The 230,686-nt window shown below is 69.7% G+C and carries 203 protein-coding genes, 3 tRNA genes, 1 rRNA gene, 1 other RNA gene and 7 pseudogenes (1 of these 215 cut by a window edge); 103 read left to right on the top strand and 112 right to left on the bottom strand.

All coding sequences use genetic code 11. From position 1 onward, the window contains the following. From ABTY98_RS13160 to ABTY98_RS13130, 7 genes are all read right to left on the bottom strand, one after another. Positions 1–513, bottom strand: partial view of a polysaccharide lyase gene (locus ABTY98_RS13160; protein WP_352220970.1) — the 5' portion only. It extends 366 nt beyond the left edge of the window; 513 of the gene's 879 nt are visible here — the first part of the coding sequence; the start codon lies at positions 511–513; the stop codon falls past the left edge of the window. A gap of 66 nt (positions 514–579) precedes the next feature. Further along, the gene (locus tag ABTY98_RS13155) at positions 580–2,619 is read right to left on the bottom strand and encodes a right-handed parallel beta-helix repeat-containing protein (RefSeq protein ID WP_352220969.1); all 2,040 of its coding nucleotides are present in this window, start codon (positions 2,617–2,619) and stop codon (positions 580–582) included. A 309-nt stretch (positions 2,620–2,928) separates the two neighbouring features. Next, positions 2,929–4,737 (bottom strand): right-handed parallel beta-helix repeat-containing protein, encoded by a 1,809-nt coding sequence (locus ABTY98_RS13150; RefSeq protein WP_352220968.1) that lies wholly within the window; start codon positions 4,735–4,737, stop codon positions 2,929–2,931. Then, positions 4,734–5,963, bottom strand: a complete 1,230-nt coding sequence (locus ABTY98_RS13145) for a glycosyltransferase (RefSeq protein WP_294011491.1) — start codon at positions 5,961–5,963, stop codon at positions 4,734–4,736. The genes ABTY98_RS13150 and ABTY98_RS13145 overlap by 4 nt, the downstream gene beginning before the upstream one ends. A 167-nt stretch (positions 5,964–6,130) precedes the next feature. Further along, positions 6,131–7,018: a 2-dehydropantoate 2-reductase N-terminal domain-containing protein gene (locus tag ABTY98_RS13140; RefSeq protein WP_352220967.1), complete on the bottom strand. Its 888-nt coding sequence runs from the start codon at positions 7,016–7,018 to the stop codon at positions 6,131–6,133. A gap of 970 nt (positions 7,019–7,988) precedes the next feature. Then, on the bottom strand, positions 7,989–8,846 hold the full coding sequence (locus ABTY98_RS13135) for a fumarylacetoacetate hydrolase family protein (protein WP_352220966.1): 858 nt from the start codon (positions 8,844–8,846) through the stop codon (positions 7,989–7,991). 129 nt (positions 8,847–8,975) lie between these two features. After that, on the bottom strand, positions 8,976–9,503 hold the full coding sequence (locus tag ABTY98_RS13130; protein ID WP_502994211.1) for a winged helix-turn-helix transcriptional regulator: 528 nt from the start codon (positions 9,501–9,503) through the stop codon (positions 8,976–8,978). A 68-nt stretch (positions 9,504–9,571) separates the two neighbouring features. Here ABTY98_RS13130 and ABTY98_RS13125 point away from each other — a divergent pair, with 68 nt between their 5' ends. Beyond that, on the top strand, positions 9,572–11,008 hold the full coding sequence (locus ABTY98_RS13125) for an MFS transporter (RefSeq protein ID WP_352220964.1): 1,437 nt from the start codon (positions 9,572–9,574) through the stop codon (positions 11,006–11,008). 240 nt (positions 11,009–11,248) lie between these two features. Here the strand turns inward: ABTY98_RS13125 and ABTY98_RS13120 are convergent, their stop codons facing one another. The 5 genes from ABTY98_RS13120 to ABTY98_RS13100 form a co-directional block, all read right to left on the bottom strand. Further along, the gene (locus ABTY98_RS13120; protein ID WP_352220963.1) at positions 11,249–11,656 is read right to left on the bottom strand and encodes an Imm50 family immunity protein; all 408 of its coding nucleotides are present in this window, start codon (positions 11,654–11,656) and stop codon (positions 11,249–11,251) included. Further along, positions 11,646–12,143, bottom strand: a complete 498-nt coding sequence (locus ABTY98_RS13115; RefSeq protein WP_352220962.1) for an Imm50 family immunity protein — start codon at positions 12,141–12,143, stop codon at positions 11,646–11,648. The genes ABTY98_RS13120 and ABTY98_RS13115 overlap by 11 nt, the downstream gene beginning before the upstream one ends. Further along, the gene (locus tag ABTY98_RS13110; protein ID WP_352220961.1) at positions 12,133–16,506 is read right to left on the bottom strand and encodes a DUF6531 domain-containing protein; all 4,374 of its coding nucleotides are present in this window, start codon (positions 16,504–16,506) and stop codon (positions 12,133–12,135) included. The genes ABTY98_RS13115 and ABTY98_RS13110 overlap by 11 nt, the downstream gene beginning before the upstream one ends. 7 nt (positions 16,507–16,513) lie before the next feature. Next, complete coding sequence (locus ABTY98_RS13105) at positions 16,514–16,825, bottom strand: hypothetical protein (protein ID WP_352220960.1); 312 nt, start codon at positions 16,823–16,825, stop codon at positions 16,514–16,516. 133 nt (positions 16,826–16,958) lie between these two features. Further along, positions 16,959–17,726: a class E sortase gene (locus ABTY98_RS13100; protein WP_352220959.1), complete on the bottom strand. Its 768-nt coding sequence runs from the start codon at positions 17,724–17,726 to the stop codon at positions 16,959–16,961. Between the two features lie 282 nt (positions 17,727–18,008). Here ABTY98_RS13100 and ABTY98_RS13095 point away from each other — a divergent pair, with 282 nt between their 5' ends. Further along, entirely contained in the window at positions 18,009–19,481 is a 1,473-nt protein-coding gene (locus tag ABTY98_RS13095) for a glycoside hydrolase (RefSeq protein WP_352220958.1), read from the top strand. Between the two features lie 58 nt (positions 19,482–19,539). Here the strand turns inward: ABTY98_RS13095 and ABTY98_RS13090 are convergent, their stop codons facing one another. Beyond that, positions 19,540–19,830, bottom strand: a complete 291-nt coding sequence (locus ABTY98_RS13090; protein ID WP_352220957.1) for a DUF1905 domain-containing protein — start codon at positions 19,828–19,830, stop codon at positions 19,540–19,542. 64 nt (positions 19,831–19,894) lie between these two features. On the opposite strand from ABTY98_RS13090, the gene ABTY98_RS13085 reads away from it, so the two are divergent. From ABTY98_RS13085 to ABTY98_RS13070, 4 genes are all read left to right on the top strand, one after another. After that, the gene (locus ABTY98_RS13085) at positions 19,895–20,905 is read left to right on the top strand and encodes a hypothetical protein (RefSeq protein ID WP_352220956.1); all 1,011 of its coding nucleotides are present in this window, start codon (positions 19,895–19,897) and stop codon (positions 20,903–20,905) included. 368 nt (positions 20,906–21,273) lie between these two features. Further along, the gene (locus ABTY98_RS13080; RefSeq protein ID WP_352221055.1) at positions 21,274–24,432 is read left to right on the top strand and encodes a DEAD/DEAH box helicase; all 3,159 of its coding nucleotides are present in this window, start codon (positions 21,274–21,276) and stop codon (positions 24,430–24,432) included. Positions 24,433–24,777: 345 nt separating this feature from the next. Continuing rightward, entirely contained in the window at positions 24,778–26,313 is a 1,536-nt protein-coding gene (locus ABTY98_RS13075; RefSeq protein ID WP_352220955.1) for an ATP-binding protein, read from the top strand. Positions 26,314–26,327: 14 nt separating this feature from the next. Further along, the gene (locus tag ABTY98_RS13070) at positions 26,328–29,297 is read left to right on the top strand and encodes a Z1 domain-containing protein (protein WP_352220954.1); all 2,970 of its coding nucleotides are present in this window, start codon (positions 26,328–26,330) and stop codon (positions 29,295–29,297) included. 235 nt (positions 29,298–29,532) lie between these two features. Here the strand turns inward: ABTY98_RS13070 and ABTY98_RS13065 are convergent, their stop codons facing one another. Next, positions 29,533–29,922, bottom strand: coding sequence for a hypothetical protein (locus ABTY98_RS13065; protein ID WP_352220953.1), 390 nt, complete (start codon positions 29,920–29,922; stop codon positions 29,533–29,535). A 306-nt stretch (positions 29,923–30,228) separates the two neighbouring features. On the opposite strand from ABTY98_RS13065, the gene ABTY98_RS13060 reads away from it, so the two are divergent. Next, positions 30,229–30,891, top strand: a complete 663-nt coding sequence (locus tag ABTY98_RS13060) for an HAD family hydrolase (RefSeq protein WP_352220952.1) — start codon at positions 30,229–30,231, stop codon at positions 30,889–30,891. On the opposite strand, the gene ABTY98_RS13055 is transcribed toward ABTY98_RS13060, so the two are convergent. Next, positions 30,872–32,152, bottom strand: coding sequence for an NsdA family TPR-like regulatory protein (locus ABTY98_RS13055; RefSeq protein ID WP_352220951.1), 1,281 nt, complete (start codon positions 32,150–32,152; stop codon positions 30,872–30,874). The two genes, ABTY98_RS13060 and ABTY98_RS13055, sit on opposite strands and share 20 nt — an antisense overlap. Before the next feature lie 181 nt (positions 32,153–32,333). Between ABTY98_RS13055 and ABTY98_RS13050 the strand changes: the two genes are divergently transcribed. Genes ABTY98_RS13050 through ABTY98_RS13030 form a run of 5 tightly spaced genes read left to right on the top strand, consistent with a single transcriptional unit; the run spans position 32,334 to position 35,717 of the window. Beyond that, positions 32,334–32,825, top strand: coding sequence for a hypothetical protein (locus ABTY98_RS13050; protein ID WP_352220950.1), 492 nt, complete (start codon positions 32,334–32,336; stop codon positions 32,823–32,825). 43 nt (positions 32,826–32,868) lie between these two features. Next, on the top strand, positions 32,869–33,129 hold the full coding sequence (gene tgmA / locus ABTY98_RS13045; protein ID WP_352220949.1) for a putative ATP-grasp-modified RiPP: 261 nt from the start codon (positions 32,869–32,871) through the stop codon (positions 33,127–33,129). Then, on the top strand, positions 33,130–34,131 hold the full coding sequence (tgmB, locus tag ABTY98_RS13040; RefSeq protein ID WP_352220948.1) for an ATP-grasp ribosomal peptide maturase: 1,002 nt from the start codon (positions 33,130–33,132) through the stop codon (positions 34,129–34,131). Next, positions 34,109–35,314, top strand: a complete 1,206-nt coding sequence (tgmC, locus tag ABTY98_RS13035) for an ATP-grasp peptide maturase system methyltransferase (protein ID WP_352220947.1) — start codon at positions 34,109–34,111, stop codon at positions 35,312–35,314. Before tgmB ends, tgmC begins: the two co-directional genes overlap by 23 nt. 13 nt (positions 35,315–35,327) lie before the next feature. Then, positions 35,328–35,717, top strand: coding sequence for a VOC family protein (locus tag ABTY98_RS13030; protein ID WP_352220946.1), 390 nt, complete (start codon positions 35,328–35,330; stop codon positions 35,715–35,717). A 117-nt stretch (positions 35,718–35,834) separates the two neighbouring features. On the opposite strand, the gene ABTY98_RS13025 is transcribed toward ABTY98_RS13030, so the two are convergent. Continuing rightward, positions 35,835–36,323 (bottom strand): hypothetical protein, encoded by a 489-nt coding sequence (locus tag ABTY98_RS13025; protein WP_352220945.1) that lies wholly within the window; start codon positions 36,321–36,323, stop codon positions 35,835–35,837. Positions 36,324–36,609: 286 nt separating this feature from the next. Here ABTY98_RS13025 and ABTY98_RS13020 point away from each other — a divergent pair, with 286 nt between their 5' ends. From ABTY98_RS13020 to ABTY98_RS13010, 3 genes are all read left to right on the top strand, one after another. Further along, complete coding sequence (locus tag ABTY98_RS13020; RefSeq protein WP_352220944.1) at positions 36,610–37,785, top strand: serine hydrolase domain-containing protein; 1,176 nt, start codon at positions 36,610–36,612, stop codon at positions 37,783–37,785. 48 nt (positions 37,786–37,833) lie between these two features. Beyond that, complete coding sequence (locus ABTY98_RS13015) at positions 37,834–38,376, top strand: MOSC domain-containing protein (RefSeq protein ID WP_352220943.1); 543 nt, start codon at positions 37,834–37,836, stop codon at positions 38,374–38,376. Positions 38,377–38,536: 160 nt separating this feature from the next. Beyond that, positions 38,537–38,839 (top strand): hypothetical protein, encoded by a 303-nt coding sequence (locus ABTY98_RS13010; RefSeq protein ID WP_352220942.1) that lies wholly within the window; start codon positions 38,537–38,539, stop codon positions 38,837–38,839. Between the two features lie 309 nt (positions 38,840–39,148). Here ABTY98_RS13010 and ABTY98_RS13005 read toward each other — a convergent pair whose 3' ends face one another. Further along, the gene (locus ABTY98_RS13005; protein WP_352220941.1) at positions 39,149–40,108 is read right to left on the bottom strand and encodes a GlxA family transcriptional regulator; all 960 of its coding nucleotides are present in this window, start codon (positions 40,106–40,108) and stop codon (positions 39,149–39,151) included. Positions 40,109–40,252: 144 nt separating this feature from the next. On the opposite strand from ABTY98_RS13005, the gene ABTY98_RS13000 reads away from it, so the two are divergent. The 4 genes from ABTY98_RS13000 to ABTY98_RS12985 all read left to right on the top strand — a co-directional run bounded on the left by ABTY98_RS13000 (position 40,253) and on the right by ABTY98_RS12985 (position 44,441). Continuing rightward, complete coding sequence (locus ABTY98_RS13000) at positions 40,253–40,705, top strand: hypothetical protein (protein ID WP_352220940.1); 453 nt, start codon at positions 40,253–40,255, stop codon at positions 40,703–40,705. Between the two features lie 52 nt (positions 40,706–40,757). Continuing rightward, positions 40,758–42,206 carry an alginate lyase family protein gene (locus tag ABTY98_RS12995; protein WP_352220939.1) on the top strand — a complete coding sequence of 483 codons (1,449 nt, stop codon included), beginning with the start codon at positions 40,758–40,760 and terminating at the stop codon, positions 42,204–42,206. A 175-nt stretch (positions 42,207–42,381) separates the two neighbouring features. Beyond that, a complete protein-coding gene (gene ctaD, locus ABTY98_RS12990) occupies positions 42,382–44,076 on the top strand; it encodes an aa3-type cytochrome oxidase subunit I (RefSeq protein WP_352220938.1) in 1,695 nt (564 codons plus the stop codon). Beyond that, positions 44,073–44,441, top strand: a complete 369-nt coding sequence (locus ABTY98_RS12985; protein WP_352220937.1) for a cytochrome C oxidase subunit I — start codon at positions 44,073–44,075, stop codon at positions 44,439–44,441. Before ctaD ends, ABTY98_RS12985 begins: the two co-directional genes overlap by 4 nt. Positions 44,442–44,703: 262 nt before the next feature. On the opposite strand, the gene ABTY98_RS12980 is transcribed toward ABTY98_RS12985, so the two are convergent. The 6 genes from ABTY98_RS12980 to ABTY98_RS12955 all read right to left on the bottom strand — a co-directional run bounded on the left by ABTY98_RS12980 (position 44,704) and on the right by ABTY98_RS12955 (position 51,329). Further along, entirely contained in the window at positions 44,704–46,212 is a 1,509-nt protein-coding gene (locus ABTY98_RS12980; RefSeq protein WP_352220936.1) for an MFS transporter, read from the bottom strand. A gap of 70 nt (positions 46,213–46,282) precedes the next feature. Then, positions 46,283–47,545, bottom strand: a complete 1,263-nt coding sequence (locus ABTY98_RS12975) for a DUF445 domain-containing protein (protein WP_352221054.1) — start codon at positions 47,543–47,545, stop codon at positions 46,283–46,285. A gap of 265 nt (positions 47,546–47,810) precedes the next feature. Continuing rightward, positions 47,811–48,596, bottom strand: a complete 786-nt coding sequence (locus ABTY98_RS12970; RefSeq protein ID WP_352220935.1) for a DUF1707 SHOCT-like domain-containing protein — start codon at positions 48,594–48,596, stop codon at positions 47,811–47,813. A gap of 32 nt (positions 48,597–48,628) precedes the next feature. Next, complete coding sequence (locus ABTY98_RS12965) at positions 48,629–49,678, bottom strand: ABC transporter ATP-binding protein (protein ID WP_352220934.1); 1,050 nt, start codon at positions 49,676–49,678, stop codon at positions 48,629–48,631. 15 nt (positions 49,679–49,693) lie between these two features. Continuing rightward, positions 49,694–50,458, bottom strand: a complete 765-nt coding sequence (locus ABTY98_RS12960) for an ABC transporter permease (protein WP_352221053.1) — start codon at positions 50,456–50,458, stop codon at positions 49,694–49,696. Between the two features lie 70 nt (positions 50,459–50,528). After that, positions 50,529–51,329, bottom strand: coding sequence for an ABC transporter permease (locus ABTY98_RS12955; protein WP_352220933.1), 801 nt, complete (start codon positions 51,327–51,329; stop codon positions 50,529–50,531). A 207-nt stretch (positions 51,330–51,536) separates the two neighbouring features. Between ABTY98_RS12955 and ABTY98_RS12950 the strand changes: the two genes are divergently transcribed. Then, positions 51,537–53,966: a transglycosylase domain-containing protein gene (locus ABTY98_RS12950; RefSeq protein WP_352220932.1), complete on the top strand. Its 2,430-nt coding sequence runs from the start codon at positions 51,537–51,539 to the stop codon at positions 53,964–53,966. Positions 53,967–54,052: 86 nt separating this feature from the next. On the opposite strand, the gene ABTY98_RS12945 is transcribed toward ABTY98_RS12950, so the two are convergent. Beyond that, complete coding sequence (locus ABTY98_RS12945; RefSeq protein WP_382536575.1) at positions 54,053–54,355, bottom strand: GroES family chaperonin; 303 nt, start codon at positions 54,353–54,355, stop codon at positions 54,053–54,055. A gap of 72 nt (positions 54,356–54,427) precedes the next feature. After that, positions 54,428–54,757 (bottom strand): DUF3618 domain-containing protein, encoded by a 330-nt coding sequence (locus tag ABTY98_RS12940; protein WP_352220930.1) that lies wholly within the window; start codon positions 54,755–54,757, stop codon positions 54,428–54,430. 95 nt (positions 54,758–54,852) lie between these two features. Between ABTY98_RS12940 and bcp the strand changes: the two genes are divergently transcribed. The 4 genes from bcp (at position 54,853) to ABTY98_RS12920 (ending at position 56,859) form a co-directional block, all read left to right on the top strand. Beyond that, complete coding sequence (gene bcp / locus ABTY98_RS12935; protein ID WP_352220929.1) at positions 54,853–55,320, top strand: thioredoxin-dependent thiol peroxidase; 468 nt, start codon at positions 54,853–54,855, stop codon at positions 55,318–55,320. A gap of 137 nt (positions 55,321–55,457) precedes the next feature. Further along, a complete protein-coding gene (locus tag ABTY98_RS12930; protein ID WP_352220928.1) occupies positions 55,458–56,111 on the top strand; it encodes an HNH endonuclease signature motif containing protein in 654 nt (217 codons plus the stop codon). Continuing rightward, complete coding sequence (locus tag ABTY98_RS12925; RefSeq protein WP_352220927.1) at positions 56,108–56,761, top strand: HNH endonuclease; 654 nt, start codon at positions 56,108–56,110, stop codon at positions 56,759–56,761. The genes ABTY98_RS12930 and ABTY98_RS12925 overlap by 4 nt, the downstream gene beginning before the upstream one ends. A gap of 25 nt (positions 56,762–56,786) precedes the next feature. Continuing rightward, positions 56,787–56,859 (top strand) — tRNA-Leu (locus tag ABTY98_RS12920). Positions 56,860–56,914: 55 nt separating this feature from the next. On the opposite strand, the gene rdgB is transcribed toward ABTY98_RS12920, so the two are convergent. From rdgB to ABTY98_RS12900, 4 genes are all read right to left on the bottom strand, one after another. Beyond that, positions 56,915–57,520 carry an RdgB/HAM1 family non-canonical purine NTP pyrophosphatase gene (rdgB, locus tag ABTY98_RS12915; RefSeq protein ID WP_352220926.1) on the bottom strand — a complete coding sequence of 202 codons (606 nt, stop codon included), beginning with the start codon at positions 57,518–57,520 and terminating at the stop codon, positions 56,915–56,917. Between the two features lie 33 nt (positions 57,521–57,553). Then, positions 57,554–57,964, bottom strand: a complete 411-nt coding sequence (locus ABTY98_RS12910) for a prefoldin domain-containing protein (protein ID WP_352220925.1) — start codon at positions 57,962–57,964, stop codon at positions 57,554–57,556. A 128-nt stretch (positions 57,965–58,092) separates the two neighbouring features. Beyond that, positions 58,093–58,830: a ribonuclease PH gene (gene rph / locus ABTY98_RS12905; protein ID WP_352220924.1), complete on the bottom strand. Its 738-nt coding sequence runs from the start codon at positions 58,828–58,830 to the stop codon at positions 58,093–58,095. A 76-nt stretch (positions 58,831–58,906) separates the two neighbouring features. After that, positions 58,907–59,140, bottom strand: a complete 234-nt coding sequence (locus ABTY98_RS12900) for a PTS sugar transporter subunit IIB (protein WP_071372245.1) — start codon at positions 59,138–59,140, stop codon at positions 58,907–58,909. 189 nt (positions 59,141–59,329) lie between these two features. Here ABTY98_RS12900 and ABTY98_RS12895 point away from each other — a divergent pair, with 189 nt between their 5' ends. Together ABTY98_RS12895 and ABTY98_RS12890 are read left to right on the top strand one after the other, a co-directional pair. Further along, positions 59,330–60,628 (top strand): PTS transporter subunit EIIC, encoded by a 1,299-nt coding sequence (locus ABTY98_RS12895; RefSeq protein ID WP_352220923.1) that lies wholly within the window; start codon positions 59,330–59,332, stop codon positions 60,626–60,628. A 135-nt stretch (positions 60,629–60,763) separates the two neighbouring features. Continuing rightward, entirely contained in the window at positions 60,764–62,071 is a 1,308-nt protein-coding gene (locus ABTY98_RS12890; protein WP_352220922.1) for a PTS transporter subunit EIIC, read from the top strand. Positions 62,072–62,157: 86 nt separating this feature from the next. Here ABTY98_RS12890 and ABTY98_RS12885 read toward each other — a convergent pair whose 3' ends face one another. Further along, complete coding sequence (locus tag ABTY98_RS12885) at positions 62,158–62,910, bottom strand: MBL fold metallo-hydrolase (protein WP_352220921.1); 753 nt, start codon at positions 62,908–62,910, stop codon at positions 62,158–62,160. A gap of 239 nt (positions 62,911–63,149) precedes the next feature. Here ABTY98_RS12885 and ABTY98_RS12880 point away from each other — a divergent pair, with 239 nt between their 5' ends. Next, positions 63,150–63,608, top strand: coding sequence for a type II toxin-antitoxin system PemK/MazF family toxin (locus ABTY98_RS12880; protein ID WP_352220920.1), 459 nt, complete (start codon positions 63,150–63,152; stop codon positions 63,606–63,608). A 3-nt stretch (positions 63,609–63,611) separates the two neighbouring features. Here ABTY98_RS12880 and ABTY98_RS12875 read toward each other — a convergent pair whose 3' ends face one another. From ABTY98_RS12875 to clpS, 9 genes are all read right to left on the bottom strand, one after another. Next, positions 63,612–64,091 carry a hypothetical protein gene (locus ABTY98_RS12875; protein ID WP_352220919.1) on the bottom strand — a complete coding sequence of 160 codons (480 nt, stop codon included), beginning with the start codon at positions 64,089–64,091 and terminating at the stop codon, positions 63,612–63,614. Positions 64,092–64,214: 123 nt separating this feature from the next. After that, complete coding sequence (locus tag ABTY98_RS12870; RefSeq protein WP_352220918.1) at positions 64,215–66,278, bottom strand: putative Ig domain-containing protein; 2,064 nt, start codon at positions 66,276–66,278, stop codon at positions 64,215–64,217. A 245-nt stretch (positions 66,279–66,523) separates the two neighbouring features. Continuing rightward, positions 66,524–67,474 carry a PLP-dependent cysteine synthase family protein gene (locus tag ABTY98_RS12865; RefSeq protein ID WP_352220917.1) on the bottom strand — a complete coding sequence of 317 codons (951 nt, stop codon included), beginning with the start codon at positions 67,472–67,474 and terminating at the stop codon, positions 66,524–66,526. Positions 67,475–67,481: 7 nt separating this feature from the next. Next, positions 67,482–67,760: a MoaD/ThiS family protein gene (locus ABTY98_RS12860; protein WP_352220916.1), complete on the bottom strand. Its 279-nt coding sequence runs from the start codon at positions 67,758–67,760 to the stop codon at positions 67,482–67,484. A gap of 84 nt (positions 67,761–67,844) precedes the next feature. Beyond that, positions 67,845–67,940, bottom strand: coding sequence for a putative leader peptide (locus ABTY98_RS12855; protein WP_352220915.1), 96 nt, complete (start codon positions 67,938–67,940; stop codon positions 67,845–67,847). Positions 67,941–68,042: 102 nt separating this feature from the next. Beyond that, entirely contained in the window at positions 68,043–68,465 is a 423-nt protein-coding gene (locus ABTY98_RS12850; RefSeq protein WP_352220914.1) for a M67 family metallopeptidase, read from the bottom strand. A gap of 134 nt (positions 68,466–68,599) precedes the next feature. Then, the gene (locus tag ABTY98_RS12845) at positions 68,600–70,039 is read right to left on the bottom strand and encodes an amino acid permease (RefSeq protein ID WP_352220913.1); all 1,440 of its coding nucleotides are present in this window, start codon (positions 70,037–70,039) and stop codon (positions 68,600–68,602) included. 332 nt (positions 70,040–70,371) lie between these two features. Then, complete coding sequence (locus ABTY98_RS12840; protein WP_352220912.1) at positions 70,372–70,977, bottom strand: DUF2017 domain-containing protein; 606 nt, start codon at positions 70,975–70,977, stop codon at positions 70,372–70,374. 93 nt (positions 70,978–71,070) lie between these two features. Beyond that, positions 71,071–71,388, bottom strand: a complete 318-nt coding sequence (gene clpS / locus ABTY98_RS12835; RefSeq protein WP_352220911.1) for an ATP-dependent Clp protease adapter ClpS — start codon at positions 71,386–71,388, stop codon at positions 71,071–71,073. 56 nt (positions 71,389–71,444) lie between these two features. Here clpS and ABTY98_RS12830 point away from each other — a divergent pair, with 56 nt between their 5' ends. After that, positions 71,445–72,791, top strand: coding sequence for a nicotinate phosphoribosyltransferase (locus ABTY98_RS12830; protein ID WP_352220910.1), 1,347 nt, complete (start codon positions 71,445–71,447; stop codon positions 72,789–72,791). 148 nt (positions 72,792–72,939) lie between these two features. Next, positions 72,940–73,524, top strand: coding sequence for an isochorismatase family protein (locus tag ABTY98_RS12825; RefSeq protein ID WP_352220909.1), 585 nt, complete (start codon positions 72,940–72,942; stop codon positions 73,522–73,524). Between the two features lie 114 nt (positions 73,525–73,638). On the opposite strand, the gene ABTY98_RS12820 is transcribed toward ABTY98_RS12825, so the two are convergent. Then, positions 73,639–73,983 (bottom strand): hypothetical protein, encoded by a 345-nt coding sequence (locus ABTY98_RS12820; protein WP_352220908.1) that lies wholly within the window; start codon positions 73,981–73,983, stop codon positions 73,639–73,641. Between the two features lie 330 nt (positions 73,984–74,313). Further along, a pseudogene (locus tag ABTY98_RS12815) lies at positions 74,314–74,842 on the bottom strand (immune inhibitor A domain-containing protein); the annotation flags it as partial. Between the two features lie 292 nt (positions 74,843–75,134). Here ABTY98_RS12815 and ABTY98_RS12810 point away from each other — a divergent pair. Beyond that, on the top strand, positions 75,135–75,428 hold the full coding sequence (locus ABTY98_RS12810; RefSeq protein ID WP_352220907.1) for a hypothetical protein: 294 nt from the start codon (positions 75,135–75,137) through the stop codon (positions 75,426–75,428). Between the two features lie 63 nt (positions 75,429–75,491). Here the strand turns inward: ABTY98_RS12810 and ABTY98_RS12805 are convergent, their stop codons facing one another. Beyond that, positions 75,492–76,205, bottom strand: coding sequence for an RDD family protein (locus ABTY98_RS12805; protein WP_352220906.1), 714 nt, complete (start codon positions 76,203–76,205; stop codon positions 75,492–75,494). Between the two features lie 68 nt (positions 76,206–76,273). After that, positions 76,274–77,845, bottom strand: a complete 1,572-nt coding sequence (locus tag ABTY98_RS12800; protein WP_352220905.1) for an RDD family protein — start codon at positions 77,843–77,845, stop codon at positions 76,274–76,276. 237 nt (positions 77,846–78,082) lie between these two features. On the opposite strand from ABTY98_RS12800, the gene ABTY98_RS12795 reads away from it, so the two are divergent. Beyond that, on the top strand, positions 78,083–78,496 hold the full coding sequence (locus tag ABTY98_RS12795) for an SsgA family sporulation/cell division regulator (protein ID WP_352220904.1): 414 nt from the start codon (positions 78,083–78,085) through the stop codon (positions 78,494–78,496). 54 nt (positions 78,497–78,550) lie between these two features. Here the strand turns inward: ABTY98_RS12795 and ABTY98_RS12790 are convergent, their stop codons facing one another. After that, positions 78,551–79,957: an FAD-binding oxidoreductase gene (locus tag ABTY98_RS12790; protein WP_352221052.1), complete on the bottom strand. Its 1,407-nt coding sequence runs from the start codon at positions 79,955–79,957 to the stop codon at positions 78,551–78,553. 93 nt (positions 79,958–80,050) lie between these two features. On the opposite strand from ABTY98_RS12790, the gene ABTY98_RS12785 reads away from it, so the two are divergent. Further along, positions 80,051–81,550, top strand: a complete 1,500-nt coding sequence (locus tag ABTY98_RS12785; RefSeq protein ID WP_352220903.1) for a tetratricopeptide repeat protein — start codon at positions 80,051–80,053, stop codon at positions 81,548–81,550. A 597-nt stretch (positions 81,551–82,147) separates the two neighbouring features. Here ABTY98_RS12785 and hppD read toward each other — a convergent pair. After that, positions 82,148–83,296: a 4-hydroxyphenylpyruvate dioxygenase gene (gene hppD / locus ABTY98_RS12780; protein ID WP_352220902.1), complete on the bottom strand. Its 1,149-nt coding sequence runs from the start codon at positions 83,294–83,296 to the stop codon at positions 82,148–82,150. Positions 83,297–83,417: 121 nt separating this feature from the next. On the opposite strand from hppD, the gene ABTY98_RS12775 reads away from it, so the two are divergent. The 5 genes from ABTY98_RS12775 (at position 83,418) to ABTY98_RS12755 (ending at position 87,648) form a co-directional block, all read left to right on the top strand. Continuing rightward, entirely contained in the window at positions 83,418–83,900 is a 483-nt protein-coding gene (locus tag ABTY98_RS12775; protein ID WP_352220901.1) for an Lrp/AsnC family transcriptional regulator, read from the top strand. Between the two features lie 65 nt (positions 83,901–83,965). Further along, positions 83,966–84,613: an ABC transporter permease gene (locus ABTY98_RS12770; protein ID WP_352220900.1), complete on the top strand. Its 648-nt coding sequence runs from the start codon at positions 83,966–83,968 to the stop codon at positions 84,611–84,613. Further along, positions 84,606–85,838, top strand: a complete 1,233-nt coding sequence (locus ABTY98_RS12765; RefSeq protein ID WP_352220899.1) for a betaine/proline/choline family ABC transporter ATP-binding protein — start codon at positions 84,606–84,608, stop codon at positions 85,836–85,838. The genes ABTY98_RS12770 and ABTY98_RS12765 overlap by 8 nt, the downstream gene beginning before the upstream one ends. Further along, on the top strand, positions 85,835–86,689 hold the full coding sequence (locus ABTY98_RS12760) for an ABC transporter permease (RefSeq protein ID WP_352220898.1): 855 nt from the start codon (positions 85,835–85,837) through the stop codon (positions 86,687–86,689). The genes ABTY98_RS12765 and ABTY98_RS12760 overlap by 4 nt, the downstream gene beginning before the upstream one ends. Further along, positions 86,686–87,648, top strand: a complete 963-nt coding sequence (locus ABTY98_RS12755; protein WP_352220897.1) for a glycine betaine ABC transporter substrate-binding protein — start codon at positions 86,686–86,688, stop codon at positions 87,646–87,648. The genes ABTY98_RS12760 and ABTY98_RS12755 overlap by 4 nt, the downstream gene beginning before the upstream one ends. Positions 87,649–87,919: 271 nt before the next feature. Here the strand turns inward: ABTY98_RS12755 and ABTY98_RS12750 are convergent, their stop codons facing one another. From ABTY98_RS12750 to ABTY98_RS12735, 4 genes are all read right to left on the bottom strand, one after another. Beyond that, positions 87,920–88,708, bottom strand: a complete 789-nt coding sequence (locus ABTY98_RS12750; protein WP_352220896.1) for a S16 family serine protease — start codon at positions 88,706–88,708, stop codon at positions 87,920–87,922. Between the two features lie 47 nt (positions 88,709–88,755). Continuing rightward, positions 88,756–89,397 carry an IclR family transcriptional regulator gene (locus tag ABTY98_RS12745; RefSeq protein WP_352220895.1) on the bottom strand — a complete coding sequence of 214 codons (642 nt, stop codon included), beginning with the start codon at positions 89,395–89,397 and terminating at the stop codon, positions 88,756–88,758. A gap of 310 nt (positions 89,398–89,707) precedes the next feature. After that, positions 89,708–91,510 (bottom strand): DEAD/DEAH box helicase, encoded by a 1,803-nt coding sequence (locus ABTY98_RS12740; RefSeq protein ID WP_352220894.1) that lies wholly within the window; start codon positions 91,508–91,510, stop codon positions 89,708–89,710. 119 nt (positions 91,511–91,629) lie between these two features. Further along, positions 91,630–93,063, bottom strand: a complete 1,434-nt coding sequence (locus ABTY98_RS12735; RefSeq protein WP_352220893.1) for an MFS transporter — start codon at positions 93,061–93,063, stop codon at positions 91,630–91,632. A 183-nt stretch (positions 93,064–93,246) separates the two neighbouring features. On the opposite strand from ABTY98_RS12735, the gene ABTY98_RS12730 reads away from it, so the two are divergent. Both ABTY98_RS12730 and ABTY98_RS12725 read left to right on the top strand, forming a co-directional pair. Further along, positions 93,247–93,344, top strand: a tRNA-OTHER gene (locus tag ABTY98_RS12730). Between the two features lie 18 nt (positions 93,345–93,362). Further along, a tRNA-Cys gene (locus tag ABTY98_RS12725) sits at positions 93,363–93,437 on the top strand. Positions 93,438–93,634: 197 nt separating this feature from the next. Here ABTY98_RS12725 and ABTY98_RS12720 read toward each other — a convergent pair. Next, entirely contained in the window at positions 93,635–93,766 is a 132-nt protein-coding gene (locus ABTY98_RS12720; RefSeq protein WP_352220892.1) for an SDR family oxidoreductase, read from the bottom strand. A gap of 370 nt (positions 93,767–94,136) precedes the next feature. On the opposite strand from ABTY98_RS12720, the gene ABTY98_RS12715 reads away from it, so the two are divergent. From ABTY98_RS12715 to ABTY98_RS12705, 3 genes are read left to right on the top strand one after another with little or no spacing between them, the layout of a single operon-like run. After that, positions 94,137–94,973: a CPBP family intramembrane glutamic endopeptidase gene (locus ABTY98_RS12715; protein ID WP_352220891.1), complete on the top strand. Its 837-nt coding sequence runs from the start codon at positions 94,137–94,139 to the stop codon at positions 94,971–94,973. Next, positions 94,970–96,151: a sensor histidine kinase gene (locus tag ABTY98_RS12710; protein WP_352220890.1), complete on the top strand. Its 1,182-nt coding sequence runs from the start codon at positions 94,970–94,972 to the stop codon at positions 96,149–96,151. Before ABTY98_RS12715 ends, ABTY98_RS12710 begins: the two co-directional genes overlap by 4 nt. Positions 96,152–96,174: 23 nt before the next feature. Then, entirely contained in the window at positions 96,175–96,849 is a 675-nt protein-coding gene (locus ABTY98_RS12705) for a response regulator (protein ID WP_502994208.1), read from the top strand. A gap of 48 nt (positions 96,850–96,897) precedes the next feature. Here ABTY98_RS12705 and ABTY98_RS12700 read toward each other — a convergent pair whose 3' ends face one another. From ABTY98_RS12700 to ABTY98_RS12655, 10 genes and pseudogenes are all read right to left on the bottom strand, one after another. Beyond that, positions 96,898–98,076 (bottom strand): SUKH-4 family immunity protein, encoded by a 1,179-nt coding sequence (locus tag ABTY98_RS12700; RefSeq protein ID WP_352220889.1) that lies wholly within the window; start codon positions 98,074–98,076, stop codon positions 96,898–96,900. A gap of 172 nt (positions 98,077–98,248) precedes the next feature. Beyond that, positions 98,249–98,779 (bottom strand): AAA family ATPase, encoded by a 531-nt coding sequence (locus ABTY98_RS12695; RefSeq protein ID WP_352221050.1) that lies wholly within the window; start codon positions 98,777–98,779, stop codon positions 98,249–98,251. A 2-nt stretch (positions 98,780–98,781) separates the two neighbouring features. After that, positions 98,782–101,094 (bottom strand): xanthine dehydrogenase family protein molybdopterin-binding subunit, encoded by a 2,313-nt coding sequence (locus ABTY98_RS12690; RefSeq protein WP_352220888.1) that lies wholly within the window; start codon positions 101,092–101,094, stop codon positions 98,782–98,784. Continuing rightward, complete coding sequence (locus tag ABTY98_RS12685; RefSeq protein WP_352220887.1) at positions 101,091–102,992, bottom strand: 2Fe-2S iron-sulfur cluster-binding protein; 1,902 nt, start codon at positions 102,990–102,992, stop codon at positions 101,091–101,093. The genes ABTY98_RS12690 and ABTY98_RS12685 overlap by 4 nt, the downstream gene beginning before the upstream one ends. Beyond that, the gene (locus ABTY98_RS12680; RefSeq protein ID WP_352220886.1) at positions 102,989–103,882 is read right to left on the bottom strand and encodes an FAD binding domain-containing protein; all 894 of its coding nucleotides are present in this window, start codon (positions 103,880–103,882) and stop codon (positions 102,989–102,991) included. The genes ABTY98_RS12685 and ABTY98_RS12680 overlap by 4 nt, the downstream gene beginning before the upstream one ends. Positions 103,883–104,145: 263 nt before the next feature. After that, positions 104,146–105,765, bottom strand: coding sequence for a beta-N-acetylhexosaminidase (locus tag ABTY98_RS12675; RefSeq protein ID WP_352220885.1), 1,620 nt, complete (start codon positions 105,763–105,765; stop codon positions 104,146–104,148). Between the two features lies 1 nt (position 105,766). Continuing rightward, on the bottom strand, positions 105,767–106,612 hold the full coding sequence (locus ABTY98_RS12670) for a carbohydrate ABC transporter permease (protein WP_352220884.1): 846 nt from the start codon (positions 106,610–106,612) through the stop codon (positions 105,767–105,769). A 5-nt stretch (positions 106,613–106,617) separates the two neighbouring features. Then, a pseudogene (locus ABTY98_RS12665) lies at positions 106,618–106,950 on the bottom strand (carbohydrate ABC transporter permease); the annotation flags it as partial. Positions 106,951–107,204: 254 nt separating this feature from the next. Further along, positions 107,205–107,486 carry a DUF3039 domain-containing protein gene (locus tag ABTY98_RS12660; RefSeq protein WP_352220883.1) on the bottom strand — a complete coding sequence of 94 codons (282 nt, stop codon included), beginning with the start codon at positions 107,484–107,486 and terminating at the stop codon, positions 107,205–107,207. A gap of 65 nt (positions 107,487–107,551) precedes the next feature. Then, entirely contained in the window at positions 107,552–108,124 is a 573-nt protein-coding gene (locus ABTY98_RS12655; protein ID WP_352220882.1) for a YqgE/AlgH family protein, read from the bottom strand. A gap of 251 nt (positions 108,125–108,375) precedes the next feature. Between ABTY98_RS12655 and murA the strand changes: the two genes are divergently transcribed. Continuing rightward, positions 108,376–109,716 (top strand): UDP-N-acetylglucosamine 1-carboxyvinyltransferase, encoded by a 1,341-nt coding sequence (murA, locus tag ABTY98_RS12650; protein ID WP_352220881.1) that lies wholly within the window; start codon positions 108,376–108,378, stop codon positions 109,714–109,716. A 248-nt stretch (positions 109,717–109,964) separates the two neighbouring features. Here the strand turns inward: murA and ABTY98_RS12645 are convergent, their stop codons facing one another. The 11 genes from ABTY98_RS12645 to ABTY98_RS12595 all read right to left on the bottom strand — a co-directional run bounded on the left by ABTY98_RS12645 (position 109,965) and on the right by ABTY98_RS12595 (position 122,027). After that, positions 109,965–110,246, bottom strand: coding sequence for an HU family DNA-binding protein (locus tag ABTY98_RS12645; protein WP_189268239.1), 282 nt, complete (start codon positions 110,244–110,246; stop codon positions 109,965–109,967). A 230-nt stretch (positions 110,247–110,476) separates the two neighbouring features. After that, a complete protein-coding gene (locus ABTY98_RS12640) occupies positions 110,477–111,880 on the bottom strand; it encodes an NAD-dependent malic enzyme (RefSeq protein WP_352220880.1) in 1,404 nt (467 codons plus the stop codon). Positions 111,881–112,270: 390 nt separating this feature from the next. Beyond that, a complete protein-coding gene (locus ABTY98_RS12635) occupies positions 112,271–114,586 on the bottom strand; it encodes a HelD family protein (RefSeq protein WP_352220879.1) in 2,316 nt (771 codons plus the stop codon). Between the two features lie 60 nt (positions 114,587–114,646). Beyond that, positions 114,647–115,471 (bottom strand): anti-sigma factor family protein, encoded by an 825-nt coding sequence (locus ABTY98_RS12630; RefSeq protein WP_352220878.1) that lies wholly within the window; start codon positions 115,469–115,471, stop codon positions 114,647–114,649. After that, positions 115,471–115,992 (bottom strand): sigma-70 family RNA polymerase sigma factor, encoded by a 522-nt coding sequence (locus tag ABTY98_RS12625; RefSeq protein ID WP_010039908.1) that lies wholly within the window; start codon positions 115,990–115,992, stop codon positions 115,471–115,473. Before ABTY98_RS12625 ends, ABTY98_RS12630 begins: the two co-directional genes overlap by 1 nt. A 342-nt stretch (positions 115,993–116,334) precedes the next feature. Continuing rightward, positions 116,335–116,934, bottom strand: coding sequence for a CGNR zinc finger domain-containing protein (locus ABTY98_RS12620; RefSeq protein ID WP_352220877.1), 600 nt, complete (start codon positions 116,932–116,934; stop codon positions 116,335–116,337). Positions 116,935–117,232: 298 nt separating this feature from the next. Further along, on the bottom strand, positions 117,233–117,541 hold the full coding sequence (locus tag ABTY98_RS12615) for a hypothetical protein (RefSeq protein WP_352220876.1): 309 nt from the start codon (positions 117,539–117,541) through the stop codon (positions 117,233–117,235). A 129-nt stretch (positions 117,542–117,670) separates the two neighbouring features. Next, the gene (locus tag ABTY98_RS12610; RefSeq protein WP_352220875.1) at positions 117,671–118,831 is read right to left on the bottom strand and encodes a uroporphyrinogen-III synthase; all 1,161 of its coding nucleotides are present in this window, start codon (positions 118,829–118,831) and stop codon (positions 117,671–117,673) included. Positions 118,832–118,919: 88 nt separating this feature from the next. After that, the gene (locus ABTY98_RS12605; RefSeq protein WP_352220874.1) at positions 118,920–120,311 is read right to left on the bottom strand and encodes a nitrate/nitrite transporter; all 1,392 of its coding nucleotides are present in this window, start codon (positions 120,309–120,311) and stop codon (positions 118,920–118,922) included. Positions 120,312–120,475: 164 nt separating this feature from the next. After that, positions 120,476–121,411: a hypothetical protein gene (locus ABTY98_RS12600; protein ID WP_352220873.1), complete on the bottom strand. Its 936-nt coding sequence runs from the start codon at positions 121,409–121,411 to the stop codon at positions 120,476–120,478. A gap of 139 nt (positions 121,412–121,550) precedes the next feature. Next, positions 121,551–122,027, bottom strand: coding sequence for an ATP-binding protein (locus ABTY98_RS12595; protein ID WP_352220872.1), 477 nt, complete (start codon positions 122,025–122,027; stop codon positions 121,551–121,553). A 226-nt stretch (positions 122,028–122,253) separates the two neighbouring features. On the opposite strand from ABTY98_RS12595, the gene ABTY98_RS12590 reads away from it, so the two are divergent. Together ABTY98_RS12590 and ABTY98_RS12585 are read left to right on the top strand one after the other, a co-directional pair. Next, positions 122,254–123,105, top strand: a complete 852-nt coding sequence (locus ABTY98_RS12590; protein WP_352220871.1) for a helix-turn-helix domain-containing protein — start codon at positions 122,254–122,256, stop codon at positions 123,103–123,105. 7 nt (positions 123,106–123,112) lie between these two features. After that, positions 123,113–123,298 (top strand): DUF397 domain-containing protein, encoded by a 186-nt coding sequence (locus ABTY98_RS12585; RefSeq protein WP_352220870.1) that lies wholly within the window; start codon positions 123,113–123,115, stop codon positions 123,296–123,298. A 107-nt stretch (positions 123,299–123,405) separates the two neighbouring features. On the opposite strand, the gene ABTY98_RS12580 is transcribed toward ABTY98_RS12585, so the two are convergent. From ABTY98_RS12580 to ABTY98_RS12565, 4 genes are all read right to left on the bottom strand, one after another. After that, a complete protein-coding gene (locus ABTY98_RS12580) occupies positions 123,406–124,077 on the bottom strand; it encodes a hypothetical protein (RefSeq protein WP_352220869.1) in 672 nt (223 codons plus the stop codon). Between the two features lie 56 nt (positions 124,078–124,133). Continuing rightward, positions 124,134–124,589, bottom strand: a complete 456-nt coding sequence (locus ABTY98_RS12575) for a hypothetical protein (RefSeq protein ID WP_352220868.1) — start codon at positions 124,587–124,589, stop codon at positions 124,134–124,136. Positions 124,590–124,916: 327 nt separating this feature from the next. Then, positions 124,917–125,963, bottom strand: coding sequence for a hypothetical protein (locus tag ABTY98_RS12570; protein WP_502994206.1), 1,047 nt, complete (start codon positions 125,961–125,963; stop codon positions 124,917–124,919). Further along, positions 125,951–126,613 (bottom strand): hypothetical protein, encoded by a 663-nt coding sequence (locus tag ABTY98_RS12565; RefSeq protein WP_352220866.1) that lies wholly within the window; start codon positions 126,611–126,613, stop codon positions 125,951–125,953. The genes ABTY98_RS12570 and ABTY98_RS12565 overlap by 13 nt, the downstream gene beginning before the upstream one ends. A gap of 373 nt (positions 126,614–126,986) precedes the next feature. On the opposite strand from ABTY98_RS12565, the gene ABTY98_RS12560 reads away from it, so the two are divergent. The 11 genes and pseudogenes from ABTY98_RS12560 (at position 126,987) to ABTY98_RS12510 (ending at position 135,646) form a co-directional block, all read left to right on the top strand. Then, positions 126,987–131,516, top strand: coding sequence for an RHS repeat-associated core domain-containing protein (locus ABTY98_RS12560; RefSeq protein ID WP_352220865.1), 4,530 nt, complete (start codon positions 126,987–126,989; stop codon positions 131,514–131,516). 43 nt (positions 131,517–131,559) lie between these two features. Beyond that, positions 131,560–132,045 carry a hypothetical protein gene (locus ABTY98_RS12555; RefSeq protein WP_352220864.1) on the top strand — a complete coding sequence of 162 codons (486 nt, stop codon included), beginning with the start codon at positions 131,560–131,562 and terminating at the stop codon, positions 132,043–132,045. A 42-nt stretch (positions 132,046–132,087) separates the two neighbouring features. Then, a pseudogene (locus ABTY98_RS12550) lies at positions 132,088–132,273 on the top strand (hypothetical protein); the annotation flags it as partial. 17 nt (positions 132,274–132,290) lie between these two features. Beyond that, a complete protein-coding gene (locus tag ABTY98_RS12545) occupies positions 132,291–132,569 on the top strand; it encodes a hypothetical protein (protein WP_352220863.1) in 279 nt (92 codons plus the stop codon). A 19-nt stretch (positions 132,570–132,588) separates the two neighbouring features. Then, positions 132,589–133,053: a hypothetical protein gene (locus ABTY98_RS12540; RefSeq protein ID WP_352220862.1), complete on the top strand. Its 465-nt coding sequence runs from the start codon at positions 132,589–132,591 to the stop codon at positions 133,051–133,053. Further along, positions 132,939–133,343 (top strand): annotated as a pseudogene (locus ABTY98_RS12535) (barstar family protein); the annotation flags it as partial. The gene ABTY98_RS12540 and the pseudogene ABTY98_RS12535, both read left to right, overlap by 115 nt. Before the next feature lie 27 nt (positions 133,344–133,370). Next, the gene (locus ABTY98_RS12530) at positions 133,371–133,676 is read left to right on the top strand and encodes a hypothetical protein (protein WP_352221060.1); all 306 of its coding nucleotides are present in this window, start codon (positions 133,371–133,373) and stop codon (positions 133,674–133,676) included. A 76-nt stretch (positions 133,677–133,752) separates the two neighbouring features. After that, complete coding sequence (locus ABTY98_RS12525) at positions 133,753–134,196, top strand: SUKH-3 domain-containing protein (RefSeq protein ID WP_352220861.1); 444 nt, start codon at positions 133,753–133,755, stop codon at positions 134,194–134,196. A 66-nt stretch (positions 134,197–134,262) separates the two neighbouring features. After that, entirely contained in the window at positions 134,263–134,748 is a 486-nt protein-coding gene (locus tag ABTY98_RS12520; protein WP_352220860.1) for a hypothetical protein, read from the top strand. A 120-nt stretch (positions 134,749–134,868) separates the two neighbouring features. Then, a pseudogene (locus ABTY98_RS12515) lies at positions 134,869–135,123 on the top strand (DNA/RNA non-specific endonuclease); the annotation flags it as partial. Between the two features lie 109 nt (positions 135,124–135,232). Beyond that, a complete protein-coding gene (locus ABTY98_RS12510; RefSeq protein ID WP_352220859.1) occupies positions 135,233–135,646 on the top strand; it encodes a hypothetical protein in 414 nt (137 codons plus the stop codon). 104 nt (positions 135,647–135,750) lie between these two features. On the opposite strand, the gene ABTY98_RS12505 is transcribed toward ABTY98_RS12510, so the two are convergent. From ABTY98_RS12505 to ABTY98_RS12490, 4 genes are all read right to left on the bottom strand, one after another. Then, the gene (locus ABTY98_RS12505; RefSeq protein WP_352220858.1) at positions 135,751–136,989 is read right to left on the bottom strand and encodes an acyltransferase family protein; all 1,239 of its coding nucleotides are present in this window, start codon (positions 136,987–136,989) and stop codon (positions 135,751–135,753) included. Continuing rightward, a complete protein-coding gene (locus ABTY98_RS12500; protein ID WP_502994205.1) occupies positions 136,986–139,181 on the bottom strand; it encodes a bifunctional polysaccharide deacetylase/glycosyltransferase family 2 protein in 2,196 nt (731 codons plus the stop codon). The genes ABTY98_RS12505 and ABTY98_RS12500 overlap by 4 nt, the downstream gene beginning before the upstream one ends. Then, positions 139,181–140,119, bottom strand: coding sequence for a hypothetical protein (locus ABTY98_RS12495; RefSeq protein WP_352220857.1), 939 nt, complete (start codon positions 140,117–140,119; stop codon positions 139,181–139,183). Before ABTY98_RS12495 ends, ABTY98_RS12500 begins: the two co-directional genes overlap by 1 nt. A gap of 192 nt (positions 140,120–140,311) precedes the next feature. Then, a complete protein-coding gene (locus tag ABTY98_RS12490; RefSeq protein ID WP_352220856.1) occupies positions 140,312–141,283 on the bottom strand; it encodes a LysR family transcriptional regulator in 972 nt (323 codons plus the stop codon). An 84-nt stretch (positions 141,284–141,367) separates the two neighbouring features. Between ABTY98_RS12490 and ABTY98_RS12485 the strand changes: the two genes are divergently transcribed. The 6 genes from ABTY98_RS12485 (at position 141,368) to ABTY98_RS12460 (ending at position 149,178) form a co-directional block, all read left to right on the top strand. Further along, a complete protein-coding gene (locus ABTY98_RS12485; protein WP_352220855.1) occupies positions 141,368–142,693 on the top strand; it encodes an MFS transporter in 1,326 nt (441 codons plus the stop codon). 110 nt (positions 142,694–142,803) lie between these two features. After that, the gene (locus ABTY98_RS12480) at positions 142,804–144,090 is read left to right on the top strand and encodes an ABC transporter substrate-binding protein (protein WP_352220854.1); all 1,287 of its coding nucleotides are present in this window, start codon (positions 142,804–142,806) and stop codon (positions 144,088–144,090) included. Further along, positions 144,087–145,046 (top strand): carbohydrate ABC transporter permease, encoded by a 960-nt coding sequence (locus ABTY98_RS12475; RefSeq protein WP_352220853.1) that lies wholly within the window; start codon positions 144,087–144,089, stop codon positions 145,044–145,046. Before ABTY98_RS12480 ends, ABTY98_RS12475 begins: the two co-directional genes overlap by 4 nt. Further along, entirely contained in the window at positions 145,047–145,868 is an 822-nt protein-coding gene (locus tag ABTY98_RS12470) for a carbohydrate ABC transporter permease (RefSeq protein WP_352220852.1), read from the top strand. Positions 145,869–145,879: 11 nt separating this feature from the next. Next, positions 145,880–148,165 (top strand): alpha-xylosidase, encoded by a 2,286-nt coding sequence (yicI, locus tag ABTY98_RS12465; RefSeq protein WP_352220851.1) that lies wholly within the window; start codon positions 145,880–145,882, stop codon positions 148,163–148,165. Then, a complete protein-coding gene (locus ABTY98_RS12460; RefSeq protein WP_352220850.1) occupies positions 148,165–149,178 on the top strand; it encodes a LacI family DNA-binding transcriptional regulator in 1,014 nt (337 codons plus the stop codon). Before yicI ends, ABTY98_RS12460 begins: the two co-directional genes overlap by 1 nt. Before the next feature lie 78 nt (positions 149,179–149,256). On the opposite strand, the gene ABTY98_RS12455 is transcribed toward ABTY98_RS12460, so the two are convergent. The 9 genes from ABTY98_RS12455 to ftsE all read right to left on the bottom strand — a co-directional run bounded on the left by ABTY98_RS12455 (position 149,257) and on the right by ftsE (position 156,842). After that, positions 149,257–149,859, bottom strand: coding sequence for a contact-dependent growth inhibition system immunity protein (locus ABTY98_RS12455; RefSeq protein WP_352220849.1), 603 nt, complete (start codon positions 149,857–149,859; stop codon positions 149,257–149,259). A 100-nt stretch (positions 149,860–149,959) separates the two neighbouring features. Next, positions 149,960–150,562 carry a hypothetical protein gene (locus tag ABTY98_RS12450; RefSeq protein WP_352220848.1) on the bottom strand — a complete coding sequence of 201 codons (603 nt, stop codon included), beginning with the start codon at positions 150,560–150,562 and terminating at the stop codon, positions 149,960–149,962. A gap of 15 nt (positions 150,563–150,577) precedes the next feature. Then, positions 150,578–152,320: a polymorphic toxin-type HINT domain-containing protein gene (locus tag ABTY98_RS12445; RefSeq protein WP_352220847.1), complete on the bottom strand. Its 1,743-nt coding sequence runs from the start codon at positions 152,318–152,320 to the stop codon at positions 150,578–150,580. Continuing rightward, entirely contained in the window at positions 152,317–152,469 is a 153-nt protein-coding gene (locus tag ABTY98_RS12440) for a hypothetical protein (RefSeq protein ID WP_352220846.1), read from the bottom strand. The genes ABTY98_RS12445 and ABTY98_RS12440 overlap by 4 nt, the downstream gene beginning before the upstream one ends. 379 nt (positions 152,470–152,848) lie before the next feature. Then, positions 152,849–153,217, bottom strand: a transfer-messenger RNA (tmRNA) gene (gene ssrA, locus ABTY98_RS12435). A gap of 94 nt (positions 153,218–153,311) precedes the next feature. Next, entirely contained in the window at positions 153,312–153,854 is a 543-nt protein-coding gene (smpB, locus tag ABTY98_RS12430) for an SsrA-binding protein SmpB (protein ID WP_352221047.1), read from the bottom strand. Positions 153,855–153,934: 80 nt separating this feature from the next. Then, positions 153,935–155,104 (bottom strand): S41 family peptidase, encoded by a 1,170-nt coding sequence (locus tag ABTY98_RS12425; RefSeq protein ID WP_352220845.1) that lies wholly within the window; start codon positions 155,102–155,104, stop codon positions 153,935–153,937. A gap of 68 nt (positions 155,105–155,172) precedes the next feature. Beyond that, positions 155,173–156,090 (bottom strand): permease-like cell division protein FtsX, encoded by a 918-nt coding sequence (gene ftsX / locus ABTY98_RS12420; protein WP_352220844.1) that lies wholly within the window; start codon positions 156,088–156,090, stop codon positions 155,173–155,175. Between the two features lie 62 nt (positions 156,091–156,152). Continuing rightward, complete coding sequence (gene ftsE / locus ABTY98_RS12415; protein ID WP_307675202.1) at positions 156,153–156,842, bottom strand: cell division ATP-binding protein FtsE; 690 nt, start codon at positions 156,840–156,842, stop codon at positions 156,153–156,155. Positions 156,843–157,089: 247 nt separating this feature from the next. On the opposite strand from ftsE, the gene ABTY98_RS12410 reads away from it, so the two are divergent. Next, positions 157,090–157,281 carry a hypothetical protein gene (locus ABTY98_RS12410; RefSeq protein WP_352220843.1) on the top strand — a complete coding sequence of 64 codons (192 nt, stop codon included), beginning with the start codon at positions 157,090–157,092 and terminating at the stop codon, positions 157,279–157,281. 101 nt (positions 157,282–157,382) lie between these two features. On the opposite strand, the gene ABTY98_RS12405 is transcribed toward ABTY98_RS12410, so the two are convergent. The 4 genes from ABTY98_RS12405 to ABTY98_RS12390 all read right to left on the bottom strand — a co-directional run bounded on the left by ABTY98_RS12405 (position 157,383) and on the right by ABTY98_RS12390 (position 162,679). After that, entirely contained in the window at positions 157,383–158,003 is a 621-nt protein-coding gene (locus ABTY98_RS12405) for a hypothetical protein (RefSeq protein ID WP_352220842.1), read from the bottom strand. Between the two features lie 324 nt (positions 158,004–158,327). Then, complete coding sequence (gene prfB / locus ABTY98_RS12400) at positions 158,328–159,434, bottom strand: peptide chain release factor 2 (RefSeq protein ID WP_352220841.1); 1,107 nt, start codon at positions 159,432–159,434, stop codon at positions 158,328–158,330. A 200-nt stretch (positions 159,435–159,634) separates the two neighbouring features. Next, on the bottom strand, positions 159,635–160,864 hold the full coding sequence (locus ABTY98_RS12395; protein WP_352220840.1) for a serine/threonine-protein kinase: 1,230 nt from the start codon (positions 160,862–160,864) through the stop codon (positions 159,635–159,637). Positions 160,865–160,975: 111 nt separating this feature from the next. After that, entirely contained in the window at positions 160,976–162,679 is a 1,704-nt protein-coding gene (locus tag ABTY98_RS12390) for a serine/threonine-protein kinase (protein ID WP_352220839.1), read from the bottom strand. A 416-nt stretch (positions 162,680–163,095) separates the two neighbouring features. On the opposite strand from ABTY98_RS12390, the gene ABTY98_RS12385 reads away from it, so the two are divergent. The 9 genes from ABTY98_RS12385 to ABTY98_RS12345 all read left to right on the top strand — a co-directional run bounded on the left by ABTY98_RS12385 (position 163,096) and on the right by ABTY98_RS12345 (position 180,588). Then, complete coding sequence (locus ABTY98_RS12385; protein WP_352220838.1) at positions 163,096–166,905, top strand: FHA domain-containing protein; 3,810 nt, start codon at positions 163,096–163,098, stop codon at positions 166,903–166,905. 170 nt (positions 166,906–167,075) lie between these two features. Further along, the gene (locus ABTY98_RS12380; protein ID WP_352220837.1) at positions 167,076–168,458 is read left to right on the top strand and encodes an ABC transporter substrate-binding protein; all 1,383 of its coding nucleotides are present in this window, start codon (positions 167,076–167,078) and stop codon (positions 168,456–168,458) included. A 7-nt stretch (positions 168,459–168,465) separates the two neighbouring features. Next, positions 168,466–169,797: a carbohydrate ABC transporter permease gene (locus tag ABTY98_RS12375; RefSeq protein ID WP_352220836.1), complete on the top strand. Its 1,332-nt coding sequence runs from the start codon at positions 168,466–168,468 to the stop codon at positions 169,795–169,797. Between the two features lie 91 nt (positions 169,798–169,888). Beyond that, positions 169,889–170,728, top strand: a complete 840-nt coding sequence (locus ABTY98_RS12370; RefSeq protein ID WP_352220835.1) for a carbohydrate ABC transporter permease — start codon at positions 169,889–169,891, stop codon at positions 170,726–170,728. A 155-nt stretch (positions 170,729–170,883) separates the two neighbouring features. Then, positions 170,884–173,172, top strand: coding sequence for a bifunctional glycosyltransferase/CDP-glycerol:glycerophosphate glycerophosphotransferase (locus ABTY98_RS12365; RefSeq protein ID WP_352220834.1), 2,289 nt, complete (start codon positions 170,884–170,886; stop codon positions 173,170–173,172). A 132-nt stretch (positions 173,173–173,304) separates the two neighbouring features. Next, on the top strand, positions 173,305–175,506 hold the full coding sequence (locus tag ABTY98_RS12360) for a bifunctional glycosyltransferase family 2 protein/CDP-glycerol:glycerophosphate glycerophosphotransferase (protein ID WP_352220833.1): 2,202 nt from the start codon (positions 173,305–173,307) through the stop codon (positions 175,504–175,506). Between the two features lie 19 nt (positions 175,507–175,525). Then, positions 175,526–177,715, top strand: a complete 2,190-nt coding sequence (locus ABTY98_RS12355) for a bifunctional glycosyltransferase/CDP-glycerol:glycerophosphate glycerophosphotransferase (protein WP_352220832.1) — start codon at positions 175,526–175,528, stop codon at positions 177,713–177,715. Then, the gene (locus ABTY98_RS12350) at positions 177,712–179,007 is read left to right on the top strand and encodes a hypothetical protein (RefSeq protein ID WP_352220831.1); all 1,296 of its coding nucleotides are present in this window, start codon (positions 177,712–177,714) and stop codon (positions 179,005–179,007) included. Before ABTY98_RS12355 ends, ABTY98_RS12350 begins: the two co-directional genes overlap by 4 nt. Before the next feature lie 78 nt (positions 179,008–179,085). Next, complete coding sequence (locus ABTY98_RS12345) at positions 179,086–180,588, top strand: hypothetical protein (RefSeq protein WP_352220830.1); 1,503 nt, start codon at positions 179,086–179,088, stop codon at positions 180,586–180,588. Here ABTY98_RS12345 and ABTY98_RS12340 read toward each other — a convergent pair. Then, complete coding sequence (locus ABTY98_RS12340) at positions 180,575–180,991, bottom strand: organic hydroperoxide resistance protein (RefSeq protein ID WP_352220829.1); 417 nt, start codon at positions 180,989–180,991, stop codon at positions 180,575–180,577. The two genes, ABTY98_RS12345 and ABTY98_RS12340, sit on opposite strands and share 14 nt — an antisense overlap. Positions 180,992–181,089: 98 nt before the next feature. On the opposite strand from ABTY98_RS12340, the pseudogene ABTY98_RS12335 reads away from it, so the two are divergent. Next, positions 181,090–181,584 (top strand): annotated as a pseudogene (locus ABTY98_RS12335) (MarR family winged helix-turn-helix transcriptional regulator); the annotation flags it as partial. A gap of 312 nt (positions 181,585–181,896) precedes the next feature. On the opposite strand, the gene ABTY98_RS12330 reads toward ABTY98_RS12335, so the two are convergent. Next, positions 181,897–183,420 carry a glycosyltransferase family 39 protein gene (locus tag ABTY98_RS12330; RefSeq protein WP_352220828.1) on the bottom strand — a complete coding sequence of 508 codons (1,524 nt, stop codon included), beginning with the start codon at positions 183,418–183,420 and terminating at the stop codon, positions 181,897–181,899. 415 nt (positions 183,421–183,835) lie between these two features. Between ABTY98_RS12330 and ABTY98_RS12325 the strand changes: the two genes are divergently transcribed. From ABTY98_RS12325 to ABTY98_RS12315, 3 genes and pseudogenes are all read left to right on the top strand, one after another. After that, positions 183,836–185,011 carry a glycosyltransferase 87 family protein gene (locus ABTY98_RS12325; RefSeq protein ID WP_352220827.1) on the top strand — a complete coding sequence of 392 codons (1,176 nt, stop codon included), beginning with the start codon at positions 183,836–183,838 and terminating at the stop codon, positions 185,009–185,011. Between the two features lie 80 nt (positions 185,012–185,091). After that, a complete protein-coding gene (gene galE / locus ABTY98_RS12320; protein WP_352220826.1) occupies positions 185,092–186,072 on the top strand; it encodes a UDP-glucose 4-epimerase GalE in 981 nt (326 codons plus the stop codon). A gap of 154 nt (positions 186,073–186,226) precedes the next feature. Beyond that, positions 186,227–186,433: pseudogene (locus ABTY98_RS12315) on the top strand (ADP-ribosylglycohydrolase family protein); the annotation flags it as partial. A 7-nt stretch (positions 186,434–186,440) separates the two neighbouring features. Here ABTY98_RS12315 and ABTY98_RS12310 read toward each other — a convergent pair. The 3 genes from ABTY98_RS12310 to ABTY98_RS12300 all read right to left on the bottom strand — a co-directional run bounded on the left by ABTY98_RS12310 (position 186,441) and on the right by ABTY98_RS12300 (position 188,484). Beyond that, complete coding sequence (locus ABTY98_RS12310; protein ID WP_352220825.1) at positions 186,441–187,364, bottom strand: RNA polymerase sigma-70 factor; 924 nt, start codon at positions 187,362–187,364, stop codon at positions 186,441–186,443. Between the two features lie 35 nt (positions 187,365–187,399). Beyond that, a complete protein-coding gene (locus tag ABTY98_RS12305) occupies positions 187,400–187,777 on the bottom strand; it encodes a DoxX family protein (RefSeq protein WP_352220824.1) in 378 nt (125 codons plus the stop codon). Positions 187,778–187,857: 80 nt separating this feature from the next. Next, positions 187,858–188,484, bottom strand: a complete 627-nt coding sequence (locus tag ABTY98_RS12300) for a TetR/AcrR family transcriptional regulator (protein ID WP_352220823.1) — start codon at positions 188,482–188,484, stop codon at positions 187,858–187,860. 360 nt (positions 188,485–188,844) lie between these two features. On the opposite strand from ABTY98_RS12300, the gene ABTY98_RS12295 reads away from it, so the two are divergent. Further along, entirely contained in the window at positions 188,845–189,762 is a 918-nt protein-coding gene (locus tag ABTY98_RS12295; protein ID WP_352220822.1) for an ABC transporter permease, read from the top strand. Continuing rightward, positions 189,755–190,591, top strand: coding sequence for an ABC transporter ATP-binding protein (locus ABTY98_RS12290; RefSeq protein ID WP_352220821.1), 837 nt, complete (start codon positions 189,755–189,757; stop codon positions 190,589–190,591). The genes ABTY98_RS12295 and ABTY98_RS12290 overlap by 8 nt, the downstream gene beginning before the upstream one ends. A 31-nt stretch (positions 190,592–190,622) precedes the next feature. Here the strand turns inward: ABTY98_RS12290 and ABTY98_RS12285 are convergent, their stop codons facing one another. The 4 genes from ABTY98_RS12285 to ABTY98_RS12270 form a co-directional block, all read right to left on the bottom strand. Further along, positions 190,623–191,087, bottom strand: coding sequence for a GtrA family protein (locus tag ABTY98_RS12285; RefSeq protein ID WP_352220820.1), 465 nt, complete (start codon positions 191,085–191,087; stop codon positions 190,623–190,625). Between the two features lie 148 nt (positions 191,088–191,235). Beyond that, positions 191,236–196,173, bottom strand: a complete 4,938-nt coding sequence (locus ABTY98_RS12280; protein WP_352220819.1) for an NAD-glutamate dehydrogenase — start codon at positions 196,171–196,173, stop codon at positions 191,236–191,238. 636 nt (positions 196,174–196,809) lie between these two features. Then, on the bottom strand, positions 196,810–197,475 hold the full coding sequence (locus ABTY98_RS12275; RefSeq protein ID WP_352220818.1) for an HAD family hydrolase: 666 nt from the start codon (positions 197,473–197,475) through the stop codon (positions 196,810–196,812). Between the two features lie 91 nt (positions 197,476–197,566). Then, positions 197,567–198,082: a DUF6912 family protein gene (locus tag ABTY98_RS12270; RefSeq protein ID WP_352220817.1), complete on the bottom strand. Its 516-nt coding sequence runs from the start codon at positions 198,080–198,082 to the stop codon at positions 197,567–197,569. A 325-nt stretch (positions 198,083–198,407) separates the two neighbouring features. Between ABTY98_RS12270 and ABTY98_RS12265 the strand changes: the two genes are divergently transcribed. Then, positions 198,408–198,869 carry an Rv3235 family protein gene (locus ABTY98_RS12265; RefSeq protein ID WP_352220816.1) on the top strand — a complete coding sequence of 154 codons (462 nt, stop codon included), beginning with the start codon at positions 198,408–198,410 and terminating at the stop codon, positions 198,867–198,869. 315 nt (positions 198,870–199,184) lie between these two features. Here the strand turns inward: ABTY98_RS12265 and secA are convergent, their stop codons facing one another. Further along, positions 199,185–202,028 carry a preprotein translocase subunit SecA gene (gene secA, locus ABTY98_RS12260; protein WP_352220815.1) on the bottom strand — a complete coding sequence of 948 codons (2,844 nt, stop codon included), beginning with the start codon at positions 202,026–202,028 and terminating at the stop codon, positions 199,185–199,187. A 358-nt stretch (positions 202,029–202,386) separates the two neighbouring features. Here secA and ABTY98_RS12255 point away from each other — a divergent pair, with 358 nt between their 5' ends. Further along, entirely contained in the window at positions 202,387–202,962 is a 576-nt protein-coding gene (locus ABTY98_RS12255; protein WP_352220814.1) for a GNAT family N-acetyltransferase, read from the top strand. Between the two features lie 49 nt (positions 202,963–203,011). Continuing rightward, positions 203,012–204,202 (top strand): winged helix-turn-helix domain-containing protein, encoded by a 1,191-nt coding sequence (locus ABTY98_RS12250; protein WP_352220813.1) that lies wholly within the window; start codon positions 203,012–203,014, stop codon positions 204,200–204,202. A 15-nt stretch (positions 204,203–204,217) separates the two neighbouring features. On the opposite strand, the gene ABTY98_RS12245 is transcribed toward ABTY98_RS12250, so the two are convergent. The 6 genes from ABTY98_RS12245 to mtrA all read right to left on the bottom strand — a co-directional run bounded on the left by ABTY98_RS12245 (position 204,218) and on the right by mtrA (position 211,989). Further along, positions 204,218–204,964 (bottom strand): response regulator, encoded by a 747-nt coding sequence (locus ABTY98_RS12245; protein WP_352221046.1) that lies wholly within the window; start codon positions 204,962–204,964, stop codon positions 204,218–204,220. 206 nt (positions 204,965–205,170) lie between these two features. Beyond that, positions 205,171–205,863, bottom strand: coding sequence for a ribosome hibernation-promoting factor, HPF/YfiA family (hpf, locus tag ABTY98_RS12240; protein WP_502994204.1), 693 nt, complete (start codon positions 205,861–205,863; stop codon positions 205,171–205,173). A 313-nt stretch (positions 205,864–206,176) separates the two neighbouring features. After that, complete coding sequence (locus ABTY98_RS12235; RefSeq protein ID WP_352220811.1) at positions 206,177–207,178, bottom strand: ComF family protein; 1,002 nt, start codon at positions 207,176–207,178, stop codon at positions 206,177–206,179. Positions 207,179–207,409: 231 nt separating this feature from the next. Continuing rightward, positions 207,410–209,248: an LpqB family beta-propeller domain-containing protein gene (locus ABTY98_RS12230; RefSeq protein WP_352220810.1), complete on the bottom strand. Its 1,839-nt coding sequence runs from the start codon at positions 209,246–209,248 to the stop codon at positions 207,410–207,412. After that, entirely contained in the window at positions 209,238–211,298 is a 2,061-nt protein-coding gene (gene mtrB, locus ABTY98_RS12225; protein WP_352220809.1) for an MtrAB system histidine kinase MtrB, read from the bottom strand. Before mtrB ends, ABTY98_RS12230 begins: the two co-directional genes overlap by 11 nt. A gap of 1 nt (position 211,299) precedes the next feature. Beyond that, complete coding sequence (gene mtrA, locus ABTY98_RS12220; RefSeq protein ID WP_015659998.1) at positions 211,300–211,989, bottom strand: two-component system response regulator MtrA; 690 nt, start codon at positions 211,987–211,989, stop codon at positions 211,300–211,302. A gap of 194 nt (positions 211,990–212,183) precedes the next feature. Between mtrA and ABTY98_RS12215 the strand changes: the two genes are divergently transcribed. From ABTY98_RS12215 to ABTY98_RS12200, 4 genes are all read left to right on the top strand, one after another. Further along, positions 212,184–212,531 (top strand): hypothetical protein, encoded by a 348-nt coding sequence (locus ABTY98_RS12215; protein ID WP_352220808.1) that lies wholly within the window; start codon positions 212,184–212,186, stop codon positions 212,529–212,531. A 774-nt stretch (positions 212,532–213,305) separates the two neighbouring features. Further along, positions 213,306–213,671: a hypothetical protein gene (locus tag ABTY98_RS12210; RefSeq protein ID WP_109445550.1), complete on the top strand. Its 366-nt coding sequence runs from the start codon at positions 213,306–213,308 to the stop codon at positions 213,669–213,671. Beyond that, positions 213,661–213,903 carry a DUF6192 family protein gene (locus ABTY98_RS12205; protein WP_352221045.1) on the top strand — a complete coding sequence of 81 codons (243 nt, stop codon included), beginning with the start codon at positions 213,661–213,663 and terminating at the stop codon, positions 213,901–213,903. The genes ABTY98_RS12210 and ABTY98_RS12205 overlap by 11 nt, the downstream gene beginning before the upstream one ends. A 41-nt stretch (positions 213,904–213,944) precedes the next feature. Next, a complete protein-coding gene (locus ABTY98_RS12200; protein ID WP_352220807.1) occupies positions 213,945–214,151 on the top strand; it encodes a hypothetical protein in 207 nt (68 codons plus the stop codon). Between the two features lie 149 nt (positions 214,152–214,300). Here ABTY98_RS12200 and ABTY98_RS12195 read toward each other — a convergent pair whose 3' ends face one another. Beyond that, positions 214,301–214,507 (bottom strand): hypothetical protein, encoded by a 207-nt coding sequence (locus ABTY98_RS12195; RefSeq protein WP_352220806.1) that lies wholly within the window; start codon positions 214,505–214,507, stop codon positions 214,301–214,303. Between the two features lie 522 nt (positions 214,508–215,029). Further along, positions 215,030–215,788, bottom strand: coding sequence for a GntR family transcriptional regulator (locus tag ABTY98_RS12190; RefSeq protein ID WP_352220805.1), 759 nt, complete (start codon positions 215,786–215,788; stop codon positions 215,030–215,032). Between the two features lie 212 nt (positions 215,789–216,000). Here ABTY98_RS12190 and ABTY98_RS12185 point away from each other — a divergent pair, with 212 nt between their 5' ends. The 13 genes from ABTY98_RS12185 (at position 216,001) to ABTY98_RS12125 (ending at position 223,422) form a co-directional block, all read left to right on the top strand. Next, positions 216,001–216,330 (top strand): SCO3933 family regulatory protein, encoded by a 330-nt coding sequence (locus tag ABTY98_RS12185; RefSeq protein WP_352220804.1) that lies wholly within the window; start codon positions 216,001–216,003, stop codon positions 216,328–216,330. A 2-nt stretch (positions 216,331–216,332) separates the two neighbouring features. Further along, a complete protein-coding gene (locus ABTY98_RS12180; protein ID WP_352220803.1) occupies positions 216,333–217,679 on the top strand; it encodes an FtsK/SpoIIIE domain-containing protein in 1,347 nt (448 codons plus the stop codon). A gap of 82 nt (positions 217,680–217,761) precedes the next feature. Continuing rightward, positions 217,762–217,935, top strand: coding sequence for a hypothetical protein (locus ABTY98_RS12175; RefSeq protein ID WP_352220802.1), 174 nt, complete (start codon positions 217,762–217,764; stop codon positions 217,933–217,935). A 13-nt stretch (positions 217,936–217,948) separates the two neighbouring features. Continuing rightward, positions 217,949–218,794, top strand: a complete 846-nt coding sequence (locus ABTY98_RS12170) for a deazapurine DNA modification protein DpdA family protein (protein ID WP_352220801.1) — start codon at positions 217,949–217,951, stop codon at positions 218,792–218,794. 18 nt (positions 218,795–218,812) lie between these two features. Further along, a complete protein-coding gene (locus ABTY98_RS12165) occupies positions 218,813–219,469 on the top strand; it encodes a DUF2637 domain-containing protein (RefSeq protein WP_352220800.1) in 657 nt (218 codons plus the stop codon). 17 nt (positions 219,470–219,486) lie between these two features. After that, on the top strand, positions 219,487–219,666 hold the full coding sequence (locus ABTY98_RS12160; protein ID WP_352220799.1) for a hypothetical protein: 180 nt from the start codon (positions 219,487–219,489) through the stop codon (positions 219,664–219,666). A 1-nt stretch (position 219,667) separates the two neighbouring features. Beyond that, the gene (locus ABTY98_RS12155; protein ID WP_352220798.1) at positions 219,668–219,850 is read left to right on the top strand and encodes a mobile element transfer protein; all 183 of its coding nucleotides are present in this window, start codon (positions 219,668–219,670) and stop codon (positions 219,848–219,850) included. 19 nt (positions 219,851–219,869) lie between these two features. Then, positions 219,870–220,193: a SpdD protein gene (locus tag ABTY98_RS12150; RefSeq protein ID WP_352220797.1), complete on the top strand. Its 324-nt coding sequence runs from the start codon at positions 219,870–219,872 to the stop codon at positions 220,191–220,193. 92 nt (positions 220,194–220,285) lie between these two features. Beyond that, positions 220,286–220,465, top strand: a complete 180-nt coding sequence (locus ABTY98_RS12145; protein WP_352220796.1) for a hypothetical protein — start codon at positions 220,286–220,288, stop codon at positions 220,463–220,465. A gap of 5 nt (positions 220,466–220,470) precedes the next feature. Next, positions 220,471–220,641, top strand: a complete 171-nt coding sequence (locus ABTY98_RS12140) for a hypothetical protein (RefSeq protein WP_352220795.1) — start codon at positions 220,471–220,473, stop codon at positions 220,639–220,641. Further along, complete coding sequence (gene repSA / locus ABTY98_RS12135) at positions 220,638–222,032, top strand: replication initiator protein RepSA (protein WP_352220794.1); 1,395 nt, start codon at positions 220,638–220,640, stop codon at positions 222,030–222,032. The genes ABTY98_RS12140 and repSA overlap by 4 nt, the downstream gene beginning before the upstream one ends. Next, positions 222,029–222,217 (top strand): helix-turn-helix transcriptional regulator, encoded by a 189-nt coding sequence (locus ABTY98_RS12130; RefSeq protein WP_352220793.1) that lies wholly within the window; start codon positions 222,029–222,031, stop codon positions 222,215–222,217. The genes repSA and ABTY98_RS12130 overlap by 4 nt, the downstream gene beginning before the upstream one ends. Beyond that, entirely contained in the window at positions 222,217–223,422 is a 1,206-nt protein-coding gene (locus ABTY98_RS12125) for a tyrosine-type recombinase/integrase (protein WP_352220792.1), read from the top strand. The genes ABTY98_RS12130 and ABTY98_RS12125 overlap by 1 nt, the downstream gene beginning before the upstream one ends. A gap of 87 nt (positions 223,423–223,509) precedes the next feature. Here the strand turns inward: ABTY98_RS12125 and mtnA are convergent, their stop codons facing one another. Beyond that, on the bottom strand, positions 223,510–224,652 hold the full coding sequence (gene mtnA, locus ABTY98_RS12120) for an S-methyl-5-thioribose-1-phosphate isomerase (protein WP_352221044.1): 1,143 nt from the start codon (positions 224,650–224,652) through the stop codon (positions 223,510–223,512). A 140-nt stretch (positions 224,653–224,792) separates the two neighbouring features. On the opposite strand from mtnA, the gene ABTY98_RS12115 reads away from it, so the two are divergent. Genes ABTY98_RS12115 through ABTY98_RS12095 form a run of 5 tightly spaced genes read left to right on the top strand, consistent with a single transcriptional unit; the run spans position 224,793 to position 230,463 of the window. Next, positions 224,793–226,172: a DUF7847 domain-containing protein gene (locus ABTY98_RS12115; RefSeq protein ID WP_352220791.1), complete on the top strand. Its 1,380-nt coding sequence runs from the start codon at positions 224,793–224,795 to the stop codon at positions 226,170–226,172. A 4-nt stretch (positions 226,173–226,176) separates the two neighbouring features. Continuing rightward, entirely contained in the window at positions 226,177–226,971 is a 795-nt protein-coding gene (locus ABTY98_RS12110) for a DUF4129 domain-containing protein (RefSeq protein WP_352220790.1), read from the top strand. Next, on the top strand, positions 226,968–228,164 hold the full coding sequence (locus ABTY98_RS12105; protein WP_352220789.1) for a DUF4350 domain-containing protein: 1,197 nt from the start codon (positions 226,968–226,970) through the stop codon (positions 228,162–228,164). The genes ABTY98_RS12110 and ABTY98_RS12105 overlap by 4 nt, the downstream gene beginning before the upstream one ends. Next, complete coding sequence (locus ABTY98_RS12100) at positions 228,164–229,153, top strand: AAA family ATPase (protein WP_352221043.1); 990 nt, start codon at positions 228,164–228,166, stop codon at positions 229,151–229,153. The genes ABTY98_RS12105 and ABTY98_RS12100 overlap by 1 nt, the downstream gene beginning before the upstream one ends. Then, positions 229,153–230,463 carry a DUF58 domain-containing protein gene (locus tag ABTY98_RS12095; RefSeq protein WP_352220788.1) on the top strand — a complete coding sequence of 437 codons (1,311 nt, stop codon included), beginning with the start codon at positions 229,153–229,155 and terminating at the stop codon, positions 230,461–230,463. The genes ABTY98_RS12100 and ABTY98_RS12095 overlap by 1 nt, the downstream gene beginning before the upstream one ends. A gap of 130 nt (positions 230,464–230,593) precedes the next feature. Here ABTY98_RS12095 and rrf read toward each other — a convergent pair. Further along, positions 230,594–230,686: ribosomal RNA gene (gene rrf, locus ABTY98_RS12090) — 5S ribosomal RNA — on the bottom strand; the annotation flags it as partial.

Raw genomic sequence — 230,686 nt, 5'->3', positions numbered from 1 at the left:
CATGTAGCGGGTGGACAGCCCGTTCGCCCCGTCGGGGATACGACGGCCGCTCGTCACCGTCCCGCCGTACAGGCCGGGCAGCTTGCCACCCTTGACGAAGTCGAAGTACTCCGGGAACCGCACGTAGTAACGAAGGTGGAGGAGGTCCACGGGGCCGTCCGCCAGTTTCAGGTAGATCTGGGCTCCGCCCTCGGGCCGGCCGTACTGTCGCGCCACGGCCGGGCTGGCCGAGCGTGCCGGGTAGTGGACCCGCAGCAGCCGGCCCAGCGCGGGGTGGTGTCCCGGCAGCAGCCCGGCGCGGGAGAGGCCGAACGAGCCGGCCTGGCGTGCCGTGAGCCGGGGGCCGAAGAACCCGGCCACGGCGGACGGGTCCGCGCTCAACGGGGTGGCCGAGCCGGTGGAGCGGCCCGGGGATCCGGACGTGCCGTCCCCCGGGCCGCCGAAGGAGCAGGCGGCGACCCCCGTACCGATCACGGTGGCCCCCGAGGCCGTGATGAACTGCCGTCTGCGCACTGCCGCCGCTCCCGTCTGCCGGTGTGCCGAACCGTCGATCCGTGCGTCAGGCCGTCTCAAGGCCCGCTAACTCGCGCTGACGAACCGGTAGTCCACCTCCTGTGCCGTGCTCGGCACCGTGTGCAGGGTGAGGGTGCCGTCGGCGGCGGCCGTGCCGCTCGCGAGTGTGGTGGCGCCCACGGTCAGCGCGTACCTGGCGCCCGGCGTCAGCCCGACGGCGGTGAAGGCGAGGTCGGTGCCGGCGGTGCCGGGTGCGACCAGCACCTCGTACGCCCCCGCGCCGGTGGGCACGCGGCCCGTGGCGGTGCCGCTCGCGGGGATCACCGCGACGGACTGCGGGGTGACGGTCACCTGGGAGGTGCCGACCGTCGCCGCGGTCAGTGTCGCCGTGCTGCCGGCTCCGGCGGAGCCGAGCGCGGTGGTGACGGCCGGGTAGCCGCTCGCCTTGTAGACGGTGCCGGTCGAGCCGGTGAACGACGCCGAACTCACGGAGTCCACCGCCACCTTCGTGGCCTGCTTGATGTCCTTGAACGTGATGCTGCCCGGTGTGGTCGAGTCGCCCTTCACCGAGTACGTCAGCGAGGTGGGGACGGTGTTGCCGGAGAACACGGTCCCCGTGCTCCACTGCGTGAGCACACCGGAGGAGAACGTGCCGCTGAAGGTGTTGCCGGAGAAGACCGTCCCGTCGGTCTGGTTCAGCTTCACCGCGTTACTGCCCGCCGTGTCGAAGGTGTTGCCCGTGAAGACGAGGTCGCTCGGACGGCCGGAGCTGTTGGTGTAGGCGGGGATGTCCGAGCCCTGGTAGGTGAAGAGCGCGTACTGGCTGCTGTTCGTCACCGTGTTGGCCGTCGTGGTGATGCCCGTGGAGCCGACGCTGTAGCGCAGCCCGTACTCCGCGCCGGTGACCGTGTTGTCGCGGATGGTGTCGCCGCTGCTGTCGAAGACCGCGATGCCGGCGCCGTTGGGCTGGTCGTGGACGTAGTTGTGCTCGATGACGCTGTCGGTGACCCCGCGGTGGATCATGATGCCGTGGACCTGGTTGTCCGACGGGTCGTCGTCACCGACCGGAACGTACGGCGGAATGCCGTTGTGGTCGACCTCGTTGTACGCGATCTCCAGGTGGTCGCACCGCTGCGAGCAGATGATCCCGTGGTCGCCGTTGTCGTGCGAATGATTGTGCGTGATTGTCAGGTAGTCGGAGTCGTCGTGCGGGTCGAGCCCGTACATGACGTTGTGGTCGTACTCGTTGCCGGTGAAGGTCATGCCGTACGCGTCGAACGTGTACGTGCCCATGAAGTTGTTGTGGAACCGGCTGCCCGTCTCCGAGCCGTAGACGTTCAGCGCCGCGCACACGTCGAGGTGGGTGGAGTCGCAGCCGCGGCCCTTGTACGACACGCCGTAGCTCTCGGCGTCGTGGGAGCCGAGGTAGCCGATGTCGCTGTCCTTGACGTCCATCCGCGACTCGCGTGGCGTGCCGTCGGTGTCCAGGTAGGAGATGGCCCTGATGAAAGCGCGCGCCCGGGAACCGGACGGGGCGTTCGCGGGCAGGTACGGGTCCGTGTCCGGGGCGCCGGTGGCGTCGTCCCACGAGGTGATGTGGACGGTGTCGATGTCGATGTCACCGTACTGCGCGGTGATGGCGCTGACGTGGGTGGCGACGTTGTCGGACAGGCTGCGCAGCCGCAGGGTGTCGACGTCGCCGCCGGCCGATGTGCCGTGCAGTTCGAGGGTGGCGCCGTTCTGGACGACCAGGTCGGCGCTCAGTTCCCAGGTGCTGGTGCCGGGGTCCGTCTCCGTCAGGGGGGCGGCCGGGCACAGGGCGTGGATGTCGGACAGGCTCGCGGTGCCGGAGGTCAGGTAGAGGGTGTTGGTGCTGCCGGCATAGCGGACCTGACCCGAGCACGAGACGGCCTCGGCCGGTGCCGAGAACAGCACCACCGGGCCGGTCAGCAGTCCGAGGACGGTGAGGGCGACGCCGAGGCGGCGGGCGGAGCGGCCCGCGGGGGCGACGCTCCTGGCCGACCGGGAGAGAGGGGCGGGCGAGAGGCCCGTGCGAGGCGGGTCGGCCGGGGCGGTCGCGCCCGGTCTGAGTGGTTGGTCGTTCATACGAGACTCCTGACATGTCCTCCGCCGTTCGGCACTGAACCGCGGAGGCGCTGTTTGCGATGAGGACGGGCGGGGGCGGGGCCCGTTCCGGGGAGTCCTCCGGCCGTCCGGTGGTGCGCGCCGTATCCGATTGGGTGGTGCGATTGCCGGCCGGGAGCGGGCCGGTACCTCAGCTGCCCGCCGAGGAAGAGCCGGGCGGGGCCGGGCGGGTCTGCGTCGGCGGGCGCGGCAGGAGCTTCGGCGGTTCGGGGGCGGGCGGGTGGCCCGGCGACCCGTGCCTCCCCGCCCCCGGGGCGGGCCGCCCCCGGGTCACGCGGTGTTGCGCACGTGGGCCGCAACCCGGGGCCGCGGTGTCCTGCGGTGGCGGACCTGGTGGATGGTCTGGAACAGAACGGCGAGGGTGAGGGCGACCAGCGCCGCGAACCCGAGCCAGGGGAACGGCGGCAGGGTCACCTCCGTGTGCCCGAGCCGCTTGATCGTGCCCTTCCCGGACAGGGCGGTGGGGGCCCTCACCCGCGAGTCCGTGATGCTGATCCACGCACCCGCGTCCGCCTCGATTCCCTTGCGCTCGGCGAGAATGTCCAGGCCCTCGGCGGCGGCGTGCACGCCGGTGGCCAGGTGCATTCCGCGCCGGGCATCGCTGACGGTCAGCTTCTCCAGCCGGGCGGAGGCGCCGAGGTCGACGGCCGTGAGGGCGCCGCTGACCGACCCCCCGCTGACCGTCAACCCCGTGGACGCCGAGGCCAGGCCCTTGCGGGAAACGCCGCTGATCCGGACGCCGGTCAGGACGACGCCTCTGGTGGCGTCGGAGGCGGTGACTCCGGCCCGGCCGCCGTGGACGACGACGGAGTTCAACGCGGCACCGCTCGCGTGCCCGTAGATCTTGACGCCGGTGCCGGCGCCGCTGACGGTGGTGCCGTCCACCCGGACGTCGGGCCCGCCGATCGCTATGCCCCGGTCGAAGCCGCTGATCGTGCCACCGGTGACGGTGGCACCGGCGATGTCCGCGGCGAGCGCCACCCCGGCGCCGTCCGCGCCGCCGGTGAGCCGGGCATCGCGTACGGTCACGCGGGCGCCCTGGCCGGAGACGCTGATCGCGGAGGACGCGCCGTCCACCACGGTTTTGTCGAGGGCGCAGGAGACGCAGGAGATCAGCCGGACACCGCCGCCGGCGTCGTGGTGCGATGCGGTTGCCGTGAGCGTCAGGCCGTGCTGGCCGGTGGCTTTGATACCGGTACCGTGGCTGTCACTGGTGGTGACGCCGGACAGACTGCGGCGGTCGGTGCCGCCGACCGTCACACCGTTGCCGCCGCTGCCCTCGACGGTCAGCCCGCGCACGGTGGTGCCCCGGTCGCCGTCCAGTACGACGCCGTCCTGGACGGCACCCTTGACGGTGACCTTGTCGAGTTGCACGCCGGTCGACCCGGTCAGTCGCAGGCCGGTGCGGTCGCCCTGGAACGTGGAACCGGTGGCGGATCCGGTGGCGGCCCGCCCCCAGGTGACCCCGGACTCCCGGGCCGGGGCGTCGGCGCCGCGGCCGAGGCCGGTCACTTCCGCGTCGTCGATCGTCATGCGACCCCCCGCACCCATGGCGAGGTACGGGCGTCCGGCCAGGTCCGCGGGGGCCGGGGCGGGCCCGTCCGCGGCCGCGGAGGCCAGGGTGACACCGTCGATGTCGAGGGTGGCCCGGCTGCCGCGGATCCAGGTGCCGGACGCGGCGGTCTTCCCGGCGGTCATCAGCACGGTGGGCGTGCGGCGGCCCATCTGCAGGGTGGTGCCGGGAGCGAGCAGCACGGCCGTGTTGATCCGCACGGTCTTGGACCGGCCCGCCTTCACCGGTGCGTAACCGATCCACTCCCCGCCCGCGTTGGCGGCCAGCCAGCTCAGCGGGAGCGGTCCGTACTGCGGGTACAGGCGTTTCACCACGGAGCCGTGACTGACCAGGGCGACGGTGCCGGGCCTGATCACCATGAGCCGGTCCGGGCGTCCGCTGCGCTGCCAGGCGGCGACGTCCGGGTCGCCCCCGGTGCCGCCTGCGGCGTGGGCGGCAGGCGCGACGGCGGCCAGCAGGGCGGCCGCGGCGAGGGCGGCGCGTGCGACGCGGGTGGCGTGTCTCATGCCGTGGCCTCCGCTCCGGCGGGCTGGGCGGTCCTGACGACGACGCCGTTCTCCACCGAGACCTGCCTGGTCAGCCAGCGCTGCTTGCGAATGGTGGCGAGCGCGCAGAGCTTGACGACCGCCATCATGAACGAGATCAGGACGAAGCCGGGCACCAGGAAGAACGACGAGGGCTTGCGCACCAGGTGCGGCAGGATCTTCATCGACCGGCTCACCCACCACCAGCCGGCCAGGCAGGCGACGAAGAACCAGTCGTGCCGGATGATCGCCCAGGTCATGAAGAAGGGCGAGAACAGCAGGGTGAAGCTGCTGACCCCCTTGTCGATCATGGTGTAGGCGAGGAAGGGGTGCCGCCAGACCCAGCGGCGTGACAGCGCCCTCAGGTCGGAGCGCCAGGTGTTGCGGGCCCAGCGGAGCCGCTGCTTGAGGAAGATCCGCAGCGTGCCGGGGAAGGTCGACCAGACGCGGGCGGAGCGCTGCATGTAGGTGAGGTGGCCGCGCTCCAGAATCAGAGTGGTCAGCCGCTTGTCGTCGCCCGACATGCAGGGGACGCCCAAGAACGTCTCCGCCATGAAGTCGTCGGATATCTCCAGCAGCAGTTCGCGCCGGTAGACGGCGGTGCGTCCGGACAGGCACGAGACGGCGCGGCCCATGACGGTCTGCGCCGCGTTCTCGTCGAAGTACCGGTAGTCCAGGTACATGTCGTTGACCCGCTGCAGGAACCCCTTGGGGTTGTACACGTTCTGCCGGGTCCCCACCCCGCCGATCCTGGGGTCGGCGAAGGGCTTGCAGACTTCCCGGGCGACGTTGTCCGCCCAGATGGTGTCCGAGTCGACCAGCGCCACCAGGTCGGCGGAGCATGCCTCCCACCCCTTGCGCAGGGCGTCGCGTTTGCCGGGCACGTCGGTGACGACGACGGTCACGGGATAGCGCGCCGCGATGTCCTGACAGGCCTTGTCGGTGACGTCGATGACCAGGACGACCTCGGCCACCTCGTTCGCCAGCCACGACTCGATCGCGTGGGCGAAGATCTCCGGATCCTCCTGGTACACCGGCACGACGATGCCGAGCGGGAGGAAGTGGTCGTTCTTCACGGGCTGGTAGAGAGCCGCGGGTGCCCGCCGCACGAGCCAGCAGGCCCAGCGGACCAGGCCGAGTATGCCCAACGGCAGGTAGACGAGGTAGTACCGGAAGTCCAGCAGGGTGGTGTCGAAGAGTCCGCTCATGGGCCTGTTCTCGTTGGGTCCACAGGTGTCTGACAGCCTCCGCCGTCGCGCCGGCCGTGCGGCGCGGCAGCGGAGAGAGATGCCCGGCGGCCGGGATCCGGCCCGGACCGGCCGGCCGACGGGGTGGGCCGGCGCGGAACCGTGTCGGGCTGCGCCGGCCGCCGGGCCTAGGCGGTCAGGGCCTCGGTCTCCAGTTCGGCCACCTCGGCGAGCTTGTCGTTCACGGTGACGACCGCTTTGAGCAGCGGCATGTCGACGCCGATCGACGCGGCGAGGCCGAGGAACCCCTGGGTGTCCTTCGGCAGGCAGACACCGCCGTACGGGGCGCCGCCCCGGATGCCGTAGTACGGGTTGTACGAGGCCTCCGCCGAGCGGGCCACGGTCTGGGCGATCGGGTCGAGGTCCAGACCGAGGTGCTGACCCACCAGCCACATCTCGTTCCAGAAGCTGATCTTCGTGGCGTTGTAGATGTTGTGGGCGCACTTGACGAACTCGGCCTCGGCGGGGTTCGAGAAGACGCGTGTCTCACCGCCGAAGGGCGCCAGCAACTCGGCCAGTCGCTCCCGGGTGCGTATGCTGCGCGAGGCGATGACGGTCATCCACGGGTGGCGGAAGTCCTCGACCGCGGTGGCCGCGCGGAGGAACTCCGGGTTACTGGCGAGCGAGAAGCCCTCGCCGGCGGTTTTCCCCGAGTGCTTCTCCAGCAGCGGCTGCACAAGGCCCTCGGCCGTACCCGGCGGGACCGTGGAGCGGACCACGACGATGTGCGTACCCGCGGCGTCGGCCAGCGCGTCGCCCACGGAGGCGGTGCCCGCCTCGAACGCGGACAGGTCGTAGCGGTGGCCGACGTTGGGCGTGGGCAGCGTGAGGAAGACGAACGCGTCCGGCTCGGCGCTGAGGTCGAGTTCGGCACGCGCGTCCAGCCCCTGGGAGCGCAGGTAGTCCAGGCGCTGCGGCGCCACGTCGATGAAGGTCACCTGGTGGCCGGCGTGGAGAAACCCCTTGCCAGTGGCTGTTCCGACGACTCCGGAACCGACGATGAAGATCCTGGCCATTTGAATCACTCTCCTGTTCGGATTCGGGTGCCTGCGGGCACGCCGAACACGGAAGCGGAATGCAGAGATTCGGCGACAGGGAAGGGAAAACACCATCCCGCGCGAAATACGGTGAAGAACAGCGCCGGCCGCGCGGCGAGCGCGATTGACGGTGAATTCACCGAAACGTTTCGGCATCGACACGCCTCCCCAGGCGTGCGGCCGGTGATGCGACGCCGCGAGACGGCGCCGCCGATGCCCCCCAAACCCCCTGTCAGTACTACGTCGAGCGACGAGACGCCCCCCTTGGTGCCCGTCGCTCGAATTCAGACAGTACGAAGTTATACACGGGATCTACACATCTGTGAGAGCGCGGCTGTTAATTGCCTGTGTCGGAAAAGTAAAGGCCATCCTCGTGCGAGCGCTCCGACGCATGCCGGATTCCACTTGACCGCCCACATCCCGACGACGATGAAAACGCTCTCATAGCGAACAGAAACATCGACAGGACAGCGCGCGATTACATGGCCTATACACATCTACGCACGGCCTTCACATCCGAGACCGCCCACGAGCGGCCCTCCGCCGACTCCGGACCGGCTGGTCAACCGAGGCGAGGAGGCCGACAGGGGCGCGCTTCGGCAGCGTCGGGCGGCCGGCGCGAGTGCGTTCAGCCATGCCGGGGCGGGGCGACGCCTCTTTGCAGACGAGGAACACCGCATGGCCGGGACGTCGTCGGCGACCGCATGCCGCCGCGGACCTGTCCTCAGTGGGCCACGCCGCCCGAGAGCGGTCCGTGGCGCACGTTCATGAACGGGACATGGCCGGTGGTCCACCGCCGTGCGCCCTCGACGGCCCGCATAGACGAGGCGGACAGCGGCGAGGTGAACAGCGCCTTGGACGGCCTCGACGCCGCCGGCTGTGCCGGTTCACCGGCGCTGGACTCTCCTTGTGTGAACCGGCCACCCCTGTATCGGGCGAGGGTGAGCTTTCAGGCGTCTTTGAACTCCTGCCGCTGCCGACCGAGCCCACCGATCTCCAGCTCCACCACATCCCCGGCCCGCAGGAACGGCTTCGGCTCGGGCGCTCCCAGCGCAACTCCCGCCGGAGTCCCGGTGTTGATGACATCACCCGGGTACAGCACCATGAACTGGCTGACGTACCGCACCACTTCGGCCACCGAGAAGATCTGCTCGGCCGTGGTCCCGTCCTGCTTCAGCTCGCCGTTCACCCAGAGCTTCAGCGACAGGTCCTGCGGGTCGCCGACCTCGTCGGCCGTCACCAGCCACGGCCCGAGCGGGTTGAACGTCTCGCAGTTCTTCCCTTTGTCCCAGGTGCCGCCCCGCTCGATCTGGAACTCCCGCTCGGACACGTCGTGCGCGACCGCGTACCCGGCGACGTAGGCCAGCGGGTCCTCGTCGTCGGCCACATAACGGGCCGTACGCCCGATGACCACCGCCAGCTCCACCTCCCAGTCGGTCTTCACCGACCCGCGCGGCACCAGCACGGTGTCGTTCGGCCCCACGACCGTGTCCGCGGCCTTGAAGAAGACGACCGGCTCGGCCGGCGGCTCGGCCCCCGTCTCGCGGGCGTGGTCGTGGTAGTTGAGCCCGATGCACACGACCTTCCCGATCCGCCCCAGCGGCGGCCCGATCCGCAGCCCGGTCGCGTCGAGCGCGGGCAGCTCCCCCGCCTCGGCGGCGGCCCGGACCCGCCCGAGCGCCGCGGCGTCGGCGAGCAGCGCCCCGTCGATGTCGTCGACGATCCCCGTCAGGTCCCGCAGGACACCCTCGGCGTCGAGCAGCGCGGGCCGCTCCGCCCCCGCCGTACCGACTCGCAGCAGCTTCATGGTCGTCACCATCTCCCTCGACAGCAGTCGCCCGACCGATGGGTGCAGCCATCGGAGGACTGGTCGATCCTCCAAGATGAACGTGCAGCGGGCAAGAGCCTGTTCATGTACTGGACCGTAGGCAGCCGCTCACACGTGATCCGTCTCCAGCGGCTCCAGGAGCCTCTTGGGCTTGAGGAGCGCCCTGCTGACCGGGTCCGCCGGGTCGGGGTCGAGTCCCGGCCCCGGTGTGATGAGAACGTCCGCGACGGGCACGGCGGTTCCGCAGGCGGGACATTCGCCGTACGAACCGAGTTCGGTCCCGCACTCCACGTGCCGGAAGTAGCGCAGCCGACGGTCCATGAGGTGCTCGCGCCCCCAGACGGCGAGGGAGCGCAGGACGGGCCAGAGCTCCGTGCCGCGCTCGGTGATGACGTACTCGTCCCGCGGCGGCGACTCCTGGTACCGGCGCTTCTCCAGGATCCCCTGCTCGGTGAGCGTCTTCAGGCGGGCCGACAGGACGGCGCGCGGGATGCCGAGATGGACGAGGAAGTCGTTGTAGCGCCGGATGCCGTAGAGCGCGTCGCGGACGACGAGCAGCGTCCAGCGCTCGCCGACGACCTCCAGCGCGCTGGCGATCGAGCACTCCTGCGTCGCGTACTCCTTGCCCAGTGCCATGGGGACCACCTTAGTCAGTTTCCCTACCGTGGGTTCAATGAACGAACCAACGGTGTTACGGTACTCCCATGAGTAGGTTCAATGAAAGAACCATCAAGCGTGCGAGCCCCGCACCCGCTCCGGACCTCGACCCCGCAGGCACTCCCGCCGGCACCTCCGCCGACGCCCAGGCCCGGAGCGGCCGTCCCACCCTGGCCCTCACCAGCGCCGCGACCGCCGTGGCCCTGATGACATACACCGCTCCGATGGTCACGCTCCCGGACACGGCCGCCGCCCTGCACACCCCCCTGTCCGCACAGGCCTGGCTGCTGAACGGCACCCCGCTCGGCCTCGCCGCCCTCCTCCTGGTGGCGGGCAGCCTGGCCGACGACTACGGCCGCCGCCGTATCTTCGTCGCCGGCACCCTCGCCCTCGGCCTGACCACCGCCCTCGGCGGCCTCACGACCACCACCTGGGCGTTCACCCTCGCCCGGGTGGCGCAGGGCGCGGCGAGCGCGGCGATCCTGGCGAGCAGCCTGGGCCTGCTGGTGGCCGCGTTCCCCAGCCCGCGCGGCCGGCTGCACGCGACGGGAGTGTGGGGCGCGTTCGTGAGCGGCGGCATCGCGCTCGGCCCGCTGGTCGCCGGGGCGATGCCCAACTGGCGGGTCGCCTACGCCGTGCTGGGCGCGGCCGCGCTGGTGGTGGGGGGACTGTCCTTCCGAGCACTGACCGAGTCCCGCTCACCGCGAGGCGGCCGCCCGGACGTGGCCGGAGCCTTGACCTTCGGCCTGGCCCTGGTGGCGCTGGTGGCGGCCCTGACCCTGGGCCGGGACGGCTGGCTGCGGGCACCGGTGGGCCTGCTGCTGGCGGCGACGGTGGTCCTGCTGGCGGTCTTCACTCTCATCGAGCGCCGCTTCTCGTCGACCCCGATGATCGACCTGTCCCTCCTCCGCAGCCCCCGCTTCCTGGCCTCCTCCGCCGGCGGCCTGTTCACGGGTCTGACGGTGATAGGCCTGTTCAGCTATCTGCCGGCGCTGCTCCAGCGGACGCTGGGGATGTCCGCGATGGACACGGCGTGGTTGATCCTGCTCTGGTCCGGCCTGTCCTTCACGGTGGCGCTCCAGGCGAAGCGCCTGGCGGGCCGGGTGTCACCACGTTGGCAACTGGCCGTCGGCTTCCTGCTGCACGCGGGCGGCGCACTGGCGATGCTGGGCGCGCTGGACGCGGGCTCGTGGCCGAGACTGCTGCCGGGCCTGGCCCTCGGCGGGGTGGGCAGCGGCCTCCTGAACGCCGCGCTCCCGCTCCTTGCGGTGGAGTCGGTCCCGCCCGCCCGGGCGGCGATGGGCTCGGGCGCCCAGCAGACGTTCCGCTACATCGGCTCCTGCGCGGGCGTGGCCCTGACCATCGCCCTGGCCACGTCGTCCGGCGCCGGCCTGACCCACGGCGCGGACGTGGCGATGGTGGTGTCGGCGGGGGTGGCGGCACTGGGGGCGCTGAGCGTGGTGGTGCTGCGGGAGCGGGCGTGAGGACCGCCGCGGGCCGACGGCTCGACGCCACCTGGCGAGCGGCTCGGGAGTGGGCGTGAAGGGCGCGGCACGACAGGCGATGCAGCCGCCGCAGAACCGTCAGCCAGGTGTCGCCGTGGTCCTCCCCGAAGATTCCGACAGCCGCGACCCACTGCCTTGTCGAGCAGGAAGCCATCGAGATCGTCGGCGAACGACCGAAGACCCGTGTTCGACCGACCCACCTCACGCGGCGTCCTGCCGTCAGGGGCTGTCTGAGGCGAGGTATGCACGTGTTCTGGCCAGACGGGCCATGGGAGCCCGGAATGTGATCCCGGATTCCTCCGTCCCCAAGACCACCTCGAAGAACCCACCGTCACGGACGGACAGATCAACCTGCCGCGCTTCTGAAGCCCCCCACCCCGTGACCCGAAGGTCGTCAACCCCGGTGAAAACCAGGTAGAACTCGAAGGCGTTGAACCCGTTGTTCTCCCACTCCGCCGGCGGGTGCACGGGAAGGTTCCTCGTAACGAAACCGAGAGTTGCCGAGTTTCCTCGTTCATCGATATGCACGTAGCACAGTTCGCACATGTCCGGGGAAGGCGGAACACCGTCGTACAGTTCCCCCAGATAATCTGAGGCCGCGAGGGTCCGCGTCCAGTCAGCGTTCATAAAACGTCTTCTCATCGCTTGGGGGGAGGGATGTATGACGCCGGGCATCGATCTTGCTCACGAACAGATGCCGCCCGTCGTCCGATCCGTCCTGCTGGATTTTGAACGCGCTCACATGACCGACCCGCACGGACTCGTTGCAGTCGAATCGAAGGGTCACCCCGCTACCGTCGGCGGTCACTCGCATGCGCCGCTTCCCGCCCCACGGCGCCAAGTCGATGGCGCCGACGACCGGCGGATCCCATTCGGTCAGGGACATGTTCTCCACAGCCAGAAACTGGAACTGACACTGCACCGTGTCCACACCCGCATCGATCCACTCCTGAGGTGCGGAGTCCGGAAACGACGGCAGGTCGACACGCAACGTCACCGTGGGCCCGCGCCAGTTCAGGTTGACCGAACGAATCCTGACATCGCCCATGATCGGGATACCTCCGTAGAGCGACTGGAGGACTTCCGGATTCACGAGAAATCCTTCAACGGTCATAGTAGTAGTGCTCCTCACAGCCGGGGACCTGGCCGTTTCGGGTGTCCTCGAACGGTCTCACGTGAACGTGCGGCCCCTGGTAACCGGGTTCACCGGGCTTCTGGTGTCCGAACCAGTGATCCTGGAAGACTATAAGGTCCTCTCCGTTGGGATGCTCGTAGACCTCTTCCGTGTAGAAGATGGGCTGGTAGTCGTCTCCTATCAGTTGTTTCGAGCCCTGCCATTCGGGCGTCGTGGCAGGGACATGGTTGTTGACTTCGAGAGGCTCGGCGCCCTCCGGAATGCCGGCGTCTCTCAATGCCTGCGCCTTTGCCTCCGCCAGAGTGCGCCCGACGGGTTCACCGCATCCAGGGGCGAGGCCAAGAGGGTCGATCCATGTGTGCGGGTTGTGCACGTAGGCGACCGGGTTGGGGGCGGGACGCAGACCGAGCGGGTCGGGCGTGAGATAACGGGCGGTTTCCGGGTCGTACGTACGGAAGTAGTTGTGGTGAAGGCCCGTTTCAGGGTCGTAGTACTGGCCTGGGAAACGGAGCGGCGTGTAGGCGGTTGCGTCCCTGTTCCAGGTAGTGGTGCCCCAGAGAGTCGCACGGGTGCGCCAGGCGATGTCGCCGGCTTCGCCGACAAGTTCGGTGGGCGTGCCGACGAGGTCGGTGACGATGGCGAAGAAGCGCTGGTCGACGACGCGTTGGGGAGAGTCCGCGGTGATGACGCGTTCCGTCTGGACCAAGGGGCGTCGGCCCTGGTGATCCCAGGTGAGGAAGACGCGGTGAGGGTGATTCGTGGCCCTGGTGGACTGTTCGCAGAGGGTGTGCCCGTCCCAGGTGAACAAGGTTTCCTCAAGGACGCTCTCACCATCGGCGGCGAGACGCTGTTTGGCGATGCGGCGGCCCAGCGGGTCGTACTGGTAGCGCCAGCGTGTGCCATCGGGAGTGATGACGGAGGTCAGACGGTCCTCGGCATCCCAGGTGTAGTGCCAGGTGTCGGGCTTGCGGGACAGGCGGGTCTTCTGACGCCGCACGATACGTCCTGCGGCGTCAGACTCGTAGCGGACGCCTCCGGCGCGGGTGATGCGAGTGCCGACGTAGCTACGCTGCCCCGTGGCCTCCTGTCCGGGGTGGTGGGCTGGCCAGCTCGCCATGGTCAAGTTGCCCGCGTCGTCGTAGGCGTAGGACTCGGTCCAGTTCTCCGCTTGTACAGCAGTCACACGACCGGCGGCGTCGAGATCGAAGCGCCGGGTACCGTTCAGCCGGTCATCGAGCCCGATCAGTGAGCCATCCGCGCGGTAGGTGAAGGCACGGCGCTGAATCAGATCTGCGTTTGCGAGTACGTTCTGCGTGGTGAGGCGGCCCTGCGAGTCGAACGTGTGGGCCATGGTGACCGTCTCACCAAAGCGGCAGGCTATTTCCCGGCCGGCTTCGTCTCGGTCGAAGCCGATCGAGTGCCCTGTCGCGGTGAGTTCGGCCGGGCGGCCCGCCGCGTCGTAACTCCACGCACTGGTCGTTCCTCCCGGCGTGGTGCGCCCGGTCCTGCGTCCCAGGGCGTCGTATGCGTAACTGAGTGTGCGGCCGTCAACAGTCTCGGACCTGCGGACGCCCCGCTCGTCGAGTTCCAGCGAGAGCGTGGCATCCGGGCCGACGGCGCTGACAAGGCGGCCTGAAGGAGCGTAGCCAAAACTCGTGACCTCCCCATCCGCGTCTTTACGGATCATCTGTCCGAGAGAGTTGCGCTCGTAGCGCACCGTCTCGCCGAGGGCGTTCGTACGGCTGCTCACGCGGCCAACTGCATCGAGGGTGTAGGTCCGGATGCGGCCGTCAAAGTCGGTTTCGGAGAGAAGGCGACCGGCGGAGTCGTACTGGTAACTCCAGTTCAGCCCCATCGGATTGATGACCCGGACCAGACGTAGCTCCGTGTCGTGAACGAACTCGTGGCGCACCCCGTCCGGGCCGGTGCGTGCGGCGACAAGGTCGAAGTGCGTGTACTCGAACGAGGTGACAGCCCCGACTGGATCGGTGTGGCTGACGCAGTTGCCTTCACCGTCGTACGACCACGACTCGACGGCACCGTCCGGGTTCGTACGACGGAGCGGTCGGCCTTCGACTGTCCATTCCAGTCGGCTTGTCGCGCCTGCCGCGTCGGTGATGGAGACCGGACGACCGAAGACGTCCCGCTCATAGCGGGTAACCGCACCCAGGGAATCCGTGACCTCCAGGAGCAGTCCGGCACCATTGCGGCGAAGGCTCGTGGTGTGCCCGAGTGCGTCGGTGACGGAGACCAGACGCCCGGCCTTGTCGTAGGCGAAGCGTGTGACCGCACCCGCGGGGTCTGTCACAGCAGTACGGTTACCTCGCTCGTCGTACTCCTGTCGCCAGACTGCGCCGCCCGGCACCGTCACTGCGCTCGGCTGTCCCAACTGGTTGTACTCGGTCCTGGCGTTGTGACCATCGGGGCGCGTAATGGCGACAATGCGCCCGTTCTCGTCGTGGTCGTAGCGGGTGGTGTGGCCGAGTGGATCAGTGACAGCCGTCAGCTGTTGATCATCGCCCCATTCCCGCACGGTCACATTGCCGAGCGGATCCGTCTCCCGGATCAGGCGCAATGCCTCGTTGTGCTCGTAGACACGGGTGTGGCCGAGGGAGTCAGTCACGCGGGTGGTGGGGGTGGTCGCGTCGTAGGTGAGCGTCGAGGCCAGCGCGTCGCCGGTGCCGCCAGTGGCGCTCACGCGGCCGCGTTCGTCGTAGGCGTACCAGTACGCGGTGTCGTTCCGGTCGGTCCAAGAGGTGACGCGGCCCTCGGCATCATAGGTGTACCGCATCGGCAGGCCCGAGGAGTTGGTCTCCTCCGTCAGGCGGCCTTGTTCGTCGTAGCCGAAGGTGAGCAGGGTGGTGCCGGGGCGGTCCGGGTGTGCGGGGTCGAGCAGGCGCAGGCCGGTGATGCGGGCGAGAGCCGGGTGGCGGTCGAGGGCGATGTGGTAGCCGCCGGAGTGAACGACCACAGCGGGGATGTCGCCCTGGGCATAGACGACGGTGACGCGGTTGCCGTTGCGGTCCTGAATGTGCTGCAACGGCAGATCCACGGCCTCCTCGCCGTCCGCCGCGACCGGGGAGTGGAAGACGTGGATCAGGCCGCTGTCCGGGTCGGTGACGCGGACAGCGCCGTCCACCTCAGCGTCCCAGGACAGGGTCAGACGGGAACCAGGGGTCAGCGGCCGGACCGGGTCGCCGGTCTCGGGGTCCAACCGAGGGAAGCACAGGCGGGCGCCGTCCGCCGCCGCGTACACGAACCCCTCGTCGTCGGCCTGCACACGCTGGTCGAGAGTGGAGGCCCAACTCGGTCCGAACCAGCCGCCGAAGCGGTACGAGGATATGTGCGTACGCTCCAGGATCAGCGGAAGCACACCAGGCAGGGACACGTCGGTGCGGGTCAGGGCCATGTCACCGGTGGCCACGTCGATCGGGTCTCGCACAAACGTCTTGATCATGTTGCGAACCGAGGCTGGCAGCTTGTTGAAGCCCGGGTTGAGCTTCAGCCGCTCGAAGTCGGCGCAGTCCAGGTTGAACAGCTTGCTGAGCTTGTTCAGCTCGCCCGGCTTGAGCGCCTTCAGTCCCTTGCCGAGCGCCTTGCCCAGCACCCCGAACCCGACGCCCGTCAGCGCGCCCTCGGCGAGGATGCCGGCCAGCTTCTCCGGGTCCTTGAACGCGCCCGGATCCTCCAGCAGCGTGGTGAACGCGGAGAACGTCGCGCCCTCCTTGGCCAGCTTGGCCACCTCGGCGACCGCCCGGATCTCCTTCAGCGCCTTCAGCGCCCGCTCCACCCCCCGGATGACCTCCATGATCCCGCGCACGGCGGTCCCGAGGGCGGTGCCCTCCTCCTCGATCCGCCCGACCAGTGCCAGCACCTTCAGCGCCCGCTCTCCGGCCATCAGCGTGGACGCCACCTCCGAGGCGCCCGCGGTCAGCACCGACAGCGCGAGGCCCGCGATCTCGAACTCGACTATCTCCGCGAGCATCACGCCGATCTCGGACAGCAACTCATGCGCCTTGTCCGCGAAGTCGTCCAGCGCCTTGGCGCCCTCGCGCAGCGCGTGCGCCATCTCCGTGGCCTGCTTACGGGCCGCCTTGGAGCGCTTGTCGAACGCCTTGGCGGTCTTGCCCTCCCACTCCACGCCCCGCAGCGCGCGCTCGGCGGCGGTGGCCGCGTCGTCCAGTCCCGAGGCCAGGCTCCGCCACTTCTTCGCGATCTCCCGCACCCCGTCCGGGTCCACCGCCGGATCCGAGATGCCCAGGAACTCAAGGCCACTGGCGACCGAGTCGCCGAACATGTGGTTGAACTTGTTGATGTAGTGGAAGGGGTTGAGGTCGACCACGCCCGGTTCAGCCCTTCTTTTCCTGGGCCGCGGCCGCGATCAGCACGTCCAGGAGATCGAAGGCGTCGGAGACCTCGCCGATCAGCTTCGCCTCCGCCTCCCACTCCTCGTCCAGCTGCTTGGTCAGCTTGACCAGCGTGGCCATGCCCTGCTCTATCTCACCCTTGGCCCCCAGCAGCGAGCCCAGCGCTCCCAGCGCGCCCAGGTCATGGGACTGGGCCTCGAACTGCTGCAACGGCTTCGCCGTGTGCTGCCCCACCCCGCGCAGCCCCGAGGCCGCCTTGTGCATTGACGCGGCTTCCTTCTTCAGGTCCGACATGCCGCCCACCCCCGTACTTCACTCGGTGCACATGCCAACCCAAGACACTATGGAGAGCGGTTATGCGAAAGGTATGGGCGAGCCCAACGGCCGGCAAAGATCGGCACTCACGCTCATCGACACATGCGTGGCGCTACGCCCGCGGCCGCACAGACACCAACTCCCCCCACACCACCAACCGGTACCGCGAGGTGAACTCGGGCGTGCAGGTGGTGAGGGTGATGTAGTAGCCGGGCTCCCTGTACCCGTACGACGGCTTCACGACCGACCGCGGTACCGCCCGGATGACCCCCGAGTCCCTCGCCGAGGTCTGGGGCAGGATCTGGTCCACGGCGTAGGTGTACGTCGCCGACTTCGTCTCGACCTCGATCGTGTCCTTGAGTCTGAGGCGGGGCAGGTAGCGGAACGGCTCCCCGTGGGTGTTGCGGTGCCCGGCGAGGGCGAAGTTCCCGGCCTGGCCGGGCTGTTGGGTGCCGGGGTAGTGGCCGACGTACCCATGGTTGAGCACCTTCGGCTTGCTGACGCCCTCCGCGACCGGGACGCGGAGGCCGAGCCGGGGAACGACGAGGATCGCGTAGGCCTGGGAGGCGACGACCCGGGTGGTGTACGACGTCTGCTGCCGCCCGGCGCCGGGACGGGCGGACGGCGCGGAACTGGTCGTACCGGAGGAGCCCCCCGTCCGATCACCAGACCCCCCGGAATCGTTCGACGGGCCGCTCCCCCACTCCCGCTCCAGCGCCTCCACCTTCCGCTCGGCCCCCCGTCTGGCCTCCCGGTTCGTCCACCACAGCTGGTGCACGACAAGGAGCATGAGCACCACGCCCACGGTGACGAGGAGTTCGCCCCCGCTCCACAGGACCCGTCGGCGCCGGGCCCGCCACCGCCGGTCGCTGTGCCCCACGACTCGCACCGCGCACGCACCTCCCGCCGCCCCCAGCCGGAGCCGCACGATAGGACGAACGCCGCCAAGTCACCAGAGCCGTAGAGATTCCCGCCCCTCCCACCCTCTTCACGATCACTTCCTACACGGGTTTTAGAAACCACTGCCACAACCCTCGACAACCTCACACGCCGCACCTGATGCTTCCTGTTGGCATGCGGGGGGACGAGTCAACACCGGTCCGGGACAAGGCAAGCCGGGCGAACCGGTGCTTGAGCCGCACGGAGAGGTTGAGAAACAGCCATGATCCGACGCAGAACACTCCTGGCCGCCGCGGGTGGCGGCCTCCTGGGCAGCGCCCTGGCCACCGGCACGGCCCGCGCCGACGCCACGATCGCCGTCAGCCCTTCCACCTCGTACGGCACCTGGGAGGGCTGGGGCACCTCACTGGCCTGGTGGGCGAACGTCTTCGGCGCCCGCGACGACTTCGCCGACATCTTCTTCACCACCAAGTCGACGACGTACAACGGCACTTCACTCCCCGGCCTCGGCCTGAACATCGCCCGCTACAACCTGGGCGCGTCCAGCTGGAACAGCGTGAACGGCGAATCGATGGTCGCCTCCGCCAACATCCCCTCCTTCAAGCAGATCGAGGGCTACTGGCAGGACTGGAACAACGAGGACCCCACCTCCTCGGCCTGGGACTGGACGGCGGACGCGACCCAGCGCGCGATGCTGGTGAAGGCGGTGAACCGCGGCGCGACCGCCGAACTCTTCGCCAACTCCCCCATGTGGTGGATGTGTTACAACCACAACCCGTCCGGCGCCTCCGACGGCGGCAACAACCTCCAGTCCTGGAACTACCGCCAGCACGCCTCCCACCTGGCCGCCGTCGCCCTCTACGCCAAGAACAACTGGGGCGTGAACTTCGCGACGGTGGAGGCCTTCAACGAGCCCTCGTCCTCCTGGTGGACCGCGACCGGCACCCAGGAGGGCTGCCACATGGACGCCGCGGTCCAGTCGGCCGTACTCCCCTACCTGAGAAGCGAGTTGAACACCCGAGGCCTCACCGGCACGAAGATCTCGGCCTCGGACGAGACGAGCTACGACCTGGCCCGCACCACCTGGAGCTCCTTCTCCTCCACCACCAAGGGCTACGTGGACCGCGTGAACGTCCACGGCTACCAGGGTTCGGGCGGCCGCCGGGACCTCCTCTACACGGACGTCGTGACGACGGCCCACAAGGCCCTCTGGAACTCCGAGACCGGCGACAACGACGGCACCGGCTACACCCTCGCCTTCAACCTCCTCTACGACTTCCGCTGGCTGCACCCCACGGCCTGGGTCTACTGGCAGGTCATGGACCCGTCCACGAACTGGGCGATGATCGCGTACGACGCCAACACCCTCGCGGCAGGCGCAATCACCACCAAGTACTACGTAATGGCACAATTCAGCCGACACATCCGTCCCGGGATGAAGATCCTGGACACCGGCGTGAGCAACGCCGTGGCGGCCTACGACAGCTCGGCCAAGCGTCTGGTGATAGTCGCCCTCAACACGGCCACCTCCGCCCAGACCTTCACCTTCAACCTCTCCGGCTTCACCACGGTCACCGGCGGCACCGGCGGCCTGGTCCCGCGCTGGAACACGGTGACGACGGGCGGGGACCTGTACAAGGCGTACTCGGACACGTACGTGTCAGGGAAGACGGTGGCGGTGTCGGTGCCGGCGAAGGCGGTACAGACCCTGCAGATCGACGGCGTGACGATCTGACGCACATCTGCCGCCCGTGAACAGGTGGGGGTACGGAAACGGCCGCACCCCCGCCTGCTCACTGAACCCGCACGGTCATCTCCACCCTCACGTGATCCCCCGCCGAGATCCCCTCCGGCTTGCGCACGGCACTCTTGAGCGGCAGCAGATACCCGCCATCCTTGGGAAAGAGGGAGGTCTCGAAGACAACGCCCCCTATCCGGGCCTCGACGGGGATGACACCCCAGCCGTAGGAGGCCATGGCGGCGACGGACCGAATGTCCTCGGACTCGTCCTCGGGCACGGGAACGAAGTAGTAAGGCGCGGGCCCACGCCACTCGACGACCTGACCCCCAAAGGCAAGCTGCATGAGACGAGTCTTACCCATCGTTCCCTATCTCTCCTTTGTCACCGACGGGCAGTACCGTGTGGCCATGCGCCCCGACACGCCTGCCGAGAACGTCGACCACACCGCCGAAGCGGCACGCCTGGAGCGGACCGCCGGCCTGTACCCCGAGGACGCGGAAGCACTGCTGTTGCAGGCCGCGGCCCACCTGGAACTCTCCGACGCCCGCCCCGCCGCGACAGCGCTCTACGACCGCCTGCTCTCCACCCCGGACAAGCTGGAGAACGCGCCGCTGGTCCGTGCCCTCAAGGCGTCGAACCTGTGGGAGTACGACCACGAGGCAGAGGCGCGCGCGATCATCGACGGCATCCGCACGACGTCTCCCCGGGACCCGGCCCCCTGGGTGATCGTGGCCGAATCCCTGGAAACGCACGACGAGCTGGAGGCGGCGCACGACACGTTCACGGAGGCGGCAACGCTCCTCCTCACGGACGTAGCGGAACCCCCCTACGCGACGCACCCGCTGCTGTTCGGCCGCCATCGGGTCCGCCGCATGCTGGGTCTCCCCCATGACGACTGGGACGCCCTGGCCGAAACCGTGAACTCCTCGTCCATCCCACTGAACGAACTCCACGACCCGAAGCGCGTCTGGTCCCTGGGCTCGGACAACCCGGCCGAACTGGAGGCGGAGATCTCCCGCCTACGCGCAGAGCTGGGCACCTACAGGGCGGCCCTGTCCCGCCCCTTCCCGGTGGCGGTCCTGCACTGGCCGGCGGAGGAACTGACGGAGTTGCTGTCGGCGTACCCAACCCTGTCGACGGAGTACCCGTCCCACCCCGAACACCTCGCGACCATAGAGTCCTCGCTCCGCGAGCTGTCGACGTCCGGCACGGCCAACCTGGGCATCGTGACGGGAACGGTCCCGTCGTACGAGGCCTTCGCGGCGTCGGAGGGCTCGTCCCCGGGGGACACGACCCTGCTCCCTCAGTACGCGACGACGCTGGCGGCGCGGGGGCGCGCGGTTGCTTGGCCGCCGCAGCGGACGTCGGACTGCTGGTGCGGCGAGACCCAGCCGTACGACGCGTGCCACGGCTCGTAAGCCACCCACCACCACGGCCACCCAGCCGCCGAACCAACCCGGCGTGCCCCCACCCACCCGACGCGCCCCAACCCCGGCCGCGACCGCAGCGCCCTGAGGGCCCACCCCGGCAAGCCGCCCACTTTCCCCGGGCCGCCCGCTCGCTTCTCACCCGTGCTGGAGCGGCCCGGGTCAAGGGTGGCCCGCAGGGCCATCGGCGCAGCCGACGCGGACGCGGAGCGCAGCGGGAGCGCCCTTGAGGCGGAGCGCGGAGGCACGACACTGGCGAAGAAGCGGGCGGCCCAATGACGGCTCCGTAGAAACCAAAGTTCCCCATGGGGGCTGTCACCGTCACCTGCTACAACAGAGCCATTGCTGTGCATGAGGGAATGGGGATCAGTGTGGCTCAATCGGGGGATCTGTCGCAGCCTGTCGCGGGTGTTTACGAGGAACTCGTCACCCAGCGAATGCAGGAGCAGATGGAGCAGCTGAGCACGGCTGGATGGAAGGCCACCGATGATGAGGTCAGCGAGGAATCGTCTCCCCATGTGCTCGCCCGACACATCAGCCGGGCGATAGGACGGCGACTCAGCCAGTTGCCGCAGGACAAGCGCGTCGCCGTGGCCAACCAGATCATCGAATCGCTCGCATCCAACTCTGCCGACCTCGGGACGAGTAATGCTGTCGACCTGATTGCCGATGGCCCCCGCCAGCTCCTGGCCCTCGCCGAGAAGGAAGCCCCCGGCGTCTACGCCGTGCGCCCGCTTACGCCACTGTCCGAGACCGCACTCATCACCAACTCCCCCGAGGACCCGAGCCTCGGTAGCGAACTCCGCGCTGAGCTGGCCACAGCGGACCGCATTGACCTGCTCTGCGCCTTCGTGAAGTGGTACGGCCTGCGCATCCTTGAAGACTCGCTCCGTGCCGCCAAGGAGCGTGGCATCCAAATCCGGGTCATCACCACCACCTACACCGGCGCAACCGACCGCCACGCACTCGACCGACTCGTCCGCGACTTCGGTGCCCAAGTGAAGGTCAACTACGAGATCCGCTCGACCCGTCTCCATGCGAAAGCTTGGCTATTCCGTCGTAAGAGCGGATTCGACACGGCATACGTCGGTAGTTCCAACCTCTCGAAGGCCGCGCTCCTCGACGGCCTGGAGTGGAACGTACGCCTGTCATCAGTGGCCACTCCAGCAGTGCTCAACAAGTTCGAGGCCACCTTCGACGCGTACTGGAATGACATCGCCTTCGAGCCGTACGACCCAGACGCGGACGGCGACCGCCTCGATCGGGCCCTGGCCCAGGCCAGCGGAACAGGCCCAACGACCGACCTCAAGATCAGCCTGTCAGGCCTTGAGGTCCGTCCGTACCCGCATCAGCAGGACATGCTCGAGCGCCTGAGCGTTGAGCGCCAGATCCGTGGTCGGGACCGCAATCTCCTCGTCGCGGCCACTGGGACCGGCAAGACGGTCATGGCGGCACTCGACTACCGAAATCTACGCAGGAAGCTACCTGACGGAAATCCGAAGCTGCTCTTCGTGGCGCACCGCAAGGAGATCCTCAGCCAGTCCTTGCGTACTTATCGTGAGGTACTTGACGACGCGTCATTCGGCGAGTTCCTCTACGCCAACGAAGACCCGACGGAATGGCACCATGTCTTCGCTAGCGTCCAGTCGCTGAACCTTCACCGACTGGAGCAACTCTCACCAGAGCACTTCGACATCATCGTCATCGATGAGTTCCACCACGCTACGGCGGCCACCTACCGCAGAGTCATCGACCACTTCCGACCGAAAGAACTTCTGGGGCTCACCGCCACTCCAGAGCGGATGGACGGTAGGAATGTGCAGGATGAGTTCTTCGACGGACGCATCGCGGCCGAGATGCGTCTCTGGGAGGCCCTGGAGAACGACCTCCTGTGCCCTTTCCACTACTTCGGTATCCCTGATGGCACAGATCTGACCAATCTGGGCTGGCAGAAGGGCTCCTACACCGACCGCGCCCTCGACAACGTCTACACCGGCAACCACGCCCGCGCCCGCATCGTCATCAAGCAGATCCGCGACAAGGTCTTTAACCCTGGAGCGATGCGGGCCCTTGGCTTTTGCGTGACCAAGGCCCATGCGCACTTCATGGCCGATTTCTTCCGCAAGGCAGGGTTCCAGGCCGTAGCGCTGGACAGCGAATCGCCGGCCGCAGCCAGGGCACAGGCCCTGGCCGACCTTCGAGACGGCAAGCTTCAAGTGATCTTCTCTGTTGACCTGTTCAACGAAGGCCTCGACATTCCCGACGTCGATACTCTGCTACTCCTGCGCCCCACGAACAGCGCCACAGTCTTCCTTCAGCAGTTGGGTCGAGGCCTGCGCCGAACGGACACAAAGCCTGTCCTCACCGTGCTCGACTTCATCGGTCAGCACCGAGCGGAGTTTCGCTTCGAGGAGCAGTTCCGTGCACTGACGAACCTGTCCCGCAACCGGCTTGTCGACCACATCGAGCGTGACTTCCCGCAGCTTCCCTCTGGCTGCCAGATCATTCTGGAGGGCAAGTCCAAGGACCTCGTACTAGACAACATCCGCGCCCAACTCGGGGCTACCGTAAAGACATTGGTGAAAGAAGCCAAGGACTACAGTACCCCTCGCCTCGCAGACTATCTGCGGGAAAGTCGGCGAGAGATCAAGGAACTGTACAAGAGCGACAACTCCTGGACCACAGTCCTTCGAAGGGCTGGCTTCATCGAAGGACCGGCCCCATCCGGCGAAGCAACGCTCCTCAAGCGCGTTCACGCCTTCCTTCACGTGGACGACTTGGAGCGCGCTCAGGCCTACCTCCGCCTCCTCGCCGACGACACCCCCATGTACGAAGCGCTACCACCAACCGCCCAGGCGTACGCTCGCATGCTCTTCTTCAACCTCTGGGACAACGCAGGTGGCTTCTCCAGCTTCCTGGAGGGCCTCGAATCGCTGCGCTCCCAGCGGGTGTTCAGAGACGAGCTTCGCCAGGTGCTGTCGTACGTAATCGATCGCTTCGATCACTTCCCAATCCCCCTTTCTGGCCCACACAGCCACATCCCCTTGAAGGTCCACAGCGCGTACAACCGCTCCGAGATCCTTGCCGCACTCGGCGTGGCTCGGTTCGGTGGTCAGATGCCCAGATCCTTCGCCCAGGGAGTGCAGTGGGTCGAGGACATCCAGACGGACGCCCTGCTCATCACTCTGGAGAAGAACGAGAAGGACTTCTCACCCACCATCCGCTACAAGGACTTCGCCCTGAGCCGCCAACTCTTCCACTGGGAGTCCCAGAATGCGATCGCTGAAAACTCCCCCACAGGTCTGCGTTATCGGAACCACGCGCAGCGCGGCAGCCATGTCCTCTTGTTTATGCGCCACTATAAGAACACCGACATCGGCAAGTCGCACCCCTGGATGCTCCTAGGTCCAGCCACTTTTGTGGATCACACCGGCAGCAAGCCAATGGCGATCACCTGGCGCCTGAAGCACGAGCTTCCGGCCGACGTGTGGACCTACTCGGCCATCGCCGCAGGGTAATTGAGCGATCTGGCACCGGCACGCCGCCCTCAAAGAGTTGACCGACCGGACCCGTTCAAGGGGATAGAGCCTCGGGTTCTTCAACTTCTGCCTCAAAGTGGGCCTGCGCACGATCGAGAGGCACCCGTGAGCTCTCAATCAGCACATCCCAGGCACCCCAATCGCACAAAACGCCCCTTAAGCCCCAAAAAGGAACATTGGTGACCTATACCCCACTATTCAAGACCATCTGCCCTAACCAGGGATGCTGAAGTATCGTCACACTTGTCTCTATCCTCCTGGCCACCTCCTGGGCTCACAAGGTCCGCCCAGCTCCGCGCGGCCCAGATTATCTATGTGAGATTCATGTCCTACGAGCCGGGTGCCGACTGGCAGTACGACGTTCCCATCAGCGGCAGCAAGCGGCTCCCGCCAGACTCCGGCTATGCCGAAGCCCTCCGGAACCAGGGGTACAGCTTCGAGGTCGCCGTCGCTGACCTCATCGACAACTCCCTTGATGCTGAAGCCAGTCAGGTCGTCGTGCACTTTCTTCGCGACGATGACCGGCTACTCAGTCTGCTCATTGTCGATAACGGCCGTGGCATGAACGACCTGGGCCTGGACTCCGCCATGACCGTCGGCCGCCGCCGCGAGTACGGCGATCACGCCCTCGGTATGTACGGAACCGGCCTAAAAGCTGCGTCGCTCTCGCACGCCGATGCCCTCACCGTCGTCAGTACGACCAAGACCAGCCGCGCCGCCGGACGCCAGCTGACCTCTACCTCCCTCGCGGACGGCTACCGCTGTGACACCGTCACTCCGGACTATGCCCAGTCCCTCCTCGACCGCTACGACGCGATCATCGAGTGGCAAGGCACGGTCGTGCGCTGGGACCGGGTCAGGAGCTTCGAGACCGTGGAGGTGAGCCAGACCGACCGCTTCCTCTCAGAGGCAATCCAGAAGCTGGAAACCCACCTCGGCCTCTACCTGCACCGCTTCCTGGACCGCAGGGAAGTGCGGATCGATATCGCTGTGGAGAACGTGCACACCCGCGAATTACTCGACAGCATCGAGGTCGAATCGCTCGACCCGTTCAACTACAAGGTTCCGGGCAAGGCGGGATATCCCCGCACCTTCTCTGCGCCCGTGGAGGGCGTCGGCGATGTGGAGTTGACCGCCCACATCTGGCCCCCCAAGTCGCCGCGCGCCGAGTACAAGCTCATCGGCCCGCTCGCTGAGCGCCAAGGCTTCTACTTCTATCGGAATGACCGTCTCGTCCAAGCCGGCGGCTGGAATGGCCAGCGGGGCGCGGCCGAGGGGCATCTCAATCTCGCCCGTATCGCAGTTGATCTCCCCTCTCACTCCAATCAAGTCTTCAGCCTCACCGTGAAGAAGGAAGGGATCAACGCAACTCAGGCCTTCGCTCGTGGCATTGAGAAGGCCGTGGACACTCATGGTCGTACCTTCCGTGCGTATCTCGAAGACGCAGAGGCTGTATACCGCGAGGGATCCTCCCGCGCCGAAGTCAAACGCAAGGCTGTCATCCCGCCTGGCAAGGGCATCGATCCGAAGGTCAAGCGCGTGATCCGGGAAGAACTGCCGGAGAAGCCCGGCGAGGACCCGATCGCTATTGCCTGGGTCGCACTCCCGGAAGACCGATTCTTCGACCTCGACCGCGAGAACCGTGTTATCCAGCTCAACAAGAGCCACCGCGACATCTTCAACATGGGTCAGCGCGGTAGCTCCAATGACGCCCCGGTCGCCAAGACCCTGCTCTATCTCATGCTGGAGGAGCTGTTTGGCTTCACTCGCTGGGAGAAGAAGCGCAGCGACCAGATCGACTACTGGAACGCCATCCTGCTCGCTGCCGTAAGCGCCCAGCGCGAACGCCTCGCCCACTGAAGGACAGCAACCCCGTGACCGACGCACTGTTGGAAATCCACACCGCTGTCCTCGGCGGAATGACCCGTGGCCCCAAGCCCTTCGCAAGGCGGGCAGAGACCGAGGCGGAGGACTTCCCCCACGCCGACCTCTCGGACGACACCTTCAGCCAGCGCCTGACGGATGAGTCTGATGCCCTGACCGTCCTATGGGAGCGCAAGCTCACCTCCTGGGACTTCGAGGAGCGGGCCGCCTGGGCCACCGCACCTCCCCGCACCGACGAACGCCGCGCGGAAATATACGGCCACCTTGGCTTCGAAGATGGCCTACGCAAGGCTCTGACCAACGCCGCCGTGGTCTCCAAGAAACCGGGCCACACCACAATCACCGCGGAGTTCACCCCCTGGTACACCAGGGAGCGCGCCGAAGCGCGGGCCTTCTACTGGCCCGCGTACGAGAAGCGACTGCGGGCCAAGGGCTGGAGCAGCGAGGCAATCGCTGGCCTGGACGAAGCCAGCCGCGCGGTCGTAGAGCGCCTCACCGATCCCGAGCAGGTTGCCCGCCGCCAGGCACGCGGCCTAGTCGTTGGCTATGTCCAATCCGGCAAGACCGCGAACTTCACCGGTGTCACCGCCAAGGCCATCGACTCCGGCTACCGCTTGGTCATCATTCTCGGCGGCACCCTGAACCTCCTACGCAAGCAAACCCAGCGCCGCCTCGACATGGAGTTGATCGGGCAGGAGAACATCCTGCGTGGTGCCGACCCCAATGACCTGGACTCGCTGGTCGGCATCGACTACATCGGCGACGACGAGGAGTGGCCGCAGTTTGTCTCCCATGGCGGACGCCCCTCCGCCCTGAGCGCCTTCGACATCGAGCGCCTCACCACCCGCGACCGGGACTACCAAAGTCTCCTCCAGGGCATCCGCGGCATCGAGTTCGAGAAGCGCGAGCGCGGCCTGCCGCTGTACGACTCGCGCAATCTCCACCACGCGGACGCCCGCGTCATGATCGTAAAGAAGAACAAGTCAGTCCTCGACAAGCTCATCAAGGACCTCAAGCAGATCCAAAACCTGCTCGGCGAACTCCCTGCTCTGATCATCGACGACGAGTCCGACCAGGCGTCCGTCAACACCACGGACCCGAAGAAGTGGGAATCGGACCGCCCCAAGCGCACCGCGATCAACTCTCGCATCGCCCAGCTCCTGACGCTGCTCCCGCGCGCCCAGTACGTGGGCTACACCGCAACCCCATTCGCGAATGTCTTCATCGACCCGAGCGACAGCGAAGACATCTTCCCCAGGGACTTCCTGATCTCACTCCCCCGCCCCGAGGGCTACATGGGCGTCCAGGACTTCCATGACCTGGACTCCCCCATCCTCGACAAGGAGCGCACGTACGCCAACTCCCGTGCCAAGTCCCACGTCCGTGGCATCTACTCCCCGGACGAGATCGACGACAAGTCCATGCAAGAGGCCATGGATAGCTTCGTCCTCACCGGCGCGATAAAGCTCTACCGCGCGGCCCACGGCGTCCCTGACGGCCCCTACCGGCACCACACCATGCTGGTCCACGAGTCGGTCCGCAAAGACGATCACGCTGAACTCGCGCTGCATCTCAACACCATGTGGCACCAGGCCGGCTACACCACTAACTCCACAGGCCACGCTCGCCTAGCCGACCTCTTTCAGCGGGATGTCCGCCCGGTCTCCCAGGCCCGCGCCGCTGACCTACCGGGCCCCGCCGAGTACGATGAACTCCGCCCGTACATCAGCCAGGCCTGCAGCCGCATCCGCCGGGGAGGCAATCCGGTCGTCGTCGTGAACGGCGACAGTGACAAGTACTTCGACCAACTCGACCTCGACTTCGACCGCCAGCCCCACGTCTGGAAGATCCTCGTCGGTGGCACCAAGCTCTCCCGCGGCTTCACCGTCGAAGGTCTCACGGTCACCTACTACCGCCGCACGACCCAGCAGGCCGACACTCTCATGCAAATGGGCCGCTGGTTCGGCTTCCGCCCCGGCTACCAGGACCTAGTCCGCCTCTACATTAGTCGCGCGGAGAAACTCACCAAGGCAAGCAAGTCCACGGTCGATCTCTATGAGGCCTTCGAGGCCATCTGCCTGGACGAAGAGACCTTCCGTGACCAGCTCGCCCAGTACGCCGAACTCGTCGACGGCAAACCGCTGGTGACTCCCCGAGACATCCCGCCGCTGGTATCCCAACACCTCCCATGGCTCAAGCCCAGCAGCCGCACGAAGATGTTTAACGCCCAGATTGAAGAGATAGCCGGGCCGGGGCGGATCATCGAGCCGACTGCGCACCCGACCAACCATATCGATCTGGCCCACAACACCACACAGTGGCTTCCTCTTCTCAAGCGCCTTTCAACGACCCCCGTCACGTTCACGACCCACGACGAGGACTACGGCAAGGACTACCACCTCACCGCGCTCACAGCATCCGTCTCTCATGCTGAGCTCATGGGAGTGCTGGAGAAACTCCGCTGGTGGAACGCCGCCCCGTTCCTCCCCCACTTGCGCTTCCTCCGCGAGATCGCCAAGAGCCCTCACCTGATCGACGACTGGCTGCTGATCACCCCCCACTACACAACCAGCCGCGGTACGTCGGCGAGTGTGATCGGATCATCCGTTCCTCTGGCTCTCTCGAAACGCGAGCGCCGTCGTGTCCAGATCTTCGGCTACATCAGCGATCGCAAGCACCGAACAACGGCCCGACGCATAGCCCGCGCCATACCGCCTTCATCGGACCCCGTAACGGAACGGTTCTCCCGAGACCGACGCGGAGCGATACTCCTCTATCCAGTCATCGAGGATGATCCTTCAACTATCGTGCGGAACGGAGAGGTGGACCCGGGGAAGGTGGCCATGGTTTTCTCCTTGGTGGCACCCGCCTCCGCCGCGGCGGCCGGACGACCCCCGATCAGTTTCAGCGCCATCGACAAGAGCCGTTCCGACTCCCCCATCGTTGACACAAACAGCTGAACTACCCCTTCTCGTGGGCGCTCATCTGCACGCAGCTCGGTTGCCGGAGCCGAAACGCCGGCGAATCTCCCGTCAACATAGGCGCGTAAGCGGACTTGGCAGGAGGGCCAGGCAGGAGGGCCACACAGGGGAGTTCGACTGTTTCAGCGCTTTCATGTCGATGTGACCTCCTTGCATTGGGCGAATGGCAGCCGGTTGCCGACCAGCAGCGAGGCAATGATCCGGTGGTTGATGGTCACGCGAATGAGCCGGCGTCTGGCACGGCGACCGGCCGCCGCTCCGACATCTCCTGCAGAAGCCTCCCGCGCTCCGCCAGACGCCGGGCCTTCGAGCGCACCCCTTCGACCTTCGCCGACGTTGTCTCCAAGCCCAGCCGAACCATGATCTCCCTCACCTTCAGCGGCCCTTGGCCCGCGGGCTGCCGCTCGTCGAGCACGCCCAGAATCCACTGGCAGTCCAGCGCGGACACAGTCACCGGCAGTCCTTCGCGCCAAGGCGGCACGATCGAGCCCGGTACCGGCGCGGGCGCGGACACGGTTTTCGTCCCGGTCACGGCGGTGGTCTCGGCAGCCGAGGCCTCCAGGGCCTCTACCAGCTCCTCCCGCGCGATCACCCGCCGGTCCACCCGATCTCCGCGGCTTCCAGCACCCCAGCCAGCCACGCGACTTCCTCCCGCAGACCTTCCACCCGCCACCCGGGCCGCTGTCTCCCGCTCCTCCAACGTTCCCAGCACGGACGCCATCGTGCATCCCTCACTCGCCGAGCCGAAACAAGACGCCGCATGCCTCCCTCATTCCGAGCTAGACCATTCCTGACCAGCGCAAATCAAGCGATCATGTTCGGTTGAGATATAGCTTCTGATCGCGCCAGCCAATCACCAACCCTGGGAGCGGGCAAGCGTCCGAGCTCGTCCTCCCGATAACCTGCCCACATGATTCGCGCAGTGGTCTTCGACGTAGGTGAGTGTCTGGTCGACGAGACCCGGGAGTACGGGACCTGGGCCGACTGGCTCGGTGTGCCTCGGCACACCTTCCACGCAATGTTCGGAGCCGTGATCGCTCAGGGACGGGACTACCGGGAGGTCTTCCAGGAGTTTCGGCCCGGGTTCGACCTCTACGAGGAGCGGGAGAAGCGGGCCGCCGCTGGGCAGCCGGAGTCCTTCGGGGAGGGGGATCTCTACGCGGACGTCAGGCCTGCGCTCGCTGCTCTGCGGGCCAACGGGCTCTGGCTCGGGATCGCCGGGAACCAGACCGTACGGGCGGGTCGGATCCTGCGGGAGCTGCTCTCCGACGGCGTCGATCTCATCGGTACGTCGGACGACTGGGGCGCCAGTAAGCCGGACCTGGAGTTCTTCAAGCGGGTCGCCGACGCCGTGCCGTTCGATGCCGACGAGATCCTTTACGTCGGGGACCGCTGTGACAACGACATCCGTCCCGCCCGGCAGGCCGGCATGCACACCGCCCTCGTGCGCCGTGGGCCTTGGGCCAGCATTCAGTGGAACGAGCCCGAGGCCAGGGAACTCCCGACCTTCAGGGTCGAGGGACTGCTTGAACTTCCGGAACTGGTCCGGCAGTTCAACGGCCCAGCGCGCTAAGGGTCGTCGACCAGTCGTACAGGCGGTCGTCGAGGTCACGTACGCAGCGCTCGGCCTGGTAGGTCGCGAGCGCCCTGCGTACCTCGCGCACCCGGTCCATGCCTGTCGCATACCAGGTGACGGACAACTGGTCGAGGGCCTTGCCCGCGTACTCGCACGCCTGCTCCGGATTTCCGGACGCCGCCTCCACGGCGGCCAGGTCGCCGTAGACCACCGAGCGTTGCTTGTCCTCGGCCGGTGTCATCGCGGCCAGGGCGTGCAGCAGGCTTTCGCGGGCCTGCGGGAGGTGGCCCGCGATCATCTGGGTGTTGCCCTTGAAGGCCGCCAGACGAGCCGGAGAGAACCAGTCCAGCCACTCCGGCGAAGGGTGTTCATTGCCCGATGTCAGGACGTCCTCGGCGTGGCCGAGGAGGTGCAGCGCGGTACGGCTGTTGCCCGACCTCGTCTCGCACTCGGCCTCCACCGCGTCCAGCCAGGCCAGGAACTCGGCGGAGGCGGGAGCACGTCGTGCGTAGGTGCGCGCGGCGGTCATACGCTCGAGCGCGCCGTCTCGATCCGCCACCCAACCCGGGACGAACGCCATGTGCGCGATGATCGCCGAGCCGAGCAGCGCGTCGTCCGCCTCCCCCGCTGCCTGCAGGGCCAGCAGGAAGGTGTCGTTGGCCGTGGTCGGCTCGCGGAGGTCGAAGAACTCGATACGGCCCGCCAGGAGGTAGGTCTCCGCCATCGCGGCCGCGACCTCACGACGTGTCGAGTCCGTCGTCGCCGGCAACAGGGCGCATCCCAGGGCCGCGTGCGCGACGACGGCCGGGTGCAGCTCGGCCGGGGCGACCGACCAGTAGAGCCGGCGGTGGGCGCGGGTCACCGCCATGAAGTCGGCGCCGGCTGTGGAAGGTTGGGGTGACACGGCGACTTTGCGGGGCAGTGATGGCCGGCCTCCCGGCGCTGTCCGGCCGCCGGTGGCAAGGGCGCGCCGTGTGTGCTCTGCGTGCTGTGGCCCATCGGTACCCCACGGAGGCGTGAACCCCAACGCCTCCATGCTCTGTCCGAGCAGCTGCACAAGCACGCGTTGGCAGTCCGGTTGCGGCCAGGGCGGATTGTCCGATTCCCAGCGGCGGACCTGTCGTACGCCGATCGACAATCCTCGAACGCCCATGTCCTTGGCGTGCTGGGTGAGCGCATCGGCCAAATGCTGCTGGGAGTTGAAACCCGCGGCTACGCGGGCGGCCTTGAGGCGGACGTTGCCGGTGGGCCTGGGCACTGGAGCACCTCCTGCTGCGGCTTCCCCAACTCTCCCACACAGGGTCCTGTTTCAAGCACGATTTCTCTCCGAAGGAGGTTCCAAAGCCCCTTCAGAGTCCTTTTAGAGACCTCTTCAAGTCCTCGAATCGCACGCCCGGTTACTGAACGCTTTGTGTTGTTCCCAGGACAGGAGGCAGGTTGTGGACACACAAGTGGCCCTGGACAGAGCGATCGCCGAATGGCTCGCACGAGCCCATCCGACGCCTGCGCAGGCCTGGCACGAGTGGGCGACTCAGGGCGTCGCGCTGTTACCGCTCGGCGACCGGTTCGCAGCGGTGCGGATGGCGTCGGACGAGGTACACGCGGCCGTGGATTCGAGCAACCCGGACCATGTCGCTGTCTGCCTCGGCCTCCTTCTGGGGGGCTCGATCATCTACGACCGCCGCGCGGTGGGCGGCACGTACTACGCCCTGATCCAGGGACACGCCGGTCTCGTCTGGGCGTACGACGACATCGCCACGTGTTTGGGGCACGGCACCTATCTCGGCGTGCCACGGCTCGATCGACAGCAGCCCCCTGGCACCTATTGGCTGGTCCCGCCGCGCTACGAGGGCGACCTGTGCGCCCCGCGTTCGATCACTGCCCTGGTCAAGAGGGGGCGGTCACGACTGGCCGCCCGCTCGGAACTCTGATCCTCCTCCGCGAGGAACCTCGAAAGGAATGGTGAGCAAACGCATGACGACTACGGCCGTTCACGCACCCTGGGCCATGCGGTTGGTGACCGACCGGCTGCCGGTCGGGCCTCCCCCGTACGCGTCGGTCCGGCTGGACGCTGCCTCCCAGACCGCCGTCTACACGGACGCCGCCGGTCGGGTGATCGAGATGGGGAAGCACGGGACGTCGAAGACGAGGGGTACCGCGTCGGTCTCCGGCGGTGGGGACGGGCAGCAACCGCAGACTCAGGACGACAACACCACCGACTACGAGTCGGACTGAGTGGCGAAGTCCGCCGTTCTGGTCGTCACCGCTCTGGAGGATGTCACCGCGGACCGAGTCATCGAGGCCTTGAACGAGCGAGACGTGGCCGTCGTGCGCGTCGACCCGGGGGATGTCGGGCCGGGGCTCGTCTTCGGTTTTCGTCTCGGTCCGGACAGCCCGAGGTGGGGAGGACGGTTACGCACCGCCAGCCGGAAGGTGGATGTGGAGGCCGTGAGAGCGATCTATTTCCGCCGCCCAACCTCGTACGCCGTCCGCTTTCGTCATCTGCCGTGCCAGCAGCGTGAGTTCGCCGTCGCGGAGGCGCGGCACGGGCTCGGCGGTGTGCTCAACAGTCTGCGGGGTGCGTTGTACGTCAACCATCCGTTCGCAATCGCCCGCGCCGACTTCAAGCCGGCCCAGCTTCAGAGGTTCGCCGCTCTCGGTCTTCGTGTTCCGGCGACCCTGGTCACCAATGATGTGGAGGAGGCACGAGAGTTCGCGGCCGAGCACGGGCGCGTCATCTACAAGACGTTCCGTGGGCTGCCGGAGGGCGAGGACGGCCACGTTGGAGCGATCTGGGCCCAGCGCATCGAGCCCGGCGCGCTGGACGAAACGGTCGCGGTCACCGCGCATCTCTTTCAGGCGGAGGTTCCGAAGTGCGGAGATGTCCGGGTCACAGTGGTCGGTCGTCATGTCTTCGCCCAGCGGATCACCACGCCGGACGGTGCTCTGGACTGGCGCCGAGGGGACTGGGACCACCTTGTCCACGCGCCTGTTGCCGTCCCCGAGTCTGTCCAGGCCGCGCTGCACAGCTACTTGGCCTCGTTCGGCCTGGTCTTCGGCTGCTTCGACTTCGCGCTCACCGGCAAGGGGACGGACCCGGAGGACTGGTGGGCCATCGAGTGCAACCCGAACGGGCAGTGGGGTTGGCTTCCGGACGCCCCGGCCATTGCCGACGCGTTCGCCGAAATCCTGAGCGGGGAGGGGAAACAGCAGCATGACGATGCCCAAGGATCTTGAGGTCGATTCGGTTCTGCTTCGAGAGGTGATGACGCAGGAACTCGTACGAGACGGGGTCCTGGATGATCCCGGCTGGCTGGCCGCGGTTGCGGAGGTGCCCCGGCATCGGTTCGTGCCCGGCTTCTACCTGGCCGCCGGCGAACCCGACGAGCACGGACTGACGGTGTGGGAGCCCGTCACCGCCGAGCTCGACTACGGAAGATGGCTGGCCACCGCGTACTCCGATGCCACACTGATCACCCAGTTCGACGGGAGGGACCCGGACTGGAGCGCGCCCCGGGTGCGCCACGGTGGGGCGCCGACCTCCTCGTCGACGCTGCCGTCGCTCGTCCTGCGGATGTGGGCCGATGCGGAGGTGGCGGAAGGGCATACCGTGCTGGAGGTCGGCACCGGCAGCGGATACTCCACCGCGCTGGCGTGCGAGCGTTTGGGGTCTGCCGACGTCACGAGCATCGAGGTCGATCCGGACCGGCTGGCGGTGGCGGCGGACGCGCTGTACGGCTGCGGGTACACGCCGACTCTGGCCGTGGCGGATGGGTTGTACGGCTACTGGCCCGAGGCGCGCTTCGACCGGATCGTGGCGGCCTGCTCCTTCCGTTCCGTGCCGGACGCGCTCATCGCGCAGACCCGGCCGGGCGGGAAGATCCTGCTCACGCTGTCAGGGTGGTTGTACGGGTATGCGCGCGTCCTCCTCACGGTCGCCGAGGACGGTACGGCGGAGGGGCCGCTGCTGCCGGGCACCGTCTCCTTCATGTCGGTCCGGGCGCACGCGGCTCCGACGCTCGGGAACCCCGCCCACTGGGCTGCGGGGCTGCCGGAGAAGGGCAGGGCTGCGAGGTACGGGCCCGAGCGGATCACGGCTGCGACTGCGGAGGCGTTCCATCTGCGCTTTCTTGCCCAATGCGCGGTTCCCGACGCTCAGATGACCACCGTGGGAGACGTCGTGCACCTGGTCGATGTCGTCAGCGGCTCTGTCGCCTCGCTCACCCCGGGCGACGGCGAGTGGGAGGTGCGGGAGGCCGGGCCGGTGAAGTTGTGGGAGCGCGTCGAGGACGTTGTGGAGGCCTTTGACTTCGCGGGGCGGCCGGGGCCCGAGTTGTTCGGTCTCCGGATGAACGGTGGCGAACAGCGGCTGCTGCATCCGCGGATGCCCATGCTTGAGTTGCCCGGGCGGCCCGGCTGAGAGGATCGGTGGCATGGTGGACTCCCCTATGCGGGTTAATGCGCTCATCGTCGATGCCACTGACCCCGAGCGGCTCGCTGCGTTCTGGTCCGAGTTGCTGGGCAGGCCGGTCGTGGGTCGCGGGGGTCCGTATGTATGGCTTCGGCGAGAGAACGGCCTCGGCCTGGGCTTCCAGCGGACCGGCGAACCCAAGTCGGGCAAGAACCGCATGCACTTCGACATCACCTCGCCCAACCCCTCAGCCGAGCAGCAACGGGTGGAGACGCTCGGCGGGAGCAGGCTGGAGCAATACGACGACGGGGGGTTCCTGGTGATGGCGGACCCTGAGGGCAATGAGTTCTGCATCATCCCTGAGGGCGCCTTCGAGCTCGACGACGAAGGACGCGCGGACTACCTCGGCTGACCAACTGTGGGCTTGTATCCGCTCAGCGACTCAACCCTCCCGTGTCGACCTGCGTGGACTGGTGGCAAACGATCACGCCGGAAAATATGGGACGTGATCTTCGGCTGGAGTGCCCGGTTAGGCGCTGTGGCGTTCCGTGAGTGGACCGACGCCGAGATCTTCGCGCATGAGTTTGCGCATCTTGGCGGCAGCATTGCCGCGTTCCTCCCAGCGCGCGTGATCCTCTGGGCTGCTGACAGCAGTGCCGTCGATGTAGCCGTCGCGGATGCGTCGCAGGCAGTGGAACACACTGTTGGAGGCCTGGACGACAGGTTGGGGCGCGATGAGCCACATCCGTTCGGATGCGATGGCGATGCCTGATTCGCGGAAGGCTTCGCGCAGCGCAAGCGCCCGCTCTTCGCCGGAAGGGTGCTCACGCTCGGCCAGGGCCCGCAAGGTCTCACCGAGGATCTTCACGGCGGTGGTGTACTGCGTGTATGTGTCGAGCCGCAGCCGAAGAGCTTCTTTGGCATCTTCGCGCTTCCACCGATTCCGATCGGCGATGAGCGTGGCGACGATGCCGATCGCGGCCCCGGCCAGGGTGGAGAGCAGTGGCAACCAACCCATGCGGGCCAGCTTGAGCCATACCGTGACGGCGGCACCAGGTGGGCTTCGAGGCCGGACCCGTGTGGCCGGGAGGCAGCCGTCGACTGGGAGAATCCCAACGCGAATCTGGTTCCCGTCACCCCCAGGCGCGATCAGCTGCCGGCGGGACCGCATGCCAACGGCCCCAAGGGCGGGGACAGTTGTGTTCCGTCCGACTTCCCTGTCCGGGGGCCGGCTGCGCACCGCCTGATCGGGACCAGCCCCAAGACCACAGCCGAAGCGGGGGTCGCAGTGCCAGGATGAGGGCATGACGACGATCAACGGGGAAGTCGCGGTCGGGTTCGAGGGTGTGCGGGAGGCGTTCGCCGCCAACTTCGAGCAGCGCGGGGATGTCGGGGCCGCCGTATGTGTGTATCGGGACGGGCGGCCCGTGGTGGATCTGTGGGGTGGGGTCGCCGATCCGGAGACCGGGCGGGGCTGGGAGCGGGACACCTTGCAGCTTGTGTACTCCGCCACCAAGGGGGCGACCGCCACCATGGCGCATCTGCTCGCCCAGCGCGGGGAGTTGAATCTCGATGCTCCGGTGGCCGACTACTGGCCCGAGTTCGGGGTGAACGGCAAAGCGGGGATTCCGGTGCGGTGGTTGTTGTCGCATCGGGCCGGGGTGGTCACCGTTGAGCCTCCTGTGCCCCTGGAAGGGGCCTTGGGGTGGGATGCGATGGTGGCCGCCCTTGCCGCTCAGCGGCCCGCCTGGGAGCCGGGGACCGCGCACGGGTATCACGGGCGGACCTTCGGGTGGCTGGTCGGGGAGGTGATCCGGCGGGTCTCCGGGCGTACGCCGGGGCGGTTCTTCGCCGAGGAGATCGCCGGGCCGCTCGGGCTCGACTTCTTCATCGGGCTGCCGGCGGCCGAGCGTGGGCGGGTCAGCCGGATGGTCTATCCGAAGGCCGAGGTCGACCTGAGCACCGTACCGCTGGAGGTCGTGCCGGCGGAGGCGCGGGAGCTCGTCGCCGCGTTGCAGGATCCGGACTCGCTGAGCAACCGGGCGTTCGCCGTCACCGATCCCGCCGAGATCGACTTCAACTCCGCCGAGGTGCAGGCCGCGGAGATCCCCGCGTCCAACGGGATCGGTACGGCGCGGGGGCTGGCGCGGATGTACGCCTCGTTGATCGGGGAAGTGGAGGACGGGGTAAGGCTGTTCACGCCGGAGACGCTCGCTTCGGCGACCGCGGAGCAGGCCGGCGGGGTGGACAAGGTCATCATGATGCCGATTCGGTTCGGGTCCGGGTACATGCTGCCCGTCGAGACCAACCCGCTCACCGGGCCCCGTGCCTTCGGGCATCCCGGGCGCGGCGGGTCGCTTGCCTTCGCCGATCCCGAGCACGGCATCGCCTTCGGGTACGTCATGAACAGCATCGTCGAAGGGGCCGAGGATACGCGTGCGTCCGCGCTCGTGGACGCGGTGCGGGAGTCGTTGGCCTAGTCGGCAACGGCCTTTCGCGCAGGTGGGCGCCGGGTTAGGGTCGGCCCTATGAACGGGGTCGTGACGGCTGTCAGCCGTAATGAGGTGTACTCCTTCACCAAGCCGAACCGGGAGAGCATCACCCTGCTCGCCGGGCTCGGGGTGGAGGGTGATGTGCACGCCGGGGTGACCGTGAAGCACCGGTCCAGGGTCGCTCAGGATCCGAGTCAGCCCAATCTGCGGCAGGTGCACCTCATTCACGAGGAGTTGTTCGCGGAGCTGGCAAGCGCCGGGTTCCGGGTGGGGGCCGGCGAACTCGGGGAGAACATCACCACCCGTGGCCTGGATCTGCTGGGGCTGCCGGTCGGGGCGTTGCTGCGGATCGGGGGGCAGGCCGTCGTCGAGGTGACCGGGCTGCGGAATCCGTGCCTGCAGATCGACGGCTTTCAGGAAGGGCTGCTGAAGCAGGTCGTCGGGCGGGACGGCAGTGGTCGGGTCGTCCGTAGGGCCGGGGTGATGAGTGTGGTGAAGGTGGGGGGTGTGGTGCGGCCGGGGGATGCGATTCGGGTGGAGTTGCCCGAAGGGGTTCAACGGCCGCTGGAACGCGTCTGAGGCGCAGCCGACGCCCCTACGGGTCTGAGGCGGTCATGAAGGCCGCGGTCGTCTCCTCGGAGAAGCAGGGTTGACAAGGGTCGGCTCATGTTCCGTCAGCGTGGTTGCCTGCGGGTTAGCCTCGCGAAAACCAGGCAGAACGTGGCAGAAGGAGACAGGCATGGCCAGGGTTCCCAGTTCGGTGATCGCCGCGGGCGGGCTCGTCGGGGGGTACGGCGTGGCCCGGTGGACGAAGAAGCGGCCGCTGGGCGGGGTTGTGCTGGCCGTCGCCGGGGCCGCCGCCGCGCAGCAGTGGCGGGAGCGGGCGGGCGGGAAGGCCGCCGGGGCGCTGTCGGTCGCGTATGTCGCCGCGTTCGCCGGGTCGCATCCGCTGGCCAGGAAGGTCGGCGCCTGGCCGTCCGTCTTCGGCGTGGCGGGGGCGGTGGCGCTGGCGTCCTGGGCCGTCGCCGACCGGCGCGCCTGAGCACCATCCGCGCCAGAACCCCCCCAGCACCATCCGCGCCGGTCGGCGCCTGGCCGTCCGTCTTCGGCGTGGCGGGGGCGGTGGCGCTGGCGTCCTGGGCTGTCGCCGACCGGCGCGCCTGAGCACCATCCGCGCCAGAACCCCCCCAGCACCATCCGTGCCGGTCGGCGCCTGGCCGTCCGTCTTCAGCGCCGCGGGGGCGGTGGCGCTGGCGTCCTGGGCTGTCGCCGACCGGCGCGCCTGAGCACCATCCGCGCCAGAACCCCCCCCAGCACCATCCGTGCCAGACGCTCCCCAGCACCGTCCGTCCTAGCGGGCATCCGCGCTGCGAAAGGCCCGGCGGTATGCCTGTGGGCTGGTGCCGACCACCCTGCGGAAGCGTTCCCGGAAGGCCGTCGGGGAGCCGAAGCCCGACTGGGTCGCGATGCGTTCGACAGGGTGGGCCGTGGTCTCCAGCAGATGCTGCGCCCTGCGCACCCGCGCGCGGTGCAGCCACTGCAGCGGGGTCGTGCCGGTCTGGTCGCGGAAGCGGCGGTTGAGGGTACGGGTGCTCATGCCGGCCCGCGCCGCGACCTCCTCCAGGGTCAGGTCCCGGTCGCAGTTGTCCTCCAGCCAGGTCAGGAGCGGCTCCAGGGTGGCACCGGCCGGGGCCGGCGGCTGGTCGTGGACGATGAACTGGGCCTGGCCGCCCTCCCGTTCCAGCGGCATGACCGACAGCCGGGCCGTGTGCGCGGCGACCGCCGAGCCGTAGTCCATGCGGACCATGTGCAGGCACAGGTCCATGGCCGCGGCCGCGCCCGCCGAGGTCAGGAACTGGCCGTTGTCGACGTAGAGGACGTTCGCGTCCACCTCGATCGCCGGGTGCAGCGCGGCCAGGACGTCGGCCGCGGCCCAGTGCGTGGTGGCACGCAGGCCGTCCAGCAGGCCGGTGGCCGCGAGGACGAACGCCCCGACACAGACCGACGCGATCCGGGTGCCGTTCGCCGCCGCCGCGCGCAGGGCGTCGCCGACCTCGGGCGGAAGCTCGAACGTGGGATTCGCGACGCCCGGCACGATGATCGTGTCCGCCTCGGCCAGCGCGTCCAGCCCGTACGGCGCCCTGACCGTGAACGCGCCGCCCGCCGCGGTCACCTCGTCCGCCGGCCCGCACACCCGGACCCGGTAGGCGTCCCGGCCGTCGGGCAGCCGGGCCCAGCCGAAGGTGTCGATCGGCACGGAGAAGTCGGACGGGATGACCTGGTCCAGGACGAGTACGGCGACGGTGTGCATGGCAGGAACGTAGCGGTTCGACGGGTTGCCGCCAATCCTGGGTGGCCGGCTCAGGAAACTGACACGTGTGGCTGGCGAGAATCCGCTGAGTGGTGGCAGTATCGCCGCTTCTGCAAGATCTTCCGGCCGCCTACGGTCGAGGCCGTGACCAAGTCCCTCCTCGCCGTCCATGTGCTCGCGGCGATCGTCGCGATCGGTCCCGTCACCGTCGCCGCCAGCATGTTCCCGCCGGCCGCCCGGCGCGCCATCGAGTCGCCGGACGACCTCCGTGCCGCCGAGACCCTCCAGCTGCTGTACCGGATCTGCCGGGTGTACGCCGTCGTCGGCGTCGCCGTCCCCGTGTTCGGGTTCGCCACGGCGAGCAACATGCATGTGCTGGGCAGCGCCTGGCTGATCACGTCGATCGCGCTCACCGCACTCGCGGCGCTCGTCCTCGCCGCGCTGGTGCTGCCCCGGCAGGGCGCACTGGTGGAAGGCGGTGCCCACACGCGGCAGGCCACCGTCCAACTCGCCATGTTCACAGGAGTGTTCAATCTCCTCTGGGCCGCCGTGACGGTTCTGATGATCGTGCGGCCGGGGTCGACGACCGGCGCCTGACCAACTCCCCCGGTTTCTGTTATCCGGGTGCCGCCGGTTCGTCTCCCAGGGCATGCACCTGACTCGACAGATCAGCCGCCGGAGCCTGCTGAAGGCCTCGGGAGCGGCGGTGGGGGCCGCCGCGGGGATCGCCGCGGCGGGCCGGCCCGCCTCCGCCGCCGGGGCCTTCGCGCACCCCGGCCTGCTGCACACCCGCACCGATCTCGACCGCATGGCCGCCAAGGTGAAGGCGGGCGCCGCGCCCTACACGGCCGGGTTCGCCCGGCTCACCGCCAACCCGCACGCGCGGAGCGGCTGGCAGGCGCGGCCGCAGGCCGTGGTGTACCGGGGCTCGGGCACCCCGGAGAACTACGCGCTCCTCTACAACGACATCCACGCCGCGTACCAGAACGCCCTGCGCTACCACGTCACCGGCGAGAGCGGGTACGCCGACACCGCGGTCGCCGTCCTCAACGCGTGGTCCGCCACCCTCACCGCGGTCGACGGTTCCGCCGACCGGTTCCTGGCCGCCGGGCTGTACGGCTACCAGTTCGCCAACGCCGCCGAACTCGTCCGCGACCACGGGGACTTCGAGCTCGCCCGGTTCCAGGAGATGCTGACCAAGCTCTTCGGCGCGGTCAGCGACGACTTCCTCGTCCGGCACAACGGCGCCGTCATCTCCAACTACTGGACCAACTGGGACCTCGCCGCCATGGTCTGCGTCCTCGCCACCGGCATCTTCTGCGACGACCGCGCCCAGGTCACCCGCGCGGTCGAGTACTTCAAGCACGGCGCCGGGCTCGGCTCGATCAAGAACGCGATTCCCGTCGTGTACGACGACGGGCTCGCCGAGTGGCTGGAAGCCGGGCGCGATCAGGGCCACACACTCCTCGGGGTTGGCCTGATGGGCACGTTCTGCGAGATGGCCTGGAACCAGGGGATCGACCTGTACGGCTACGACGACAGCCGGTTCCTCAAGGGAGCGCAGTACGTGGCCAAGTGGAGCATGGGCGGGAACGTGTCGTACACCGCGAACACCCGTCAGAAGGGGGCGATCAGAGGCTGGTCGGGCACCGAGACGGCGACCGCGGCGGCGGGGGTGGACCCGGCGATGACCCGTCCCGTCTGGGCGATGATCGCCAACCACTACACGAAGCGGCGGGGGATGCCGGCGACGTACGTCACGCAGATCGCGGCGAAGGCCGCGCCGGAGGGCGGAGGCGGGGACTACGGGCCGAACAGCGGGGGGTACGACCAACTGGGCTTCGGGACTCTGACGTTCACGCGGGATCGGGTGGAGGCGGCAGGCGGCGCGACGTCTTCCCCGAATCCGACGGCACCGGCATCGGTCTCGGGACCTGCGTCCGCTTCGGCGCCGTCCTCCCCGTCGACCATGGACAAGGGCGACGGCCTCGCCGCCACCGGGTCCGGTGATGTCGTCGGGTGGACCGCGGCCACGGGGATCACCGCGCTGGCGGGTGGGCTGCTGTTGCTGCGCAGGCGGGGGCGCCGGGCCGGGTAGGCACCGGATGCCGGAGCCGGGCGGGCGCCGGGCTTGCTCCAACCGTGGGTCCTGGCCGCCCGTTCGGCCGTATGCGGGCGGCTCGGGGGCTCCTCTCGCCGCTCCGAGCCGCCAGGATGGCCGGAGGACCACGCCATGGTGCGGGCGAACCGCGAGCGTCTGGAGACACACACCGGTGACCGTTCTCAACGACCCCGAGCCCTCGGCCGTCCCCCATTACGACAGCGAGGTGCCGCTGCGAGGCCGGCAGCCCGGCAATGTCGTGGTGAAGTGGCTGACGACCACCGACCACAAGACGATCGGCACGCTGTACCTGACCACCTCGTTCGCGTTCTTCCTGATCGGCGGCGTGATGGCGCTGCTCATGCGCGCCGAACTCGCCCGGCCGGGTCTGCAGATCCTCTCGAACGAGCAGTTCAACCAGGCGTTCACCATGCACGGCACGGTGATGCTGCTGATGTTCGCGACGCCGCTGTTCGCCGGCTTCACGAACTGGATCATGCCGCTCCAGATCGGCGCGCCGGACGTCGCCTTCCCGCGGCTGAACATGTTCGCCTACTGGCTCTACCTGTTCGGCTCGACCATCGCGGTGGGCGGCTTCCTCACCCCGCAGGGTGCGGCCGACTTCGGCTGGTTCGCCTACTCCCCGCTGTCGGACGCGGTCCGCTCGCCCGGCCTCGGTTCCGATCTGTGGATCATGGGTCTGGCGTTCTCCGGCTTCGGCACGATCCTCGGCGCGGTCAACTTCATCACCACGATCATCTGCATGCGCGCCCCCGGCATGACCATGTTCCGCATGCCGATCTTCGTGTGGAACGTGCTGCTGACCGCCGTCCTGGTCCTCTTCGCCTTCCCGGTCCTCGCCGCCGCGCTGTTCGCGCTGGAGGCGGACCGCAAGTTCGGCGCCCACGTCTTCGATGCCACGAACGGCGGAGCGCTGCTCTGGCAGCACCTCTTCTGGTTCTTCGGCCATCCAGAGGTGTACATCATCGCGCTGCCGTTCTTCGGCATCGTGACCGAGATCATCCCGGTCTTCTCCCGCAAGCCCGTCTTCGGCTACATGGGCCTGGTCGCGGCGACCATCTCGATCGCCGGTCTGTCCGTGACGGTGTGGGCCCACCACATGTACGTCACCGGCGGTGTGCTGCTGCCGTTCTTCGCCTTCATGACGTTCCTGATCGCGGTCCCGACCGGGGTGAAGTTCTTCAACTGGATCGGCACCATGTGGAAGGGCTCGGTGTCGTTCGAGACACCGATGCTGTGGTCGACGGGCTTCCTCGTGACGTTCCTGTTCGGTGGTCTGACCGGTGTCATCCTGGCCTCGCCCCCCATGGACTTCCACGTCTCCGACTCGTACTTCGTGGTGGCTCACTTCCACTACGTGGTCTTCGGTACGGTCGTCTTCGCGATGTTCGCCGGCTTCCACTTCTGGTGGCCGAAGATGACGGGCAAGATGCTCGACGAGCGCCTCGGCAAGATCACCTTCTGGACGCTGTTCATCGGCTTCCACGGCACCTTCCTGGTCCAGCACTGGCTGGGCGCCGAGGGCATGCCGCGTCGTTACGCCGACTACCTGGCGGCCGACGGCTTCACCGCGCTGAACACGGTCTCCTCGATCAGCTCCTTCCTGCTCGGCCTGTCGATGCTGCCGTTCCTCTACAACGTGTGGAGGACGGCCAGGTACGGCAAGCCGGTCGGCGTCGACGACCCGTGGGGCTTCGGCCGTTCGCTGGAGTGGGCGACCTCCTGCCCGCCGCCGCGGCACAACTTCGTCACCCTGCCGCGGATCCGCAGCGAATCCCCGGCGTTCGACCTGCACCACCCCGACATCGCCCTGGCCGAGGCCGAGGCCTACCGCACCCACTCATGACCGACGCGGAACACCACGTGGGCGGCAGACCGCAGGGCGGGGCCGACGAAGACCTCGGCAACCAGGTGGAGGGTTACCTGCTGTGGCGGGCCCGGATCGCGGAGGCCGAACAGCGGGCACGGGAGTTCACCCTGTGCATGGACTGGTTGACCACGTCCCAACGTGACGAGATCGAACGCCACTACGTCGACGACAGCCTCCGGAACGCCCGGCAGGACCTCGAACGGGTCGCCGCCCGGTGTGTGTCCCTGCGGGGCGAGTACGAGCGCCGGTACCGCCGGCTGCGGGCACGCTGTGCGGGGTGGTCACTGGCCGTGTGCGCGGGCGTCACCTTCCTGGCGGCGGCCGCGTCACTGGGCCGCTGACGGCCGAGCCCCTTCCACGGCCGTGTCACTGGGCCGCGGAAGGCCGCTGAGAGCCTCTTCCGCGGCCGTGTCACCGGGCCGCTGACGGCCGCTGAGAGCTCCTTCCGCGGCCGTGTCACTGGGCCGCTGACGGCCGAGCTCCTACCACGGCCGTGTCACTGGGCCGCTGAGGGCCGCTGAGAGCCTCTTCCGCGGCCGTGGCACTGGGCCGCGGAAGGGCCCCTGTACGCCAGCTCCCCCGCTCCCGCGCTCGCGCCGCCCCCTACGCGCCCGCCTTCGCCGCCCCGCCCGGCGCCGCCGTCAGCGGTGTGGCGATGTCCTCCAGCGACCTCCGCTCCGCGTTCACCGCGCACACCGCCGCCACCAGCCCGGCCGCGCACATCAGCCCCGCGCCGATCTGGAACGCCAGCACGGTGTCGGACACCTTGCCCGTTCCCGTCAGGTCGGCGAAGAGGAGCGGGCCGCTGATGCCGCCCGCCGCCGTGCCCAGCGCGTAGAAGAACGCGATCGACATCGCCCTCGTCTCCATCGGGAAGATCTCGGACACCGTCAGATACGCGCTGGACGCTCCCGCCGACGCGAAGAACAGCACCACGCACCAGCACGCCGTCAGCGTCCCCGCCGTCAGCACACCCTGGCCGAACAGCCATGCCGTGATGAACAGCAGCAGCCCGGAGAGCAGGTACGTCGACGAGATCATCACCCTCCTCCCCACCGTGTCGAACAGCTTGCCCAGCAGCAGGGGGCCCAGGAAGTTGCCGACCGCGATGACCACGAAGTAGTAACCCGTGTCGCCCGTCGGCACGTCGAAGAACTTCGTGAGGATCGCGCCGAAGCCGAAGGTGATCGCGTTGTAGAGGAACGCCTGGCCGATGAAGAGGGCGAAGCCGAGGACGGCACGGCGCCGGTAGTCGTGAAAGACCGTGCGGGCGATCTCGCGGAAGGTGACGCCGGCCCGCTGGTGGATCACCAGCTCGCCCGCCGGTTCGGGGAGCGGCTCGCCCTTCTCCTCCTCCACCCGGTGCTCGATCGAGGAGACGATCTCCTCCGCCTCCCGTTCTCGGCCGTGGATGAGCAGCCAGCGCGGGCTCTCCGGGATGTTCCGTCGTACCAGCAGGATGACCAGGCCCAGGACGACCCCCAGCGCGAAGGTCAGGCGCCAGCCCACGTCCTTCGCCAGGAAGTCCGTGTTCAGGGCGACGATCGAGAGCAGCGAGCCGCCGACCGCGCCCACCCAGAAGCTGCCGTTGATGATCAGGTCCACGCGGCCGCGGTAGTACGCGGGGATCAGTTCGTCGATCGCGGAGTTGATCGCCGCGTACTCGCCGCCGATACCGAAGCCGGTCAGGAAGCGGAAGGTGAAGAACCACCAGGGGGCGAAGGAGATCGAGGTCAGGGCCGTGGCGGCCAGGTAGACCGCCAGGGTGATCATGAAGAGGTTCTTGCGGCCGTAGCGGTCGGTCAGGCGGCCCCAGAAGAGGGCTCCGGTGCAGGCGCCGGCCACGTACAGCGCGGCCGCCACGCCGGTGACCTGGGAGGACGAGATCGCGAGTCCGCTGCCCGGTTCCGACAGACGGCTCGCGATGTTGCCTACGACCGTCACCTCGAGGCCGTCCAGGATCCAGACCGTGCCGAGGCCGATGACGACCGTCCAGTGCCAGCGGGACCAGGGGAGGCGGTCAAGGCGGGCCGGGATACGAGTGGTGATCGTCCGGCCGCCGCCGTGGCCGCCGCCCGCCCCGTCCACGCCCACATCCGCACCCGTAGCCATCCGCGCCTCCTCTGCCGGCGAGAGAACACAATCGCCAGGCGGGTGCCCCGTGCCAGGCGTTCGAAGCGCCCTACGCGCCCAGCGCCCGCGACACCGTGAAGATCAGCACGCCGGCCAGCGACCCCACCACCGTGCCATTGATCCGGATGAACTGCAGATCACGCCCGATGTGCGCTTCGATCTTCCGGGTGGTGTGCTCCGCGTCCCAGCCCGCCACGGTGTCGGTGATCAGGGAGGTGATCTCCTTGCGGTACGTCGACACCACGTGCACGGCCGCGCCCTCGACCCAGCTGTCGACCTTGTCCTGGACCTTGGGTTCGTCGGCCATCCGGGTGCCCAGGGAGAGCAGGGAGGCGCGGACGCGCAGCCGCAGCTCGCTGCGTTCGTCCTCGGCCGCCGAGACGATCATGGATCGTACGGCCGTCCAGGTGGACGCGATCAGGTCCTGCACCTCGCCACGGCCCAGGACGTCGCCCTTGAGCCGCTCGACCCGGGCCCGGGTGTCGGTGTCGGACTGGAGGTCGTTCGCGAAGTCCGTGAGGAAGCGGTCGAGGGCGCCGCGTGCCGGGTGGGACGGCATGTCCCGCATCTCGGCGCAGAAGCGCAGCAGCTCCTTGTAGACGCGCTCGCCGACCCGCCGGTCGACGAACCGGGGCGTCCACCCGGGCGCCCCGCCCTGGACGGCGTCCATCACGGAGTCCCCGTGCAGCACCAGCCAGTCGTGCGCCTTGGTGACGATCAGGTCCACGACCCGCCTGTGACCGCCGTCGGCGACGACCCGTTCCAGCATCTTGCCGATGCCGGGGGCGATCTCCTGGGCGTCGGCCCGCCGGGTGATCGCCTCGCCGACCACGGCCTGGACGTCGGAGTCCCGCAGCACGGTCAGGGCGCCGCGCAGCGCGGTCGCCAGCTCCGCCGTCACCCGGTCGGCGTTCTTCGGCTCCGCCAGCCACGCGCCGAGCCGGCTGCCGATGCCGACGGCACGCAACCGCTGTCGTACGACGTCCTGGGAGAGGAAGTTCTCGCCGACGAACTCGCCCAGCGAGATCCCCAGCTGGTCCTTCTTCGTCGGGATGATCGCGGTGTGCGGGATGGGCAGGCCGAGCGGGTGGCGGAACAGGGCGGTCACCGCGAACCAGTCGGCGAGCGCGCCGACCATGCCCGCCTCGGCGGCCGCGGCCACATAGTCCGCCCAGGAGCCCGCGCCCTCGCCGGACGCCCACTTGGCCAGCACGTACACCAGGGCGACGAGCAGCAGCAGGCCGGTCGCCGTGCGCTTCATGTGCCGTACACCGCGCTGGCGCTCCTCGTCGGCGGGCGTGAAGGCGTTCATGGACTTGTAGGACGGGGACGGGGACGGCGTGACAGCCACCCGGCCGCCCGCCTGGCCGTCGGTGTCCGGCGTTTCCGTACGTTCCTCCATCTGCTCCACCCGTTCGCAGCCGGTCTCACCCCCATGGTGATCCCGCACCATTGTCCCTTCCTGACCTACTCCCGGAACGGAACAAGAGTTCCCGTCGTCTGTCTGTTCGGGAAATTGGACGGGCGGTGGTCCCCCGCGGCCCGGTGGGGGCTGATCGCGCGGTTCCCCCCGGCGCTCAGTGGTCGCCGTGCCTTCGGCGGCCGCGTTCCTCGCGGCGTTCTTCGCGTCGCCCCCTGCGCTCCTCGCGCCACTCGTGGCGGGCCGCGTGCAGTTCGTGCCGGGCCGACCCGCGGTCCAGCTTCTCCTGGCGGTGTTCCTCCCTGAGGCGTTGGCGTTCCGCCTTGGTGACCTTGTGCTCCACCTCGACGCCGCCCCAGAAGGCGAAGCCCGTCACGATCACCCTCGGCGCGCCCGGGTCCGGCGGTGTGCCCTCCTCGCGGTGGTCGAAGCCGCCCATGACGCCGATGCCCCGCATCACCACTTCCACCCCCGGCGGCACGAGCACGCTCAGGCCGCCCATGATCGCGACGCAGTTGATCTCGATCTCCCGGTCCGCGAAGTTCGCCTCGCGCAGGTCGATCTCGCCGCCGCCCCAGAACGCGAGGCAGTTGAAGCGTTTCGGCGCGGTCCAGCGGCCCTTGCGCTGGAAGCCGGACATCACGGCCACCGCCCAGGAGGACGAGCCCTCGCCGCCGACTATCCGGCTCCCCCAACTGCCGCTGTCCGCCGGGAACTTGTTCAGTGATACCGATGGTGACACCGCGGGTGAGCCAGCCGCCGCGGGCAGATCCCTGGTGATCGGCGTCAGCTCACCGTACGTACGGGCCTTGTACGTCGCCTCCAGCCGCTCCTCGAACTCCTCCATGTCCAGGCGCCCCTCCGCGAGGGCGTCCCTGAGGACCTCGGCGACTCGTTCGCGATCGGCGTCGGAGGCGCGCAGCTCCGGGGCATCGTCGGTCATGAGTGCAGACTACGAGTTCCGGTCGCCGGGCACTACGCCGTCGTGCGCTCCGAGGAGGGTGGAGGGGCGTCCCCCGGGGTTACCGGGGTTCCCGGGGCCCACGGTGTCGCCGGTGTCCCCGATGTCTCCAAGGAACGCAGCATCTTCGCGATCACCGTCTCGATGTCCGGCTCCCGGACGGAGAGGTCCACCAAGGGATACGCCGCCGCGATCCGCGCCACCAGCGGCGCCGCCGACTCCGACGCCGGGAACGCCAGCCACTGCCGGGGTCCCTCCACCTTCACCACCCGCGCCGAGCCGCCCGCCTCGACCGGCGGCAGCTCCCGCTCCAGGTCCACCACCAGGGTCCGTTCGCTCTCCCCCGCCTCGTGCAGGCCCGCGAGCGGACCGTCGTACATCAGCCGCCCGTGGTCGATGACCATCACGCGCGAGCACAACTGCTCGATGTCCTGGAGGTCGTGGGTGGTCAGCAGGACCGTGGTGCCGCGCTCGGTGTTGAGCTCCCGGAGGAAGTCGCGGACCTTGGCCTTGGAGATGACGTCCAGGCCGATCGTCGGCTCGTCGAGGTAGAGCACCTCGGGGTCGTGCAGCAGCGCCGCCACGATGTCGCCGCGCATCCGCTGGCCTAGCGAGAGCTGCCGTACCGGGACGTCCAGCAGACTCTCCAGGGAGAGGAGTTCGACCAGGCGGTCCAGGTTCTCGGCGTAACGCGCGTCCGGGATGCGGTACATGCGGTGCATCAGGCGGTAGGAGTCGATGAGCGGGAGGTCCCACCACAGCGTGGTGCGCTGGCCGAAGACGACGCCGATGCGGTGGGCCAGCCGGGTGCGCTCGCGCGACGGGTCGATGCCCGCCACCCGCAGCCGGCCGCCGCTCGGGGTCAGGATCCCCGTCAGCATCTTGATCGTCGTCGACTTCCCGGCGCCGTTCGGGCCGATGTAGCCGACCATCTCGCCGCGCTCCACCCTGAAGGAGAGCGCGTCCACCGCCCGTACCTGCCGGCGCTCCCGTCTCAGGAAGCCGGTCTTGCGCCGGACCTCGAAGACCTTCTCCACCCGGTCCACTTCAATGAACACCGTCAACTCCTTGTGATCCGGTCAACTCCCCGTGCTCCGATACGACCTGAGCCCCGCCCGCCACGCCAGGCCCGCCAGCGCGCAGCACACCACCGCCACCAGCGGCGACGACCACGCCGTCCACTCCGGGAGCCGCAGCGGATACGGCCGCCCCAGCACATACGCGGCCGGCACCCAGTTGACGAAGGCCAGCGGCAGCAGGAACGTCACCCCGCGTACGAAGTCCCTCCCGAACACCGTCGGCGGGTACTGGAGCAGCGTCGTACCGCCGTAGGTGAACGCGTTCTGCACCTCGGCCGCGTCCTGCGCCACGAACTGGAAGGTCGCACCCGCCAGGAACAACGCGCAGAAGATCACCGCGCCGCTGACCACGGTCACCGGCACCAGCAGCACCTTCGCCGCCGTCCAGTGGACGTCCACGGCGGTCAGCGCGTACCCAAGCACCAGGCCGCCCTGGACGATCCGGCCGAGGCGACGCAGCGCGAAGCGGTCCGCGCCGAGCTGGGCGAGCACCGGAGCCGGCCGGACCAGCAGGATGTCGAAGGAGCCGTCGCGGATCCGGGTGCCCAGCACGTCCATCGAGCCGAAGGCCAGGTCGGCCAAGCCGAACGCGGTCACGGACAGGCCGTACAGGAAGGCCACCTCGGGCATGGTCCAGCCGCCGAGACGGTCGACCTGCGTGAACATCAGCAGGATCGTGGCGAAGTCCAGGCCGGTCACCGTCAGGTTGCCGAGCATCGTGAGGACGAAGGACGTGCGGTAGATCATCGTCGACCTGATCCACATCCCCGCGATCAGCCGGTACGCCCGCAGGCCCTCCGCCAGCCGGTGCGCCCGCACCCCGTCCAGGGCCCGCTCACCCACCCTGCACCACCACCCGCCGGGTCGCCGCCCTCTGCACCAGCCGCCCCGCCGCCAGCAGCGCCACCGCCCACGCCGCCTGGAAGGCGTACGCGCCCGTCGGGCCGGTCTCCCCCAGCAGGACGTCCGCCGGCATCTGGAGCTGCGCCGCCCACGGGAGGGCCCGTACGACGTCGCCGAGGGCGCCCGGGAAGACGTTCAACGGCAGGGTCATGCCCGAGCAGAAGATCCCCAGGACCATCAGCGCCTGGTTGACGCCCATGCCGTCCATCAGCCAGAACACGCTCAGCGCGGCCAGGTAGCGGATGCCGAAGCTGACGACCATCGCGAGGAACAGGGAAACGGCGAACGCCGCCCAGGTCGCCACGTCCGTCGGCAGCGCCATCGGGAAGAACAGCGCACCGAAGACGAAGGGGATCACCCCGCGTCCCAGCATCTGGAACAGCGACCGGCCCAAATCCGTCGCCAGCCACCACAGCTGGAGATCGGCCGGACGGTACAGGTCGATCGCGATCTCACCCGTGCGGATACGCTCCATCAGGTCTTTTTCCACGCCCCCGCCCTGGATGGCGAGCGTCGCGTACAGGCACTGCCCGAGCCACACATAGGTGACCGCCTGCGCCTGGTCATAGCCTCCGAGGTGCGGCTTCTCGTCCCACAGAGCCAGGTACGTGTACACGAGGATGATCCCGAAGGCCGTGTTGGTGAACACCCCGGCGGCGGTCGCCGCCCGGTATGTCGCGTACCGTCGGAAACCCCCCGCCGCGACGGCCGAATACAACCGTCCCGCGCCCACGCCAACCGACCTCCCGGACCGCCCGACACCGAAGCGCAGGAGCCTACTGCGCCGACGACATCGCAGGCCACGCAATTTCCGTGACCGAAGCGTGCCGGAATCCGGGAACGGAACGCATGGTGCGCGAGTCTTCAACAGGGGGCGCAGAAGCGTACGAGGTCGTACGGGAACGAACGTACGACGCGAAAACAGGAGTCCGTGCACGAGATGAGCGACGAGCCGCAGCCGCAACAGCCGAACCAGAGCGGCGGAGGCCCGACAGAACCGCCGGGGGCGGCCGAGGAGACGAAGGGGGGCGAGAAGAAGACGAAGCGTCCCGGACGCACCGGATGGCGGCGGATCATCCCGACCTGGCGCACGGTGCTCGGCACCTTCGTGATCGGGATACTCCTTCTGATCGGCCTGTTCTTCCTCGGCTACTCGATGGTGAAGATCCCGGCGGCCAACGCGTTCGCCACCAAGCAGAGCAACGTGTTCCTGTACGCCGACGGCTCCCAGCTCGCCCGGGACGGCGAGGTCAACCGGGAGAACGTGACGCTCGCCCAGGTCTCCGCGGACGCCCAGCACGCCGTGCTCGCCGCCGAGGACCGCGACTTCTACACCGAGTCCGCCGTCGACCCCAAGGCGATGCTGCGCGCCGCCTGGAACACCGCGACCGGCAAGGGCACCCAGTCCGGCTCGACGATCACCCAGCAGTACGTGAAGAACTACTACCTGGCGCAGGAGCAGACCGTCACCCGCAAGGTGAAGGAGTTCTTCATCTCGATCAAGCTGGACCGTTCCGAGTCCAAGGCCGACATCCTGGAGGGCTACCTCAACACCAGCTACTTCGGCCGCAACGCCTACGGCATCCAGGCCGCCGCCCAGGCCTACTACGGCAAGGACGCCACCGACCTCGACCCGGCCCGCGCCGCCTACCTGGCCGCGCTCGTCAACGCGCCCAGCGAGTACGACGTCGTCGCCCACCCCGAGAACAAGGCGGCGGCCGTCGCCCGCTGGAACTACGTCCTGGACGGCATGGTCAAGAAGGGCTGGCTCAGCCAGTCCAAGCGGGCCGGCATGAAGTTCCCGATGCCCAAGGAGCAGACCGCCTCCACCGGCATGTCCGGACAGCGCGGCTACCTCGTCGAGGCGGTCAAGAGCTACCTCGTCAAGAACAAGATCGTAGACGCCGACTCCCTGGAGGCCGGCGGCTACCGCATCACCACCACCATCCAGAAGGACAAGCAGAACGCCTTCGTCAAGGCGGTCGACGACAAGGTGATGTCCAAGCTGGACAAGAAGAACAACAAGGCCGACAACTATGTGCGGGCCGGCGGCGCCTCGGTCGACCCGAAGACCGGCAACGTCGTCGCCATGTACGGCGGCATCGACTACGTGAAGCAGTACACCAACGGCGCGACCCGCGGTGACTTCCAGGTCGGCTCCACCTTCAAGCCGTTCGTGTTCGCCTCCGCCGTCGACAACGGCTCCACCACCCAGTCCGGCCAGACCATCACCCCGAACACCTACTACGACGGCACCAACAAGCGCGCCGTCCAGGGCTGGCCCGGCGGCAGCTACGCGCCGGAGAACGAGGACGAGAAGTCGTACGGCGAGATCACCGTCCGCAAGGCCACCGACCTGTCGGTGAACGCGGTGTACGCGCAGATGGCCGTCGACGTCGGCCCGTCCAAGGTCAAGCAGACCGCCGTCGACCTGGGCATCCCCTCCGACACCAAGGACCTCCAGCCGTACCCGTCGATCGCCCTCGGCACCGCCACCGCCAGTGTCCTGGACATGGCGGAGGCGTACGCCACGCTCGCCAACCACGGCAAGCACGGCACGTACACGATGGTCCAGAAGGTCACCAGGGACGGCACCGAGGACATCAAACTGCCCCAGTCGCCGACCAAGCAGGCCGTGAGCCGGCAGGCCGCCGACACCACGACCTCGATCCTGCAGAGCGTGGTCGACAACGGCACCGCCATCGCCGCCCAGGCCGCGGGCCGCCCGGCGGCCGGCAAGACCGGCACCGCCGAGGAGGACACCGCCGCCTGGTTCGCGGGCTACACACCCGACCTCGCCACCGTCGTCTCCGTGATGGGCCAGGACCCGGTCACGGCCGCCCACAAGTCGCTCTACGGCGCGCTCGGCCTCGCCCGCATCAACGGCGGCGGAGCCCCGACCGAGATCTGGTCGCAGTACACCAAGGACGCCCTGGAGGGCACCACGGCCTCCTCCTTCGACCTCGACCTCCAGCCCGGCGCCGAGACCGTGGCCCCGCCCAGCCAGAACCCGGCCACCCCGGGCACCGGCGGCCAGGACAACGGCGGCACCACCGGCGGGAACCAGGACAACGGCGGCACCACCGGCGGCGCCCAGGACAACGGCGGCACGACGGACGGCTCCACCACGGCGGGCCCCACCGACGGCGGCACCACGGACGGCTCCACCACCGACGGCTCGACCACGTCCGGGACGACGACCTCCGGCACCGACTCCGGTACGACGACATCGGGCACCGACTCCGGCACGTCAACCGGCACCACCACCGACGGCACCAGTACGGGTACGACGACCGGAACCACGGACGCCGGCACCACGACCGGGACGACAGCGGGCGACGACGGCGGCGGCGGCTTCGGATTCCAGTAGTCGGCGTTGGCACAGAAACGACAAAAAGGGCTGGTGACCGCGGTCACCAGCCCTTTTCTACCGTCTCTACCGTCTCTGCCGTCGGTTCACAGGTACAGGCCGGTCGAGTCCTCCGAGCCCTCGAACCGGTCGGCGGCGACCGCGTGCAGATCGCGCTCACGCATCAGCACATAGGCCACACCGCGCACCTCGACCTCGGCACGGTCCTCCGGGTCGTACAGCACCCGGTCGCCGGGCTCCACCGTCCGCACGTTCTGCCCGACCGCGACCACCTCGGCCCAGGCCAGCCGGCGCCCGACGGCCGCCGTGGCGGGAATGAGAATCCCACCGCCCGACCGCCGCTCACCCTCGCCGGTCTCCTGCTTGACCAGGACCCGGTCGTGCAGCATACGGATGGGCAGCTTGTCGTGATGGGTGTCGTTTCTTTTGGCGCTCACGCCTTCGAACCTACCTGCTTCTGCTCAGCTCTTACGCCGTCGGGTACTGAACACGAGCAGCCCGACCACGCCCACGGCGACGAGCGCGACCGGCACGACACGCTCCAGGCGCGGCGCACCCTCCTCGTCCACGAACTGGGCCTTCACATCGCTCACGACCCGGTTGACCTGGACGTAGGCTCGCCCGAGCGTGTGATCGACGTTGGCCGCGACCTTGGCCTTCGCATCGCCGACGATGGTCTTGGGATGCACCCGCACCCCGATCTCGTCCAGCGTCTCGGCCAGCACATCGCGGCGGCGCTTGATGTCCGCCTCGATCTGCGCCGGGGTTCTGGTGTCCGACGTCTCCGCCACCGTAGGCCTCCGAAGTCTGCCGTGCTGCATGTTCTGGACAGTCTGTCAGTTCTCGCCGCCGCCGCACTGTCAGGACCCCCCGTTACGCTGGACCGATGAGCGAGCGACTCCAGCCCGGGGACGTAGCCCCCGACTTCACCCTCCCCGACGCCGACGGCAACGAGGTGTCCCTCTCCGCCCACAAGGGGCGCAAGGTCATCGTCTACTTCTACCCGGCCGCGCTGACACCAGGCTGCACGAAGCAGGCCTGTGACTTCACGGACAACCTCGACCTGCTGGCCGGCGCGGGCTACGACGTCCTCGGCATCTCCCCCGACCGGCCGGAGAAACTCGGCAAGTTCCGGGAGAAGGAGAACCTCAGGGTCACCCTCCTCGCAGACCCGGACAAGCGGGTCCTGGACGCGTACGGCGCGTACGGCGAGAAGATGAACTACGGCAAGACGTACATGGGCGTCATCCGCTCCACGATCATCGTCGACGAGCAGGGCAAGGTGGAACAGGCCCTCTACAACGTCCGCGCCACCGGCCACGTAGCCAAGATCATCAAGGACCTGGGCATCTGACACCCCCTTGCCCACCCCCACGGCCCGCACCGGCAGCCCCGGCGCGGGCCGCTTTTCATGTCCGGGCGTGACTGTCCGATAACCGGTTCGTTACTCCGTACGGGCTGCGAACGCACAGCCGGAACGGAGGGGGCTCGATGGGAGCAAGTGCGTACACCAGGGAGCGGCTGGAAGAGGCGGCTCGGGGGGCGCGGACGTTGTCGGAGGCGTTGGGGAGGCTGGGGGTGGATCCGGGGAGTTCGACGCGGCGGTACGTGTTCCAGCGGATGAAGAGGCTGGGGGTTGATGTGTCGCACTTCGAGCGGGAGGGGGTGAAGTGGACGCAGGAGGTACTTGAGGGAGCGGTAGCGGCCTCTACGAACATGTGCGAGGTGCTGCGCAGGCTGGGGCTGGAGGTGGTGGGCGGGCATCACACGCACATCAGTCGACGGATCAAGGCGTACGGGATCGACACGTCGCATTTCCGGGTGCCGACGCAGCGGGGCAAGCCATGGCGTCCGCGAACCCCCGAAGGACTACTCGTCGAGCAGCCGGAGGACCGCGCCCGGCGTATTCCGAGCGACCGGCTCAGGTGGGCGATGACGGCGACGGGGGTGCCGGAGCGCTGTGCCATGTGCGGCACGGATGCCGTCTGGCGAGGGCGCCCGCTTCCCCTGGAGGTCGACCACATCGACGGCAACTGGCGGGACAACCACCTTCGGAATCTGCGCCTGCTCTGCCCCAACTGCCATTCCACGACAGACAACTATCGGGGGCGAGGCAGAGGCCGTGCACAGAGTGGCGCGGCATGAGCAGTGGTGTGCGGTATACCCGCGAGCGACTGGAGGAGGCGGCCCGGCTGTGCTCCAGCATCGACGAAGTGATCGCCCACTTGTGCAACGAGCCCTACGCCAAACTCGATCGCTACCTCCGCAAGCGCTTCGCCCACTTCGGAATCGACATCTCGCACTTCCGTGACTCCGGCCGACAACCACGCCCCGGTGCCGACGAGTTGCGCGTGGCGGTGGCCGAGTCGGTCTCCGTCTCCGGGACACTGCGCCTGCTGCGGCGCCCGGATACCGGCACACAGCGTGCTCTGCTCCGGCAGTGGATCGCCGAGGAAGGACTCACCACCGCGCACTTCCTCGGGCAGGCGCATTCACGGGGAAAGAGCCGCCCGGACAAGGCCAAACACCCGGAGGACATCCTGGTCAAACACGACGGCTCGCGCCGGACCAGGACCGTGCTGTTGCGTCGGGCGCTTCGGGACGTCGGCGTACCAGAGGTGTGCGCCGAATGCGGAGTGGGCTCGGAGTGGCTCGGGAGGCCCATGACCCTGGAGGTCGACCACATCGACGGGGACTGGAGCGACGACCGGCGGGAGAACCTACGGTTGCTGTGCCCGAACTGCCACGCGGTCACGGGCACCTGGTGCAGAGGGGGCGGACGCCGTATCGCTTAGCACAGTAAAGTAGGGCCCGGTCCAGGCGCCCGTACGCCAACGGCCGAGCGGCGATCTTTAGGTGGTCGTGTTTGTCGGTTCGAATCCGACCGGGCGCACAAGAGAAACAGACCCCGCACCTTAGATTCAAAGGTGCGGGGTCTTTTCGTCGCCTCAGCCCAGCAACTCCCGCACCACCGGCACCAGCCTCCGGAACGCCTTCCCCCGGTGGCTGATCGCGTTCTTCTCCTCGGGGCTCAGCTCCGCGCATGTTCGGGTGTCTCCCTCCGGCTGGAGGATCGGGTCGTAGCCGAAGCCGTTCGTGCCGGACGGCGTGTGGCGGAGTACGCCGCGTAGCCGGCCCTCGACCACCCGCTCCGTGCCGTCCGGCAATGCCAGGGCTGCCGCGCAGGCGAAGTGGGCGCCGCGGTGCTCGTCCGCGATGTCCGCCAGCTGCGCCAGCAACAGGTCCAGGTTGGCCTTGTCGTCGCCGTGGCGGCCGGCCCAGCGGGCGGAGAAGATGCCGGGGGCGCCGTTGAGGACGTCGACGCAGAGGCCCGAGTCGTCGGCCACCGCCGGGAGGCCCGTCGCTTGGGCCAGGGCGTGGGCCTTGAGGAGCGCGTTCTCGGCGAAGGTGACGCCTGTTTCCTTGACGTCGGGGATGTCGGGGTACGCGTCGGCGCCCACCAGCTCGTGGGGCAGCCCCGCCTCGGCGAGGATGGCGCGGAGTTCGGTGATCTTTCCGGCGTTGCGGGTGGCGAGGATCAGGCGGGTCGTCATGACACGCAGTATCGCAAGGGCCCGGCCCTCGGGTTACGGCGTGCAGACCTTGGTCAGTTCGCCGGCCGCGTCGGTGACCGGGGTGACGTCGGGGGTCGAGTCGCCGTTCCTGATGGCCGTGCGGACGTTGTCCACGGCCTTGTCGAGGTCGTCGACCGCCTTGTTGACGTCGGTGTCGTCCGTCCTGTCGCCGATCTTCCTCAGGTTCTGCTGGATCGAGTCGAGGGAGGCGTCGGCCTGGGTGGGGTCGTTCGCCGCGTTCTCCACGGCCTGCTGGAGGTCGGTGACGTCGTCGGCGATGGAGTCGGCGGTCTGGACGCAGTCGAGGGCCTTGTTCACGGCGTCGCATCCGGTGAGGCCGATGGTGAGTGCGGCGGTCGCGGCCACGGCGGCGATGGCGGTGCTGCGGCCTCGGTGACGGCCTCGGCGTCGGCTGGCGGCCATGACGGTGTTCCCCTCCCGTGGGTCGGCTGGCCGGGCGCACGGTGGTTCCTGCCGTGCGCCCGTACCTGGGGGGACGCGGGGTCGGCCGCCCGGGTTGCCTCTTCGTACCTCGGCTTTTTTCTTTCCCTTTACTTCGTGAGGGCCGCTTCGAGCGCCGCCCGCTGGAACGCGGCGAGTTCGGTGCAGCCGGCGACGGCGAGGTCGAGGAGGGCGTTGAGTTCGTCGCGGGCGAAGGGTTCGGCCTCGGCGGTGCCCTGGACCTCGACGAAGCGGCCGTCGCCGGTGCAGACGACGTTCATGTCGGTCTCGGCCTTCACGTCCTCCTCATAGCAGAGGTCCAGCAAGGGGACTCCGCCGACGATGCCGACGGAGACGGCCGAGACCGTGCCGGTCAGGGGCTGGCGGCCGGCCCTGATGAGCTTGCGGCCCTGGGCCCAGGCGATGGCGTCGGCCAGCGCCACGTACGCGCCGGTGATCGCGGCCGTACGCGTGCCGCCGTCGGCCTGGAGGACGTCGCAGTCGAGGACGATCGTGTTCTCGCCGAGGGCCTTGTAGTCGATGACCGCGCGCAGGGAGCGGCCGATGAGGCGGGAGATCTCGTGGGTGCGGCCGCCGATCCTGCCCTTGACGGACTCGCGGTCGCCGCGGGTGTTGGTGGCGCGGGGCAGCATGGCGTACTCCGCGGTGACCCAGCCCTCGCCGCTGCCCTTGCGCCAGCGGGGGACGCCTTCGGTGACGGAGGCGGTGCAGAAGACCTTGGTGTCGCCGAAGGAGACGAGGACGGAGCCCTCGGCGTGCTTGCTCCAGCCGCGTTCGATGGTGACCGGGCGGAGTTGTTCGGGGGTGCGGCCGTCGATTCGAGACATGGCCATGAGCCTATCCGGAGCGGCAGAAGGGGCCCGTCCCAGGAGGGAGGAGCCCCTTCGAGGTGAGCCGGGAGGCTCACATCATGTCTTCGATCTCCGCGGCGATCGGGTCGGCGTCGGTGCCGATGACGACCTGGATGGCAGTGCCCATCTTGACGACGCCGTGGGCGCCGGCGGCCTTCAGGGCGGCGTCGTCGACCTTCGAGGCGTCGTGCACCTCGGTGCGCAGCCGGGTGATGCAGCCCTCGATCTCGTCGATGTTGTCGATTCCGCCGAGGCCGGCGACGATCTTCTCAGCCTTGCTGGCCATGTTCCTTCTCCCTGATCCGAACCGCTTTGTCGCAGTAACCCACAGTTGGCCCATCTTTGCGAGCGGTCGTGCCGCGCTTGCCGAATGATGGCGAGCACTGCGGCGGAACCGTCGTCAACTGGTCTACACCAGCAGATGGGCGGTCGCCAAACCCCTGCCGTGGAGCCGAGCGGCCCGGAGGACGCGTCCATGAGTGCCGAGAGCGCCGACAGCACGGTCAGCCCCGGGCGGGAGCGGTGGAACGCTCTTTTCCAGGGGTTGCAGAAGATGGGCCGGAGCCTGCAGCTGCCGATCGCCGTGCTGCCGGCGGCGGGGATCCTCAACCGGCTGGGGCAGCCTGATGTGTTCGGCGACCAGGGCCTTGGCTGGACGGATGTCTCCAAGGTGATGAAGGGCGCGGGCGGTGCGCTGCTCGACGGGTCGGTGGGGCTTCCGCTGTTGTTCTGCGTCGGGGTGGCGATCGGGATGGCGAGGAAGGCGGACGGTTCGACGGCGCTGGCGGCGGTGGCGGGGTTCCTCGTCTATTACGGGGTGCTGCACCAGTTCCCGGAGGACTGCCCGGACGGCTCCAGGACTCTGCCGGGGATCGGCTGTCAGGTTAGCGACGGCTCGGTGTCGACGTTCACGTTCCAGAACCCCGGTGTCTTCGGCGGGATCGCGATGGGGCTGCTGGCGGCCTACTTCTGGGCCCGTTTCCACCGCACGAGACTGGTGGACTGGCTGGGCTTCTTCAACGGGCGTCGGCTGGTGCCGATCATCATGTCGTTCGTCGCGATCGTCTTCGCGGTGCTGTGCCTGTGGGTGTGGCCGCCGATCGGCGACGGGTTGGAGAGCTTCAGCCACTGGCTGCGGGACGCGGGTGCGTGGGGTGCGGGGGTGTTCGGGATCGCGAACCGGGCGCTGCTCGTCATCGGTCTGCACCAGTTCCTGAACGTGCCCATCTGGTTCCAGTTCGGCAGTTACACCACGCCCGGCGGCCAGACGGTGCACGGCGACATCAACATGTTCCTGGCGGGTGATCCGAGCGCGGGTCAGTTCACCTCGGGGTTCTTCCCGATCATGATGTTCGCGCTGCCGGCGGCCGCGCTCGCCATCACGCACTGCGCGAAGCCGCACCGGCGCAAGGAGATCGGCGGTCTGATGCTGTCGGTGGCGCTGACGTCGTTCGTCACGGGGATCACCGAGCCGATCGAGTACTCGTTCCTCTTCATCGCGCCGCTGCTGTACGCGGTGCACGCGGTGCTGACGGGGGTGTCGATGGCGGTGACGTGGGGTCTCGGTGTGCACGACGGGTTCAGTTTCTCGGCGGGGCTCATCGACTACGTCATCAACTGGAACCTGGCGACCAGGCCTTGGGCGATCGTCCCGATCGGCCTGTGCTTCGCGGCCGTCTACTACGTGATCTTCCGGTTCGCCATCACGAGGTTCGATCTGAAGACGCCGGGAAGGGAGCCGGAGGAGGAAGTGGAGGACGTCACCAAGGCTTGAGCGGATGGTCCCAGCACGGCGTACGAAGCGTAGTTCTCCGGTTGCGGAATTGACGGGTTCCTTATAACGCCACCATCGTGTACAACAGGTCTACACCACTGAGTGGTGTAGACCACCACCCGATGGAGGAAGTCTATGAGCACCGCCACCGTGCCCGCGGCGGCCCCCGCGAAGAAGCGGGGATCCGGGCTGTTCCAAGGCCTGCAGAAGGTAGGCCGCAGCCTCCAGCTCCCGATCGCCGTGCTGCCGGCGGCGGGGCTGCTGATGCGCCTGGGACAGCCCGACGTCCAGGCCAAGCTGCATCTCCCGGACGACGTGGCGAAGGTCTTCGCCGGGGCCGGCGGTGTTCTGTTCGACAGCTCGTTCGGGCTGCCGCTGCTGTTCTGCATAGGCGTGGCCATCGGCTTCGCGAAGAAGGCCGACGGCTCCACGGCACTCGCCGCGGTGGTCAGCTTCCTGACCTACTACGCGGTGGTCCACCAGTTCCCGATCAAGGACGGGCACGAGGGCGCCACCTACACGCCCGTCGCGCCCTTCGGCGGCTTCTGGCAGAAGGGTCACGAGGCCGCGACGGCCGCGACCTTCCAGAACCCGGGCGTGCTCGGCGGCATCATCCTCGGTCTGCTGACCGCGGTGCTGTGGCAGCGCTACCACCGCAAGCAGCTGGTGGCCTGGCTCGGCTTCTTCAACGGCCGCCGCCTGGTGCCGATCATCACGGCCGGTGTCGGTGTTGTGCTCGGCGTTCTGGTGGTCCTCGGCTGGCAGCCCATCGGTGATGTGATCACCGACTTCGGCAAGTGGATGACGGGTCTCGGCGCCTTCGGCGCGGCGCTGTTCGGTCTGATCAACCGCGCGCTGATCCCGATCGGCATGCACCAGTTCGTCAACTCCGTGGCGTGGTTCCAGATCGGCGACTACACCAACTCCGCCGGAACCGTCTTCCACGGCGACCTGCCGCGCTTCTTCGCCGGTGACCCGAGCGCCGGTATGTTCATGACCGGCTTCTTCCCGATCATGATGTTCGGCCTGCCCGCCGCCGCCCTGGCCATCGCGCACACCGCCCGGCCCGAGCGCCGCCAGGCCGTGATGGGCATGATGATGTCGCTGGCGCTGACCTCGTTCATCACGGGTGTGACCGAGCCCATCGAGTTCTCGTTCATGTTCATCGCCCCGCTGCTGTACGCGATCCACGCGGTGCTCACCGCTCTGTCGATGGCGGTGACCTGGGCCCTGGGCATGCACATGGGCTTCAGCTTCTCGGCCGGTCTGACCGACGTGTTCATCAACTGGGGCATCTCCACCAAGCCCTGGCTGCTGCTCCCCGTCGGCCTGGTGTTCGGAGCGATCTACTACTTCGTCTTCCGCTTCGCCATCATCAGGTTCAACCTCCCCACCCCGGGCCGCGAGCCCGAGGAGGAGGTCGAGGACCTCACGAAGGCGTGAGTCCCACCACGGTGTGACGAAGGCCCCGCAGCCGTCCTCGGCTGCGGGGCCTTCGTACTACGGGCCTGAACCCGGTGGTACGACGGTCAGATCACGTACGTCACCCTGGGCGCCGCGAGATCCACCGGGCCGTCGAAGACCTCGCGGGCGTCGGCGAGGTTGACGGCGGGGTCGGTCCACGGCGGGATGTGGGTGAGGACCAGCCGGCGGGCGCCGGCGCGGGCGGCGGTCTCGCCGGCCTCGCGGCCGTTGAGGTGCAGGTCCGGGATGTTCTCCTTGCCGTGCGTGAAGGCCGCCTCGCACAGGAACAGGTCGGTGTCCCGGGCCAGCTCCTCCAGCACCTGCGTGACGCCGGTGTCGCCCGAGTACGTCAGGGACGTCCCGGCGTGTTCGACGCGGATGGCGTACGCCTCCACGGGGTGGCGGACCCGCTCGGTGTGGACCGTGAAGGGGCCGAGGTCGAACGTGGACGGCTTGACCGTGTGGAAGTCGAAGACCTCGCTCATCGACGAGGCGGTGGGGGTGTCGGCGTAGGCCGTGGTGAGGCGGTGCTCGGTGCCCTCCGGGCCGTAGACCGGGATGGGGTCGCAGGGGCCGCCGTCGTGACGGTAGTAGCGCGCCACGAAGTAGGCGCACATGTCGATGCAGTGGTCGGCGTGCAGATGACTCAGGAAGATCGCGTCGAGGTCGTAGAGACCGCAGTGGCGCTGCAACTCGCCAAGGGCGCCGTTGCCCATGTCGAGGAGCAGCCGGAAGCCGTCGGCCTCGACGAGGTAGCTCGAACAGGCCGATTCCGCGGACGGAAACGACCCCGAGCAGCCGACGACGGTGAGCTTCATGAAGCAGAAACCTCCGTTGGCGGAACACCCGGAAGAACCGGGAACTGAAGTCGGAGAAATAGAGGTGAGCGGGGGTCGTGCGGTTTGTCGAGCGTAAGGCGCAAAAGGGCGGGTCGCTCCTCCGCCAGGGGCCGTTGTGGGCGAACTCACCTGTGGTGTCACCGGTTCGGATGGACCGGGGGCGTGTGAGGTTCGCGCAAGGGCGCGCGTCGATTATCTCGCGCCGGTAACGTCATCGTATGGACACGTCATGGTGGCTCGCGCTCGCGGCAGTCGTCCTGCTGGCGCTGGTCGCCACGCTCGTCGACGGATGGGGCCGGGGGCACCGCCCACGCGGGCACCGCACCCGCCCACCGGGGCATCCGCGCGGCACACGCGCACAGACCGGCCGGCCCCATCCGGGGGACATCTGGTGGGCCAATGTGCCCTACGAGGACGCCCCGGGCGCCAAGGACCGGCCCTGTCTGGTGCTGGCGGTGCGCGGCAACCACGCGACCGTCGCCAAGATCACCAGCAAGTACCACGACGAGCGGGCCGGGGTGATCCCGCTGCCGCCGGGCTCGGTCGGGGACGCCCAGGGCCGGCCGAGCTTCCTGCAGACGGACGAGCTGCGCGAGATCTCGGTGTGGGAGTTCCGGCGCCGGGTGGGCGTGGTCGACCCGGTGCTGTGGGACCAGGTGCGGCACCTGGCCCCCTGAGGGTCACTTCACCCTTACGGTGACCTGCCACTCCTGGATGCCCTTGCAGGAGACCTCGCCGGGCGCGGTGGGCTCGGCGCACAGCGGGCGGGACGAGCTGAGGGTGACGGTGCCGGCGGCGACCGCCCGGTAGACGGCGGAGGCGTCCCCTGGCTGGAGCACGATGCCGGCGTTGGCGGCCCGCAGCGCGGAGCCGCTCGCCTCGACCGCCTTCCAGGGGCGCTGCCGGGTGCCGTCGAGGGTGAGGCGGAGCTGTCCGCCGACCGCCACGCAGACCGTACGGCTGTTGTCGGCGGCGGTGAGCTCGGAGGTCAGGGGTGTGCAACTGCCCGGGGAGCCGGTCGCACTGGGGCTGGAGGGGGACGGCGAGGGGGACACCGTGCCGCTGCCCTTGTCGGTGCTCCCGCTCTGGGAGCCGCAGCCCGCCAGCAGGAGGATGGTCGCCGCGGCGAGCGATGCGCGGTGGACCGTCGTACGGCTCATGGGGTGTCCGCCTTTCCGTCGGGGAACGGAGCCCTTGGTGCCGATGTGACGTATCCCCCGTACATACGGATCCCGTCCCCGGACGGCTTCCGGGGACGGGATCCGGTCACTGCACGGGCGAGGTCAGCTGGTCGTGACGGCGGTGTCGTCGACGACGAAGCTGGTCTGCAGGGAGGAGTCCTCGACACCGCTGAACTTCAGGGTGACGGTCGAGCCCGCGTACGACGACAGGTCGAAGGACTTCTGGGTGTACCCGGTGGCCTTGTTGAGGTTGGAGTAGGTGGCCAGGGTGGTCGATCCGGCGGTGACCGTCAGCTTGTCGTACTGGCTGCTGGTGGTGGTCTCGGCGGTGTCGATGTGCAGGTAGAAGGTGAAGGTCGCCTTGCAGCCGGACGGGATCGTCACCGACTGGGAGAGCGTGTCGGTGTGGGTGGAGCCGTAGCCGTCGAGCCAGGCCTTGTAGGAGCCGGCGTGGGCCGCCTCGCCGGTGTCGTTGGTGATGACCCCGCTGCTGGCGGTCCAGGTGGTGTTGCCCGACTCGAAGCCCGGGTTGCCGAGCAGCTGGGCCGAGGTGCAGGTGCCGCCGCCGCTGGTGCTGACGGTCCAGGTGAAGGAGGCCGAGCCGGAGGCGCCGGTGGAGTCGGTCGCGGTGACGGTGACGCTGTAGGTGCCCGCGGTGGACGCCGTACCGGAGATCAGGCCGGTGGAGCTGGAGATGGACAGGCCGGTGGGCAGGCCGCTCGCGCTGTAGGTGAGGGTCGCGCCCGCGCTGTCGGAGGCCGAGATCTGCAGGCTGACCGAGCTGCCGGTGGCGGTGGACTGGCTGCCGGGGTTGGTGACGGTCACCGTGTTGCCGGTGCTGGTGCCGGAGGTGAAGGCGGCGGTGCCGTTGGGGGTGCCCCAGCCGGTCGGGCCGTCGTAGCCGGTGCCGGCGGTGCAGAAGTACGACGTCGAGCAGGAGCCGTTGTTGCCGCTGGTCACGTCGTACAGGTTGCTGGTGTGGGAGTACGGGTACTTCGCGGGGTAGTCACTCGACCCCGGGGTGCCCGCGAGGGCGTAGACGCCGGCGATGATCGGGGACGAGGCGCTGGTGCCGCCGTAGACCGCCCAGCCGGAGCCGCCGTAGGTGTCGTAGACGGCCACACCGGTGGCCGGGTCGGCGACCGCGGAGACGTCGGACTCCATGCGCTTGGTGCAGCCGGTGTCGGTCTGCCAGCTCGGCTTCGGGTCGTAGGAGGAGCAGCCGGAGCCGGTGCCCTCGGTGGAGCTGGTCTTCCACACGGACTCGGTCCAGCCGCGGGTGCCGGAGGAGGTGGACAGCGCGGTGCCGCCGACGGCGGTCACGTATTGGGAGGTCGCCGGGTACTCGGCGCCGTAGGCGCTGTCACCGGCGGAGACGGTGATCGCGACACCCGGGTGCTTGAAGTACGAGGTGTCCTCGCTGGTCTGGGAGGAGGACTCGGAGCCGCCCCAGCTGTTGGAGACGAACTTGGCGCCGAGCGCGACGGCCTCGTTCTCGGCGGTGCCGAGGTCGGAGTCGGTGGCCGAGTTGGCCTCGACGAGGATGATCTTGCAGTTCGGGCAGACCGCGCTGACCATGTCGATGTCGAGCGCTTCCTCGCCGGCCCAGCCGGAGTCGTTCGACGGCAGGGAAGTCGTCGAACCGGTCTGACTGACCTGCTTGAAGCAGCCGTTGGCGACCGTGCAGGCGGACAGGCCGTACTGCGAACGGTAAGTGGCCAGGTCGGAGGCCGCGTTGGGGTCGTTGTAGGCGTCGACCACGGCAACGGTCAGGCCGGAGCCGCCCGTTGAGGGCAGGTTGTAGGCGCTGTGCAGGTTGGCCGGGCTCAGGCCGGAGGGGGCGGCGGCGAGAGCGGCGGACAGCTGCTGCTTGATGTCGGTGCGGCGCTGCGCGAAGCAGGAGACCTGGCCGGCCTTGGTGGCGGTGGCGCAGAGGTGCTTGGTGGGCACCTTCTGGCCGGCCTTGCCGGTGCTGTGCACGGCCTGGCGGGCGGGGTCGGTGAGGGCCTTGGCGTTCTGGGTGACCTTGGTGGTCGCGTGGGGCGCCACGGCCGTGGGCTGGGCGGCCCCGGCGGTGGGTGCCGCGATGAATCCGGAGACGGCGAGGGCTAGGGCGGGGAAGGCGACGGCCAGGAGTCTTCGCAGGCTCCGTCGTGAATCACGCATGGGGTACTGCCTCCATCGGTGGGGTTACAAGGCAGGCCCGTGACGCGCGTAGCGGCGGCAGAGTGCGCAGTCATGAGCATGACATTCCGAACACCCTGCGATACCGAGGTGCATGGCATTAACAGGACGGAGGAGAAGCTAGTCGGATTCGGTGAAGCCCGGTCCCCCCGGAGGAAGATCTTTGCCCTGGCATGGACAGCGCTTAGCCCCCTCGTAGGAGGGGGTTGGCGCGTACATGATGAAGGCTATGCCCAGAGCTGACCCTGGAGGGTCTCGATGGCTTCCTCGGTCGTGGCGGCCGTGTAGACCCCGGTCGACAGGTACTTCCAGCCGCCGTCGGCGACGACGAACACGATGTCGGCGCTCTCGCCGGCCTGTACGGCCTTCTTGCCGACGCCGATCGCGGCGTGCAGCGCGGCGCCGGTGGAGACGCCCGCGAAGATGCCCTCCTGCTGGAGGAGTTCCCGGGTCCGGGTCACGGCGTCCGCCGAGCCCACCGAGTAGCGGGTGGTGAGCACGGAGGCGTCGTACAGCTCGGGTACGAAGCCCTCGTCGAGGTTCCTGAGCCCGTACACGAGGTCGTCGTATCGCGGTTCGGCGGCGACGATCCTGACGTCCGGCTTCTGCTCACGCAGATACCGGCCGACGCCCATGAGGGTGCCGGTGGTGCCGAGCCCGGCCACGAAGTGCGTGACGGAGGGAAGGTCGGCGAGGATCTCCGGACCGGTCGTCGCGTAGTGCGCCCCCGCGTTGTCCGGGTTGCCGTACTGGTAGAGCATCACCCAGTCCGGGTGCTCGGCGGCGATCTCCTTGGCCACCCGCACCGCGGTGTTGGAACCGCCGGCGGCCGGACTCGAAATGATCTCGGCGCCCCACATGCCCAGCAGGTCCCGGCGCTCCTGCGAGGTGTTCTCGGGCATCACGCACACCATGCGGTAGCCCTTGAGCTTGGCGGCCATGGCCAGCGAGATGCCCGTGTTGCCGGAGGTCGGCTCCAGGATGGTGCAGCCCGGGGTGAGCCGGCCGTCCTTCTCGGCCTGCTCGATCATGTGCAGGGCGGGACGGTCCTTGACCGAGCCGGTCGGGTTGCGGTCCTCCAGCTTGGCCCAGATCCGGACGCCGGCGGACGGCGAGAGCCGCGGCAGGCGCACCAGGGGCGTGTTGCCGACCGCGGCCAACGGGGAGTCGTAGCGCATGCCGATCTCAGGCCATACCGCCGGCGACGGCCGGCAGGATCGTGACCGTGTCGCCGTCGGTCAGCTTGGTCTCGATGCCGTCGACGAAACGGACGTCCTCGTCGTTCAGGTACACGTTGACGAAGCGGCGCAGCTTGCCGTCGTCCACGATGCGGGCGTGGATGCCCGGGTGCCGGGTCTCGAGGTCGGTGAGCAGCTCGGCGAGGGTGCCACCACTGCCGTCCACCGCCTTCTGACCGTCGGTGTACTGGCGGAGGATGGTCGGGATGCGGACCTCGATGGCCATGGCTCAGGGCTCCTGTCGGAAAGTCTGGGTGGGTGGGCGCGCAGCGGCACGCCGCGGCTCACGGCCGTACGGCGGCAGGGGACGTCAACAGATGGCGCTGTTCAGCCTGCACAGGTCGACGTGCAGCCGCGCCACGAGCATGCTGCCCGCCGCCTTGTCGCTCACGTCGTAGGAAACCATGGGGTCATCGTATCGATTCCCGGTGCGGATTCCGGAGTGTGATCCCACATCCCGGACGGTTTATGGCCGAGGGTTGAGACGCCCTCCAGCGACGCGGGGAACTCAGTACGCCTCGACGATCCTGACCTCCTCCTCCGTCACCTCGCCCTCCACGATCCGGAAGGAGCGGAACTGGAAGTCGCCGCCGCCGTCGGTGTCGGCTGTCGAGACCAGGACGTAGTGGGCGCCTGGCTCGTTCGCGTAGCTGATGTCCGTCCGGGACGGGTACGCCTCCGTCGCCGTGTGGGAGTGGTAGACGACCACCGGCTCCTCGTCGCGGTCGTCCATCTCGCGGTACAGCTTGAGGAGATCGCCGGAGTCGAACTCGTAGAATGTCGGCGACATCGCCGCGTTCAGCATCGGGATGAACCGCTCGGGGCGGTCCGAACCCGCCGCACCCGCGATGACGCCGCACGCCTCGTCGGGATGGTCCTTACGCGCGTGGGCGACGATCTGGTCGACGAGGGCCTGGGTGATGGTCAGCATGTGCGCCAGGATAAGCAGAGGGCCGCCCCGTACCGAAGGCTGGTACGGGGCGGCCCACATGCCGGACGTCCTGAGCGGCTGCCGCAGGGGGCGCCACGAGTGCTCCCTGCGGCGGGACGTCCGGAGGGGGTTGGTCAGCTCGCCTTCTCCAGCGGCGTCTGCTCGCGCCGCTCGGCGATCTCCGGGTTGCGGGACTTCAGGACCAGCCAGCCGACGCCGAGCGCGGCGGCCCAGCCGGCCATCACGTACAGGCAGATCCGGGAGTCGCCGTCGTAGGCGATCAGGCAGGTCACGAAGAGCAGGAACGCGATGGCGATCCAGCTGCACACCGCCCCGCCCGGCGCCGGGAAGGAGGACGCGGGCAGCCGGCCGGCGTCGACCGCGCGGCGGTAGAGGACATGGCTGATCAGGATCATCAGCCAGGTCCAGATGCCGGCCGCGGTGGCGACGGAGGTGACGTACCCGAACGCCTTCTCCGGGACGACGTAGTTGAGGACCACGCCGATGCCCATGAAGAGCACCGAGACGGTGATGCCGAGCGCCGGGGTCTTCGAAGCCGACAGCTTGCTGAAGACGGCCGGCGCCTCGCGGCTGTCGGCGAGGTTGCGCAGCATGCGGCCCGTGGAGTACATGCCGGAGTTGCAGGAGGACAGCGCGGCCGTGAGGACGACGAAGTTGACGATGCCGGCGCCCGCCGGGATGCCGATCTTCGCGAAGGCCGCGACGAAGGGCGAGACGCCCGGGGCGAACTCCGTCCACTTGACGACACACAGGATGACGGTGAGCGCGCCGACGTAGAACAGCGCGATCCGCCAGGGAAGCGTGTTGATCGCCTTGGGGAGGGTCTTCTCCGGGTTCTCGGACTCGCCGGCCGTGACGCCGACCAGCTCGACGGCGAGGTAGGCGAACATGACGCCCTGGAGGGTCATCAGGGAGGAGCCGACGCCCTTGGGGAAGAAGCCGTCGAACTGGTAGAGGTTCGCGACCGAAGCGGTGTCACCGGCGGCGCTGAAGCCGAAGGTGAGGACGCCGAGGCCGATCACGATCATGCCGATCAGGGCGGTGACCTTGACCATGGAGAACCAGAACTCCAGCTCTCCGAAGACCTTCACGGAGATCAGGTTGACCCCGAAGAGGATCACCAGGAAGACCAGGGCCGTCACCCACTGGGGGACGGACGGGAACCAGTAGTTGACGTAGATCGCGGCGGCCGTCAGTTCGGCCATGCCGGTGACGACCCACATCAGCCAGTACGTCCAGCCGGTGAAGTAGCCGAAGAACGGGCCGAGGAACTCCCGGGAGTACTCGGCGAAGGAGCCGGAGACCGGGCGGTACATGAGCAGTTCGCCGAGCGCCCGCATGATGAAGAAGATGATGCCGCCGGCGAGGGCGTACATGAGGATGAGGCTGGGCCCGGCCTTGGCGATGTTCGCCCCGGCACCCAGGAAGAGGCCGACGCCGATGGCGCCGCCGATGGCGATCATCTGGACCTGACGGCTGCCGAGTCCGCGCTCGTACCCCTCTTCCGAGGCTTCGGAGGACTGCTCCGACGTGTCGACCTGAGCGGAGGTCATGTGTGGTGTGCGCCTTTCTCCATGCCGACCCGGGCCTCTGGTCGGCCGCGGGTCGGGTTTCGATCCCCCCGGATTGCTGGAGTGGTGCCTGCCCGGCGGTTGCCGGTTCGGTGGCGCACCCGGACGTACACGTGGGTGGTGTTCGCCGGGCGGTCGTGAAGATTTATCACGGCCGCATTACTGATCACCGGGTTCCGGCGAGAGGGATTGTGGCGCACACCACTGGAAGAAGTGGACAAAGTGCGACCGAAGGGGTCATACCGGGCCACAACGGTGACTGGATCGTTATCCGGATTTGAGCGTCCTCTGAGCGAACGCGAAATCGGGACAAGTTACGGCATAAGGGTGGCCACCAGGGTCTCCTGGAGGCCGCCGAGCCACAGATAGGCCATCACCATCGGCTTGCGCGGGTCCTCGTCCGGGAGCCGGTAGAGCAGGTCCGTGTCGTCGTCGTCGGTGATGTCGAGGCGGGAGCCGATGGCGAGGCGCAGGTCGTTGAGGGCGCCGAGCCACTGCCGGGACTCCTCGGGCACCAGCTCGAGGACCGCGCCGCCCTCCCCCACCGGGGCCAGCGCGTCCAGGGAGCGGATCACCGCGAGGGCGCTCTCCCGCTTGCCGGCCCTGAGGTCGTTCTCGGTGTAGCGGCGGAACTCGGCCGAGTGGGCCTGCTGCTCCTCTGCCTGCTGCGCGGAGTCGGGCAGCCGCTCCGGGTCGCTGTAGGCGTCCGGGAAGAGCCGGCGCAGCACCGGGTCGGTGGGCGCCTCGCTCGGCCCCTCGGCGAACAGCTCGGCGAGCGGGTCGTCGGGGGCGTCCTCCGCGGGACCGGGGCCGATGAGCTCCAGAAGCTGGACGGCCAGCGTCCGGATGATGGAGATCTCGACGTCGTCGAGCGCGACGGCCGCGCCGCCGCCGGGGAGCGGTTCGAAGATTCCTGGCATGGAGGGGGTTCGCTGCTTCCGGTCCTGGTCGAGGAGTGTGGCTGCTTCCGGTCCTGCGGGCGGGGGATCATCTCCGGTCCTGCCGGCGGGGGGTCATTTCCGGTCCTGCTGGAGGGTGGCCCACAGGCCGTAGCCGTGCATCGCCTGCACGTCGCGCTCCATCTCCTCGCGGGTGCCGCTGGAGACGACCGCCCGGCCTTTGTGGTGCACGTCCAGCATGAGCTTGGTGGCCTTGTCCTTGGGATAGCCGAAGTACGTCTGGAAGACATACGTCACATAGCTCATGAGGTTGACGGGGTCGTTGTGCACGATCGTCACCCAGGGGACGTCGGGCTCGGGTACGGCGAAGACCTCCTCCGCCGACTCGGTGCGTTCGATCTCTACGGGAGCGGGTGACGTCACAAGGCCCATGCTGCCACGCACCCCACAAATCGTCACACTGACGAGATGGGGGTAGCATGCTTGCCATGAACACAGCGGACCTTGGGCTGCCGGTGGACGTTCCCTCGACGGCGCTCTTCACGGACCAGTACGAACTGACGATGCTGCAGGCCGCCCTGAAGGCGGGTACGGCCGAGCGGCGGAGTGTCTTCGAGGTCTTCACCCGGCGGCTGCCGGAGGGGCGCCGCTACGGCGTCGTGGCGGGCACCGGACGCGTCCTGGACGCGGTGGAGAACTTCCGGTTCGACCCGGACGTCCTCGGCTTCCTGGCGGAGCAGAAGATCGTTGACGAGCCCACCCTGCGCTGGCTCGCCGGCTACCGCTTCGGCGGCGACATCTGGGGCTACCCCGAGGGCGAGGTCTACTTCCCCGGCTCGCCGATCATGCGGGTGGAGGGCTCCTTCGCCGAGTGCGTGCTCCTGGAGACCGTGATCCTCTCCATCCTGAACCACGACTCGGCGATCGCGGCCGCCGCCTCCCGGATGTCCTCGGCCGCGGGCGACCGCCCGCTGATCGAGATGGGCGCCCGCCGCACCCACGAGCTGGCCGCCGTGGCCGCCGCCCGCGCCGCCTACGTCGGCGGTTTCGCGACCACCTCCGACCTGGCGGCCGGCTTCCGCTACGGCATCCCTACGGTGGGCACCTCCGCCCACGCCTTCACCCTGCTCCACGACCGCGAGCGCGACGCCTTCGAGGCCCAGGTCATCTCGCTCGGCCGGGGTACCACCCTGCTGGTCGACACCTACGACGTCGCCGAGGCGGTCCGTACGGCCGTCGAGGTGGCCGGCCCCGAGCTGGGCGCCGTCCGTATCGACTCCGGCGACCTGCTGCTGGTGGCCCATCGGGTGCGCCAGCAGCTGGACGAGCTGGGGGCGGTCAACACGAAGATCGTCGTGACGTCCGACCTCGACGAGTACGCCATCGCCTCCCTGGCCGCCGCCCCCGTGGACGCCTACGGCGTCGGCACCCAGCTGGTCACCGGCTCCGGGCACCCCACCTGCTCCATGGTCTACAAGCTGGTCGCCCGCGCCGAGTCCGCCGACCCCAAGGCTCGGCTGCTGCCGGTCGCCAAGAAGTCGTCCGGCGGCAAGACGTCGATCGGCGGCCGCAAGTGGGCCGCGCGGCGACTGGACGCCGACGGGGTGGCGGAGGCCGAGGTCGTCGGCACCGGGGAGGTGCCGGCCGGCCTGGTCGACCATCAGCTCCTGATCGAACTGGTCAAGTCCGGCGAGGTAGTGGCCCGCGAGCCCCTGGACGCGCCCCGCGCACGCCATGCGGCGGCCAGGGCCGGTCTGCCCCTCTCCGCGACCCAACTCTCCCGTGGGGAACCGGTCATTCCGACGGAGTACGTCCAGGGGCGCTCGGGTAGCTAGAGCGGGTGCCCGCGTACGCGCCCCGTAAGGCCCCCTCCCCTACGCCCCCGTAAGTCTCTACGCTCTGAGGTTCAGGCCGGGCCCGCACCCCTTCTTTCTGCGTCTCCCCCCTCGACAGACCCGATACCGAATGCGAAGGACACCGACCATGCGCCGCGCCTTGATCGTCGTCGATGTGCAGAACGACTTCTGCGAGGGAGGCAGCCTCGCGGTGGCGGGAGGTGCCGATGTGGCCGCCGCGGTCACGGAGCTGATCGGGCAGGCGCCCGCCGGCTACCGCCATGTGGTGGCGACCCGCGACCACCACATCGCGCCGGGCGGCCACTTCGCGGACAACCCCGACTACGTGCACAGCTGGCCGGCACACTGTGTCGCCGGCACGGAGGGCGTCGGCTTCCATCCGAACTTCGCCCCGGCGGTCGCCTCCGGCGCGGTGGACGCGGTGTTCAGCAAGGGGGCCTACTCGGCTGCCTACAGCGGTTTCGAGGGCGTCGACGAGAACGGCGTCAAGCTGGCGGACTGGCTGCGCGCCCGCAAGATCGACGAGGTGGACGTGGTGGGGGTCGCGACGGACCACTGCGTGCGGGCCACCGCCCTGGACGCCGTGAAGGAGGGCTTCCGCACCCAGGTCCTCCTGGACCTCACGGCAGGCGTGGCGGAGGGGACGACGGAACGGGCCCTGGAGGAGATGCGCGAGGCGGGCGTGGAGCTGACCGGCAAGCCGGTGGTTTAAGGGTCGCACGCGCCTTCGAGGGGATCACTGGTGCCCCGAGAGTCGCTCGCGCTTTCGGAGCCGCATATCGATTCAGCCCCGTGCCCCTGGGCCGGCCGCCGGGCCCGGCGCCGGTCACTTGCCGACCGGCTGTACCACCGCCGGTCTGCGCAGCAGCGACCTGATCGGTCTCCACAGCTCGGTCACCGTGACACCGTTGTCAGGGGCCGTTCGCCATATCAGGCCGTCGGGGTGGTGGAGTACGGCCGTGATCTCGTCCGGGGTCGGCGGGGCGGCGTTGCCCCGCAGGTAGACCGCTCGCATACCCAGGTTGCGGAGCCTGGTCAGGGCGCGGGCGCGGTTCTGGGCAACGACCAGTACCCGCACCCCGGCGGAGCCCTCGGCAAGGGCGGGGCTGGGCAGGTTCAGTGCCACCACCACGCTGCCGTTCGGCAGCTTGCAGAACCCTCCTGCGGCCATGCGGTCATACCCCCGTACGAGTAGGTGTCAATAAGAAAGCCACAGGACGCACCTAAACACGATCGGCGGCGACCCGCCAGGGGGTCACCGCCGATACGTCCCTGACCTGCGAAAACGCGAGTCACTTCCCCGCAGGGCCGATCCGGAGGGAGATCGTCGAGCCGTCAAGTGCCTCCGCGACGGCGTTGATCTTGGTGTGGGTGTCAGTGATCTTGGCACCACCGGCCGGGCGCGGACGACTGCCTGATCCTGGTCGCCAGGGCCGCCTTGTGGAGCGTGATCCCGTCGCTCGCGCAGAGGCTGAACGGCGAGTCGCAGGCCGGGAAGCCGCTTCCAGATCAACAGGCCGTTCTGGTACGGGTAGTGCTCCACCCGGTCCGGACGGGTCGTCGGGAAGCCGAAGTTGTACGGGCCGGTGCGAAGGACGCGCCGATGCGGGAGAAGCCGGACGCGGTCCAAGCGGCGTCCGCCGACTCGACGTTGGCGGAGAAGAGGCCGAACCGTCGGCCGTCACCGTGATCCTGTCGGCCGCGCCGCGCAGGCGCCCAGTGGGTACGACAGCTTGGTGTACGCGTCGACCGAACCGGCGAGCGCCGGCGTGCCGCTGCCGTCACGGGATGGCCTCGCCGTTCACCGTGCCGTACTCGTCGGGCAGGCAGGGATCGTGGCCGTACTCGTGGGCGTGGACGCCGAGTCCGCCGTTCTCCGGCCGCATGGTGTGGTCGCCGATCCAGACACCGACGTCGCCGACCCGGGTGCCGCCGCCCGCGGACTCGTCCTCGCCGGCGTGCACGAACTGGAAGTGGTCAACGTAGTCGTCGGGCTCGTCGAACTTCCCGTCGCCGTCGTAGTCGTAGCGGACTTGGACTATTCAACTGCACTGTGCGGAGCGCGGGTTCGCCTTACGGACACCGCGCTGTAAGCGGACCGCTGCCGGGACTCGCTCAACCGGCGCGCATATGCCTCCGGTTGCCCTATGCCATGCGACCGTGCGCCCCCTGTGCACCGGTACCGTGGGTTAGGTCACGCTTACCGGCCGTTCCGCTCGGGCATGCACGCGAATAGAGTCGAACGGTGGAACGTCCGGAAGCCGGAGAAAAGCAAGGCCGGCCCCCCGTCTCACCCCCACATCTTCCGAGGACACGATTGCCATGCCTCGTCCGACCCCGGCACAGCTCGTCTACGGTTCGTGCACCGTGATCTGCTCGACGCTCGCCATGCTGCTGCTGTCACAGACGAGTTCGGGCATCGGGATCGCGGTCATCGCGCTCGCCGCGCTCGGCCTGGGACTGCTGGTCGCCATGACGGTTCCGCTCCCCCGGCCGCGCGCGGTCGCATACTCCGAGCCCGCCCCGACCGCATCGCCCCAGGTGCGGGTCCCCGTACACCGGGAGACCGTGGCCGCCGCCACGGCCGAGCCCGTCCGGGAGCCCACCGCGCCCTGACGTACGCACACACGAGAAGTCGGCGGGTCCGTGAGACTGACGGACCCGCCGACTGCTTGACCATCAGTTCTTCGTACTGACCACGACCGTCTTCGCCGCCTTGTCGTGCAGCCCCTGCTTATACGGTTTGTCGAAGTAGCTCCAGCCGCCGCAGATGATCGTCCACACACAGGCACAGCAGAAGGCGAACGGCACCCACAGCACCAGGGCGCGCACCAGCGAGGTCTGCGCGGAGGGCGTGGAGCCGTTGTCCAGGTTGGCGACCCGCAGACCGAGCCACTTCTTGCCGAGGGTCTGCCCGGACTTGGCGGTGAGCAGGGTGTCGTATGCGACGAACAGGACGGCGGCGACCAGCGACTGCGCGAAGGACTTGCCGACCTCCATCTTGTCGCCGTTCACCTGGTACTCCCGCACCCCGAAGGCCCAGGTGAGCAACCAGACCACGATGAGCACCAGGACCATGTCGACGATCCTGGCCAGGGTGCGCTTGCCGCTGTCGGCGAGCGGCGGCATCCCGGCGAGCGGATCGGCGGGATAGCCACCGGCTCCGCCTCCTTCCCCGTAAGGGCCGCCTCCGCCGCCGTAGGGGCCACCGCCGCCCGCTCCGTAGGGACCGCCGCCACCGTAGGAGGGCGGCGGGGGCTGTGCGCCGCCGTACGGGGTGTCGTACGGCGAGCCCGGCCCCTGGCCCTCGTCCGGCGGGCCGGACGGGGGCTGCTTCCTGAACGGGTCGTCCTCCGGCGGCTGTCCGGAGCCCCGGGGCGGTTCGGTGCTCATGGCCCGAGTGGACCGCGAAGCGGCCGAGTCCGCATCCGGTGAGCGGCCGTACGGGGTACGACGCCCCGTCAGCCGGCGACGAAGGTGTGCGCCGCCTTGTCGTGCCAGCACTGGTGCCAGGGCCGGTCGAACAGGCACCAGGCGACGCCGACGATCCCGATGCCGAGCAGTCCGGGCACGGTGTACACCAGCCAGCGGCGCAGCGAGGCGCCGAACGCCGGGGGCTCGTGGCCCTCGATGTCCCGTACCTCCAGGCCGAGCAGCCTCTTGCCGAGCGTGCGACCCCACTTGGCGGTGGGCAGCACCTCGTAGAGGACGCCGACGAGGAGCAGGACGGCGAGCACGATCCCGAGGTAGAGGCCGGTCGTACCGTCGAGCAGCCAGACGGTCTCGGTACGGCCGGAGAGCCTGGCCGCGTCGATCTTGTCCTGCACGTGGCCGGCCGCCTGGCTGCCGAACGGTACGGCGGCCAGGGCGGTCACCGCGCCGACGACCAGGCTGTCGACGAGCCGCGCGGCGAACCGCTTGCCGAGCCCGGCGGGCCGGGCCGACGCCTGCCGCCGGGCGGCCGCCTGGAAGACGTCCTCCACCGGCGGCTTCCAGGGCGCGGCCTGCTGATCGCCCGCGAGCTGATGCACCTGCTGCGCCCAGGAGGACTGCCCACCACCGGGCCCGGAGGTCATGGGAGCGGCAGGCACGGCCGGCGCGGGCCGGGGCCCGGCGGACTGCGGGGGTACGGCGGGGGCGACGGCCTGGGGAGCGGCGGGAGCCGGGGGCGCGGCGGCGCGTTCCGCGGCGGCCTTTCCGGCGCCGAAGCCGGGGCGGCCGCCACCGGGGGCGCCGACCGGCCCCTGCGCGCCGAACCCGCCCGCACCGCCCGCACCGGACGCGCCGACGGGGCCCTGAGCGCCGTAGCCTCCCGGCCCCGCCGCACCCGGACCACCAGAGCCCGGCGCGCCGAACCCACCCGAACCCGCGCCCGCCGCACCGGAACCCTGTCCACCGGCCCCGGCACCGGCACCAGCGCCTTGGCCACCGAACCCACCGGCACCGGCACCCTGTCCACCGGCGCCTTGGCCACCCGCACCCGGGCCGCCGGATCCGGCCCCGCCGGGACCCGTACCGGCCCCGGCGGCACCCGAGTTCGGGGTGCCCTCGGCGCGGATCGGGCGGAAGGTCATCGTGCCGTCGTCCATGGGCGGTCGGGCGGCCGGCGGGGTGCCCGCGGGGCCCACCGTCGGCCTGCGGAAGATGAACGTGCCGCCGGAGTCGACGTCCCCCTGGTCCGCCGGCGGGATCGTCGCCGTGCCGTCCGTGCGGGACGACTGGCCGTCCGGCTGGGGCGGGGAGCCCGCCGCCCGGGGGTCGGTGCCCCAGGCGCCCCCCTCGGCCGTCCAGCCGGAGGCACCCGGCTGCGGGTCCTCGTCGAAGAAGTGCGGGCCGGTCTCCTCGACGGCGGGGCTCGCAGGGCGGGAGCCGGGCGGCGGGGCGAGCGGTTCGCCGTCGGACGGGGCCGGGCGGCTGGTGCCCGGCACCCACGCGGCGCCGTTCCAGTAACGGACGTAGCCGGGGATGGACGGGTCCGGGTAGTAGCCCTCGCGGGGCCGTTCGTCACCGGGTGCCGGGGTAGGGGCGGTCATGTCCGTCATCCCGTATCTGCTCGGGGGTCGTGTGGGAGGCTCCACATCTATCAGACGCGCGTGCCCACCACCGCCAGTCCCGCAGGACCCGCCCCTTTCCGGGCACCCTGTGCACCCCCTTCACCGCACCGGGGAAAAATTTCCCGGAACCCGCGTAATGCTCGCGGCCCCCGCCCCTCTCCACTCGTACGGGCCCGTCCACACGCCCGTACGACCGACCGAGAGGAAACGAACGTCATGCATCAAACCGTGGTGGAGCGCGAACTGGAGTTGCGGTTCATCCTGTCCCCCGAGCGGAGCATCCCGGTCCCGGCCCGGCTCGCCTACCGCTCCGACGACCCGTACGCCGTCCATGTCGGCTTCCACATCAACTCGGAGTCCCCGGTCCACTGGACCTTCGCCCGCGACCTCCTGGTGGAGGGGGTGTTCCGGGCGTGCGGGCACGGGGACGTGCGGGTGTGGCCGGCCAAGGCGGAGGGCCGCAGCGTCGTGCTGATGGCGCTGAGTTCACCCGACGGAGACGCCCTCCTGGAGGCGCCGACCGCCCAGGTGTCCGCCTGGCTGGAGCGGACGCTGCGGGTGGTGCCCCCGGGGACTGAGGGCGGCCGGCTGGGGATCGACGACGCGCTCGACCAGCTGCTCGCCCAGTGAGGTCCCGGACGGACAGGATGTATGGGCCGTATGGGCCGTATGGGCCGTATGGGGTCAGAACAGCTTGCCGGGGTTGAGGATGCCCAGCGGGTCGAAGGCGTCCTTCACGGCCCGCTGCATCTCCACGCCCACCGGCCCGATCTCCCGGGCCAGCCACTCCTTCTTCAGTACGCCGACGCCGTGTTCGCCGGTGATGGTGCCGCCGAGCTCCAGTCCGAGGGCCATGATCTCGTCGAAGGACTCGCGGGCGCGGCGGCACTCGTCGGGGTCCTGCGCGTCGAAGCAGACCGTGGGGTGCGTGTTGCCGTCGCCCGCGTGGGCGACGACCCCGATGGTCAGCCGGTGCTTCTCCGCGATGCGCTCGACCCCTTCGATCATGTCGCCGAGCCGCGAGCGGGGCACGCACACGTCGTCGATCATCGTGGTGCCCTTGACGGCCTCCAGGGCGACGAGCGAGGTCCGGCGGGCCTGGAGGAGGAGTTCGGACTCGGCGGCGTCGTCGGCCGGGACCACCTGGGTGGCGCCCGCTTCCTCGCACAGCGCGCCGAGGGCGGCGAGGTCGACGGCCGGGGCCGGGGTGTCGAAGGCAGCCAGGAGCAGGGCCTCGGTCGTCTCCGGCAGGCCCATGTGGGTGAGTTCGTTGACCGCTTTCACGGTCGTACGGTCCATCAGTTCGAGGAGGGACGGTGCGTGGCCGCCGGCCATGATCCGGCACACCGCGTCGCAGGCGGCGGTCGCGGAGCCGAACTCGGCGGCCAGCACCAGCTGCTGCGGCGGCTTGGGCTTCAGGGCCAGGACGGCCCGTACGACGACGCCGAGCGAGCCCTCGGAGCCGACGAACAGCCGGGCGAGGTCGTACCCGGCGACACCCTTCGCCGTGCGCCGGCCGGTGGACATCAGCCGCCCGTCGGCGAGGACGACGTCCAGGCCCAGGACGTATTCGGCGGTCACCCCGTACTTCACACAGCACAGCCCGCCCGACGCCGTGCCGATGTTGCCGCCGATCGTGCACATCTCCCAGCTGGAGGGGTCCGGCGGGTAGTAGAGGCCGTGTTCCTCGACCGCGCGGGAGAGGGTGGCGTTGATGACGCCGGGTTCGACCACGGCGATGCGGTCGACCGGCGAGATCTCCAGGATGCGGTCCATCTTGGTCAGGGACAGCACGATGCAGCCGTCGGTGGCGTTGGCGGCGCCGGACAGGCCGGTGCGGGCGCCCTGCGGGACGACCGGGACGCGAAGCTCGGTGGCGGTGCGCAGGATGTGCTGCACCTGCTCGACCGTGCGCGGCAGTACGACGACGGCCGGGGCGCCGGCCGGGCAGAAGCTCGCCATGTCGTTGGCGTAGGAGGTGGTCACATCGGGATCCACGAGAACCGCGTCGGCCGGCAGGCCAGTGAGGAGCCGGTCGGTGAGGTTGCCGGTGGTCTCGTCCCGAGGCGCTTCGATACGGCTCACGATCACAGCGTCGCACCCGGGGGCCATCGGTGTGAACCCCACAGGTGCCCTCCTTGGGCCGCCCGGACGCTGTCGTCGTATTGACGCACAGTATGCGGCATGTGCGCGCTCGATAACCGACAGTCAGGGCCCACCACCTCGTTGCTCACGGAGCCGGGGCCGCCACGTCGTCGGAGCCGGGTGCTGCGGCGGCTGCTGGTCGTCGCGCTGGCGGGCGGCGCGGTGGCCGGCGGGGCGCTGATGCTGTGGCCGCACAAGCCGGAGCCGCACCGCGCCACACCGCCCCCGGCGGCCGGGCCCGGGGCCCAGGCGAAGGCCCGGGCCGCGGCACAGGCGGCGACGCAGACGGCCGTCGTCAACGGCCTGCCCGCCGCGCTGCCCGACCTCACCACGCTCATCGGCGCACGCGAGAGCCGGGTGCGGGCACAGCCGAAGGACGCGCGGGCCTGGGCGGTGCTCGGGGCCGCGTACGTCGAGCGGGCGCACCGGACCGCCGACACGGCCGACTATCCCCGGGCCGAGCGTGCCCTGCGGACCTCCCTCCAGGTGGCAGGCAAGGGCAACACCGACGCGCTGGCCGGTCTCGCCGCACTGGCGAACGCCCGCCGGGACTTCCCCACGGCCAAGCGGTTCGGTGAGGAGGCGCTGAAGGCGGCGCCGAAGCGGTGGTCGACGTATCCGGCGCTGATCGACGCCTACAACGGGCTCGGCGACTACAAGGCGGCCCGGTCCGCGCTCGACAAGCTGATGGCGCTGAAGGTCGGGGCGGCCGTGAAGCCGGCCGTCAAGGCACGGGCCTCGGCCGTGTACCGGGACCGGGGCTGGCGCGAGGACGCGGTGGCGCAGGTGACGGATGCGGCGGCGGCCGCCGGGTCCCCCGCCGAGCAGGCCGCGTATCTGACCCAGGCCGGACAGCTGGCCTGGGAGCGGGGCGAACGGGACGACGCGCTACAGCACTTCAAGGCGGCCGTACGCCTTGACCCCGACCAGTCGGCGGCGCGGGCCGGACAGGGGCGGGCGCTGGCCGCGCTGGGCCGCACACAGGAGGCGCTGACCGCGTACCAGGGGGCCCTCGCGCACCGGCCGACTCCGCAGGTCGCCCTGGAACTGGCCGAGTTGTACGAGTCGCTGGGGATGGGGCGGCGGGCGGAAACGCAGTACGCGCTGCTGCGGACGCAGGTGCGGCGGGAGCTGGGCGCCGGGGTCGACGACGAGCTGCTGATCGGGCAGTACGAGACGGACCACGGGGATGTCGAGGAGGCGGTGCAGCGGCTGACGGACGAGTGGGAGCGGCAGCCGGGCATCGAGGTCGCGGACGCGCTCGGGTGGGCGCTGCACCGGGCCGGCGACGACACGGAGGCGCTGCACTACGCCTCGATCGCGACGGACTCGACGAAGGGCGGCGGGGTCCGCAGCGCGCCGTACGCCTTCCACCGGGGCATGATCGAACGCGACCTGGACCTGGACGCCCAGGCCCGCCGTCACCTCCAGGACGCCCTGCGCATCAACCCGTACTTCTCCCCGCTCCAGGCCCCGGTGGCCCGAGCCACCCTGGCCACCCTGGGCGACCAGCCACCGAACGAGGAGGCCCCGCAGTGAGGCACCGACAGCCGGGCACCGCCGAAATCCACCGTCGCGGCGGAAGGAAGGGGGCAGCGGGGAGCGACGGGGAGCGATGACGACCGAGGTCAATTCCTTTCCGTCGCAACGGTGCCCGGCCATGACAGCGGCAGCCGGGCACCGCCGTCACAGCGGAGCGAACTGACGGACGTCGTTTTCTCTCCGCCGCAACGGCGCACGGCCACGACAGCGGCACCCGGGGGTGCCGGACCGACCTCGGCGATGGTGGCTCGCCCAGCGACTCACCGGACCCACCGCCCCCGAGTCTCACGGCCACCGCGCGCACCGGGCCCACGGCCACCGGGCCCACCGGGCCACCTGGCCCACCGCCCCCCCGGGCCCACGGCCACCGCGCGCACCGCGCCTACCGGAGGCACCGGGCCTACCGGGGCCATCGGGCCTACCGGGGGCACCGGGGGCACCGAGGGCACCGAGGGCACCGAGGGCACCGAGGGCACCGAGGGCACCGAGGGCACCGAGGGCACCGAGGGCACCGAGGGCACCGAGGGCATCCGAGCCCACCGGCTCACCAGGCCCCCCGAGGCTGTCGGGCCGTCGGGCCGTCGAGATTCCGGCTCACAGGTTGCCGCGGCGCTCCTGCTCCCGTTCGATCGCCTCGAACAGGGCCTTGAAGTTGCCCTTGCCGAAGCCCATGGAGCCGTGGCGTTCGATGATCTCGAAGAAGACCGTCGGGCGGTCCTGGACCGGCTTGGTGAAGATCTGCAGCAGGTAGCCGTCCTCGTCCCGGTCGGCGAGGATCTTCAGCTCGCGCAGGGTGTCGACCGGCACGCGGGTGTCACCGACCCACTCGCCGAGGGTGTCGTAGTAGGACTCGGGGGTGCTGAGGAACTCGACGCCGGCCGCGCGCATCGTGCGGACGGTCTCCACGATGTCGTTGGTGTTCAGCGCGATGTGCTGGACGCCCGCACCGCCGTAGAACTCCAGGTACTCGTCGATCTGGGACTTCTTCTTGGCGACGGCGGGCTCGTTGATCGGGAACTTGACCTTGAGGGTGCCGTCGGCGACGACCTTGGACATCAGCGCGCTGTACTCGGTGGCGATGTCGTCGCCCACGAACTCCTTCATGTTCGTGAAGCCCATGACCTTGTTGTAGAAGCCGACCCACTCGTTCATGCGGCCGAGTTCGACGTTGCCGACGCAGTGGTCGACGGCCTGGAAGGTGCGGCGGGCAGGGGGTTCGACGATCGGGGACGCGGCGACGAACCCAGGCAGGTACGGGCCGTCGTAGCCGGTGCGCTCGACGAGGGTGTGGCGGGTCTCGCCGTACGTGGCGATCGCGGCGAGGACCACCGTGCCGTGCTCGTCCTTCAGCTCGTACGGCTCGGCCACCGAGCGGGCTCCGTGCTCGACGGCGTAGGCGTACGCGGCGCGGGCGTCCGGGACCTCGATGGCCAGGTCGACGACACCGTCGCCGTGCTCGGCCACATGCCGGGACAGGAAGGTGCCCCACTCGGTCTCCGGCCTGACGACGGAGGTGAGGACGAACCGGGCCGAGCCGTTCTCCAGGACGTAGCTCGCGGTCTCGCGGCTGCCGTTCTCCGGTCCGGAGTACGCGACCAGCCGCATGCCGAAGGCGCTGGAGTAGTAGTGCGCCGCCTGCTTGGCGTTGCCGACGGCGAAGACGACCGCGTCCATTCCCTTGACCGGGAAGGGGTCGTCCTGCCGGGCGGTCGCGTCGGGAGTGTGCTGTGTGGTCTGCGTCATGCTCGAAGGGTGGCCCTGGCGCACAAGGTGCGCAATAGTTCCCGTTTCCGCTGGGCAATATGTTCAGCGGTACGGCCGTAATGGCGGACTTTCTGTGCAGGATGACCATCCGGAGGCGGGCATGGCGATCGATCATCTGGACGGGCGGATCCTGGTGCTGCTGGCCCGGGAACCGCGGATCGGCGTGCTGGAGATGTCCCGTCGGCTGGGGGTGGCGCGCGGGACCGTGCAGGCGCGGCTCGACCGGCTTCAGTCGAATGGAGTGATCCAGGGATTCGGCCCGCAGGTGGATGCGGCGGCCCTCGGCTACCCGGTCACCGCGTTCGCCACGCTGCAGATCCGCCAGGGCCAAGGCCCGGACGTGCGGGCGCACTTGGCGACCGTGCCGGAGGTGCTGGAGCTGCACACCACCACCGGCACCGGGGACATGCTGTGCCGGCTGGTGGCCCGCTCCAACGCCGATCTCCAGCGGGTGATCGACCGGGTCGTCGGTTTTGATGGCATTGTCCGGGCCTCCACGGCGATCGTCATGGAGAACCCCGTTCCGCTGCGGATCATCCCGCTGGTGGAACAGGCCGCGGCGGACAGCGAAGGGACGACCTGACCGGTTCGTTCGGAGTTCAGAGTTCGCAGTTCGGAGCTCGGAGTCGGAGTTCGAGGTGAGCGCGGGTGAGCTTCTGGGAGTATCTGGGCAACCGGCACCAGACCCTGCTCACGGACGCCTACCAGCACGCCAGCGCGGTCTTCCAGTGCATGGTCGCGGCGACCCTCATCGGCGTGGTGCTCGGTGTCCTCACCTACCGCAGCGAGTGGGCCGGCAACCTCGCCACCACCGCCACCGCCACCATCCTCACCGTCCCCTCCCTCGCCATGATCGGTCTGCTGATCCCGATCGTGGGTCTCGGCGTCCCGCCGACGGTGATCTCCCTGACGCTGTACGGCCTGCTGCCGATCGTGCGGAACGCGATCGTGGGCCTGCGCGGGGTCGACCCGATGCTGGTGGACGCGGCCCTGGGCATCGGCATGTCCCGGCTGACGCGGCTGCTGCGGGTCGAGCTGCCGCTGGCCTGGCCGCCGATCCTGACCGGCATCCGGGTCTCCACGCAGATGCTGATGGGCATCGCCGCGATCGCCGCGTACGCCTCCGGTCCAGGACTCGGCAACGAGATCTTCCGCGGACTGGCCTCCCTGGGCAGCAGGAACGCGCTCAACCAGGTACTCGCGGGCACCGTCGGGATCATCATCCTCGCCCTGCTGTTCGACGCGGCGTACGTCCTGATCGGACGGCTGACCATTCCGAGGGGGATCCGTGGCTGAATCCCATGGGGCCTCGATCGAGCTGGAGAACCTCACCAAGCGGTATCCGGGCAGCCCGCAGCCCGCCGTCGACAACGTGAACATGGAGATCAGGGCGGGCGAGACGGTGATCTTCGTCGGCCCGTCCGGCTGCGGCAAGTCGACGACCCTGAAGATGATCAACCGGCTGATCGAGCCGACCGGCGGCCGGATCCGGATCGGCGGCGAGGACGTCACCCGTATCGACGCGGTGAAGCTGCGCCGCAAGGTCGGGTACGCCATCCAGTCCGCCGGGCTCTTCCCGCACATGACGGTCGCCCAGAACATCGCCCTGGTCCCGAAGATGCTCGGCTGGCCGAAGACCAGGATCCGTGCCCGCGTCGACGAACTGCTCGACCTGGTCGGCCTGGACGCCGGCGAGTTCCACGGCCGCTATCCGCGCCAGCTCTCCGGCGGCCAGCAGCAGCGGGTGGGCGTGGCCCGGGCGCTGGCCGCCGATCCTCCGGTGCTGCTGATGGACGAACCGTTCGGAGCCGTGGACCCGATCACCCGCGACCATCTCCAGGACGAGCTGATCCGGCTCCAGCACGAACTGCACAAGACGATCGTCTTCGTCACCCACGACTTCGACGAGGCGATCAAGCTCGGCGACCGTATCGCCGTACTCCGCGAACGCTCGCACATCGCCCAGTTCGACACCCCGGAGGCGATCCTCACCAACCCGGCGGACGACTTCGTCTCCGGTTTCGTCGGCGCGGGCGCGGCCCTGAAGCGGCTGAACCTCACCAGGGTCCGGGATGTCGAGATGGGGGACTATCCGACGGTCACCCTGGACACCCCGCTCCAGGAGATCTTCAACAAGCTGCGCGGCAGCGGCACCAACGAGATCCTCCTGCTCGACAAGCGCGGCCGCCCCTACAAGTGGCTGCGGCGCGGCGACCTGATGCGGGCCAGGGGCTCGCTGGCCCGCGCCGGGACGCTGGTGCACGACACGGTGACCCGGGACGCGACCCTGCGGGACGCGCTGGAGGCGGTGCTGACGGACAACACGGGCCGGGTCGCGGTGACCGGGCGGCGCGGCGAGTTCATCGGGGTGGTCGACATGGAGACCCTGATGAACTCCGTGCACGAACTGCTGGAGGCCGACCGCCTCGAAGCGATGGAACACCAGCACGAACTCGAGGAGGCCCGGGCCGCCCAGACCCATGCCGAACAGGAGGGCGAAGGAGGGGAGCAGAAGGCGTGAGCACGTCCCCCGACGGCCGCCCCGAGGGCGAGCACGAGGTCAAGGGCCTCGCCTTCCGCGACGAGGGCGAGGCAGAGCAGGAGGCCCCGCCGCCGCGGCCGGGCCCGCAGGCCCGCCGTATCACCTGGCGGAAGCTGACGTTCCTGCCGGCGTTCCTGGTGGCGCTGCTGCTGGCCACCTGGCTGTGGTTCCAGCAGGCCCACCTGGACACGATCTCCGAGAACGCCCTGTCCGACGGCCAGGTCACCAAGGCCCTGTGGCAGCACATCGAACTGACCCTGATCTCGACGTTCTTCGTGCTGATCATCGCGATCCCGCTGGGCATCCTGCTGACCCGCAAGACCTTCCGCAAGGCCACCCCGGTGGCGATGGCCTTCGCCAACACCGGCCAGGCGACCCCGGCGATCGGCCTGCTGGCCCTTCTGGTCATCTGGCTGGGCGTCGGCGAGAGGGCGGCCCTGATCGGCATCATCATCTACGCGATCCTCCCGGTCCTCTCCAACACCATCGCGGGCCTGAAGGCGAACGACCCGACCCTCCTGGAGGCGGCGCGGGGCATCGGCATGTCCCCGCTGGGCGTACTGCGGAAGGTGGAACTGCCGCTGGCCGTCCCGCTGATCCTGGCGGGCGTCCGTACGGCCCTGGTCCTCAACGTCGGTACGGCGACCCTCGCCACCTTCGGCGGAGGCGGCGGCCTGGGCGTCCTGATCACCACTGGCATCACCAACCAGCGCATGCCGGTCCTGGTCCTCGGCTCGGTCCTGACGGTGGCCCTGGCCCTGCTGGTGGACTGGCTGGCATCCCTGGCGGAGGTCCTGCTACGGCCGCGGGGCCTGGAGGTGGACCGATGAGACGGCTCCGCGTGCCGTCGGCGCTGCTCCTGGCCCTGCTCCTGGCCGCCGGTTGCGGTCTGACGAGCGGCTCCCCCATGGTCGACGGCGTGAAACCGGGCTCGATCGGCACGGGCGAGCCGTTGAAGGGCGCCCATCTCACCGTCACCTCCAAGGAGTTCACGGAACAGCTGGTCCTCGGCGCGATCATGGGCATCGCCTTCGAGGCGGCGGGCGCGGAGGTCCTCGACCGCACCGGCATCCAGGGCTCGGTCGGCGCCCGCGAGGCGGTCAAGTCCGGGGAGGCCGACGGGATGTACGAGTACACGGGCACGGCGTGGATCACGTACCTGGGCAACAGTCACCCCATCCCCGACCCCCAGCGGCAGTGGCAGGCGGTCCACGACGCCGACCTGAGGAACGGCCTGACCTGGCTGCCCCCGTCCCAGCTCAACAACACCTACGCACTCGCCATGAACCAGGCCGGCTTCAAGAAGTACGGCACCAGGACGCTGTCGGACGTGGCCGCGCTGGCCAGGTCGGACCCCGGGGCGGTGACCCTGTGCGTGGAGGGCGAGTTCGCCAACCGCGCCGACGGCCTGCCCGGCATGGAGAAGGCGTACGGCATGAGCGTGCCGGCGAAGAACATCACGCAGATGGACACCGGGATCATCTACACCCAGGTGCAGAAGGGCAGTTGCACCTACGGCGAGGTCTTCACGACCGACGGCCGCATCAGGTCGATGAACCTGGTGGTGATGCAGGACGACAAGAAGTTCTTCCCCAACTACAACGCGGCCCCCGAGATCAACACCAAGGCCCTGAAGAAGTGGCCGGCGATCGCGACGGTCCTGGACCCGGTGACGGCGAAGCTGAACAACACGGTCGCCCAGACGCTGAACGCGAAGGTGGACGTGGACGGGGAGGACCCGCACCAGGTGGCGCTGGACTGGATGAAGGCGGAGGGATTCGTGAAGTAACGGGAACTGCGGGGGAGTTCCAAAGAACCCGATGCAAAGGAGTTGTTGCAAAGGGTCCTTTGCATAGCGCGGCGCGAACTCCGTACGCGAATCGGCTGGACCTTGGTGGAAGTAGGCCTGCGCCCGGCAGCTCCGGCCCCGGCGACTGCTTAAGGGCGCGGGGCTTGTCAGCATGCGGCTCCGCTCAGCGCCCTTCAGGGGCGCGGGGCTGTGTCAATATGCGGCTTCGCCGCGTGGGCGCGACCAGTCCCCACGCACCCGCACCCGAAACTCAACAGGCAGGGACCTTCGTCCCCTTCTCCAACGCCACCAAATCGCTGACCGCCCCCTTCAGCGTCGTCACCGGCACCAACCGCAACCCCTTCGGCAACTCCGCCTTGGCGTCCGCGCACTCATCCTTCGGCACAAGGAAAACGGTCGCGCCGTCCCGCCGCGCGGCCTGCGTCTTCAGCGCGACCCCGCCGACGGCCCCCACCGTCCCGTCCGCGCCGATGGTCCCCGTACCGGCGATGTTCTTTCCCCCGCTGAGGTCTCCCCCGCTCCCGTTCCCGTCCAGCTTGTCGACGATCCCGAGCGAGAACAGCAACCCCGCACTGGGCCCACCCACATCCGCCAGCTTCAGGGTCACCTTGACCTTGCTCGCGCTGAGCCCGAGGTACTTCAGCGCGGCCCGGGTCGCCGCGTCCTGCGACTGCTCCATCTGCTCGGTGTTGTGCTGCTCGATCTCCTTGACGTTGCCGCCGCCCGGATACACCGAGTCGCGCGGCATCACCGCCCGGTCCGTCCGGAACCAGTTGCCGATGACGTCACCCAGCGACACCCGGGCGTCCGGACCGGTCGCCTCGATCGTCGTCATCCGCAGCTGCCCGCTGGTCGTCCGGGTGGGCGCCCCGGAGATGGTGATCACCGGGGTGCCCTGGTTGTCGCCTAGCACGTTCGCCGTCAGCCCGGGCTGGGCCACCGAGAACGGCAACGGCGCGAAGACGGCCGTACCGATCAGAGCCACGACGGGAACCGCACAGACGGCGATGGCCTGGAGACGCGTGAGACGTGAGAGCACGGAGTCAATCTAACGTGGCAACCACTTCAGGCCATCGCCCCGGCCCCTCAGCGCAACGCCTCCGCGACCTCCCGCGCCGCGTCCATGACCCGCGCCCCCACCCGCTCCGGCACCGAGTCGGCCAGCATCACCACCCCGACACTCCCCTCGACCCCGGTGACCCCGAGCAGCGGGGCGGCCGCACCGCTCGCGCCGGCCTCCAGTTCGCCGTGGGTCAGCGTGTACCCCGGGTAGTCCTTCGGCGAGTGCCGCGCGGACAGGATCGCCTTCCCGGCGGCCCCCCGGTCCAGCGGGTGCCGGAACCCGGCCCGGTACGCCACGTGGTAGTCGGTCCAGCTCGGTTCGACGACCGCGACGGCGAGCGCCTCGGTCCCGTCCACCAGCGTCAGATGTGCCGTCGCCCCGATGTCCTCGGCGAGCGACCGCAGGGCCGGCAGGGCGGCTTCCCGTACCAGCGGATGCACCTGCCGCCCCAGGCGCAGTACCCCAAGGCCGACCCGGGCTCGCCCGCCCAGGTCACGCCGTACCAGCGCATGCTGCTCAAGCGTGGCGAGCAACCGGTACACCACGGTCCGGTTCACGCCCAGTTTGCTGGAAAGCTCGGTGACGGTCAGCCCGTGGTCCGTGTCGGCCAGCAGTTTGAGGACCCGCAGTCCCCGGTCGAGCGTCTGAGAGGTCTCCGCGGTCACGACGCCCACTCCTTAAGTGGTGAGGCCGGCAGCCTCCGACGCGGCGGATGCGTCGCCGAGTCCCGTCAGCGACGCGCTTCAGAGGCCGCCGATCGGCAGGACGGCCCGGCGGCTCCGGGCCCAGTCGCTTCACGGCTGCGCTCCGCGGCGGCGCTGCCACGGGGCGTGTGCGTAGCGGGACAGTAGCGAAGGGGGTTCGCTGAGCGGAAGCCTCCGTCCAGAATCCGGTCATGCTCCGGTACGGACTGCTTCCGTATGTGGCGGTATATACGCTGCGCACTCCTGGGATCACCCCGGGGTCCCCCCGGTGTCACCGCATGCGGGTGGCCCACTCCTGCACCTTGGCGATCCGCTGCCGGAGCTGTCCCGCGGTGGCCTCCGCACTGGGCGGCCCCCCGCACACCCGGCGCAGCTCGGTGTGAATCACCCCGTGCGGCTTGCCGCTCTGGTGCACATACGCGCTCACCATCGTGTTCAGCTGCTTCCGCAGCTCCATCATCTCCTTGTGGGAGACGACGGGCCGCCGTTCCGCGGGCAGTTCCAGCAGGTCGGCCTCGTCGTCCGGCTTCTTGCGGCTGTGCGCGATCTGCCGGGCCTGCCGTTTCTGCAGCAGCAGCTGCACCTGGTCGGGCTCCAGCAGTCCCGGGATGCCGAGATAGTCCTGCTCCTCCTCGCTCCCCGGGTGCGCCTGCATACCGAACTCGGCACCGTCGTACAGGACCCGGTCGAAGACGGCCTCGGACTCCAGCGCCTCGAAGGCGAACTGCTCCTGCTCGCCGGTGTCCTCGTCCTGCTCCTTGTTCGCCTCCTCCATCTCCTTCTCGGACTCGGCGTACGGGTCCTCCTCGCCGTCCTTCTTGGGCTTGTCGAGGGCGTGGTCGCGCTCGACCTCCATCTCGTTGGCGAAGGTCAGCAGGTCGGGGACGGTCGGCAGGAACACGGACGCGGTCTCGCCGCGCCGCCGGGAGCGCACGAAACGGCCGACGGCCTGGGCGAAGAAGAGGGGGGTCGAAATGGTGGTGGCGTACACCCCGACGGCGAGCCGGGGGACGTCGACGCCCTCGGACACCATCCGCACCGCGACCATCCACCGGTCGTCGCTGGCGCTGAAGGCGTCGATGCGCTTGGACGCACCGGTGTCGTCGGAGAGGACGAGGGTCGCCTTGTTGCCCGTGATCTCGCGGATGAGCTTGGCGTAGGCCCGCGCCGACTCCTGGTCGGAGGCGATCACCAGAGCCCCCGCGTCGGGGATGGCCTTGCGCACCTCGGTCAGCCGCTGGTCGGCGGCGCGCAGCACGGCCGGCATCCACTCACCGCGCGGATCGAGCGCCGTACGCCAGGCCTGGCTGACGGCGTCCTTGGTCATCGGCTCGCCGAGCCGAGCGGCGATTTCATCTCCTGCCTTGGTCCGCCAGCGCATGTTGCCGCTGTAGGAGAGGAAGATGACCGGGCGGACGACGTGGTCGGCGAGCGCGTTGCCGTATCCGTAGGTGTAGTCGGCGGCGGACCGCCGGATCCCGTCCTGCCCCTCCTCGTACGTCACGAAGGGGATGGGGTTGGTGTCGGACCGGAAGGGCGTACCGGTCAGCGCCAGCCGCCGGGTCGCCGGCTCGAACGCCTCCAGGCAGGCCTCGCCCCAGGACTTGGAGTCACCGGCGTGATGGATCTCGTCGAGGATGACGAGCGTCTTGCGCTGCTCGACCCGGTTGCGGTGCAGCATCGGCCGCACCCCGACACCGGCATAGGTGACGGCGACCCCGTCGTACTCCCGGCTGAGCGGTCCGGCGCTGTACTCGGGATCGAGCTTGATCCCTATCCTTGCCGCGGCCTCCGCCCACTGCTTCTTCAGATGCTCGGTGGGGGCGACGACGGTGACCTGCTGCACGACATGGTGGTGCAGCAGCCAGGACGCGAGGGTCAGCGCGAACGTCGTCTTGCCGGCGCCGGGTGTGGCGACGGCGAGAAAGTCACGCGGCTGCTCCTGGACGTACTTCTCCATGGCCCCCTGCTGCCAGGCGCGCAGCTTGCTGGCGGTACCCCAGGGCGCCCGGCCGGGGAAGGCCGGCGAAAGGTGATGGGAGGACGAGGAGGCGCTGGCGGCGGTGGTAGTCACGGTCTCCGTAGTAAGGGGTCGGGCGGCTACGTGTGCGTATGACAACCGGGCCACCCTACCGGCGCCCCACCGCCGTCAACGCGCGGACAAGCCCGCCTTCCCCTCGGGTGGGACCCACGTCACAGATCATCACGAAGCCGGGTCGTCACCCGGGCCCCGACGAGCGCCACGACCGCCATCGGCAGGAACACGACGGCGAAGGCGGCCGGATGAGAACCGGAACCACTCACCCCCGTCATGCTTCCGCCGCCGAGGGAGGCGAAGGCGGCACCGGTCACGGCGAGCAGGACGACGTTCGACAGGGCGTCGGAGATCTGCAGGGCGGCCGAGTTGGCGCCGGCCTCCTGCGGGGCGGAGAGCCGGAGCATCAGCACGCTGGACGAGGCGATCACCAGGCCCATCCCGAAGCAGCCGAAGCCCCAGGCGACGGCGACGATCCACACCGGCACGCCGTGCACGAGCACACTGGGCACGGTGGCGATCGCCGCGGCGACCAGCACCATCCCGAGAGTCATCAGCCGCTCCCGGTACGGCGCCACGCGCGGCCGCGCCTGCACCCACGAACCCACCGCCCAGGTCACCCCGCCCGCCGCCAGCGAGAACCCGGCGAGGGTCGGCGACAGCCCCCGCTGGGTGACGAGCATCAGCGGCACGAAGGACTCGGCGGAGACGAACGCGCCGGCCGCGATCCCGCGCAGCAGCACGACCGACGGCAGCCCGCGCGCCGCACGGTAGGTCCCGCGCGGAAGCAGCCCGAGTACGGCGGGAACGAGCAACGCACCCCCGGCGATCCCCGGCAGAAGGGACACCCACCGCAGGTCCTGAGCCGCGTACTGCAGCAGCCCCGCGCCGAGAGAGATACCGAACGCGAGCCGGATCCGCCGCCGTTCGAAGGCCTCCCCGGCCCGCTCCGCGACCGGCCCACCGGCTCGCCGCCGTATCTGGGGAAGGGCGAGCGCCACCGGGAAGACCACGAGCACCGGGATTCCGAGGAACACCCACCGCCACCCGAGATGCTCGGTCACCGCTCCGGCGGCCAGCGGCCCGACGATGGACGGCACCACCCAGCCGGCGGCGAAGGCCGCCATGATCGAGGGCCGCAACCGCTCCGGATAGGCCCGCCCCACGACCACGTACAGCGCGACGATGACCAGTCCGCCCCCGAACCCCTGCACGGCCCGCCCCAGGATGAACACCCACATGACCTGAGCGGTCCCGGCGACCACAAGCCCGACGGCGAAGGCCCCGATCCCCGTGGTGAGCGCCCCGAGCGGCCCCCGACGGTCCGACCACTGCCCGGCCAGCACCATGCCGAAGAGACTGGTCGTGAAGTACCCGGAGAAGGCGAACGCGTACAGCGACACCCCGTCCAGCTCCCGCGCGGCAACGGGCATCGCCGTCCCGACGGCGGTCGCCTCGAAGGCGATCAGCAGCACGACGGACACGATGCCGACGCTCAGTGCCCGATAGGACCGCCCCAGCACACCCTCGCCGTAGGCTCTGTCAGCTGTCTCATCTGCGACAACGGCGTCGCTGGGCTCAAGGGCGGTCATACCGACCAAGGTAAGCCCCAACCCCCGCTTTGGCCCCTGTCGCGAGCCCCACCCCACCTCGGACCTTGGTCGTAGACCCGCCGTTCCCTCCGGTTCATGAACGCCGTATGGCAGTCCCGTTGCAGCCCCGCCGATCCCCTTGAGCCCCTCCCGCGCACCCCCGTACCTTCGACTCACCGACACGGCCGTGCGCCCGAGTGATTCAGGGGCTCGCCTGCGCTGCATCCATCAGCGAACTCCGCTCGCGGGGAGTCACGCGGGTTCGATCCCCGCCACGGCCGTGAAGGAAGAAGTTTCCCGGCCGTGTGCCCGAGTGGTTCAGGGGCTCGCCTGCAAAGCGAGTTACGTGGGTTCGATTCCCGCCACGGCCTCCAAAAGCGGGCCGGAGTGTGCCCCAGTGGTTCATGAGCTCGCCTGCGCCGCATCCATCAGCGAGCTCCGCTCGCGGAGAGTCACGCGGGTTCGATTCCCGCCACGGCCTCCAGTGCTGGTCCGTCGCTGTCGGCCGCCGCAAGGTCCGGGCCCACGTCGAGCACGTCCGCGTGCGGATGAAGAACCGGAAGAGCCGTTCTCAGGCGATGGCGCGGCCGATGCTCGCGCCGCCGTCGACGCGCAGGACCTGGCCGGTGATGAAACCCGCCTTCTCTGAGAGCAGGAAGGCGACGGCGGCTGCGAGTTCGTCCGGACGCCCGAACCTTCCCATGGGAACAGTCGCCAGAGCGGGCGGCCGAGGCCGACCTAGGCGGGTTGGTCGCCCGGAACAGCTCGGTCTCGGTGGGGGCCGGGGCGACGGCCTTCACGGTGATCCCGTGTGCGGCGAGTTCGCCGACCCAGCCTCGCGTCAGGAACTCCAGGGCCGCCTTGGCCGCTGCTTTGTGACAGTGCCGCAGCCGTGACGGGCGCTGCTCTCGTCATCGCGGTCAGGGTCTGGCCTCTTCCGTCGGCCTCCTCCTGTCCCCCGTGCGAGCTACGTGCAGGTGTCCACTGCGTGGTGACGATTCCGGGGGCGGCGATCCGTAGCGTTCGGGGCAGTTCCGCGGCCGGTCGGCTGCGGGTTCTGTGGAGGAGTCGTCATGAGGCTGGTCTGGCAGTTGTTGGCGGTCGCGGTGGTCGCCTTCGTCGGTGGGCAGGCGGTCGCCGCGGTGGAGGGGAACTGGTTTCTCACTCTGGTTCTCGGTCTGCTGACGGCCGTGGCCGCGGTGTTCGTCTACGGGTGGGTGGTACGGCGGACCGAGCGCCGGCCGAGCACCGAGGTGGGGCGGGACGGTGCCCGGGCGGCGTTTGTGCGCGGTGCGCTGATAGGGGCGGTGACGTTCGCGTGTGTGATCGCGAACATCGCCTTTCTCGGGGACTACACGGTGCACGGCCTGGGGTCGGTGACGGTCGCGGTGGGGCTGGTCGGGTCCATGGCCGGCGCCGCGGTGACCGAGGAACTGCTGTTCCGGGGCGTCCTGTTCCGGATCGTCGAGGAACGCACCGGGACCTGGATCGCGCTGACGTCGACCGGCGCCCTGTTCGGGATGATGCATCTGCTCAACAAGGACGCGACGGTGTGGGGCGCCCTCGCCATCGCGATAGAGGCCGGCGGCATGCTCGGCGCCGCGTACGCCGCCACCCGCACCCTCTGGCTGCCGATCGGCCTGCACTTCGGCTGGAACTTCGCCGAGTCCGCCGTCTTCGGCACCGAGGTCTCCGGCAGCGGGGCGCAGAAGGGGCTGCTGGACGCCACCACATCGGGGTCCCAGCTGATCACCGGTGGTCAGTTCGGGCCGGAGGCGAGCGTGTACTCGGTGCTGCTCGGGGTGCTGGTGACGGTCGCGTTCCTGCGGCTGGCGCACCGGCGCGGTCACCTGGTGCCCCGCCGCCGTCGGGGCACCCCGGCCGGCTCCGTCGCTACACTGCCCCGGTGATCAGTCCCCGGCAGGTGCCCGGCTGGTGGCACCGGCTCGATGTGACGGTCCGGGACCTGCCGCTCGGGCTGCTGCTCCTGGCCGGCTCCTTCCTGCCGACGCTGCACGGCAACGGGACCCAGGTCGGAGACCTGCCCACGCGCCCGTTCGACGCGCTGGCCGGGGTGGCGCTCGGCCTGGAGTGCCTGCCGCTCGCCCTGCGCCGGCGGTGGCCGGCCGTCTCTCTCGCCCTGGTGTCGCTCGGCTTCGCCGTCGACCAGATCCGCGCCTACCACTCGGTCGCGGGCGTCGCACTGCCCCTCGCGCTGCTGAGCACCGGTGCCCATCTGGCACGGCATCGGCGGGCCGGCGCGCTCCTGTTCTCCGCGGCCTATGTGCCGCTGGCGGTCGTGCTGCACCGGCTGGGGTCGGGGGGCGAGACGGCGAGCGACTTCGTGACGTTCTATCTGGCGCTGGCCCTCGCCTGGGGCACCGGGGCGTGGCTGCGCGCCACCCGGACCGCGGAGGCCGAACGCCGTCGGCGGGTCGCCGAGGACACCCGCACCGCCGAGCGCACCCGGATCGCCCGCGAGTTGCACGACGTGGTGACCCACCATGTGACGGCGATGGTCGTGCAGGCCGAGGCGGCACGGTATCTGACCGCCGCGCCCGAGCGGCTCGACCAGGCCCTGACCGCCGTCAGCGACACCGGGCGGCGGGCCATCGCCGACCTGCGCCATCTGCTCGACCTGCTCAACCCCGACCACGGCACCGGCACCGGCACCGGCACCGGCACCGACGTCAGGAGGCCGCCCGCCGGCCGGCTGCTCACGCTGGTGGAGCAGACGCGCCGGGCCGGGCAGCCGGTGGAGTTCACCGAGGAGGGCACGCCGACCCAGTCGGCCGGCAGCGCCGACCTGGTGGCCTACCGGGTGGTGCAGGAAGCCCTGACGAACGCCCTCAAGTACGCCCATGGCAGCCGCACTTCGGTGCGGGTGCGCCATGGTGAGAAGGAGATCACCGTGGAGGTCGGCACGGACGGGTCCGGCTCCGCCGCCGCGTCCCCCGGCGGGAGCGGGCGAGGACTCGTCGGTCTCCGGGAACGTGTGGACGTCCTGGGCGGCGAGTTCAGCGCGGGGCGCGCGGCCGACGGCGGCTTCGTCGTACGGGCGCGGATACCCGCGGGGAACCCGTCGTGACCGCGGCCCGCGGGGAATCCGGCGTGAGCGCCGTGGGCGGGGCGCCGATCCGGGTCCTGGTCTGTGACGACCAGGTGCTGATCCGCACCGGCCTGGCGACGATCATCGACGCCCAGCCTGATCTGGAGGTGGCCGGTGAGTGCGGGGACGGGCAGGCCGCGGTCGACCTCGCCGGCCGGCTGCGCCCGGACGTCGTCGTCATGGACGTCCGGATGCCGGTGCTCGACGGCATCGAGGCCACCCGTCTGCTCGCCGGAGCCGGGGTGCCGCATCCGGTGAAGGTGCTCGTGGTGACGACGTTCAACCTGGACGAGTACGTCTACGAGGCGCTGCGCGCGGGCGCGAGCGGCTTTCTGCTCAAGGACGCACCGCCGGACCGACTGCTGCAGGGCATACGGACCGTGGCCACGGGTGCGGCTCTGCTGGACCCCGAGGTGACCCGCCAACTGGTCGGCCGGTACGCCGCCCGGATCCGCCCCGCCGACGGCGGCAGCCCTGACGACATCCCGCTGACCCCGCGCGAACTGGAGGTCCTGCGCCTGATCGCGGACGGCCTCTCCAACAGCGAGATCGCCGCGACCCTTCTGATCAGCCCGGAGACCGTCAAGACCTTCGTCTCCCGCATCCTCACCAAGCTCGGCCTGCGCGACCGGGTCCAGGCGGTCGTCTACGCCTACCGCCAGGGCCTGGTGACCTGACCTCCCCTGTCTCCCCCCGTCTCCCCCTGTCTCCTTCGGGCCCCTCGCTCAGAGCACCCCGCCCGCCTCGTCCTGGAACAGTTCCGTCCAGTAGTGCCAGTCGGCGTCCGTCGTCGCGGGCGTGGGGTCGATCGTCGCGAGGGTGTGGAGCATGGTCGCGGCGAGCTGGTCGTAGGCCTTCGTGGTGAGTTCGTGGCCCAGGTGCTCGTCGATGGTGCGCTCGTGGTGGAGGAGCCACAGGGTGAAGGCGAGGGTGGAGATGTCCGTGTTGAGGGGGTGGAGGGTCGCCTCGGGCTGGGAGAAGTTGAGGATCGCGCCGGTGGTGCCGTCCACGACCAGGCTGTTCTCCTCGGCCAGGTAGCCGAGGCGTATCAGGTGGTCGGCGTGGGGCGGGAGGGAGTCCAGGGGAAAGCCGCCCGGCTGTATGTCGGTGAAGTACTCCTTGAGGGTGGGCAACGGGGCGTCCGGGTCGAGGTGGAACAGCACCGCGTCCTCCGGCAGGCCCGTCTCGCGCAGGAAGCGGCGGGTCGGCTGGTGGGTGAGCGTCGGCGGGAAGTCGACCTCCTCGAAGCGGGCCACCCGGCCCTGTCCGAACTCCTGGTCCAGGAGCCGGGCCGGCAGATCGACGGCGAGCCCGGAGTCCGTGCCGGGGCCCGCGATCAGGCTGAGGGGGCGGATCAGCGCCGTCGCCTTCCAGTACGGCGGGACCCGGCCGGCCGTGCCCTCCTCGAAGAGCTCCAGGAGCTTGCGGGAGGCCTCGGTGGCCGCCTTGGTGCCGTAGGTCCCGGCGAGGGAGGCGAAGCGGCCGCGCAGGCCCGTCAGTTCCTCGGTGACCGCGGCGAAGCGCAGCAGCGTCTCCAGCGAGGGCGCCAGCGGGCGCGGGTCGGTCGGATCGACCAGGTAGGCCGTGGTGATCTCGCCGGTGCCGCCGTCGAGGAGGATCGATTCCGTGTCCAGGCCGGCCGGGGCGAGCAGCTCGCCTATCACCAGCCGGTCCCGGAGCTCCTCCGCGAGCCGGGACGGGCCGGCCGCGAGGTCCGCGACGTCCGCGAGCGTGCGCAGGCCGGTCGTGCGCAGCGGTTCGAACGTCAACAGGCCGCCGGTGTGGGGGAGTCCGGGGCCGCTGAGCCACATGCGGGTTGGTTCGTGCGTGATGTAACGGTCCAGTTCTGCCTCGGTCAGCGTGATCGCCGCCGCATCGCTGCCGGTCGTGCTGGTCGTGCTCATCGCTGCCCCCGCGATCAATGAGTTCAGGAAATGCAAGGAGGTCGGAGTGGTCTGTCGAAGGTCGTCCTGAGCAGGGCACGGTCTGCCGTCCGGGCTTCCCCTCCGGAACCGCCGTCCCCACTGCCCAGAACACTACGCCGAGCCACTGACAACGCCCCGTGGATAAGAGACGTCAGGCGACCCTCGCCCGTTCCTTCCCGGTGAGAATCGCCGCCACCGTCTGTTCCACGGTCAACGCCGAGGTGTCCAGCCACAGACCCAACGTCTCGGTGCGCAGCCGTAGTTCCGCGTCAAGGTCGGCGATCGTCAACGCGGGTCCGTACCCGGTCTTCGACCGCCCTGCCTCCCGCTCCGCCACCGTCTCGGGGCTGGGGGCGAGGACGACGACGTAGAGCGGGCGGGTGCGGATCCGTTGGACGTACGACGTCAACTCCGGGCCCAGCAGCACGTCCTGCACGATCGCCGTGAAGCCGGCCGCCGCGTAGGCGTCCGCCGTCGCCGCCGACAGGCGGTAGCGGAGGTGGAGTTGGGCCGTCGCCTCCGCGGAGGCCCCGGGGGTGTATTCCTCCCGGCCGGAGACGATCATCCGGCGGAAGACGTCGCCGCGGACGTGCGCCGCCCGCGGCAGCCGCTCGGCGAGCGCCTGGGCGGCCGTCGACTTGCCCGAGGCCATCACCCCGGCGATCACGACGACCCCGGACAGGCTCACTGACTGGTGACCACGGCCGCCTGCGGACGGATCGGGAGCCGGTTGACCGGGCGGCCGGTCGCCGCGCGGACGGCGGAGGCGATGGCCGCCGGGGACGTCACGACCGGTACCGCACTGACCGACTTGGCGCCGAAGGGCGCGACCACGTCCCGTTCCTCGACGAGCTTGACGATCCGGATGTCCGGTGCGTCGAGGGCGGTCGGGAGGGCGTAGCCGGTGAGGTCGGGGTGGCGGATCAGCCCGCGCGGGGTACGCAGGTTCTCCGTGAGCGCGATGCCGACGCCCTGGGTGACGCCGGCCTCGATACGCGCGTTGAGCTGCGCCGGGTTGAGGATCCGGCCCACGTCCTGGGCGACGGCCAGCTCCACGACCCGTACCGAGCCCAGTTCGATGTCGACGTCCACCACCGCGCGGATCGCGCAGAAGGCGAGGCCGACGAAGGCGTCGCCCTGGCCTTCCCCGTTCAGCGGCTCGGTCGGGTGCGGGCGGCACTGGGCGGTGGCCCACAGCTCCTTGCCGTCCATCGCCTCGGTGACGGTGGTCGACAGGACGCCGTCGTACGACGTGATCTTGCCGTCGGTGATCTGGAGCAGCTCGGTGGACATGCCGAACTTGTGGGCGAGGGGCTGGAGGAGCTGCGTGCGGACCATCTTGGCCGCGCGTTCGACGGCTCCGCCGGAGACCCAGGTGTGGCGGCCGCGGCAGCCGGGGCCGGCCGGCGGCTGGTCGGTGTCGACGGGTGCCACGTGGACCTCGTCGATGCCGAGCGTGTCCTGGACGATCTGGCGGGCGAGGGTGGTGAAGCCCTGGCCGGTCTCGACGGCCGCGCAGAGCACGGTGGCGATGCCGTCGTGGACCTTGACGGTGGCCGTCGAGACCTCGTCGGCGCCCTCGGCGCCGAGCATGTGGACCATGCCGAGGCCGTAGCCGACACCCCGGCGCACCGCGCCCGGCTCGCCCGCGCCCTCGGGGCCGCCGGGCAGCAGCCACTCCTCCTCGGGGGTGTCCTTGGGGAGCGCGGGAAGCGGGAAGTCCCGTACCGCCTGGAGCAGCTCGGCGACGGGGGCCGGGCAGGTCACCGTCTGGCCGATGGGCAGGACGTCGCCGGTCGCGAGGGCGTTGCGCAGGCGGATCTCGGCGGGGTCGAGGCCGAGTTTCTTCGCCAGCTTGTCCATCTGCGCCTCGTAGGCGGCACACACCTGCATGGCGCCCTCGCCGCGCACATGGCCGGAGGGCGGGTTGTTGGTGCGGACGGCCCAGCCCTCGATGAAGGCGTTCGGGACGACGTACGGGCCGCAGGCGAAGGAGACCGCCGCGGCCAGGGACTCGGCGGAGGTGTCGGCGTAGGCGCCCGCGTCGAGCAGGACCTGCGCCTCGACCTTGACCAGCTTGCCGTCGGCGTCGGCGTGGTGCCGGTAGCGGAGCAGGGTGGGGTGGCGGTGGGCGTGCCCGAGGAAGGACTCCTCGCGCGTGGCGGTGAGTTTGACCGGGCAGCCGGTCTTCAGGGCGAGCAGGCCGAGCGGCAGCTGGAAGCCCTGGTCCTCGCGGTCGGCGGTCGCGCCCGGCACGCCGGTGACCACGATCTTCACCTGTTCGAGCGACAGGCCGTAGCAGGCGGCGGCCGTGTTGCGGTCGGTGTGCGGGTCGGTGGAGGCCAGGTACAGCTCGACCCCGCCGTCGGGGCGGGGCACGGCGAGTCCGGCCTCGGCGCCGATGGGGGCGGGGTCGGCGCGGCCGATGCGGTACTGGCCCTCGACGACGATCTCGCCGGCCGCGTCCGGGTCGCCGTGGTGCAGCGGGATGTGCCGGATCAGGTTGCCGTCGGGGTGCAGCGGCTCGGCCTCGAAGGCCTGCTCGGGGTCGGTGACCGGGTCGAGCACCTCGTACTCGACGATGACTGCGGCGGCGGCCATGCGGGCCGTGTCGGGATGGTCGGCGGCTACGGCGGCGATGGGCTCGCCGTGGTGCCGTACGACCTCCGAGGCGAACACCGGCCGGTCCGGGGTGCCCCGGCCGTGGCGCGGGGTGCCGGGCACGTCCTCGTGGGTGACGACGGCCCGTACGCCGGGCATCTCGCGCGCATGGCTGGTGTCGATCGACACGATGCGCGCGTGCGGGTGCGGGGAGCGCAGTACGGCCGCCCAGAGGAGGCCTTCGGCCCACAGGTCGGCCGCGTACGGGAAGGTGCCCTCGGTCTTCGCACCCGCGTCGGCCGCCGGCAGCGACACGCCGAGGCCGTGCGGCAGCGGCTCGGGGGCGGAAACGGCGGTCTCCGCGGCGGTGGTCGTGGTGACGGTCTCGTTGGTCACGCCTGGCCTCCGTCCGAGCCGTAGGGCTGGTCGCCGTAGCTCTGACTCTGGTCGCCGAACGTCTGGTCACCGCCGTACGTCTGGTCGTACGACTGCTCGCGCTGGGCGTCGTACGCCGACTGCTCGCGCTGGGCGGGGGACGCGAAGGTACCCGGGGAGTCGAACGCCGACGCGTTGACGCCGCCGGCACCCGGTCCCGCCTGATGCGGAATACGGGCCTCGTCGCTGTCCGTCTCAGCGTCGGCGGCGGCGTGTGCCTCGCGTTCGGCGACGACCTCCTGGACGGCGTCCAGGACGCCCCGGTAGCCCGAGCAGCGGCAGAGGTTGCCGCACAGGGCCTGGCGGGTCTCCATCTCGGTCGGGGCCGGGTTGCCTTCCAGCAGGTCGTGGACGGTCATGGCCATGCCCGGGACGCAGAAGCCGCACTGGACCGCTCCGCTGAGGGCGAGCGCGCGTTGGACGTCGGAGGGGCGGCCGTCCTGGGCGAGGCCCTCGACCGTGCGGACCTCGCTGCCGGCCGCGGTGACCGCGGGGACCAGGCAGGAGGCGACGAGTCGGCCGTCCACCTGGACGTTGCAGGCGCCGCATTCGCCCTGGGAGCAGCCGTCCTTGGCGCCGGCGAGGCCCAGGCGCTCACGGAGGACGTAGAGGAGGGACTCGCCGATCCAGGCGTCGGTGACGGGGCGGTCGGTGCCGTTGACGCGGAGGACGTAGGAGGCGAGGGGGTGGTCGTCGATCGCCTCGGCTTCGCCTTCGGCACGTTCTTGGCCGTCCGCACCGTCCGTGCGACCTTCGTCGTCGGGTGCGGGCGGCCCCTGCGGGAGCGCATCGCCGTCGGCGGCTTGCGGATCAGGGGCGGAGTGCGGGTCGAAGCGCCGGGCGGGGTGGTGGGTCGGCGCGCCATGCGGTTCGTCGGCTTCGCCGACTTCAGCCGGGCTGCCGAGGGCCGCGGCGGCGTTGCCCGACAGGGCCGGGTTGCCCATTAGGGCGGCGTCGCCCGCCAGGGCCGCATTTCCGACTGCGGCCTCGTTCCCGACGGCGGCCGGACCGGCGACGACCGCCGACCGGTCGGTTCCGGACGGCTGGTCGGCCGCGCGCGGTCGGCCGAGTGCTCGCCGTGCGCCCGTCTCAGGCGGCTCGCCGACTGGACGCCATGCGCCGGTGTCGGGCGACTCGCCAACTGCGCGGCGTGCGGCGGCGTCAGGCGACTCGCCGAGCACGCGCAGTTCGCCCGTATCGCCCGGTTCACCCGCTTCGCCCGCAGCGATCGCGCCGACGCCAGGTGCCACGCCGGCGGCCTCGGCGGTGAGGCCGGGGGCCGGAGTGTCGCCATGACCCGCCGGGGCGCCTGCGGGGGCCCCAGGGGCCTCCGTGGGGTGTTCCCAGGCGTGGACCTCGGTCGCCCAGGGTGCGGATGCGCCGCCCGGCAGGGTCGTCGGCGGCGTGCCGCCCCACTGCTCCATGAGCGCGGATGTGGTGAACTCGCCCGATTCGTCCGGAACATCACCGCTCGCGACCGGGATGGACCACTGCCCCGTCACATCGTGACCGGGCGCGGGCGGCGGCTCCTCGTACGTCCACTGCTGGGTCGTGGCGGGGTTGTACGTGAACCGGTCGTCGACCGGCCGCTCCTGGGGAACCGCGTTCGGGTCGGGCCACCGGGCGCCGTCGGCCGGCGCGCCCCAGGTCTCGGTGCCGGGGGCGACCGCTATCTGCGGCGGCACATAACCGTGCCCGGGCGCGGCCAGGGGGCTGTCGCCGGACAGCAGGGCGTCGATGCCACCCTCGGGGAGTTTCACGAAGGCGGTCGCGCCGTCGTCGTAGTCACCCTGGGGCAGCGGGTCCCAGCGGCCGCCGCCACCCGAGGGCGCGCCCTCTCCGTGCTGTTCGTCGGTCATGACAGCGCCCTCCCCAGTGCTCGTCGGGCCAGCGCGGCGACGGTGCGCCGCAGGTGCAGTACGGCAGGCGGAAGCTGGGGCACCGAGCCGTCCGGCTCGGGTGCCGGGTCGGGGATGCAGGCGGCCGCGACGTACTCGCCGAAGGCGTGCAGCGCCTCCGGGACGAGCGCCCGGTCGTTGTCCCAGTCGATCAGGCGGGCCACCCACTGCTCGGCCTCCAGCGGCCGCAGCGGCATCGGCGCTATGGCTCCGACGGCGCACCTGACTCCGCGCCGGGCGGGGTCGAGGACGAGCGCCACGGAGGCCACCGAGCGGCCGGGTCCGGTGCGGCCCGTGGCCTTCAGGAAGACCTGCGGGGCGTGCAGCAGGGGCACGCGCACGAAGCCGATCAGCTCGCCCCCGCGCAGCATCTCCACGCCGGCCAGCAGGTGCGACACCGGGATCTCCCGGCGGGATCCGCCCGGCCCCGCGATGATCAGCGTCGCCTCCAGGGCGGCGAGCACCGGCAGCGCGTCGCCGGTGGGCGCGGCCGTGGCGATGTTGCCGCCCAGGGTGCCCGCGTTGCGGATGTGCGGCGGACCGGCGGCCCGCGCGGCGGCGGCGAGTGCCGGGATCAGGGCCGCGAAGTCGGGTCGGCCCATGCGCGCGTGCGTGAGTCCGGCGCCGAGCAGTGCGTTGCCGTCCTGGTACTGCCAGCCGCGGATCTCGCTGATCCGGCCGAGGCCGACCAGGGCGGCGGGCCGGAGTTGCCCGGAGTTGACGGCGGCCATCAGGTCGGTACCGCCCGCCACGGGGACCGCGGCGGGCATGGCGGTCAGGGCCGCCACGGCTTCGTTCAGCGTCGTGGGCAGCGTGACGGACTGCGCCGCCTGCGGTGCGTGCGTGGTCAAAACCGGCTGCCCCTTCCCGCTGCCCCCACCTGGTCCCACCTGTGTGGCCCGTACGGTACGTGCTCACAGGGCGGACGTGGCAACTCTGGCACATCTTCGCAAGCCTCGAACGCACGGGTCCGCTAGGAGGCATTCGCCCACCTCACCAGTGACTTGATCCGTTTTCGTACGCCATCACCGGTGCGTACCGATTGACACTCTTCGGTGACTCTTGGGGTCTTTTTCCATTCTGCGTTCGGAGCGAGAGGGAGGCCGGGGAGTGGCTAGCGGTTCGGGGGCGGGCCGTCGATCGGGCGGCCCGGCACCCCCGGGCGCCGCTGCCACGGCAGCGGGCCGCCAGGCGGCCGGTAGGCCACACCCAGGGCGTCCAGTCGCCGGTAATGGACGGCCATACGGCGCTCGAAGCCGGCGAAGTCCCGTTCCACCGGGGCCGGCAGAGCGCTCCAGGCGACCTCCGCGAAGGCGGCGAGCCGGGGGAAGGTCTGGTAGTCCACGCGCGCATGGTCCTCCATCACCTCGGTCCAGACGTTGGCCTGGGTGCCCAGCACATGGGACGCCGCGGACGCGTCAAGGCCCGTTGGAACGGGCTCGAACCGGTACACGTCCTCCAGGGTGCGGACGAACCCGATCGGCACGGGCTCGTCGACGCCGGCGGACTGCCGGTGGTCCAGGTACACGTGCTGCTCGGGGCACATGACGACGTCGTGCCCGGCCCGCGCGGCCGCGATCCCGCCGCCGTAGCCGCGCCACGACGACACGGCCGCGCCCTCGGCGAGCCCGCCCTCCAGGATCTCGTCCCAGCCGATCAGCCTGCGCCCGCGCGCGGAAAGCCACTTGCCGAAGTGGCCGATGAACCACGACTGCAACGCGTCCTCGTCGGCGAGCCCGAGTTCCCTCATCCGCGTCTGCGCGGCCGGCGAGGCCCGCCACTGGTCCTTGGGGCATTCGTCGCCGCCGACGTGAATGAACTCCGACGGGAACAGCGCCAGCACTTCCTCGAACACCCCCTCGTAGAAGCGCAGGGTGTTGTCAGTGGGGGCGAGTACGTTCGGAGAGATCCCCCAGGAGTCCCAGACGGACAGGAGCGTGGTGTCGATGGCGTCGGTGTTGCCGAGTTCCGGATACGCGGCGATGGCGGCCTGCGAGTGGCCGGGCACGTCGATTTCGGGGACGACCGTGATATGCCGCGCGGCCGCGTAGGCGACGATCTCCCGGATGTCGTCGTGGGTGTAGTAGCCGCCGTGCGGCTTCTCCTCCCACAGTGGTGAGGCCCGGTGGCCGAATTTCGTGCGGGGCCGCCAGGAGCCGACCTCGGTGAGTCGGGGGTACCGCTGGATCTGGATGCGCCAGCCCTGGTCGTCCGTCAGATGGAAGTGGAAGACGTTGAGTTTGTGCGCCGCCATGAGATCCAGGTAGCGCAGGACGCCTTCCTTGGGCATGAAGTGCCGGGCGACGTCGAGCATGAGGCCGCGCCACCGGAATCGGGGGGCGTCCTCGATCACGAGGTGCGGCACGGCCCAGGCGCGGTCGAGCGGGGCCCGGCGGAACGCGTCAGGGCCCAGGAGTTGGCGCAGTGTCTGGGCGCCCCAGAAGACACCGGCCGCGCCGCCGCCCTCGATGAGGACGCCGGTCGGACCGCTGACGAGGCGGTAGCCCTCGGGCTCGAGGTGGGGGTCGAGCAAGAGCCCGACGCCGTCGCCGTCGGTGTCGCCGAGCTCCCGCCCCTCGTGCAACGGCAGCCCGGTGGCCTGTTGCAGGACGGTGCGCAGCCAGCTGCCGACGCCCTCCGTCCCAGGGCCGGAGTAGAGCCGGGAGTGAGCGGTCAGCCGCACCTCGCCGGAACCGGCGACCACGCTGCGGGGCTCGGGAATCAGTTCGGTCACGTCAGTCCTTAACCGCTCCGCCCAGTCCGGAGACCAGCCGTCGCTGTACGAGTACGAAGAACACCAGCACCGGAATCGTCATCCCCGTGGACGCCGCCATGACCCCGCCCCAGTCCGGGTCGTCCGGCTTGAAGAACACCAGGAGCGCCATCGGCAGCGTGGACTGCGAAGTGTCACTGATGATGAAGGACTTGGCGAAGAGGAAGTCGTTCCAGGCGGAGATGAAGGAAAACACGCTCGTGGCCACCAGGCCCGGCAGGACGAGCGGGAAAAGGATCTGCCGGAGAAAGCGCGTGCGGCTCGCCCCGTCGACGTACGCGGCCTCCTCCAGCGCCTGGGGCACCCCTTTCACGAACCCCCGCAGCATCCAGACCGCGAAGGGCAGCGAGAAGGCGATGTGGGGCAGGATCAGCGAGCCCAGCGTGTTCAGCAGACCGAGGTCCCGCAGCTGGAAGAACAAGGGGATGGTGAGGGCCTCCACGGGCACCGTCTGGGCCACCAGAAACATGATCAACAGGGTGGTCCGGAAGCGGAAGCGGAATCGTGTCACGGCGGTCGCGGCGAGAAAGGCGACCAGCGCCGAGACGATGACCACACTGCCCGCGACGACAAGGCTGTTGACGAAGTAGCGGCCGAATTCCTGTTGCCCGAAGACACGCCGGAAGGAGTCCGGAGAGGGCGACAGAGTCCATAGCCTGGGCCGGTCGGACTCGATCTCACCGGCCGGTTTGAAGGCGCCGAGCACCATCCAGTACAGCGGAAAGGCGACCACGGCGGCGATCGCCGGCGCCGCCACCTCGGCGGCCGGCCGCCCCGGCCGCCGGACCGACTTGCGCACAAGATTCACGACGGTCACAGCTCCTCCCCCTGCCGGCGCAGCAGCCGCAGATAGCCGAGGGTCACGGCGAGCAGGATCAGCAGTGCGACGACACCGATGGCGGCGCCGAGCCCGTACTGCGAGGAGGCGAAGGCCTGCTGGTAGGCGTACACGTTGAGCACCAGGTTCTGTCCGGCGATCCCGCCCCCGCCGGTCATCACGTAGATCTGCGTGAAGATCTTGAAGTCCCAGATCACCGACTGGATGGTGACGACCATCAGGATCGGCCGCAGCATCGGCGCCAGCACGGACCGCCAGATCCGCCACTGCGAGGCCCCGTCCAGCGCGGCGGCCTCCAGCACCTCGGAGCTTCATGGAGTGACCCTCCGGAGCGCGCTGAAGTGTAAGCGTTCGAGACACTGCAAACACTGCATCCGTTGCAACATGTGCAACGACGGTTTCGCTCTGCACAACACCAGGGAGGGTAGGGAAAACATGAACATGCCGACAAGAGGTCTCGACCACTCTGTGACCGGCGGACGCACCCCGTGCAACGCACGGATACGACAAAGGCCCCGGAGCACACCAAAGCGTGCCCGGGGCCCCGCAGGACCTGGGGGTGTTACTTGTCCTTGCCGCCCTCGCCGTCGCCGCCGCTGCTCATGGACTCGTAGATCTCCTTGCACATGGGACACACGGGGTACTTCTTCGGGTCGCGGCCCGGCACCCACACCTTGCCGCACAGCGCCACGACGGGGGTCCCGTCGAGGGCGCTCGCCATGATCTTGTCCTTCTGGACGTAGTGGGCGAAGCGCTCGTGGTCGCCGTCGCCGTGGGACACCTGTGGCGTCGGCTCTACGAGGGTCCCCGTACCAGTCCCGCGCTCGGGCTCAAGAGTGCTCATAAGGCCCAAGGGTACTGAAGCGCCCGGACAACGATGGGGAGAAGGCCCACCGTCGCTGCCCACCGTCAGTTGAGCGAGGGATCGTCCGGGTAGGTGGCCACCATGGCCAGCTCGTTGCGCTGGCGGCGGAGCACCTCGCGCCAGAGTCTCTCGGGGGACGGCGAGGAGACATCGCCGGGCTCTGACTCGACGACGTACCAGGCGCCCTCGACCAGTTCGTCCTCCAGCTGGCCGGGGCCCCAGCCGGCGTAACCGGCGAAGATCCGCAGGGAGCCGAGGGCCGAGGCGAGCAGCTCCGGCGGGGCCTCCAGGTCGACCAGGCCGATCGCGCCGTGCACCCGGCGCCAGCCGAGCGGGGCCCGGTCGCCGTTGGCACCGCCCGGGATGACCGCGACGCCGAGCGCGGAGTCCAGCGACACCGGCCCGCCCTGGAAGACGACCCCGGGCTCGTCGGCGAGAGAGGCCCAGCCCTCCAGGATGTCCCGGACATCCACCGGGGTGGGACGGTTGAGGACGACACCGAGGGAGCCCTCCTCGTCGTGGTCGAGAAGGAGCACCACCGCGCGGTCGAAGTTCGGGTCCGCCAGGGCGGGCGTGGCCACGAGCAGCCGCCCTGTGAGCGAGGACACCTCGGTCATGCCTGACATGATCCCGCATCTTCCCTTCGCGTGGGGGGCCAATGAGGGTGTGTGAGTGAATGCAGCTCAGGGCGGAAGGGAGCGACCCCGGCGCACGGTGACGGGTGGTGACCCCATGTGCCCGATCAGGAACCGTTCGTGTTGTGACACAGCTATGACGTAGCTGGGCGGTACTTGGGCTTACGGCGGGGAGCCGATAGGCGATTACTCTGTCTTCCCGGCCCTGCCCCACTCCACGGAACGCGAGATTCATGACCGTCAACGACGATGTCCTGCTTGTCCACGGCGGCACCCCGCTGGAGGGCGAGATCCGTGTCCGCGGTGCGAAGAACCTCGTACCGAAGGCCATGGTCGCCGCCCTGCTGGGCAGTGCGCCGAGTCGGCTGCGCAACGTTCCGGACATCCGTGACGTGCGTGTCGTACGCGGCCTGCTCCAGCTGCACGGGGTGACGGTCCGTCCGGGTGAGGAGCCCGGCGAGCTGGTGCTGGATCCGACGTACGTGGAGAGCGCGAACGTCGCTGACATCGATGCCCACGCGGGTTCCAGCCGTATCCCGATCCTGTTCTGCGGTCCGCTGCTGCACCGGCTCGGGCACGCCTTCATCCCGGGCCTGGGCGGCTGTGACATCGGCGGCCGCCCCATCGACTTCCACTTCGACGTGCTGCGGCAGTTCGGCGCGAGCATCGAGAAGCGCGCGGACGGCCAGTACCTGGAGGCGCCGAAGGGGCTGCGCGGCACGAAGATCCGGCTGCCGTACCCGTCGGTCGGCGCGACCGAGCAGGTGCTGCTGACGGCCGTACTCGCCGAGGGCGTCACGGAGTTGTCCAACGCGGCCGTCGAGCCGGAGATCGAGGACCTCATCTGCGTGCTGCAGAAGATGGGCGCGATCATCGCGATGGACACCGACCGGACCATCCGCATCACCGGCGTCGACCAGCTCGGCGGCTACACCCACGCGGCCCTCCCGGACCGTCTGGAGGCCGCGTCTTGGGCGTCGGCCGCGCTGGCGACCGAGGGCGACATCTACGTCCGGGGCGCCCAGCAGCGCTCGATGATGACGTTCCTGAACACCTACCGCAAGGTGGGCGGCGCCTTCGAGATCGACGACCAGGGCATCCGCTTCTGGCACCCGGGCGGCCAGCTGAAGTCGATCGCGCTGGAGACGGACGTGCACCCCGGCTTCCAGACCGACTGGCAGCAGCCGCTCGTCGTGGCCCTCACCCAGGCCACAGGTCTGTCGATCGTGCACGAGACGGTGTACGAGTCGCGGCTCGGCTTCACCTCCGCGCTGAACCAGATGGGTGCGCACATCCAGCTCTACCGCGAGTGCCTGGGCGGCTCGGCCTGCCGCTTCGGCCAGCGCAACTTCCTGCACTCCGCGGTCGTCTCCGGGCCGACCAAGCTCCAGGGCGCCGACCTGGTCATCCCCGACCTGCGCGGCGGCTTCTCGTACCTGATCGCCGCCCTGGCGGCCCAGGGCACGTCCAGGGTCCACGGCATCGACCTCATCAACCGCGGCTACGAGAACTTCATGGAGAAGCTCGTGGAACTGGGCGCGAAGGTAGAGCTGCCGGGGAAAGCCCTCGGCTGACCACGAACTCCCGACCCCGGCCGAGGGCAGCGCCGTCCGGCTGGGGAGCCAAGGGTCAGCCCCCGGGTAGACACCGCGCGGAGACGCCCGTGGAGCGAGCTGGGCGCGAAGGTGGAGCTGCCGGGGAAAGCGGTCGGGTAGTTCTCGGAGAGTTTCGCTGTACGACGATGGGGCGGCCCCTGGTGGAGGGGCCGCCCCATCGTCGTGTTACATGCCGTACGCCGTCCCGTGGCCTACGGACGGCAAGGTCACTTGCCCTTCGCGGATTCCTTCAGCTTCGAGCCCGCGGAGACCTTCACGCTGAAGCCGGCGGGGATGTTGATCGGCTCGCCGGTCTGCGGGTTGCGCGCGGTGCGAGCGGCACGGTGAGTGCGCTCGAAGGTCAGGAAGCCGGGGATGGTGACCTTCTCGTCGCCCTTGGAGACGATGTCGCCGACGACGTCGGCAAACGCGGCCAGCACGGCGTCGGCGTCCTTGCGAGTCACCTCGGCACGGTCGGCCAGCGCGGCCACCAGCTCACTGCGGTTCATGTTGTTACTCCCGTGTTCTTCTTGCCATTGAGGCGTGCCACGCGGCTGAGCCGCATGTTGGGCCGGGACGCATCCTGCCCCCACCTGCGGCGGGAACGCCAATCCGTTGCCGCCCATACCCTACGGGCGGGCCGAAGAGGGTGTTTCACGACGCGCCGATTGTGTGGCGTGGCAAGTTTCACAGCTGTTTGCCTGGAAGCTGCGGGCCGCCACGCCTTGACCGGAGCGCCTCAGGCGCCCTTCGCTGCCTCGCGTACCGCGCCTGCCACCGCTCCGGCGACCTTCTCGTTGAAGACGCTCGGAATGATGTAGTTCGGGTTCAGCTCGTCCTCCGTGACCACGTCGGCGAGGGCCTTCGCGGCCGCGAGCATCATGTCCGTGTTCACCGTACGGGACTGGGCGTCCAGGAGGCCACGGAAGACACCCGGGAAGACCAGCACGTTGTTGATCTGGTTGGGGAAGTCGGAGCGGCCGGTGGCCACCACGGCGGCCGTCTGGCGGGCGATCGCCGGGTCCACCTCGGGGTCGGGGTTCGCGAGTGCGAACACGATCGCGTCGTCGGCCATGGCGGCCACGTCGTCGCCGTCGAGGAGGTTCGGAGCCGACACGCCGATGAAGACGTCGGCGCCCCGCACGGCCTCCTTCAGCGTTCCCGTCAGACCCTCGTGGTTGGTGTTGTCGGCGATCCAGCGCAGCGGCGAGTCGGCCGGGGCCTCCACCAGGTCCTCGCGGGCCGAGTGCACGACACCGCGGATGTCGGCGACGACGGCGTTCTTCACGCCGGCCGCGAGGAGCAGCTTGAGGATGGCCGTACCGGCCGCGCCGGCGCCGGACATGACGACCCGGATGTTCTCGATCGCCTTGCCGGTGCAGCGAAGTGCGTTGGTGAGGGCGGCGAGGACGACGATCGCGGTGCCGTGCTGGTCGTCGTGGAAGACGGGGATGTCGAGGGCCTCACGGAGGCGGGCCTCGATCTCGAAGCAGCGGGGGGCCGAGATGTCCTCGAGGTTGATGCCGGCGAACCCGGGGGCGATCGCCTTGACGATCTCGACGATCGCGTCGGTGTCCTGGGTGTCCAGGCACAGCGGCCAGGCGTCGATGCCGGCGAACCGCTTGAAGAGGGCCGCCTTGCCCTCCATGACGGGCAGCGCGGCCTTCGGGCCGATGTTGCCGAGGCCCAGGACCGCCGAGCCGTCCGTCACGACCGCAACGGAGTTGCGCTTGATGGTGAGGCGGCGCGCGTCCTCGGGGTTCTCCGCGATCGCCATGCACACGCGGGCCACGCCCGGGGTGTAGATCATGGAGAGGTCGTCACGGTTGCGGATGGGGTGCTTGGACTGCATCTCGATCTTGCCGCCGAGGTGCATGAGGAACGTACGGTCGGAGACCTTGCCGAGGGTGACGCCCTCGATGCCGCGCAACTGCTGGACGATCTGGTCGGCGTGCGCGGTGGAGCTGGCCGCGATGGTGACGTCGATCCGCAGCTTCTCGTGGCCGGACGCGGTGACGTCGAGGCCGGTCACCGAGCCTCCGGAGGACTCCACGGCGGTGGTGAGCTGCGAGACGGCGGTTCCGCTCGCGGGCACCTCCAGCCGGATGGTCATCGAGTAGGAGACGCTGGGCGCCGTTGCCATGGCCGACTTCCTTCGTTTCACCGTGTCGCGAGTTAGTGCCGTCCGATCGTCGCACCTACCCCTGAGTACGTGGTAGCCGCCCTGGGTTGCGGACGTTTTGTTCATGACCGGCCGACTCTTTTTGGAAAATGGTTTCCACCATACGAGATTTGGTCGGCCAGTAGAAGGCGCAGCAGAAGAGGCCCACATCACAGTGTGATGGGGCCTCTCCGACGTTCATGACACCGACCCGCCATGCTCGCCTCGCGGCAAGTGGTCGCTCGTAGCGACGAAGGTTGGGCCCGGGGGCTTGGATCGAGCCGGTGTCACGACAAGGCTAACAAACAGATCCCCCAAGGCCATTCCCGTCCGCGGACTTCACAGGAAACCTCCAGCCGAACGGCCCCGCGCTCACTCCCTGAGCAGGTCCGGCACCCCGGCCGCGTCCGGCTCGTCCCGCTCCCCGGAGACCACCGTCAGCTGCTGGGTCGCCCGGGTGAGGGCCACGTACAGCACTCGCAGCCCGGCCGGGGACTCGTCGGCGATCTCCGCGGGCGACACGACGACCGTCGCGTCGTACTCCAGGCCCTTGGCCTCCAGGCTGCCCAGGGCCACCACCCGGTCACCGAGCCCGGCGAGCCAGCGGGCGGCCTCCGCGCGCCGGTCCATGGCGACGACCACGCCGACCGTGCCGTCGACCAGGTCGAGAAGCCGCTCGGCCTCCGCCCGCACGGTCTTCTCGAGCGAGTCGCGTACGACGGCGAAGCGGGGCTCGACGCCGGTGGAGCGGACGGCCGAGGGGGACTTGGAGCCGGGCATGGCGAGGGCCAGCACCCTGGCCGCGAGCTCGGCGATCTCCGACGGGTTGCGGTAGTTCACGGTCAGCTCGAAGCGGCGGCGCGGGCGGCTGCCGAGGGCCTCGTCCCGCGCCTCGGCCGCCTCGTCCGGGTCGGACCAGGAGGACTGGGCGGGGTCGCCGACCACCGTCCAGGTGGCGTGCCGGCCACGGCGCCCGACCATCCGCCACTGCATGGGGGTGAGGTCCTGCGCCTCGTCGACGATGACGTGGGCGTACTCGACGCGCTCCTGGGCGAGCCGTTCGGCGCGCTCGCGCTGGGACTCCTCGCGCGTCGGCATCAGCTCCTCCAGGCCGGTGAGCTGGTCCAGCGGGTCCGCCTCGCGCTTCTTCCGCGGGCGGGCCGGACTGCCGAGGATGGCCTGGAGTTCGTCGAGCATGGCGATGTCGTGCACGGAGTGGCCGTCCCGCCGCAGGGAGCGGGCGACCCTGCGGATCTCGCCGGGGTTGAGGATGCGGCGGGCCCAGCGGCCGAGGCGGCGCTCGTCGGCCATCGCGGTGAGGACGGCCCGCGGGGTCAGCTCGGGCCACCAGGCGTCGAGGAACTCGATGAAGGGGTCCTCGGTGAGGATGTCCTCGTCGAAGGAGGAGCGCAGTTCGGCGGCGAGCTCCGGGTCGGTGTGGCGGCCGGCCGCGCCGGAGCGGTTCCACAGGGCGTCCAGGAGGAGCTTGCGGGCCCGGGGCCGCAGCAGGTTGACCGGGGCCGTGCCGCCGAGCGCGTTGTGTCTGATGCGGTCGAGTTCCTCGGCCTCCAGTTCGAGCCGGCGGCCGAAGGCGACGACTCTGAGCCGGGCCGGTGAACCGTTCACCTCCAGGGCTCCGCGGGCGGCCCTGCGCAGCACCCGGAGCATCCGGGAGGAGCCCTTGGCGCGGGCGGTGGCCGGCGTGTCGTACAGGGTCGCCTCGGCGCCGTCGACGAGGGAGCCGATGGCGCGGATGGCGACCTGGCCCTCCTCGCCGAGCGAGGGCAGCACGCCCTCGGTGTAGGCGACCAGGAGCGGGGTCGGGGAGACGATCAGGATGCCGCCCGCGTACCGGCGCCGGTCCTGGTAGAGCAGATAGGCGGCGCGGTGCAGCGCCACGGCCGTCTTGCCCGTCCCCGGGCCGCCCTCGACATAGGTGACGGAGGCGGCGGGGGCGCGGATGACCAGGTCCTGCTCGGCCTGGATGGAGGCGACGATGTCCCGCATGGAGTGGGTGCGGGCCTGGCCGAGGGCGGCCATCAGGGCGCCGTCGCCGATGACGGGCAGGGCGCCGCCGTCGAGGAAGGCGGTCAGCTCCGGGCGCATCAGGTCGTCCTCGACCCCGAGGACCCGGCGGCCCTTGGAGCGGATCACCCGGCGTCGTACGACACGCCCGGGATCCACCGGAGTGGACCTGTAGAACGGCGCGGCGGCCGGTGCCCGCCAGTCGATCACCAGCGGGGCGTAGTCCTGGTCGAGGACGCCGATCCGGCCGATGTGCAGGGTCTCGGCGATGTCGGCGGTATTGTCCGCGCGAACCGCGCCCTCGGCGGGTTCCACGGCGGTGTAGGCGCCGTCGGGCCCCTTCTTCCCGTCCTTGCCGAGGAGCAGGTCGATCCGGCCGAAGAGGAAGTCCTCGAACTCGTTGTTGAGCCGATTGAGGTGGACGCCCGCCCGGAACACCTGCGCGTCCCGCTCGGCGAGGGCGCCGGGCGTGCCCACCTGGCCGCGCTTGGCCGCGTCGTTCATGAGGAATTCCGCCTCGTGGATCTTCTCCTCAAGGCGCTGGTACACCCGGTCGAGGTGTTCCTGTTCGACGCTGATCTCACGGTCCCGAACGGAATCCTGACCGGAGTCCTGTTCGGCGCCGTGAGGGCCGACCGCGGATTGTTGAGCCTGAGCGGCCACCGGGCCCCCTTCTGACGTGCTGGGCAGCCGTCAACCGTACGCGAAGGGGGCCCGTTGAAGCTACGCGCTGACCGAGACCAGCTTCTTTCCGTCGAACGTCATGACTTCGAAGTGGTCGATCTGGTTGGGGGTGAAGGCGGCGCCGCCGTGTACGTAGAGGGGCTCCTTGGCCTTCTCCGACTTGGCGTCCGTGATGCCGTATCCCCAGGTCGGGACGGACCAGGAGGTCACCGTCTCGCGCTCGCCGTTCTTGCCGACGGCGATGAGCGAGCACTTCTTCGGGCCGCTGACGTTCTTGAGCTGGAGGACCGCGTGGGTGCCCCAGTCCTTCTTCTCGACTGCGACGGTCGCGGTGACATGGGTTGTCGGATCCGTGGCCGTCTTCTTGTCGGACATCGTCTGGAAGGCCGTCTGGGCGGGCCCCATGGCCATGTCGCCGCCGTTGTCGTTGCCCGAGCCGCCGCTCGCCGCGAGGACGGCCAGCGGGCCGCCGACGATCAGCGCGGCCGAGGCCGCCAGTGCGAAGATGGCGCGCCGGCTGCGGACCTTGCGCTTCTCGGAGACCTCGACGACCAGCTTCTCGACCATCCGCGGGCTGGGTTTGGCCGACAGCGACTCACCGATGGACGGTGTGCTTCCGGATCCCGGCAGATCCGCCAGGGCCGCCAGCATGGGCTCCATTCCGGCCAGCTCGTCGAGCTGCTGGGCGCACCATTCGCACCCGGCCAGATGGGCCTCGAAAGCGGTTGCCTCGGCATCGTCGAGAATCCCGAGCGCGTACGCGCCGACAGTCTCGTGCTCATTGGGCACCGGAGATTCCTGCATGGCACCAGACATACCCGACCCACCTGTGCCGAATCCGCCGTGCCCCCCGTACACACTCATCACGCCGTCACCCCCCGCTCCTCCAGTGCCAGCTTCATCGACCGCAGGGCATAGAACACCCGTGAGCGCACGGTGCCGCTGGGTATACCCAGCGTTTCGGCCGCCTCGTTGACAGTACGTCCCTTGAAATAGGTCTCTACGAGCACCTCCCGGTGGGCCGGGGTCAGGTCGTCGAGCGCGTCAGACAGCGTCATCAGCCACAGCGCCTTGTCGATCTCGTCCTCCGCGGGGATGACCTCCAGCGGCGACGGATCGACCTCCTGCGGCCGGGCCTGCCGGCTGCGGTGACCGTCGATGACGATGCGTCGCGCGACCGTCACCAGCCAGGGGCGTACCGATCCGGTCGCTCGATTGAGCTGACCGGCATTCTTCCAGGCACGGATGAGTGTCTCTTGGACGACGTCCTCGGCGCGTTGCCGATCACCGGCGACCAGCCGAAGGACATACGCAAGGAGAGGTCCGGCGTGCTCTCGATACAGAGCACGCATCAGCTCCTCATCGGGCTCCGAGGGCTGGGACATGCGATGTCGGGCCCTCGATCCACGTTCATTGGCCACGGCCGCATCCTTGCGCACGCCCACCTCCGGTGTCCGGGGGTTCCCCCAGTCGGTCGCTCCCCCACCGGTACGGAAGTGACTCGCGAGGCGTTCAACAAGACCCCACATTTTTCTGCGAGATGACATGACGAGCGGGACATGACCGCACATTCCCACCGCGTGATCTTTACATTTCCGACACATCGTCGAACGCCCGAGCGTTGCCCTGGGGTTGCCACCGACAAACTGAATGTTGTCGAAATCACTTCCGGAAAGCTTCGATGAAGGTCCGGCAAATGCCGTGAAATGGACGGCTGTCGAAGGGAGTCACGCGCGGGCGAGGGCAGCGCGGCGCCGGTGCCGGGCCACTCGCTCGCGGTTCCCGCAGACCTCGCTGGAGCACCAGCGGCGCCTGCGCCCGCGGGAGGTGTCCAGGTAGACGATGGGGCAGTTGTCGCCCTCGCACTCCCGGACGGCCGCCCGCGCGACGGGGTCGGTGAGCAGCTCCACGACATCCCGGGCGACGGCCGCGAGCAGCGCGGCGCACTCGGGCGGCCCGGCCAACTCCCGCACCAGGAAGCCGTCCTCGCCGGGTACGGCGCGGGGGGCCGGGGGTGCGGCGGCGTGGGCCAGGTCGTTGACGCCGGCGAGCGCGAGGTCGTACGAGCGGGTCCTCGCGGGGTTCCGGTTCCCGCGCACCAACTGCCCTACGTGTCCCCTTAGTTCGCGGAAGGCGACCAGCCAGCCGATGTCGGCGTGCGTCAGCGGGGTGCCCGGTGGGACGAGTCCGGAACCGGTGATCCAGGCCCGCAACGGTTCGAGCGCGTCGAGCCGTTCGCCGGGATGCGTGGTCGCCAGCAGATCCAGGCAGATCCGCCCGGCGTCGAAACGCAGCTCGTACGGGGCCGTCGCCGTACCCAGTGCCATGAGCCTGTCACCGCCTCGGACAGGGAACCGTGTCCCCTCACAGTGCCCGGCCCGGCGGGCGGCCGGAAGCCCTCGTACCGGTGTTCCACGAGGTTCCCGTACGACCCGCACCCCGCGGGGACGCCGCCGCACACGGCGCGGGCCGTCCCCGTTCCGTCCGGATACCCGCACGGTCACGCGCACGGGTCCGCGCGGGACGGTCCGGCGCGCGCGGGGAGGAACGGACCCGAGGGGCGGCCCGGGAGCCGCCCGTTACGGCCGGTTGCCGGGAGGCGGTACCCACAACGTCGTACGACGGTCAGCCGGACCGCTCATTCCCCGTGGCGAAGAACCGCTGTACGTACTCCCCCGGGGGCAGCCCGCTCTCCCGCATGAGGGAGAAGACCTCGACTCCCTCGCCCGGCACCTCGTCCATCCGGAACGCCTCGGCGGAGTCCACGTAGTCGACGTCGCCCAGTACTTCGCAGTGCTCACGCGCCTCGGCCTCCGCCCGGCCGCTCGCCTCCTCCAGCGACCGAGCGGTCCACAGCGTCACCCGCTCCTCGTACACGCCGAGAGAACGGTGCCGGAAGACACACCGAACGCCGTACCAGGCCAGACCGTCCATATGAACTCCGTCGCTTGAGGCCGGCGTCCCGCTTGCGCCGCGTACGAGGGGAAGTCAGCCCAGGCGACGGTGAGGCTGTTCGAGGTGGGCGGGGTGGGTGGCGGGGCCGTGGCAAGGTCTGGCGGCGGTTCACGCGTCCGCGTACTTGGCGTCCGCAGCCGGGTCCAGCGCCAGTCGGTACCCCCGCTTGACCACCGTCTGGATCAGCTTCGGCGCACCCAGGGCCGTACGCAGGCGGGCCATCGCCGTCTCCACCGCGTGTTCGTCGCGCCCCGCGCCGGGAAGCGCCCGGAGGAGTTCGGCGCGGGCCACCACCCAGCCCGGCCGCCGCGACAGTGCGCGCAGCAGGGACATGCCGGCCGGCGGCACCGGCTTCAGCGCGTCGTCTACCAGGACGGCGTGCCCCCGGATCTCCACCCGGTGACCGGCGATGGGCAACGCACGTGCGCGGGAAGGCAGTTCCTGGCAGAGCAGCTGTACGAGGGGGCCGAGCCGGAAACGTTCGGGCTGAATGGTGTCGACTCCGAGGGCCTGGAGCGGGAGTGCGGTGACCGGGCCGACGCAGGCGGGTACGACGTCGTGGTGGAGGGCGGCGAGCAGATCGCCCCGCAACCCCCGCGTCTCGGCGCGGGAGAGCAGCGAGGCCGCGGCGGGCGCGCTGGTGAAGGTGATCGCGTCGACCGAGCGGGAGACGACGGCGTCCAGGAGCCGGTCCACCGGTCCGAGGTCCTCCGGCGGCATCCACCGGTACACCGGCACCGGCAGCACCTCCGCTCCCGCGGCCCGCAGCGACTCCACGAACCCCGGCAGCGGCTCCCCGTGCAGCTGTACGGCGATCCGGCGGCCCTCGACGCCCTCCTCGAGAAGCCGGTCGAGCACCTCGGCCATGGACTCGGAGGACGGCGACCACTCCTCGGTGAGCCCGGCGGCCCGGACCGCGCCCTTGACCTTGGGACCGCGGGCCAGCAGCTCGACATGGCGCAGCCGGTCCAGCAACTGCTCGCCGAAGCCCCAGCCGTCCGCGGCCTCGATCCACCCCCGGAACCCGATCGCGGTGGTCGCCACGGCCACGTCCGGCGCCTGGTCGATGATCTCCTTCGTGGCGGCGAGCAGCTCACCGTCGTCGGCGAGCGGCACGATGCGCAGGGCGGGGGCGTGCAGCACGGCGGCACCGCGCCGCTGCAGCAGTGCCCCGAGCTCGTCGGCGCGGCGCGCGGCCGTGACTCCCACGGTGAACCCCGCGAGAGGGCCGTGCCGACCGGGGCCCGGCCGCTGCTGTGCCTCGTCCATGACTGCTCTCCTAGCTGACCCGCATGCCGACCGAGCCTGTCAACGGCGCGTGACAGGCTCGGTTCGGGTTCATGTCACCAGTGTTACGTCACACCTCGGCGTAGCTGAGCTGCGCCTTTGCCTCTGTGGCGGCTGCGGACCGGCCCTGCGCGGCCGGCCGGCGAAGGTATACGGCCCAGGTCACGGCGAAGCACAGGCCGTAGAAGACCAGGAAGGCGACGAAGGCGCCGGTGCCGGAGCCGTAGGAGAGGAAGGACTGCCGGAAGGCGAGGTTGATGCCGACGCCGCCCAGGGCGCCGACCGCGCCGATGAGCCCCATGGAGGCACCGGAGAGCCGACGCCCGTACTTGACGGCCGCCTCACCTTCCAGCCCCTTGGCGAGGGCCTTGGTGTGGAAGATGCCGGGGATCATCTTGAACGTGGAGCCGTTGCCGATCCCGGTGAGCGCGAACAGGACGACGAACGCGGTGACGAACAGCGGCAGCGACTTCTGCATGCTGGCCACGACCAGGACGGCGGTGGCGGCGGCCATGGCGACGTAGTTGTAGAGGGTGATCTTCGCGCCGCCGTACCGGTCGGCGAGCCAGCCGCCCACGGGACGGATCAGCGAGCCGAGCAGCGGGCCCATGAAGGTGAGATAGGTGGCCTGCAGCGGCGTACGGCCGAACTGGTTGGTGAGCACCTGCCCGAAGGCGAAGCTGTAGCCGATGAACGACCCGAACGTCCCGATGTAGAGGAAGGACATGATCCAGGTGTGGACGTCCTTCGCGGCGTCCTTGGCGGCGCCGGTGTCGTTCCTGACGTTCTCGATGTTGTCCATGAACAGCGCGGCGCAGCCGGCGGCGACGACGATGAGCGGGATGTAGATCCCGAGCAGCACGCGCGGCCCGCCGTTCGCGCCGATCACGGCGAGGGCGACGAGCTGGATCGCGGCGACACCGAGGTTGCCGCCGCCCGCGTTGAGCCCCAGCGCCCACCCCTTCTTCCGCAGCGGGAAGAAGGCGTTGATGTTGGTCATGGAGGAGGCGAAGTTGCCGCCGCCGATACCCGCGAGGAGCCCGATCCACAGGAACGTGTCGAACGAGGTCCCCGGCTTCATCACCGCGAACGCGGCGACGGTCGGGATGAGGAGGAGGCCGGCCGAGACGATCGTCCAGTTCCGCCCGCCGAAGAGCGCGACGGCGAAGGTGTAGGGGACGCGGACGACGGCGCCGACCAGCGTCACCATCGACGTCAGCAGGAACTTGTCGGCCGGGGTGAGCCCGTACTCCGGGCCCATGAAGAGCACCAGGACGGACCACAGGGTCCAGATCGAGAACCCGATGTGCTCGGAGAACACGGAGAAGTACAGATTGCGCCGCGCGACCTTCTCCCCGGTCTCCTTCCAGAAGGTCTCGTCCTCGGGATCCCACTGCTGGATCCAGCGACTACGTGAGGTGGGAGGTGAGGTAGGGGCTGGGGCAGGGGCTGGGGCTGTCATGACGCCTCCACGGCTCCGTGTGCTCGGTCTTCGGACTCCGGATGAGTGACTGAGCCCGAAGGTAGGGAGGCGGCGTTTCCACGCTGTGGCTGTGGGTGACCGGAAGGGAACGTTGCTCTCACCCTGACGGGAGGGCGGGTGAGAGGTCGGGGGCGGGGCCGGTCTCAGCGGGAGGAGTAGGGAGGCTGCTGGGGCGGGGTGTAGGGCCCGTAGGGGCCGGGGGGCTGCTGCGGGGGCGGGGCGTAGGGGCCGGGGGTGTGGGGGGCGGGCGGCTGCTGACCGTAACCGGCGGGGGCGGGCTGGGTGCCGTACGGGGGCTGCGCACCGTACGGGCCGTAGGGACCGGCCTGCTGCGGGTGCTGGTACGGGGATTGCGGCTGGGGCTGCGGCTGCTGGTACGGAGGCTGCTGTTGGGGTTGCTGCCACTGGGGCTGCTGGACCGGGGTCGGCTGCATCGGCACCGTCCCCGGCATCGGCATCGGCATCGGCATCGGCATCGGCATCGGCATCGGCGTGCCCGGCGGCAGATACCGCACCCGCCCGCCCTCACCCGTCACCTGCATGAACCCGGCGGCCTGGAGGCGCTGCGCGAACTTGGCGTTGCGCCCGCGGGTGACGAAGAACCCGAGCCCCATGACCGCCATGAGGATGACCCATACGACACCGGAGATGACAAAGGCTCCGGCACTCCCACCGGCCCGCGCCGCGGCCAGCACCAGGCCGAGGGTGATACCGCCGGCCCCGAGCAGCATCCGCTTCTCGGCGTTCTTGCCGGTGAGGTCGAACTGGATGCGGGCCTTGAGCAGTTCGACGGCGTCGGGGACGAGGGGCGGCAGGACCCCGTCGGCGGCGTTCGGATACTGCGCCCAGTTCTGCGCGGCCCGCGCCCGGCCCTGCGGGCTGTGGTCGGGCACGATCAGCATCTTGAGGACGTTGTTGCGGGAGCCGGTGTGGCGGGCGTCGGCGTACTCGTACCCGAACTGCTGGGCGACGAAGGCAAGCCGGGCGAGCTTCTTGACGGACGCCCAGGCGTTGGTGAGCTCGACGGGCTCGCCACTGGCCATCAACTGGAACATCTTCCGCACTTGCCGCGCGCTCATCGCATCCACTCCCCGTCGACCGAGTCACTCACTTCACTTCCGCAACCGAGCAAGTTTTCCATGAGGCATGACCCGAGAGGACGGCTACCGAGTGGATTGACCGGAGCTTGACCTGCCGTTGACGCCCACCGACCGGTACTCACACCGCCATCCCTTGCACCTTCACACCCCCTCCACCCACCTCGAACCACAGCAGCTTCCCGGCACCACGGTCCAGCGGGCCGCCGTCCCCGGTCGACCAGCCGCCCCACGAGTCGGCCTGCTCCTGCACGAGGTGCAGCCCGCGCCCCCGCTCGGCCTCCACCGGAACGAACGGGACCCGGTCCCAGGGCGGCTCACCGAACGGAGCGGGAATGCGCGGATGACTGTCCCAGACACCCACCCGCAGTCGCCCGTCCGCGAGGGCGGTCAGACGGAGCGAGGCGGGGCCGTTCGTGTGCCGGTAGGCATTGGTGACCAACTCCGAGGTCAACAGTTCGACCACATCGAGGACTTCACCCCTGCCGTGGCCGCGGAGCACCGCCCGTACGGTCATACGTGCGACGCGTGCAGCGCGGGGATCATGAGGCAGGCGAAGGGCGTACACCCAGGTGTCGGGCGGGGATACGGTGCCCATGGGGACCTCCGGCGAGAGAAGGGGGCTGGAACTCGCTCAACGTCTACGCCCGGCGGTGGCTCTGCCGGGGGTGGTGCGCTTCCGGCTTATGGACGGGGGAAGTTGGGCGACGTGTAGTCACCGTAGAGCAAATGGTTAGATGCATCTAACTGAATTCACTGGAAGTATCCATGCTTCACTCGTGTGAGGGAGCCCAGTGCCGCGTCGCGGCGAGGAAGGAGACGGCGTGCCGCCCACCGACAGCCCCACGCTCCGACAGCGACGGCTAGGGGCCGAGCTGCGCAGATTGCGGGAGCGGGCCGGGCTCACGGCCACGGGCGCAGGCAACCTCCTGGGGGTCAACCAGGCGCGCGTCAGCATGATCGAGACTGGCCGCACCCCCATCAGTGCCGACCGGCTGCGGTCCATGGCACGCGCCTACACCTGCTCGGACGAGCAACTCGTGGACGCTCTGGTCTCGATGACAGGTCGGCGTACTCGCGGCTGGTGGGAGAGCTACCGCGACCACCTGCCAGTCGGTCTCATCGACCTCGCCGAGCTGGAGCACCACGCGGCAGCACTACGCGTTGCCCTGGTGATCCACATCCCCGCACTGCTCCAAACGCCCGACCACGCGCGGGCCCTCTTCAAGGAGGGCGTGCCGGCACTGCGGCAGTACGAGATCGAGCATCGGGTGAGCCACCGGATCAAGCGACAGGAGATCCTGCACCGGGAAAGTCCCCCGCCCTACACCGCAGTGATCCACGAGTGCGCACTGCACATGGGGTACGGCGGCTCCGTAACCGTGCGCGCTCAGCTCAAGCACCTGCTCGAGATGAGCGAGTTGGAGCACGTGACCGTGCGGGTCATCCCCTTCGGCAAAGGCTCCTTCCCCGGCACAGGACAGTCCGTCGACTATCTGTCGGGGTCGGTGCCACAACTCGACACCGTTCAGTTGGACACCCACCACGGATGTGACTTCCTCGATGCCGAGGCCCAACTGGAGAAGTACCGAATCGTTCTCGACCGTATGGAGGAGAACGCTCTCGAACCCGCTGAATCCCGTGATCTGATCCACCACATCGCCAAGACCATCTGAGGAAACCGTGTCCGAACTCCTTTGGCAGAAGTCCACTTACAGCCCCGACGCCTCGAACTGCGTCGAAATAGCCACCGCCCCGTCAGTCGTCCACATCCGCGACTCGAAGAACCCCGTAGCCCCCCGCCTGACCGTCGCCCCCTCCGCCTGGACCCACTTCGTCTCCTGCCTGACACAGCCCCGGTCACAGTGACCGCATGGGAACGGACATCCACGGCTGGATCGAGTGCCACACGTGGCGGGAGGGCCCGAACCACGACGAGACGGCGTGGTCCCCGGCCATCAGCGTCTCGATCCTCACTATGGCTGACACTGAGCCGCCCCCCTGGCTGAAATGATCTGTGATGTCTGCCAGACCCCGTCGGAGTTCTTGTCGAGCCTGGTGTTGTACGTGACGTAACTGTCCTTGGTGACGGGCGTCTTGTTGATTTTGTTGGTCTTCTTGTCCTTGCTGAAGCCCTTGCTCTCGTCGCCGCAGTACGTGACGATGGCCGCCGTATTGCTCTTGAGCGTCACCTTGCGGTTGTAGTACCGGACAACGCCGGTGATCGTGACGTTTGCCTTCTTGAACTGGCCGACCCAGGACAGCGATGCCTCAAGGGCTTTGCCCGTGGTGTAGTAGCCCATTCCCTCGCCCTTGGGATCCGTCCCGGCGATGGCGGCGTCGACCGCTCGCGTCATCTCCGCGCTGTCAGCGAGCACCGCGTCCTTGACCGCATCCCCGGTCCGGCCGCCCTCGAAGGTCAACGTCACATCCGACGGCAACGTGATCTTCGGGCGACCGTCGGACGAGGCCGAGGCAGATGCACTCGGCGAGGCCGAAGCAGACGCCCCGGTCGTCGTGGGCGCGGACGAGGCCTTGTCCGCGGCCTTCGCTCCGCCGTCGCCGTCGCCCCCGCCGCATCCCGCAAGGAGGAGTACGGCGGTCAGACCGGCTATGGCTGTCGTGGACAGGCGGGAACGGGGGTTCACGAATGACTCCTGGTAGGACGGCTGGGATTGGTACCCGAGGCGCCGAGAACACGCGGCTAGTCGGCGCAGGCCTTGTCGCCGCGGTGCGAGGTCAGAGCGGTGGTCTGCCACACGTCTGAGTCGTTCTTCTCGACGCGCGTGTTGTACAACACGTACGGGCTCTGGTTCGAGGGCGTCCGGTCGACCTTGCCGGTCTTGCGGTTCTTGTTTAACCCCTTGCTCTCGTCGGAGCAGTAGAGGACCGTCGCCGTGGTCTTTCCGGAGGCCAGGGTGACCTTCGGAGCGAAGTAACGGGTGGTGCCCGTGAAGGAGAGGTCGGCGTCGAGATACGCCTGGATCCAGGCGACGGCGCCGCTCAACGCCTTGTCCCGGTAGTAGAAGGACAGGCCGGCCGCGCTCGTGTCGCCGCGCAGGATGGCGTCGTTCGTGGAGTCGATGCGTGCGGCGACGTCTGCGAGTACGGCGTTCTTCGCTGCATCGCCCACCTTCCAGCCCTCGTACTCGTCCGTCACGTCCGACGGCAACGTGACACGGGGGCGGTCCGCCCCAGCCGAAACTCTCGGCGATGCAGACGCGTTACTGACCTTTCCCGTATCGGCCGCGGCGTTGTCGTCACCTGCGGAGCCACTGCCGCCACCACAACCTCCGACGAGCAGCGCGATCGCGGCTCCCGTGAGTGTGCGTGCGAACAGACGGGGCCGGCGGCTCACTGTGAAACTCCTGCTGGGGCAATGGGGTCGGGGTGGGGAAAAGAGGCTACGGCGCACGGAAAGGCGGACCTGGCCAGGTGCCCTTGGGTACATGGCCAGATCCCGGTCGTCGTCTCCGAACGACAGGCCTCACCTGTTGACGGACTGGATCTCCTGCACGGTGACGTCCTGCGACCGGCCGAAGGAGCCGTCGGGCAGGCCGCGGTTACGGGTGCCATCGCTGCCTGACCAGCTGATCTTCCAGGTGATCGTGGCCTTCAGCTGGTACGAGCCGCTGCCGGAGGACCGGAGGTACTTCACCCCACAGGGTGGCGTCTTATCGGCGTCGCCTGTGGAGTACTCCTCCCCGACAGTGCCGTTGATGAACTCGCAGACCCCCGAGGCCGGATAGGTGATCGCGTCGGAGGTACCCGGCTCGATCTTGACGGAGATGGGTTCGGCGGTGGTCGTGGCCCACATGCCCAGGGCGTCGATGTGCGCGGTGACCGAGACGGGCTTGAACGTCGTCTTGTCCAGCCACGCCCACGTGGGGAGGTTGACCTTCGTCTTGTCCGCCGGGGCCAGGCTCACGTCCTTGGAGGGCACCCGGATCTCGTTGTAGGCGAGTTCGGCGAGGATCTGTGGCGTGACGGCGTTCTTGATGTTGGCCGGCGGCGCGTTGCCCGTGGCCACCCAGAAGTAGGGCTCGTCGCACTTGTCCCAGCCGGGCGGGAAGGACTCGTTGACATACGAGTCCCACCAGTAACCCTTGCCGGTCTCGTCCTTGTTGAAGTCCTTGTAGGGGTGACCGTTGACGTACCGGTCGCGCTGGGTCGCATCCCAAGCGTCACCGGTCGAACCGGCCTCCCAGATCGGCTCCAGGTACGCCTGCAGCGCGGCGGGACTGTACTTGGGGGCGTACCAGCACGCCGGCGGGGTCCAGGACGTGGTGGAGGTGACGGGACCGACGGAACCGCCCGAGCCGTTCTTGGAACGGTCGTACCGAATCACACCGACGGTCGAGGAGAGGGTGCCGTCACCGGACGAGTTGCCGGACGCATTCGTGTCCGAGCCGCTTCCGACTGCTCCGCCCGTCGGTGCTCCTTGGGAAGCCTGGGCGGAAGGAGCGAGAGTAAGGCAGATCGTTCCCACGGCAAGGAGGGCAACAGCGCGAGCTAGTCCATTCAGGGCTGGCACTTGGCCGCCCCCCGACTAGAAGCGATCTTCACGAGCTCCCAGACCCCCTTGTTGTTCTTCTCAACCTGAGCGCCGTAAGCAACGTAGCTGTTCTTGTCAACCTTCGTTTGCTCGATCACTCCGGTCTTGATGACCTTGGTGTAGCCCTTGCTCTCATCCCCGCAGTACGTCAGCGAAGCCTTGTCCTTGGACTCGACACTGACCTGACGGTCGACGTAACGCACCGTCCCGGTAACGGTCCAACCGGCCTTCTTGAACGACTGAACCCAGTCCTGTGCCGCCACGGCGCCCTCGCCCTCCGTGTAGTACTCCAGAGCAGGGAGGCGAGGATTCTGAGCGACGATCGCGGCGTTGATGGCACGGATGAACTCGGCGTTGTCCTTCAGAATCGCGTCCTTCACCGCATCACCCGTGGATTCCGGGGTGAACGTGAGCTTCACGTCCGACGGAAGCGTGATCTCCGGGCGGTCCCCCGCCTCGGACGACGCCGACGCATTCGGCGAAGCCGAAGCCGACGACCCAGTGTCCGCGCCCGCGATCTTGTCGTTCGACTTGGAGTCGCCTCCGCCACCTCCGCCGCAGCCAGCAAGCAGCAGTGCGGCGGTCACACCGGCGGTGGCTGTCGTGAGCAGGCGGGAACGGCGGGTCACGGTGGGCTCCTGGTGATGCGGTTGGGGTCTGCGAAGCAGCGAATACGGTATCGGGGTCCATCCGGAACGCACCAGAGCGATTTGCTGCACCCCGGCCGCACGAAACGCACACAGCAGATCATAGTCGGGCAACTCAACGCCTCCACCTCGGCTTTGGTGCCGTCCCGTGACATCGCCGCGACCCTCAGTTGGCCCCCGCAAAGGACTGTTGGCTGGGGCAGGCTGCCGGAAGACGGGATGACCCACAGGTCCGGAGGCGGCGCCTTTCCGAGCCGGAGTCACGGACCAGCCTTCACCTCAAACGGGCAGGCCCTGTAACTTCACGTGTGCACAGGTTTGTTGATGGGACAGACGCGACGGGGGTTGCGGGGACATGGCGGGGTATCGGCCGGAGGACTGGCATCCACTCGACCTCGACAAGGACCCCACCCCCGGTGACCCGCAACGCGTCCGCTCCCTCGCCACACAACTCCATGACTTCGCCGACGACGTCTCCGACGCGCTCCGTCTGGTCAAGGGCATGGCCGGCGAGGACACCCTCCTGCAGTGGGCGGGCAAGTCGGCCGAGGTCTTCAAGGAGCAGTTCAAGGACGTCCCGAAGAACCTGAAGAAGCTGAAGAAGTCCTACGAGATGTGCGGCGACGCCCTCGCCGACTACTGGCCCAAGCTGGAGCGGGCGCAGGCCCTGGCCGACAAAGCGCTGGCCAAGGCGAAGGAAGCCCAGTCAGACCTCTCCTCCGCCAAGTCCCGACTCTCCTCCGCCGATTCATGGGTCACCCGCGCCACCAAGGAAGCCGACAAGTACAAGGACGACCCCACCGGCAGCAAGGGCACGGAGAAGCCGGACGAGGCGAAGGTCCGCGCCGCCACCCGGGACGTGCGGAGCGCCAAGTCCGCTCACACCACGGCCCAGTCGGACGTCACCTCCGCGCAGAACGCCCTCGACGCGGCGAAGAAGATGGCCGAGGACGCGCGGAAGATGCGTGACGACGCGGCCGGTGAGGCGGAGCGGAAGATCGACGAGGCCTCCGACGCGGGGATCCCGAATCGTCACTGGTGGCAGGACGTCGGCCACTGGTTCGAGGACAACTGGGACACCATCGTCACCGTCTGCAAGGTCGTCGTCGCGGTCGTCGGCATCATCGCGATGATCATCGGCGGGCCGATCCTCGGCGCGATCGTCCTCATAGCCGCCCTCGTCGTCCTCGCCGACACCCTCTACAAATACTCAAAGGGCCAAGCCTCCCTATGGGACGTGGCGTTCGCCGCACTGGACTGCATACCCGGCGGCAAGGGCATCACCAGCCTCGGCAAACTCGCCAAGGGCCTCAAGGAGATGAAGAACCTCCGCGGCGGCATGAAGGCCATGAGCCTCGCCGTGAAGGGGCTCGGCAAGAGCACCCGTGCACTGGGGCGCCAGATCAAGAAGCTCTTCACCTGCGGCGACCCGATCGACATGGCCACGGGGCAGATGGTGCTCTCCGAAACGGACATTCTGCTGGACGGGGTGTTCCCACTGGAGATCGAGCGCCACCACCGGACCGGTCTCGGCACCGGACGCTGGTTCGGCCCAGCCTGGGCATCCACGGTGGACCAGCGACTGCTCCGCGATCCCTACGAGGTCCGGTTCTTCACCGCCGACGGAATGACCCTCGTCTACCCCCTTCCGGGCCGGGACGTCCCGGCTTTCCCGGTCGAAGGCCCCCGATGGCCGTTGGAATGGGACGACGAGGCATCCGGAGTTCTGGCCGTGCGGCAGCCCGAGACCGGTGTGGTGCTCCGTTTCCGCCCGTCGGCCGACGGTCCGGCCACGGATCTCCCGCTCTTCTCCCTCACCGACACCAACGGCAACGCCGTCACCCTGGTCTACACGCCGGATGGCACCCTGAGTGAGGTCACGCACAGCGGGGGCTACCGGCTGGGGGTGACCACGGAAGAGGGCAGGATCAGCCGGTTCACCCTGCTCAGCGACCCGGAACAGCCGACGCTCCTGCGCTACGGGTACGACGCGACGGGCAACCTCACGGAGATCTACAACTCCTCGGGCCTGCCCCTGAGGTTCCACTACGACGCACGGCACCGCATAACGGGCTGGGAGGACCGGAACGGGGTCTGGTACCGCTACACCTACGACGACGCGAACCGGTGCACGGCCACCGCCGGAGTCGACGGCATCCTCGACTACACCTATGTCTACGACGAGGAGCGCCACACCTCGGTCGCCACGAACTCGCTCGGCCACAGCACCACGTGCCGATTCGACGAGGCCTACCAACTGATCGCCGAGACAGATTCGCTCGGGCACACCACGACCCGGACGTGGGACCGGTACGACAACCTCCTCGCACTCACCGATCCGCTCGGCCGCACCACCAGCTACACGTACGACGAAGACGGCAACACCACGCGTGTGGTCCACCCGGACGGAAGCAGTTCCGAGTACACCTACGCGGACGACGGCGCCCTGGTCTCGGCCGTCGAGCAGGACGATGCTGAATGGCACTACGCGTACGACGACCGTGGCAACGTGCTGGCCGTCACGGATCCTTCCGGTGCGACCACCGGATACCGCTACGACGAACATGGTGCGATCTGCGCCGTGACCGACGCAATCGGCGGTGAGAGCCGGGTGGCCAGCAATGCCGCTGGTCTGCCGATCGAGGTGACGTCCCCGGTGGGGGCGGTCACACGCTTCCGCTACGACGCGTTCGGCCGCGTCGCCGAAGTCGTCGAACCCGACGGCGGATCGACCGCGGTGGCGTGGACCGTCGAGGGACGTGCGGCGCGGCGCACCTTCCCGGACGGATCCACCGAGAACTGGACCTACGACGCCGAAGGCAACGTTCTCACCCACACCGACGTGCGCGCCGCCGTCACCCGCTTCGAGCCGGCCCCTTTCGACCGGACGGCCGCCCGGACCGCTGCCGACGGCAACAGGATCAAGTTCACCTACGACACAGAGCTGCGCCCGGTGACCGTACGCAACGCCCAGGGGCAGACCTGGACCTACGCCTACGACCCCCTGGGCGACATCATCCGCGAGACGGACTTCAACGGCCGGACCGTCACCTATCTCCGGGACGCGGCAGGCAGGATCGTCGAACGCATCAACGGCGCCGGACAGTCCGTACGTTATCGTCATGACCTGCTCGACCGGGTCATCGAGCAACAGGACTCAGACGGGCGTGTCACACGATTCGAGTACGACCGGGGCGGCGCCCTCCTCCGGGCGGTCAACCCGGACGTCGAGCTCTCGTTCACCTACGACGCGAACGGCCGGGTCCTCACGGAGACCTGCAACGGCCGGACGGTGACGAACACGTACGACGCCGTGGGCCGACGCATACGGCGCCGGACACCCGGCGGCTCGCTCAGCGAGTGGCGTTACGACTTCGGTCACCGCCCGGTCGAGTTGCGCGGTTCGGGACACGCCGTGAGCTTCGCCCACGACGCCGCCGGCCACGAGGTGCTGCGGTCCCTGCCGTCCGGCGCGTCGTTGCGACAGGTGTGGAGCTCCACCGGCCATCGCCTCGTCTCCCAAACGGTGCGCGCGGACGGAGCGTCGTCGGGCCGGAGCACCCGGTCGTACGCCTACCGTGCCGATGGCCTGCCCAGCGTCGTGACCGACTCCGCCGTGGGCCCCACAGCGTACGAACTCGACTCGAACGGCCGGGTCACCGCGGTCACCGCCGGTGATCGCCGGGAGAGTTACGGCTACGACAGCATCGGCAACCTCGTCCAGGCCGAACTGTCCGGGTCGTCCGACAGCAGCGCGCCCGGAGTCCAGGGCGACATCACGTACCGGGGCACCCTCGTGCAGAACGCCGGACGTTCCCGGTACGAGCACGACGCCCAGGGCCGGGTGGTGCGTCACACCCGTGCCCTGCTGTCCGGCGGACGGCACACCTGGACGTTCACCTGGGATCCCGAAGACCGGCTGCGCACCGTGCGTACCCCCGACGGCAGCCACTGGCGCTACCGCTACGACCCGCTGGGCAGGCGGGTCGCCAAGGAACTCCTCGCCGCCGACGGTGCCTCCGAGGTGGAGCGCACCGACTTCGTGTGGGACGGCACCCGGCTGGCCGAGCAGAGCCGCTCGGCCGCCCCGGGGTCCTCGGAAGTAACCACGTGGGACTGGGAACCGGGCGGTGACCGCCCACTCGCGCAGCGCACCCGCTCAGGTGGCGGCCCGGATGGCGACGCTTGGGTGGACGAGCAGTTCTACTCCATCGTCACCGACATGGTCGGCACCCCCACGGAACTCATCGACGAGGAGGGACGAACGGTCTGGCGCTCCCGCACTACCCTGTGGGGCCTGCCGACGGGCGACACCTCGTCCGGTTCCGCCGACTGCCCGCTGCGCTTCCCCGGCCAGTACTTCGACGCCGAGACCGGACTGCACTACAACCATCACCGTTACTACGACCCTGCTACGGCGCGCTACAACAGCCCCGACCCACTGGGCCTGGACCCGGCCCCGCACCACCACAACTACGTCGTCAACCCACTCGTCTGGATCGACCCGCTGGGTCTTGCACCCTCGTGCAAGGCCGTCATCCGGCACTACACCACCAAGAGCGGCTACAACAAGATCATGGGCGGCGGAGGCAAGAACGGCATCACCCTGAAGGTACCGGCGACGACGCAGGGCAGAAACGCGGCCGCGGTGTACGTCACGCCGATGAGCCCGGCGGAGATAGCCAAGAAACCCGGCGGATTCAAGTCCTACCTCGGCCTCACGAAGGAGAAGAGCGAGTACATGATCGAATTCGAGGCCGAGAAGAAGCTCTTCTCCGGACGTCTGAGGGGCGGCCGGGACCACATCTGGTTCTCCAACAGCGACGTGACCATCCCACGTGACGCAATCCGCTACCACGGCCCGACGTCGGGCTGGACGGCCTGAGCGACGCGGATCACCCGGAAACACACCACTGCGAGGAACACCCATGGATCTCACCGGCCACTCCACCGACTTCACCGTGGACGCGTCCCTCCCCGAGGCCATGCGCCGATTCGTGGCCCGCGCGCGACGCCGATGGCCGCGGCTCCTGCTGTCCGGAGAGCCGGCTGCCCATGAGGCGGACTGGCGACTGCCCGAACCCGACGACCACTACTCCGGCATCGTCACCTTCTCCTCCGGCCCGGAGATGGACGACTTCTGGGAGGAGAACGGCTATGCGCTGGACGACTCGGGGCAAGGACCGTTCGCCGTCTTCTACCGGCGCCGTACCGGGCCGCTGCACGCCACCACGATCTCCGGAATCAGGACGGACGACCCTGGCGTCGTGCAGGCGGTCGAAGGAACATGCCTTCTGATGGCCGAGTACTACACCGTCAGTCTGCTCACACCGGAGGACCCCGCGGCCGATCCCTTCTCCGCAGCGGTCGTGGACGACTTGGTCGGATCCTTCGACGCGAGTGTTAAGTCGTAACGGCCGTATGAGCAGTTTCGATCTCACAGGCACCTCGGAGCCCTGAGTCGTCATCGTGCCGGAGGGAACGGCTGGGATCCGACGGCACCTGCCGGAACTGACCGCGAGCGGCGGCCTCGTTCACCACTTCGACGCCCTCGATCTGATGACCGAGCAGGGGATTTTCCGCTCCTTCGCGGAAGTCCTCCGCTCCCCGGTTACTTCGGTTGGAACCGGGATGCACTGGTGGACTGCCTGGACGACCTGTGCGGCGAGGTCACGGGGGGGGGATCGCTGGCGTCGTCCACGGTGCGGACCTCCTGCTGCAGGTCGATGCGGCCAGCAACGAGATCGTGGTCCTGGACCGGCACGACTACACCACCGACAAGGACGGCAATATCATAAAGGAGATCTACCACGGCCACGTGCAGAGCTCGTACCCGTCGGACAGCATCACGGAAGGCGATCTGAACAAGCTGAAGAGGGCCGGAATGATCAACAACACCAAAAAACAGCGTGTTCTTCCGCCCAAGTGCGACGGATGACGGCGGAGGGAAATCGGTCATGGCGTCCGAGTGGGACTGGGAGAGTGGCGCGGGCCTGCTGGGTATCGACGACCCTGCTGCCGTGGACGCCGCCTTCGAGCGCGGCGAGAGGCGCGTCGGAACTGCGGTGATCGGGTTGGCATTGCAGTGCTCGCTGGAGGAGGCGTCGCCCCGGATCGTGCGTGCGATGGGACTGTCGGATCCGCATCAGCGGGGGTTCGCGTTCACCGCGGCGGGCGATGCGGCGCGGATCAATGGTGCACTCACGTCAGAGCTTTACCAAGCACTACGTGCGGAGGGGCCTCACGGTTTGGCTGAATACGCCATCAAGGACACGCTGACCTTCGTGCCCTTCCGGGATCTGCCGCCATGGTTCAAGTGGTGGAAGGTGCGGTCGGCCGTGCGCAACAAGCTGGAGTACTGGTGGCTGCGCTCCGAGGACGCGGTCGGCGATGCCTGGCGGGCCCTGCGCGGCCGCCGCTGATAGGACGGGTGGATCTCTACGGCTGTGCGACTGGCAAAAGACCACTTTCGCCTGACAGGTACCTCGGATCCTTGGGTCGTCCTCGTGCCGGAAGGTACGGCCGAGATCCGGCAGCAACTGTCGGAGCTGACCGCGAAGGGCGGGCGGGTCCACCACTTCGACGCCCGCGAGCTGGCAACCGAGCAGGGGTCTACCGCGCTTTCGCGGAAGCCCTCCGCTTCCCCGGCTACTTCGGCAGAAACTGGGATGCCCTGGTCGACTGCCTGGACGACCTCTGCGGCGAGGTCACGGGGGGCGGGGCGGGGATCGTCGGCGTCGTGCACGGCGCGGATCTTCTGTTGCGGACGGAACACTTCCCCCTGTTCGTATCGGTTCTCTGCCAAGGCGCCGACCGCGCGAACTCGGCAGTGGACCTCGACGGCGACCCCCTGGACCGACCCGCCGTCGCCGAACACTTCGTCCTTGATTTCCGTGAATTCGACCGCGACAAGATCGCGGCCCGTGTAGAGCAACCCGACCTGATCGTCACCACGGGGGACGGATTCGTGGGGCAGCGCTCAATCCCGAGGAATGGCACTGAGGCTGTCGCTTCTCAGCGCGCCCGTCGGCGCGCCCGTCCTTGACGTGCCCCGTCCGGCCATACCCGCGGCATCCGTCGCATGTGCTTGATCAACTCGGAATCAGGGCGGTGACGTAGACATGAGCGCGGAGACCACGCAGCGGTGGTCGGCGGAGACAGACCGTGTCCTGCGGGAGGCAGGCTGGTTCCCCGGCCGCTCGGTGCCCACCCAGGAGTGGGAGAGCACACTCCGGGAACACGGCGGCTTCGGGATTCACGAGGCGGCCCAACGCTTCCTCACCGAGTTCGGCGGGCTGGAGAGCCACGAGCGGGGGCCGGGGAAGACGATGGCTCGTATGGGGTTCAGCCTGGACCCGACCGTTGCCGAGTGGGACAACGAGATCTTCGACGTGCTCAGTGAGGAGGCCGGCGCCGACCTCTATCCGATCGGGTCGGCCGACCGGCGAAACAGCTACCTGGGTATCGCGCCGAACGGCGCGGTCTACATCGGCATGGACAGCGTCACACTGCTGGCGGAGACGAGCGATCGTGCGCTGGAGAAGCTCGTCGAGGGAATCCGTTAGCGGCTTCGACGCGGGCAGCCGCTTCCGGTGTACGGCTGCCCGCCGCCTCGCGAGGATGCTGATCAGATGGATCTCACCGGCCACTCGACCGACTTCACCGTGGACTCGGCCTTCCCCGACGCCATGCGCCGCTTCGTGGCACGCACGCGGCGCCAATGGCCGCGGCTCCTGCTGTCCGGAGAGCCGGCTGCCCATGAGGCGGACTGGCGGCTGCCCGAACCCGACGACCACTACTCCGGCATCGTCACCTTCTCCTCCGGCCCGGAGATGGAGGATTTCTGGGAGGAGAACGGCTATGCGCTGGACGACTCGGGGCAAGGACCGTTCGCCGTCTTCTACCGGCGCCGTACCGGGCCGCTGCACGCCACGACGGTCTCCGGAATCAGGACGGACGACCCTGGCGTCGTGCAGGCGGTCGAAGGAACATGCCTTCTGATGGCCGAGTACTACACCGTCAGTCTGCTCACACCGGAGGACCCCGCGGCCGACCCCTTCTCCGCAGCGGTCGTGGACGACTTGGTCGGATCCTTCGACGCGAGTGTTAAGTCGTAACGGCCGTATGAGCAGTTTCGATCTCACAGGCACCAACAGCCTCATCGGAAGTCCGCCCGGGCGCGGCTCCCGTTACGCTCCGCCCGGCTTCCAAGGCGGAGTGGCCGGTCACTCGAGGGGCATCTGATCGAGCAGCAATTCGGTGGTGACGGAAGAGACATGCGGAACATCGTCACTCAGGGAACCAGCCAGAACAACGGGCCCATTTCCGATGCCGAAGATTGCATCGCCGACCACGTCCGATCAACCCAGAACACGGTCATCATGAGCGTGACCCCCGAATATGCGAACGGGGGCAACGTTCCCAGTCATATCCTCATCGAAGCAGTCGACGATTTCGGCTGGTCGTTCAGTCGTAGAATCCCCAACATGTAAGAGAGAACCAGCCATGGGTGACACATATTCTCTGGAGGACCTGCGCCGCCTGACGGCACTGTGTCCACCCCCGCGAAAGGCGTGGACTCTTCCGGCTGATCATCATGAGTTGATTCGCACCTACGGCGCAGGATGCTTCGATGAGTTCCTGTGGATTTTCGAGGACGGCGCGTCGAACGGCAACCTCGACATCATTGAGCAGACCGAGAAGATGCGGTCGGCTTTCCGGGGCAAACCATTGAGTGCGCTCAGGCGTGTTCTGGACGCACACCGAGCCGGGCCCGAGGACCTGGTCCAGTGGGGCGTGACCGACAACGGTGATCTGCTGGCGTGGATCGCCGTCGGAGAGCCTGACAGTTGGCAGACAGTGATCATCCAGGCCGGGCAACTCGCTGCTGCCGTCTCACCGGCAGGTTCCACGACCACGTTGCTCGGTCTCCTCACTGGATCGCTGCGCGTGCCGTTCTTTCCCGAGGACTTCCCCAGTGAGCTTCCGGAATTCCAGGTGAACCCGTATGCGTGAGCGGCCCCGCTCCGGTTGCCGAATCTCCCGGGACAGCGGCGAGCGGGCCAACCACACGAGAAAGGACTGCGGATACGGCAGCCGGTTCCACCCCGACCGACAATTCACGCCCGTCGGCGAGCCCGCCCCCGTCGCCCCCCGCCCCCGTCCGGCCACACCCGCGCCCTCCGCCCCGCCGCCACATCCTCCACCCACCCGAACGCCACCACCGTCACCGCGATCAGTGGCCACACCACCACGAACATCCAGAAGCCGTACGTCGAGTCCAGCAGGGATGCCGCTCGGTCGGACTCCATGAACGGCAGGTTGTAGGCCTGGTCGATGAGCGGGACCGTGGCCATGATCAGCATGTTGTGCCAGAGGTAGATCGTCACCGCGCGGTTGTTGGAGAGCGTCACCAGTCTGTCCCAGCGGCGGAGGCGGCCGGGTAGGTCACTCCATGACGGGGAGTACTGCAACAGCACCACCACAACCCCGAAGGACCAGCACGCCTGGGCCAGTGGGATGTCGTTCAGGTCCCAGCCGTCGGGGCCCTGGTGGCCCGACGCCCACCACAGGCCCAGCGCCATCACCAGGCAGGACAGCGAGACCGCCGCATAACGCGGGACCCGCGCCAGGGCGCCCTCGTGGTGGGCGAAGCCCAGGATCCAGCAGCCGCCGTACACCGCGAAGTCCGTCACCGCGTTGCCGGTCTCGCCGGGGATCCGCACCCATCCCGTGCCCACCACCGCCGTCAGCGCCAGCGGCGCCAGCACCGTCGGCAGTGGCGCCTTGCGGAACGCCCGCAGGAGGAGCGGGGACAGGAGCACGAACCAGAGGTACGCGCGCAGGTACCACAGCGGACCCGCCGCCTGCTCCGCCCAGGTGTCGTCCAGCAAGCCCGATGCCGAGCCCAGGTGTTCTGGGTACGGCGGGGCGCCGATCGGAATGAAGTAGTCGATCAGCCGGCCCCAGCCGGACCATCCGCTCCCGACGTCCGGGTCCTTCAGCGGGTGCCAGCCCGCCGTGTACATCAGCGTCAGCAGGACCGCGCTGAAGAGCCAGAGTGGGGGGAGGAGGCGGCGGAGCCTGCCCCGGATCACGTTCGCCGCCGGGCGGTTCAGGCTGCGGGCCATCAGCGATCCCGCCAGCGCGAACATCACGCCCATGGAGGGGAAGAGGATGGTCAGCCAGGGCCAGCCGAAGAGGTGGTAGACCACCACGCGGAGCAGGGCCAGGGAGCGGAGCAGGTCCAGGTAGCGGTCCCGGCCGGTTCCGCCCTTCCTCGTCCCGACCGAGGCCGTCCCGACCGAGGCCGTCCCGACCTGGGCCCTATCGACCGGGCCCGTCTCGGGCTGTGTCATGCCGCCTGCCTCCGTTTCGCCGTGCCGCCGGCCCCGCCGCCCGGCGCCTCCACCACACCCGTGCGCCGCAGCTTCTGCCAGCGCAGGCGGCCGCCGGTGAGGGCCGTGATCCAGGACTGGAGGAGTACGACGTACATCAGCTGGCGGTAGAGGATCTGCTGGAGGGGGAGCGAGATGAGATGGGTCATGCGTTCTCGGTCCAGGTGGAAGGCGTAGGCCGCGCAGAGCGCCTGGACGGCCAGTACGCCCAGCCAGGCGCCGATCGTCTTCTGCGTCGGGCCGAAGACGATGCCGTAGAGGAGGAACGCGTCGATCAGGGGGGCCAGGAGCGGGGCCACCACCATGAACAGTGACACCAGGGGCAGTCCCACCCTGCCGAAGCGGCCGGACGGGCCCCGGTCAAGGAGCGCCCCGCGGTGTTTCCAGATCGCCTGCATGGTGCCGTACGACCAGCGGTAGCGCTGGGACCAGAGCTGGGAGACGGTCTCCGGGGCCTCCGTCCAGGCCCGTGCCCGTTCCGCGTACACCACCCGCCAGCCGTCCCGGTGGATGGCCATCGTGATGTCGGTGTCCTCGGCGAGGGTGTCGTCGCTCATGCCGCCGACCCGTTCCAGGGCGGTACGGCGAAACGCGCCCACCGCGCCCGGAATCGTCGGCATGCAGCGCAGTACGTCGTACATACGGCGGTCCAGGTTGAAGCCCATCACGTACTCGATGTGCTGCCAGGCGCCGATCAGTGAATCCCGGTTGCCGACCTTCGCGTTGCCGGCGACTGCGCCGACCCGCGGATCACCGAAAGGCTGGACCAGCTCCCGTACCGTGGCCGGTTCGAAGACCGTGTCGCCGTCCATCATCACGACGATGTCGTGACGGGCGTTGGCGAGGCCCCTGTTGAGGGCGGCGGGCTTGCCCGCGTTCACCTGGCGGATCACCCGGACGTCCGGCAGGTCCAGGTCCTCCACGATCCGCGCCGTGCCGTCCGTCGAACCGTCGTCGACGACGAGGATCTCGATCGGATGTTCGCTCGCGATCAGTGAACGGACCGTGTTTTCGATGCACTTGGCCTCGTTGTAGGCCGGGACGAGGACGGAGACCGGTTCCGTCACCGGGCGGCCCCAGCGGAAGCCCTTACGGCGGACCCTGCGGGTGTGCACGAAGGAGAGCCAGAGCATCAGGGCGAACCGGGCCAGCACCGCCGCGCCGACCACCGCCAGGCCGGCCACCAACACGTCCGTGACGCCGTCCGCCGCCTGGACCAGGGAGATCCATGCCCGGCCCTGCCACAGGTCGCGGCCGGTGACCGGGGTGTGGGCGCTCGGTGCGTTCAGGGCCTCGGTGAGGTTGTCGAAGGTGTAGCCGCGGTGCTGGAGCAGCGGAAGGAAGCGGTCCAGGGCCTGGACCGTCTGGTGGCGGTCGCCGCCCGAGTCGTGCATCAGGACGATCGCGCCCTTGCCGCCGTGCGGGGTCGCGTTGCGGATGATGGCGTCGACGCCCGGCTTGCGCCAGTCCTCGCTGTCCGTGTTGTTGACGACCGAGATGTAGCCGCGGCTGCCGATGTACCGCGTCACCGGCCAGGAAAGGTTGTCCATCGCGTCGGCGAAGGAGGAGTACGGCGGCCGGAACAGGGACGTACGGATGCCGGCCGCGCCGGTGATCGCCAGCTGGGTCTGGGACAGCTCCCAGTCGATCCGCCGCTTGGACTGGTACGACAGGTCGGGGTGGCTGAAGGTGTGCACGCCCACCTCGTGGCCCTCGGCCACCATGCGCCGGACCAGCCGCGGATAGCGGGAGGTCATGGTGCCGGTGACGAAGAAGACGGCGTGCGCGTGGTGCCTCTTCAGGATGTCCAGGACCTTCGGGGTCCAGGTCGGGTCGGGGCCGTCGTCGAAGGTGAGGACCAGGTGGTGGTCGGGGATGCGGAGCGACGTCGTACGGCCGCCTCGCGTGTCGATGACCGGGCCGCCGTCCAGGATCTTCTCCGGGACCTGGTCGGAGGAGGCCTCGGGGCGGACGCGGTGGTCGGCGAGGATCTCGCTGTGGACGTAGCCGCGCAGCATCAGCATCGCCATCACGGCGACCAGGACCAGCACGGGCAGCGTCAGACGCATGGGCAGGCGGCGGCGCCGGGAGCCGTCGGTGGGGCCGGGGGCGGTCCCATGACGACGGGTACGGCTGCGGGTACGGGGTGGCATCACAGGACGGGGTCGGAAGGGGCGAGGGTGCCGGTGCCGGGCCGGGGGGCCGCGCCCTCCGCGACCGGGCCGCCGGTCGGGGCGGCCGAATCGCTGGGCGAGGCCGGGGGCGACGACGCGGGCGGGGTCGGGGCGTCCGACGTGGGCGCCGACGAGGACAGCGAGGGCGCCACGGACGACGACCCCGGTTTCGGCGAGGAGACCGTCGTCCCGGCGGGTCGCGTCGGCTGCGCGGACGCCGACGCGCTCGGCCGGCCGGCCTCCTTCTTCCCCGCTCCGGGCGCCCGGGAAGAGGCGCGGACCGACGGGCTCGTACCGTCGCTCCCGACGGGCGGACCGGCCACCGAGGCGCCGTCGCCCGAGGACCGGGCGGACCGTGCGGGATGCGGCGAGTGGTCGACCTTGCCGGCCGGCCGGTCGTGGTTCTGCCCGGGGACCGGCAGCCAGGGTGCGTCGGAACTGCCGGACAGCAGGGTTACGACGATGACGACCGCGTAGACCGCGCAGGCGAGGCCGACGGCCATCCCGATCCTGCGGAACCGGCGGCTGCGGCGCCCCGACTCGTCCACGAAGACCGGCGCGTCGGAGGTGTCCGGCGCACCGGTCGGCCGTATACGCACGGCACCGACGTCGTTCGGGACGGGCGCCCGGTCCGGGTCCGAGACAGCGGACGGCTCCCCGGCAGAGAAGGGAGCCTCCGCATCGGCCGGGGCCGCGCCCGCCGCATCGCCGGGGGCCCCGCCCCACGGATCCCGCAGCGCACCGACCCGCAGCACCTCGGTCACCTCGGTCGTCCCGGCTATCCCGGCTATCCCGGTCGTCCCGGCTATCCCGGTCGTCCCGGTCAGCGAGGAACCGTCGGCGCTCTGGGCGGTCTCCCCCGGCCCGTCTCCTCCCGCCAGCGGCACATCCCGGGCGTCCAAGGCCGCCTGGGGCAATTCCGGTTGGGTTTCTTCTCGCCAATTTTTCACGCGCATACATCCCCCCACGGGACTGTTCCGGGCGCGCTGACGAACCCGAGCACACGTCACCGGCCCCGGGCCCCCACCCGGTTCCGAACGCCCCCATGTAGCTCTCCGTGCTCGGGGCCATGAAGCTAGCGCACGAGCGGATGCCGTGTTCTCGATGTGTCATTTGTGGTCGTCCATCACATCTTGATCACTGGCTGGAATCCATCCCCCGGCCGGGCGCTGAAGCCAGCCTTCCGCCCGTCCGATCTCGGCGGCCGCCCGCCGCAACGCGTCCACCCCCGGATGGACCAGCCCCTTTCGCCACACCAGCGACACGGGCGACAACGGGACGGGATCGACAAGGGGCCGCGAGACCGTCCCAGGTATGGCCGGAAATCCCACTACCCCGAGGATCGGATTCCGGTTCTTGGCCATGATGCGCTCGAATTCCTCCTCCCCGACGGCCAGCGGCAGAGGCGGTGCGACCTCGATGCCCCGCCCTTCGAAGAGACAGAAGGCCAGGTCAGTCCATTCCAGGGTGCGCTCGTTCCCGGCGCCGGCGTACACCGTCTCGCCCGCCAGCGCGGCGAGCGGCACCGCCTCCATGCCCGCCAGCCGGTGGTCGGAGGGAATGATTACGGCCATTCGTTCGAACCGTACGGGCTGTTGTTCGAGTCCGGAGCGCAGTGCTGGATCCAGTCCCGCGAACCGCCCGAAGGACGCGTCGAGCCGCCCGGCGAGCAGTTCGGCCGCCGCTCCGGTGAGCCCGCTCTCGTAGCGGGCCATCAGCTCGCAGTCGGGGGCGAGTTCGCGGGCGCGGTGCAGCACCCGGCGGCCGGTCTCCAGGCCCGGGGAGTTGAGGTCCACCAGCAACGGACGGGCCTGCCCGAACGCGGCGAGCAGCGCGTCCTGGGCGGCCAGCACCCGGCGGGCGTACGGCAGCAGCCGGGCACCGTCGGCGGTCAGGGCGACCTGCCGGGTGGTCCGCAGGAACAGCTCGGCGCCCAACTCCCGCTCCAGCCGCCGTACATCACGGCTCAGGGCCTGCTGGGCGACGTACAGCCGGGCGGCGGCCCGGGTGAAGTGCAACTCCTCGGCGACGGTCACGAAGACGCGCAGCAACCGGGGATCGATGTGCTCAGTCGCTGACATCACGCGAACTTACAACACAGGTGCGTGAATCGGCACCGAGCAGGTGTTGGACCCCTTGATCGGCCCTGGGCGACGGTGATGGACATGCCGCATCCGACTGAGCCGAGCCCCCGGAAGATCCTCCACACCGTCACCGCCGACGCCCTCGTCACCGTCGACTTCGGCCCCCGCCGCTCGGCCGGCTCCTCCCGCCCGTCCGGCCCCTACCGCCGCCTCTTCGCCCTCCCCGGTACCCGCGCCTTCACCGCCGGGAATCTGCTGGCCCGGCTGCCCATGGGCATGTTCAGCGTCAGCGCGGTCGTGATGATCGCCGGTGCCCGTGGCTCGTACGCCCTCGCCGGCGCCGTCACCGCGACCGGCCTCGCGGCGACGGCGGTGGCCGGCCCCTGGGTGGCACGGCTCGTCGACCGGTACGGCCAGGCGCGGGTCGCCGTACCCGCCACCGTCACCGCCGTACTCGGCAGCCTCGCCCTGCTGCTCTGTGTCCGCCTCGGCACCCCGGACTGGACCCTGTTCGCCGCCTACGCGGCCACCGCCACCACCCCCAACCTCGGCGGCATGTCCCGCGCCCGCTGGGCCCACCTGCTGCGCGCCGACCCGGACGCCCTGCACACCGCGAACTCCTTCGAACAGGCCGCCGACGAACTGTGCTTCATGCTCGGTCCGGTGCTGGCGTCCTTCCTGACCGGCACGTTCTTCCCGGAGGCCGGCACACTGGTCGGCGCGGTCCTGCTGCTGTCCGGCATGCTGGTGTTCACCGCCCAGCGGGCCACCGAGCCACCGCCCCGGGTCACCCGCACCGGAACGGAACCGCTGCGACTCCCTTCCCTCCTCCCCCTCCTCGCCTGCTTCGTCGCGACCGGCGCGGTGTTCGGCTCGATGGAGGTGGTCACGATCGCCTTCGCCGACGCCCAGGGCCACCGTTCGGCGGCCGGCGCCGTTCTCGCCCTCCAGGCGGCCGGGTCCTGCGCGGCGGGCCTGGTGTACGGGGCGCTCAAGCCGACGGGAGGGGCCGAACGGCGGCTGACGTCATGCCTGCTGGCGATGGCTGCCCTGATGTCCCTCCCCCTCCTCGCGGCCCGCGCCGTCGACAGCCTCTGGGCCCTGGCGCCCGCTCTGCTCGTGGCCGGTATGGCGACCGCCCCGACGATGGTGACCGCGATGGCCCTGGTCCAGGACCACACCCCCGAGGGCCGGCTCAACGAGGGGATGAGCCTGGTCGTGACCGCCCTGCTGACCGGCATCGCCGGGGGCTCCGCGGTGGGCGGCTGGGCGGCGGACCACGTCTCGCCGACGGGCGCGTTCGCCGCCCCGGCCGCGGCAGCCCTCGTAGCCCTTCTCGTCAGCACCGCCAGTCGAATCGCTTCTCCCAGTCGAATCGCTTCCTCCAATTCCGGCCGCACCCATTGACGCCCTCACAGCCCGCGCCTACCTTCCCCGTCGAAGCGCTTCGACATCCGGCATCGAACCAATTCGACGCGGGACGAGCACCATCCATCCGACTCCCCTGGAGGCACTGGATGTTGACGGCACGAAGGCGTATGGCGGCCGCTGCGGTGATCCTCTCCGGATCGCTGCTGCTGACCTCCTGCGGCGGCTCGGGCGGCAGCACGTCCGACGCGAAGACGTTGCGGCTGTGGCACTACGAGGCCCCGAACAGCGCGATGGGCATCGCCTGGAACGAGGCGATCAAGGAGTTCGAGGCGTCCCACCCGGGCGTGAAGGTGAAGTACGAGGAGAAGAGCTTCGAGCAGATCCAGAAGACCGCGCAGATGGTCCTCAACTCCTCCGACGCCCCCGACCTGATGGAGTACAACAAGGGGAACGCGACGGCGGGCCTCCTCTCCAAGCAGGGACTGCTCACCGATCTGACCGCCGAGGCGACCGAGCGCGGCTGGGACAAGAAGCTCAGCGCGGGTGTGCGCACCACCAGCCAGTACGACGCCGACGGTGTGATGGGCTCCGGCAAGTGGTACGGAGTGCCCAACTATGCCGAGTACACGATGGTTTACTACAACAAGGACCTGTTCAGGAAGTACGGGATCGCCGAGCCGAAGACGTTCGACGACCTGACGGCGGCCATGGACACCTTCGTCGAGCACAAGGTCACCCCGCTGGCCAACGCGGGCTCCGAATATCCGGCGCAGCAGTACCTGTACCAGTTGGCGCTGTCGAAGGCCGACCGCTCGTGGGTCGACGCCTATGAGCTGTACAAAGGCAAGGTCGACTTCCACGACACCGCCTGGACATACGCGGCCACCACCTTCGCCGACTGGGTGAAGAAGGGGTATATCGCGAAGACGTCGTCCGGTACGACCGCCGAGCAGGCCGGGGTCTCCTTCATCCAGGGCAAGGCGCCGATCCTGTTCTCGGGCAGCTGGTGGTACGGCCGCTTCCAGTCGGAGGCCAAGTTCGACTGGGGCAGCTTCCTGTGGCCCGGCTCGAACCTCACCCTCGGCTCCGGCGGCAACCTGTGGGTCGTACCGAAGAACGCCAGGAACAAGGATCTCGCCTACGACTTCATCGACATCACCATGTCGAAGAAGATCCAGAACCTGCTCGGCAACAAGGGCGGAGTCCCGGTCGCGGCCGACGCGAGTGCCATCACCGACGCCAAGTCGAAACAGCTCATCGCCAACTTCAACACCCTGTCCGGACGCGACGGCCTGGCCTTCTACCCCGACTGGCCGGTCGCCGGCTTCTACGACACCCTCGTCTCCGAGACCCAGAAGCTGATCACCGGGAGCGAGAAACCGGACGCCTACCTGAGCAACCTCCAGTCGGCGTACGACAAGGGCTCGAAGTGACGGTGACCTTCGAAGGGCGGCGCGCCAGGGACCATGCGCGCCGCCCCCGCCCCGCAGCCCACCCGCGCCGCCCCCGCGACTCCTACGCCCTCTTCCTCCTCCCCGGCGCCCTCGCCTTCCTCGCGGTCGTCGTCGTCCCGTTCCTGATGAACACGGGGGTAAGCTTCACCGACTGGCAGGGCGTGGGCAGCCCGCGCTGGTCCGGGCTCGCCAACTACCGTGAGCTGCTGCACGATTCCGAGTTCTGGGCGTCCTTCCGGCACAGCCTCTTCATGGTCGTCGCGATGGCCGCGCTCCCGACCGCGCTCGGACTGGTCCTGGCCGCCGCCCTGTTCGACCACGTCGGCAAGCACTTCGGCACCCGGATCGCCGCCGTTCTGCGCGCCTGCTTCTATCTCCCGCAGGTGCTGCCGGTGGCGGTGGCCGGCATCGTCTGGAGCTGGATCCTGGCCCCGGACAACGGCACCCTCAACGCGCTCCTCAAGGCCATCGGCCTGAGTGGATGGCAGCAGGACTGGCTCGGCGACCCCGATCTCGCCCTCTACACCGTGATGGGCGTACTGGTCTGGGTGCAGATCGGTTTCCCACTGGTCGTCTTCATGGCGGGGCTGCAGCGCGTCGACCCGCAGCTGTACGAGGCGGCCGAGCTGGACGGCGCCGGCTGGTGGCGCCGCTTCTGGCACATCACGCTGCCGCAGATCCGGCCCGAGGTGTACGTCGTCCTGACCTGGTGCACGATCGCCGCGCTCAAGGTCTTCGGCGCGGTGTACGTCCTGACGAAGGGCGGCCCGGGCGGCGCCACCGACGTCCCCTCCTACTTCTCCTTCACCACGTTCTTCGAGAAGACCCAGGTCGGCTACGGCTCGGCGATCTCCACGGTCCTCACGGTGATCATCCTGGCGCTGTCCCTGACCGGCCTGAAGCTGCAGAACCGCGCGGAGGACGGAGATCTCTGAATGACCGCTCTACGCCGTTACCCCGTCCTCCTCGCCCTCTGCCTCGGCGCGCTCTTCATGGTCGTCCCGTTTCTGATCGTGACCATGAACGCGATCAAGTCCCCGGCGGAGTACTCGCAGAACGGGCCGCTGAGCCTCCCGCACGGCCTCTACCTGGACGGCCTGAAGGACTTCTGGCAGCGGGTCGACTACAGCCGGAAGCTGGTCAACTCGGTCGTCGTCAGCGGTTCGGTGGCGGTGCTCGCGGCCGCCCTCTCCGTCCTCAACGCGTACGCGATCGGCATCGGCCGGATCAGGGGCCGCACCTGGGTCCTGGCCTTCTTCGTGCTCGCCAACATGCTGCCGCAGGAGGCTCTGGTCTATCCGCTCTACTACCTGAGCAAGCAGGCGGGTCTGTACGACACCAGGCTCAGCGTGATCATCGTGTTCACGGTGATCCAGTCGGCGTTCGGGACGTATCTCCTCTCCTCCGTCCTCGGGCAGTTCCCGCGCGAGATCGTCGAGGCGGCCCGGATCGACGGCGCGAACAAGTGGCAGATCCTGGTCCGGATCGTCGTCCCGGTCAGCCGCCCGACCCTGGGCGTCCTCCTGGTCTTCTTCTTCATCTGGACCTGGAACGAGTTCCTGCTGCCGCTGGTCATGCTGGTCTCCAACGACAACCAGACGGTGTCCGTCGCCCTCGGCGTCCTCCAGGGCCAGCGCCTGATGGACGCCACGATGACCAACGCGGCCGCACTGCTCGGCGTGCTCCCGGCCATCGTCTTCTTCCTCGTCTTCCAGCGCACGCTCACCCGGGGCATCGCCGTGGGCGCCGTCAAGTAGGGGGTACGTGAGTGAAGTTCACCGACGGCTACTGGCTGCTGCGCGAGGGTGTCACCGCGGCCCATCCGGTCGAGGTCCTAGACGTCACCGCCACCGAAGGCACGTTGGAGATCCACGCGCCGACGCAGCCCATCCGGCACCGCGGCGACCTGCTGAAGGGACCGGTCGTGACGATCAGCGCGCACACGCCGATGCCCGACGTCATCGGCGTCACCTTCACCCACTTCGAGGGCGAGCGGCCGCGCGGCCCGCAGTTCGAGCTGCATCGGGCCGTCCGGGGGTCTGGGGGATGCCCCCCAGAAGGGCACAGCGCGTCGCAGGTGTCGTACGACGACGAGTACGCGACCCTGACCTCCGGCTCGCTGACGCTGCGGCTGAGCCGGACCGCGCCCTGGCGGCTCGACTTCCTCTCCGGCGGCCGCACCCTCACCTCCAGCGGCCCCAAGGGCATGGGGATCATGCGGGACGCCGCCACGGGCGCCCACTACCTGCGGGAACAGTTGGGCCTCGGGGTCGGCACGTCCGTCTACGGCCTCGGCGAACGCTTCGGCCCGCTGGTCAAGAACGGCCAGGTCGTCGACGTCTGGAACGCCGACGGCGGCACGGCCACCGAACAGGCCTACAAGAACGTCCCCTTCTATCTGACCGACGCGGGTTACGGCGTCTTCGTCGACCACCCGGGAAAGGTGTCCTTCGAGGTCGGTTCGGAGGCGGTGTCCCGGGTCCAGTTCAGCGTGGAATCACAGCAGTTGAAGTACTACGTCATCCACGGCCCGACGCCGAAGGACATCCTGCGCAAGTACACGGCCCTCACCGGCCGCCCGGCGCTGCCGCCCGCCTGGTCGTTCGGCCTGTGGCTCTCCACCTCCTTCACGACGTCGTACGACGAGAAGACCGTCACGTCCTTCATCGAGGGCATGCGGGAGCGTGAACTCCCGCTCTCCGTCTTCCACTTCGACTGTTTCTGGATGCGGGAGTTCAACTGGTGCGACTTCCGGTGGGACCCCCGGGTGTTCCCCGATCCGGAGGGGATGCTGGCGCGGCTGCACGAGCGCGGGCTGCGGGTGTGCGTGTGGATCAATCCGTACATCGCGCAGCGGTCGCCGCTGTTCGCCGAGGGGAAGGAGCTGGGACACCTGCTGCGGCGACCGGACGGAAGCGTGTGGCAGTGGGATCTGTGGCAGCCGGGGATGGCGCTGGTGGACTTCACGTCGGCGGCGGCCCGCGACTGGTACGCGGGCAAGCTGGAGGCCCTTCTCGCGCAGGGTGTCGACTGCTTCAAGACCGACTTCGGGGAGCGGGTACCGGTGGACGTGGCCTGGTTCGACGGCTCGGACCCGGAGCGGATGCACAACTACTACACCTACCTCTACAACCGGACCGTCTTCGACGTGCTGCGCAAGCACCGGGGCGAGGGCGAGGCGGTCGTCTTCGCAAGGTCGGCGACGGCCGGGAGCCAGAAGTTCCCCGTGCACTGGGGCGGCGACTGCGAGGCGACGTACGAGTCGATGGCCGAGTCGTTGCGTGGCGGGCTCTCGCTCGGCCTGTCCGGCTTCGGTTACTGGAGCCACGACATCGGCGGCTTCGAGGGCACGCCCAGGCCGGCGCTGTTCAAGCGGTGGCTGGCCTTCGGGCTGCTGTCCTCGCACAGCAGGCTGCACGGCTCGTCGTCGTACCGGGTGCCTTGGCTGTTCGACGAGGAGTCGGTGGACGTCCTGCGGCACTTCACCCGGCTGAAGCTGAGCCTGATGCCGTACCTGTACGAGGCCGCGCGCACCGCGTCCGCGGAGGGGACGCCGATGATGCGGGCGATGGTGCTGGAGTTCCCGGACGATCCCGGCTGCGCGCATCTGGAACGTCAGTACATGCTGGGCCCGGATCTGCTGGTGGCGCCGGTGTTCAGCGACGAGGGGGAGGTCTCGTACTACGTCCCCGAGGGGGTCTGGACGTGCTTCGCGACCGGGGCGACCGTGACCGGGCCGCGCTGGGTGCGTGAGCGGCACGGTTTCCTGAGCGTGCCGCTGCTGGTGCGGCCGGGTGCGGTGATCCCGGTCGGCGCGGTGGCGGACCGGCCGGACTACGACCACACGGACGGGGTGACGCTGCGGGCGTACGGCCTGAAACGCGGCGCGCGGGTCACGGTCCCGGTCGGGGACGTCACCTTCACCGTCGTACGCGAAGGGGACACGCTGCGGGCCTCGTGCAGCGACCCGGCGGCAGCGTGGGCCCTGGCGGCCGGTGAGCGGACGGCCCGCGCCCAGGCAGGCACCGGGTTTCTCTCCCTGGAGCTGGGCTGATGGTGAAGATCACCGACGTGGCCCGGCATGCCGGGGTCTCCCCCAGCACGGTGTCCTACGCGCTCAGCGGCAAGCGCCCGATATCGGAGGAGACCCGGCGGCGGATCGAGGCGTCCATCCGCGAGCTGGGCTACCGTCCGCACGCCGGCGCCCGCGCCCTGGCCAGCAGCCGCTCGAATGTGCTGGCCCTGGTGATCCCCTTACGGACCGGCATCCACGTCCCTGTCGTCATGCAGTTCGCGATCTCGGTGGTGACCACCGCCCGGCGCTACGACCATGACGTGCTGCTCCTGACCCAGGAGGAGGGCGAGGAGGGGCTGCACCGGGTCGCCGACACGGCCCTGGTCGACGCGCTGATCGTGATGGACGTCCAGCTGCACGACCCCCGGCTGCCGCTGCTGCGCGCACTGGAGCGGCCGTCGGTACTGATCGGCTTCCCGGCCTCGCCGGAAGGCCTGACCTGCGTCGACCTGGACTTCCGGGCGGCCGGTGAGCTGTGCGTGGAGCGGCTGGCGGGGCTCGGGCACCGGGTGGTGGCGCTGGTCGGCTCGCCGCCGGAGGTGTACGTCAGGGAGACGGCGTTCGCCCAGCGGGTCGTCCAGGGCTTCACGGCCGCCGCCGATCGCAACGGGATGGCGTCCTCCGTCCACCCCTGCGAGGCCACGCCTGCGGCGGCCCGCCGGGTCGCCGAGCAACTGCTGCGCGAGCAACCGGCGCTGACGGGGGTCGTCGTCCACAACGAGGCGGTTCTGGAGCCGCTGATCGACGCCTTCGAGCAACTCGGCCTCCGCGTCCCCACGGACCTGTCGATCACCGCGATCTGCCCGGACGAACTCGCCGCCGGCCTCCGCGTCCCGGTCACCTCGGTCGCCCTGCCGACCACCGAACTCGGCGAACAGGCCGCGGAGTTGCTGATGCGCAAGCTCGACGGCGACCCGGAGGTACCGGAGGCGACGCTGCTCGCACCCCGGCTGACGGAGCGGGCGAGCACGGCACCGCGCGAGACACTCTGACGACACACACGAAACGGCGTCCCGCTCCGGGAGCCACCCTGGAGCGGAACGCCGTCGGTTTGGAACCGAAAGCGCCGACTAGTCCTGATCCACCATGAACTTGACGGCGTCCACCACGTACTCGCCGTAGTGGAGGGCCGCTCCGATGGCCTCCAGCCGGGCGTACTGGTCCGCGGACAGCGACTGTCTCGGAGTGTTCCAGACGGCCCTTACCAGGATCCGGAGCGCCAGGTCCGGAGTGCAGTGGCACGCGCAGTCGACGAGCGCCTCGCGGACCTCGGCGGGCAGGAACTCCACCCGCTCGATCTCGGCGACGACGGCGTCCCGATGGGCGAGACCGTCCTCCGTGTCGGCCCCCATGAGGGGGCGCACGTCCGGCCTCGCCGACAACTGGGCATCACACAGGCCGACGACCGTTCGAGTCCACTCGGACCCGGTGGTCCCCACGAAGCCCGGTATGTACTCCGCTCCGGCCCTCCACAGCACCTCGAGAGTCTCCGAGGGGAGGTTGTCGAGGAGCGTCCGGGCATCGCGACGGACTGCCAGGACCTCCCCGTCGGCCTCCGCGGCGAGGTGTTTCGCGACGAGGTCGGCGGCCGTGGGACCCTTGTACATCCAGTCCTGGTGGAAGAGAGCCATCACCCACGAGACACCGAAATCGAAGTCACTGAAACGCCGCACTGTGTGTCACCTCCTCAGATCGGGTAGCAGGTCTGCACGTAGTAGCCGAAGGGGTGCTTCCCGGAGCGGAACGCCGTCCCTGCGGACCCGGATCCGCCGACTAGTCCTGTTCGACGAGGAACTTGACGTCGTCCACCACGAACTCGCCGTACCGGAGGTCCGAACCGATGGCCTCCAGCCGCGCATACTGGTCCGGGGACAGCGAGGCGTCCGGGGCACACACGATCGCTCTCAACAGCACCCGGAGAGCCAGGTCCGGAGTGCAGCGGCGCGCGCAGTCGATGAGCGCCGCCCGCACCTCGGCCTCCAGGAACCGTGTTCCCTCGATCTCGGCGACGACCGCGTCGAGGCAGTCCATGCCGTCCTCCGTGTCCGCCCCGGAGAGCTGGCGTACGTCCCCCTTCGCCGACAGCCGGGCATCACACAGGCCGACGACTGTCTGCGTCCACTCCGCTCCTGTCCCGACCAACTCGAAGCTTGGCATGTATTCCGCCCCGGCCTCCCAGAGCACCTCCAGCGTCTCCGACGGGAGGTTGCCGAGAATCTGCGCGTCGCGGCGTACTGCCAGGGCCTCCTCATCGCCGTTCTTCGCGAGGTTATTCGCGACGATTTCAGCGGGTGTGTCCCCATCGTGGGACCCGTCCTGATGGAAGAAACCCATCACCCATGACACACCGAAGTTGAACTCCGTGAAGCGTGGCACGCTCCCTCACCTCTCTCACTTCGGATAGCACGTCTGCACGTAGTAGCCGGCCTTGTGCCCCTTGGCTCGGACCAGCTTGATGAAGAACGCGTTGCCCGCGTCCTTCACGCTACCGTCCGGGTAATAGACCTTGCCGAGGGAGTTCCTCGCCCCAAAATGGCCCTCCCATGTGAGGTCCGGAGTGGATCCCCGAAGCCACGTGCGAATCCGGTTCGCGTTGTTGGCCAGCGCGTAGTCAACGACCTGCTGGGCAGTCTGCTCGTCGATGAACAGACTGTTCGCGGTGATACGCCCGAACTTCGCCGTCTTGGCTTTGGCCAGATCCTCGGCCTCCTGCTCGGTCACGAGACCGGCCGTGTGCTGGTCCAGGGTGTGGGCCTGCCCGGGGAATTGCCGCGCGTCGGCCACAAGGTCGTTGCAGTTATGGACCAGGACAGGGCTTGCGCCCGCCACCGCGTAGAAGGTGTGCAGGCCGGACACGGTCAGGTCGTACACCGTCCGGGGTGTCGCCTCGTGCCGGTCGTGCATCGCGGCCACGGTGCGGAGGGTTCCGTCCGGGCTCCGCAGAGCGTCTCCGTGCCGCAGGTCGGACGCCAGGGTCCAGCCCCGGCCGGTGACGAAGAACCGGTGTCCGGGTGTGCTGGTGATGCGGCCGCCGTCCACCAGGGTGACGTCGACCAGGTCGACGGCGGTGTGGTGGAAGGTACGCGTGACCGGCTCGCCCTGAGCACGTCCGGTCGCCGGGTCGGTGGCCAGCAGCAGGTCACCGGTGCGCACGTCACGCAGTGCCTTGCGGCTGCCGTCGACCAGGACGACCTCGGTGGTGCCGGGGAAGCTGTTCCTCGGGCATGCCGTCCGCGCCTCCTCATACACGTCCACGGACCGCTCGATGTCGGCCAGCGTCTGGGCATCGACGTCCAGCGCCTTCAGTGCCTTCAGCGCATCGCGGACCCCTTCCCCGGTACGCATGGCGGTGCCCACGGCGCGGATCGCTTCGGTGATCTTCCCGATCGGACCGCCGAGCGGGAGCCAGGTGGCGGCCCAGGCGCAGTCGCCGTAGCTCCCGTCGCCGCTGCCGGTGGCCTTGTGGTAACAACCGGTGAAGTCGCCGGTGATCGACTTGTAGATGCCCTTCCAGACGTCCTTGGTCACGTCCCACGCGGAGACCTTGACCGTCTTGGTCAGGTCCTTGAAGGTCTGCGTCTTGAGGAAGATCGTGTCCTCGGCGGGGCAGCCGGCCTCGGTGGCGGGCACGTCCGGGTTGTCGCACAGGTAGTAGCTGACCACCGCGTCGAAGTGCACCTTGTACACCAACGTGTTGCAGTCCAGGCCGTGGCACTCGTTGGGGAGTTGTTCCGGCTCTCCGTTCTGCTTGATGTCGTCGATGACGGAGAACACGCCGCCGATCCCGGTTCCGGTCCCGGCTCCGGTCTGCACCTGCTTGTTCGCGTCGGCGGCTGCCGCCTGGTCGGCGGCCTGCTGCGCCGACTCGGCGTACTTCTGGGCGTCCTTCGCCGCCTCCTCGGCCGCGGTGGCCTCGGCGTCGGCTCGGTCGGCCGCGGCGCGGGCGTCCTTCGCGGACTGCTCGGCCTCGGCGGCCGCCGTACGGGCCGCGTCCGCGTCCAGGACCGCCTGGTCGGCGGAGTCCCGGGCGTCCTTGGCGTACCCCTCGGCGTCGCCGGCCGCCTGGTCGGCGGCTGCCGCGTCCGCGGTGGCCTGGGCCTTGAGCAGGTCGAGCTGGGTCTTGGCCGCGGTCAAGGCACCTCCGCCATCAGGCACTGGTCCTGGCGGAGCTGCTCGGCGGCCTGGGTGTCGAAGCCGCCGTAACTGTCGGCCACCGGGCTGAAGTCGGCGGCCCGGTCGTGGGGCAGGTCCGGCCAGCCGGCCACTGCGGCGAGCGCGAGCACGGAGGGGACAAGTCACTTGAGACTGCCGGATTTTCGCGCAAGGAGTGTCACGGTCCCCGGTCTGGAACGCAAAAGAACATCCGTTCTTCGTGGAGAGGGCAGGCGGGGGCTGACGCGAAGAGGTGAGGTGCCGTGGCGGCGGCCAGGCCTGCGTGTCCCTCCCCGTAGCGACGCTGTTCCCCCGGTCGCTGATGGACGTGCGCGGCGGCGGAGTGGTCGGCTCAGCCCAGCGCGCACCGTACTTTAGTGAACTTGTGCGATACCTGTGAAAGGGTTTTTGACTGAGCGGGATCAACCTTCACATGGCCGCCGGGCGCCGGCCCCGGGAACCGACGAGGGCCCGGTGGTCTGTGACCACCGGGCCCTCGCAACATGGAGATTGTGGAGATGGCGGGAATCGAACCCGCGTCCAACGGTGCGGAACCAGGGCTTCTCCGTGTGCAGTCCGCTGTGATTTTCTCGGCCCCGGCGATCACGCGAACAAGTCGCCGACGGGCCCAGTCACTGTTGGATTTCCCTCTTCACCCCGTGACCGGGATCAAGGTTTAGTTCCCTAGCTGATGCCAGGATCCGGGTCGGGAACAGCCCCGGGCTGACACTTCGCAAGTCGCTACTTAGGCAGCGAGGGCGAAGGAATCGCGCTTGGTATTGGCGATTATTTTTTTCGGCCTGTGGTTTACGAGATCATGGCCGCTTCCTCGACACGCTTCCCCTGGCTCGACATCCGCTGTCGAAACCGATCATCCCCATGTTGTTTTTTCAACGTGCACACCCGGGCTTCCCCTGGTGTTGGTGCCATCGTACGTGACCAACGCACGACGGTGCCAGCCTATTCCCGCGGGCTACGCGTTCCGCTGCCGCCGTTTGGCCGCCGCGATCGCCCGGTCGGACTCCCGGCGGTCCTGCTGTTCCCGCAGGGTCTGCCGCTTGTCGTACTCCTTCTTGCCTCGCGCGAGCGCGATCTCCGCCTTGGCGCGACCGTCCTTGAAGTACAGGGCGAGGGGCACGATCGTGTGACCCGTCTCCTGGGACTTGGCCTCCAGCTTGTCGATCTCCTCCCGGTGCAGCAGCAGCTTGCGCTTGCGGCGCACCGAGTGGTTGGTCCAGGTGCCCTGGTGGTACTCGGGGATGTGGGCGTTGTGCAGCCACGCCTCGCCCCGGTCGATCTGGACGAAACCGTCCGTCAGCGAGGTACGCCCCTCGCGCAGCGACTTGACCTCGGTGCCGGTGAGCACGATCCCGGCCTCGTAGGTGTCGATGATCGCGTAGTCGTGCCGTGCCTTCTTGTTCTGCGCGACGATCTTGCGCTTGCCGCCCTTCTCGCCGTCCCTGGCTTTGGCGGCCGTCCCCTGCTGCTTCTGCTGGGACTCTTTCGGTACGTACATTCCCTTGGCCATAGTGCCCTCCATTTTCGCACTACGGAGGGGGTGCGAGGGAAGCGGATTAGCAGCGGGTCCCGCGAGGTCTACGACGGGTCGCCGAGGCCGCTGAGGACCGTCTCCGCCCGCTCCAGCGCCCTGGTGCCCACCTCCAGGTCGGGGGTGATGCCCCGGCCGTCGACGGTGTGGCCCGAGGGGGTGCGGTAGTGGCCGACGGTGAGCTCGGCGACCGAGCCGTCGGGGAGGCGGGTGGGCATCTGGATGGAGCCCTTGCCGAAGGTGCGGGAGCCGAGGACGACCGCACGGCCGCGGTCCTGGAGGGCGCCGGTCAGCATCTCGGCCGCGCTCATCGTGCCGCCGTCGACGAGCGCGACCAGGGGTCTCGCCGTGTCGCCGCCTGCGTCGGCGTGCAGGGCGCGCTGGGCGCCGTCGACGTCGTAGGTGGCGACCAGGCCGCCGTCGAGGAAGGCGGAGGCGGCGGTGACGGCCTCGCTGACCAGGCCGCCGGAGTTGCCGCGCAGGTCGAGAATGATCCCGCCGTCGGCGGGGGCCTGCCGTACGGCGTCGCGGACGCGCTCCCCCGAGCCCCTGGTGAAGGCGGAGATCTTGATGACGGTGATGCCGGCGGGCAGCTTGTGCACGGTCACCGAGTCGGTGGACAGCAGCGCCCGGCGCACGGTCTCGCTCCACGCGTGCGTGCCGCGTTGGAGGCCGAGGGTGACGGTCGTACCGGCGCGGGCGTCGGAGGCGTCACCGCGCAGTAACGAGACGACGTCGGTGACGGGCCGCCCGTCGACGCCCTCCCCGTCGACGCTGCGCAGCCGGTCGCCCTTCCTCACTCCCGCCTCGGCCGCGGGCGACCCGGACTGCACCCTGGTCACCTCGATCCGCCCGTCCCGTTCCAGCCGGGCCCACAGCCCGACACCGGTGTACTGGCCGTCGAGCGCTTCCTCGAACTCCTTGTACTCGCCCTCGGAGTAGACCGCGGCCCACCGGTCCCCGCTGCGGCTCACGGCCCGTTCGGCGGCCTCCATGGGGGACTTGCCGTCGGCCATCGCGTCGGCGGCGGCCTTGGCGACCTCCTCGTGCCCGTCGGCCGCACGGGCGGCTCCGGTGGGCGTCTTCCGGTCGGTCTGCCCGGGGTCGGGAAACGCCCCGGTGGCCGCCCCGGTCACCAACAGCCCCGCGAACACCAACGTCAGAGCCGCCCCCCGGCGAACCCGGCGGGGCTGACAGAACAGCTCTCGGCCTGACATGCCGGTGAGTCTAGGACAACGCAGGAGGGCCGCACGGGCGGTTGCCCATACGGCCCTCTTGGCATGCGTCACACCTTCAGGTACTTGCGCAGCGCGAAGAACGCGGCAAGCGCGGGCATCAGGAGGCTCGTTGCGAGGATGAGCGGGAGCTTGGTCAACACCGCGTCCCAGCCGATGAAGTTGATCAGGTTCAGCTTCTGGGAGAGGGCCAGGCCGTGGTCGATGATGAAGTAGCGGGCGATCACCAGGAATCCGCACGCGACCGTGCCGCCGATCAGGCCGGCGACGGCGGCCTCCGCGATGAACGGGGCCTGGATGTAGAAGCCGGAGGCGCCGACCAGGCGCATGATGCCGGTCTCGCGCCGACGGCTGAACGCAGAGACGCGCACGGTGTTGACGATCAGCATCAGGGCGACGACCAGCATCATCGCCATGACCGCGCGCGCCGCCCAGTTCATACCGTTCAGCAGCCCGAAGAGATTGTCCAGAATGCCCTTTTGGTCCTGCACGGACTGGACACCGTCACGGCCGTCGAAGGCCGTCGCGACCACCTGGTACTTCTGCGGGTCCTTCAGCTTGATCCGGTACGACTCCTGCATCTGGTCCGGCGTGAGGGAGTCGGCCAGGGGTGAGTCGCCGAACTGCTCCTTGTAGTGCTTGTACGCCTCGTCCTGCGACTCGTAGGTGACCTTCTCGACCACCGACATCTTGCCGAGGTCCGCCTGGATCTGCTTCTTCTGGTCCTCGGTGACCGCGCCCTTGGCACAGTGGGGGTCGGACTCGGCGTCGCTCTTGTTGCAGAGGAAGATCGAGACGTTGACCTTGTCGTACCAGTAGCCCTTCATCGTGGTGACCTGGTCGCTCATCAGGAGCGAGCCACCGAAGAGCGCCAGGGACAGGGCGACCGAGACGACGACCGCGAAGGTCATCGTCAGGTTGCGGCGGAGACCGACTCCGATCTCCGACAGTACGAACTGGGCGCGCATGGCGTCGGGTTATGCCTTTCCGTCGTGGACCGCGTGAAGCGTCGGGAACGTGTGGATCGGTGTCAGTGCTGGTAGCCGTAGACGCCGCGGGCCTGGTCGCGGACGAGGCGGCCCTTCTCCAACTCGATGACGCGCTTGCGCATCTGGTCCACGATGTTCTGGTCGTGGGTGGCCATCACCACGGTGGTGCCGGTGCGGTTGATGCGGTCGAGCAGCTTCATGATGCCGACCGAGGTCTGCGGGTCGAGGTTGCCCGTGGGCTCGTCCGCGATCAGCAGCTTGGGCCGGTTCACGAAGGCGCGCGCGATGGCCACGCGCTGCTGCTCACCACCGGAGAGCTCGCCCGGTCGGCGGTCCTCCTTGCCGCCGAGCCCGACGAGATCGAGCACCTGGGGCACGGACTTGCGGATCTCGCCCTTGGACTTGCCGATGACCTCCTGGGCGAAGGCCACGTTCTCGGCGACCGTCTTGTTGGGCAGCAGACGGAAGTCCTGGAAGACCGTCCCGAGCTGGCGGCGCATCTGCGGCACCTTCCAGTTGGAGAGACGGGCGAGGTCCTTGCCCAGCACGTGCACCTGGCCGTGGCTGCATCGCTCCTCGCGGAGGACGAGCCGCAGGAAGGTGGACTTTCCGGAGCCGGAGGACCCCACGAGGAACACGAACTCGCCCTTCTCCACTTCCAGGGACACATCCCTGAGTGCGGGGCGGGTCTGCTTGGGGTAGACCTTGGAGACATTGTCGAATCGGATCACGGATGCACCACGGGTCGCCGGGGGTAGATGAGCGTGACCATACGCGAGTCGGGTGAGGAAGCGCAGGCGCCGGTCACGGTTGGGGGAGGCTTGTGGGGTTTTATTCCGGGGCAGTGTCTCCGGAGCGCAGGGGCGAGGTCTGCGGACGGCCGCGCTCTTTCCGGGGGAACCTGGCACAGTGGGAGGGGAACGTTCTCGTTCCGCGGAGCGTTGTGTAGGTAATGGCCGGTGCAAGGAGGGCGAGCGCATGACATACGACCGGTTGGTGTGCGCGAACTGCGCGGCGCCCGTGAACGAAGGCCGGTGCCCCGTGTGCCGCGCCAACCGCGAGCGTCTCCAGCAGGAGAACTTCCTGGGTGGTCTGAACCCGATGGCGTTGATCGGGCTGCTGGCGGTACTGATCGCCGCGGTGGCGCTGCTGGCGCACCAGACCGCGTAGCGAAGCTCACAGGCACAGAAAAGCGACCGAAGGGCCCGGAGCTGCTGCTCCGGGCCCTTCGCCGTACGTCATGCATACGCTCTGTGAGCGGGTGCCTGCCGTCAGGCGGCGGCGCCGCCGCGGCCGCCCATGAGGCGCGGCAGGATGCGGAAGCCGATACCGCCGGCGATCATCGTGGCGGCGCCGACGATCAGGAAGGTCGTCTGCGTGGCACCGGTCTCGGCGAGCTGGTCGCCGCCGCCCTGGGCCTGGGTGTTCGAGGTGTCCGAGCCGGTGTCGGTGAGGGCGGAGGAGCCCTCCTCCTGCGCGGAGGTGCCCGAGTTGCCGTCGGTGCCGGTGTTGTTGTTGCCGCTGCCGCCGTCGCCGCTGCCCGTGCCGCTGCCGTCGGTCGGGGTGGCGCTGGTCGGCTCCTCGGTCGGCTCGGTGGGCTCCTCGGTCGGCTGGGTGGGCTCGTCCGAGGGCTGCGACGACTCGGAGGGCGGCTCGCTGCTCGGCGGCTCGCTGGACGGCGGCTCGCTGCTCGGCGGCTCGCTGGAGGGCTCGCCGGTCGGGATCCCGGTCGGATCGTCGTCGGTGCTGACGGTGGCGGTCAGACCGTTCTGGTGGGCCTCGACGCCGCCGGAGAAGGCGGAGGCCGCGCCGGCTGCAGTCAGCGAGGCACCGGCGGCGATCACGGCGGCGGCGGCTATTTGCGCGGCCCGGATCCGTGTCTTCTTGGTCATCTGGTTGCTACCCCCAGTAGCTGAATGTCAGGTTGGCGGCGCTGGGGCTGTGCTCTACGGAGATAGCTACGGATGCGCAAGCCCCCCGGTTCTCATGCGCCCCAAACATACGCACGCCACGCTTCACCCTTCCCATTTTTCAAAGCAACGTCAAGGCCGTTGCGGGCGCGATGTCCAGTTGCGCGCCGAATGCGAGGAGTTGAAGCCTGTGAGTGTGATGTAAACCCCAGACATAACCCTGACACGCGCCCGAAAATACGAGAACTGCCGCCACGGGGGCGGCAGTTCCAGAACGGCCGACTCGCCATCGGCAAGTCGCCAAAGTTACTTCTCCTGCTGCTTGCGCCAGCGAATTCCGGCCTCCAGGAAGCCGTCGATCTCGCCATTGAAGACGGCCTCGGGGTTGCCGACCTCGTACTCCGTGCGCAGGTCCTTGACCATCTGGTACGGGTGCAGGACGTACGAACGCATCTGGTTGCCCCAGGAGTTGCCGCCGTCGCCCTTGAGGGCGTCCATCTTGGCCTGCTCCTCCTGCCGGCGCCGCTCGAGGAGCTTGGCCTGGAGGACGTTCATCGCGGTCGCCTTGTTCTGGATCTGCGACCGCTCGTTCTGGCAGGAGACGACGATTCCGGTGGGGAGGTGGGTGAGGCGCACCGCGGAGTCGGTGGTGTTGACGCCCTGGCCGCCGGGCCCGGAGGACCGGTACACGTCCACCCGCAGCTCGGACTCGTCGATCTCGATGTGGTCGGTCGTCTCGACCACAGGGAGGATTTCCACACCCGCGAAGGAGGTCTGGCGGCGCCCCTGGTTGTCGTAGGGCGAGATCCGCACCAGCCGGTGAGTGCCCTGCTCGACCGAGAGCGTCCCGTAGGCGTACGGCACCTGTACGGCGAAGGTGGTCGACTTGATGCCGGCCTCTTCCGCGTACGACGTCTCGTAGACCTCGGTCTTGTAGCCCTTCTGCTCCGCCCAGCGCAGGTACATCCGCTGCAGCTTCTCGGCGAAGTCGGCGGCGTCGACTCCGCCGGCCTCGGCGCGGATGTTCACGAGCGCCTCACGGGAGTCGTACTCCCCGCTGAGCAGCGTCCGCACTTCCATTTCGTCCAGCGCCTTCTTGACGGCGGCAAGCTCGGAGTCGGCCTCGGCGCGGGTGTCCGGGTCGTCCTCCTCCTCCGCCATCTCGAACAGCACGGCAAGATCGTCGATCCGCCCGCGCAGCGCCTCCGCCTTCCTGACCTCGGCCTGGAGGTGGGAGAGCTTGCTGGTGATCTTCTGCGCCTCGTCCGGGTTGTCCCACAGGGACGGCGCGGCCGCCTGCTCCTCGAGCACGGCGATGTCTGCCCTCAGCTTGTCGAGGTCCAGAACGGCCTCGATCGACTCCATGGTCGAGGAGAGGGACTTGAGCTCTTCGGATACATCGACGACTGCCACGCCTCCCAGCGTAACGGCTCCGCCGCGGACACAGCGCCTGCCCACCCACCCACCGGACTCGGCAGGGCGAGGAGAGGGCGAAAATGCGGGGACGGGGCATAAGGGACGGGATCCGTGGACTACCCGGAGCCCAGGGCGGCCGTTCCGCGCCTGGGGACAGCCGTCCCGCCGGCCCGGGGCCTGCCTTGTGGTGGGGTTCGTCATGGTGTCGACGTGCTGTGGGTGTCCTGCGGTGGGGAGTCGTCGCTCGACGTCGCCAGCCACGCGCCGACGCCCACCACAGCCGCCAGTACGACCCCGGCCACACCCAGTGTCACCCTCCGTCGCCGCGCCGCCGCCTTGTGCCGGGCCGAGCCCGGTCGCGGTGCCCCCGCCGCCCTCGGCGCCCTGGCCGTGCCCCGCGCGCCGCCCGCCAGCTCGTCCGGCCCCGGCACCCTCATCGACGTGTGCGTGTCCCGGTTGGAGTCCGGCTTCGCGCCCGGCACCAGGGAGACGGCCCCCCGTCGCCGTACCCGCTGCTCCTCCGCCGCCGGAGCCGCGGCCGTCTCCTCCGCCGCCTCCTCCGCCGTCTCCGTCTCCGGCTCGTCGACGTCCAGCGGCGGCATGCCCGCCAGCGTCGGCAGCTGCTCCCGCAGCCGCGCGGCCAGCTCGGACGCCCGCAGCCGGGAGGCCGGCGCCTTCGCCAGGCACTGCACGAGCAGCTGCCAGAGCTCCTCGGGGATGCCGGGGAGGGGGACCACCGTCTCGGTGACATGGCGGCGGAGGACCGCCCCGGGGTGGCCGCCACCGAACGGGGTGAAGCCCGCAAGGAGCTCGTACAGAACGGTCGCCAGGGCGTAGATGTCCACCGAGGCGCGGGGCGGCAGGCCTTCGACGATCTCCGGGGCCAGGTAGTCCGGCGTGCCGATGATCTTCGTGGCGCGCGTCCGCTTCGGGGAGTCGATCAGCTTCGCCACGCCGAAATCGGTCAGAAGGGCGGGGTGTGAGCCGCCGGGCCCGAGCGGACCCTGCATGTCTAGCAGGACGTTCTCCGGCTTGACGTCCCGGTGGACCACGCCCGCCGCGTGTGCCGCGGCCAGCCCGTCCGCGACGTCCGCGACGATCGCCACCGCGGCCTCGGGCGCGAGGCGCCGCTCCCGTTCCAGGCGGGTGCGCAGATCGGTGCCGCGGACCAGGTCCATGACGAGGGCGAGGTCGTTGCCGTCGACGACGAGGTCGCGGACGGACACCACGTTGGGGTGCTCAAGGCCCAGCAGGGCCGTGCGCTCCTGTACGAAGCGGCCCACCAGCTCCTCGTCGGACGCGAGATCCTCGCGCAGCAGCTTGATGGCGACGGGCCCTTCCGGCCCCTCGCCCAGCCACACCGTGCCGGCGCTGCCCCGCCCCAGGACCTGGTTGGCGGTGTACCGGCTGCCGATCTTCCGTGCCAAGGCTGCTCCTACAGACGCGTGTTGCCGACAAAAGTACGCGTCCGAAGAGCCAACCTTCACCACGGAGGCGGAAATCACCCGCCAGGTGTCGACAAATCCCCAGAGTCGCGGTCAGTTGCCGTTACCGGAGGAGGAGCCCAGCTTGTCGAACCAGTGGCTGACTTTCCCGGCCCAGTCGCTCAGCTGGGTCCAGTAGCCCCTGCCCTGCCCCACCCACGTGTGCAACGGGGTCAGGTCCCAGATCAGCCAGCCCGCGACGAAGAGGATGACGACCATGAACAGGCAGCCCTTGAGGCAGCCCAGCCCGGGGATCTTCATCGGGTTGGCGCTGCGCTGCCGCGGCTCGCGCGGGGCCCGCTGCGGTTCGGCGGGGGCGGCCGGGGGCGCATAGCGCTGCTGGGGCGGCGGGGCGTACTGCTGCGGCTGGTGGCCGTACCCGGCGGGCTGCTGCTGCCCGTACCCGCCCTGCTGTGCGTACCCGCCGCCCTGCTGCCCGCGCGGCTGCGGCCGTCGTACCGGCTGCTGCTGCGGGGCCTGGCGCGGCTGCTGCTGCGGCCGGGCCACCTGGCGCTGGGGGCGGTGGCGCAGCGGGTCCTCGTTCGGGTCGAGGTACTGGACCTGCGTCTGCTCGTTGCGGTCGCGGGCCGCGCGGAGCTGGGTCTGCCAGGGGTGCGGCTGTTCCGGCTGCTGCTGGCCCGGCTGCCCCTGGGGCATCGGCGGCATGACGGCCGTCGGGTCGGCGGCGCCGGTGTTCGGCAGTACGGCGGTCGGGTCGGCGGCGCCCGCCGGGCCGCCGGTGTGCGGGAGGAAGCTGGTCAACGCGTTCGGGTCGTACGTTCCGGCGGGCCCGGCGGTGTTCGGCAGCACCTGCGTGGGGTCTGCCGCCCCCGGTACGGCGGTCGGCGAGGGATCGGGGGCCAGCAGCGCGCCCACCCCCTCGGCGGCGGCGATCTGCGCGGAGTTCGCGTGCACCCCGATGCCCTCGGCGACGACGCGCAGGCCGCGCGCGAGGTTCTCGGCGCTGGGCCGGTCGTCGGGGTTCTTGCGCAGGCAGCGTTCTATGACGGTCCACAGCGGGTCGGGAACCGTGGACGGGCGGCGCGGCTCGGCGCTGAGGTGCTGGTGCAGGACTTCGAGGGCGCTGCCGCCGGAGAACGGCGGGCGGCCGGTGACCAGCTCGTACAGCAGGATGCCGGCGCCGTAGATGTCGACGGCGGAGGTCTGCGGGCGGCCCTCGGCGGACTCCGGCGCCACGTACGCGGGCGTGCCGACGAACTCGTGGGTGCGGGTCAGGCCCGGGGAGTCGGCGAGGCGGGCGATGCCGAAGTCGGTCAGCAGCGGGTGCATCTGGCCCTGGTACTGCTGGAGCAGCACGTTGGCGGGCTTCAGGTCGCGGTGCACGACGCCGTCGGCGTGGCTGGCGGCCAGCGCGTCGGCGATCTGGGCCGTCAGCAGGGCGGCGGCGACGGGTGTGAAGGGGCCGTTCTCGCGCAGGTAGCGGTGCAGGTCGGGGCCCTCGACGAGGTCCATGACCAGGGCCAGCAGATCACCCTCGACCACCAGGTCACGGACCCGGACGATGTTCGGGTGGGTCAGCCTGAGCAGGACGGAGCGCTCCCGCAGGAAGCGCATCACGACATCGGCGTCGCTGGCGAGCTCCTCCTTGAGGACCTTGATCGCGACGGTCTCCCCGGGCTGGCCGGGCACGGCCGCCTCGGCGCCCGCGGTCTCCCGCTGGCGGGCACGCCAGACGGTACCGGTGGCGCCGCGTCCGAGCGGCTCCTCCAGGAGGTACTTGCTGCCTACCGGCCGCACGTCATCCGCTCCCTGCTGCTTGCTGTGTGTCCGGGCCTTGTGTCCGACCCACTGTAGTGCCGTGGTCCCTGGCACCGGGCTGTCGTCCGGCTGTGCTTTCCCCTGTCCGGTAGGCAGCCGATAAGCGTTCCGGACGTATCCCCATACGTAGGCGTTCCCGTACTTGTTCGATGGAAAGACGCTCGCTTCGGTCCGGTGGTTGCCGGGCTCGGACGTGACCGATCTCAAGTGATCGCCCGTGCGGTATTGGTCAGGCACTTTTGGGGGCAGAGCTGACCAATCAAGATCACTTGCCATCGGGCCGTGGGCGCGTTGTCAGTGGCAGGTGCGAGGATGCGTGCGACAGCAGAACTGGCCGACGTGCTCGTGGCGGTGGGGGGAATTCCGCGCCCGCGCAGAAGGGACCGCTGACGGCGATGCAGATCCGGCTGACCGTCGTAGACCCGCTGGGCCCTGCCGCGCAGCGGGGCCGGGCCGTGAGCCGGGACGTGCTGGTGACGGCGCCCGCGGGCACGGATCTGGCCGCGGTGGCCTCCGCGCTGGCCTCGGCGGTCACCGGTGACGGCAGCATGGGAGGCCGGGAGGCGAGCGGCGCCCCGGTCGTGCTGTACGCGGGGGCGGAGCGGCTGGACGCCCGCCGCCGCATCCTGGGCGAGCCCCCGCTGGTCGACGGCGCCGTGCTGTCCCTGGGCGCGCCCGCCGCCCCCGAACCGCATCCCGAGCTGGACGACGCCCCGGCCCAGCTGCATGTGATCGCCGGTCCCGACGCGGGCGGGGTCCACCTGCTGCACGGCGGCCAGATCACCATCGGCCGCTCCGCCGACGCCGACGTCCCGCTCGACGACCCGGACGTCTCCCGGCTGCACTGCGCGGTCACGGTCGCCGCCGACGGCCACGTCTCGGTCGCCGACCTGAACTCCACCAACGGCACGGCCCTGGACGGCACCCGCGTCACCGACCGCCCGGTCCGCCTCGCCCCGGGAGCGCTCCTGCGCATCGGGGAATCGGCCCTGCGGCTTACGCCGTCCGGGGGACCGGGAGCCCGCGTGGGCACGGCACCGGACGGGGAGGGGTGCCTGCGGGTGCTGCCCGGAGGCGAGGACGCGGAGAAGGGCGGCTCTGACACCGGCGGCGTCGGCGGTTTCGCGGGCCACGCGCGCGGGGCGGCTGCGGCCGACGGCTCGACCGGCCCCGCGGGCCGCGCCCATCACGCCTACGGCACGGCGGGTTGGGGAGCCTCGGGTGGAGCGGCGGGGGGCCAGGAGCACGGTCCGGTGGAACCACCGGTCGTACCCGCACAGGGGGACGCGCCGAGGATCGAGAGCCGGGGTGGGCTGCCGACGGCCGGCCAGGGCGGCGGGTCGCCGCGGGCCGGGCGGGGAAGCGGACTCCCGACGGGGGCCGGGCAAGGCAGCGGGCTCGCGGCCGAAGCCGGGCGGAGGGACGGATCACAGGCGACCGGACCCTGGCCGGAGCCGCCGCCGGCCGGAAGTCACGGTGGGCTGCCCGGCCCACGCAGCGGTTCCGCCGCCACGGACCGCTCTGCCGTCACGGACCGCTCTGCCGCCACGCAACGTTCTGCCGCCGCTCAACGCCACGGCGACACCCACGCCGGCCGCTCCGGAGTCCTCGCCGGCCCCGGCGCCCAAAGCGGCCCTCCCTGGCCCACGACCGGCTCCGGCGCCCGAACCGGCCCCACCACGCCCACCAGCGGCCTTGACGGCCGAAGCGAACCCGCCGCGCCCGCGACCACCGACCCGGCGGCAGCGCACCACCGCCCCTCACCGGACAGCGCCCCGTCGATCGGCGACCCCGCCGACGGCCCCGCCGCCTCCGGGGCCGGCTCCGGCAGACGCAAAGGCACCGCCCTCCGCGGCACCGACACCCCCGCGCTGCCCGGCCCCCGCAGGCGCGGCGGCCTCGGCGCCTGGGCGCGGCGGCTGGCCGGCGGGCGTGGTGAGCCCCCGTCGGCCGCCGACGGCGAGCCCGCGGCCGAGGACGGCGGCCCGACGCAGGCCGGTGTCCCCGCCCAGGCCGAGACCTGGCCGGATCCCGCCGCCCTGCTGCTGACCGCGCTCGGCCCCGGCCCCCGCCTCTGGGAGCGCGCCCCCGGCCACCCGGAGACGCTCACGGTCCGGCTCGGCACGGCGGACCGCGCCGCGCCCGACGGCCCGGGGCTGCTCCCCGCCGTGCCGGTCACCGCCGACCTGCGCGAGGCCGGCGCCCTCGGCCTCGCGGGCCCGCGCACCCGCCTCGCCGGTCTCGCCCGTGCGGTACTGGCGCAGCTCGCCGCGCTGCACTCCCCCGACCTGCTGGAGATCGTGCTGATCAGCGCGGACCGGGGCCGCCCCGTGGAGGAGCGGACGGCCGAGTGGGCCTGGCTCGGCTGGCTCCCGCACGTCCGTCCCGGGCACGGCCAGGACTGCCGCCTCCTGCTGGCCTACGACCGTGAACAGGCCGCGGCCCGCGTGGAGGAACTGCTCCGCAGGGTGGAGGACCTGTCCGCGCCCCGACGGCCGGCCACCCCGTCCGACCGCCCGAGCTTGGCCGGTACGCCCGCGGACGCCCCGCCCGCCGATGCCGCGCACCGCCCCTCCTGGGCCCGCGAGGACCTCGGCGCCGACTACGACGGCGACGACGACAAGGGCGGCAAGGACCGCTTCCCTGGGCCGTACACGGTCGTCGTCGTGGACGGCGACCCCGGCGGTTCCGCGCTGCGCGACGCGGTGGCGCGGCTGGCCGTTGCCGGACCGCGCGCCGGAGTGCATGTGATCTGCCTGGCGGAGACGGCGCCTACCTCGCCCGTCTCGCCGGTCACCCAGACCTACGAGGCGGCGTGCGCGGTGACGCCGACGTTCCGGGAGTGCGGGGCCGTGGCCCTGCTCAGCGGGGACGTGGCAACGGCCCTGCATCTGCTGCGGGTGGCCCGTACCGACGCGGCGGGTCCCGTCGGCCCCGGCACCCTCGCCGCGGTGGACGCGGTGTCCGCCGCCTGGGCCGAGCGGTTCGCGAGGGCGCTGGCCCCGCTCCGCCCCGACGGCCCGGTCGGCGACCGGCACACGCGCGTGGCCGCCCCGCTCCCCCAGTCCGCCCGTCTGCTGGACGAGTTGGGGCTGGCGCGGGCCACCCCGGCGTCGCTGATGGCCCGTTGGGCGGACGCGGCCGATGACGCCGAGTCGCTGGGCGGCCGGGCCCGTGCGGTGCTCGGCGCCGGACCGCGCGGCCCGCTCGGCGCCGACCTGGTCACCGAGGGACCGCATGTGCTGATCGAGGGCCCGCCCGGCAGCGGCCGTACGGAGCTGCTGCGGGCGATGGTCGCCTCGCTGGCCGCCGCCGAGCGCCCCGACCGGCTCGGGATCGTCCTGATCGACGGCCACGACGGCGTCGGCACCGGCGCCGGCGCCGGCGAGGGTCTGCGGGTGTGCACCGACATACCGCATGTCACCACCCACCTCACCGCCAACGACCCCGTGCGGATGCGCGAGTTGGCGCAGTCGCTGAGCGCCGAGCTGAAACGGCGGGCCGAGCTGTTGGGCCGCTCCGACTTCACCGACTGGCACGCCCAGCGGGAGATCTCGGGCCGTATCGTCGCCCAGCGTGGCCGCCCCGCCGCCTCGGGCGCCGCCGACATAGAGGCACCGCCGAGTTCGACGCTCCGGCTGCGCCCGTCGGCCGGGGCCGCCGCCGCCCGTCAACGCACGGAGGCGCCGCCGCCGTTGCCGCGTCTGGTCGTCGTGGTCGACGACCTGGACGCCCTGGTCTCCCCCGCCCTCGGTTCACCGGGCCGCCCGGCCGCCGGTTCCGTGATGCGGGCGCTGGAGGCGGTGGCGAAGGAGGGCGAGCGGCTCGGCGTCCACCTGATCGCGGCGGCCGGCACGGGCGGCCGTACGGCGGAGACGGAACCGGCCCGGCAGGCCACCCTGCGCATCACACTGGACCCACCGGCCGCAGGCCCCGACGAACCGGCTCCGGGCCGCGGCCGCCTGACCACACCTGACGGCCGCACCACGGCGTTCCAGGCGGGCCGCGTCACAGGCCGCATCCCCCGCACGGCAACCCAGCGCCCCACGGTCGTCCCCCTCGACTGGCCCCGCATGGGCGACCCCCCGACCCGCCGACCGGTACGGGAGTTGGGCAACGGCCCGACGGACCTGGCGCTGCTGGCAAGCGCGGTGGAGAGGGCGGCAAGAGAGGTCTCGGCGGCGGAGGTCCCCTCGCTTCTGTAGTCGGCGCCCCCCCGGGGGCACCCACCTACCCCGGGTCGTTGATCACGAGGCGATCACGATCCCCGTCCCTCACCTGTACGCACCCTTGCCGCGCAGGCGGCCCCCCGCGTACACCGGAGCGCACGGGACAGAGTCCTGACGTTCAACGAGGAACGACGAACGGGGAAGTGATGCGCGCCATGAGCAACGCCATCCGGACAGGCAGGGCCCTCACCACACTCGCCGCACTCCTCGCGGGAGCCCTTACGCTCACCGCGTGCGGAGGCAGCGACGACAAGAAGGACGACAACGGCTCCCAGAGCAGTGCCAGTACGTCCGGCTCCACCCTCACCCTCCCCAAACTGAACGGCACCACGCTTGAGGTGGCCGCCGTCTGGACCGGGCAGGAGCAGAAAAACTTCAAGCAAGTGCTCGCGGAGTTCGAGAAGCGCACCGGCGCGAAGGTCACCTTCGTGCCCGCCCAGGACCCGATCATCAACTTTCTCGGTTCGAAGATCGCGGGCGGTCAGCCGCCGGACATCGCGCTGCTGCCACAGCCCGGCGCGATCAAGCAGGCCGTACAGAAGGGCTGGGCGAAGCCGCTGAACGCGGATGCGATCAAGGAAGTGCAGAAGAACTACTCGCAGGGCTGGCAGGACATCGGCAAGGTGGGCGGCAAGCAGTACGGCGTCTACTACAAGGCCGCCAACAAGTCGCTGATCTGGTACAACGCCACGGTCTTCGAGAACGCGGGCGCCAAGGATCCCAAGACCTGGCAGGACCTGCAGACGACCGCGCAGGCGGTGTACGACTCGGGCGTCACCCCGTTCTCGGTCGGCGGCGCCGACGGCTGGACGCTGACCGACTGGTTCGAGAACGTCTATCTCTCCCAGGCGGGCCCGGAGAAGTACGACCAGCTCGCCCAGCACAAGATCAAGTGGACCGACCCGTCCGTGAAACAGGCGCTGACCACGCTCGCCCAGATCTGGGGCAAGAAGGGGTACATCGCGGGCGACGCGGACGGTGCGCTGCAGACGGAGTTCCCGGCCTCGGTCACCCAGACCTTCACCGGCGGCGACCAGCCGAAGGCGGCGATGGTCTTCGAAGGCGACTTCGTGCAGGTCAACATCGGTGAGACCAAGGCGAAGGTGGGCACGGACGCCAAGGTGTTCCCGTTCCCGGCGGTCGGCTCCGCCGCGCCCGTGGTCTCCGGCGGTGACGCGGCTGTCATCCTGAAGGACTCAAAGGGGGCGCAGGCGCTGGCCACCTTCCTGGCCTCCCCGGACGCGGCGACGATCCAGGCCAAGCTCGGCGGCTATCTCTCGCCGAACAAGAACGTGCCGAACTCGGCGTATCCGAACGATGTGCAGCGCAAGATCGCCCAGTCCCTGATCGCCTCCGGTGACGACTTCCGCTTCGACATGTCCGACCAGGCCCCGCAGGCGTTCGGCGGTACCCCGGGCAAGGGCGAGTGGAAGGACCTGCAGGACTTCCTGAAGAACCCGAAGGACGTCGCGGGCACCCAGGCGCAGCTGGAGAAGGACGCGGCGGCCGCCTACGGCAGCGGAAGCTGACCCGGCGATGGCCGCACCCGCAACCACGGCCCCCGCTCCCCCGGGCCGCCGCAAGAGCGTGACCGGCACCCGCAGGAGCGTGGCGTTCCTCTTTCTCCTCCCCGCCCTGGTGCTGCTCGGCGCGCTCGTGGTCTATCCGATCGGGTACTCGCTGATCCGCAGCTTCTACAACGCCTCCGGCGACGGTTTCGCCGGCTTCGACAACTACAAGGCGATCTTCACGGACGACGGCATCCGTACCGCCCTGAAGAACAACATCATCTGGGTGGTGTTCGCGCCGACGGCCTCCACCGCCCTCGGTCTGATCTTCGCGGTGCTGACCGAACGGATCCGCTGGGGGACGGCGTTCAAGCTGGTCGTCTTCATGCCGATGGCGATCTCGATGCTGGCCGCCGGGATCATCTTCCGGCTCGTCTACGACCAGGACCCGGACAAGGGCGTCGCCAACGCGGTCTGGGTCGGTATCCACGACACCTTCGCCCAGTCCTCCGCGTTCCCGAACGCCCACCCGGGCCGCGAGTCGCCCCTGAAGCCGGACCAGGGCGGCTTCGTCACCACGGCCGCCGTCCACACCGGGCAGACCGTCACCCTTCCCCTGGTCGGTGTGGCACCCGACCAGATGCCCGGCGGCGCGAAGAAGGCCGTGGCGGCCAAGCCCGACCCCGGGAAGATCACCGGGACCACCTGGCAGGACTTCACCCGCGGCAAGGGCGTCGGCAGACTCGGCGCCCCCGACCCGTCCGAGCTCGGCTACGACGGGATGCGCGTCGAGGCGGTGAAGAACGGCAAGGTGGTGGCATCGGCCAAGGCCGCCGCCGACGGCACCTTCACCCTCCCCGCCGCGGCCGACGGGGCCCTGCTGCGGCTCCCCGCGAGCAACTTCAAGCAGCCGTACAACGGGGTCGACTGGCTCGGCCCGTCCCTGGTCACGCCCGCCATCATCGGGTCGTACATCTGGATGTGGGCGGGTTTCGCGATGGTGCTGATCGCGGCCGGACTGGCAGGCGTGCCCCGCGAGCTCCTCGAGGCGGCGCGGGTCGACGGGGCGACCGAGTGGCAGGTGTTCCGCAAGGTCACCGTGCCGCTGCTTGCGCCGGTCCTCGCCGTGGTCACCGTCACCCTGATGATCAATGTGCTGAAGGTCTTCGACCTCGTGTACATCATCGCGCCGGGCTCCTCGCAGGACGACGCGAACGTGCTCGCCCTGGAGCTGTACCGCAAGGGCTTCTCGGAGGACCAGCCGGGCATCGCGAGCGCGATCGCGGTGTTCCTGCTCCTGCTCGTGATCCCGGTGATGTGGTTCAACGTGCGCAGACTGCGACGGGAGGAGCGGCGATGAGCGCGCACCGCCTGTCTTTCGGCTGGGGGTCCGGGGGTCGTCCCCCGGGATGGCGCAGTAACGTCCGCAGACTGCGACGGGAGGAGCGGCGATGAGCTGGCTGCTGGAGAAGATCAACGGCGGTCTGGTCCGCGTCTTCCTGATCGTCGTCGCCCTGTTCTGGCTGGTGCCGACGATCGGACTCCTCGCCTCCTCCCTCCGTTCCCCGGAGGACATGAGCGCGAGCGGCTGGTGGAACGTGTTCGCCAAGCCGTCCCAACTCACCTTCGACAGCTACCAGAAGCTTCTGGAGAACAGCGACATCACCCACTCGCTGTGGAACACGGTCCTGATCACCGTCCCGGCGACGGTCCTGGTTGTGATCATCGGCGCGCTGGCCGGTTACGCCTTCGCGTGGATGGAGTTCCCGGGCCGGGACTGGTGGTTCCTGATCGTGGTCAGCCTGCTGGTGGTCCCCGTCCAGGTGGCGCTGATCCCGATCGCCGAACTCTTCGGCAAGATCGGTCTGTTCGGGACGATCCTCGGCGTGGTCCTCTTCCATGTCGGCTTCGGTCTGCCGTTCGCGGTGTTCCTGCTGCGGAACTTCTTCGCGGAGATCCCGCGGGAGCTGCTGGAGGCGGCCCGTCTCGACGGCGCAGGTGAACTGCGGCTCTTCACCAGGGTGGTGATGCCGCTCGGCGGGCCGGCGATCGCGAGCCTGGGCATCTTCCAGTTCCTGTGGGTGTGGAACGACATGCTGGTCGCGCTGGTGTTCACCAAGTCGGGCACCCAGCCGATCACGGTGGCGCTCCAGACCCAGGTACGTCAGTTCGGCAACAACGTCGACGTGCTCGCGCCCGGCGCCTTCATCTCGATGGTGATCCCACTGGCCGTGTTCTTCGCGTTCCAGCGGCAGTTCGTGACCGGGGTGATGGCCGGCGCGGTCAAATAACCGTACGAGACATATCAAAGGAGGGCGAGTCGGTCACCGGCTCGCCCTCCGCCGTTCACGGAAGGTCCCCCACATGACGTAGCGAACCGTAACCAAATCACTCCATTGGCCGTTCCCGGGCAGAACGCCCGCGCCGACCGACCCATGGATGCCCCTTGCCCAGGTTCAGTGTCATTGTCCCCGCGTACAAGGTCCAGGCGTATCTGCCCGAGTGCCTGGACTCGGTGCTCTCGCAGTCGTACCCCGATCTCGAACTGATCGCCGTCGACGACCGCTCGCCGGACGCCTGCGGCACGATCATCGACGAGTACGCGGCCCGCGACGCGCGCGTACGGCCCGTCCACCTGCCGGAGAACCAGGGTCTGGGCGCCGCCCGCAACGCGGGGATGGAGCATGCGCGCGGCGACTACCTGCTCTTCCTGGACAGTGACGACACGCTCACCCCCGACGCGCTGCGGGCGGTCGCCGACCGGATCAAGGAGACCGGCGAGCCGGACGTGCTGGTGTACGACTACGCGCGGACCTTCTGGACGGGCCGGGCGGAGCGCAACAAGGCCGCCGCGCAGCTGACCGAGCAGGGCGCCGCACCCTTCCGGCTCGAGGACCGGCCGGGCCTTCTCCGCGTCCTCATGGTGGCCTGGAACAAGGCGTACCGGCGGGAGTTCGTGGAGGAGCACGCCTTCGCCTTCCCGCCCGGCTACTACGAGGACACCCCCTGGACCTACCCGGTCCTGATGACCGCCGGGTCCCTCGCGACCCTGGACCGGGTCTGTGTGCACTACCGGCAGCGACGGCAGGGCAACATCCTCGGCACCACCAGCCGCAGTCACTTCGACATCTTCGAACAGTACGACCGGGTCTTCGCGTTCATCGAGGAGCGCCCCGAACTGGCCCACTGGCGACCGGTGCTGTTCCGGCGGATGATCGACCACTTCTCGACCGTGTTCACCAGGCGGGAGCGGCTGCCCCGCGGCACCCGCGCCGAGTTCCTGCGCAGGGCCCGCGCCCACTGCCGCCGTTACCGGGCCAAGGGCGCGCCCGTCCCTCCCCCACTCTCGGCTCCGTTCGAGTGGGGGCACCCCCACCGCACCCGGCTCCGCCACGGCCTCGTCCACTACGGTCTGCACCGCACCTACCGCGCCCTCCAGCTAGCGCAGTACGCCGGCCGCCGCACGGCCAAGGCCGGCGTCAAGTCCGCCCGGGGCCTGCGCTCGGCCCTCCTCCAGCTGCACTACCGCGTCCAGCTGCGGCTGCCGCTGCGCGCCGACCGCGCGGTCTTCGCCGCCTACTGGAACCGCGGCCACGGCTGCAACCCGGGCGCTCTGGAGGCGGCGTTCCGCAGCCACGCCCCGCACATCCGCACCGCCTGGATCGCTCGCCCCGAACACCAGCACACCGTCCCGCCGGGCCCGCGCCGGCTGCGCCCGGGCACCTTCGGCTACTGGACCGCGCTGGCCCGCTCCAAGTACCTGGTCAACAACGTCAACTTCGACCGGCGGCTGCGCAAGCGCCCCGGCCAGGTCTTCGTGCAGACCCAGCACGGCACCCCGCTCAAGCACATGGGCCTCGACCTCCAGGAACACCCGGCGGCCGCCGCCGACATGGACTTCGACGAACTCCTGCGGGGCGTCGACAAGTGGGACTACGTCCTGTCCGCCAACCGCCACACCACCCTGACCTGGGAACGCGTCTACCCGGGCGGCTACACCACCCTCGAATACGGCTATCCGCGCAACGACGTCTTCCAGCAGGCCACCTCGGCCGACGTGACCCGGATCCGTGAGTCGCTCGGCGTCCCCGAGGGCACGGTCGCGCTGCTGTACGCGCCCACCCACCGCGACTACCGGCGCACCCAGCGCCCCGCGCTCGACCTGGACCGGATCGTGCGCCGACTCGGCCCGCGCTTCGTGATCCTGGCCCGCGCCCATTACTGGCACGGCGGCCCGCTGGCGGCCGGAGGGCGGGTGATCGACGTCAGCGACCACCCGAGCGTGGAGTCCCTCTGCCTCGCCTCGGACGCGCTGATCACCGACTACTCGTCGATCATGTTCGACTACGCCAACCTGGACCGCCCGATCGTCGTGCACACCGAGGACTGGGACGCCTACCACGCGGCCCGCGGCACCTACTTCGACCTGCGCTCGGCCCCACCCGGCGCGGTCGCCCGCACCGAGGACGAACTGATCGACATCTTCGCCGGCGGCCACTGGCGCGGCTCCCGTTCCGCGCAGCTGCGCGCCGCGTTCCGCGAGCGGTTCTGCCGGTACGACGACGGACGCGCCGCCGAGCGTGTCGTACGGCATGTGGTGCTCGGCGAGACGGCCGGGCTGCCGGAGTTCATCCCGCTGGACGCGCGGCATCCCGTTCCGTCGGCGGCTTCGGGGCTCGCCCACTCCCCACTGGCCACCGTTCCGCAACCTTCTGGCCACCTGCCCGTCACCTAGAGCGCTGAACGCCGTTTCCCTTTCAGGGAGTTCCCTCATGCCCCCGAACACCTCGCGACCCACTCCGTCGCGGCCGTCCACCTGGCGACCCACGGGGAGGCCGGGTCGCATGGACACCTGAGAAAGAGCAGCATGCCCCGCTTCAGCATCATCGTCCCGTCCCACGGGGTCGCCGGCCGGCTGTCCCAGGCGCTGGACTCGGTCCTCGCCCAGTCCTTCGGCGACCTGGAGCTGATCCCGGTCTGCGACGCGCCGGACACCCCGGCCGCCGCGGTCGCCGACGGATACGCCGAGCGGGACTCCCGGGTGGCCCCGGTGCACTCACCGCCGTCCGCCGGGCTGAGCGGGGCCCGCAACACCGGGATCCGGGCGGCGAACGGCACGTATCTACTGTTCCTCGACGGCGACGACGTACTGGTCCCTGGCGCGCTGGCGCTCCTTGACGCACGGCTGGCCGAGACCGGTGACGTGGACGTGCTGTACTTCGAGCACGAGCGGGCGCCCTGGTGGGAGGGCGAGCCGGCCAACCCGGCGGCGCCGCTGCTGGCGGGCACCCCGCAGGGCGCCTTCGCCCCGGACGAGGCACCCGCGCTGACCGGAGTGACGCTGCCGGCGTGGAGCGCGGCCTACCACCGCACCTTCCTCGCGGACCGCCGACTGCGGTTCCCCGACGGTCACTTCACGGACCTCGGCTGGGCCGGCCTGACCGGCATCGCCGCCGACCGCGTCGCGGTGCTGCGTTCGGTGGTCGTACGGCACCGGCTTCGCCGGCAGGGCAGCCGGCTGAACCTGCCGGGCCCGCATCAGCGGGACCTCCTCGACCAGGTGGAGCTGGTGCTGGCGCGGTCGTTGGCGGCGGGGCTCCCGGGCGAGCGGGCGCGGCCGCTGTTCGAGCAGGTCTTCGAGACCGTACTGAGGACGGCCGCACGCCCGCAGCGGCTGCCGTCCGGACACCGGTCCTTCTTCCGGCGGGCGGGGTGGCTGCACCGTACGTACCGCCCGGCCGGGTTCCGGATGCCGGGCGGGAGTCTCGGGGTGCAGCACCGGCTCCTCGCGGCGGGCGCGTACACCGCGTTCCGGGCGCTGCGCGGGGCCAACCGCGCGGCGGTCGGGGCGGCCGAGCGGCTGCCCCGCCCGCGTCTGCCGCTCACCCGGCTGCGTTACGCCCTCGACCTGCGCCGCCCGCTCGACCAGAACCTCGCCGTGTACTGCGCCTACTGGGGGCGCGGTTACGCCTGCAACCCGGCCGCTGTCCACGCCACGGCCCGCCAACTCGCCCCGTGGCTGCGCTCGGTGTTCCTGGTCGAGGCCGGCCAGGAACACACCGTGCCGAAGGACGTCGAGTACGCGGTGATCGGCAGCCGCCGCTACTGGCAGGTGCTGGCCCGCGCCAAGTACCTGGTCAACAACGCCAACTTCGCCGAGGGAGTCGTCAAGCGGCCCGGCAGCGTGCATCTCCAGACGCAGCACGGCACCCCGCTGAAGAAGATGGGCGTCGACCAGGCGGCGTACCCGGTGGTCGCCGCCCGGACCGGCAGTTTCACCAAGCTGCTCGGCCGCGTCGACCGCTGGGACTTCAACCTCTCCGCCAACCGCCACTCCACCCAGACCTGGGAGCGCGCCTTCCCGGGCTCGTACGAGGCGCTGGAGTACGGCTATCCGCGCAACGACGTCTACTACACGGCGTCCGCCCACGACGTGATCCGGGTCCGCCGCAGGCTGGGTGTCCCGGACGGCAGGACGGCCGTGCTCTACGCCCCCACCCACCGCGACCACCACACCGGCTTCGATCCCGGCCTCGACCTGGAGGCGTTCTGCGAGGCCGCCGGAGAGGACGTCGTCGTCCTCCTGCGCGCGCACTACTTCTACGACCGGGGGGCCTGCCAGGGCACCGGCCGGATCATCGACGTCACCGCGCACCGCTCCGCCGAGGACGTGTGTCTCGCGGCGGACGCGCTGATCACCGACTACTCCTCCATCATGTTCGACTACGCCAACCTGGACCGGCCGATCGTCGTCTACGCCGACGACTGGGAGGTCTACCGGCAGACCCGGGGCGTCTACTTCGACCTGATGGCCGAGCCGCCGGGCCCGGTCGCCCACACCCCGGAGGAACTGGCCCGGATCTTCCGCGAGGGTGCCTACCGGGGCCCGGAGTCCAAGCGGCTGCGGGCCGAGTTCCGGGCCCGTTTCTGCCAGTTCGACGACGGTCTGGCCGCCGAACGGGTCGTACGACGGGTGTTCCTCGGTCAGTCGCCGGACGCGCTCCCGCCGCTGATCCCCCTCGCCGAACGCCTGCCCGCCCCGGCCGTCGCGTCACTCGTGACTCCGTGACTCAGTGAGGAGCTGACCCGTGCCACGATTCAGTCTGATCGTGCCCTGTTTCAAAGTGCAGGGCTTTCTGCGCGAGTGCCTCGACTCGGTCCTGGAGCAGTCCTTCCACGACATCGAGGTGATCGCCGTCGACGACCGCTCCCCGGACGGCTCCGGCGCCATCCTCGACGAGTACGCGGCCCGCGACCCGCGCCTACGCGTCCTGCACCTGCCCGAGAACGTCGGCCTCGGCCGCGCCCGCAACGCCGGACTCCCCCACGCCACCGGCGACTTCCTCCTCTTCCTCGACAGCGACGACACCCTCACCCCGGGCGCGCTGAGCGCGATCGCCGACCGGCTGACCGAGACCGGCGACCCGGACGTGCTGGTCTTCGACTACGCCCGCACCTACTGGTGGGGCGGGACACGGCGCAACGCCCTCGCCGAGGTCCTCAGCGCGAGGTCGGACGTGTTCACGGCGTCCGAACACCCGGAGATCCTCGACCTGTTGATGGTGGTGTGGAACAAGGTCTACCGGCGTGACTTCGTCGAGGAGAACGGCTTCCGGTTCCCGCCGGGCTACTACGAGGACACCCCCTGGACCTTCCCGGTCCTGCTCGGCGCCGGCCGGATCGCCACCCTCGACCAGATCTGCCTGAACTACCGCCAGCGCCGGCAGGGCAACATCCTCTCCACCACCAGCCGCAAGCACTTCGACATCCACGACCAGTACAAGAGGGTGTTCGCGTACGTCGACTCCCGCCCGGATCTGGCGAGTTGGCGGCCGTATCTGCACCGGAGGATGGGCGAGCACTGCCTGGACATCCTCGCCAAGCCGGACCGGCTGCCGCCCGCCGGCAAGGGTGAGTTCTTCCGGCGTACGGCGGAGCTGTACCGGGCGTACCGGCCCGAGGGTGCCGACCTCGGGCTGCTGGGCGGCTCGTACGCGTCGTACCGGATGCGGCAGCAGGCCGCGCGGATCGGTCGGGAGGGCGGGCGGCAGGCGCTGCGGGTGCGGCGGGCGGCGGGCGCCCGGGTCCGGCGCGCGCTGACCGGGCTGAGCGGCCACCGGGCGCCGGACGAGCAGTTGGTCCTGTACTCGGCGTCCTCGCACCGGGGCCTGATGGGCGACCCGGCGGCCGTCTACCGCAAGGCCCGGGAGATCGCGCCGGGGCTGCGGGGAGTCTGGGTGGTGAAGGACGAGGAGGTGGCGGCGGGGCTGCCCGCCGATGTGGAGCATGTGCTGCTGGACTCCCCGGAGTACCGGCGGCTCACCGCCCGCGCGAAGTTCTTCGTGAACGAGGTCAACTGGCCGGGCACGCTGGTGAAGCGGCCCGGCAGCGTGCACATCCACACCCACCAGGGCACCCCGCTCAAGTACCTGGGCGCCGACCTGCTGGGCAAGCCCGGCGCCCGGCTCGGCCTCGACGTACCGCAGGTGCTGCGCCGGGCCGACCGCTGGGACCACAGCCTGGTCGCCAACCGCCACTCCGAACTGGTGTGGGAGCGGGCCTACCCCTGCCACTTCGCGTCGGCCCGCACGGGCAGCCCGCGCAACGACGTGCTGGTCGAGGGCGGTCACACGGACTTCCGGGCCCGGTACGGCATTCCGGCCGACCACACGGTCGTGCTCTACGCCCCGACCCGCCGGGACTACGTCCGGGGCGGTCATGTCGACCGGATCGACCTGGCCCGGTTCGCCGCCGACCTCGGTGAGGGGCACACCCTGGTGGTCCGGCTGCATCCGACGCTGGCGACCGGTCCGGCGCGCGGGATGGGCCTGGCCGAGCTGCACCGGCGCGGGATCGTGGTCGACGCGACCGGCGAACCGCACGCGGAGCAGGTGCTGCTGGCGGCGGACGCGCTGGTGACCGACTATTCGTCGGTCATGTTCGACTACGCCAACCTGGACCGCCCGATCGTCGTGCACGCCGACGACTGGGCCGCGTACACCGCGAGCCGGGGCGCCTATCTCGACATCACCGCCGAGGCACCGGGCCATGTGTCGTACTCCTACCGGGAGTTGGCGTGGCTGTTCGCCTCGGGCGGCTGGCGGGACGAGGAGTCGGCGCGGCTGCGGGCCGACTTCCGGTCCCGTTTCTGTGAGTTCGACGACGGAAGGGCCGCCGAACGGGTCGTACGGACGCTGCTGCTCGGCGAGTCGATGCCGGCTGCCGGTGTGCGGGTGCCGGAACCTGCCGCGGGTCACGGCCTGCTGGCGTCGACATGAGACCGCGCGCCTGGGTGCTGGTCCTGGCCGCCGTGTTCGCGGTGCTGCAACTCGCCAACGTCACCGGCCGGGACACCCCCGACTCCAAGAACTACGTGTCCTACGCGCTGACCCTGGGCGGGGCGGATCAACGGCAGGCGGCGGGCAGGACGGTCGACTGGGCGTGCGCCGGCAAGGCGTCGGCGGCGGAGCGCGCGCAGAGCGTGAACGTGGTGCACTTCCACTCGCCGAGCCCGGCGGGGCGGGTCTTCGCGGAGTGCCGGGAGGATGAACTGCGGCGGGTGGAGCGCCGGTTGGCGGCCGGGCAGACGGACGGGCACGTCGTGCCCTTCGTGGCCCCCCGACTGCGGGCGATCTTCGAGGTACGCCCCGGCTATCCGGTGTTCCTGCTGCCGTTCGTCACCGTGTTCGGGGTGACCTGGGGGGTCTGGCTGGCGAGTGTGCTGGTCACGGTCGCGGGCGGGGTGCTGGCCTTCCTGGTCCTGCGGACGCTGTCGGTACCGGTGCCGCTCGCGCTGACCGGGCAGGCCCTGTACTACGTCCTGCCGGTGGGCACGACCGCGATGCGGCCGATGACCGAGGGCCTGATGCTGGCGCTGACCCTGACGGCGGTGTGGGGCTGTGCGCTGGCCCTCACCCGGCGGGCGCGGGCGGGAACGGCGCTGGTGGCGGGCGCGCTGCTCACGCTGTTCACCGTGAAGCACGCACAGGCGCTGTTCCTGGGGGTGTGCCTGGCCGGGGCGGGCGCCGCGATCGCCGTGTGGCGGCGACGGCACGGCCGGGCGGCCGGGCGCGGGGTGGTGGCGATCACGGCGGCGGGCTGCGTGGCGGTCGCCGGCACCCTTCTCCTGGCCCGGCTGCTGCGCTATCCCTCCGAGGCGGAGAGCATGCAGGACCTGCTGACCAACCACTACACCCACCCGGACCGGGTCCGTCCCTGGCGGGAGTTCCTCCATCTGGAGTGGGACTTCTGGGTGGAGTGGCTGCGCCGGCAGCTGCTGACTCCGCTGTTCCCGGCGGCGCTGGCGGCCGGGGTGTGGGGAGCGCGTCGGCGGCCGGCCTTCGGGGTCTTCCTGCTGGCGGCCGCGTCCACCGGGTTCCTCACCCAGGCCGGGCATCCGGACATCAACATCTGGGGCGACCGGCTGATCGTGCTGGCGTGGCTGCTGCCGGTGGTGGGGCTGCCGTTGCTGTTGGAGCCGCTGGTGCGCCGGGTGGTTCCCGTTCCCGTGCAGGGGTCACTCGATGAGGTGAGCGGCGGGGGCCTGCCGGAGACTCACTCGATGAGGTGACGGGCGGCTGAGCCGCCGGGACACCGGCAAGACGCGCGGGAACACTCGGCAAATGGTCCACCCTGTCCGTTCTCTCCGGTGAGCACCGGCGCCCTGGTCCGGCGCGCCGCGCGCGGCTCCACCGCCCTGCAGGGCGGCCGCGCCCGGAGACTCACCCCCTACCAGGTCTTCGGCCTGCTGTTCTGGCTGCTGATGACCCTGGCGTACTGGCGGGTGCCGCCGTGCTGCGAGGCCGCGCAGCACGCGGCGGCGGTGGAACGGCTACGGGCGGGCCTGGCGGACGTCACCGCGTCGCCGTACGTGCTCACCCAGGACGCGCTGGCACGGCTGACCGGGCTCGGCGGGTGGCAGCTGCTGCGGGTGTGCGGCCCGCTGAACCTGCTGGTGCTGCTGACCGGCCTGGGCCGGCTGGTCCGCGCACTCACCCCGCGTCCCTGGGCGCCGGTACTGGCGCTTGCCTTCATGTCCGTGCTGTGGGGCACCCGGCCGGGCTGGGGCAGCGGCTCGCTGGCCCTGCTGCCCCTGACCGGCAGCCTCGGCTACCCGTCCGCGTTCGCCCTCGGCCTCACCCTCTGGGCCTGGGCCCTGACCGGCACCCGCGCCCGCGATCTGCGCCGGGTGCGCTATGTCGGTCCGAGCGGCCTGCGCAGCCTCTCCGGATACGCGGCGCTCGGGGTGCTGTACGGGGTGGTGGCGCTGGTCGACCCGGTGATCGGCGTGGCGGCGGCGGCCGGGGCGGTGGCATTCGTGGCGGGGTGGCAGCGGGGGTGGCGGGGCGCGCTGTGGGGGCGGTGGGGGCTGATGTGCGCGGCGGCGGCCGGGGGGATCGTCCTCGGGACGCACGGGCGGGTGCTGCCCCAGGCGTACGGGGTGTACGGGACGTACGGGGTCCACGACGGTGTGGTCGGGCAGTGCTGGCTGGCGCTGCTAGGGGTGCCGGCACTGCAGCTGCGGGCGCGGCAGGCGTCCGGGCAGGCGACTCGGGTCACGGGTTGGGGCATGGCCAGGGCCGCGGGGTGGCGCGATCCGCTCGTACTGCTGTTCGTCCTGGAGTCCCTGCTGGCGGGGTACGGCGGCCGCCACGGCTTCGGCGAGCTGCTCGGCCCTGCCCTCCTGGCGCCGCAGTGCGCGCTCGCGGTGGAGCTGGCGGAGGAGCGGCCCTGGCCGGGCCGGCGGCGGGCGCTCGGCTGGGCCGCGGCCGGCGGGGCCTGCCTGGGCTTTCTGGCCGCGCAGGCCGGAGCGGTGGTACCGCGTTCACTGGATCCGGTCGGCTTCGTCCAGCCGCCGCGCTGGCCGTCGTACGACTGGGCCGCCCGGCACATCGGCCCCGGGGAACCGGTGATCACGGACGCCTACTACGCCGTCCGCCTGCTCCCCGGATACGGCATCGAACTGGCCGACGCCCACGACCACCGCCCCCGGGTGCGCTGGCTGCTGCTGACGCGGCGGGAGCGGCTGCCCGGAGACGCGGTGGTCGTGGACTGGAGCCGGCGGACCGGGGAGGTGCTCGCGCGGCTCACCCGGACGAGGGACGTACCGGTGGCCACTCGGCCACCTGCTCGGCTGACTACTCGACGATGAGCTCGACCGGGATGTTGCCCCGGGTGGCCTTGGAGTAGGGGCAGTATTCGTGGGCCTGGTGGACGAGCTTCTCGCCGGTCTCGTTGGAGAGCTCCTCGGGCAGCTCGACGCGCAGGGTGACCTTGAGCGCGAAGCCGCCGTCGGACTCGTCCTTGCCGATGCCGACTTCGGCGGTGACGGAGATCTCGCCGGTGTCGACCTTGGCCTGGCGGCCGATGGCGCCCAGGGCGCTGGCGAAACAGGCGGCGTAACCGGCGGCGAAGAGCTGCTCGGGGTTGGTGCCCTGGCCGTTGCCGCCGAGCGCGGGCGGGAACGCGAGCGCGAGGTCCAGCTGCCCGTCCGAGCTGACCGCCCGTCCCTCCCGGCCGGCGGCGGTGGCGGCTGCGGTGTAGATCGCGTCCATGGAAGACCATCCCTCTCGAAGTTCGGTGTTCCGGCGGCTTCCGTTCCACCGCCCTCACGACGCCAAGTAGAGCACACAATTAAATTGTGCACAACTAAATGACTCGCAAGAGGTACGATCGAGCCATGACCGCGACGACCCCGACCCCCGCCCCCGAGGCAGAGTGGCTGCGCCTGGACCGCCAGATCTGCTTCTCCCTGCATGCCGCGTCCCGCGCCTTCAACAGCGTCTACCGCGTGATCCTCAAGGACCTCGGGCTCACCTACCCGCAGTACCTCGTGATGCTGGTGCTGTGGGAACAGGGCGACCTGCCGGTCAAGAAGCTCGGCGAACACCTGCGCCTGGACTCCGGCACGCTGTCGCCCCTGCTCAAGCGGCTGGAGGCGGCGGGCCTCGTCCACCGGGAGCGCAGCGCCCGCGACGAGCGCTCGGTGGAGGTACGGCTGACGGAGCAGGGCGCCGAGCTGCGGGAGCGTGCGTTCGAGGTACCGCGACGGATCATGGCCGCGACGGGCTTCGACGTCGATGAGATCCGGAACCTGAAGGCCCGGCTGGACCAGCTGACGGGGGCGTTGGACGCGGCGGCTGTGGATACCGCGGCTGCGGATGCGGCGACTGTGGCTGCGGATGCGGCGACTGCGGGCTCGGCGGCTGCGGCTGTGGCTGCGGATTCGGCGACTGCGGATTCGGCGACTGCGGGTTCGACGGCTGCGGCTGTGGCTGCGGATTCGGCGACTGCGGATTCGGCGACTGCGGTCTCGGCGGCTGCGGGTTCGGCGGCTGGGGCTGCGGGTTCGGCGGCTTTGGAGAATGAGGCGCGCTGAAGCGCCCCAGGCGTGGGGCCGTATCGATATGCGGCTACCGCCGCGTGGGCGCGACCAGCCCCACCGCCCCGCGGCCCGCACTCACCCGAACCCACCCCGAATCGGCCGCACATACAACCGCAGCGCGATCCGATCGATCACCATCTCCTCCCGCAGCACGAACTGCTGGTTCAGCACGGCGAGTTTGGCGCGTTCCGTGGAGAGCCGCGGCCGGTACCCGCTCACCAGCGCGTACTTCTCCACCACCGCCCACACCTCGTCCACCCCGGCCAACCGCCGCCGCAGCGTCCCCGCCCCCACCTCACGCCCGTACAACGTCCCGGACACCGAAGCCGGTTCAGCCAGTGCAACGTCCCGCGTGCCGTTGAAATCGGCGGGATAGGCCAGCTCCGTCCCCCGCGCATGGGCCGGCAGGAACAGCACGGGGTCGCCGGGCCGCAACGCACGCGCCACCGCCTCCGCGACCGCACCGAGGTCATCGGGCCGTGTGCCCGGCACACGGTCCTGCCGCAGCAGCGGAACCTGGTGGGTGAAGGCGAGGACGAGCGCCAGGACCCCGGCCAGGGTGAGCGCGGGCCACCTGGGCGTGGTCGCCGTGCCGTGCGACCAGAGCCGGCCGAGCACCCCGGCGACCCGGTCCGCGCCGAGCGCCACCAGCAGGGGCGCCCCGGTGAGCGCGTACAGCACATACCGGTCGACGTACAGCGGTGTCAGCTGCGATGCCAGCATCAACGCCACCGGTGGCAGCACCGCGAGCGGCAGCGCGACCGCGGCGAGGGTCACCTCACCGCGCCGGCCCACCAGCCGGGTCAGCCCCAGCAGACCGAGCACGAGGCATACCCAGTACACCCCGTCGGTCGGCCCGAGGTACTGGCGCAGCAGCTCCTGCGCGGTCTCCAGGTCCGGCTCCCGCAACCACGCCAGCTGGGCCGACTGCGCGTGCGAGACGACGACCATCGGCGCCAGGGACAGCGCCACGCCCCCGGCCGCGCAGCCCCACCCCCGCCACACCCTTCCCGACGATCGGGCCAGTGCCAGAGTTCCCGCATGCGCGAGCAGCAGCAGGACCGCGAACTCGTGCAGCCAGCAGGTGACGACGAGGACGGCGCCGTACCACCACCAGGCCCGCCGCCCCCTTCCGGCCTCCGTTCCGGCCTCCCCTGCGTCCTCTCTTTCTTCCGCCGCCCGTACGAACAGCAGGGTCGCGCCGGTCGCGCCCGCGGCGACCAGGGCGTAGGAGCGGCCCTCCTGCGCGTAGTGGCCGACCAGCGGGGTGACCGCGTACATCAGTCCGGCCCACAGGCCGACGCGCGGCCGGGCCAGGCGGGTGCCGAGGGCGGCCACCAGGCCCGCGGTGACGACCGCCGCGCACACCGAGGGCAGCCGGAGGTCGACCTCGCCCGGGTGGCCGGGGGCGACGGCGAGGACGACGTGCATCAGCAGGTAGTACAGGCCGTGCACCGCGTCCACGCCGTGCAGCAGCTGCCAGATCTGCGGCACAGTGCGCCGGGCGACCTGGTAGGTGACGGCCTCGTCGCGCCACATCCCGCCGCGGTGCAGCCCCCAGAGCGCGACCGCGAGCATCACCGCGGCCGGGACGGCCACGACGACGGCACGGCGCGCACGACCCGGCGGCCCGACGGGCGGTCCGCCCGGTCCCCCCGATCCTCCCCACGGCTTCGGCCGACTCGACGGAGTCGGCCGGCCGGTTGCTGTCGTTCGCGATGTCCGCGGATGTGCTTTTACGAGAGGCCCGATACTCACCACGGCCCGATCTTTTGCGATTAGCCAACCTTTGCCGGGTATTGACGGCGTATCGGAATGGATACACCATCCGCGCGGCTTACGCTCGCGGTTGATGAACCGCCGCTCGTACATCCCGCCCCCAAGCGCCCCGTTCGCCCCGCCTGTTCGACTCCCGCGCCTGCGCCGCCCCGCGTGCACCGCACGCCCCCCGCGCTCGCCGCGTCTCGCGCGCCCCCTCTGCCTCGCCGGTGTCTGGGTCGCCACGCGTGCGCTGATGCTGTGGCTCCTCGCCCACAACAACGAGCGACTCCTGGGACACGGTGCGGTCGCGCGCGAAGTGTGGCGGCTGTACTTCCACTGGTACGGCGTCCTGTCGCGCGGCGCGTTCCCGGCGCACGACACGTTGTGGCAGTACCCGCCGGGCGCCGGCGCGGTGCTGCTCGCGCCGGGGCTGGTGCCCTGGCTGAGCTACTTCCAGGCGTTCGTGGCGCTCACCCTGGCGACCGACGCGCTGATCACGGCGGCGCTCGCGCGCGCGGGCACGCGCCCCGGGCGCACGCTGCTGGGCGCGGCCCTGTGGACGGGCGCCCTCCCGCTCCTGCTGCACCTCCCGCTCGCCCGTTACGACGTGGAGGTCACCGCCTTCGCCGTGCTCTCCCTGCTGGCGCTGCCGCGCTCCACGCGCGCGTGCGGGGCGCTCGCGGCGCTGGGCGCCCTGGTGAAGGTGTGGCCGGCGCTGGTGCTGCTGGGCGTCGAGCGCGGGCGTTCGACGCGCACGGCGTGGACCTGGGCGGCGGTGTCCGGGGCCGCGACCCTCGCCGCGTTCCTGTTCTCCTTCCGCAACCCGCTCGCCTTTCTCCGGCAGCAGGGCGGCCGGGGTGTGCAGGTCGAGTCCCTCGGCGGCACCGCGCTCAGTCTGGCCCGGCACGCCGGCTGGCGGGGCACGACCCGCTACCAGTACGGCGCGATGGAGCTGGTCGGCCCCCATGTGCACGCGGTCGCGACCGCGTCCCTCGCACTGACCGCCGTCGCCTTCGCGTTCCTGCTGCTGTGGCGGGTACGGGCCCGGCACTGGACCGAGGCCACCCCGTACGACGCGGCGCTGAGCGCGGTACTCCTCTTCACCGTCACCAGCCGGGTGATCAGCCCCCAGTACATGATCTGGCTGCTCGGCCTGGCCGCCGTCTGCCTGACCTCGCGGCACACCACCCAGCGCCCGGTCGCCGCGCTGATCGTGACGGCGACCGCGCTCAGTGCCGTCGCCTACCCCACGTTCTACGCCGAGGTCGTCCACGGCACCTGGACCGGCTGTCTGCTGATGCTCGCCCGCAACGGCCTGCTGGCCACCGCCGCCGTCCTCTCCCTCACCCGCCTGTGGCGCGCCACTCGCCGCCCGGAGGACGCCGTCCGCGCCCCTCGAGTGCGAGAAGTCGCATCAGCCGTCCGCTGATGTCGGCGGCACCTGCTTCACTGAAGAGTGACCGCGGCTGACGAACACCACGGGCCAACTGACGGAGGGGACTGGCATACATGACCTGGCTCATCACCGGCGGCGCCGGATACATCGGGGCGCATGTCGTACGTGCGATGACCGAGGCGGGCGAGCGGACGGTGGTGTACGACGACCTGTCCACCGGCTTCGCCGAGCGCGTGCCGGAGGAGGCCCCGCTGGTGGTGGGCTCCACGCTGGACGGCGAGAAGGTGGCGCGCGCCCTGGCCGAGCACGAGGTGACCGGGGTCGTCCATCTGGCGGCGAAGAAGCAGGTGGGCGAGTCGGTGGACCGCCCCCTGCACTACTACCGGGAGAACGTCGAAGGTCTGCGTGTCCTGCTGCAGGCGGTGACGGAGGCGGGGGTCCCGTCCTTCGTGTTCTCCTCCTCCGCGGCGGTCTACGGCATGCCGGACGTCGAGCTGGTGACGGAGGAGACGCCGTGCATGCCGATGTCGCCGTACGGCGAGACGAAGCTCGCGGGTGAGTGGCTGGTCCGCGCGACGGGCAGGGCGACCGGCCTCTCGACGGCCTGCCTACGCTACTTCAACGTGGCCGGCGCGGCCCGCCCCGAACTCGCCGACGTGGGCGTCTACAACCTCATCCCCATGGTCTTCGAGAAGCTCACGGAGGACGCGCCGCCGCGTATCTTCGGCGACGACTACCCGACGCCGGACGGCACCTGTGTCCGCGACTACATCCACGTGGTGGACCTGGCCGAGGCCCATGTGGCCGCGGCCCGCGCCCTCCAGGCCGAGCCCGGCCGCGAACTGACCCTGAACATCGGGCGCGGGGAGGGCGTCTCGGTCCGCGAGATGATCGACCGCATCAACACGGTCACCGGCTACGACCGCCCCCCGGCCGTCACCCCGCGCCGCCCCGGCGACCCGGCCCGCGTGGTCGCCTCCGCCGACCGCATCGCCAAGGAACTGGACTGGCAGGCCAAACACGACGTCCAGGACATGATCACCTCAGCCTGGGACGGCTGGCTCCGCCTCCACCCGGAGGCGGCCCGGGCCTGAGCCGCCCGCCGGCCAGGATCCGGCCCGCGGCTGCCGCCCCCGCCCGTCGGCCGACAGCGGGCACACCCCGGCCCAGAGGCGGCCCGGGCCCGACCCACCGCCCTACCGACCCGGATCCGACCAGCTGCCGCCACCCACAGCCATCGACCGACAGGAGGACGCCGTCCGAGCGGCCGTCGACCTGGGCGGCGACACGGACACCGTCGCGGCGGTCACCGGCGCGCTGGCCGGTGCCGTTCACGGCATCGAGGCCGTACCGGAGCGTTGGACGGACGTACTGCACGTGCCGCTGCCGGGATACGGCGACCGGATGCTGCGGATGGCGGACCTGGCGGCGCTGACCCGGCGACTGGGTACGTGAGGTGTGGTCAGTCCACGGACCGGCGGGCTCGTTTGAGTTCCTCCGAGATGGCCCAGGCATCCGCCACCGGGCCCATGTGGGTGAGTTTGTCGGGGTTGAGGACCAGGCGGATCGCCTGGATCCGGCCGTCGAGGATGTCCAGGGAGAAGGTCTGGAGGACCTTGCCGTCGCGGTCGTGGAAGACCGCGCCCGGCTGGCCGTTGACCTCGTGCTGCTCACAGGTCACCTCGACCCGGGCCAGTACCGGGAAGACGGCCGCGAGGAGGCGGGCCACGTTCTGGGCGCCGGCGACCGTCCGGGCCAGCTGCGGGGCCTTGCCGCCGCCGTCGCCGACCAGGGACACGTCGGCGGCGAGCAGGTCCCGCAGGCCTCCCAGGTCGCCTTCGTGGAGGGCCTCGAAGAAGCGTGACGCCAGTTCGTCGCGTTCCCTCCGGTCCGCCTCGAAGCGGGTGCGGCCGTCGGCCATGTGGCGCCGGGCCCGTACGGCGAGCTGGCGGCAGGCGGACTCCGAGCGGCCCACCGCCGACGCGACCTCGGGGAAGCCGAAGTCGAACACCTCGCGCAGCACGAAGACGGCTCGCTCCAGCGGGCTGAGCCGTTCCAGGAGCAGCAGGGCCGCCATCGAAACCGAGTCGGCCAGCTCCGCCGACCGCGCCGGGTCCTCGTAGGGATCGGCGAGCAGCGGCTCGGGGAACCACGGGCCGACGTACTCCTCGCGCCGGACGCGGGCCGAGCGCAGTACGTCGATCGAGATCCGGGTGACCGCGGCCGACAGGAACGCCTTCGGCGACCTGACCTCCGTCGGTGAGCCCTCGAACCGCAGCCAGCTCTCCTGGACCGCGTCCTCCGCCTCGCTGACGCTGCCCAGGATCCGGTACGCGATCGAGAACAGCAGCGGCCGCAGTTCCTGGAACTCCTCGGTCCTGTTCATGTCCACTCCCCCTTCGACATCCGTGAACCGGCCGCTCAGAAGGACGCGGGGCCGAATCGGCCCACCGCGACGACCAGCGCGAGCACGAGGTAGACCAGGTTCAGCGCCACGAACGCCCGCTCGCCGCGGCGGCCGTGGGTGATCATCGCACCCACCATCAGCAGGACCCAGGCGGCGGCCGTCACGGGCACCAGTACCGGTGCGACCCCGACGACCGCGGGCAGGATCAGACCGGCCGCGGCCAGGAGTTCCAGTACGCCGAGCGTCCTGACGAAGCCGGCGCCCGCTTCTCCGGTCCAGCCTCCGCCGTGGGCCGCGGCCAGCTTCTCCCGGGGTACGAACGTCTTGCTGATCCCACCGGTCAGGGCCACCGCGGCGAGCAGTCCGGCTGCGATCCACAGGGCGAGGTTCATCGTCCACTCCTTGATCGAGGATGCCTGCGCCCCCTACGACGAGACGGCGGCCCCGCCTGTGACATCCCCGGCGGAGTGGTTCACAGCGCCTTGAGCGCCTCCGCGGTGCCACGGGCCAGCGCCGCCAGATACCCCTTCGGCAGCTTCGGGGTGCGGATCACCACCGAACGCCAGTACAGCGGGCCGGAGATAAGGTCCATGGCCAGGTCGTCGTCGAGGTTCGCGGCGAGTTCGCCGCGCCGCTGGGCCGCCTCGATGATCTTGCTGGCGACGCCGTCCTGGCCCTCGCGCAGCGTCTTCTGCATGGCCTCGGCGATCTCCGGGTTGCGGGCCGCCTCGGCCTGGAGGTCCGGGATGATCTGCGAGGCGACCGGGTGGCGCAGCGCACGGGAGGTGACCTCGTACAGGAGCCGCAGGTCGCCCTCCAGGGAGCCGGTGTCGGGCACCGGCAGGCCCAGCACGGCGAGGGCCGAGACGACGTCGAGGACCAGGTGCAGCTTGGAGCGCCAGCGGCGGTAGACGGCGGTCTTGCCGACGCCCGCGCGGCGCGCGATGCCCTCGATGGACATACGGGCGTACCCGACCGCCGCGAGTTCCTCGAAGACGGCGGCCCGGATGGCCTCGGTCACGTCCTCGCGGAGGACGGCCGCCCCGGCGGGGGAGCGTCGGCGCGGACGCGTCTGGGACTCCTCGGCGTTCGTCGTCATGTCTCCCAGCATAGGGGCGTAACGACGAAACGGTTGCGTCCCGACGAGGCCCGCCACCCGATCGTCGCAACAGAGCCACACTGAACGACTCGCAGCTCACCGCCGTACCGAGCACGAGCCCGACTCGTCGCTGCGCAACGAATCGGTCGCGCCCCGACCTCGGAAGTGTTACGGCGCACACCAGTCCGTGACGACGAAACGGTTGCGTTCCGACGCCAACTCGGCCTACGCTCCCGTTGCGACGATACGGTCCCGTCCCGACGCAAGAAAACGCAAAGAGAAGCGTAAGGAAACGCCGGATGACGGGCCCGGCGCCCAGCCGGACGCCGCACCCCCACCCTCCGAGTGAAAGATGCGGATGTGACCCAGGTTCTCCACACACCGCCCCCGACCCCGGTCACGGCCGAGGACGACCTCGCGGCGCTCGCCGCCCGGCACGGACTCTCGGTCAGCGGCGCCCGTCCCTCCCTGCCGGAGTACGTCCGCCAGCTGTGGGCGCGGCGGCACTTCATCACCGCGTTCGCCACCGCCAAGCTCACCGCCCAGTACGCGCAGGCGAAGCTCGGCCAGGTCTGGCAGATCATGACCCCCCTGCTGAACGCCGCGGTGTACTACTTCATCTTCGGCATCCTGCTGGGCACCAAGAAGGGCGTGCCGGACTACATCCCGTTTCTGGTCACAGGCGTGTTCATCTGGACGTTCACGTCGAGTTCGATCATGACCGGCACCCGCGCGATCGCCGGCAACCTCGGCCTCGTCCGCGCCCTGCACTTCCCGCGGGCCGCGCTGCCGATCTCCTTCTGCCTCCAGCAGTTGCAGCAGCTGCTGTTCTCCATGTGCGCCCTGGTCGTCATCCTGCTCTGCTTCGGCGTGCCGGTCGCCGCCTCCTGGCTGCTGGCCGTCCCGGTGCTGATCCTGCAGTTCACCTTCAACACCGGCATGTCGCTGATCATGGCCCGCTGGGGCGCCAAGACCCCGGACATCTCCCAGTTGATGCCGTTCGTGCTGCGCACCTGGATGTACATCTCCGGCGTCATGTGGAGCATCGACAAGCTGACCGGCAAGCACAAGGGTCTGCCGAGCTGGGTGGCTCCGGTACTCAAGGACAACCCGGCCGCCGTCTACATCGACCTGATGCGCTACTCCCTGATCGACAGCTTCCACGCCAGCCAGCTGCCGCCGCACGTGTGGCTGGTCGCGACCGGCTGGGCCCTCGTCATCGGCGTCGGCGGCTTCATCTACTTCTGGAAGGCTGAGGAGACGTACGGCCGTGGCTGAGAACGTGAGCGACACCCGCATCCCCACCGTCGTCGCCGACAGCGTCGACATCGTCTACCGGGTCAACGGCACCGGCGCCGGCCGCGGCTCCGCCACCGCCGCCCTCAACCGCATGCTGCGCCGCAAGAACGCCGAGAAGGCGGCGGGCGTCCGTAAGGTGCACGCGGTCAAGAACGTCTCCTTCGTCGCGTACAAGGGCGAGGCGATCGGCCTCATCGGCTCCAACGGCTCCGGCAAGTCCACCCTCCTCAAGGCCGTCGCCGGCCTGCTTCCGGTGGAGAACGGCGCCATCTACACCGACGGCCAGCCCTCCCTCCTCGGCGTCAACGCGGCCCTGATGGGCGACCTGACCGGCGAGAAGAACGTCTACCTCGGCGGCCTCGCCATGGGCATGTCCCGTGAGGAGATCAAGGAGCGCTACCAGGACATCGTCGACTTCTCCGGCATCAACGAGAAGGGCGACTTCATCACCCTCCCCATGCGCACCTACTCCTCCGGCATGGGCGCACGGCTGCGGTTCTCCATCGCCGCCGCCAAGGACCACGACGTCCTACTCATCGACGAGGCACTGGCCACCGGTGACGCGTCCTTCCGCATGCGCTCCGAGGAACGCATCCGCGAACTGCGCCAGCACGCGGGCACGGTCTTCCTGGTCAGCCACAACAACAAGTCCATCCGCGACACCTGCGAGCGGGTGCTGTGGCTGGAGCGCGGTGTGCTGCGCATGGACGGGCCGACCGAGGAGGTTCTCGCGGAGTACGAGGCCTTCACCGGCGACAAGGCGAAGCCGAAGCCGGCCGATGCTTCGAAGGTCGCTCAGCCCTCCTGAAGCAGATTTACGACCACGAGCCGCGCCGTCCCTACACGGTGCGGCTCGTGTCCGTCTGGAACACCCACGTCCGGTAGACGAGAAAGCGGAAGGCGGAGGCGAAAACGATCGACAGCGCCTTCACCGCATTGGATTCCAGCGGTCCGTCCAGACCGAGACCGTGATAACCGGCGTAGAACAGACCGCTTTCCATCACGACACCGAGACCACTGAAAACGAAGAACAGTGCGATCTGCCGTCGTGTGCGCGAGGCCCGGTCGCGATAGGCGAAAAAGCGGAAGCCCACGTAATTCGTCGCCATCGCGATACAGCTGGCCGGCACCGTGGCGGCCATGGCAGGCCAACGCAGGCCGTGCAGCAGCAGGTTGAAGGCCAGGAAGTTGACGAGCACGCCGCTGCCGCCGACGATCCCGAATTTCGCGACCTCGAACAGGACCTGAGTCACCGGCCGCCGCCTGGGCGACGCGGGATTGCCCACCGTGAGTTGCACTGTCACACGGCAGACAATATCCGACACGTCTCGACAAGCAGGAAACGGTAAAATTCGCCGCCCTTTTTCCCTAAGCATCGGCAAGAATAATCACCGACGGGAAAGAAAGCGCCCCGAGCCGTCACCGGCCCGGGGCGCCTTTCATGTCGTACGACTACGAGTGGGCGCGCAGCAGCGTCCGCATCGTCCGCATGGCCACCGACAGGTTGGCCAGGTCGAAGGAGTCGGAGTTGCGGATCTCCTCCAGCGTGGACCTGGCCCGGCCCAGGATGGCGGCGTTCTTCTGCTCCCAGGCCTGGTAGCGCTGCTCGGGGGTAGCGGCGCCGTCGCCCGCGGCGAGCACGTCGGCGGTGAGCATCGCATGGGCCGCGTAGAGGTCCTCGCGGATGGAGGCGCGGGCCATCGACTGCCAGCGGTCGGCACGCGGGAGCTCGATGATGCGGTCCATCAGCTGGGTCACACCGAGACGGTCGGCGAGGTCGTAGTAGACCTCGGCGACGTCCAGCGGCTCCTTGCCCGTGCGGTCGGCCACCGAGACGATGTCCAGCGCCGGGAAGGCCGAGGAGAAGCCGGCCACGCGGGTGGCGACCTCGGCCGGCACGCCGGCCGCGGTCAGCTCGTCGTACACGTGCTGGTACCACTCCAGGTCCGCGCCGCGCAGCAGCTTGGGCAGCTGCTGCCAGACCTGTTCGACCCGCTCGGAGAAGAAGTCGACGGTCTCGATCAGCTCCAGCGGCTGCGGCCGGTTGTTGAGCAGCCAGCGGGTGCCGCGCTCGACCAGACGCCGGGAGTGCAGCCGGATCCGGGTCTGGACGGCCGCGTCGACCTTGTTGTCCAGCTCCTCGACGGCGTCCCACACCGGGGCGGAGCGGAAGATCGCACGCGCCGCGGTCTGCGCCCGGACGATCTCCTCCAGGGAGGCCCCGGTCTCCTCGCGCAGCCGGTGCAGGTAGGTCGTACCACCGGTGTTGACGGTGTCGTTGACCAGGACCGTGGTCGTGATCTCGCGGCGCAGCGGATGGGTGGCGAGCGCGGCGGCGAACCGGTCACGCACGGCCGTCGGGAAGTACGCGTGCAGCAGGCCGCTCAGATACGGGTCGTCCGGCAGCGAGGTCTGCAGCAGCTCGTCGGCGACCGTGATCTTCGTGTACGCCAGCAGGACGGCCGTCTCCGGGCCGGTCAGGCCCTGGCCGGAGCCGAGCCGCTCGCGGATCTGGCGGTCGGTGGGCAGGAACTCCAGCGCCCGGTCGAGGTGGCCCTCCCTGACCATGTGGCGGATGAACCGCTGCTGGGCGTGGAGCATGTCCTTGGACTGGGCCAGCGCGTTGGCGATCGCCACGTTCTGCGCGTAGTTGTTGCGCAGCACCAGGGCGCCGACCTCGTCGGTCATCTCGGCGAGCAGCTTGTTGCGCTGCTTGACCGTCATGTCGCCGTCCGCGACCACGCCGTTGAGCAGGATCTTGATGTTCACCTCGTGGTCGGAGGTGTCCACGCCGGCGCTGTTGTCGATGGCATCGGTGTTGATCTTGCCGCCCCGGCGGGCGAACTCGATCCGGCCGAGCTGGGTCAGGCCCAGGTTGCCGCCCTCGCCGACGACCTTGACGCGCAGGTCGGCGCCGTCGACTCGGATGGCGTCGTTGGCCTTGTCGCCGACGTCCGCGTTCGACTCGGTCGACGCCTTGACGTAGGTGCCGATGCCGCCGTTCCACAACAGGTCGACCGGCGCCTCGAGGATCGCCTTCATCAGCTCGGCCGGGGTCAGCTTGGCGACCTTCTCCTCGATGCCGAGGGCCTCGCGGATGTGGCTGTTGACCGGGATGGCCTTGGCGCTGCGCGGGAAGATCCCGCCGCCCGCCGAGAGCAGGTCGGTGTTGTAGTCGCCCCAGCTGGAGCGAGGCAGGTCGAACAGGCGGCGGCGCTCGGCGTAGGAGGTGGCCGCGTCCGGGGTGGGGTCGATGAAGATGTGCCGGTGGTCGAAGGCGGCGACCAGGCGGATGTGCTCGCTGAGCAGCATGCCGTTGCCGAACACGTCACCGGACATGTCACCGATACCGACGACGGTGAAGTCCTCGGCCTGCGTGTTGACGCCCAGCTCCCGGAAGTGCCGCTTCACGGACTCCCAGGCGCCGCGCGCGGTGATGCCCATGCCCTTGTGGTCGTAGCCCGCGCTGCCGCCGGAGGCGAAGGCGTCGCCGAGCCAGAAGTTGTAGCTCCCGGCGACCTCGTTGGCGATGTCGGAGAACGTCGCCGTGCCCTTGTCGGCGGCGACCACCAGATAGGTGTCGTCCTCGTCGTGCCGGACCACGTCCTGCGGGGGCACGACCTCGCCGGCCACCATGTTGTCGGTGATGTCGAGCAGTGCCGAGATGAACGTCTTGTAGCTGGCGATGCCCTCCGCGAGCCACGCGTCCCGGTCCACGCCCGGGTCGGGCAGCTGCTTGGCGACGAAGCCGCCCTTGGCGCCGACCGGCACGATGACGGTGTTCTTCACCATCTGCGCCTTGACCAGGCCGAGGATCTCGGTACGGAAGTCCTCACGCCGGTCGGACCAGCGCAGACCGCCGCGCGCGACCTTGCCGAAGCGCAGGTGCACACCCTCGACACGCGGCGAGTACACCCAGATCTCGAACGCCGGGCGCGGCGCCGGGAGGTCCGGGATGGCCTGCGGGTCGAACTTCATGGAGACGTACGAGTGCGGTGTGCCCTCCTCCGTCTCCTGGAAGAAGTTGGTGCGCAGCGTCGCCTTGATGACGGTCAGGAAGGAACGCAGGATGCGGTCCTCGTCGAGCGAGGCGACCTGGTCGAGCGCCGCGTCCAGCTCCTCCTGGAGGGCGTCGGTGATCTCCAGGCCGGCCTTCTGCCGGTCCGGCGACATCCGCGCCTCGAAGAGGGAGACCAGGAGCCGCGTGGTGTGGACGTTGTTGCGGAGCGTCGTCTCCATGTAGTCCTGGGAGAACGTGGAACCGGCCTGCCGCAGGTACTTGGCGTACGCCCGCAGCACCATCGCCTGCCGCCAGCTCAGCCCGGCGCTCAGCACCAGTGCGTTGAAGCCGTCGTTCTCCGCCAGGCCGGTCCAGGTCGCCGCGAAGGCGTCCTGGAACCGCTCACGGCCGTCGTCACCCAGGTAGTCGCCGTTGCCACCGCCTGCCGTCTTCGGCATCCGCAGCCCGAAGTCGTAGATCCACGCGGTCGTCCGGTCCGAGCAGCGCAGTTCGTACGGCCGCTCGTCGATCACCTCGACGCCCAGCCGGTTGAGGACCGGCAGCACGGCCGACAGGGAGATCGCCGCACCCTTGCGGTAGATCTTGAAGCGGCGCTCCTCGGGGGCGGCGCCCACCGGCTCGTAGAGGCTGAGCGCGAAGTCGTTGCCCGCCTCCTCGGTGAGCCGCTCCAGGTGGACCAGGTCGGCGACCGCCGCGCGCGGGGTGTGGTCGGCCTTGTAGCCCTCGGGGAAGGAGTTGATGTAGCGGCGTTGCAGCTCGGCCGCGCGCTCCTCGCCGCACTCCGCGTTGAGCGCCTCGGCGAAACTGTCGGCCCAGGAGCGGGCCGCCTCGACCAGGCGGGCCTCGATGCGGTCCTTGTCGGCGTCGGACAGCTCGGGCAGTTCGGTGCCCTGCGGGACGCGGACGACGAAGTGCAGCCGGGAGAGGATCGACTCGGTGTTCCAGGCCGTGAAGTCGACGCTGGTGCCGCCGAGTTCCTCCTTCAGGATGTCGATGATCCGCAGCCGGACACCGGTGGTGTAGCGGTCGCGGGGGAGGTAGACGAGGGCCGAGTAGTAGCGGCCGTACTCGTCCTGGCGCAGGTAGAGGCGGAGCCGCCGGCGTTCCTGGAGGTAGAGGACGCTTGTGACGATCGACTCCAGCTCGGGGACGGGGGTCTGGAACAGCTCGTCACGCGGGTAGGTCTCAATGATCTGGATCAGGTCGCGGCCGTCGTGGCTGTTGGGCGAGAAGCCGGCCCGCTCAAGGACCGCGTCGACCTTGCGGCGGATGACGGGCACCCGGCGCACCGACTCGGTGTACGCGGCGGACGAGAACAGCCCGAGGAAGCGGCGCTCACCGACGACATTGCCGTCCGCGTCGAACTTCTTGACGCCGATGTAGTCCAGGTACGACGGCCGGTGCACGGTCGACCGGCTGTTCGCCTTGGTCAGGATCAGGAGCTTGTGCTCGCGGGCCTTGGCGCGGGCGTCTGCGGGGAGCCGCTCGAAGGAGGGGCTGACCGGGTGGCCCTCCTCACCGGCGTGCTGCGGGTCGGAGCGAAGGATGCCGAGGCCGGTGCCGGGTACGGCGGCCAGGGAGTCGTCCTCGCGCAGCTGGTACTCGCGGAAGCCGAGGAAGGTGAAGTGGTCGGCGGCCAGCCAGCGCAGCAGTTCGCGGGCCTCTTCGGTCTCGTGCGCGGGCAGGTCGGTCGGCAGCGCCTCGGCCTCGATACCGTCGGCGATCCGGATGGCCGCCTCCCGCATCTTCTCCCAGTCCTCGACGGCCTCGCGGGCGTCGGACAGGACGCGCAGCAGGTCGACGGTGATCTGCTTGAGGTCGGAGCGGTCGGTCTCCCGGTCGATCTCGACGTGGATCCAGGACTCGATGTGCGCGTCGTGCGGCAGTTCCGCGCCGACGGCCGGGGTGGGCAGCATCTCGATGAGCTTGCCGGTGAGGTCGCGGCGGACGACGAACTGCGGGTGGATGACGACGTGGATGCCGCGCCCCTGCCGGGTCAGCTCATTGGTGACCGAGTCCACGAGGAAGGGCATGTCGTCGGTGACGACCTCCACCACGGAGTGGCTGCAGGTCCACCCGTTCTCCTCGACGGTCGGGGTGTGGACCCGGACGTTCGCGGTGCCCTGCGGGCGGGTCTCGGCGAGGCGGAAGTGCGAGACGGCGGCGCCGAAGACGTCGACCGGGTCACGGTCGGCGAGGTCCTCCGGCGCGGTGTGCAGGTAGTAGCGCTGAAGGAACGCGAGCACGGACTCCTGGTCCGCCGTCCCCGTCGTCCCAGTCGGTAGGTGCCCCCCTGCCGGGCTGTTCTCAGCTACCCGGGCGGCCCGTTCGAGCAGCTCGGCCTTGGCTTCGTCCAGCTTGGTCTGCATTGTCCTCTGGCTCCTGTCGCGCGCCATTGCGTGACGTAGAAGGAAGTACGGGCTCTTCCCCCTGCGGCTCGACGCCACGGCCGGGGTCTCCGGTCTGCTCCGACGCTATGCCGCAAGGTGAGACGAGCGGGGGGTATTCGGCCATTCTCGACATGCCCCGAGGGTGTGACGTCTCTCTCGGCGACGCCACTACCAGGGCTGTCCTGGGTGCCCTCCGCCCGCGAAGACCAGCCACCGCCGCCCGGTCACGGAGGTGTTCCGTGCTCCCCGGGCGCAGGGCAGAGGCGCCGATGCCCCCGCGAACTATCGCGCTGATCACGCCACCAGGCTATCGCTCCTCACCCGGGGGCCGTCATGAGCCGTATGTGTACAAAACAGGGGGTGGAACTTTGACGTTCTGCACAGCGACGCGGAGCGGACTTGGCCGACGGTGGGTGGGCCGGCGGTTTTTTCGGGGCGCCGCACTCGTGTCGGCTGCCTGGCTGCGGGCGGTCGTACCTCCCCCAGAGCCTTGAGGGTGCCTTGAGGGGCCTGGGAGGGGTGCCCCCAGGCGGCACGGGTGGGCGCAGCGGCACCCTGCCGGCACCGGTTAAGCGACGCCCCCGCCCTCAGCCCCCGCCGGCCCGCCCCCGCCGCTCACGCCACCAGCCGCTCCGCCTCCTCGACCGCCTCCGCCAGTGAGTCCACGACCGGCACCCCGACCTCCTCCAGGCTCGCCCTGCCGTGCGACCCCCCGGTGTACAGCACCGCTTTCGCCCCCACGGCCTGCGCGGCCACCGCGTCATCCGCCGCGTCCCCGATCACCACGGTCCTCCCGGGCCGCACGTCCCCCAGCGACCGCAGATGCCGCACCATGTGCTCCGCCTTGCTGCCCCCGGACGGCCCGACCCGCCCCTCGACCCGTATGAAGTGCGGCTCGATCCCGAACCCCCGTACCAACGGGACCAGTTCGTCATGCACATACATGCTCAGCAGCGACTGGCTGCGTCCCGCCGAACGCCATCCGGCCAGCAGCTCGACCGCCCCGTCGGTCAGCCCGCACACGCCGCGGTGCTCGGCGTAGTACCGGTGGAAGATCTCGTCCATGGCCACCCACTCGGCGTCGGTCGGCAGCCGCCCCATCAGCCGCTCGTAGAACTTCGGCACCGGCACGCAGTACAGCGCCCGGTACTGCTCCAGCGTGATCGGCGCCAGGCCCAGCTCGGCCGATGCCGCGTTCGTCGCCCCGATGATCGCGTCGTTGTCGTGGAACAGCGTCCCGTTCCAGTCCCAGACGATGTGCGCGTTTCCGTGCTTCCCCATGCCGAAAACGCTACCCGCCACCACTGACAATCAAGACCGACGGCACATCACCGCAGGTCACAGACGTCCAGCTGGGTACCGTCGGCCTCTCTCAGCCGCCGAGCCCCACCAGGTTCGGGATCTCCTGCGTGGCGTACCAGAGCAGTTCGTGGTCCTCGGCCCCGTCCACGACGAACTGCGCGTCGTCGTCGCCGCCGTCCGCCGCCTGAAGCGCTCCGGCCGCCGCGGCCACGGCCTCCTCCGCGTCGCCGGAGTCGATGTGCACCGAGGCCGCCTTGGCCAGCGCCACCGTCCCGGTCACCCGCACCTCGCCCAGTGCCGCCGGGTCGAGCCCGCGATCCGGGTCGGCCGCCGCCGCGCCGTCGGGAACGTCCACGGCGACCACGACCCGGCGACGCACCGCGCCCGGGTCGGCGGCCAGCAGCCGCAGGGAGGCGAGCGCGGCCCGGTTGAGCGCGGCGTACTCCAGTTCCTCTATGTCGTCGGAGAGGTACCACTCGCGCAGCGCGGGCGTGACGGCGTAGGCCACGAACGGACCGGTCCCCAGCTCGCCCGTCTTGTGCGCCTCGGCGAGCCCGGGGAGGGTCAGGGGGACGTAGACGCGCATGGCTGGCCGCTCTCTTCTGGACTCTTCGACTCTGCCTCTCCCGAAGGTCCTGGCGCCTCCCGGAGGGCCTTCAGGATACGTGCGGGCGTCCCCTTTCGGGTCCCGGGCGGTGACGTCGGTGGCGTCCACCCGGTGCCCCGCGATTCACCCGGTGCCGCCGCCCGCCCAGCGGCTTATCCACACCCCTGATCACTCGGATAGGTGAACCTCCTGGGCCCCCGACACGGGGCGTCACCGCCTTGCTGCCGTCGTCCCGGCCCCCGTACAAGATCCCCAACCGCAAGTTACCGCCCGGTACCCGCCGGGCCCGCCGAACGGGGATCCCATGAACAAGGTCATGACCAGGACCGCCCAGCTCCGCCCGGGCACCCGCCCGCCCGGCCGCCGTGACTCCCGCCGCCCCGGCGCGCCCTCCTCCCGCAGGCCGCTGACGCCGCCGGCGGCCCCGGCGAGCCCGCGCCCCACCGACCTCTTCGCGGAGCGTCTGCTGGCCGTCCTCAGCGGCCGCCGCCCCGTCCACTGGATGCTCCGGCACACGGCGGGACCCGCCTACGACGACCTGGCCCGCCTCGCCGAACGCGGCCCCCTGCGCACCCGCGGCACCGACCCCGTCGTCCGCGACATCGGTTACTACGTCCCCCGAGCCGGCGCCCTGGAGGTCTTCGCCCGCATCGCTGCGGGGGACCAGTTGCGCGCCATGGCCTTCCGCCTGGAACAGAGCCCCGACCTGCGCTGGCGCTGCACGGCGGTGGAACTGGGCGGCCCGCGCGCACCACGCGGCGACTAGTCCGAGGGCCCGGGCCGAAGAGCCGAAGGCCCACCGGCCCCGGCTCACCGACTCCGGGCTCACCGACCCTGGGTCACCGGCCGAACGACCCCCACGCGCCCGCTTGCACGCCGACAGCCCGCTCATCGACCGGCCGAGGACGAAGTGCCACCAAGCCCCGGGCCACAAGCCGAAGGAGCCACCGCCCCCGGCCACAAACCCAGAGCCCGCCAGGCCCCGGTCACAAACCGGAAGCCCGCCCAGGCCCCCGGCCACAAACCGAAGGGCCGGCCCCCTTTGCGGGATGCCGGCCCTGGTGGAGCGCTGTCGGTGCCGTCACTTCCTGCGGCGGCGGCTGCCCTTCGCCTGCTTGCGGCGCTCGGCGCGGGTGAGGCCGTCCGCCTCGGAGCGGGCCGGCTCCTCGTCGTCGTAGTCGAATTCGCCCTCGACGATGCCACCCTCGCCGTCCACGGTGGCCGCGGAGAAGTGCATGCCCCGCCGCTGCGGCGCCTCCAGACCCTTGGCGCGGATCTCCGGGCGGGAGCCCGCCTGCGCCGGCACCGCGTCCTGGACGCCCTCTGCCGGGGCGGCGTCCTCGACCGGAACCTCCTCGACCTGCTGCTCGACCTGGACCTCCAGGTTGAACAGGTAGCCGACGGACTCCTCCTTGATGCCGTCCATCATGGCGGTGAACATGTCGAAGCCCTCGCGCTGGTACTCGACCAGCGGGTCCTTCTGGGCCATCGCGCGCAGGCCGATGCCCTCCTGGAGGTAGTCCATCTCGTAGAGGTGCTCGCGCCACTTGCGGTCGAGGACCGACAGCACGACCCGGCGCTCCAGCTCACGCATGATCTCGGAGCCGAGCTGCGTCTCGCGCGACGCGTACTGCTCGTGGATGTCGTCCTTGATGGACTCGGAGATGTACTCGGCGGTCAGACCGGCCCGGTCGCCGGCGGCCTCCTCCAGCTCCTCGACGGTCACCTTGACCGGGTAGAGCTGCTTGAACGCGCCCCACAGGCGGTCGAGGTCCCAGTCCTCCGGGAAGCCCTCGGCGGTCTCCGCGCCGACGTACGCGTCGATGGTGTCGTCCATGAAGTGCTGGATCTGCTCCTGCAGGTCCTCGCCCTCCAGGACGCGGCGACGCTCGCCGTAGATGACTTCGCGCTGGCGGTTGAGCACCTCGTCGTACTTCAGAACGTTCTTACGCGTTTCGAAGTTCTGCTGCTCGACCTGCGACTGCGCGGACGCGATCGCGCGGGTGACCATCTTGTTCTCGATCGGCACGTCGTCCGGCACGTTGGCCATCGACATCACGCGCTCGACCATCTGGGCCTTGAACAGGCGCATCAGGTCATCGCCGAGGGAGAGGTAGAAGCGGGACTCACCGGGGTCGCCCTGACGCCCGGAACGACCGCGCAGCTGGTTGTCGATCCGGCGCGACTCGTGCCGCTCGGTACCGAGGACGTAGAGGCCGCCGAGCTCCTTGACCTCTTCGAACTCGGCCTTCACGGCGCGCTCGGCCTTCTCCAGGGCGGCGGGCAGGGCCTGCGCCCACTCCTCGATGTGCTCCTCGGGGTCGAGGCCGCGCTGGCGCAGCTCCGCCTCGGCGAGGTCGTCCGGGTTGCCGCCGAGCTTGATGTCGGTACCACGGCCGGCCATGTTGGTGGCCACCGTCACGGCGCCCTTGCGGCCGGCCTGCGCGACGATCGACGCCTCGCGCTCATGGTGCTTGGCGTTGAGCACCTCGTGCTGGATGCCGCGCTTGGAGAGCTGCTGCGAGAGGTACTCCGACTTCTCGACGGAGGTCGTGCCGACGAGGATCGGCTGGCCCTTCTCGTGCTTCTCCGCGATGTCGTCGACGACCGCCTCGAACTTGGCGACCTCGGTGCGGTAGATCAGGTCCGACTGGTCCTTGCGGACCATCGGCCTGTTCGTCGGGATCGGGACCACGCCGAGCTTGTAGATCTGGTGGAACTCGGCGGCCTCGGTCATGGCCGTACCGGTCATGCCGGACAGGCCGGGCAGTTCCTTGCCGTTGTGGTCGTGGCGCTTGTAGAGGCGGAAGAAGTTCTGGAGGGTGATCGTGGCGAGGGTCTGGTTCTCGTCCTTGATGTCCACTCCTTCCTTCGCCTCGATCGCCTGGTGCATGCCCTCGTTGTAGCGGCGGCCGGCGAGGATACGGCCGGTGTGCTCGTCGACGATCATGACCTCGCCGTCGAGGACGACGTAGTCCTTGTCCTTCTTGAAGAGCTCCTTCGCCTTGATGGCGTTGTTCAGGTAGCCCACCAGAGGCGTGTTCACCGACTCGTAGAGGTTGTCGATGCCCAGCCAGTCCTCGACCTTGGCGACGCCGGACTCGTGGATGGCGACCGTGCGCTTCTTCTCGTCGACCTCGTAGTCGCCGGTCTCCTCGATACCCTTGAGCGGGTTGCCGGCCTCGCCCTTCTTCAGGCGCAGGACCAGCTTGGCGAAGTCGCCGTACCACTTGGTGGCCTGGTCGGCCGGACCGGAGATGATCAGCGGCGTACGGGCCTCGTCGACCAGGATGGAGTCCACCTCGTCGACGATGGCGTAGTTGTGGCCGCGCTGGACGAGCTCGTCCTGGGACCACGCCATGTTGTCGCGCAGGTAGTCGAAGCCGAACTCGTTGTTCGTGCCGTACGTGATGTCCGCCGCGTACTGCTCGCGGCGCTGCGCCGGCGACATGTTGGAGAGGATGCAGCCGACGTTCAGGCCCAGGAACTTGTGGACGCGGCCCATCATCTCGGAGTCGCGGTCGGCCAGGTAGTCGTTCACCGTGATGAGGTGGACGCCCTTGTCCGCCAGCGCGTTGAGGTACGCGGGCAGGGTGCCGACGAGGGTCTTGCCCTCACCGGTCTTCATCTCGGCCACGTAGCCGAGGTGGAGGGCCGCGCCACCCATGATCTGCACGTCGTAGTGGCGCTGGCCGAGGACGCGCTTGGCGGCCTCGCGGACAGTGGCGAACGCCTCGGGGAGCAGGTCGTCGAGGCTCTCTCCGTCGGCGTAGCGCTGCTTGTACTCATCGGTGAGGGCCCGCAGCTCGGCGTCGGAGAGGTCGACGAAGTCCTCTTCGATGGAGTTGACCTGGTCCGCGATGCGGTGCAGCTTGCGCAGGATCTTGCCTTCGCCTGCACGCATGATCTTCGAGAGGACGGACACGGGGGTTTGTCTCCTTGCCGGTCGGGCCTGGGACGGTCGGTTTCCATTGGACGTACTGAGCAACGGCCATCGTATGCGAGGACCCGGCCGCGCCGGGAGGCCTGGCGGCCCGACGACCGTCCGCCGCTTTCCCGAGGGCTCTGTAAGCCCCCTTCGTGTGACTCTTCCGGGTGGGCATTCGGTTGTACTGGGGGTGTCGCCAGGTTGTCTGCCGCTTCATTGCCGCTTCATAGGGGACAACGGCCGGGGCATGCGGATAGTGCCGCACGCAGACGAGGAATTGCACGAAATGTGATCGCATGGTCACGGGCCGCGAAATGTATGGCGCGCCGGGCGCCGGGACGAGCAGAATCGGCCGATGAGACCCGTCACGCTCTCCACCTCCCGGCTGCTGCTGCGCGCCGTCGGCCCGCAGGACACCGAAGCGGTGTACACGGCCGTCCAGGACCCCGACATCCAGCGCTGGACCACGATTCCCTCGCCCTACCTCCCGGAACACGCCCAGAGCTTCACGGAGCAGATGGTCCCCGACGGCTGGTCCGAGGGTTCGATGTTCACCTTCGGCGTCTTTCTGCCGACGGGCGAGCTGGCCGGGATGGTCGCCCTGACCATGCGCTCCCTGGGGGCGGCCGAGGTGGGTTTCTGGACCGCCAAGGAGCACCGCGGCCGCGGCTACACCACCGAGGCCACCCTCACGGCCGCCCGCTGGGGTTTCACGCGACTGGCGATCGACCGGGTCGAGTGGCGTGCCGAGGTCGGCAACCAGGCCTCCCGCGCGGTCGCGGAACGCGCCGGTTTCATCATCGAGGGCACCCTGCGCTCCGCCCTCAACAACAAGGGCGTACGACGCGACTGCTGGGTGGGCTCCCTGCTTCCGTCGGACCTGGGCCTGCCCTCGGCCGCGCCCTATCTGCCGACCCCTTCTCAGGGATGAAGCCCCAGGTCGGACGGGACTGTCAGTACCACCCTCTATCGTCCGAGGCATGACGACCCTCCCGCGCCCCACCGCCGCCCTCTCGGCGGACGAAGCCCGCCGTATCGCCCTGAGGGCACAGGGCTTCCTCGGCGCCCCCGACCGCCGTTCGGGCGTCCGGGGCGTGCTCCGCCACCTCGGCGCGGTCCAGCTCGACACCATCTCGGTCCTCGCCCGCTCCCACGAGCTCATCCCGTACGCCCGCCTCGGCGCTGTCGGCCGCAAGACGGTCGAGGCCGCCTACTGGACGGACACGCACGCGTTCGAGTACTGGTCGCACGCGGCCTGCATCCTCCCCATCGAGGAGTGGCCGCACTTCGCCTTCCGCCGCCGCGCCTACCGCGGCCGCCCGCACTGGAGCCATGAACTCCCCGACGGCGCCTACGACCAGGTCATCAAGCAGCTGCGCGCCGAAGGCCCGCTGACCGCCACGGAGTTGGGCGGCGCGAAGAAGACCAGCGAGTGGTGGGACTGGTCCGGCACCAAGGTCGCCGTGGAGCGCGCGCTGATGTACGGCGAGGTGGTGTGCGTCCAGCGGCGCGGCTGGAAACGGGTTTACGACCTCGCCGAGCGCGCGGTCCCGGCCGCGCTGCTGCACGACGAACTGGACGACACCGAGTGCCTGCGCCGCCTGGTCCGGCTGGCCGGGCAGTCCCTGGGCGTCGGCACGCGCGCGGACATCGCCGACTACCACCGCCTCAAGGGCGAGCAGGTCGACGCCGTGATCGCCGACTCGGGTCTGGTCCCGGTGGAGGTGGAGGGCTGGTCCAAGCCCGCCTGGGCGGACCCGGCGGCCCTGGCCGCGCCTCCCCGCGGCCGGCACCGTACGACCCTGCTCTCCCCCTTCGACTCCCTGATCTGGGACCGGGCGCGCACCGATCGGATCTTCGGCTTCACCCACCGCCTGGAGGCGTACGTCCCGAAGCCGAAGCGGGTGCACGGTTACTACGCGATGCCGGTACTGGCCGGCGGCCGCCTGGTGGGCCGGGTGGATCCGGCGCGTGAGGGGAGCGGTGTGCTGGTGGCCCGCCAGGTCACGCTGGACGGCCCGAAGGCGGTTCCGGCGGTGGCGGAAGCACTCGTCGAGGCGGCGAGCTGGGTGAACTGCACGACGGTACGGGTGGAGCGGGTGGACGCCCCGGAACTGCGCGACCCGCTCGTCCGGGAAGTCACCCGCGCGCTGATGACCGCGTTGCGCTGACGGGCTTCGCCGGCCTCAGCGGATCTCCAGGATCTTCTCCCGCATCGCGTAGACGACCGCCTCCATCCTGGAGTGCAGCTGCAGCTTCTCCAGGATGTTGCGCACATGGTTCTTCACGGTGTTCTCGGAGATGAACAACTCCTTCGCGATATCGCGGTTGTTCATGCCCGTGGCGACGAGTTTGAGCACTTCGAGTTCACGGTCGGTAAGCCGTGGCGCCGGCACCAGCCGGCGCTCGTCAGTGCGCTGGATCATCGATTTGAACTCGGTGAGCAGTTTCGACGCCATGGACGGGCTGATCTGCGACTGCCCGTCGGCCACCGCGCGAATGGCGGTGGCCACCTCGTCGGTCGAGATCTCCTTCAGGAGATATCCGGTGGCGCCCGCCTTGATCGCGTCGTAGAGATCGGCCTCTTCGTCGCTGATCGTCAGCATGATGATCTTCGCGCTGGGCGCGACCTCCTTGATGGAGGTGCAGGCCTCGATACCGCCGCGTTTGGGCATTCGGACATCCATCAGCACGATGTCCGGCAACAGGTCGGCGGCCTTGTCGACAGCCTCGGCGCCGTCGCCCGCCTCCCCGACGACCTGGATGTCCTCCTCGGCGGCGAGCACGATCTCCAGACCACGGCGGAAGAGGGCGTGGTCGTCCACGACAAGGACCCTGATCGGTTCCTTGCGCGAAGTGCCTTCCGCGTCCGGGCCCAGGCCGACGACGCCGCCGTCGGCATCGTCCTGCAGCGGTCCGAAGCTGTCCGCCATCGTTCCTCCCCCTGAAGGCTGTGGCCTGTGGTGCTGTGCCATCGCCAACCCAAGGCAGCGACCCATCGGTTGGGCCGTCGCGGCCATGATTCCATGCCCGGGCGACAACGCGGTGACAGAGCGGGGCGCGAAGTGGTCGCACACCGGTGCCCCCGGGGGCGCACACACGCTTCCAGGGGCACAGGCCCAGCTGCCGGGCGGGCGGGTCAGCCGCCCAGTGTGCCTCCCGCCGCCGGGGGTTGCGCCTGGGTGACCATCGGGTCCGTGCTGAGGTGGATGACACCGTAGTCGTACGCGTGCCGCCGGTAGACGACGCTCGGCTCCTTGGTTTCGGAGTCGACGAACAGGTAGAAGTCGTGTCCGACCAGTTCCATCTCGTAGAGGGCCTGGTTGAGGCTCATCGGGGAGGCGACGTGGGTCTTCTCACGGACGACGAGTGGGCCTTCGCCCTTCACCTCCAGGGAACCCATCTTCTTTGTGGGCACGCCGTCGGGCTCTTCCTCGTGGACGGGGCTGCCGTCCCCGTTGAGCGTCGCCGCGCCCGGGACGTGGTCGGGAACCTCGGCGGCCGAGATCCGCTGTGCGCCGCGGCGCGAGAACCGCTTGTCGTGCTGCTTGCGCAGCCGCGCGTCCAGCTTCTCCGCCGCCAGGTCGAGTGCCGCGTACGGGTCACTGGCCGCTGCCTCCGCCCGGATCACCGGACCGCGGGAGCGGAGCGTGATCTCCACTCGGTCGCAACGGTCGGCCTGTCGGGGGTTGGGCTCCTTGGACACCTCGACGTCGAGGCTGATCACCTTGCCGTCGAGCTTCTGGATCTTCTCCAGCTTCAGCTTCTCGGCCACGTGCTTGCGGAACCGCTCGGGCACCTCGGTCTTGCGGCCCTTGACGACGATGTCCACGCAGAACTCCGTTCCCGGAGCGCTCCGCTCCACTGGCGGAGCATCTCCCTTTTTGCACCCGACTCCGGTGAACCCCGGAGCCTCGGACTCGGCGACTTCACCTCCTCCCCCATGGGCAAGATCTGCACCCCAGCACCGCGATGATTACGGAAAACCCGCGGCACGGCATTCGGATATGGGAGGGATGGCCTGCGGCTTTCTCCCTCACAACCGAACATATCTCGCCCGGACGGATGTCGTCACCCTCTACTGATGCGTACCTCCATTCAAGTGAATTGACCCAGTCACTACCTGCAACGACGCACGTTGGCAGTCAGTTCCGGTTCATTTCGAAAGAATCCGGTGCGGCCGCGACCACAGCCGCACGGATCGGCCACGCGAGGGCGTTCCCCTCGGCCATTCCCGGTGCGTCCCGTGTCCACTTCGCTCGTTCTTCCCTCGGTCCGGCCGTCCGTTCCTCACTTCCTTCCCAAGCCGCGCGCCGATACACAGCCGTTGTCTCCTCTCCTGCCCCTCCGGATCCCGTCGCCTCCCGTACCGCACGCGCCGCCTCCGCAAGGGTGGCGCCGGTCGTGACGAGGTCGTCGACGAGGACGACGCGGCCGCCCGCGAGCAGCCGGGCGCCGCCCGTCGACACCTCCAGCGCGCCGTCGATATTCGCCAACCGCTGTCGGGAGTTGAGGCCCGACTGGTCGGCCACGGCCCGCCGCTGCCGCAGCACCGGGGCCACCCGGGCCGCGGCCCCGGTGCGCCGCAGCTCCGTGGCCGCCGCGAGGGCGATCCGCCGCACCGGATCGTGTCCCCGTGCCCGCACGGCCCACGGCGCGGAGGGCACCGGCACGAGAAGCACGGGGCCGCCGGCACGGGCACCGCCGCTCCGGTCACCTGCCATCACGTCACCGGTCCCGCCACGGGCACCGCCGCCGACACCGACACCGCCCGTCGCGTCGTCGGACCAGGACGCCACGATCCTGACGGTCCGGGCCGTGCGAGCGGTGGGCGCCGTGCGAGCCGTCCGGTCCTCCCCGAGTCCGGCCCGCACCGCTCCCGCCAGAGCCCCGCCCAGGGCTCCGGCGAGCGCCAGCGCGCCCCGTTCCTTGTGGGCGAGGAGAGCCGCCCGTACCTCGTCCGCATAAGGCGCCGCCGCGTACACCGCCGGCAGCCCGGACGGCTCCGGCACCGGTCGCACCCGGCCCGGTGCGTCCCCGCTCAGGGCGGCACGGCACTCGCCACAGAGCACCGTGCGAGGCTTCCCGCAGCCTCCGCACTCGGCCGGGAGCACCAGGTCGGTGAGGTCCTGCCACCACCCCCGCATGTGCCCACTGTGCCAATGTCCGGCCGCACCGGCCACCCCTGTGGACAACTGCCTGTGGACAACTCCAGGGGACACGCACAACGCGTCACCCACCTGGGTAGGGAGACCGGTGTTCCATCCGAGAACGGTCGCCCTGACACGCGCAAACCACGGTTGCCCCGCACAACAAAGCGGCCGTCCCGCCGGCTCTGCGCCGGGCCGGGACAGCCGCTCTTACGCCGTGCTCCGCGCTCAGCCCGGATAGACCGGCGCCGAACCGTCCTTGACCACCTTCTGCCACTGCGCCCCGGACGGCAGCCGGACGATCCCGTCGTCCTGCGAGCGGGCCACCAGCGGTACCCGGTCGTCCTCGGACGCGGCGATCGCCAGGACACCCGTGAGGGCTGCGGGCGCCGGCCCGTCCGGCGTGGAGCCGTCGACCTGGACGTACCGCGTCTGCTGCACTCCGCCCTGCTCGCGCCCGACCACCACGAGCCGGCTGTCCCCGGCCCAGGACATCGCGGTGACCTCCTCGGAGCCGGGGGTGGCGGACCGCAGTTCGAGTACCGAAACCTCCTGCTGGTCATCGGACTTGGTGCGCTCGATCCGCCCCACGAGCAGCGACTGCTTGCCGTCCTTCTCCACGACGAGCGCGATCCGCACCCCGTCGGCGGCGACCCGCACATCCTCGATACGGCCGTTCAGCTCGGGGATCTGCACGGCGAGCGGCTGGCCGACGCCCTGCGCAAGCATGTACAGCTGCGGCTTGCCGGGGTCACGGTCGGCCACCCACAGGTCGCCCCGGGCGTCCCAGCTCGGTGCCGTCAGCCGGTCGTGCTCGGTCGCACCGTGGCTGGTCAGCACCGCGTCGCCCAGCGAACCGTCCGACGAGAGCGAGGTGACGTACAGCGTCTTGCCGTCGCTGGTGACCCCGGCCGCGGTCCGCTCGTCACGGGCGACCGCCACCGACCGCAGCGGCCTGGTACCCGCGCCGAACGGGCCGGGTACGGCGACCGCCCTGGTGCCGGTACCGCCGGTCGTCATCCGCACCAGGCGATGCTTGCTGTCGAGGAAGTACAGATAGTCGGGCCGCTTCGCGGAAGGACGCCAGGCGGTGGCCTCGGCCTGGTCCTCGGTGACGTCGCACATCCGGCCGCCGTTGACGGACTGCAGCGCGACCGAGTCCACGGTGGGCGTCAGGTTCCGCAGCGTGAACAGCAACTGGGTCGCCATCTCGGTGCACTTGGACAGGCCGATCCGGGACGCCTTGACGTTCAGCGGCACGGTGAGCCGGTTCTGGTCGTCCGGTGTCAGCCCGGACACACCCTTCTTCAGCGCCGTACCGGTCGGGAAACTCGACCGGACCACCGGGCCGAGCCAGGCGGTCGGACCGTTGAGCAGCGAACGCACCAGCTGGGTCGTCGGATCCACCCGGCTGCGGACGAAGACGGGATCGGCGACCGCCACCGGCTGCCCGGTCTCCCCGGCCGAGGTGCCCGAGGCGAAGTAGTACTTGTTGACGGACGTGTAGTTGCGTTGGAAGTCGGACCTGCCCATCACGACACCCTGCGGCAGCGAGTCGATCCGCCACTGCCCGCTCTTGGTGTCCTTCGTCAGATGCACCGTCCTGCGGTACGTCCCGTCGGCGGGCGTGTACGCCTGCTGCGCGTCGACGGTGGCCACCCGGCTGCCCTGGAGCGAGTAGGTGATGCTGTTCGTGTCCTCCCGGCCGATCGGGCGCGGGTCGGTCTGGACACTCGGCCCGTTCGCCAGCACCGTCGCCTGCGACTCTGGCTGCCAGGTCTTCGCGGCGGCCGTGGACAGATACCTGCGCGCCGTGTCATAGCGCGGATCGTCGCTGGTCAGAGCCTCCAGGAAGCCCTGGACGATCTCGGTGGAGGAGGCGTCCTGCTGCGGCGGCATGGCGAACACCCGCACCTGCGTGTCCTGCCGTGGCGTGGACTCGACATTCCGCAGGTCGCCGCTGTCCGGCATGGAAGCACAGCCAGCCAGCAGTACGGCCCCACAGGCGGCGTACGCCACCGCGCGCACCGGTCTGGGCCGGACGCCCCCCTCGCGGTCAGCGACCACGAAATGCCTCCCCTGGCTTGTTCGACTCGTCCGGGCCGCCGACGCTCCCGTTGTCAGCCGGGCCGGTCCCGGGCATGCCCTCCTGGCGCCGAGCGCCGCCACTGGGCCTGGGCACCACGCGCGCGCCGTTGCCGGGCAGCGCGGTCGGGTCGGCGGTGGGGGCCACAGTGGCCATCCGCTGTGCCATGGGAGCGAGCTGCGACGTCTGCCCACCGCCGGACTGCACCGGCACGGTGGCCCGCTTGTCCTCGCTGCCGCCCGGCAGACCGGCGTCACTGAGCCCCCGGTTGCGCCGGGAGTCCTTGGGTTCCAGAGGTATCGGCGACCCCCGCAGCGGCTCGTCCGCGGTCCTCGGCAGCGTAAGCCGGAACTGCGAACCGCCGCCCGGCTCCCCCCACGCCTGCAGCCAGCCGCCGTGCAGCCGCGCGTCCTCCAGGGCGATCGACAGCCCCAGGCCCGTACCGCCGGTGGTACGTGCGCGTGCCGGGTCCGCCCGCCAGAAGCGGCTGAAGACCCGGGTCGCCTCGCCGGGCTTGAGCCCGACGCCGTAGTCGCGCACCGCGATCGCGACCGCCCCGCCGGCCGAAGCCAGCTTGACGACGACATCCTTGCCCTCGCCGTGCTCCACGGCGTTGACGACCAGGTTGCGCAGCACCCGCTCCACGCGCCGGGCGTCCGCCTCGGCCACCACGGGCTGCAGGTCGCCGAGCACGCGTATGTGCGTGCCCTTGCGCTCCGCGAGCGGCGCGGCGCCGCTGACCACCCGCCGTACGACCTCCCTGAGGTCTATCGGCTCGGCCTCCAGCGCCGCCGCGCCCGCGTCGAAGCGGCTGATCTCCAGCAGATCGGCGAGCAGTGACTCGAACCGGTCCAGCTGGTCGGCGAGGAGTTCCGCGGACCGCGAGGTCACCGGGTCGAAGTCCTCACGCGCCTCATGGATGACGTCGGCCGCCATCCGCACGGTCGTCAACGGCGTACGCAACTCGTGCGAGACGTCCGACACGAACCGGCGCTGCATCCGCGACAGGTCCTCCAGCTGCTGGATCTTCAACTGGAGGTTCTGCGCCATCTTGTTGAAGGCCTCGCCGAGCCGCGCGATGTCGTCCTCGCCGGTGACCTTCATCCGCTCCTGGAGCCGCCCGGCGGACAGCCGCTCGGCGATTCCGGCCGCCATCCGCACGGGCGTGACGACCTGCCGCACCACCAGCCAGGCGATGGCCCCGAGCAGTACGACGACGAAGAGACCGGCGGTCGCGAGCGTGCCCTTGACCAGGCTGAGCGACTTCTCCTCCTGGGTGAGCGGGAAGAGGTAGTACAGCTCGTACGGATCGCCGTTCGGGTCGTTGACCTGCTTGCCGATGACCAGCGCGGGCTGCGACTCCTTGTCGCTGTCCTTGTAGACGATGCGCGTGTAGGTCTGCGCGGCCGTCGTACCGCCGTTGATCCGCGTGCGCAGGTCGTCCGGCACGCTGGACGTCGGATCGACCTGACCGGAGGCGCGCGGTCCACGCCCGCCACCGCTGTTGTCGCCAGCGGGCAGCGTCACCACGTCGAAGGCACCCTGACCGCCGCTGGAGAGAGACTCCACGAGGTCGCTCATCCACTGGATGACGTTCTGCGCCTGCCGTCCGTCCGCGGACGCGGAGGTGTCACCGGTGCCGGTCGCGGCCTCGTCGGCCTTCTGCTTGGCCACCGCGAAACCGCCGGTGGCCTGGCTCTGCGAGGCCTTCACCTTGGCGTCCAGCAGGCCGTTGCGCACCTGCCCGATGACGACGAATCCGAGCAGCAGAACGACGCCCAGCGACATCAGCAGGGTCGTGACGACGACCTTGAGCTGGATGTTGCGCCGCCACAGCCGCATGACCGGCAGCAGCGGTCGCCGCACCCAGCGCATGAACAGCCGCAGGACCGGGCTGCCCTGAACCCCGCCTTGGAGCAGTCCGCCCTCGAAGAGCAGCCGCCAGCGCGAACCGGGCCGCTTTCCGCCGACAGGCCGCCCCGGGCGGTCCCCGGACCGGCCGGGGGCCGAAGCGGCGCTGTCACCGGACATGTCAGCTCGGCCCGGCCTTGTATCCGACACCACGGACGGTCACCACGATCTCCGGCCGCTCCGGGTCCTTCTCGACCTTGGAGCGCAGCCGCTGGACGTGAACGTTGACGAGACGGGTGTCCGCCGCGTGCCGGTAGCCCCAGACCTGCTCCAGGAGAACCTCACGCGTGAACACCTGCCACGGCTTGCGGGCAAGCGCGACCAGCAGGTCGAACTCCAGCGGGGTCAGCGCGATCGACTGCCCGTCCCGCTTCACCGAGTGCCCCGCCACGTCGATGACCAGGTCACCTATGGCGAGCTGCTCCGGCGCCGGCTCCTCCGACCTCCGCAGCCGGGCCCGGATCCGGGCGACCAGCTCCTTCGGCTTGAACGGCTTCACGATGTAGTCGTCCGCGCCCGACTCCAGGCCCACGACCACGTCGACGGTGTCGCTCTTCGCCGTGAGCATCACGATCGGCACCCCGGACTCCGCCCTGATCAGACGGCACACCTCGATACCGTCCCGACCGGGCAGCATCAGGTCCAGCAGCACCAGATCGGGCTTGGTCTCACGGAAAGCGGCCAGCGCCTTGTCGCCGTCGGCTACGAAAGACGGCTCAAAACCTTCACCACGCAGCACAATGCCGAGCATCTCGGCCAGTGCGGTGTCGTCGTCGACGACAAGGACTCGTCCCTTCATAAACGACATCATCCCATTCTCATAACAGTGAAGGTTCCGCAGGTGACCAGGGTCACCGGCCAGTGACCTTAGTCGTACTGGGCGGTCACTGTCTGCCCCCGTCCGCCGACGTTGATGTCAGTGACGGATGTCAGCATCTTCACGGGGTGAGCGTGCAGTGCCGTCCTTGCCAGCCACGTCATCAAGCGGAGGAGCCGGTCCTGGCCATGAAACTGACCTTGACCCTGATGACCATCTGTGGCGGTCTTCTGCCACTGGCGGCCGTCATCTGGGGCGGTGTATCTCTGCGGCGAGACTACCGACGCCTCGTAGCCGACCTCACAGCCATCGACCAGATCATCCAGGCACCCGAGGGGACCTACCCAGATCCTTCGGCGGCTATGAGCGGCGTCCGCCAGCCTGCCTTCAACATGGGTCGCCTGGCGTACAGCTACGAATGGGCGCAGCGTCTCGTCTGGGAACAGGCGATGGAAGATCTCCGTGGTCCGGCCTGGCTCGCCGGCGCGGGTGTCGTAGTCGCGACAGTGGCAGGCGCCTGGTCGATTTGGATCTAGATGGTCCGGCTACAGCGGCACGCACTGTTCAATCACCGGCATGCCGCTCGCCTGCTCGGCGCCGCTTCGGACGAGGGCGGACGTAATCGAGGACCGCGCCCGCAGCCGTCACCACGCCAATGATCAAGAAGAGGATGGACACGACCCACAACATCCCCGTGCCGTAGAGGGCCTGGTAGCCAAACCAAACCACGGCGATACATGTCATCAGGCCGTTGCCAAGTCTCTTAAGGCGCGGGGCCATGCGCACTCCCGAGTCAGGTATGCCCTCAACCGGGCCTCATGAGTGTGAACGGTGCTGGCCCGCTCCGCCCTGGCCCTCTCGATGCGAACTACGGGCACGGCAGTCGCTGAGGTCTCTTGGGCTGGTGGCGTACCTAACTTCGGGCGAAGACGGTCGGCGCCGGTCCGTCGGGTTGCTGTATTTCGCTGCTGTACTGCGACGGTCAGGGGCGCCGGCCGAGCAGTCTATGGGCGGACCTCGGACCCAGTAGCCGAAGAAGTGCGGGGCCGGGTCTCCGACCTGCACCCCTGCAATCGATCAACGCTGTGACCTGCGGCTTAGCCGTCGACGGTTGTCAGCGTTGGTCGTCGTTGAGCACCCTCGGACGGCCCAGGGACGGCCCGGCGGGTGCTCAACACGATGACGGACGGAGCACCCCGACGCCAGAGCTTTCCTTAGAGGCTGTGTCTGAGACCTGCATGACAATACGAACGCCCTTCCGATGAGCCATCTATGCTGGTCCGCAGCATCACAGGGGGAAGGGATAGCGGATGGACTGGTTCTGGTGGGTTCTCATCGTCTTTTGGACGGGTGGCTTCGCGTGGGCAGCTGACAACGTCCGCACCGCACTGCGTAATCGGCATGAGCGCAAGTTGCAGTTGCTGGAGGCGGCGAGGCAGGAACGTTTGGCCGTCGAAGCAGCGAACAAGTCTCCGGAGCCAGTGTGCGGATGCACGCATCATCTCGCCAAACACGACAAGCAGGGCCAGTGCCATGAGCGCGTCGAGGTGCCAGTGGCCTGGGATGAGAACAAGAAGCCGCTGCGTTACGAGGCTGGTCAGTGCAACTGCCAGCAGTATGTGGGACCGCAGCCTCTGTCGCAGGTGTTCGCGGAGGACCTGACAGATCTCGCCTGACCAGGATGGCGAGGCCACTCTCCGTACGAAGTTCGTCGCGACGGCCGGCAGGATCGTGCCGAACCTGCGCGGCGAGCACTACGACGTCGCCGAAAGCGACACCATCGGACGCGGCCTGGCCCGGGTGCGCGCGGCGGCCGACTGGATCGAGAACGCCGTCACCCGCGGCGAGGTCGACCTGGACGAGCAGCTTCAGAAGCTGCTGTACCGAACCCCTGGGCGGTCCGTCTGAACAAGACAGCCGACGGACGGCGCTTGCGCGATCATCAGCACATGGAATCGTGGACGATCAAACATTTCTGCCAGGCCAACCCCGAGGGAACCGGGCAGGCTGACGTGCCCGCACTGCTCCGCAGAGTCGCAGACACCATCGAGAACCTCGGCCCGGTTAAGGTTCAGGATCTTGTCATGCATACGGAGATCACTGCGGACGAGGATCGGCCGAGCCTTACGGTCTATTACTACGACGCCGAAGACTGATCCAGGCTGCGCACAGATGCTTTGCCCTCGGTCCTCATCCTTATCAGGTCGATCATGGGGAGCTGTCGGCGTCGGTCAACGTGTGCTGGGCCTCGGCTGGTCGGTCGCTGCGGTTCGGCCTCGAGCGCTGTCGTTCGCGGCTGTTGGTGTCAGCTGCTGGTGTCAGGAGCGGAGGCATCCTTGGCACGGGTCCACGTTGCCAACTCATGCCCGTAACGGGCAGCGGCGAGTGCGAGCCCCGAGGCCAGGAAGCATCGTGTGATCACGTCGTCTTCGGTGATTAGGAAGACGAGAAGCGGCATCACGAACACCAGGTGCCAGTGCGGGTGATTCCACCGATTGTTCTTGTCTGCCATCTCGCCTCCTCAAGCGGCACCCTAGCGCCAGCTACCCAGCGATCGCACGGCGCCTGCCCCTCACCTCAACCCACCACTCACCCCAGCTCCCATCCCGTCCGCCGTCGACCCACACACCGTGGAGCGGGCGTGGTTCATGGCGTCCAGGTGGAGCGCGCCACTGTACGAACGACCTGGACGCCGTGGGCCGCGTCTGCTCGGCTCTGCCTGGGTCGATGGCGGGCGGGATGGGAGCTCCCCGCGCACGCCACTGCGGACTCGCAGTCGGGAACGGCGCCCCCTCCATCCCGGTGCCGGCCGATCCCCCGCCGGAGGCATCGTCTTGACCGTGGGCCGCTCTATGCGGTGATCGACTCATGGCTACCGGCCCTATCCACATGTGGGCGCGCGTCGGCGGCGGCAGCGCCGAGCGGGCCGAAGGCAGGAGCGCGGGCGCGGCCAGAGCCGGGAAGCGCGCCCGGCGGAGCGGAGCGCAGCCGGGGCTTGATGAGGTAGAGAAACCTGTAACAGCTCCGCGCAGACCTACGCGTCGAAGTCGTACTCCAGGATGTAGGAGGCCGCGTCCAAGGTCATCTCGTTGATCTCGACCGGGCGCCCTTCGTCCGCGAACGCGGTCCGGCAGATCAGGATGACGGGCGTGCCGGACGAGATACCCAACTGCGATGCCTCATCCTTCGAGGGCATGCGCGAGCGAATCTCCTCACGGAAGTGCACCGGCTTGTAACCGAGTTCGGCAAGGCGGGCATAGATCCCACCCGCCCCCGGGTCCATCTGCGTGATGGCGGAGCCTCCCACCACCGAGGTGGGGAGATAACTGGTGGCCAGCAGCACGGGCTTCCCGTCCAGGACGTACCGCCGCCGGCGGATGCACACCGTCTCTTCGTCTGCGAGCCCCAGCACGCGCCCGATGTTCTCCGGGGCGGCTTCCTCCGACACCGCCACCTGGTCCACTTCCAGCGTGCGGTTCTCAGTGTCGGCCGCCCAGATGGACCGACCGCTTCCCCACTGCTCCTCGGCAAGCCGCTGGATGCCACGGCGTCGCAACGGCCGGAAGGACCGGACGAAAACGCCGGCGCCCTTGCGGGCCTCCGCTACGCCTTCGTCCTTGAGCACACCCAACGCCTGACGGGCAGTCATGCGCGCCACGCCGTGCGCGGCCATCAGCTCGTTCTCTCCCGGAAGCCGATCACCGGGACCGTATTCGCCCGACTGGATCGCCTCGCGCAGAGAGTCTGCGATCCGCTGGTACTTCGGCCGACGGTCGTCGTCGGTGGTGGCCATTCGGAAGCCTCCTCTCTTCTCTAGACAGCCTAGGGCATGTATCTACCCTCGCACCCGTGGAGCTCCACGTGCACCCCGCCCCGGGTAGCCCGAATCGCGCTCCGAACAACATCTCTATACAGATTCTCTTGACGTCTCTATACAGGTTGCGCTCCAATGGAGATGTCTAGAGAGGTCGCGCAAGGCGATCTCCTGAAGCGAGGGATGCGCTCATGCCGTCTTTCAAGATCGACCTTTCGACCGCGGTGGTGTTCGTGGCGACTGCGCCGGAACCCAAGATGGTCAACAAGAAGACCGGTGAACGGGCCGTGGACCGGGAGACCAACGCGAGCCTGTCGACCGTGGGTCTGCTGGTCTCGGACGAGGGAGAGGGCAACCTCTACCAGGTGACCGTTCCGGAGACCGGGCTCCCCGAGGGTCTGGTGCCGGGCATGCCGGTCCGCGTCGTCGGCCTGAAGGCCCGTGACTGGGAGAACACGTTCAACGGCGAGAAGCGGCACGGGATCTCGTTCCGCGCGGTCGCGCTCACGGCCGGGGTCTGACCATGACCGACGTCACGCCCTGGCTGGAGCTGAGCGGCTTAGCCGCGGGGGCCGGCGGGATCGGCTACGCGAAGGTCCGCGCGCCGCGCGTGTACTGGTCGCTGGTCGGTCTGCCGGTCACCTGGACCCGGTTCACCTGGACCTACCGCGACACGATGGAGGTGTGCGGGCTGACGGTCCGGCCGTCCGGCTTCCGCGCCTTCGTCAAGCGCAACCTGACCCATGCCGAGGTACGGCCGGCTCCGCCGAAGGTCCGCCGGGTCCGCCCGACACCTACCGGTCTGCGGGTCACCCTCCGGCTTCCCGCCGGCCTGGAGCCCGCGGACATCGCCGCCGCGACCGAGCGTCTGCGTCACGCGTGGGGCGTGCACTCGGTCGCCGTGTCGGAGACCAAGCCCGGATACGTCGAGTTGCGGATGACCGGCTACGACGTGCTCCGCCGGGTCCGGATGCCGCGCACCGCTCGCCCGCGTGACCTGGTCGTCCCGGTCGCGCTGCGCGAGGACGGCACAGTCTTCGAGCGGGACTACCGGCAGATGCCCATGTCTCTGACGCTGGGTGCGAACCAGTCTGGCAAATCCATGTACCAGCGCAACCTGATCAAGGGCCTTGCTCAGCTGCCGGTCGGGCTGGTCGGTATCGACTGCAAGCGCGGTGTGGAGCAGTCCCGCTACGCCCCGCGGCTGTCCGGCCTGGCCACCGACCGGCAGACCGCCGGCCGCCTGGCCGACGCGCTCGTACAGGAGATGGAAGACCGCTTCGACCTGCTCGCCCTTTACGGCGTCTCCGATCTGTGGGAACTCCCGGACGACGTCCGGCCCGTGCCCTTGGTCGTGCTGATCGATGAGGTGGCGGAACTGTTCCTGGTGACCTCCAAGAAGGAGGAAGCCGACCGCGACCACACCGTCATGCAACTGGTCCGGCTCGGGCAGATGGCCCGTGCGATCGGCATTTACCTGGAGGTCTGCGGGCAGCGCTTCGGCTCCGACCTCGGCAGGGGCGCCACCGCCCTGCGTGCCCAACTCACCGGCCGCGTGGTCCACCGCGTCAACGACAAACAGACCGCCGAAATGGGCCTCGGTGACATCGCCCCCGACGCCGTCGTCTCCGTGACCGGGATCCGAGCCGATCGCCCCGGTGTCGCGGTGGCCGGCGACGCCTCCGGCTACTGGTCCCGCATCCGCACCCCCGAAATCACCCCGGCCGACGCCGCCGCGGTCTGCCGCGACTTCGCCCACCTGACCCCCGACCTGCCGTTCCTGGCCCCGTTCCGCCCTGTCGAGCAGACCGTCATCCCGCCGATGCCGACACACCCGCCGCTCGTGGAAGCCCTGCCGGCCGGCGAGTAATCCCCCGCTTTCTCCGGTCGGCGCGACCGCTTCGCGCCAGGTCCCTACCCGCTCCATGCCCAAAACCGGAAGGAGATCGCTCATGGCTAGGACAAAGACCCCGAAGCCGAAGCCCGCCACGTGCCCGGTCTGCAAGGGCGCGGGTGAGGTCTCGCGCACGGTCCGGGTCGGCCGCAAGCGCCGCACGGTCGGCGAGCAGACGGGCCTGTGCCTGAACTGCCTCGGCTCCGGCAACGCCCCCGCCCCGGCGAACTGAGGGAGCTCCCACAATGCGGTTCTACCTGACCACCCACAAACGGCACTGGATCAAGCTCACCGACGTGCCGCTGTTCTTGAAGTCCGAGCACTTCGCGGTCGCCGTCAAGCTCTACCCGGCGCTCGGTCCGTACGCGGTCGACTCCGGCGGGTTCACCGAACTCCAGCGTCACGGCCAGTGGACCCGCACACCGCGGCAGTACGTGGATGACCTGCGCCGTATCTGGGAGCACGTCGGCCCTTACGACTGGGCCGCACCGCAGGACTGGATGTGCGAAGACCTCATCATCCACGGCGGCCAGGTCGGCAAAACCGTGTTCGTCGGCACCCACCTCAGCGTCGAAGAGCACCAGCGCCGCACCGTGGCCAACTTCCTCGAACTGCGCTCCCTCGCTCCTGACTTGCGCATTGCCCCCGTTCTCCAGGGCGACAACGTGCCCGCCTATCAGCGCTGCGTGCAGCTGTATGAGATGGCTGGCGTCGATCTGCGGGCGGAACCGGTCGTCGGCCTCGGCTCCGTGTGCCGGCTCCAGTCCACCCGCAAGGGCGCAGAGATCGTCACCGCCATGGCCGCGCACGGCTTCAAGCTGCACGGCTTCGGCTTCAAAACCCTGGGCCTGGCCAAGGTGGGGCACCTGCTCGCCTCGTCGGACTCCGCTGCCTGGAGCTCCCACGCCCGACACCGGCCCGCCTTGCCCGGCCACCCGCACAAGAACTGCGCGAACTGCATCGACTACGCCCTCGGCTGGCGTACCCGAGTCCTCGAAAAGGCCCGGTCCGCCGCTCCGGCTCCTCCGAGCCCGATCACTCCCGCGGCTGTGTGCCCGGCCGCGTCCCACGCCCAACTGCCCCTGTTCTGACCCGAAGGAGGTGAAGACATGAAGCGCTCCATCCGTCCGGACGCGGTCCTGATTCAGGCTGTCATCGCGGGTGCGTTGTCCTTCGCCCACCTGCACGACCTCGCCCAAGCCGCCGGGCAGACCGGATGGAAGGCCTGGGCCTACCCGATCAGCGTTGATCTCCTGCTGGTCGCCGCGTGGCGCCGGCTGCGGGTACAGCGGTCTCGGCTGGCCTGGTGCTGGTTCCTGGTCGCTCTGGTCGCCTCGCTCGGCGCCAACATCGCCACCGCGGGCTTCCTCGACATGGAACACCCGCCCGCGCTGCTGCGTCTGGGCGTCGCGGGCTGGCCGGCCCTGGCCTTCCTCGGCGGCACCCTCCTCGCCCACCAGCACACCGATCACACCCCCGACCCGGCACCGGAGCCCGCTGTCGAGCAAGAACCGGAGTCGCGTGCGGTGGTCGAAGTCGACCGCCCCCAGACACTCGAACCCGCTCCGGAGATCTCCGAGCCGGAGCCTGTCCCGGCGCTACCCAAGGCCGCTGTCAGCGTGCCTCCGGCGCTGATCGACCACGCCCGGAAGGTCGCCACCGACCACCGCGCCCGCACCGGTACCGAGATCGACGCGGCCACCCTGCGCGCCCGCCTCGGCGTCCCGGAAGACCTGGCCAGCGCCATCGTCGCCCAACTCGCCTGACAGACAAGGAGATCCGTATGCGCCCGTCCATCCGGTCGGCCCTGGAACAGGCCGCCGAACTCACCCGGAACAACCGCCTGGTCGACGGCTTCGCCCTCGGGGAGGCCGCGATCAACCAGGCCACCGACGACGAACAGCCCGAGGTCCGGCAGTGGCTCGCCGACCACACCGACGACTTCACCGGACGGGACGACTGAGATGCGACCCAACCGCTTCTACGACGTGATCCGTATCGGGCCGGTCAAGGTCGCCACCTTCAACAACGGCCGTGGCCAGACCAAACACATCGCCGCATGCACCGCCCCCAACTGCGGCTTCTCCACCGAGCACTTCGACCGATCCGCCGCCGAACTCGCCGCCCGCACCCACACCTGCCACTGACCCGAAGGGAGATCCACCGATGTTCACCCCGAAGTACCCCACCCCCGACACCGCACCGGCCCCGGCACCCACCATGCCCCAGACCACCGCCCCGGCCCCCGTCGTACCGACCGTTCCCGCCGCGGCCCCGGTCGCGCAGATGGCGCCGGTCCCGGCCCGGCCGACGGTTCAGCTCACCGCGGGCTCGGCGCTCGCCCTCGCGGCCGGCGGTGGCGCCGTGGTCCTGGTCGTCGGCGCGGTCCTGGTCTCCATGCTCCTCGCCGTCGCCATCACCGCCGCGTCGGTGGCCGTGGTGGCGGTCGTCCTCAAGTCGCTGCTCAAGGACCTCAACAACCAGCGCTGAACGGCCCCGGAGCGGCCTCGGTCGCCAAACTTCCGCCGCCCCGGCGCCTGCACCCATTCCTGATCCAACGGACCCGAAAGGGAAGCCCCATCATGCCCCGGAACACCCCGAGCCCGCGCGTCTGCTCCGACTGCGACGGCTTCGCCCGCGTCGCCATCACCACCGGCACCCACAACCCGGACGGCACCCGCACCACCCTCCCCGTCGACTGCCCGGCCTGCCACGGCACCGGCCACACCGCCCCCGCCGCCCTCGCGCGGGCCGGGAGGTAACCGGCATGGCTCTCCTCGACTGGCGCTCCCCGGAGCACTTCGACCACAGCGGCGACAAGCCCTGCGTGATCTGCACCAAGCCCACCCCGCTGCGCTCCGACCGCGGCAAGCCCTGCCACAAGGTCTGCGCTGAGGAGTGGATCGACGCCCACCCCCGGAAGGACGACGAGAGGTGACCAACACCGCCACCGTGGCGGGCCTGGACCCGGCCACCCTCACCGACGTGCTGAGGCTGGCCGGGTCCCCCGGCTTCGACCGCATTCAAGACCAGATCCGCCGTACGGGCGGCTGCTCCGACCCCATCCACCTGCAAGGTTTCACCGTCACCCGCGACCGCATCACCGGCCAGATCCTGCACACCTACGACACCGACACCGAGCCCGGCGGCCGGTTACGGATCGCGTGCGGCAACCGCCGCGCCTCCCGCTGCCCCGCCTGCGCCTGGACCTACGCCGGAGACACCTACCACCTCATCCGCGCCGGCCTCGTCGGCGACCCCGCCAAGGGCACCCCCGAGACGATCCGGGACCACCCCCGGGTCTTCGCCACCCTCACCGCGCCCTCGTTCGGCCCGGTCCACAACCGGCCCGGCAACCGGCCCTGCCGCTGCGGCACCCGTCACGGTGAGGACGCGCCCGAACTCGGCACCCCGCTCGACCCTGCGACGTACGACTACACGGGTGCCGTGCTGTGGAACAACCACGCCTCGGAACTGTGGCGGTACTTCACGATCTACCTGCGCCGCGAGATCGCCCGCCGCGCCGGCCTCACCCAGAAAGCCGCCCACGAACAGTCGCGGGTCGCCTTCGGCAAGGTCGCCGAATACCAGAAGCGCGGTGCCGTCCACTTCCACGCCGTGATCCGCTTCGACGGACCCGAAGGACCCGACAGCTCGCCGCCGGCCTGGGCCACCCTCGACGTCCTCACCGACGCCATCCGTGCCGCCGCCGCCCGCGTTGCTGTCGACGTACCGCCCGCGGGAGACGAGCCCGCCCGCGTGCTGCGCTGGGGCAAACAGCTCGACGTGCAGCCGATCGGCGCCTTCGGTCACGGCGAAGAGATCACCGAAGCTGCCGTTGCCTCCTACGTCGCCAAGTACGCCACCAAGGCAGCCGAGACCACCGGCACCGTCGACCGCCGCGTCGGCAACAAGGAAGCCCTGTTGCTGCTCGGCGTCCCGGACCACCCGCGCCGACTGATCGAAGCCTGTCTTGACCTGCACCCCGTCTATCCGGATCGCAAGCTGCGGGACTGGGCTCACATGCTCGGCTTCCGGGGCCACTTCTCCACGAAGTCCCGCCGCTACTCGACCACCCTGGGCGCCCTGCGCCAGGTCCGCGCCGACTACCGCGCGCAGCAGCAACGCCGCTCCCTGGGCCTTCTCGACCCGGACGACGACACCGAGGCCACCACGCTCACCCTCGCGCACTGGTCCTACGCCGGCCACGGCCACACCCCCGGCGAATCCTGGCTCGCCGCCAACATCCGCCGGGAGATCCAGCTCAACCGCGACACCGCCCGCGAAGAACTACCCGCCGTGCTCGCCCTGGAAGGAGCCGCCACATGACCACTCCGACTCCCGTGCTGTTGAAGGTCCCTGAGGTCATGGCGCGGCTCAAGTACAGCCGTTCCAAGGTCTATGACCTGATCCGCACGAAACGGCTGGCTTCGATCAAAGAGGGCCGATGCCGGCGGATTCCCGAGAGTGCGGTTCAGGACTACATCCGCGCAGGTCTTGAGGAGGCTGCCTGATGCCTCAGCGCAAGCGGAACCCGAACGGTTCGGGCACGGTCACGAAACGCTCCGACGGCCGGTACCAGGCAGCGGTGTATGTCCCTCAGCCGGACGGCACCGTCAAGCGGAAGTACGCGTACGGGAAGACCTACGACGAGTGCGACGCGAAGCGCCGGGAGCTGATCGAACGGTCCAAGGGCGGCATTCCGACACCGACTCGGGACATGACCTTGGGGCAGTGGTTCGACTACTGGCTAGAGGTCGTCGTGAAGCCGAACCTGAAGCCGATGAGCTACCGGACGTACGAGCAAGGGGTTCGCTACTACCTCCGTCCGCGTCTGGGCTCCAAGGTCATGGCGAAGCTGGGTGTGGCGGAGCTGCGCGGGGTCATGCAGCGACTTGCAGAGGAGAAGGGGGCCAAGACAGCTCGACAGGCTCTCCGCGTCCTCTCGGCGGCGCTCACGGCCGCGATGGTCGAAGACATTGGGCTGACTCGGAACGTGGCCAAGCTCGTGCACGTCCGTGCGACGACCGACAGTGGCAAGAGCTGGGACGCGGTGACGGTGCTCCGGTTCCTGGCTGCGGCTCGCCGACTGACCGTCTACTACCCGGCGTTCCTGCTGCTGTGCCTGCTCGGTCTTCGGCGGGCTGAGGTGTGCGGGCTGCGGTGGGAGAACATCGATCTTGATAACCGGGTCCTCTGGGTCGAGCAGCAACGGCAGCGGTCGAGCGCCGGCACGATCGACCTGGAGCTGAAGACCGAGACGTCGAAGGCGCCGTTGCCGCTGCCGGCTCAGTGCATCGCGCCCTTGCGCTGGACCCGGATGCGCACGGCCATGCTTCGTGAGCGCGCGTTGAGCATGGGGCGCCCGTGGTTCGAAGATCCGGACGGGCACGTGTTCATCTCGCGGACGGGACACCCGCTTCTGGCTTCGAACCTCTACCTGACCATGCAGCGCGTGATCAAGGATGAGGGACTCGGCAGGATGAACCCGAAGGGGCTGCGGAAGTCCTGCGGCACACTCCTGGTGCATCTCAAGGTCCACCCGAGGATCGTGAAGGCGATTCTCCGGCACAGCCGGATCGCCACGACGATGGACATCTACGCTGAAGCCCTGGATCCGGACGTGATCGCGGCGGTGGGCCAACTCGACCACCTGCTTCGGCAGCCGGCTCGGATCCGGGAGCTGGGAGCCGATCAGTTCGACTCCGACGCTCGTTGATGTAGCCGCTGGATGTCACGGCCCCTTGGCCTGCGAATCACCGCAGGTGGAGGGGCCGTTCCCGTCGGTCGAGCCGACATCATCCCATTAGCTAATCGTTACCTGGCGTGACCTGGCACACAGCTCGGCAAGAGCCTCAGCCGTCACGGGCGAAACGGCGCCTTCCTCGGTGACGATCGCCGTCACCAGCTCGGGCGGCGTCACGTCGAACGCCGGGTTGTACGCCTGGGTCCCCAGGGGTGCCACCGGAATCCCGCCTCCCGCTCCCGTCACCGGCACCTGCGGTGCTGTGATCTCGGTCACCTCATATCCGGGGCGCTGTTCGACCTCGATGGAGGCCCCGTCCGGCGTCTCCGGATCCACTGTCGTCACCGGCGCCACCACGATGAACGGCACATGGTGGTACCGCGCGAGCACCGCGAGCGGATAGCTCCCCACCTTGTTCGCCACCGAACCGTCGGCCGCGATCCGGTCCGCCCCGATCAGCACCGCGTCCACCTCCCCCGCCGCGAACAGCGAACCGGCCGCGTTGTCGGTGAGCAAGGTGTACGCCATGCCGCTGCGAGCCGCCTCGTATGCCGTCAGGCGAGCACCTTGCAGCAATGGACGCGTTTCGTCCACCCAGAGCCGCCTGAGCCGCCCCGCCCGGTGCGCCCGGAGGGCCACCGCGAACGCCGTTCCCTCCCCTCCCGACACCAACGAACCGGTGTTGCAGTGGGTGAGGATCCGGTGCCCTCCGGCCGGCAGCAACTCCTCCAGCAGCGCCAGCCCGTGCCCGGCCATCCGAGCGCTGGCCTCGGCATCCTCCCGGTGCAGCGCCCGCGCCGCATCCAGCGCCGCCGCGGCCGCCGCCCCGGTGTCACCGCCCTTGGCCAGGGCGGACCGGTACGCCGAAGCGGCCCTGCGCACCCCGACGGAAAGATTCACGGCCGTGGGCCGGGCACCCGCCAGCGCCGCCGCGGCGTCGTCCACGTCGAAACCCCGCGCGGCGGCGAGCGCGACGCCGTACGCCCCGGCTATCCCGAGCAGCGGTGCCCCACGCACCGCGAGCGTACGGATCGCCTCCACCAGCGCCGACGCATCGGTGCACACCAGCTCGACCTCCTCGGCCGGCAGTCTGGTCTGGTCGAGAAGGACCACAACCGGCCCTTCGGGCGGCTCCTCCCACTGGATCACTGGCATTCCCGTCGGCCGCTTGTCCTCGCCGGTTTGCGCGTACTGATCAGCCATGCGGTCAGTCTGCCCCGTATCCGGCGGACAATTGAAGGTACGGAGCCTGTACCGCGGCAGGTCACTGGGCGACCGCCCCATGGCACGATGGCAGCCAACCTGCCACCGCGACCGCGGACGGGCACCGTGAAGGAGCTTCGATGAACGACACTCCGGGCTGGGCCTCGCCCGGATCCGCCCCGTCCGACGGGCGGGAACCCGGCGCGTCCGCCCCTGCCGACCGCCCCGTCCCCGCAGGACCCGCCGATCAGCCTTCCGGTCAGCCGGGTGCGGACCCACAGGGCTCCGGCTCGAAGTGGTCCACGGAGCAGCCACCGCCCGGCCAGTGGTCCGCGCCCACGGGCGCCCCGGCACCAGGCCAGGCACCGCCGCCCCCACCTCCCGGCCCCGGCTGGGGCGGCCAGCCCCCCGGCGGCGGATACAGCGGAGGCTTCGGTGGCCCCGGTGGCTACGGCGGCCCGGGGGGCTACGGCCCGCCCGGCGGTTACGGAGCCTGGGGCGGCGGCTGGGGAGGTCCCCCGCCCGCCGCCAAGCCCGGCGTGATCCCGCTGCGCCCGCTCGGCGTCGGAGAGATCCTCGACGGCGCCGTCTCCACCATGCGCACCTACTGGCGCACGGTTCTCGGCATCTCGCTGACCGTCGCCGTCGTCACCCGGGTCGCGGTGATCCTCCTTCAGGGCCTCGTCCTGAACGACACCGAGACCACCGACGCCCTCAACGACCCGAGCGCCTCCCTGAGCGAGGTGTCCCGCGCCGCGGGCGAGGTCGTGCTCAGCTCGGGCGCCGTCCTGCTGATCTCGCTGGTCGGCACCATCATCGCGACGGCCCTGCTGACCACCGTCACCAGCCGCGCCGTGCTCGGCAGGTCCGTGACCACCGGCGAGGCCTGGCGCGACGCCCGCCCACAGGTCATCAAGCTGTTCGGTCTCATCCTCCTGATGGGGCTCATCGCGGTCGGCGTCCTGCTCGTCGGCGCGCTGCCCGGCATCGTCGTCGCGATCGCCGGCGGCCCGGGCGCCGCCATAGCCGCACTGCTCATCCTGGGCATCCTCGCGGGCGCCGTCGTCACCCTGTGGCTGATGATCCGCCTCTCCCTGGCCTCCCCCGCCCTGATGCTGGAGAAGCAGAGCATCACGAAGTCGCTGGGGCGCTCCGCCAAACTTGTCAGGGGCTCCTGGTGGCGGGTCTTCGGCATCCAGATCCTGGCAACGATCATCGCCAACATCGTCTCCTCGATCGCCGTGATCCCCTTCGCCGTAGTCGCCGCCTTCCTCAGCGGCGACGGCTTCACCGGCTTCCTCGAGAGCACCAACGCCAACGTCGGCTGGACGTTCCTCATCGTCAGCGGCATCGGCTCGGTGATCGGCTCCATGCTCACCTTCCCGATCAACGCGGGCGTCACCGTGCTCCTCTACATCGACCAGCGCATCCGCCGCGAGGCGCTCGACCTCGAACTGGCCCGCGCAGCCGGTGTCGAGAGCTACGGCGCCAGCACCCCCGGCACCGTCCCGGGGAGCTGATGCGGTGAGCCCGACGGGGGGAGTCCTCACAGCACTGCCCGCGGCCCTGCCACGCGTCGCCGACGAGGCCGTACACGGCGTGCTGCGAGCCCGGGAGACGGCCTTGGTGTCGCTGGCCGGCTCGGGGGACGAACCGCCCGTGACGATCCCGCGCGACCCCGCACGGGAGGCGGCACGGCGTGAGCTGTCCAAGCGGATGTACCACGAGAACGACCCCGGGCTGTTCCAGCGTGCCCTGAACGCAGTCCTGGACTGGGTCGACCGCCTGCTCTCCGCCGCCGCGTCCGCGACACCCGGAGGCACGCTGGGCCTCGTCGTCGTGGTGGTGGCCGTCGTCGCCGTCCTGGGCGCCCTGTGGTGGCGCCTGGGCTCCCCACGCCGCCAGCCCGTCTCCGCCGCCGCCCTGTTCGACGACCGCCCCCGCAGCGCCGCCGAACACCGCGCGGCCGCCGAGGCACACGCCGCCCAGGGCCACTGGAACCAGGCCCTACAGGAACGCATGCGCGCCGTCGTCCGCGCCCTGGAGGAACGCGCCCTGCTCGACATCCGCCCAGGCCGCACCGCCGACGAGGCCGCCGCTGAAGCCGGCCGCCTCCTGCCCGCCCACACGGACCGGCTGCGCTCCGCCGCCCGGGAGTTCGACGACGTGACGTACGGCGGCCGCAGGGCGGCCCAGGCGTCGTACGAGCGCATCGCCGAACTCGACCGCGACCTGGAACGCACCAAACCGATGCTCGCCAGCAGCACCCGGAGCACGGCGAGCACGGCCCACAACATCCGCCAGGGAGCCGCCGAATGACCACCGGCGTAGCCCTTCCGCCCACCTCCACCGCGCCCACCATCCGCCAGGTGTGGACCCGGACCCGGGGCATCGCCCTCGCCATGGTGCTCCTCCTGGCCGGCGCCGTCGCCATCGCCGTCGTCCGCTCCGACAGCAGACACGGCGACCTCGACCCACGCTCCGCCGACCCTTACGGCAGCCGGGCCGTCGCCGAACTCCTCGCCGACCGGGGCGTGTCCACCCGCGTCGTCACCACTCTGGCCGAGGCCCGCGCCGCGACCGGCCGCGACACCACCCTGCTCGTCGCCGTCCCCGACCTGCTCACCCCGCGTCAGCAGGTCCAGCTGCGGGCGTCGACCACCGGATCGGGCGGCCGCACGATCCTGGTCGCCGCCGGCAGCTCGTCCGTCGAACGGCTCGCCCCCGGAGTCACCGCCGACCCCGCCACCAGCCTGAAGTCCACGCTCGACCCCCATTGCAGCCTGGCCGAGGCCCGCCGCGCGGGCAGCGCCGACACCGGTGGCATCCGCTACACCACCACCCACCTCGACGCCGACTCCTGCTACCCCAGCCAGCGCCTGGCCACGCTGATCCGCGTCCCCGCGGCCTCCGGAGGCGGCGACACCGTCGTCCTCGGCGCGCCCGACATACTGCTCAACGACCGTCTCGACGAGCAGGGCAACGCCTCGCTCGCCCTTCAGCTCCTGGGCTCCCGCCACCATCTGGTCTGGTACCTCCCCTCGCTCTCCGACTCCTCGGCGACCGGCACGGGCGACCAGAAGTCCTTGTTCGACCTGCTCCCCTCCGGCTGGCTCTGGGGCACGCTTCAGCTCTTCGTCGCCGCAGCCCTCGCCGCCTTCTGGCGGGCACGCCGACTCGGCCCTCTGGTGCCCGAGAAACTCCCCGTGGCGATCCGCGCCTCCGAAACCGTCGAAGGCCGCGCCCGCCTCTACCGCAAAGCCAACGCCCGCGACCGCGCCGCCGCCGCTCTTCGCTCCACCGCTCGCACCCGCCTCGCCCCCCTCGTCGGCGTCCCCGTCTCCCAGGCGCACGCACCCGAGGCTCTGCTCCCCGCCCTGTCCGCCCACCTCCACGGCGACGGCCAGGCCCTGCACTCCCTCCTCTTCGGACCGCCGCCCGGCGACGACGCGGCCCTCATCGCACTCACCGACCAACTCGACGCCCTCGAAAGAGAGGTACGCCGTCCATGATGGACCCGACCACTGACAACGCCGGGAACACCGGGAACCCGGCCGACGCCCGGGCCTCCCTGGAGGCCCTGCGCGCCGAGATCGCCAAAGCCGTGGTCGGCCAGGACCCCGCCGTGACCGGCCTCGTCGTCGCTCTCCTCTGCCGCGGACACGTACTACTTGAAGGAGTCCCCGGAGTCGCCAAAACGTTGCTCGTCCGCGCCCTCGCCTCCGCGCTCGAACTGGAGACCAAGCGCGTCCAGTTCACCCCCGACCTCATGCCGAGCGACGTCACGGGCTCCCTCGTCTACGACACCCGCACCGCCGAGTTCTCCTTCCAGCCCGGCCCGGTCTTCACCAACCTCCTCCTCGCGGACGAGATCAACCGCACCCCGCCCAAGACACAGTCGTCCCTCCTTGAAGCCATGGAGGAACGCCAGGTCACGGTCGACGGCACACCGCGCCCGCTCCCCGACCCGTTCCTGGTCGCCGCGACCCAGAACCCGGTCGAATACGAGGGCACGTACCCCCTCCCCGAAGCCCAACGCGACCGCTTCCTCCTCAAACTGACAATCCCTCTCCCCTCCCGCCAGGACGAGATCGCCGTCCTCACCCGCCATGCCGAGGGCTTCAACCCGCGCGACCTGCGCGCCGCCGGCGTACGCCCCGTGGCCGGTCCCGCCGACCTCGAAGCCGCCCGCGCCGCGGTCGCCAAGACGACCATCTCCCCCGAGATCACCGCCTACGTGGTCGACATCTGCCGCGCCACCCGCGAGTCGCCGTCCCTCACCCTCGGCGTCTCCCCGCGAGGCGCCACCGCCCTCCTCGCCACCTCGCGCGCATGGGCCTGGCTGACCGGCCGCGACTACGTCACCCCCGACGACGTCAAGGCCCTCGCCCTGCCCACCCTCCGCCACCGCGTCCAGCTCCGCCCCGAGGCCGAGATGGAGGGCGTGACCGCCGACTCCGTCATCAACGCGATCCTCGCCCACGTACCAGTCCCCCGCTGATGCCCCTCACCGGACGCGCCGCGCTCCTCGCGGCAATCGGATCGATCCCCATCGGCATCTGGGAACCGAGCTGGACGGGCCTCCTCGCCGTCAACGGTCCACTCGCCCTGGCCTGCGCCTGCGACTTCGCCCTGGCCGCTCCGGTACGACGCCTCGTACTGACCCGCTCCGGTGACACGTCCGCGCGCCTCGGCGAGACCGCCGACGTCACCCTGACCGTGACCAACCCGTCCGGACGCACCCTCCGGGCCCGGCTCAGGGACGGCTGGCCGCCCAGCAGCTGGCAACCCGGCACGGAGATCGAGGCTTCGCGCCACCGCCTCACCGTCCCACCGGGCGAACGCCGACGCCTGACGACTCGCCTGCGCCCCACCCGCCGCGGTGACCGCCAAGCAGACCGCCTCACGATCCGCTCCTACGGCCCCCTCGGCCTGTTCTCCCGCCAGGGCGGCCACAAAGTGCCCTGGACTGTACGTGTCTTGCCCCCGTTCACCAGCCGCAAGCACCTGCCGTCGAAACTCGCCCGATTGCGTGAACTCGACGGCCGCACCAGCGTCCTGACCCGCGGCGAGGGCACCGAATTCGACAGTCTGCGCGAATACGTTCCGGGCGACGACACCCGCTCCATCGACTGGCGCGCCACGGCACGGCAGTCGGCGGTCGCCGTACGCACCTGGCGTCCCGAACGCGACCGGCACATCCTCCTGGTCCTCGACACCGGCCGCACCTCCGCCGGCCGCGTCGGCGACGCCCCACGCCTGGACGCCTCGATGGACGCGGCACTCCTCCTAGCCGCCCTCGCCTCACGCGCGGGCGACCGCGTGGATCTCCTCGCCTACGACCGCCGAGTCCGCGCCCTCGTCCAGGGCCGCGCGGCGGGAGACGTCCTCCCGTCCCTGGTCAACGCGATGGCCACGTTGGAGCCCGAGCTCGTAGAAACGGACGCGCGCGGACTCACGGCCACGGCGCTCCGTACGGCTCCGCGCCGTTCCCTGATCGTCCTTCTGACGACGCTCGACACAGCCCCCGTCGAACAGGGCCTGCTTCCCGTGCTCTCTCAACTGACCCAGCGGCACACGGTCCTGCTCGCTTCGGTGGCCGACCCACATGTCGCCAGCATGGCGACGGGACGCGGAAACACCGACGCGGTGTACGAGGCGGCGGCAGCAGCACAGGCGCAGAGCGAACGGCACCGCACGGCGGAGCAACTCCGTCGGCATGGTGTGACGGTTGTGGACGCGACGCCTGAAGATCTCGCACCCGCATTGGCCGATGCATATCTGGCCTTGAAAGCGGCGGGTCGTCTCTGAAGCTCCGTGGACGCGGAAACAACGAGGCAGGCTCGCCCGTTGGGCCTGCCGATTACTCCACGCATCCTGAAACTTTCAGAAACGCGAAAGAGCCCCACACCGTGAGGTGTGGGGCTCTTTCCCAATATTTGTTCGGCGGTGTCCTACTCTCCCACAGGGTCCCCCCTGCAGTACCATCGGCGCTGTAAGGCTTAGCTTCCGGGTTCGGAATGTAACCGGGCGT

This window comes from Streptomyces sp. NPDC096040, from assembly GCF_040303265.1.
Classification (GTDB): Bacteria; Actinomycetota; Actinomycetes; order Streptomycetales; family Streptomycetaceae; genus Streptomyces.
The sequence above is the reverse complement of the archived record's forward strand: the minus strand, read 5'-3'. Positions and strand labels throughout refer to the sequence as shown.

Bases quoted from the DNA above. Each gene is read 5' to 3' on its own strand.
- ABTY98_RS13155 (WP_352220969.1), bottom strand. From the start codon at position 2,619: ATGAACGACCAACCACTCAGACCGGGCGCGACCGCCCCGGCCGACCCG.
- ABTY98_RS13150 (WP_352220968.1), bottom strand. From the start codon at position 4,737: ATGAGACACGCCACCCGCGTCGCACGCGCCGCCCTCGCCGCGGCCGCC.
- ABTY98_RS13145 (WP_294011491.1), bottom strand. From the start codon at position 5,963: ATGAGCGGACTCTTCGACACCACCCTGCTGGACTTCCGGTACTACCTC.
- ABTY98_RS13140 (WP_352220967.1), bottom strand. From the start codon at position 7,018: ATGGCCAGGATCTTCATCGTCGGTTCCGGAGTCGTCGGAACAGCCACT.
- ABTY98_RS13135 (WP_352220966.1), bottom strand. From the start codon at position 8,846: ATGAAGCTGCTGCGAGTCGGTACGGCGGGGGCGGAGCGGCCCGCGCTG.
- ABTY98_RS13130 (WP_502994211.1), bottom strand. From the start codon at position 9,503: ATGGCACTGGGCAAGGAGTACGCGACGCAGGAGTGCTCGATCGCCAGC.
- ABTY98_RS13125 (WP_352220964.1), top strand. From the start codon at position 9,572: ATGAGTAGGTTCAATGAAAGAACCATCAAGCGTGCGAGCCCCGCACCC.
- ABTY98_RS13120 (WP_352220963.1), bottom strand. From the start codon at position 11,656: ATGAACGCTGACTGGACGCGGACCCTCGCGGCCTCAGATTATCTGGGG.
- ABTY98_RS13115 (WP_352220962.1), bottom strand. From the start codon at position 12,143: ATGACCGTTGAAGGATTTCTCGTGAATCCGGAAGTCCTCCAGTCGCTC.
- ABTY98_RS13105 (WP_352220960.1), bottom strand. From the start codon at position 16,825: ATGTCGGACCTGAAGAAGGAAGCCGCGTCAATGCACAAGGCGGCCTCG.
- ABTY98_RS13095 (WP_352220958.1), top strand. From the start codon at position 18,009: ATGATCCGACGCAGAACACTCCTGGCCGCCGCGGGTGGCGGCCTCCTG.
- ABTY98_RS13090 (WP_352220957.1), bottom strand. From the start codon at position 19,830: ATGCAGCTTGCCTTTGGGGGTCAGGTCGTCGAGTGGCGTGGGCCCGCG.
- ABTY98_RS13085 (WP_352220956.1), top strand. From the start codon at position 19,895: ATGCGCCCCGACACGCCTGCCGAGAACGTCGACCACACCGCCGAAGCG.
- ABTY98_RS13080 (WP_352221055.1), top strand. From the start codon at position 21,274: ATGGGGATCAGTGTGGCTCAATCGGGGGATCTGTCGCAGCCTGTCGCG.
- ABTY98_RS13075 (WP_352220955.1), top strand. From the start codon at position 24,778: ATGTCCTACGAGCCGGGTGCCGACTGGCAGTACGACGTTCCCATCAGC.
- ABTY98_RS13060 (WP_352220952.1), top strand. From the start codon at position 30,229: ATGATTCGCGCAGTGGTCTTCGACGTAGGTGAGTGTCTGGTCGACGAG.
- tgmA (WP_352220949.1), top strand. From the start codon at position 32,869: ATGACGACTACGGCCGTTCACGCACCCTGGGCCATGCGGTTGGTGACC.
- tgmC (WP_352220947.1), top strand. From the start codon at position 34,109: ATGACGATGCCCAAGGATCTTGAGGTCGATTCGGTTCTGCTTCGAGAG.
- ABTY98_RS13030 (WP_352220946.1), top strand. From the start codon at position 35,328: ATGGTGGACTCCCCTATGCGGGTTAATGCGCTCATCGTCGATGCCACT.
- ABTY98_RS13025 (WP_352220945.1), bottom strand. From the start codon at position 36,323: ATGGGTTGGTTGCCACTGCTCTCCACCCTGGCCGGGGCCGCGATCGGC.
- ABTY98_RS13020 (WP_352220944.1), top strand. From the start codon at position 36,610: ATGACGACGATCAACGGGGAAGTCGCGGTCGGGTTCGAGGGTGTGCGG.
- ABTY98_RS13015 (WP_352220943.1), top strand. From the start codon at position 37,834: ATGAACGGGGTCGTGACGGCTGTCAGCCGTAATGAGGTGTACTCCTTC.
- ABTY98_RS13010 (WP_352220942.1), top strand. From the start codon at position 38,537: ATGGCCAGGGTTCCCAGTTCGGTGATCGCCGCGGGCGGGCTCGTCGGG.
- ABTY98_RS13005 (WP_352220941.1), bottom strand. From the start codon at position 40,108: ATGCACACCGTCGCCGTACTCGTCCTGGACCAGGTCATCCCGTCCGAC.
- ABTY98_RS12995 (WP_352220939.1), top strand. From the start codon at position 40,758: ATGCACCTGACTCGACAGATCAGCCGCCGGAGCCTGCTGAAGGCCTCG.
- ABTY98_RS12985 (WP_352220937.1), top strand. From the start codon at position 44,073: ATGACCGACGCGGAACACCACGTGGGCGGCAGACCGCAGGGCGGGGCC.
- ABTY98_RS12980 (WP_352220936.1), bottom strand. From the start codon at position 46,212: ATGGCTACGGGTGCGGATGTGGGCGTGGACGGGGCGGGCGGCGGCCAC.
- ABTY98_RS12975 (WP_352221054.1), bottom strand. From the start codon at position 47,545: ATGAACGCCTTCACGCCCGCCGACGAGGAGCGCCAGCGCGGTGTACGG.
- ABTY98_RS12970 (WP_352220935.1), bottom strand. From the start codon at position 48,596: ATGACCGACGATGCCCCGGAGCTGCGCGCCTCCGACGCCGATCGCGAA.
- ABTY98_RS12960 (WP_352221053.1), bottom strand. From the start codon at position 50,458: ATGTGGATCAGGTCGACGATGATCTACCGCACGTCCTTCGTCCTCACG.
- ABTY98_RS12950 (WP_352220932.1), top strand. From the start codon at position 51,537: ATGAGCGACGAGCCGCAGCCGCAACAGCCGAACCAGAGCGGCGGAGGC.
- ABTY98_RS12945 (WP_382536575.1), bottom strand. From the start codon at position 54,355: ATGCTGCACGACCGGGTCCTGGTCAAGCAGGAGACCGGCGAGGGTGAG.
- bcp (WP_352220929.1), top strand. From the start codon at position 54,853: ATGAGCGAGCGACTCCAGCCCGGGGACGTAGCCCCCGACTTCACCCTC.
- ABTY98_RS12930 (WP_352220928.1), top strand. From the start codon at position 55,458: ATGGGAGCAAGTGCGTACACCAGGGAGCGGCTGGAAGAGGCGGCTCGG.
- ABTY98_RS12925 (WP_352220927.1), top strand. From the start codon at position 56,108: ATGAGCAGTGGTGTGCGGTATACCCGCGAGCGACTGGAGGAGGCGGCC.
- rdgB (WP_352220926.1), bottom strand. From the start codon at position 57,520: ATGACGACCCGCCTGATCCTCGCCACCCGCAACGCCGGAAAGATCACC.
- ABTY98_RS12910 (WP_352220925.1), bottom strand. From the start codon at position 57,964: ATGGCCGCCAGCCGACGCCGAGGCCGTCACCGAGGCCGCAGCACCGCC.
- rph (WP_352220924.1), bottom strand. From the start codon at position 58,830: ATGTCTCGAATCGACGGCCGCACCCCCGAACAACTCCGCCCGGTCACC.
- ABTY98_RS12900 (WP_071372245.1), bottom strand. From the start codon at position 59,140: ATGGCCAGCAAGGCTGAGAAGATCGTCGCCGGCCTCGGCGGAATCGAC.
- ABTY98_RS12895 (WP_352220923.1), top strand. From the start codon at position 59,330: ATGAGTGCCGAGAGCGCCGACAGCACGGTCAGCCCCGGGCGGGAGCGG.
- ABTY98_RS12890 (WP_352220922.1), top strand. From the start codon at position 60,764: ATGAGCACCGCCACCGTGCCCGCGGCGGCCCCCGCGAAGAAGCGGGGA.
- ABTY98_RS12885 (WP_352220921.1), bottom strand. From the start codon at position 62,910: ATGAAGCTCACCGTCGTCGGCTGCTCGGGGTCGTTTCCGTCCGCGGAA.
- ABTY98_RS12880 (WP_352220920.1), top strand. From the start codon at position 63,150: ATGGACACGTCATGGTGGCTCGCGCTCGCGGCAGTCGTCCTGCTGGCG.
- ABTY98_RS12875 (WP_352220919.1), bottom strand. From the start codon at position 64,091: ATGAGCCGTACGACGGTCCACCGCGCATCGCTCGCCGCGGCGACCATC.
- ABTY98_RS12870 (WP_352220918.1), bottom strand. From the start codon at position 66,278: ATGCGTGATTCACGACGGAGCCTGCGAAGACTCCTGGCCGTCGCCTTC.
- ABTY98_RS12865 (WP_352220917.1), bottom strand. From the start codon at position 67,474: ATGCGCTACGACTCCCCGTTGGCCGCGGTCGGCAACACGCCCCTGGTG.
- ABTY98_RS12860 (WP_352220916.1), bottom strand. From the start codon at position 67,760: ATGGCCATCGAGGTCCGCATCCCGACCATCCTCCGCCAGTACACCGAC.
- ABTY98_RS12855 (WP_352220915.1), bottom strand. From the start codon at position 67,940: ATGGTTTCCTACGACGTGAGCGACAAGGCGGCGGGCAGCATGCTCGTG.
- ABTY98_RS12850 (WP_352220914.1), bottom strand. From the start codon at position 68,465: ATGCTGACCATCACCCAGGCCCTCGTCGACCAGATCGTCGCCCACGCG.
- ABTY98_RS12845 (WP_352220913.1), bottom strand. From the start codon at position 70,039: ATGACCTCCGCTCAGGTCGACACGTCGGAGCAGTCCTCCGAAGCCTCG.
- ABTY98_RS12840 (WP_352220912.1), bottom strand. From the start codon at position 70,977: ATGCCAGGAATCTTCGAACCGCTCCCCGGCGGCGGCGCGGCCGTCGCG.
- clpS (WP_352220911.1), bottom strand. From the start codon at position 71,388: ATGGGCCTTGTGACGTCACCCGCTCCCGTAGAGATCGAACGCACCGAG.
- ABTY98_RS12830 (WP_352220910.1), top strand. From the start codon at position 71,445: ATGAACACAGCGGACCTTGGGCTGCCGGTGGACGTTCCCTCGACGGCG.
- ABTY98_RS12825 (WP_352220909.1), top strand. From the start codon at position 72,940: ATGCGCCGCGCCTTGATCGTCGTCGATGTGCAGAACGACTTCTGCGAG.
- ABTY98_RS12820 (WP_352220908.1), bottom strand. From the start codon at position 73,983: ATGGCCGCAGGAGGGTTCTGCAAGCTGCCGAACGGCAGCGTGGTGGTG.
- ABTY98_RS12810 (WP_352220907.1), top strand. From the start codon at position 75,135: ATGCCTCGTCCGACCCCGGCACAGCTCGTCTACGGTTCGTGCACCGTG.
- ABTY98_RS12805 (WP_352220906.1), bottom strand. From the start codon at position 76,205: ATGAGCACCGAACCGCCCCGGGGCTCCGGACAGCCGCCGGAGGACGAC.
- ABTY98_RS12800 (WP_352220905.1), bottom strand. From the start codon at position 77,845: ATGACCGCCCCTACCCCGGCACCCGGTGACGAACGGCCCCGCGAGGGC.
- ABTY98_RS12795 (WP_352220904.1), top strand. From the start codon at position 78,083: ATGCATCAAACCGTGGTGGAGCGCGAACTGGAGTTGCGGTTCATCCTG.
- ABTY98_RS12785 (WP_352220903.1), top strand. From the start codon at position 80,051: ATGTGCGCGCTCGATAACCGACAGTCAGGGCCCACCACCTCGTTGCTC.
- hppD (WP_352220902.1), bottom strand. From the start codon at position 83,296: ATGACGCAGACCACACAGCACACTCCCGACGCGACCGCCCGGCAGGAC.
- ABTY98_RS12775 (WP_352220901.1), top strand. From the start codon at position 83,418: ATGGCGATCGATCATCTGGACGGGCGGATCCTGGTGCTGCTGGCCCGG.
- ABTY98_RS12755 (WP_352220897.1), top strand. From the start codon at position 86,686: ATGAGACGGCTCCGCGTGCCGTCGGCGCTGCTCCTGGCCCTGCTCCTG.
- ABTY98_RS12735 (WP_352220893.1), bottom strand. From the start codon at position 93,063: ATGACCGCCCTTGAGCCCAGCGACGCCGTTGTCGCAGATGAGACAGCT.
- ABTY98_RS12720 (WP_352220892.1), bottom strand. From the start codon at position 93,766: ATGGGAAGGTTCGGGCGTCCGGACGAACTCGCAGCCGCCGTCGCCTTC.
- ABTY98_RS12715 (WP_352220891.1), top strand. From the start codon at position 94,137: ATGAGGCTGGTCTGGCAGTTGTTGGCGGTCGCGGTGGTCGCCTTCGTC.
- ABTY98_RS12700 (WP_352220889.1), bottom strand. From the start codon at position 98,076: ATGAGCACGACCAGCACGACCGGCAGCGATGCGGCGGCGATCACGCTG.
- ABTY98_RS12685 (WP_352220887.1), bottom strand. From the start codon at position 102,992: ATGACCGACGAACAGCACGGAGAGGGCGCGCCCTCGGGTGGCGGCGGC.
- ABTY98_RS12660 (WP_352220883.1), bottom strand. From the start codon at position 107,486: ATGAGCACTCTTGAGCCCGAGCGCGGGACTGGTACGGGGACCCTCGTA.
- ABTY98_RS12655 (WP_352220882.1), bottom strand. From the start codon at position 108,124: ATGACCGAGGTGTCCTCGCTCACAGGGCGGCTGCTCGTGGCCACGCCC.
- murA (WP_352220881.1), top strand. From the start codon at position 108,376: ATGACCGTCAACGACGATGTCCTGCTTGTCCACGGCGGCACCCCGCTG.
- ABTY98_RS12645 (WP_189268239.1), bottom strand. From the start codon at position 110,246: ATGAACCGCAGTGAGCTGGTGGCCGCGCTGGCCGACCGTGCCGAGGTG.
- ABTY98_RS12640 (WP_352220880.1), bottom strand. From the start codon at position 111,880: ATGGCAACGGCGCCCAGCGTCTCCTACTCGATGACCATCCGGCTGGAG.
- ABTY98_RS12630 (WP_352220878.1), bottom strand. From the start codon at position 115,471: ATGAGTGTGTACGGGGGGCACGGCGGATTCGGCACAGGTGGGTCGGGT.
- ABTY98_RS12625 (WP_010039908.1), bottom strand. From the start codon at position 115,992: ATGTCCCAGCCCTCGGAGCCCGATGAGGAGCTGATGCGTGCTCTGTAT.
- ABTY98_RS12620 (WP_352220877.1), bottom strand. From the start codon at position 116,934: ATGGCACTGGGTACGGCGACGGCCCCGTACGAGCTGCGTTTCGACGCC.
- ABTY98_RS12615 (WP_352220876.1), bottom strand. From the start codon at position 117,541: ATGGACGGTCTGGCCTGGTACGGCGTTCGGTGTGTCTTCCGGCACCGT.
- ABTY98_RS12610 (WP_352220875.1), bottom strand. From the start codon at position 118,831: ATGGACGAGGCACAGCAGCGGCCGGGCCCCGGTCGGCACGGCCCTCTC.
- ABTY98_RS12605 (WP_352220874.1), bottom strand. From the start codon at position 120,311: ATGACAGCCCCAGCCCCTGCCCCAGCCCCTACCTCACCTCCCACCTCA.
- ABTY98_RS12600 (WP_352220873.1), bottom strand. From the start codon at position 121,411: ATGAGCGCGCGGCAAGTGCGGAAGATGTTCCAGTTGATGGCCAGTGGC.
- ABTY98_RS12595 (WP_352220872.1), bottom strand. From the start codon at position 122,027: ATGGGCACCGTATCCCCGCCCGACACCTGGGTGTACGCCCTTCGCCTG.
- ABTY98_RS12560 (WP_352220865.1), top strand. From the start codon at position 126,987: ATGGCGGGGTATCGGCCGGAGGACTGGCATCCACTCGACCTCGACAAG.
- ABTY98_RS12555 (WP_352220864.1), top strand. From the start codon at position 131,560: ATGGATCTCACCGGCCACTCCACCGACTTCACCGTGGACGCGTCCCTC.
- ABTY98_RS12540 (WP_352220862.1), top strand. From the start codon at position 132,589: ATGGCGTCCGAGTGGGACTGGGAGAGTGGCGCGGGCCTGCTGGGTATC.
- ABTY98_RS12525 (WP_352220861.1), top strand. From the start codon at position 133,753: ATGAGCGCGGAGACCACGCAGCGGTGGTCGGCGGAGACAGACCGTGTC.
- ABTY98_RS12520 (WP_352220860.1), top strand. From the start codon at position 134,263: ATGGATCTCACCGGCCACTCGACCGACTTCACCGTGGACTCGGCCTTC.
- ABTY98_RS12505 (WP_352220858.1), bottom strand. From the start codon at position 136,989: ATGACACAGCCCGAGACGGGCCCGGTCGATAGGGCCCAGGTCGGGACG.
- ABTY98_RS12500 (WP_502994205.1), bottom strand. From the start codon at position 139,181: ATGCCACCCCGTACCCGCAGCCGTACCCGTCGTCATGGGACCGCCCCC.
- ABTY98_RS12490 (WP_352220856.1), bottom strand. From the start codon at position 141,283: ATGTCAGCGACTGAGCACATCGATCCCCGGTTGCTGCGCGTCTTCGTG.
- ABTY98_RS12485 (WP_352220855.1), top strand. From the start codon at position 141,368: ATGCCGCATCCGACTGAGCCGAGCCCCCGGAAGATCCTCCACACCGTC.
- ABTY98_RS12480 (WP_352220854.1), top strand. From the start codon at position 142,804: ATGTTGACGGCACGAAGGCGTATGGCGGCCGCTGCGGTGATCCTCTCC.
- ABTY98_RS12470 (WP_352220852.1), top strand. From the start codon at position 145,047: ATGACCGCTCTACGCCGTTACCCCGTCCTCCTCGCCCTCTGCCTCGGC.
- ABTY98_RS12460 (WP_352220850.1), top strand. From the start codon at position 148,165: ATGGTGAAGATCACCGACGTGGCCCGGCATGCCGGGGTCTCCCCCAGC.
- smpB (WP_352221047.1), bottom strand. From the start codon at position 153,854: ATGTACGTACCGAAAGAGTCCCAGCAGAAGCAGCAGGGGACGGCCGCC.
- ABTY98_RS12425 (WP_352220845.1), bottom strand. From the start codon at position 155,104: ATGTCAGGCCGAGAGCTGTTCTGTCAGCCCCGCCGGGTTCGCCGGGGG.
- ftsX (WP_352220844.1), bottom strand. From the start codon at position 156,090: ATGCGCGCCCAGTTCGTACTGTCGGAGATCGGAGTCGGTCTCCGCCGC.
- ABTY98_RS12410 (WP_352220843.1), top strand. From the start codon at position 157,090: ATGACATACGACCGGTTGGTGTGCGCGAACTGCGCGGCGCCCGTGAAC.
- ABTY98_RS12405 (WP_352220842.1), bottom strand. From the start codon at position 158,003: ATGACCAAGAAGACACGGATCCGGGCCGCGCAAATAGCCGCCGCCGCC.
- ABTY98_RS12385 (WP_352220838.1), top strand. From the start codon at position 163,096: ATGCAGATCCGGCTGACCGTCGTAGACCCGCTGGGCCCTGCCGCGCAG.
- ABTY98_RS12380 (WP_352220837.1), top strand. From the start codon at position 167,076: ATGCGCGCCATGAGCAACGCCATCCGGACAGGCAGGGCCCTCACCACA.
- ABTY98_RS12375 (WP_352220836.1), top strand. From the start codon at position 168,466: ATGGCCGCACCCGCAACCACGGCCCCCGCTCCCCCGGGCCGCCGCAAG.
- ABTY98_RS12370 (WP_352220835.1), top strand. From the start codon at position 169,889: ATGAGCTGGCTGCTGGAGAAGATCAACGGCGGTCTGGTCCGCGTCTTC.
- ABTY98_RS12360 (WP_352220833.1), top strand. From the start codon at position 173,305: ATGCCCCGCTTCAGCATCATCGTCCCGTCCCACGGGGTCGCCGGCCGG.
- ABTY98_RS12350 (WP_352220831.1), top strand. From the start codon at position 177,712: ATGAGACCGCGCGCCTGGGTGCTGGTCCTGGCCGCCGTGTTCGCGGTG.
- ABTY98_RS12340 (WP_352220829.1), bottom strand. From the start codon at position 180,991: ATGGACGCGATCTACACCGCAGCCGCCACCGCCGCCGGCCGGGAGGGA.
- ABTY98_RS12325 (WP_352220827.1), top strand. From the start codon at position 183,836: ATGCTGTGGCTCCTCGCCCACAACAACGAGCGACTCCTGGGACACGGT.
- galE (WP_352220826.1), top strand. From the start codon at position 185,092: ATGACCTGGCTCATCACCGGCGGCGCCGGATACATCGGGGCGCATGTC.
- ABTY98_RS12310 (WP_352220825.1), bottom strand. From the start codon at position 187,364: ATGAACAGGACCGAGGAGTTCCAGGAACTGCGGCCGCTGCTGTTCTCG.
- ABTY98_RS12305 (WP_352220824.1), bottom strand. From the start codon at position 187,777: ATGAACCTCGCCCTGTGGATCGCAGCCGGACTGCTCGCCGCGGTGGCC.
- ABTY98_RS12300 (WP_352220823.1), bottom strand. From the start codon at position 188,484: ATGACGACGAACGCCGAGGAGTCCCAGACGCGTCCGCGCCGACGCTCC.
- ABTY98_RS12280 (WP_352220819.1), bottom strand. From the start codon at position 196,173: ATGCAGACCAAGCTGGACGAAGCCAAGGCCGAGCTGCTCGAACGGGCC.
- ABTY98_RS12275 (WP_352220818.1), bottom strand. From the start codon at position 197,475: ATGGGGAAGCACGGAAACGCGCACATCGTCTGGGACTGGAACGGGACG.
- ABTY98_RS12270 (WP_352220817.1), bottom strand. From the start codon at position 198,082: ATGCGCGTCTACGTCCCCCTGACCCTCCCCGGGCTCGCCGAGGCGCAC.
- ABTY98_RS12265 (WP_352220816.1), top strand. From the start codon at position 198,408: ATGAACAAGGTCATGACCAGGACCGCCCAGCTCCGCCCGGGCACCCGC.
- ABTY98_RS12255 (WP_352220814.1), top strand. From the start codon at position 202,387: ATGAGACCCGTCACGCTCTCCACCTCCCGGCTGCTGCTGCGCGCCGTC.
- ABTY98_RS12250 (WP_352220813.1), top strand. From the start codon at position 203,012: ATGACGACCCTCCCGCGCCCCACCGCCGCCCTCTCGGCGGACGAAGCC.
- ABTY98_RS12245 (WP_352221046.1), bottom strand. From the start codon at position 204,964: ATGGCGGACAGCTTCGGACCGCTGCAGGACGATGCCGACGGCGGCGTC.
- ABTY98_RS12235 (WP_352220811.1), bottom strand. From the start codon at position 207,178: ATGCGGGGGTGGTGGCAGGACCTCACCGACCTGGTGCTCCCGGCCGAG.
- mtrB (WP_352220809.1), bottom strand. From the start codon at position 211,298: ATGTCCGGTGACAGCGCCGCTTCGGCCCCCGGCCGGTCCGGGGACCGC.
- mtrA (WP_015659998.1), bottom strand. From the start codon at position 211,989: ATGATGTCGTTTATGAAGGGACGAGTCCTTGTCGTCGACGACGACACC.
- ABTY98_RS12215 (WP_352220808.1), top strand. From the start codon at position 212,184: ATGAAACTGACCTTGACCCTGATGACCATCTGTGGCGGTCTTCTGCCA.
- ABTY98_RS12210 (WP_109445550.1), top strand. From the start codon at position 213,306: ATGGACTGGTTCTGGTGGGTTCTCATCGTCTTTTGGACGGGTGGCTTC.
- ABTY98_RS12200 (WP_352220807.1), top strand. From the start codon at position 213,945: ATGGAATCGTGGACGATCAAACATTTCTGCCAGGCCAACCCCGAGGGA.
- ABTY98_RS12195 (WP_352220806.1), bottom strand. From the start codon at position 214,507: ATGGCAGACAAGAACAATCGGTGGAATCACCCGCACTGGCACCTGGTG.
- ABTY98_RS12190 (WP_352220805.1), bottom strand. From the start codon at position 215,788: ATGGCCACCACCGACGACGACCGTCGGCCGAAGTACCAGCGGATCGCA.
- ABTY98_RS12185 (WP_352220804.1), top strand. From the start codon at position 216,001: ATGCCGTCTTTCAAGATCGACCTTTCGACCGCGGTGGTGTTCGTGGCG.
- ABTY98_RS12180 (WP_352220803.1), top strand. From the start codon at position 216,333: ATGACCGACGTCACGCCCTGGCTGGAGCTGAGCGGCTTAGCCGCGGGG.
- ABTY98_RS12175 (WP_352220802.1), top strand. From the start codon at position 217,762: ATGGCTAGGACAAAGACCCCGAAGCCGAAGCCCGCCACGTGCCCGGTC.
- ABTY98_RS12170 (WP_352220801.1), top strand. From the start codon at position 217,949: ATGCGGTTCTACCTGACCACCCACAAACGGCACTGGATCAAGCTCACC.
- ABTY98_RS12165 (WP_352220800.1), top strand. From the start codon at position 218,813: ATGAAGCGCTCCATCCGTCCGGACGCGGTCCTGATTCAGGCTGTCATC.
- ABTY98_RS12160 (WP_352220799.1), top strand. From the start codon at position 219,487: ATGCGCCCGTCCATCCGGTCGGCCCTGGAACAGGCCGCCGAACTCACC.
- ABTY98_RS12155 (WP_352220798.1), top strand. From the start codon at position 219,668: ATGCGACCCAACCGCTTCTACGACGTGATCCGTATCGGGCCGGTCAAG.
- ABTY98_RS12150 (WP_352220797.1), top strand. From the start codon at position 219,870: ATGTTCACCCCGAAGTACCCCACCCCCGACACCGCACCGGCCCCGGCA.
- ABTY98_RS12145 (WP_352220796.1), top strand. From the start codon at position 220,286: ATGCCCCGGAACACCCCGAGCCCGCGCGTCTGCTCCGACTGCGACGGC.
- ABTY98_RS12140 (WP_352220795.1), top strand. From the start codon at position 220,471: ATGGCTCTCCTCGACTGGCGCTCCCCGGAGCACTTCGACCACAGCGGC.
- ABTY98_RS12130 (WP_352220793.1), top strand. From the start codon at position 222,029: ATGACCACTCCGACTCCCGTGCTGTTGAAGGTCCCTGAGGTCATGGCG.
- ABTY98_RS12125 (WP_352220792.1), top strand. From the start codon at position 222,217: ATGCCTCAGCGCAAGCGGAACCCGAACGGTTCGGGCACGGTCACGAAA.
- mtnA (WP_352221044.1), bottom strand. From the start codon at position 224,652: ATGGCTGATCAGTACGCGCAAACCGGCGAGGACAAGCGGCCGACGGGA.
- ABTY98_RS12115 (WP_352220791.1), top strand. From the start codon at position 224,793: ATGAACGACACTCCGGGCTGGGCCTCGCCCGGATCCGCCCCGTCCGAC.
- ABTY98_RS12105 (WP_352220789.1), top strand. From the start codon at position 226,968: ATGACCACCGGCGTAGCCCTTCCGCCCACCTCCACCGCGCCCACCATC.
- ABTY98_RS12100 (WP_352221043.1), top strand. From the start codon at position 228,164: ATGGACCCGACCACTGACAACGCCGGGAACACCGGGAACCCGGCCGAC.
- ABTY98_RS12095 (WP_352220788.1), top strand. From the start codon at position 229,153: ATGCCCCTCACCGGACGCGCCGCGCTCCTCGCGGCAATCGGATCGATC.